Origin of the sequence: Arthrobacter sp. SLBN-112 (assembly GCF_030944625.1) — a bacterium.
Lineage (GTDB): Bacteria > Actinomycetota > Actinomycetes > Actinomycetales > Micrococcaceae > Arthrobacter.
This window is the reverse complement of record NZ_JAUSXY010000001.1, coordinates 4,172,995-4,386,623: the sequence shown is the minus strand read 5'-3', so window position 1 is coordinate 4,386,623 and position 213,629 is coordinate 4,172,995. Positions and strand designations below refer to the sequence as shown.

The 213,629-nt window shown below is 66.1% G+C and carries 185 protein-coding genes, 2 tRNA genes, 1 rRNA gene, 5 pseudogenes and 3 riboswitches; of the genes and pseudogenes, 120 read left to right on the top strand and 73 right to left on the bottom strand.

Annotation, left to right across the window (positions count from 1 at the left end; genetic code table 11):
• Window positions 1-158 precede the first annotated feature (158 nt).
• A 5S ribosomal RNA gene (rrf, locus tag QF050_RS20290) occupies window positions 159-275 on the top strand.
• 142 nt (window positions 276-417) lie between these two features.
• On the top strand, window positions 418-921 hold the full coding sequence (locus QF050_RS20285; protein WP_308932057.1) for a hypothetical protein: 504 nt from the start codon (window positions 418-420) through the stop codon (window positions 919-921).
• Window positions 922-936: 15 nt separating this feature from the next.
• On the opposite strand, the gene QF050_RS20280 is transcribed toward QF050_RS20285, so the two are convergent.
• Both QF050_RS20280 and QF050_RS20275 read right to left on the bottom strand, forming a co-directional pair.
• Window positions 937-1,995, bottom strand: coding sequence for a LacI family DNA-binding transcriptional regulator (locus tag QF050_RS20280; protein WP_308932056.1), 1,059 nt, complete (start codon window positions 1,993-1,995; stop codon window positions 937-939).
• Window positions 1,996-1,997: 2 nt separating this feature from the next.
• The gene (locus tag QF050_RS20275) at window positions 1,998-3,740 is read right to left on the bottom strand and encodes a glycoside hydrolase family 13 protein (RefSeq protein ID WP_374121555.1); all 1,743 of its coding nucleotides are present in this window, start codon (window positions 3,738-3,740) and stop codon (window positions 1,998-2,000) included.
• A 179-nt stretch (window positions 3,741-3,919) separates the two neighbouring features.
• Here QF050_RS20275 and QF050_RS20270 point away from each other — a divergent pair, with 179 nt between their 5' ends.
• A complete protein-coding gene (locus tag QF050_RS20270; protein WP_374121554.1) occupies window positions 3,920-5,290 on the top strand; it encodes an FAD-binding oxidoreductase in 1,371 nt (456 codons plus the stop codon).
• A gap of 3 nt (window positions 5,291-5,293) precedes the next feature.
• Here the strand turns inward: QF050_RS20270 and QF050_RS20265 are convergent, their stop codons facing one another.
• From QF050_RS20265 to QF050_RS20250, 4 genes are all read right to left on the bottom strand, one after another.
• Entirely contained in the window at window positions 5,294-6,712 is a 1,419-nt protein-coding gene (locus tag QF050_RS20265) for a DUF4032 domain-containing protein (RefSeq protein ID WP_308932054.1), read from the bottom strand.
• Window positions 6,713-6,845: 133 nt separating this feature from the next.
• The gene (locus tag QF050_RS20260; protein WP_018762103.1) at window positions 6,846-7,928 is read right to left on the bottom strand and encodes an ABC transporter ATP-binding protein; all 1,083 of its coding nucleotides are present in this window, start codon (window positions 7,926-7,928) and stop codon (window positions 6,846-6,848) included.
• Window positions 7,929-8,147: 219 nt separating this feature from the next.
• Entirely contained in the window at window positions 8,148-8,984 is an 837-nt protein-coding gene (gene otsB, locus QF050_RS20255) for a trehalose-phosphatase (protein WP_308932053.1), read from the bottom strand.
• Complete coding sequence (locus tag QF050_RS20250) at window positions 8,974-10,473, bottom strand: trehalose-6-phosphate synthase (RefSeq protein ID WP_308932052.1); 1,500 nt, start codon at window positions 10,471-10,473, stop codon at window positions 8,974-8,976. Before QF050_RS20250 ends, otsB begins: the two co-directional genes overlap by 11 nt.
• Window positions 10,474-10,651: 178 nt before the next feature.
• Here QF050_RS20250 and QF050_RS20245 point away from each other — a divergent pair, with 178 nt between their 5' ends.
• From QF050_RS20245 to QF050_RS20225, 5 genes are all read left to right on the top strand, one after another.
• A complete protein-coding gene (locus QF050_RS20245; RefSeq protein ID WP_308932051.1) occupies window positions 10,652-11,539 on the top strand; it encodes a thioredoxin domain-containing protein in 888 nt (295 codons plus the stop codon).
• 150 nt (window positions 11,540-11,689) lie between these two features.
• Window positions 11,690-11,763, top strand: a tRNA-Thr gene (locus QF050_RS20240).
• Between the two features lie 118 nt (window positions 11,764-11,881).
• Window positions 11,882-12,307 carry a ChaB family protein gene (locus tag QF050_RS20235; protein ID WP_308932050.1) on the top strand — a complete coding sequence of 142 codons (426 nt, stop codon included), beginning with the start codon at window positions 11,882-11,884 and terminating at the stop codon, window positions 12,305-12,307.
• 84 nt (window positions 12,308-12,391) lie between these two features.
• Entirely contained in the window at window positions 12,392-14,563 is a 2,172-nt protein-coding gene (locus tag QF050_RS20230; RefSeq protein ID WP_308932049.1) for an elongation factor G-like protein EF-G2, read from the top strand.
• 41 nt (window positions 14,564-14,604) lie between these two features.
• Complete coding sequence (locus QF050_RS20225) at window positions 14,605-15,858, top strand: MFS transporter (protein WP_308932048.1); 1,254 nt, start codon at window positions 14,605-14,607, stop codon at window positions 15,856-15,858.
• Window positions 15,859-15,971: 113 nt separating this feature from the next.
• Here the strand turns inward: QF050_RS20225 and mmsB are convergent, their stop codons facing one another.
• From mmsB to chvE, 3 genes are all read right to left on the bottom strand, one after another.
• On the bottom strand, window positions 15,972-17,252 hold the full coding sequence (mmsB, locus tag QF050_RS20220) for a multiple monosaccharide ABC transporter permease (protein WP_308932047.1): 1,281 nt from the start codon (window positions 17,250-17,252) through the stop codon (window positions 15,972-15,974).
• A gap of 4 nt (window positions 17,253-17,256) precedes the next feature.
• Window positions 17,257-18,786 carry a multiple monosaccharide ABC transporter ATP-binding protein gene (gene mmsA / locus QF050_RS20215; protein WP_308932046.1) on the bottom strand — a complete coding sequence of 510 codons (1,530 nt, stop codon included), beginning with the start codon at window positions 18,784-18,786 and terminating at the stop codon, window positions 17,257-17,259.
• Window positions 18,787-18,890: 104 nt separating this feature from the next.
• Entirely contained in the window at window positions 18,891-20,018 is a 1,128-nt protein-coding gene (gene chvE, locus QF050_RS20210; protein WP_308932045.1) for a multiple monosaccharide ABC transporter substrate-binding protein, read from the bottom strand.
• A gap of 268 nt (window positions 20,019-20,286) precedes the next feature.
• Here chvE and araB point away from each other — a divergent pair, with 268 nt between their 5' ends.
• From araB to QF050_RS20175, 7 genes are all read left to right on the top strand, one after another.
• Window positions 20,287-22,002 (top strand): ribulokinase, encoded by a 1,716-nt coding sequence (gene araB / locus QF050_RS20205; protein ID WP_308932044.1) that lies wholly within the window; start codon window positions 20,287-20,289, stop codon window positions 22,000-22,002.
• Complete coding sequence (locus tag QF050_RS20200) at window positions 21,999-22,706, top strand: L-ribulose-5-phosphate 4-epimerase (protein WP_308932043.1); 708 nt, start codon at window positions 21,999-22,001, stop codon at window positions 22,704-22,706. Before araB ends, QF050_RS20200 begins: the two co-directional genes overlap by 4 nt.
• A 46-nt stretch (window positions 22,707-22,752) precedes the next feature.
• Window positions 22,753-24,273 carry an L-arabinose isomerase gene (gene araA / locus QF050_RS20195; protein WP_308932042.1) on the top strand — a complete coding sequence of 507 codons (1,521 nt, stop codon included), beginning with the start codon at window positions 22,753-22,755 and terminating at the stop codon, window positions 24,271-24,273.
• 4 nt (window positions 24,274-24,277) lie between these two features.
• Window positions 24,278-25,297 carry a LacI family DNA-binding transcriptional regulator gene (locus QF050_RS20190; RefSeq protein ID WP_308932041.1) on the top strand — a complete coding sequence of 340 codons (1,020 nt, stop codon included), beginning with the start codon at window positions 24,278-24,280 and terminating at the stop codon, window positions 25,295-25,297.
• Between the two features lie 74 nt (window positions 25,298-25,371).
• Window positions 25,372-25,563 (top strand): hypothetical protein, encoded by a 192-nt coding sequence (locus tag QF050_RS20185; RefSeq protein WP_308932040.1) that lies wholly within the window; start codon window positions 25,372-25,374, stop codon window positions 25,561-25,563.
• Window positions 25,564-25,668: 105 nt separating this feature from the next.
• The gene (locus QF050_RS20180; RefSeq protein WP_308932039.1) at window positions 25,669-25,971 is read left to right on the top strand and encodes a DUF4193 domain-containing protein; all 303 of its coding nucleotides are present in this window, start codon (window positions 25,669-25,671) and stop codon (window positions 25,969-25,971) included.
• A gap of 157 nt (window positions 25,972-26,128) precedes the next feature.
• On the top strand, window positions 26,129-26,674 hold the full coding sequence (locus QF050_RS20175) for a hypothetical protein (protein WP_308932038.1): 546 nt from the start codon (window positions 26,129-26,131) through the stop codon (window positions 26,672-26,674).
• 54 nt (window positions 26,675-26,728) lie between these two features.
• On the opposite strand, the gene QF050_RS20170 is transcribed toward QF050_RS20175, so the two are convergent.
• On the bottom strand, window positions 26,729-28,285 hold the full coding sequence (locus tag QF050_RS20170; protein WP_308932037.1) for an APC family permease: 1,557 nt from the start codon (window positions 28,283-28,285) through the stop codon (window positions 26,729-26,731).
• A gap of 221 nt (window positions 28,286-28,506) precedes the next feature.
• On the opposite strand from QF050_RS20170, the gene QF050_RS20165 reads away from it, so the two are divergent.
• On the top strand, window positions 28,507-28,986 hold the full coding sequence (locus QF050_RS20165; protein WP_308932036.1) for a DNA starvation/stationary phase protection protein: 480 nt from the start codon (window positions 28,507-28,509) through the stop codon (window positions 28,984-28,986).
• An 82-nt stretch (window positions 28,987-29,068) separates the two neighbouring features.
• Here the strand turns inward: QF050_RS20165 and QF050_RS20160 are convergent, their stop codons facing one another.
• Window positions 29,069-30,628 (bottom strand): MFS transporter, encoded by a 1,560-nt coding sequence (locus tag QF050_RS20160; RefSeq protein ID WP_308932035.1) that lies wholly within the window; start codon window positions 30,626-30,628, stop codon window positions 29,069-29,071.
• An 84-nt stretch (window positions 30,629-30,712) separates the two neighbouring features.
• Between QF050_RS20160 and QF050_RS20155 the strand changes: the two genes are divergently transcribed.
• From QF050_RS20155 to QF050_RS20140, 4 genes are all read left to right on the top strand, one after another.
• Window positions 30,713-31,249 carry a TetR/AcrR family transcriptional regulator gene (locus QF050_RS20155; RefSeq protein ID WP_308932034.1) on the top strand — a complete coding sequence of 179 codons (537 nt, stop codon included), beginning with the start codon at window positions 30,713-30,715 and terminating at the stop codon, window positions 31,247-31,249.
• A gap of 110 nt (window positions 31,250-31,359) precedes the next feature.
• Window positions 31,360-31,456, top strand: a riboswitch (glycine riboswitch).
• A 186-nt stretch (window positions 31,457-31,642) separates the two neighbouring features.
• On the top strand, window positions 31,643-34,519 hold the full coding sequence (gene gcvP / locus QF050_RS20150; RefSeq protein ID WP_308932033.1) for an aminomethyl-transferring glycine dehydrogenase: 2,877 nt from the start codon (window positions 31,643-31,645) through the stop codon (window positions 34,517-34,519).
• A 1-nt stretch (window position 34,520) separates the two neighbouring features.
• The gene (gene gcvT, locus QF050_RS20145) at window positions 34,521-35,669 is read left to right on the top strand and encodes a glycine cleavage system aminomethyltransferase GcvT (RefSeq protein ID WP_308932032.1); all 1,149 of its coding nucleotides are present in this window, start codon (window positions 34,521-34,523) and stop codon (window positions 35,667-35,669) included.
• A 466-nt stretch (window positions 35,670-36,135) separates the two neighbouring features.
• On the top strand, window positions 36,136-37,575 hold the full coding sequence (locus tag QF050_RS20140) for an L-serine ammonia-lyase (protein ID WP_308932031.1): 1,440 nt from the start codon (window positions 36,136-36,138) through the stop codon (window positions 37,573-37,575).
• A gap of 43 nt (window positions 37,576-37,618) precedes the next feature.
• Here the strand turns inward: QF050_RS20140 and QF050_RS20135 are convergent, their stop codons facing one another.
• Window positions 37,619-38,161: a TspO/MBR family protein gene (locus QF050_RS20135; RefSeq protein WP_308932030.1), complete on the bottom strand. Its 543-nt coding sequence runs from the start codon at window positions 38,159-38,161 to the stop codon at window positions 37,619-37,621.
• Window positions 38,162-38,281: 120 nt separating this feature from the next.
• On the opposite strand from QF050_RS20135, the gene QF050_RS20130 reads away from it, so the two are divergent.
• The 3 genes from QF050_RS20130 to QF050_RS20120 all read left to right on the top strand — a co-directional run bounded on the left by QF050_RS20130 (window position 38,282) and on the right by QF050_RS20120 (window position 42,383).
• Window positions 38,282-39,415: a peptidoglycan bridge formation glycyltransferase FemA/FemB family protein gene (locus QF050_RS20130; protein WP_308932029.1), complete on the top strand. Its 1,134-nt coding sequence runs from the start codon at window positions 38,282-38,284 to the stop codon at window positions 39,413-39,415.
• Window positions 39,416-39,544: 129 nt separating this feature from the next.
• Complete coding sequence (locus QF050_RS20125; RefSeq protein ID WP_308932028.1) at window positions 39,545-40,861, top strand: peptidoglycan bridge formation glycyltransferase FemA/FemB family protein; 1,317 nt, start codon at window positions 39,545-39,547, stop codon at window positions 40,859-40,861.
• A 34-nt stretch (window positions 40,862-40,895) separates the two neighbouring features.
• Window positions 40,896-42,383, top strand: coding sequence for a threonine/serine exporter family protein (locus QF050_RS20120; RefSeq protein ID WP_308932027.1), 1,488 nt, complete (start codon window positions 40,896-40,898; stop codon window positions 42,381-42,383).
• 67 nt (window positions 42,384-42,450) lie between these two features.
• Here QF050_RS20120 and QF050_RS20115 read toward each other — a convergent pair whose 3' ends face one another.
• Together QF050_RS20115 and QF050_RS20110 are read right to left on the bottom strand one after the other, a co-directional pair.
• Window positions 42,451-43,290 (bottom strand): siderophore-interacting protein, encoded by an 840-nt coding sequence (locus QF050_RS20115; protein WP_308932026.1) that lies wholly within the window; start codon window positions 43,288-43,290, stop codon window positions 42,451-42,453.
• 14 nt (window positions 43,291-43,304) lie between these two features.
• A complete protein-coding gene (locus QF050_RS20110; RefSeq protein ID WP_308932025.1) occupies window positions 43,305-44,075 on the bottom strand; it encodes a uracil-DNA glycosylase in 771 nt (256 codons plus the stop codon).
• Between the two features lie 128 nt (window positions 44,076-44,203).
• Here QF050_RS20110 and QF050_RS20105 point away from each other — a divergent pair, with 128 nt between their 5' ends.
• The 6 genes and pseudogenes from QF050_RS20105 (at window position 44,204) to groL (ending at window position 48,772) form a co-directional block, all read left to right on the top strand.
• Window positions 44,204-44,533, top strand: coding sequence for a DUF3263 domain-containing protein (locus QF050_RS20105; RefSeq protein ID WP_308932024.1), 330 nt, complete (start codon window positions 44,204-44,206; stop codon window positions 44,531-44,533).
• A gap of 51 nt (window positions 44,534-44,584) precedes the next feature.
• Window positions 44,585-45,217 carry a LytR C-terminal domain-containing protein gene (locus QF050_RS20100; protein WP_308932023.1) on the top strand — a complete coding sequence of 211 codons (633 nt, stop codon included), beginning with the start codon at window positions 44,585-44,587 and terminating at the stop codon, window positions 45,215-45,217.
• A 161-nt stretch (window positions 45,218-45,378) separates the two neighbouring features.
• Complete coding sequence (locus QF050_RS20095; protein ID WP_308932022.1) at window positions 45,379-45,585, top strand: cold-shock protein; 207 nt, start codon at window positions 45,379-45,381, stop codon at window positions 45,583-45,585.
• Window positions 45,585-46,034, top strand: a pseudogene (locus QF050_RS20415) (ABC transporter substrate-binding protein); the annotation flags it as partial. The gene QF050_RS20095 and the pseudogene QF050_RS20415, both read left to right, overlap by 1 nt.
• 52 nt (window positions 46,035-46,086) lie before the next feature.
• Entirely contained in the window at window positions 46,087-46,848 is a 762-nt protein-coding gene (locus QF050_RS20410; protein WP_374121553.1) for an ABC transporter substrate-binding protein, read from the top strand.
• Window positions 46,849-47,137: 289 nt separating this feature from the next.
• Window positions 47,138-48,772, top strand: a complete 1,635-nt coding sequence (gene groL / locus QF050_RS20085; protein ID WP_308932021.1) for a chaperonin GroEL — start codon at window positions 47,138-47,140, stop codon at window positions 48,770-48,772.
• A gap of 83 nt (window positions 48,773-48,855) precedes the next feature.
• On the opposite strand, the gene QF050_RS20080 is transcribed toward groL, so the two are convergent.
• The gene (locus QF050_RS20080) at window positions 48,856-50,166 is read right to left on the bottom strand and encodes a sugar ABC transporter substrate-binding protein (protein ID WP_308932020.1); all 1,311 of its coding nucleotides are present in this window, start codon (window positions 50,164-50,166) and stop codon (window positions 48,856-48,858) included.
• Between the two features lie 272 nt (window positions 50,167-50,438).
• Here QF050_RS20080 and QF050_RS20075 point away from each other — a divergent pair, with 272 nt between their 5' ends.
• Window positions 50,439-51,551 (top strand): ribonuclease HI family protein, encoded by a 1,113-nt coding sequence (locus QF050_RS20075; protein WP_308932019.1) that lies wholly within the window; start codon window positions 50,439-50,441, stop codon window positions 51,549-51,551.
• Between the two features lie 4 nt (window positions 51,552-51,555).
• Here the strand turns inward: QF050_RS20075 and QF050_RS20070 are convergent, their stop codons facing one another.
• From QF050_RS20070 to QF050_RS20040, 7 genes are all read right to left on the bottom strand, one after another.
• On the bottom strand, window positions 51,556-51,843 hold the full coding sequence (locus QF050_RS20070) for a WXG100 family type VII secretion target (RefSeq protein ID WP_308932018.1): 288 nt from the start codon (window positions 51,841-51,843) through the stop codon (window positions 51,556-51,558).
• A gap of 101 nt (window positions 51,844-51,944) precedes the next feature.
• Window positions 51,945-53,459, bottom strand: a complete 1,515-nt coding sequence (locus QF050_RS20065) for a HAMP domain-containing sensor histidine kinase (protein ID WP_308932017.1) — start codon at window positions 53,457-53,459, stop codon at window positions 51,945-51,947.
• A gap of 2 nt (window positions 53,460-53,461) precedes the next feature.
• Entirely contained in the window at window positions 53,462-54,172 is a 711-nt protein-coding gene (locus QF050_RS20060) for a response regulator transcription factor (protein ID WP_018762141.1), read from the bottom strand.
• Window positions 54,173-54,245: 73 nt separating this feature from the next.
• Window positions 54,246-54,746 carry a DUF427 domain-containing protein gene (locus QF050_RS20055; RefSeq protein WP_308932016.1) on the bottom strand — a complete coding sequence of 167 codons (501 nt, stop codon included), beginning with the start codon at window positions 54,744-54,746 and terminating at the stop codon, window positions 54,246-54,248.
• A 71-nt stretch (window positions 54,747-54,817) separates the two neighbouring features.
• A complete protein-coding gene (locus tag QF050_RS20050) occupies window positions 54,818-56,464 on the bottom strand; it encodes a DNA repair helicase XPB (protein WP_308932015.1) in 1,647 nt (548 codons plus the stop codon).
• Window positions 56,465-56,477: 13 nt separating this feature from the next.
• Window positions 56,478-58,955: a helicase-associated domain-containing protein gene (locus QF050_RS20045; RefSeq protein WP_308932014.1), complete on the bottom strand. Its 2,478-nt coding sequence runs from the start codon at window positions 58,953-58,955 to the stop codon at window positions 56,478-56,480.
• A 10-nt stretch (window positions 58,956-58,965) separates the two neighbouring features.
• Entirely contained in the window at window positions 58,966-59,199 is a 234-nt protein-coding gene (locus QF050_RS20040) for a hypothetical protein (protein WP_308932013.1), read from the bottom strand.
• A 223-nt stretch (window positions 59,200-59,422) separates the two neighbouring features.
• Here QF050_RS20040 and QF050_RS20035 point away from each other — a divergent pair, with 223 nt between their 5' ends.
• Together QF050_RS20035 and QF050_RS20030 are read left to right on the top strand one after the other, a co-directional pair.
• Window positions 59,423-59,806 carry a cold shock domain-containing protein gene (locus QF050_RS20035; protein ID WP_308932012.1) on the top strand — a complete coding sequence of 128 codons (384 nt, stop codon included), beginning with the start codon at window positions 59,423-59,425 and terminating at the stop codon, window positions 59,804-59,806.
• Between the two features lie 6 nt (window positions 59,807-59,812).
• The gene (locus tag QF050_RS20030; RefSeq protein WP_308932011.1) at window positions 59,813-60,316 is read left to right on the top strand and encodes a DUF3027 domain-containing protein; all 504 of its coding nucleotides are present in this window, start codon (window positions 59,813-59,815) and stop codon (window positions 60,314-60,316) included.
• A gap of 73 nt (window positions 60,317-60,389) precedes the next feature.
• On the opposite strand, the gene serC is transcribed toward QF050_RS20030, so the two are convergent.
• Window positions 60,390-61,520: a phosphoserine transaminase gene (gene serC, locus QF050_RS20025; protein WP_308932010.1), complete on the bottom strand. Its 1,131-nt coding sequence runs from the start codon at window positions 61,518-61,520 to the stop codon at window positions 60,390-60,392.
• A 271-nt stretch (window positions 61,521-61,791) separates the two neighbouring features.
• On the opposite strand from serC, the gene QF050_RS20020 reads away from it, so the two are divergent.
• From QF050_RS20020 to QF050_RS19980, 9 genes are all read left to right on the top strand, one after another.
• Complete coding sequence (locus QF050_RS20020) at window positions 61,792-62,493, top strand: metal-dependent transcriptional regulator (protein ID WP_308932009.1); 702 nt, start codon at window positions 61,792-61,794, stop codon at window positions 62,491-62,493.
• 109 nt (window positions 62,494-62,602) lie between these two features.
• Window positions 62,603-62,845: riboswitch (cyclic di-AMP (ydaO/yuaA leader) on the top strand.
• 10 nt (window positions 62,846-62,855) lie between these two features.
• Entirely contained in the window at window positions 62,856-63,677 is an 822-nt protein-coding gene (locus QF050_RS20015) for a peptidoglycan DD-metalloendopeptidase family protein (RefSeq protein ID WP_308932225.1), read from the top strand.
• Between the two features lie 112 nt (window positions 63,678-63,789).
• A riboswitch (cyclic di-AMP (ydaO/yuaA leader) is annotated at window positions 63,790-63,987 on the top strand.
• Window positions 63,988-64,057: 70 nt separating this feature from the next.
• Window positions 64,058-64,735, top strand: coding sequence for an NlpC/P60 family protein (locus tag QF050_RS20010; RefSeq protein WP_308932008.1), 678 nt, complete (start codon window positions 64,058-64,060; stop codon window positions 64,733-64,735).
• A gap of 161 nt (window positions 64,736-64,896) precedes the next feature.
• A complete protein-coding gene (locus QF050_RS20005; RefSeq protein ID WP_308932007.1) occupies window positions 64,897-65,664 on the top strand; it encodes an NlpC/P60 family protein in 768 nt (255 codons plus the stop codon).
• A 265-nt stretch (window positions 65,665-65,929) separates the two neighbouring features.
• Complete coding sequence (locus QF050_RS20000; protein ID WP_308932006.1) at window positions 65,930-66,430, top strand: HNH endonuclease; 501 nt, start codon at window positions 65,930-65,932, stop codon at window positions 66,428-66,430.
• Window positions 66,431-66,473: 43 nt separating this feature from the next.
• Window positions 66,474-67,481, top strand: a complete 1,008-nt coding sequence (locus QF050_RS19995; RefSeq protein WP_308932005.1) for an NTP transferase domain-containing protein — start codon at window positions 66,474-66,476, stop codon at window positions 67,479-67,481.
• On the top strand, window positions 67,478-68,935 hold the full coding sequence (locus tag QF050_RS19990; protein WP_308932004.1) for a molybdopterin molybdotransferase MoeA: 1,458 nt from the start codon (window positions 67,478-67,480) through the stop codon (window positions 68,933-68,935). Before QF050_RS19995 ends, QF050_RS19990 begins: the two co-directional genes overlap by 4 nt.
• A gap of 50 nt (window positions 68,936-68,985) precedes the next feature.
• Window positions 68,986-69,864 (top strand): formate dehydrogenase accessory sulfurtransferase FdhD, encoded by an 879-nt coding sequence (gene fdhD, locus QF050_RS19985; protein WP_308932003.1) that lies wholly within the window; start codon window positions 68,986-68,988, stop codon window positions 69,862-69,864.
• A gap of 106 nt (window positions 69,865-69,970) precedes the next feature.
• Entirely contained in the window at window positions 69,971-73,003 is a 3,033-nt protein-coding gene (locus QF050_RS19980; RefSeq protein ID WP_308932002.1) for a glycoside hydrolase family 38 C-terminal domain-containing protein, read from the top strand.
• A 210-nt stretch (window positions 73,004-73,213) separates the two neighbouring features.
• On the opposite strand, the gene QF050_RS19975 is transcribed toward QF050_RS19980, so the two are convergent.
• Both QF050_RS19975 and QF050_RS19970 read right to left on the bottom strand, forming a co-directional pair.
• A complete protein-coding gene (locus QF050_RS19975; protein WP_308932224.1) occupies window positions 73,214-73,948 on the bottom strand; it encodes a hypothetical protein in 735 nt (244 codons plus the stop codon).
• Window positions 73,945-74,676: a hypothetical protein gene (locus QF050_RS19970; protein WP_308932001.1), complete on the bottom strand. Its 732-nt coding sequence runs from the start codon at window positions 74,674-74,676 to the stop codon at window positions 73,945-73,947. The genes QF050_RS19975 and QF050_RS19970 overlap by 4 nt, the downstream gene beginning before the upstream one ends.
• 253 nt (window positions 74,677-74,929) lie before the next feature.
• Here QF050_RS19970 and QF050_RS19965 point away from each other — a divergent pair, with 253 nt between their 5' ends.
• Window positions 74,930-76,597, top strand: a complete 1,668-nt coding sequence (locus tag QF050_RS19965) for an ABC-F family ATP-binding cassette domain-containing protein (protein WP_308932000.1) — start codon at window positions 74,930-74,932, stop codon at window positions 76,595-76,597.
• Complete coding sequence (locus QF050_RS19960; RefSeq protein WP_308931999.1) at window positions 76,594-78,507, top strand: ABC transporter ATP-binding protein; 1,914 nt, start codon at window positions 76,594-76,596, stop codon at window positions 78,505-78,507. Before QF050_RS19965 ends, QF050_RS19960 begins: the two co-directional genes overlap by 4 nt.
• Here the strand turns inward: QF050_RS19960 and QF050_RS19955 are convergent.
• The 3 genes from QF050_RS19955 to QF050_RS19945 all read right to left on the bottom strand — a co-directional run bounded on the left by QF050_RS19955 (window position 78,504) and on the right by QF050_RS19945 (window position 79,479).
• Window positions 78,504-78,923 (bottom strand): NUDIX domain-containing protein, encoded by a 420-nt coding sequence (locus QF050_RS19955; RefSeq protein WP_308931998.1) that lies wholly within the window; start codon window positions 78,921-78,923, stop codon window positions 78,504-78,506. The genes QF050_RS19960 and QF050_RS19955 overlap by 4 nt on opposite strands.
• Entirely contained in the window at window positions 78,920-79,405 is a 486-nt protein-coding gene (locus QF050_RS19950) for a DUF6314 family protein (protein ID WP_308931997.1), read from the bottom strand. The genes QF050_RS19955 and QF050_RS19950 overlap by 4 nt, the downstream gene beginning before the upstream one ends.
• A gap of 1 nt (window position 79,406) precedes the next feature.
• Window positions 79,407-79,479: transfer RNA gene (locus QF050_RS19945), tRNA-Arg, on the bottom strand.
• Between the two features lie 82 nt (window positions 79,480-79,561).
• On the opposite strand from QF050_RS19945, the gene QF050_RS19940 reads away from it, so the two are divergent.
• Complete coding sequence (locus QF050_RS19940; protein ID WP_308931996.1) at window positions 79,562-80,332, top strand: DUF998 domain-containing protein; 771 nt, start codon at window positions 79,562-79,564, stop codon at window positions 80,330-80,332.
• On the opposite strand, the gene QF050_RS19935 is transcribed toward QF050_RS19940, so the two are convergent.
• A complete protein-coding gene (locus QF050_RS19935; protein ID WP_308931995.1) occupies window positions 80,329-80,955 on the bottom strand; it encodes a hypothetical protein in 627 nt (208 codons plus the stop codon). The two genes, QF050_RS19940 and QF050_RS19935, sit on opposite strands and share 4 nt — an antisense overlap.
• A gap of 32 nt (window positions 80,956-80,987) precedes the next feature.
• On the opposite strand from QF050_RS19935, the gene QF050_RS19930 reads away from it, so the two are divergent.
• Both QF050_RS19930 and pcrA read left to right on the top strand, forming a co-directional pair.
• The gene (locus QF050_RS19930) at window positions 80,988-81,818 is read left to right on the top strand and encodes an inositol monophosphatase family protein (protein ID WP_308931994.1); all 831 of its coding nucleotides are present in this window, start codon (window positions 80,988-80,990) and stop codon (window positions 81,816-81,818) included.
• A gap of 83 nt (window positions 81,819-81,901) precedes the next feature.
• Window positions 81,902-84,388: a DNA helicase PcrA gene (gene pcrA, locus QF050_RS19925; RefSeq protein WP_374121584.1), complete on the top strand. Its 2,487-nt coding sequence runs from the start codon at window positions 81,902-81,904 to the stop codon at window positions 84,386-84,388.
• Between the two features lie 46 nt (window positions 84,389-84,434).
• On the opposite strand, the gene QF050_RS19920 is transcribed toward pcrA, so the two are convergent.
• A complete protein-coding gene (locus QF050_RS19920) occupies window positions 84,435-85,031 on the bottom strand; it encodes a TetR family transcriptional regulator (protein ID WP_308931992.1) in 597 nt (198 codons plus the stop codon).
• 106 nt (window positions 85,032-85,137) lie between these two features.
• Between QF050_RS19920 and QF050_RS19915 the strand changes: the two genes are divergently transcribed.
• From QF050_RS19915 to QF050_RS19845, 15 genes are all read left to right on the top strand, one after another.
• Complete coding sequence (locus QF050_RS19915) at window positions 85,138-85,815, top strand: NAD(P)-binding domain-containing protein (protein ID WP_308931991.1); 678 nt, start codon at window positions 85,138-85,140, stop codon at window positions 85,813-85,815.
• Between the two features lie 92 nt (window positions 85,816-85,907).
• A complete protein-coding gene (locus QF050_RS19910; protein WP_308932223.1) occupies window positions 85,908-86,585 on the top strand; it encodes a hypothetical protein in 678 nt (225 codons plus the stop codon).
• A gap of 223 nt (window positions 86,586-86,808) precedes the next feature.
• Window positions 86,809-87,978, top strand: coding sequence for an ADP-forming succinate--CoA ligase subunit beta (gene sucC / locus QF050_RS19905; RefSeq protein WP_308931990.1), 1,170 nt, complete (start codon window positions 86,809-86,811; stop codon window positions 87,976-87,978).
• Window positions 87,979-87,988: 10 nt separating this feature from the next.
• Window positions 87,989-88,891 carry a succinate--CoA ligase subunit alpha gene (sucD, locus tag QF050_RS19900; RefSeq protein ID WP_018762176.1) on the top strand — a complete coding sequence of 301 codons (903 nt, stop codon included), beginning with the start codon at window positions 87,989-87,991 and terminating at the stop codon, window positions 88,889-88,891.
• 177 nt (window positions 88,892-89,068) lie between these two features.
• Complete coding sequence (locus tag QF050_RS19895) at window positions 89,069-89,800, top strand: FadR/GntR family transcriptional regulator (protein ID WP_308931989.1); 732 nt, start codon at window positions 89,069-89,071, stop codon at window positions 89,798-89,800.
• Between the two features lie 232 nt (window positions 89,801-90,032).
• Window positions 90,033-91,382: an MFS transporter gene (locus QF050_RS19890; protein WP_308931988.1), complete on the top strand. Its 1,350-nt coding sequence runs from the start codon at window positions 90,033-90,035 to the stop codon at window positions 91,380-91,382.
• 9 nt (window positions 91,383-91,391) lie between these two features.
• Entirely contained in the window at window positions 91,392-92,168 is a 777-nt protein-coding gene (locus tag QF050_RS19885; RefSeq protein WP_308931987.1) for an SDR family NAD(P)-dependent oxidoreductase, read from the top strand.
• A 114-nt stretch (window positions 92,169-92,282) separates the two neighbouring features.
• On the top strand, window positions 92,283-92,972 hold the full coding sequence (locus tag QF050_RS19880; protein WP_308931986.1) for a GntR family transcriptional regulator: 690 nt from the start codon (window positions 92,283-92,285) through the stop codon (window positions 92,970-92,972).
• 132 nt (window positions 92,973-93,104) lie between these two features.
• Complete coding sequence (locus QF050_RS19875; protein ID WP_308931985.1) at window positions 93,105-94,154, top strand: sugar phosphate isomerase/epimerase family protein; 1,050 nt, start codon at window positions 93,105-93,107, stop codon at window positions 94,152-94,154.
• Window positions 94,151-95,872 (top strand): dihydroxyacetone kinase subunit DhaL, encoded by a 1,722-nt coding sequence (dhaL, locus tag QF050_RS19870; protein ID WP_308931984.1) that lies wholly within the window; start codon window positions 94,151-94,153, stop codon window positions 95,870-95,872. The genes QF050_RS19875 and dhaL overlap by 4 nt, the downstream gene beginning before the upstream one ends.
• Before the next feature lie 10 nt (window positions 95,873-95,882).
• A complete protein-coding gene (locus QF050_RS19865) occupies window positions 95,883-96,377 on the top strand; it encodes a ribose-5-phosphate isomerase (RefSeq protein WP_308931983.1) in 495 nt (164 codons plus the stop codon).
• Entirely contained in the window at window positions 96,374-97,327 is a 954-nt protein-coding gene (locus tag QF050_RS19860; RefSeq protein ID WP_308931982.1) for a 3-hydroxyacyl-CoA dehydrogenase family protein, read from the top strand. Before QF050_RS19865 ends, QF050_RS19860 begins: the two co-directional genes overlap by 4 nt.
• 33 nt (window positions 97,328-97,360) lie before the next feature.
• Window positions 97,361-98,128: an SDR family oxidoreductase gene (locus QF050_RS19855; protein WP_308931981.1), complete on the top strand. Its 768-nt coding sequence runs from the start codon at window positions 97,361-97,363 to the stop codon at window positions 98,126-98,128.
• A gap of 99 nt (window positions 98,129-98,227) precedes the next feature.
• Window positions 98,228-99,574, top strand: a complete 1,347-nt coding sequence (locus QF050_RS19850) for an MFS transporter (RefSeq protein ID WP_308931980.1) — start codon at window positions 98,228-98,230, stop codon at window positions 99,572-99,574.
• A gap of 47 nt (window positions 99,575-99,621) precedes the next feature.
• A complete protein-coding gene (locus tag QF050_RS19845; RefSeq protein WP_308931979.1) occupies window positions 99,622-100,437 on the top strand; it encodes a triose-phosphate isomerase family protein in 816 nt (271 codons plus the stop codon).
• On the opposite strand, the gene QF050_RS19840 is transcribed toward QF050_RS19845, so the two are convergent.
• Together QF050_RS19840 and QF050_RS19835 are read right to left on the bottom strand one after the other, a co-directional pair.
• Window positions 100,389-100,877, bottom strand: coding sequence for an SRPBCC family protein (locus QF050_RS19840; RefSeq protein WP_308931978.1), 489 nt, complete (start codon window positions 100,875-100,877; stop codon window positions 100,389-100,391). The two genes, QF050_RS19845 and QF050_RS19840, sit on opposite strands and share 49 nt — an antisense overlap.
• On the bottom strand, window positions 100,877-101,251 hold the full coding sequence (locus tag QF050_RS19835; protein WP_308931977.1) for a metalloregulator ArsR/SmtB family transcription factor: 375 nt from the start codon (window positions 101,249-101,251) through the stop codon (window positions 100,877-100,879). The genes QF050_RS19840 and QF050_RS19835 overlap by 1 nt, the downstream gene beginning before the upstream one ends.
• Before the next feature lie 420 nt (window positions 101,252-101,671).
• On the opposite strand from QF050_RS19835, the gene iolC reads away from it, so the two are divergent.
• The 6 genes from iolC to QF050_RS19805 all read left to right on the top strand — a co-directional run bounded on the left by iolC (window position 101,672) and on the right by QF050_RS19805 (window position 109,235).
• Window positions 101,672-102,715, top strand: coding sequence for a 5-dehydro-2-deoxygluconokinase (gene iolC / locus QF050_RS19830; protein ID WP_308931976.1), 1,044 nt, complete (start codon window positions 101,672-101,674; stop codon window positions 102,713-102,715).
• Window positions 102,712-103,647, top strand: a complete 936-nt coding sequence (locus QF050_RS19825) for a deoxyribose-phosphate aldolase (protein ID WP_308931975.1) — start codon at window positions 102,712-102,714, stop codon at window positions 103,645-103,647. Before iolC ends, QF050_RS19825 begins: the two co-directional genes overlap by 4 nt.
• A 29-nt stretch (window positions 103,648-103,676) precedes the next feature.
• Entirely contained in the window at window positions 103,677-105,626 is a 1,950-nt protein-coding gene (gene iolD / locus QF050_RS19820; RefSeq protein WP_308931974.1) for a 3D-(3,5/4)-trihydroxycyclohexane-1,2-dione acylhydrolase (decyclizing), read from the top strand.
• 37 nt (window positions 105,627-105,663) lie between these two features.
• Window positions 105,664-107,193 carry a CoA-acylating methylmalonate-semialdehyde dehydrogenase gene (locus QF050_RS19815; RefSeq protein ID WP_308931973.1) on the top strand — a complete coding sequence of 510 codons (1,530 nt, stop codon included), beginning with the start codon at window positions 105,664-105,666 and terminating at the stop codon, window positions 107,191-107,193.
• A gap of 86 nt (window positions 107,194-107,279) precedes the next feature.
• The gene (locus QF050_RS19810) at window positions 107,280-108,191 is read left to right on the top strand and encodes a sugar phosphate isomerase/epimerase (protein ID WP_308931972.1); all 912 of its coding nucleotides are present in this window, start codon (window positions 107,280-107,282) and stop codon (window positions 108,189-108,191) included.
• Window positions 108,192-108,221: 30 nt separating this feature from the next.
• Window positions 108,222-109,235, top strand: a complete 1,014-nt coding sequence (locus QF050_RS19805) for a Gfo/Idh/MocA family oxidoreductase (protein ID WP_308931971.1) — start codon at window positions 108,222-108,224, stop codon at window positions 109,233-109,235.
• 119 nt (window positions 109,236-109,354) lie between these two features.
• Here the strand turns inward: QF050_RS19805 and QF050_RS19800 are convergent, their stop codons facing one another.
• On the bottom strand, window positions 109,355-109,804 hold the full coding sequence (locus tag QF050_RS19800) for a MarR family transcriptional regulator (RefSeq protein ID WP_308931970.1): 450 nt from the start codon (window positions 109,802-109,804) through the stop codon (window positions 109,355-109,357).
• A 172-nt stretch (window positions 109,805-109,976) separates the two neighbouring features.
• Here QF050_RS19800 and QF050_RS19795 point away from each other — a divergent pair.
• A pseudogene (locus QF050_RS19795) lies at window positions 109,977-111,180 on the top strand (MFS transporter).
• A gap of 37 nt (window positions 111,181-111,217) precedes the next feature.
• On the opposite strand, the gene iolB reads toward QF050_RS19795, so the two are convergent.
• Both iolB and QF050_RS19785 read right to left on the bottom strand, forming a co-directional pair.
• Window positions 111,218-112,111, bottom strand: coding sequence for a 5-deoxy-glucuronate isomerase (gene iolB, locus QF050_RS19790; protein ID WP_308931969.1), 894 nt, complete (start codon window positions 112,109-112,111; stop codon window positions 111,218-111,220).
• A gap of 17 nt (window positions 112,112-112,128) precedes the next feature.
• The gene (locus QF050_RS19785) at window positions 112,129-112,869 is read right to left on the bottom strand and encodes a GntR family transcriptional regulator (protein ID WP_308931968.1); all 741 of its coding nucleotides are present in this window, start codon (window positions 112,867-112,869) and stop codon (window positions 112,129-112,131) included.
• A 271-nt stretch (window positions 112,870-113,140) separates the two neighbouring features.
• On the opposite strand from QF050_RS19785, the gene QF050_RS19780 reads away from it, so the two are divergent.
• Entirely contained in the window at window positions 113,141-114,277 is a 1,137-nt protein-coding gene (locus tag QF050_RS19780; protein ID WP_308931967.1) for a Rossmann fold nucleotide-binding protein, read from the top strand.
• 41 nt (window positions 114,278-114,318) lie between these two features.
• Here QF050_RS19780 and QF050_RS19775 read toward each other — a convergent pair whose 3' ends face one another.
• On the bottom strand, window positions 114,319-115,461 hold the full coding sequence (locus QF050_RS19775; RefSeq protein WP_308931966.1) for a VIT1/CCC1 transporter family protein: 1,143 nt from the start codon (window positions 115,459-115,461) through the stop codon (window positions 114,319-114,321).
• Between the two features lie 267 nt (window positions 115,462-115,728).
• Between QF050_RS19775 and QF050_RS19770 the strand changes: the two genes are divergently transcribed.
• Window positions 115,729-115,956, top strand: a complete 228-nt coding sequence (locus QF050_RS19770) for a hypothetical protein (RefSeq protein ID WP_308931965.1) — start codon at window positions 115,729-115,731, stop codon at window positions 115,954-115,956.
• A gap of 77 nt (window positions 115,957-116,033) precedes the next feature.
• Here QF050_RS19770 and QF050_RS19765 read toward each other — a convergent pair whose 3' ends face one another.
• Window positions 116,034-117,554, bottom strand: coding sequence for a sodium:solute symporter (locus QF050_RS19765; protein WP_308931964.1), 1,521 nt, complete (start codon window positions 117,552-117,554; stop codon window positions 116,034-116,036).
• Window positions 117,555-117,815: 261 nt separating this feature from the next.
• On the opposite strand from QF050_RS19765, the gene QF050_RS19760 reads away from it, so the two are divergent.
• The 11 genes from QF050_RS19760 (at window position 117,816) to QF050_RS19710 (ending at window position 132,579) form a co-directional block, all read left to right on the top strand.
• Window positions 117,816-118,391, top strand: coding sequence for a cupin domain-containing protein (locus QF050_RS19760; RefSeq protein WP_308931963.1), 576 nt, complete (start codon window positions 117,816-117,818; stop codon window positions 118,389-118,391).
• Between the two features lie 249 nt (window positions 118,392-118,640).
• Window positions 118,641-119,705 carry an agmatinase gene (gene speB / locus QF050_RS19755; RefSeq protein WP_308931962.1) on the top strand — a complete coding sequence of 355 codons (1,065 nt, stop codon included), beginning with the start codon at window positions 118,641-118,643 and terminating at the stop codon, window positions 119,703-119,705.
• Window positions 119,706-119,709: 4 nt separating this feature from the next.
• Window positions 119,710-121,410 carry a thiamine pyrophosphate-binding protein gene (locus QF050_RS19750; RefSeq protein ID WP_308931961.1) on the top strand — a complete coding sequence of 567 codons (1,701 nt, stop codon included), beginning with the start codon at window positions 119,710-119,712 and terminating at the stop codon, window positions 121,408-121,410.
• Between the two features lie 159 nt (window positions 121,411-121,569).
• The gene (locus QF050_RS19745) at window positions 121,570-122,052 is read left to right on the top strand and encodes a MarR family transcriptional regulator (protein WP_308931960.1); all 483 of its coding nucleotides are present in this window, start codon (window positions 121,570-121,572) and stop codon (window positions 122,050-122,052) included.
• Window positions 122,053-124,260, top strand: coding sequence for an MDR family MFS transporter (locus QF050_RS19740; RefSeq protein ID WP_308931959.1), 2,208 nt, complete (start codon window positions 122,053-122,055; stop codon window positions 124,258-124,260).
• 177 nt (window positions 124,261-124,437) lie between these two features.
• Window positions 124,438-126,171 carry an ABC transporter ATP-binding protein gene (locus QF050_RS19735; RefSeq protein WP_308931958.1) on the top strand — a complete coding sequence of 578 codons (1,734 nt, stop codon included), beginning with the start codon at window positions 124,438-124,440 and terminating at the stop codon, window positions 126,169-126,171.
• Window positions 126,168-128,249 (top strand): ABC transporter ATP-binding protein, encoded by a 2,082-nt coding sequence (locus tag QF050_RS19730; protein WP_308931957.1) that lies wholly within the window; start codon window positions 126,168-126,170, stop codon window positions 128,247-128,249. The genes QF050_RS19735 and QF050_RS19730 overlap by 4 nt, the downstream gene beginning before the upstream one ends.
• A 38-nt stretch (window positions 128,250-128,287) precedes the next feature.
• On the top strand, window positions 128,288-128,704 hold the full coding sequence (locus QF050_RS19725) for a thioesterase family protein (protein ID WP_308931956.1): 417 nt from the start codon (window positions 128,288-128,290) through the stop codon (window positions 128,702-128,704).
• A gap of 84 nt (window positions 128,705-128,788) precedes the next feature.
• Complete coding sequence (locus QF050_RS19720) at window positions 128,789-129,046, top strand: PLD nuclease N-terminal domain-containing protein (RefSeq protein ID WP_308931955.1); 258 nt, start codon at window positions 128,789-128,791, stop codon at window positions 129,044-129,046.
• Between the two features lie 70 nt (window positions 129,047-129,116).
• Complete coding sequence (locus tag QF050_RS19715) at window positions 129,117-131,348, top strand: AAA family ATPase (protein ID WP_308931954.1); 2,232 nt, start codon at window positions 129,117-129,119, stop codon at window positions 131,346-131,348.
• Complete coding sequence (locus QF050_RS19710) at window positions 131,335-132,579, top strand: restriction endonuclease (protein WP_308931953.1); 1,245 nt, start codon at window positions 131,335-131,337, stop codon at window positions 132,577-132,579. The genes QF050_RS19715 and QF050_RS19710 overlap by 14 nt, the downstream gene beginning before the upstream one ends.
• Here QF050_RS19710 and QF050_RS19705 read toward each other — a convergent pair.
• Window positions 132,557-134,212, bottom strand: a complete 1,656-nt coding sequence (locus tag QF050_RS19705; RefSeq protein WP_308931952.1) for an ATP-binding protein — start codon at window positions 134,210-134,212, stop codon at window positions 132,557-132,559. The two genes, QF050_RS19710 and QF050_RS19705, sit on opposite strands and share 23 nt — an antisense overlap.
• Before the next feature lie 94 nt (window positions 134,213-134,306).
• On the opposite strand from QF050_RS19705, the gene QF050_RS19700 reads away from it, so the two are divergent.
• Window positions 134,307-135,071 (top strand): response regulator transcription factor, encoded by a 765-nt coding sequence (locus QF050_RS19700; RefSeq protein ID WP_308931951.1) that lies wholly within the window; start codon window positions 134,307-134,309, stop codon window positions 135,069-135,071.
• On the opposite strand, the gene QF050_RS19695 is transcribed toward QF050_RS19700, so the two are convergent.
• On the bottom strand, window positions 135,044-135,454 hold the full coding sequence (locus tag QF050_RS19695) for an Hpt domain-containing protein (RefSeq protein WP_308931950.1): 411 nt from the start codon (window positions 135,452-135,454) through the stop codon (window positions 135,044-135,046). The two genes, QF050_RS19700 and QF050_RS19695, sit on opposite strands and share 28 nt — an antisense overlap.
• A gap of 222 nt (window positions 135,455-135,676) precedes the next feature.
• On the opposite strand from QF050_RS19695, the gene QF050_RS19690 reads away from it, so the two are divergent.
• Window positions 135,677-136,900, top strand: coding sequence for a glycosyl hydrolase (locus QF050_RS19690; RefSeq protein ID WP_308931949.1), 1,224 nt, complete (start codon window positions 135,677-135,679; stop codon window positions 136,898-136,900).
• 31 nt (window positions 136,901-136,931) lie between these two features.
• Here QF050_RS19690 and QF050_RS19685 read toward each other — a convergent pair whose 3' ends face one another.
• The 4 genes from QF050_RS19685 to bioB are packed head-to-tail and all read right to left on the bottom strand — an operon-like array spanning window position 136,932 to window position 139,187.
• Complete coding sequence (locus tag QF050_RS19685) at window positions 136,932-137,390, bottom strand: very short patch repair endonuclease (RefSeq protein ID WP_308931948.1); 459 nt, start codon at window positions 137,388-137,390, stop codon at window positions 136,932-136,934.
• A 19-nt stretch (window positions 137,391-137,409) separates the two neighbouring features.
• On the bottom strand, window positions 137,410-137,844 hold the full coding sequence (locus QF050_RS19680) for a pyridoxamine 5'-phosphate oxidase family protein (protein ID WP_308931947.1): 435 nt from the start codon (window positions 137,842-137,844) through the stop codon (window positions 137,410-137,412).
• A 51-nt stretch (window positions 137,845-137,895) separates the two neighbouring features.
• Entirely contained in the window at window positions 137,896-138,171 is a 276-nt protein-coding gene (locus QF050_RS19675; protein ID WP_308931946.1) for a hypothetical protein, read from the bottom strand.
• Window positions 138,168-139,187, bottom strand: a complete 1,020-nt coding sequence (bioB, locus tag QF050_RS19670) for a biotin synthase BioB (protein ID WP_308931945.1) — start codon at window positions 139,185-139,187, stop codon at window positions 138,168-138,170. The genes QF050_RS19675 and bioB overlap by 4 nt, the downstream gene beginning before the upstream one ends.
• 214 nt (window positions 139,188-139,401) lie before the next feature.
• On the opposite strand from bioB, the gene QF050_RS19665 reads away from it, so the two are divergent.
• The 4 genes from QF050_RS19665 to QF050_RS19650 all read left to right on the top strand — a co-directional run bounded on the left by QF050_RS19665 (window position 139,402) and on the right by QF050_RS19650 (window position 144,125).
• Window positions 139,402-141,129: a hypothetical protein gene (locus tag QF050_RS19665; RefSeq protein WP_308931944.1), complete on the top strand. Its 1,728-nt coding sequence runs from the start codon at window positions 139,402-139,404 to the stop codon at window positions 141,127-141,129.
• 203 nt (window positions 141,130-141,332) lie between these two features.
• Complete coding sequence (locus QF050_RS19660; protein ID WP_308931943.1) at window positions 141,333-142,007, top strand: DUF6318 family protein; 675 nt, start codon at window positions 141,333-141,335, stop codon at window positions 142,005-142,007.
• 143 nt (window positions 142,008-142,150) lie between these two features.
• Window positions 142,151-142,936, top strand: coding sequence for a hypothetical protein (locus QF050_RS19655; protein WP_308931942.1), 786 nt, complete (start codon window positions 142,151-142,153; stop codon window positions 142,934-142,936).
• A gap of 118 nt (window positions 142,937-143,054) precedes the next feature.
• A complete protein-coding gene (locus QF050_RS19650; RefSeq protein ID WP_308931941.1) occupies window positions 143,055-144,125 on the top strand; it encodes an alkene reductase in 1,071 nt (356 codons plus the stop codon).
• A 233-nt stretch (window positions 144,126-144,358) separates the two neighbouring features.
• Here QF050_RS19650 and QF050_RS19645 read toward each other — a convergent pair whose 3' ends face one another.
• Window positions 144,359-144,676: a hypothetical protein gene (locus QF050_RS19645; protein ID WP_308931940.1), complete on the bottom strand. Its 318-nt coding sequence runs from the start codon at window positions 144,674-144,676 to the stop codon at window positions 144,359-144,361.
• A gap of 127 nt (window positions 144,677-144,803) precedes the next feature.
• Here QF050_RS19645 and QF050_RS19640 point away from each other — a divergent pair.
• Window positions 144,804-147,234: pseudogene (locus tag QF050_RS19640) on the top strand (Tex family protein).
• 25 nt (window positions 147,235-147,259) lie between these two features.
• On the opposite strand, the gene QF050_RS19635 reads toward QF050_RS19640, so the two are convergent.
• From QF050_RS19635 to QF050_RS19615, 5 genes are all read right to left on the bottom strand, one after another.
• Window positions 147,260-148,075 carry a DUF2071 domain-containing protein gene (locus QF050_RS19635; protein WP_308931939.1) on the bottom strand — a complete coding sequence of 272 codons (816 nt, stop codon included), beginning with the start codon at window positions 148,073-148,075 and terminating at the stop codon, window positions 147,260-147,262.
• Between the two features lie 52 nt (window positions 148,076-148,127).
• Window positions 148,128-148,907 carry an isocitrate lyase/phosphoenolpyruvate mutase family protein gene (locus tag QF050_RS19630; RefSeq protein WP_308931938.1) on the bottom strand — a complete coding sequence of 260 codons (780 nt, stop codon included), beginning with the start codon at window positions 148,905-148,907 and terminating at the stop codon, window positions 148,128-148,130.
• A gap of 131 nt (window positions 148,908-149,038) precedes the next feature.
• Window positions 149,039-149,434, bottom strand: a complete 396-nt coding sequence (locus QF050_RS19625) for a DUF1622 domain-containing protein (RefSeq protein ID WP_308931937.1) — start codon at window positions 149,432-149,434, stop codon at window positions 149,039-149,041.
• A gap of 68 nt (window positions 149,435-149,502) precedes the next feature.
• Window positions 149,503-150,360, bottom strand: a complete 858-nt coding sequence (locus QF050_RS19620) for an SDR family oxidoreductase (RefSeq protein WP_308931936.1) — start codon at window positions 150,358-150,360, stop codon at window positions 149,503-149,505.
• Window positions 150,361-150,363: 3 nt separating this feature from the next.
• Window positions 150,364-151,278, bottom strand: coding sequence for an MSMEG_6728 family protein (locus tag QF050_RS19615; protein ID WP_308931935.1), 915 nt, complete (start codon window positions 151,276-151,278; stop codon window positions 150,364-150,366).
• Window positions 151,279-151,460: 182 nt separating this feature from the next.
• On the opposite strand from QF050_RS19615, the pseudogene QF050_RS19610 reads away from it, so the two are divergent.
• Window positions 151,461-152,049, top strand: a pseudogene (locus QF050_RS19610) (hypothetical protein).
• A 160-nt stretch (window positions 152,050-152,209) separates the two neighbouring features.
• On the opposite strand, the gene QF050_RS19605 reads toward QF050_RS19610, so the two are convergent.
• Window positions 152,210-152,839, bottom strand: coding sequence for a transglycosylase family protein (locus tag QF050_RS19605; RefSeq protein WP_308931934.1), 630 nt, complete (start codon window positions 152,837-152,839; stop codon window positions 152,210-152,212).
• A 168-nt stretch (window positions 152,840-153,007) separates the two neighbouring features.
• A complete protein-coding gene (locus QF050_RS19600; RefSeq protein ID WP_308931933.1) occupies window positions 153,008-155,584 on the bottom strand; it encodes an excinuclease ABC subunit UvrA in 2,577 nt (858 codons plus the stop codon).
• A 48-nt stretch (window positions 155,585-155,632) separates the two neighbouring features.
• On the opposite strand from QF050_RS19600, the gene QF050_RS19595 reads away from it, so the two are divergent.
• From QF050_RS19595 to QF050_RS19585, 3 genes are all read left to right on the top strand, one after another.
• The gene (locus QF050_RS19595) at window positions 155,633-156,694 is read left to right on the top strand and encodes an adenosine deaminase (RefSeq protein ID WP_308931932.1); all 1,062 of its coding nucleotides are present in this window, start codon (window positions 155,633-155,635) and stop codon (window positions 156,692-156,694) included.
• 262 nt (window positions 156,695-156,956) lie between these two features.
• The gene (locus tag QF050_RS19590; protein WP_308931931.1) at window positions 156,957-157,889 is read left to right on the top strand and encodes a glycosidase; all 933 of its coding nucleotides are present in this window, start codon (window positions 156,957-156,959) and stop codon (window positions 157,887-157,889) included.
• A 99-nt stretch (window positions 157,890-157,988) separates the two neighbouring features.
• Window positions 157,989-158,303 carry an acylphosphatase gene (locus tag QF050_RS19585; protein WP_308931930.1) on the top strand — a complete coding sequence of 105 codons (315 nt, stop codon included), beginning with the start codon at window positions 157,989-157,991 and terminating at the stop codon, window positions 158,301-158,303.
• A gap of 86 nt (window positions 158,304-158,389) precedes the next feature.
• Here QF050_RS19585 and QF050_RS19580 read toward each other — a convergent pair whose 3' ends face one another.
• Window positions 158,390-162,049 (bottom strand): TM0106 family RecB-like putative nuclease, encoded by a 3,660-nt coding sequence (locus QF050_RS19580; protein ID WP_308931929.1) that lies wholly within the window; start codon window positions 162,047-162,049, stop codon window positions 158,390-158,392.
• Between the two features lie 126 nt (window positions 162,050-162,175).
• The gene (locus tag QF050_RS19575; protein WP_308931928.1) at window positions 162,176-162,901 is read right to left on the bottom strand and encodes a GntR family transcriptional regulator; all 726 of its coding nucleotides are present in this window, start codon (window positions 162,899-162,901) and stop codon (window positions 162,176-162,178) included.
• Window positions 162,902-163,071: 170 nt separating this feature from the next.
• On the opposite strand from QF050_RS19575, the gene QF050_RS19570 reads away from it, so the two are divergent.
• The 6 genes from QF050_RS19570 to eda all read left to right on the top strand — a co-directional run bounded on the left by QF050_RS19570 (window position 163,072) and on the right by eda (window position 169,823).
• Window positions 163,072-164,457 (top strand): MFS transporter, encoded by a 1,386-nt coding sequence (locus tag QF050_RS19570; RefSeq protein ID WP_308931927.1) that lies wholly within the window; start codon window positions 163,072-163,074, stop codon window positions 164,455-164,457.
• On the top strand, window positions 164,454-165,482 hold the full coding sequence (locus QF050_RS19565; RefSeq protein ID WP_308931926.1) for an L-idonate 5-dehydrogenase: 1,029 nt from the start codon (window positions 164,454-164,456) through the stop codon (window positions 165,480-165,482). The genes QF050_RS19570 and QF050_RS19565 overlap by 4 nt, the downstream gene beginning before the upstream one ends.
• Before the next feature lie 94 nt (window positions 165,483-165,576).
• Window positions 165,577-166,788, top strand: a complete 1,212-nt coding sequence (gene manD, locus QF050_RS19560; RefSeq protein WP_308931925.1) for a D-mannonate dehydratase ManD — start codon at window positions 165,577-165,579, stop codon at window positions 166,786-166,788.
• Window positions 166,785-167,750, top strand: a complete 966-nt coding sequence (locus QF050_RS19555; RefSeq protein ID WP_308931924.1) for a sugar kinase — start codon at window positions 166,785-166,787, stop codon at window positions 167,748-167,750. Before manD ends, QF050_RS19555 begins: the two co-directional genes overlap by 4 nt.
• Window positions 167,738-169,204 carry a mannitol dehydrogenase family protein gene (locus QF050_RS19550; RefSeq protein WP_308932222.1) on the top strand — a complete coding sequence of 489 codons (1,467 nt, stop codon included), beginning with the start codon at window positions 167,738-167,740 and terminating at the stop codon, window positions 169,202-169,204. The genes QF050_RS19555 and QF050_RS19550 overlap by 13 nt, the downstream gene beginning before the upstream one ends.
• Window positions 169,197-169,823, top strand: coding sequence for a bifunctional 4-hydroxy-2-oxoglutarate aldolase/2-dehydro-3-deoxy-phosphogluconate aldolase (gene eda / locus QF050_RS19545; RefSeq protein ID WP_308931923.1), 627 nt, complete (start codon window positions 169,197-169,199; stop codon window positions 169,821-169,823). Before QF050_RS19550 ends, eda begins: the two co-directional genes overlap by 8 nt.
• 1 nt (window position 169,824) lies before the next feature.
• Here the strand turns inward: eda and QF050_RS19540 are convergent, their stop codons facing one another.
• Together QF050_RS19540 and QF050_RS19535 are read right to left on the bottom strand one after the other, a co-directional pair.
• On the bottom strand, window positions 169,825-171,027 hold the full coding sequence (locus QF050_RS19540; protein WP_308931922.1) for a TerC family protein: 1,203 nt from the start codon (window positions 171,025-171,027) through the stop codon (window positions 169,825-169,827).
• 36 nt (window positions 171,028-171,063) lie between these two features.
• Complete coding sequence (locus QF050_RS19535; protein WP_308931921.1) at window positions 171,064-172,731, bottom strand: RecQ family ATP-dependent DNA helicase; 1,668 nt, start codon at window positions 172,729-172,731, stop codon at window positions 171,064-171,066.
• A 168-nt stretch (window positions 172,732-172,899) separates the two neighbouring features.
• Here QF050_RS19535 and QF050_RS19530 point away from each other — a divergent pair, with 168 nt between their 5' ends.
• Window positions 172,900-175,227 (top strand): FdhF/YdeP family oxidoreductase, encoded by a 2,328-nt coding sequence (locus QF050_RS19530; RefSeq protein ID WP_308931920.1) that lies wholly within the window; start codon window positions 172,900-172,902, stop codon window positions 175,225-175,227.
• Window positions 175,228-175,368: 141 nt separating this feature from the next.
• Here QF050_RS19530 and QF050_RS19525 read toward each other — a convergent pair whose 3' ends face one another.
• Both QF050_RS19525 and QF050_RS19520 read right to left on the bottom strand, forming a co-directional pair.
• Window positions 175,369-175,698: a DUF6457 domain-containing protein gene (locus tag QF050_RS19525; protein ID WP_308931919.1), complete on the bottom strand. Its 330-nt coding sequence runs from the start codon at window positions 175,696-175,698 to the stop codon at window positions 175,369-175,371.
• Between the two features lie 28 nt (window positions 175,699-175,726).
• A complete protein-coding gene (locus QF050_RS19520) occupies window positions 175,727-176,701 on the bottom strand; it encodes an aldo/keto reductase (RefSeq protein WP_308931918.1) in 975 nt (324 codons plus the stop codon).
• A gap of 322 nt (window positions 176,702-177,023) precedes the next feature.
• Here QF050_RS19520 and fdhA point away from each other — a divergent pair.
• The 4 genes and pseudogenes from fdhA (at window position 177,024) to QF050_RS19500 (ending at window position 181,361) form a co-directional block, all read left to right on the top strand.
• A pseudogene (gene fdhA / locus QF050_RS19515) lies at window positions 177,024-178,237 on the top strand (formaldehyde dehydrogenase, glutathione-independent).
• 111 nt (window positions 178,238-178,348) lie between these two features.
• Complete coding sequence (locus QF050_RS19510; RefSeq protein ID WP_308931917.1) at window positions 178,349-178,702, top strand: GNAT family N-acetyltransferase; 354 nt, start codon at window positions 178,349-178,351, stop codon at window positions 178,700-178,702.
• A gap of 296 nt (window positions 178,703-178,998) precedes the next feature.
• Window positions 178,999-179,931: a serine hydrolase gene (locus tag QF050_RS19505; protein ID WP_308931916.1), complete on the top strand. Its 933-nt coding sequence runs from the start codon at window positions 178,999-179,001 to the stop codon at window positions 179,929-179,931.
• A gap of 68 nt (window positions 179,932-179,999) precedes the next feature.
• Window positions 180,000-181,361, top strand: a complete 1,362-nt coding sequence (locus tag QF050_RS19500; RefSeq protein ID WP_308931915.1) for an MFS transporter — start codon at window positions 180,000-180,002, stop codon at window positions 181,359-181,361.
• An 8-nt stretch (window positions 181,362-181,369) separates the two neighbouring features.
• On the opposite strand, the gene QF050_RS19495 is transcribed toward QF050_RS19500, so the two are convergent.
• The 3 genes from QF050_RS19495 to QF050_RS19485 all read right to left on the bottom strand — a co-directional run bounded on the left by QF050_RS19495 (window position 181,370) and on the right by QF050_RS19485 (window position 184,801).
• Entirely contained in the window at window positions 181,370-182,674 is a 1,305-nt protein-coding gene (locus tag QF050_RS19495; RefSeq protein ID WP_308931914.1) for a hemolysin family protein, read from the bottom strand.
• An 83-nt stretch (window positions 182,675-182,757) separates the two neighbouring features.
• Window positions 182,758-183,510, bottom strand: coding sequence for a metalloregulator ArsR/SmtB family transcription factor (locus QF050_RS19490; protein ID WP_308931913.1), 753 nt, complete (start codon window positions 183,508-183,510; stop codon window positions 182,758-182,760).
• A gap of 55 nt (window positions 183,511-183,565) precedes the next feature.
• Window positions 183,566-184,801 carry a mechanosensitive ion channel domain-containing protein gene (locus QF050_RS19485; RefSeq protein WP_308931912.1) on the bottom strand — a complete coding sequence of 412 codons (1,236 nt, stop codon included), beginning with the start codon at window positions 184,799-184,801 and terminating at the stop codon, window positions 183,566-183,568.
• A gap of 120 nt (window positions 184,802-184,921) precedes the next feature.
• Here QF050_RS19485 and QF050_RS19480 point away from each other — a divergent pair, with 120 nt between their 5' ends.
• Complete coding sequence (locus QF050_RS19480; protein ID WP_308931911.1) at window positions 184,922-185,257, top strand: cupin domain-containing protein; 336 nt, start codon at window positions 184,922-184,924, stop codon at window positions 185,255-185,257.
• A gap of 71 nt (window positions 185,258-185,328) precedes the next feature.
• Here QF050_RS19480 and QF050_RS19475 read toward each other — a convergent pair whose 3' ends face one another.
• The 9 genes from QF050_RS19475 to QF050_RS19435 form a co-directional block, all read right to left on the bottom strand.
• Window positions 185,329-186,570, bottom strand: coding sequence for an MFS transporter (locus tag QF050_RS19475; protein ID WP_308931910.1), 1,242 nt, complete (start codon window positions 186,568-186,570; stop codon window positions 185,329-185,331).
• A gap of 100 nt (window positions 186,571-186,670) precedes the next feature.
• Window positions 186,671-187,918 carry an AGE family epimerase/isomerase gene (locus QF050_RS19470; protein ID WP_308931909.1) on the bottom strand — a complete coding sequence of 416 codons (1,248 nt, stop codon included), beginning with the start codon at window positions 187,916-187,918 and terminating at the stop codon, window positions 186,671-186,673.
• 37 nt (window positions 187,919-187,955) lie between these two features.
• The gene (locus QF050_RS19465; protein WP_308931908.1) at window positions 187,956-188,699 is read right to left on the bottom strand and encodes a sulfite exporter TauE/SafE family protein; all 744 of its coding nucleotides are present in this window, start codon (window positions 188,697-188,699) and stop codon (window positions 187,956-187,958) included.
• Window positions 188,700-190,139: an NAD-dependent succinate-semialdehyde dehydrogenase gene (locus QF050_RS19460; protein ID WP_308931907.1), complete on the bottom strand. Its 1,440-nt coding sequence runs from the start codon at window positions 190,137-190,139 to the stop codon at window positions 188,700-188,702. It lies immediately after the preceding gene.
• Window positions 190,140-190,198: 59 nt separating this feature from the next.
• Window positions 190,199-191,014, bottom strand: coding sequence for a carbohydrate ABC transporter permease (locus QF050_RS19455; protein ID WP_308931906.1), 816 nt, complete (start codon window positions 191,012-191,014; stop codon window positions 190,199-190,201).
• Between the two features lie 4 nt (window positions 191,015-191,018).
• Window positions 191,019-191,975 carry a sugar ABC transporter permease gene (locus QF050_RS19450; protein WP_308931905.1) on the bottom strand — a complete coding sequence of 319 codons (957 nt, stop codon included), beginning with the start codon at window positions 191,973-191,975 and terminating at the stop codon, window positions 191,019-191,021.
• Entirely contained in the window at window positions 191,972-193,261 is a 1,290-nt protein-coding gene (locus tag QF050_RS19445; RefSeq protein WP_308931904.1) for an extracellular solute-binding protein, read from the bottom strand. The genes QF050_RS19450 and QF050_RS19445 overlap by 4 nt, the downstream gene beginning before the upstream one ends.
• Window positions 193,262-193,351: 90 nt before the next feature.
• The gene (locus QF050_RS19440) at window positions 193,352-194,236 is read right to left on the bottom strand and encodes an aldolase (protein ID WP_308931903.1); all 885 of its coding nucleotides are present in this window, start codon (window positions 194,234-194,236) and stop codon (window positions 193,352-193,354) included.
• 21 nt (window positions 194,237-194,257) lie between these two features.
• Window positions 194,258-195,154 (bottom strand): PfkB family carbohydrate kinase, encoded by an 897-nt coding sequence (locus QF050_RS19435; protein ID WP_308931902.1) that lies wholly within the window; start codon window positions 195,152-195,154, stop codon window positions 194,258-194,260.
• Window positions 195,155-195,292: 138 nt separating this feature from the next.
• Here QF050_RS19435 and QF050_RS19430 point away from each other — a divergent pair, with 138 nt between their 5' ends.
• The 8 genes from QF050_RS19430 (at window position 195,293) to QF050_RS19395 (ending at window position 200,562) form a co-directional block, all read left to right on the top strand.
• Window positions 195,293-196,435 (top strand): Gfo/Idh/MocA family oxidoreductase, encoded by a 1,143-nt coding sequence (locus QF050_RS19430; protein WP_308931901.1) that lies wholly within the window; start codon window positions 195,293-195,295, stop codon window positions 196,433-196,435.
• Window positions 196,436-196,505: 70 nt separating this feature from the next.
• Window positions 196,506-197,288: a DeoR/GlpR family DNA-binding transcription regulator gene (locus tag QF050_RS19425; protein WP_308931900.1), complete on the top strand. Its 783-nt coding sequence runs from the start codon at window positions 196,506-196,508 to the stop codon at window positions 197,286-197,288.
• A complete protein-coding gene (locus tag QF050_RS19420) occupies window positions 197,285-198,202 on the top strand; it encodes a 2-hydroxyacid dehydrogenase (RefSeq protein ID WP_308931899.1) in 918 nt (305 codons plus the stop codon). The genes QF050_RS19425 and QF050_RS19420 overlap by 4 nt, the downstream gene beginning before the upstream one ends.
• 31 nt (window positions 198,203-198,233) lie before the next feature.
• Entirely contained in the window at window positions 198,234-198,701 is a 468-nt protein-coding gene (locus tag QF050_RS19415) for an SRPBCC family protein (protein WP_308931898.1), read from the top strand.
• Window positions 198,702-198,707: 6 nt separating this feature from the next.
• Window positions 198,708-199,052 carry a DUF1801 domain-containing protein gene (locus QF050_RS19410; protein WP_308931897.1) on the top strand — a complete coding sequence of 115 codons (345 nt, stop codon included), beginning with the start codon at window positions 198,708-198,710 and terminating at the stop codon, window positions 199,050-199,052.
• A gap of 73 nt (window positions 199,053-199,125) precedes the next feature.
• Window positions 199,126-199,449: a hypothetical protein gene (locus QF050_RS19405; protein ID WP_308931896.1), complete on the top strand. Its 324-nt coding sequence runs from the start codon at window positions 199,126-199,128 to the stop codon at window positions 199,447-199,449.
• 241 nt (window positions 199,450-199,690) lie between these two features.
• Window positions 199,691-200,077: a VOC family protein gene (locus QF050_RS19400; protein ID WP_308931895.1), complete on the top strand. Its 387-nt coding sequence runs from the start codon at window positions 199,691-199,693 to the stop codon at window positions 200,075-200,077.
• A gap of 143 nt (window positions 200,078-200,220) precedes the next feature.
• Window positions 200,221-200,562 (top strand): cupin domain-containing protein, encoded by a 342-nt coding sequence (locus QF050_RS19395; RefSeq protein ID WP_374121552.1) that lies wholly within the window; start codon window positions 200,221-200,223, stop codon window positions 200,560-200,562.
• Window positions 200,563-200,610: 48 nt separating this feature from the next.
• Here the strand turns inward: QF050_RS19395 and QF050_RS19390 are convergent, their stop codons facing one another.
• Together QF050_RS19390 and QF050_RS19385 are read right to left on the bottom strand one after the other, a co-directional pair.
• Window positions 200,611-201,867, bottom strand: coding sequence for an MFS transporter (locus tag QF050_RS19390; RefSeq protein ID WP_308931893.1), 1,257 nt, complete (start codon window positions 201,865-201,867; stop codon window positions 200,611-200,613).
• Entirely contained in the window at window positions 201,864-202,325 is a 462-nt protein-coding gene (locus tag QF050_RS19385) for a MarR family transcriptional regulator (RefSeq protein ID WP_308931892.1), read from the bottom strand. Before QF050_RS19385 ends, QF050_RS19390 begins: the two co-directional genes overlap by 4 nt.
• Window positions 202,326-202,459: 134 nt before the next feature.
• Here QF050_RS19385 and QF050_RS19380 point away from each other — a divergent pair, with 134 nt between their 5' ends.
• Together QF050_RS19380 and QF050_RS19375 are read left to right on the top strand one after the other, a co-directional pair.
• A complete protein-coding gene (locus QF050_RS19380) occupies window positions 202,460-202,966 on the top strand; it encodes a DUF3592 domain-containing protein (protein WP_308931891.1) in 507 nt (168 codons plus the stop codon).
• A gap of 52 nt (window positions 202,967-203,018) precedes the next feature.
• Entirely contained in the window at window positions 203,019-203,597 is a 579-nt protein-coding gene (locus QF050_RS19375) for a heme-binding protein (protein WP_308931890.1), read from the top strand.
• A 41-nt stretch (window positions 203,598-203,638) separates the two neighbouring features.
• On the opposite strand, the gene QF050_RS19370 is transcribed toward QF050_RS19375, so the two are convergent.
• Window positions 203,639-204,334, bottom strand: a complete 696-nt coding sequence (locus QF050_RS19370; protein ID WP_308931889.1) for an alpha/beta hydrolase — start codon at window positions 204,332-204,334, stop codon at window positions 203,639-203,641.
• 310 nt (window positions 204,335-204,644) lie between these two features.
• On the opposite strand from QF050_RS19370, the gene QF050_RS19365 reads away from it, so the two are divergent.
• The 6 genes from QF050_RS19365 (at window position 204,645) to QF050_RS19340 (ending at window position 211,055) form a co-directional block, all read left to right on the top strand.
• Window positions 204,645-206,246, top strand: a complete 1,602-nt coding sequence (locus tag QF050_RS19365; RefSeq protein WP_308931888.1) for a beta-galactosidase — start codon at window positions 204,645-204,647, stop codon at window positions 206,244-206,246.
• Window positions 206,140-206,724, top strand: a complete 585-nt coding sequence (locus QF050_RS19360; protein WP_308932221.1) for a beta-galactosidase trimerization domain-containing protein — start codon at window positions 206,140-206,142, stop codon at window positions 206,722-206,724. The genes QF050_RS19365 and QF050_RS19360 overlap by 107 nt, the downstream gene beginning before the upstream one ends.
• A gap of 9 nt (window positions 206,725-206,733) precedes the next feature.
• On the top strand, window positions 206,734-207,714 hold the full coding sequence (locus QF050_RS19355; RefSeq protein WP_308931887.1) for an ABC transporter permease subunit: 981 nt from the start codon (window positions 206,734-206,736) through the stop codon (window positions 207,712-207,714).
• A gap of 92 nt (window positions 207,715-207,806) precedes the next feature.
• On the top strand, window positions 207,807-208,676 hold the full coding sequence (locus QF050_RS19350) for a carbohydrate ABC transporter permease (protein ID WP_308932220.1): 870 nt from the start codon (window positions 207,807-207,809) through the stop codon (window positions 208,674-208,676).
• A gap of 5 nt (window positions 208,677-208,681) precedes the next feature.
• Complete coding sequence (locus QF050_RS19345; RefSeq protein WP_308931886.1) at window positions 208,682-210,316, top strand: extracellular solute-binding protein; 1,635 nt, start codon at window positions 208,682-208,684, stop codon at window positions 210,314-210,316.
• Between the two features lie 49 nt (window positions 210,317-210,365).
• Window positions 210,366-211,055: a DUF624 domain-containing protein gene (locus QF050_RS19340; RefSeq protein WP_308931885.1), complete on the top strand. Its 690-nt coding sequence runs from the start codon at window positions 210,366-210,368 to the stop codon at window positions 211,053-211,055.
• A gap of 67 nt (window positions 211,056-211,122) precedes the next feature.
• Here QF050_RS19340 and QF050_RS19335 read toward each other — a convergent pair whose 3' ends face one another.
• Window positions 211,123-213,501, bottom strand: a complete 2,379-nt coding sequence (locus QF050_RS19335; protein ID WP_308931884.1) for a glycoside hydrolase family 3 N-terminal domain-containing protein — start codon at window positions 213,499-213,501, stop codon at window positions 211,123-211,125.
• Between the last annotated feature and the right edge of the window lie 128 nt (window positions 213,502-213,629).

The window sequence follows — 213,629 nt, the reverse complement described above, 5'->3', positions numbered from 1 at the left end:
TACATACAACATCTGCTTGCGTCCACTATGTGGTTCCCAACCAACAACCCCGTCACAGGGGATGGTTGCACGAACCAACAACTGAATAACAACACCACAATGTTGTAACCACAGTTTTCCCACACCACCCCCCCGGGGTTGGTGACGGGTACAAGGGTTACGGCGGTCATAGCGTGGGGGAAACGCCCGGTCCCATTCCGAACCCGGAAGCTAAGACCCACAGCGCCGATGGTACTGCACCCGGGAGGGTGTGGGAGAGTAGGACACCGCCGGACACACATTGGTCGAGGCCCCAACCACACGGTTGGGGCCTCCCACATTTAAAACAACCACCAGCCGAACAGGCCCCACGGGCCAACGAGCCTGGGAAACGGCCCGCTAATATCGGGCGGCCGCCCGCGGGTAGAGTTGTTCCCCATGAGCAGCATCTTCAGCCATGCCCAGGACCCCTTCGAAGCAGATGGGCAGCCCGGCGTTGAACCATTGGATCCAGTGGTCAATGCGGTTGTAGTTCCCGGACCCGTGGCGCGGGCCTTTGCCGGTTTTACTGACCACGCCCACCTGTGGTGGCCGCTGGAGCCGTATGGCGTCTACGGAGCAGGGTCGTATGTCGAATTTGAAGAGAACCTGATACTCGAGACTGCGGACGACGGACGCACCAGCATTTGGGGGACGCTGGATGACTGGCAGCCGCCGCTGTCCTTCCACGCCACGTGGCACCCGGGCACCACTGCCATGTGGTCCACGGAGGTCCTGGTGGCCTTTCGCGCCGTTGACGGGGGAACAGAGGTACGGGTGTTCCACGATGGGTGGGAGGGCGCCGAGGACCCTGCCGCCGTACGGGGACACTATCTGCAGGCATGGCCCGTGATCCTCGAAAAGTACGCCCGCTTCATGGGTGCCCCAGACGCGGCCGACTAATCCGTGGCCGGCCGGTTAGTCCTCGTTCAGGCGACCGGACGGGGGAGGCGGTACCGCCGTGCTGGTTCGGATTAGAAACTCTGTTGGGTACTCCTGGTCCTGGACTGCTCCAGCCGGCGGGCCGCCGTCGGAATCCTTGCCGGCTTCCAGCAGCGCCAGCGCGGTGGCAGCGGCCAAATTACCTTGTCCGCGCGGATCCTGTCTGATGGTGGTGAGGCCAAAAGTCTCGCTGAGCTCGTGTCCGTCCATCCCTACGACCGAGAGATCCTGCGGGATCTGCAGGCCGAAGTCGCGTGCTGCGAGCATGACGCCGATGGCCATCTCGTCGGATGCAGCAAAAACGGCGGTGGGCCGTTCCGCCGTCGTTCCCAGAAGCTGACGTCCCACCGCGTACGCGCCCTGGATGGTGAAGTCCGCGTTCACCACCCATTCGTCCCGGACCGCCAGGCCTGCCTCCGCCATGGCTGCAGCAAAGCCCTTCTGTCGCAGTTTCGGAAGCTTGAAGTCGCGGTTCAGCCCCGCGTCTCCGGTGATGTGCGCAATCCGGGTGTGGCCAAGCCGGATCAGGTGGCCAGTAGCACGCCTGGCAAGGCCTTCGTCGTCGATCCTGATAGTTGAGGCTCCCCGCAGGACACCGCCGATGCCCACGATGGGACGATGTACCGCCAGCAGTTGGCCGATCTCATCCTCACGCAGGACCAACGCAACCGCGATGACGGCGTCCAGGCGTTTACGGAGCAAGAAATCGTTAAGGATGCTGCTGCGCCGCTCAGGCAGCTCACCCACGTTGTAAAGGGTGAGGTCGTACCCGGCATCCAGGAGGGTTTCCGAGACCCCTTCGAGTACTGACGAGAAATACCAGCGCTGGACGTTGGGCACCACCAGCCCAATGTTGCGGTTGCGCCCCGAAGCCAGGCTCGAAGCGTGGTACGACGGAACGAAACCCAACTCCTTGGCTGCCTCCTGTGCCAGGCGGCGGCTTTTCGACGACACGTTGGACTTGCCGCTCAACGCCCGCGAAACGGTGGCCACGGACAAGCCGGCCCGGCTGGCAACTTCTTTGATGCCCGCCAATGTCAGTCCGCCGTGGCGTCAGGCCCAAGCTGCAGCCATGCTGTCTCTCCGGAGGCGAGGGTGTGGCCCGTGGCTGCCGGCAGGCTGCGGAGGAGTACGTGGCCGGCTGGCATGTCCAGCGGCTCATGGTTCAGGTTCATAAGCACCAGCGTAGTGCCGTTCATGTAGCCGAGTGAGGATCCGGTGCACCAGTCCTCGGCCCAGGACAGGGATCCCCGGCCCAGGTCCAGTTCGCGGCGCCGCGCCAGGGCTTCACGGTACAGGGCAAGGTGCGACGAGGGTGATACCGCCTGCACGTCCCGGGCGAGCTCCGCGAAAGACGGCGGAATCGGCAGCCAGGGATCGTTCCCGGAACCAAATCCCAGATGACGGTCTTCGGCCCGCCACGGCAGCGGCACCCGGCAGCCGTCGCGGCCAAGGCGTTGGCCGCCGGTACGGGCGAACGTCGGGTCCTGCCGCAGGTGCCCGGGGATGTCAATGCCGTCAGGCAGCCCCAGCTCTTCACCCTGGTACAGGTAGGCAGCGCCGGGCAGTCCCAGCATGAACAGGGAAGCGGCCGCTGCGCGGCGCCGGCCCAGGTCCTCATCCGGCTGGGGATCGCCGGCACCAATGCCGTCGCCGTCCCGCGGGCCGTGGCCGTTATAACCAAATCGGCTGGCATGCCGGACCACATCGTGGTTGGAGAGCACCCACGTGCTCGGAGCGCCTACGCCGTCAAGGACTGTCAGGGAGTCCGTGATGACCGACCGCAGCCGGTACACATCCAGTCCGGCATGGAGGTAGGGGAAGTTGAATGCCTGGTGCATCTCGTCGGGCCGGACCCAGTGGGCCAGCCGGTGGAGGTCCACGCTCGCCTCGGCACACAGAATCCGGTCCGGGCCGTATTCGTCCAGGATCAGCCGCCACTTCCGGTAGATGTCATGGACGCCGGGTTGCCCGAACATGGGTGCCTCGTGGCCGGGGTAGCCGTCGCTGCTGCCGCCGTCGGCGCGGCCGCCCCACGCAGGCAGGCCCGGTGCCTTGACCAACGCGTGGGCCACGTCCACCCGGAAGCCGGAGACGCCCCGGTCCAGCCAGAACCGGAGTACCCGCTCGAACTCTGCATGGACCGCCGGGTTGTCCCAGTTGAAGTCCGGCTGGGAGGAGTCGAAGAGGTGCAGGTACCACTGGCCGGGCTCGCCGTCCGGTCCCGTCACGCGGGTCCAGGCAGGACCGCCGAAGTGGGACTGCCAGTTGTTCGGCGGCTCCTGGCCACCGGGGCCGGTCCCGTCACGGAAGATGAACATTGCCCGCTCTGGGCTCCCGGCGGGCGCTGCAACGGCTGCCTGGAAGGCCGGGTGCTGGGCCGAGCAGTGGTTGGGTACCAGGTCCACGATGACCCGCAGCCCGAGGCGGTGTGATTCTGCCATCATGACGTCGAAGTCGCCCAGGGTGCCGAAGATCGGGTCCACATCGCAGTAGTCGCTGACGTCGTACCCTGCGTCGCGCTGCGGTGACCGGTAGAAGGGCGAGAGCCAGACGGCGTCGACTCCCAGGTCCGCCAAATGCGGCAGTTCCTCGGTGATTCCCGCCAGGTCTCCTACGCCGTCGCCGTTCAAATCACGGAACGAACGGGGATATACCTGGTAGATCACAGCGGACCGCCACCAGCCGGGGAGGGCATCAGCGGCGTGGATAAGCGTCAAAGGACCGGCAATGCTCGCAGTGTCCTGGGTCACAGTTTCGACAGACATGACAGACAGCATAACGGCCGGAGGCGGTATAAATGAAAACGCTTCCATAGCTGACAAACATGCTGTTCAGGGGCGTTGGGTCGCGTAACATGCCAAGGCTATGGAAGCGATTGCAGACCCGGCAAAGCCAGGACGGCCCGGCGGACGGCGCCTAGACTTGGTGGATGTGTCCGACGACGGGTGGAGGCTTTGTGGGAAGTATCGTTGACGAGCTGGAAACCATGTTGGCGCCAGGACAGCTGGATATCGGCGAGGCCGCGCTCCGCAAGTACGCCATCGACCAGGCGCCCGTCATCGACTTCCAGCTTCCCCTGGCCGTCGTGTTCCCGGAGTCGGTGGCCGATGTCCGGGCAGTCGTGCGGGCCTGCGCGGCCAGGGGAGTGGCGATCGTACCCCGCGGCGCCGGTACGGGAGTGTCCGGCGGGGCCCATGCCACCAGGAACTGCATCATCCTCTCGATGGAGCGGATGGACCGGATCCTTGCCCTGAACCCGGACGACGAAACGGCCGTGGTGGAACCGGGTGTGGTCAATGCCGTCCTCAACGAGGCCGCCGCGGTGCACGGCCTTATGTTCGCCCCCGACCCCGCGAGTTTCCGGAGCTCCACCATCGGCGGCAACGTGGCCACCAATGCCGGTGGGCTGCGCTGCGCCAAGTACGGGGTCACCAGGGACTCGGTTCTGGCCCTGGACGTCGTCCTGGCTGACGGCTCCCTGATCCACACCGGCCACCAAACCTTCAAGGGTGTGGCGGGCTACGACCTTACGGGCCTCTTCGTGGGATCCGAAGGAACACTCGGCATCGTGGTCGGCGTCACGGTGCGGTTGAAGTACCTGCCCCGGGAGGTCCACACCGTCGCGGCGTTCTACCCGGACTTCAGGCTCGCCGCCGCGGGGGTCCTGGCCGTGGGCAAAGCGCGCGTCCAGCCCGCCATCATGGAGCTGCTCGACGGCGGCACTCTCGCCCAGCTTGACGACATCCACGGATCGGACCTCACGGCCCGGGGAAAGTCCCTGCTCCTGGTACAGACAGACGGGTTTGGTGCTGCCGCCGAAGCCGACGTGGTTCGCCAGGTCCTCAAGGCAGGCGGCGCTACGGTCACCACTGAAGCAAGCGCCGAAGCGGAACGGCTGGTGGAACTGCGACGGCACAGCAGGGGCACCGAAGTGGACGACGAATACCGGGTGGGCGAAGACGTCGCCGTGCCGCGGTCGCGGCTGGTGGACTACATCGCGGCGCTTGAGGCGCTGGCCGCGATCCAGCGGGTGCATCTCAAGGTGGTGGCGCACGCCGGTGACGGCAACCTGCACCCCACTTTCTGGATCGATCGGCAGGGCACCAATGTTGATGACGATGCTATGGGACGCCTCCAGGCGGCCCTGGATGAGTCCATCACGGCGGCGTTGGCGATGGGCGGCACCATCACCGGGGAACACGGCGTGGGCCAGTACAAGCTGCGCTGGCTGGGCCAGGAGCAGCCCGAGCCGGTCCGGGAGCTGCAGCGCAGGATCAAGGACTTGTTCGATCCCGCGGGAATCCTCAACCCCGGTAAGGCGATCTAGGGTTCAGTCGTCCGCGTCCGGGTAGTCATCCTCGGATTCATCGGCACCGTAGCGGGATTCCTCGCTCTCCACGTCAAGGATCTTAAGCATCTCGGTATCCGGGTTCAGCATGATCGCGGCCTCGTCCCGCCGGTGCCGGAGGATCGAGTCGATGTAGGACTGCACGGCCTCGGCCAGGGGGATGTGGCGTTCCTGCTTTTCGGACATGTACCAGCGGTGTTCCAGGACTTCATGGACTACTTCGGCGTGCTCCAGCTTGCCGGAAAGATCGCGCGGTATGGAACGGACAATGGGCTCGAAGACCTGGCTCACCCAGAGGTGGGCGCTGTATTCCTCGTCCATCTCCGGGTTGTTGTCCGCCCGGAAGGAGTCCATGTCGTTGAGCAGCCGGCGGGCCTGGTTCTCCTGGGCATCCAGGCCGGTAAGCCGCAACAGCCGGCGCTGGTGGTGCCCGGCGTCGACCACTTTGGGCTGCAGCTGGATGGTGGCACCGTTCTGCGTGGTCTTGATCGCGTATTCCTCGACGTCGAAGCCGAGTTCGTTCAGGCGCCGGATCCGGGCCCCCACCCGCCAGCGTTCGCCGAGCTCGAAGGATTCCTTCTCCGTCAGTTCCGCCCACAGCCGCCGGTAGCTGTCCATGATCAGCTCACTGGTGGCGACCGGGTCCACCTTCTCCTCGATCAGCCCGCCGTCCAGCAGGTCCATCAGTTCACCGGCGATGTTTACCCTGGCGATTTCGAGATCGTATTCGCGCTGGCCGGTGGACAGGTCCGGGTAGAGCTCACCCGTCTCGGCATCCACCAAATAGGCGGCGAAAGCGCCGGCATCGCGGCGGAACAGGGTGTTGGAAAGCGAGACGTCGCCCCAGTAGAACCCGATCAGGTGCAGCCGCACCATCAGGAGCGCCTGGGCGTCGATAAGGCGGGTGAGGGTGTCCTTGCGCAGCATCTGCGAAAAGAGTGCGCGGTACGGCATGGAGAATTTCAGGTGCCGGGTCACCAGGACCGGGTTCAGTGGGCGCCCGTCCGGGGTGGTGCGTCCGGTAATCACGGCCACGGGTTCCACGCAGGGTACGTCCAGCCGTGCCAGTTTGCGGAGCATGTGGTACTCGTGGCGGGCCACGTGCTCGGACGTCTCCTTGATGGCGATGACCGAGCCGCCGAGGTGTGCGAAGCGCACGATGTGCCGGGAGATACCGCGGGGGAGCGCTGCCAGGTATTCGGCGGGCCATTCCTCCAAGGCGATATGCCAGGGCAGGTCCAGCAGTTCGGGGTCTGCCGCCGCCGCCGTGATGTTCAGCGACGACGCCACCGAGGCCGCCTTGTTGTCATCGGCACTGGCGGCCACGAACCGCGGCAGTTTACCGACCTGCGCGTAGTCGGTGGGTTCGTCGTGCCACTGGGCGCTGTTTTCCTCGGTCATGGGTCAATTCTTCCGTACGCAGGGCAAGGACGATAAATCTTCGTTAAAGCCCGACGGCGGCCCGCACCGTTGTGAAAGGGTGCGGGCCGCCGTCGGTTGCGTGGGTTGGGCCACGCGAACCGGTGGGTGGGGACTAGTCGCCCAGGCGCAGGCCGGTCTTCGTGTCGAACAGGTGCACGTGGCCGGACTGCGGACGGACGTAGATGACCTCGCCCTTCATCGGAGGGCGGCGGCCGTCGACGCGGGCCACGATGTCGTGGTCCTTGCCGTCAAGCGTGGTGTGTCCGTAGACGTAGGCGTCGGCACCGAGCTCTTCGACGACGTCGACCTCAACCTTCAGGCCTTCGCCCTGCGGAGCGGTCTCAAGGTCTTCGGGACGGGAGCCCAAGGTGACGGTGGAGCCGTGCGCCTCTTCGAGGACGTCGCGCGGCACGGGGTACACGGTGCCGCCGAACTGTACGCCGCCGTCGACGACCGGAAGTTCCAGCAGGTTCATGGCGGGGGAGCCGATGAAGCCGGCAACGAAGACGTTCTTGGGTCGGTCGTAGAGGTTGCGCGGGGTGTCGACCTGCTGCAGCAGCCCGTCCTTCAGCACTGCCACGCGGTCGCCCATGGTCATGGCCTCGACCTGGTCGTGGGTCACGTAGACGGTGGTGACGCCCAGGCGGCGGGTCAGTGATGCGATCTGGGTACGGGTCTGGACACGGAGCTTCGCATCCAGGTTGGACAGCGGCTCATCCATGAGGAAGACCTGCGGGTTACGCACGATGGCGCGGCCCATGGCAACACGCTGGCGCTGACCACCGGAGAGCGCCTTCGGCTTGCGGTCCAGGTACTGTTCCAGGTCCAGAAGCTTGGCGGCTTCGCGGACACGCTCGGCGCGCTCTTCCTTGGAGACGCCTGCGATCTTCAGGGCGAAGCCCATGTTGTCTGCCACAGTCATGTGCGGGTACAGCGCGTAGTTCTGGAAGACCATCGCGATATCGCGGTCCTTCGGCGGAACATCGGTGACATCACGGTCGCCGATCAGGATGCGGCCTGCGTTGACGTCCTCGAGGCCTGCGAGCATGCGCAGCGAGGTGGACTTACCGCAACCGGAGGGTCCAACGAGGACCAGGAATTCGCCATCGGCGATGTCGATATTGAGCTTATCGACGGCGGGCTTATCTGTGCCCGGGTACAGACGCGTAGCGTTATCAAAAGTAACTGTAGCCACAGTTATCAATCCCTTCACCGGCAGGTACGTGCCGGACGATCCGTTGTGAATGGTTCATGTTTATTCAATTGTGTTCCAGCAAAATGCTCCGGGTCTTTGCCCCGGAGCACCCAATGACGCCGCACGGTGTTTGTGCGCCACATCACATAAAAGAGTATGCCAGAATGGTCCTCTTTTAGCGCAAATGTTACGAACGTCACATGGGGCGTTGGTCACTGCCTAGCCGGAGGCGGCCTCGGGATCTTCCTCGGCCACGGTGATGCTCCGTTCCTGCAGCAGCACCTCCAGCAGTTCGGCGATGTGCACAGGTGCTTCCACCCGGTACTGGGCCTGGGTGAAATCGAGGCCCACCTTGACCCCTACGTCGCCCGGCTCCAACCGGGCGAAAGCGTCCTCGTCCGTCACGTCGTCGCCGGCGAACAGGACGGCGGTTGCGCCGGTGGCTTGCCGCAGGAAGGCGACGCCTTCACCCTTGGAGGCGTTGACCACTGACGTCTCCAGGACGCGCTTGCCCTCCTTCAGGAAGACGCCCTTGCGGTCCTGCAGCGATGCGCGCGTGGCCGCCACGGCGTCCTCGGCGACGTCGTCGTCAGCCTGGCGGGTGTGCAGGACGACGCCGGCGGGCTTGTCCTCCAGGGAAGTTCCGGGAGCCTCGGCCACGATCTCAGCCAGAACCGCCCGGACTTCGGCGAGAAGCGCTTTCTGGTCCTCCTCCAGTGCTAACTCCGTGGAACCCGGTCCCAGCCACGCTTCGGCGCCGTGGCTTCCGATGAGGAGGGTGTCCACCGGCGGGGACGCGACCTGCCGCAGGCTTGCGAGGGCGCGGCCCGAGATGAGTGCCGTCGTCGTCCGTGGAAGCACGGCAAGGCCCGCAAAGGCTGCTGCCGAGCGCGGGAGCGGGCGCGCGTCTTGCGCGCGGTCCACGATGGGCGCCATGGTGCCGTCGAAATCCATGGCAACCAGCAAATGCCCGGTTCCGGCGATCCGGCGCAAGGCTTCCCGCAGCTCGGGGGTCAGTGCCAGCGGCCTCCTGGCGCGGTGGCCCTCAGGAGTCATCGCGGACCACCTTTTCGTTCAGCGCGCGCAGGAAGTCCGCGGACCAGTGGTCGACGTCGTGGTCCAGGATCTGGCGTCGCATGGACCGCATGCGCCGCGACGCTTCCCGGGGGGTCAGCTCCACCGCGTTCATGATGGTGTTCTTGAGGCCCGCGATATCGTGCGGGTTGATCAGGAGCGCCTGCTTGAGCTGGTCCGCGGCGCCGGCGAATTCGCTCAGGACCAGGGCGCCGTCGTTGTTGTTGCGGGCGGTGACGTATTCCTTGGCAACAAGGTTCATCCCGTCCCGCAGGGCGGTGACCAGCATGACGTCCGCGGCCAGATACAGCGCCACCATCTCCTCTACCGGGTAGCTGTGGTGCAGGTAGCGGACGGCGGTGTTTTCGAGGGTGTCGTAGGTGCCGTTGATGTGGCCAACGGTTCCTTCGACTTCTTCGCGGAGGAGCCGGTACTGTTCCACGCGCTCCCGGCTGGGCGAGGCCACCTGGATCAGTGTTGCCTCGCCAACGGTGAGCCGGCCGTCTGCCAGGAGCTCCTCGAAGGCCTTCAGCCGGTGGCGGATGCCCTTGGTGTAGTCCAGCCTGTCCACACCCAGCAGGATCGTCTTGGGGTTGCCCAGGTCCTGCCGGATCTGCCGTGCACGTTCGATGATTTCGGGCCTGGCGGCAAGCTCGGAGATCTGCTTGACGTCGATGGAAATGGGGAAGGCCTGCGCCCGCGCAATATGCGTGATTTGGCCGTCCTGGCCTTTGACGTGCACCTGCTGCTGCTTGACGCTGGCTCCGAGGAACCTGCGGGCGGACCGCATGAAGTTTCCGGCGTCACTGACGCGCTGGAAGCCCACCAAATCTGCGCCGAGCAGGCCGTCGATGATGGCATGCCGCCATGGGAGCTGGGCAAAGATCTCCGGCGGCGGGAACGGGATGTGGTTGAAGAACCCGATCCGGAGGTCTGGCCGGGCCTCGCGCAGCATCCGCGGAACCAGCTGCAACTGGTAGTCCTGGACCCAGACGGTTGCGCCGTGGTCCGCGTGCCGCACCACAGCGTCGGCGAACCTCCGGTTGACCTTGCGGTAGGCGTCCCACCATGCCCGGTGGAACTCCGGCGGGGCGATGACGTCGTGGTACAGCGGCCAAAGGGTGGCATTGGAGAAGCCCTCGTAATACAGCTCAACATCCTCCGTGCTGAGCTGGACCGGGACCAGGTCCATCCCGCCATGGCTGAAGGGCTTGACGGTCTCGTCAGGTGCTCCGTGCCAACCCACCCAGGCGCCGTCCGTCTTGGTCATCATCGGTGCGAGGGCGGTCACCAGGCCGCCGGGGGACCGTCGCCAGCCGGATCCGTCACCGCCATCGGCGGGCGCCACCCGGTCAACCGGCAGCCTGTTCGAGACCACCATGAAGTCGTACTTCGTGTGCGCGGCGTGGCTGGAATCGGAGCCGGCGGCATGTGCCGTGCCGGCGGGTTTTTCCTGGACGGGTGTTTGCATTGCGGCCCCCTGGGGTTGCTTGTGCCTCTAAGCCACCCTAGCGGGACGGAATCATCGGGGCTATTCGTCCGTTGGTCAACCCGAAGGAATGGTTGAAACCGCAAGCTCTCAGTTTTCTCCCCTAAAATGTGGGGGTGCCACCCAGTGGTCCCCCTTCGTCGACCGACCCAAGGAATTCATGAGCCCCGCAAACGAAGTACGTAAGTCCAAGGCTGAGCGAACCGCGGAGGCGCGGGAAAAGGCGCGCCTGATCCGTGAAGCACAGGCAAAAAAGGACAAGCGCAACAAGCTGCTGATCGGCTGGGGCATTGTCGCCGCTGTGGTGGCCATCCTGGTGGTGGTGGCCCTGGTGGTCACCAGCAGCCTGAAGCAGAACGCCCCGATTGCGGATCAGGGGCCAACGCCGGCAAACGCCAACATCCATGGCGGCGTTACCCTGCTTGCCAACTCGGATGTGGCCAAGAGCGACCCGGCAACGGTGGACGCCAACTCCTTGGGCGATGCGCCGCAGACGCCACCGGCCGAGGTGGTTGCGCCGGGCGCGGAAGCGGAGGCCGGCAAGCCGGTCAAGGTGGTCCTCTACGTCGACTTCATCTGCCCCGTCTGCAAGAACTTCGAGACGCAGTACAACGACCAGCTGACGTCCCTGCGGAACGATGGCAAGATCACCGTGGAGTACCGGCCGCTGGGCTTCCTGGACAGCCGGTCCACCACCAACTACTCATCCCGCGCGGCCAATGCGGCAGCCTGTGTGGCCAACACCGCTCCGGAGAAGTACGCCGACTACTTCAACGCCCTGTACGCCCAGCAGCCGGCGGAAGGCAGTGCAGGCCTCTCGGACAACGACTTGAAGAAGATGGCCTCCGACATGGGCGTCAACATTGGTTCCTGCGTGGATGACAAGACCTACCGCCCGTACGTGAAGTACACGACGAAGGAAGCCTCGGCCATCGGGGTCAGCGGGACGCCGACGGTCTTTGTTGACGGCAAGCAGTGGGGCAAGGGGGACAGCGCCCAGACTCCGTTCCCGGATTTCCTGCAGGCAGCCATCGCCGCCAAGGGCTAAGGCAAAGAACCCGCGACAGGGCCCGTTCCGGAACGTATCCGGGGCGGGCCCTTGCCGCGTCCGGTGCGAGGGTGCCCGGCGTTTTTACGCCCGGCGGGAGTTGGGCTAACCTTATCTAGCGCCTTGACGGCGCAGGCCCCCAGGGGTCGCGCCTCCTTAGCTCAGTTGGCCAGAGCACCGCTCTTGTAAAGCGGGGGTCGTCGGTTCGAATCCGACAGGGGGCTCCGGCGCGAAGGCCCCGGCTCGAGGTTCCAGGAACCCGGGCCGGGGCCTTTTGTTGCTCCGGGACTAAGCTGGATTCATCCCAATAATCAGCCTGCTGACTAAAGGAGGATGGGTGCCATGCCCAAGACCGGCAAGAATGACCACGCCCGCAAGGAAGAACTCCCCTCGACCCTGCAGCGGTCGGGCCGAAAAGCCCAGGACACGTTCGCCAAGACCTACGATTCGGCCCTCGCGTCCTACGACCACGACGAGGAGCGCGCGGCCCGCACGGCGTACGCGTCACTGAAGCACAGCTACGAAAAGGTGGGCGACCACTGGGAGCCCAAGGACAAACGCGGTCCGTCGGACAAACACGCGGAGCAGGGCGTCCGCTCATCCGAACCCACCGCCGGAGGCGTTGACGCCAACGCCTCCAAGGAACACCTCTACAAACTGGCCAAGGAACTGGACGTTAAGGGCCGTTCGAAGATGGACAAGCACCAACTGGTGGAGGCACTTCAAAAGGCGAACAACAAGGCCACCCGCAAAGCCCGCAGCAAATAGCCTGCACTCTTGCCGTCCTGCCGTCCAAGGTGTCGAATCAAAGGATACGTCCGGTCCGGCCGGCAATGATGCCAGGAGGTTCCCATGTCGGTGAAGAGCACCAAGGAGTCAGTGCGGGCGGCAGGCGGCAAGAACGGCCCCGATGCACGCCGCGCCGATCAAAACGCCGGCATTGCCGCCGCGGACCCCGGCCGAATCCGGAACGTGGCCCTGGTGGGGCACTCCGGTGCCGGGAAGACGATGCTGATCGAGGCGCTGCTGGCTGCCAACGGCATGATCACCCGCAAAGGCTCCATCGTGGACGGAACAACGGTCAGCGACTCCGACCCGGCTGCCGTGCACCAGCAGCGGTCGGTCACGCTGTCCCTGGTGCCGCTGATGGTGGACGACGTCAAAGTGAACCTGATGGACACCCCGGGCTACCCGGACTTCATCGGGGAACTGCGGGCCGGGCTGCGGGCGTCGGATGCTGCCCTGTTCGTGGTCTCCGCGGTCGACGGGATCGATGCAACCACCACCGCCCTGTGGGGCGAGTGCGAGCAGGCCACGCTGCCGCGCGCCGTCGTGATCACGCGGATGGACCATCCGCGCGCAGATTACGAGGCCACCCTGGCCGCCTGCCAGAAAGCGTTCGGCGACTCCGTCCTGCCCCTCTGCGTGCCGTTGCAAGGGGAAGGGACGGACACGGGGTTGCTTGGCCTGCTGTCCCGCGAGGTCACAGACTACTCGGCGGGGGACGCCTCGCCCGCAACCCGCCCGCCTGACCCTGCCGAACTCGCGGCTGCCGCACCGGCCCGCGGCAGCCTGATCGAGGGAATCATCGCCGAAAGCGAAGACGAGACGCTCATGGACCGTTACCTGGACGGTGAGGACATCGACCCCGCAGCGCTCGCAACCGACCTGGAAACCGCCGTCGCCCGCGGCTCATTTTTTCCCGTGCTGCCCACGTCCGCCGTCACCGGCCTCGGCACCGCCGAACTGCTGGAACTGCTGGTCCGTGCCTTCCCGCCGCCGGGGGAGCGCAACCTGCCGGACCTGACGGACCTGGCGGGGGAACCGGCTGGAACCTTGTCCTGTGATCCGTCCGGTCCGCTTGCGGCTGAGGTGGTGCGGACATCCAACGATCCCTTCCTGGGCCGCATCTGCCTGGTGCGGGTCTTCTCCGGGACCCTGCGTGAAGACTCGCCCGTTCATGTGGGTGGCCATGGCCTGGCCGACCGGGGCCACCAGGACCACGACACCGATGAACGCGTAACCCACATCTACTCGCCGTTGGGTGCCAGCCTGCGCCCCGTTCCCTACTGCGTGGCAGGGGACCTGTGCGCCGTGGCCAAGCTGGGGAGTGCCGAAACCGGGGACACCATTTCCGCGCGGGACACACCGCTGTTGCTCGCCACGTGGGAAATGCCCGAGCCGCTGCTGCCGGTTGCCGTGGAAGCGGACTCCCGCAGTGACGAGGACGCACTGGCCCGCAGCCTGGGCCGGATCGCGGCGGGCGATCCCACCCTGCGGGTGGACCGGAACGCCGAAACGCACCAGCTGGTGCTGTGGTGCATGGGTGAAGCGCATGCGGAGGTGGTTCTCGACAGGCTGCGCGAGCAAGGCGTGAAACTCCACACCGTGGACGTGGTGACGCCGCTGCGGGAAACCTTCGTGGCACCCGCCACAGGCCACGGCCGCCACGTCAAACAGTCCGGCGGCCACGGCCAGTACGCCGTGTGCGACATCGAAGTGGAGCCGCTGGACCGCGGCGCCGGGTTCGAGTTCGTGGACAAGACCGTAGGCGGCGTCATTCCGGGAACGTTCATCCCGTCGATCGAAAAGGGCGTCCGGGCGCAGATGGAGCGGGGCGTCTCCGCGGGCTTCCCCGTGGTGGACCTGCGGGTGACGGTGGTGGGCGGCAAGGCCCACAGCGTCGATTCATCCGATGCCGCCTTCCAGTCGGCAGGAGCCCTGGCACTGCGCGAAGCCGCGGCTGCGGGGAAGATCCAGCTCCTCGAACCGGTGTCCGCGGTGGCCATCACGGTGTCCGACGAACATGTGGGGACGGTGATGAGCGACTTGTCCGGCCGGCGGGGGCGCCTGACCGGAACCAACTCCTCGGGCCAAGGCCTCACCGAGATCAGCGCCGAAGTTCCGGACCAGGAACTCCTGCGCTACGCGGTGGAACTGCGGGCCCTGACCGCCGGTACCGGGAGGTTTCACAGGCAGTACCTGCGCCACGAGCCGGTGCCATCTAATTTCACCCCGTCCTGATCCCGCCCGGGCAGGACCATCGCCAAGGAACGCCGGCACCCGTGAACGCCGCAGCACGAAAGATCCAAAACGTCTACCTGACCTTGACGCTGGGCAACACCCTCGCGGCGTCCTTCATCTGGGGCATCAACACGCTGTTCCTGCTCGACGCCGGGCTGAACAACTTTGAGGCGTTCGCCGCGAACGCGTTCTTCACGGCAGGAATGGTGCTCTTCGAGGTACCCACCGGGGTGGTCGCAGACAGTTGGGGGCGCCGGGTGTCCTTCCTGCTGGGGACCGTAACCCTGGCCGGGTCCACCTTCCTCTACTACCTGCTCTGGCAGTTGTCGGCGCCGTTTTGGTGGTGGGCGGCCGTCTCGGCCCTGCTGGGGCTCGGCTTCACCTTCTTCTCCGGGGCCGTGGAGGCCTGGCTGGTGGATGCGCTGCACTTCACCGGTTACGAGGGCAGCCTTGAAGCCGTCCTGGGCCGCGGCCAGATGGTTTCCGGCATCGCCATGCTGGGAGGTTCGGTGGCGGGCGGGGTGATAGCGCAGGCCACCAACCTGGGCGTGCCGTTCCTGCTGCGCGTCGCGGTGCTGGTAGCCATGTTCGCAGTTGCGTTCCTCCTCATGCACGACGTCGGGTTCACACCCGAGCGTTCGGCCCACCCGCTGCAGGCCACCCGCGCAGTCCTGCGGGCTTCGCTCGACGGCGGGCTGAGGAATCCGCCCGTGAGGTACATGATGCTGGCCGCACCCTTCACCGACGGTGTCGGGTTTTACGTCTTCTACGCCCTCCAGCCCTACCTGCTGCAGCTTTTCGGCGACCCGAGGGCCTACGCCATCGCTGGCCTGGCCGCGGCCATTGTCGCCGGGGCCGACATTGTGGGCGGCTGGCTGGCGCCGCTGGTGCGGAAGCTGGTCCACCGTCGCACCACCGTGCTGATCGGCTCCAACATCATCAGCTCGGTGGTCCTGGTGGTGCTGCTGGCAACCAACGTCTTTTGGCTGGCGCTGGTGCTCCTGGCCCTCTGGGCCGTGGTGGCTTCGGCCGGCACCCCGGTACGCCAGGCCTACCTCAACGACATGATCGCCTCCAAGCAGCGGGCCACCGTCCTCAGCTTCGCCTCGCTCATGGGCTCAAGCGGCGGTGTGGTGGTGCAGCCGCTGCTTGGCAGGGCCGCGGACCTTTACGGCTACCCTGCATCCCTGGCCATGAGTGGCGCAGTGCAGCTGCTGGCAGCACCCTTCATCCTGCTGAGCCGGCGCCGGCGCGCGCCGGCCGACGCCGGGACGGGCCTGGCGGCAGCGCCCTGACCAGCACGGGGCACACGCCAGGCCCAATGCAGCGAAGGCCCCGGGCCCCGGACTGGGTGGGTCCGGTGCCGGGGCCTTCGAAGGAACTGTCTGCCAGGTGGCCGAAGCCGGTACTACTTGACGCCCGCCTGTACCGTTTCGGAGGCTGCAGGCACGGGCTTCTCTTCTGCGGGTGGGCGCGTGGTCTTGAGCTTGAACCGCTTGCCAAGGTCACCGCCGCCGCCGCTGCGGTTCTTGTTGAAGATGTCGAAGCCGACGGCGACCAAGAGCACCAGGCCCTTGATGAGTTGCTGGTAGTCGGTGCCCAGGCCCAGGATGGACATGCCATTGTTGAGCACGCCCATGATGAGGCCGCCGATCATGGCCCCGGCGACGGTGCCGATGCCGCCGGTGACGGCAGCACCGCCAATGAAGGCCGCGGCGATCGAATCGAGTTCGAAGCCGGTTCCGCCTGCCGGCTGTGCCGAGTTGAGCCGGGCGGTGAAGACGAGGCCTGCCAAGGCAGCGAGTACGCCCATGTTCACGAAGAGCCGGAAGGTCACGGCCTTGGTCTTGATTCCTGAGAGCTCAGCTGCATGGAGGTTGCCGCCGATTGCATAGGTGTGCCGGCCGAACACGCTGTTGTTCATCAGCGCGGTGTAGGCGATCACCAGCCCTGCCAGGACCACCAGGACGATCGGCGTGCCCCGGTAGGACGCCAGCAGGAAGGTGATGATGAGCATGAGCAGCGCCGTGAAGGCGGTTTTGATGACGAACCAGACCAGGGGTTCGCTTTCGAGGTCGAACTTCCTGCGGATCCGGCGTTCCTTCAGGGCCTGGATGAGGAGTGCCACTGTGGCGCCCACGCCGAGGATGACCGTGAGCCATTCCAGCACTGAGGTACCGCCGGAAATATCCGGGAGGAATCCTCCGCCCAAGGCCCGCAGCTCGGCCGGGAAGGGCGTGATCTGCTGGTTCTTCAGGGTAATGAGCGTCAGGCCACGGAAAATCAGCATGCCTGCCAGCGTGACGATGAAGGCCGGAATTCCCACGTAGGCGATCCAGTACCCCTGCCAGGCACCGACGAGGGCACCGACCAAAAGGCACGCGGGGATGGCGGCCCACCAGGGCCAGCCCCAGTGCACGATCATGACGCCCGCCACGGCGCCGATGAACCCTGCGACCGAGCCGACGGAAAGGTCGATGTGGCCGGCGATGATCACCATGACCATGCCGATGGCGAGGATGAGGATGTAGCTGTTCTGGACCACCAGGTTGGTGACGTTTTGCGGTTCCAGCAGGATCCCGCCGGTCAGCCCCTGGAACAGCAGGACAATCAGGATCAGGGCAACGAAGATGCCGACCTGGCGGAGGCGGCTTGTGAGGAATCCGAGCGATTCTCGTAGGGCGGACATTTCGCTATTCCTTCTCTTTGGTCATGTAGTGCATCAGGGTTTCCTGGGTGGCCTCGGCGATGGGCACCTCACCGGTGATATGGCCGGCGGCGAGGGTATAGATGCGGTCGCAGATGCCCAGGAGTTCGGGAAGTTCCGAGGAAATGACGATCACGGCTTTTCCTTCGGCCGCGAGCCTGGCAATGATCGTGTAGATCTCGTATTTGGCGCCGACGTCGATCCCGCGGGTGGGTTCATCGAGGATGAGTACATCGGGATCGGAGAACATCCATTTGCTCAGCACGACCTTCTGCTGGTTGCCGCCGGAGAGTTTTCCGGTGATGGCGGCCACCGAGGGTGCCTTGATGTTCATGCTGTTGCGGTAGCCGTTGGCCACCACGGTCTCCTGGTTCTTGTCCACGAAGCCGCGTTTTGCGAGCTTGCGCAGCGCTGCCAGGGAGATGTTGCGCTTGATGTCCTCGATGAGGTTCAGGCCGTAGTGCTTCCGGTCCTCGGTGGCGTAGGCAATGCCGTGCCGGATCGCGTCAGAGACGGTGGCGGTGTTGATTTCCTCGCCGTACTTGTAGACCTTGCCTGAGGTGGCGGTCCCGTACGTGCGGCCAAACACGCTCATGGCAAGCTCCGTGCGGCCGGCGCCCATCAGCCCGGCAAGTCCCACCACTTCGCCCTTCCTGACGTGCAGGTTGGCGTTCTTGACCACCATTCGGGCGTGGTCCTGGGGGTGGCGGACGGACCAGTCTTCGATCCGGAGGACTTCTTCACCGATGTTCGGGTGGCGGTCCGGGTACAGGCTCTCCAGGTCCCGTCCCACCATGCCGCGGATGATCCGCTCCTGTGTGATCTGTCCTTCATCAAGCCGGAGGGTCTCGATGGTCTTGCCGTCCCGGATGATGGTGACGGCATCGGCCACCTTGCGGATCTCGTTGAGTTTGTGGCTGATGATGATGCTGGTGACTCCTTGGCCCTTCAAGTGGAGGATCAGGTCCAGCAGGTGGCCGGAGTCCTCGTCGTTGAGGGCGGCCGTGGGTTCGTCCAGGATGAGCAGCTTCACTTCCTTGGAGAGCGCCTTGGCGATCTCCACCAACTGCTGCTTGCCTACGCTGATGTGCTGCACAGGGGTGATCGGGTTTTCATCGAGTCCCACGCGGGCAAGCAGCTTGGCTGCCTCCAGGTTGGTCTTGCGCCAGTCCACCCAACCGTTGGTGGCCTGCTCATTGCCAAGGTAGATGTTCTCGGCGATGGAGAGGAACGGGCTCAACGCCAGTTCCTGGTGGATGATCACGATGCCCCGCTTCTCGCTGTCGGAGATGCTGGAGAAATTGCAGGGCTCGTTTTCGAAGAGGATCTCCCCGTCGAAGGTGTTGTCAGGATAGACGCCGGACAACACTTTCATGAGCGTTGATTTGCCGGCGCCGTTTTCACCGCAGATGGCATGGACCTCTCCACGGTTCACATCCAGGGTGACATCCTGGAGCGCTTTCACGCCCGGGAACGTTTTGGTGATTCCTCGCATCTGAAGAATGGGTGTGTTCATCGTCAATTCCCACTGACTGGTCGAAGCTTGGCCCTGTCTGCTGCTGCAGGGGGCTGCGGGAGGGGCTGCGGCCGGATTGGACGTCAGGCCGCAGCCCCGGCTGACTACTTGACGTCGGCGTCGGTGTAGTACCCCGAGTCGATCAGTTCTTTCTTGTAGTTGTCCTTGGTGATGATCACGGACTTCAGCAGGAAGGCCGGGACAACCTTGACCTTGTTGTTGTAGGTCTTGGTGTCGTTGGTTTCCGGTTCCTGGCCCTTGAGGACGGCGTCGACCATCTTGACGGCCTGGGCACCCAGCTGGCGGGTGTCCTTGAAGATGGTGGAGTACTGCTCGCCGGCAATGATGGACTTCACGGAGCCCTTCTCGGCATCCTGGCCGGTGACGACCGGGAGGGTTCCCTTGGCGTAGCCGCCGGTGCTGGTGAGGGCAGAGATGATGCCGATGGACAGGCCGTCATACGGGGACAGGACGCCGTTCAGCTTAGTGCCCGAGCTGTACGCGGAAGTGAGGATGTCCTCCATGCGCTTCTGCGCTACCGGTGCCTGCCAGCGAAGGATCGCGGCCTGCTCAAACTTGGTCTGGCCGCTGGGGACCTTCAGGGTGCCGGCATCCAGGTACGGCTTGAGGGTGTCCATGGCGCCGGTCCAGAAGAAGTTGGCGTTGTTGTCGTCGGGGCTTCCGGCGAAGAGTTCAACGTTGAAGGGGCCCTTGCCGTCCACCTTCTTGCCGTTGGCGTCAAGGAGGCCCAGGCCGGTCAGCAGCGAGGTGGCCTGCTGTACGCCGACCGTGTAGTTGTCGAACGTGGTGTAGTAGTCGACGTTCGGGGTGCCGTTAATGAGGCGGTCGTACGCGATGACCTTGACGTTCTGCTCCTTGGCCTTGGCCAGGACGTCGGTCAGGGTGGTGCCGTCAATGGCTGCGATGATCAGGGCCTTGGCGCCCTTGGTCAGCATGTTTTCGATCTGTGAGACCTGGGTTGGAATGTCGTCATTGGCGAACTGGAGGTCCGTCTTGTAGCCGAGGTCCTTGAGTGACTTCTCCACGTTGGCGCCATCGGCGATCCAGCGTTCGGATGTCTGCGTGGGCATCGAGATGCCAACCAGCGAGTCGCTGGGCTTTGCCGCACTGCTGGGTTCTGTTGCCGCGCCGCGTGAGCCGCAACCGGTGGCTCCCACCGTCAGCGCGAGGACAAGCGCCACCGCGCCCACGAGTTTTTTGATTCTCACCATTTTCTCCTTCCGCGGCAGCACTGCCGCGAAGTGTTGTTGGACGAGGCAGCAGCGATGCTTCCTGGCCCGGGCCACATTGTTGATGTGTCGGTTCAATATAGACTGATTTGTGAACGCTAACAAGAGGCCGCTATCAACTTTTCGAACATGCTCCGGTTTCATTGACTTCTGCTTTGTTAGCGTTCACACTTGCTGCAGCGCTTAGCTCGACCATGACCCCTAGACAACCCCGGCAATGAGGCCCTGCCTCCCGGGCGGAGGCAACCGAATGCCAGAATCTCTCTCCAGCTCCAGCCCTGACCACGTCGTCATCGGGGTGGACTACGGAACACTCTCGGGCCGTGCCGTGGTGGTGCGGGTCCGTGACGGGAAGGAGCTCGGCAGTGCGGTCCATGAGTACCCGCACGCTGTGGTCACCGACGTCCTGCCACGTGACACAGCAGGCGACGACGGAGCCAGGCTTCCCGGGGAGTGGGCGCTTCAGGTGCCCAATGACTACCGGGAGGTCCTTCGCGCCGCGGTCCCGGCTGCGGTGGCTGCCGCGGGGATCGACCCGGCGGACGTCGTCGGTATTGCCACGGACTTCACTGCCTGCACTATGGTCCCGGTCAAGGCTGACGGCACGCCGTTGAACGAAGTGCCGGGTTATGCGAATCGGCCGCATGCCTATGTGAAGCTGTGGCGCCATCACGCCGCCCAGGGGCAGGCCGACCGCATTAACCGGCTTGCGGCCGAACGGGGCGAGGACTGGCTTCCGCGCTATGGGGGTTTGATCTCCTCGGAGTGGGAGTTCGCCAAGGGGCTGCAGCTGCTGGAGGAGGATCCGGAGGCCTACGCCGCGATGGACCATTGGGTGGAGGCGGCCGACTGGATCGTCTGGCAGCTGTGCGGCCGGTATGTCCGCAACGCCTGCACGGCCGGGTATAAGGGCATCTACCAGGACGGCCGCTACCCGTCCGAGGATTTCCTGTCCGCCCTGAACCCGGATTTCAAGGACTTTGTCGGCTCCAAACTGGAACACACCATTGGCCGGCTGGGTGACGCCGCCGGCACCCTCACGGCGGAGGCTGCAGCCTGGACCGGACTGCCCGAGGGCATCGCCGTGGCGGTGGGAAACGTTGACGCGCATGTCACGGCGCCGGCTGCGAAAGCGGTGGAGCCCGGGCAGTTGGTGGCCATCATGGGCACCTCGACCTGCCACGTCATGAACGGCGCCGAACTGCGCGAAGTACCGGGCATGTGCGGTGTAGTGGACGGCGGCATCGTGGACGGGCTGTGGGGCTATGAGGCAGGCCAGTCCGGGGTGGGGGACATCTTTGGCTGGTTCACCGAGTCCGGCGTCCCGCCGGAATACCACCAGGCGGCCGAAGCTGCAGGCCTGGGCATTCACGAATACCTCACGGCACTGGCCTCCCGGCAGGCTATTGGGGAGCATGGATTGATTGCGCTGGACTGGCACTCGGGGAACCGTTCGGTGCTGGTGGACCACGAGCTTTCCGGGATTGTGGTGGGGCAGACCCTGGCCACCAGGCCCGAGGATACGTACCGTGCGCTGTTGGAGGCCACGGCGTTCGGGACCCGCACGATTGTGGATGCTTTCCGCGATGCAGGGGTTCCGGTCAAGGAATTCATTGTGGCCGGCGGGCTGCTGAAGAACAGGCTGCTGATGCAGATTTATGCGGATGCCACCGGGTTGCAGCTCTCCACCATTGGTTCGGAGCAGGGCCCGGCCCTGGGATCGGCGATCCACGCTGCCGTGGCCGCCGGTGAATATGCTGACATCCGCGAGGCCGCCGCCGCGATGGGTGCCGAGCCAGGTGAGGTTTACACGCCGATCCCGGAAAACGTGGCCGCCTACGAGGAACTGTTCCAGGAGTACAAGGCCCTGCACGACTACTTCGGCCGCGGCGGCAACGAGGTTATGCACCGGCTTAAGGCCATCCAGCGCAACGCGGCCAAAGCAACCGTGGAGGTCTCCGCATGAGCGCAATCCTTGAAACCATCGCCCGCGTCCGGGAGGACGTGTGCGCCCTGCACGCTGAGCTGACCCGGTATGAACTGGTGGTGTGGACGGCCGGGAACGTCTCGGCCCGGGTGCCCGGCCATGAGCTGATGGTGATCAAGCCCTCCGGTGTCTCCTACCAGGACCTCACCCCGGAGCAGATGGTGGTAACCGACCTGTATGGGACGCCGGTCCGGGGCACCAACATCGGCAGCGGGGGAACGGTGGAGTGGGGCAACCCGGCTCTCTCGCCGTCCTCGGACACCGCCGCGCACGCCTATGTCTACCGGCACATGCCCGAGGTGGGCGGGGTGGTGCACACGCACTCGACCTATGCCACCGCGTGGGCCGCCCGGGGCGAGGCCATCCCGTGCGTGCTGACCATGATGGGTGATGAGTTCGGCGGCTCCATCCCGGTGGGCCCGTTCGCGCTGATCGGCGACGATTCGATCGGCCACGGCATCGTGGAGACCCTGAAAAGCTCCAACTCTCCCGCGGTGCTGATGCAGAACCACGGCCCCTTCACCATCGGCAGGGACGCCCGGTCCGCCGTGAAAGCCGCCGTGATGTGCGAGGAAGTGGCCCGCACCGTCCACATTTCCCGGCAGCTGGGCGAGCCGTTGCCCATCGACAAAGACTCCATTGACTCCCTCTACGCCCGCTACCAAAACGTCTACGGGCAGTAGACCAAGCAGGGCAGTACAGCCCCCAAAACTTTCAACAGGAGTACCCATGAATACCGCAGCACACACCTCCCTCGACGGTTACGAGGTCTGGTTCCTCACCGGCAGCCAGCACCTCTACGGCGAAGAAGTCCTCAAGCAGGTCGCCGCCCAGTCGCAGGAGATCGCCAACCAGCTCAACGCCTCCTCGGCCGTCCCGGTCAAGATCGTCTGGAAGCCGGTCCTGACCGATTCAGACGCCATCCGCCGGACCGCGCTGGAGGCGAACTCGGATGATTCCGTCATCGGTGTCACGGCCTGGATGCACACGTTCAGCCCGGCCAAGATGTGGATCCAAGGCCTGGACCTGCTGCGCAAGCCCCTGCTGCACCTGCATACCCAGGCCAACCGGGACCTGCCGTGGGCGGACATCGATTTCGACTTCATGAACCTGAACCAGGCCGCGCACGGTGACCGCGAGTTCGGGTACATCCAGTCCCGCCTGGGCATCGCCCGGAAGACCGTCGTCGGGCACGTCTCCAACCCCGAGGTAGCCCGCCAGGTGGGCGTTTGGCAGCGCGCCGCCGCCGGCTGGGCCGCCGTCCGCACCCTGAAACTGACCCGCTTCGGTGACAACATGCGCAACGTCGCCGTCACCGAAGGCGACAAGACCGAGGCCGAGCTGCGCTTCGGCGTCGCCGTGAACACCTGGTCCGTCAACGAACTCGCCGACGCCGTGCACGGCGCTGCGGAGGCCGACGTCGACGCCCTGGTGGCCGAATACGAAGACCTGTATGACGTGGTGCCGGAGCTCCGCGCAGGCGCGGCCCGGCACGACTCCCTCCGCTACGGCGCCCGGATCGAACTGGGGCTGCGCAGCTTCCTGGAGGCCAACGGCTCCGCCGCGTTCACCACCTCCTTCGAGGACCTGGGCGCCCTGCGCCAGCTTCCCGGCCTCGCGGTGCAGCGGCTCATGGCCGCCGGCTACGGCTTCGGCGCCGAAGGCGACTGGAAGACCGCCATCCTGGTCCGCGCCGCGAAGGTGATGGGTGCCGGCCTGCCCGGCGGCGCCTCCCTGATGGAGGACTACACCTACCACCTCGAACCCGGCGCCGAAAAGATCCTGGGCGCCCACATGCTCGAGGTCTGCCCCTCACTGACCGCTGCGAAGCCGCGCCTGGAAATCCACCCGCTGGGCATCGGCGGCAAGGAAGACCCCGTCCGGCTGGTCTTCGACGCCGATGCCTCCCCGGGCGTGGTCGTCGCCCTGTCCGACATGCGCGACCGCTTCCGCCTGGTGGCCAACGCCGTCGACGTCGTGCCCCTGGACCAGCCCCTGCCCAACCTCCCCGTCGCCCGCGCCCTCTGGGAACCCAAGCCGGACTTCGCCACGTCCGCCGCCGCCTGGCTCACCGCCGGTGCCGCCCACCACACCGTGCTCTCCACCCAAGTAGGCATGGACGTCTTCGAGGACTTCGCCGAGATCGCCAAAACCGAACTCCTCACCATCGACGAAGACACCACCATCCGCCAGTTCAAGAAAGACCTGAACTGGAACGCCGCCTACTACAAACTCGCCGGCGGGATCTGATCCCGTGGCGCAGCCCAGCTCCCGGCCCCGGCGATTGCCAAGGCTTGAGGACGTGGCGGGGCTGGCCGGGGTCTCGCACCAAACCGTCTCCCGGGTGGTCAACAACCACCCCAACGTCAGCACGGGGACACGGCACAAGGTGGAAGCGGCGATTGCCGAACTTGGCTACCGCCGCAACACTGCCGCCCGCAGCCTGGTCACCCGGCGCTCCCAAACCATCGGTGTCCTGGGCAGCGAGCTGTCGCAGTACGGCCCCGCCAACACCATGCTGGGAGTCGAACGGGCCGCGCGGGACGCAGGGTACTTTGTCAGCGTTGCTGCGCTGCGGGAAGTCACCAGGGACACGATCCTGGACGCCGTCAGGCACTTCCTGGACCAATCGGTGGACGGAATAGTGGTGATTGTTCCGCACTTGGCCACGTTGGCGGCGCTGGCGGAATTGCCTATTGGCGTTCCAGTGGTCGCCGTTGGCTCCGACGGGAATGACGCTGTTGGCGGTGTCCGGGTTGACCAGCGCAAGGGGGCCGAACTGGCCGTCCGGCACCTCTTAGCGCAGGGCCACACCCGGATCGGGCACGTCGCGGGGCCGCAGGACTGGATTGACGCCGTGGCGCGGTCCGACGGCTGGCGCTCCACCCTGGCGGCCGCCGGGCTTGAGGCGGATCTTCTGATCGAGGGAGACTGGAGCGCCGGCAGCGGCTACGACATTGGCCGGCGGCTGGCGGCTGACCGGCACGCCACCGCCCTCTTCGTGGGCAACGACCAGATGGCACTGGGGATCCTGCGTGCCTTGAACGAAGCAGGCCTGGAGGTGCCGAAGGACGTTTCCCTGGTGGGCTTCGATGACCAGCCCGAGTCCGCGTACTTCAGCCCGCCGCTGACGGTGGTCCGGCAGGATTTCGAAGAACTGGGCAGGCGCTGCATGGACATGATGCTGGCGGTACTCGGCGGTGAAGAAGGACCCCGGACGCTGGTGGTGGAACCTGAGCTCGTCCTGCGCAGCAGCACGGCCCCGCCCACGTGAGGACACATGCGGATTTAATCCGCGGGAGACCGCCGCGAAACGTGGCCACAACAATAGCTGCGTAGGTTTCAGGCATGATGGCTACCTTGCTTATCCGGCTCCGCGACTGGGCCCTTGATACCTTTACCTGTGAATCCGAGTCCCAGGCCGCAGGCGCCATGGCCGATGCCACCCGGTGGGGCTGGCTTCCGGCCCTGAGCGGGGTCGCCGTTGGGGCCGATCACGCCCGCTCCGAACACCTGGGAAGGGTGTCCGGCGGCAGCTGAATGTCTGCTTGGCCACACTATTGCGCCGGGGCCCGGATGATGCCCTAAACTGCTTCACTGAGGTGCCTGAAATGGCGCTGTGCAGCAACGAAAGTGAACACGCTAATGGCTACCGATTACGATGCTCCACGCAAGCAGGAAGAAGAGTCTCCCGCTGACTCCCTCGAGGCCCTCCAGGCGTCCCGGAGCGGCAACGCCCAGACCGCAGTCATCGATGTCGACGAGAACGACACCGCTGAAGGCATCGACCTCCCCGGCGCCGACCTGTCCAACGAGGAACTCACCGTCATTGTGGTTCCTGAGCAGTCCGACGAATTCACCTGTTCGTCCTGCTTCCTGGTCCGCCACCGGTCGCAGGTGGCCCGCGAAAAGGACGGCCGGAAGTACTGCCGCGACTGCGAGGGCTGACCCCTACCCGTTCTTTCCGGCGCCGGCTGCCCCTGTGGGGTGCCCGGCGCCGCTTTGTCTCCCGCCGCCGTCGTTACCAAAATGCTCCCTCGTTTCCGGATCCCAACGCTCCTACGCTGGAATCATCCAAATGGCTTTATTCCTGGATGGCGCGGCAATGAAAAAATTCTCTGTTTGGCTCTCGGCCATTCTGCTGGCCGTGGGATTGGGACTCGTGGCCTCGGGCCCGGCGTCCGCCGCCCCCTACTGCGGCCTCACCTGGGGCTCGTTGGCGAAATCCGGCCAGGATACCGGTACGGCATCCGTCACGAACGTCAGGACGGGCCAGCACTACTGCTTCGACCGGCTGGTTGTGGACCTCAACGGGCCCGCCGTCTCCTACACAGTGAAGTACGTACCCCGGATCGAGCAGGAGGGCTCGGGGGCCGTCATTCCCGTCAGGGGCGGTGCACGCCTGCACATCAGCATCAAGGCGCCCTCCTACGACCAAAACGGGAACCCCACCTACACCCCCGGAAACACCACTGAACTGAGCAACGTCTCCGGGTACCAGACTTTCCGCCAGGTGGTTTCCGCGGGAAGCTTCGAGGGCTACACAAGCCTGGGATTGGGCGTGCGGGCGCGCCTGCCGTTCCGTGTACTCACCTTGGATGGGCCGGGCTCCGGCTCCCGCCTCGTGGTGGACGTGGCGCACTACTGGTGATAACAAAAAGGTGCCGTGCCCCTGGCGGGCACGGCACCTTTCGTACTCACTGACCTATTCCGGGACCACCAGGGCGGGCGTGTCCTTCTTGAGCGTTTCGCCGCGGAAGAAGCCGGGGTGCGTTCGGGACACCACCAGCATGACGACGGCGCCCAGGGCCAGTATGCCGATGCCCAGGATGAACACCAGGCCCACGCCGAAGACCTCCGAACCGCTGCCGAACTCCGGCGCCAGGCTGTCCACGGCGGTCTGGACGAACACCACGAACAATCCCACGCCGCCCACTACCGGGCACACCAGCCGCAGCACGAAGTGGCGCACGCTGTTGAACAGGCTGTGCCGGAAGTACCAGGTGCAGGCCAGAGCGGTGAGGCCGTAGTAGAAGCAGATCATCAGGCCAAGGGCCAGGATGGTGTCATTCAGGACGTTGTCGCTGACCACATGCATCACCGCGTAGAAGCCGGCGGAGACGACGCCGGCAGCGACGGTGGCGAAGCCCGGCGTCGCGAACTTCCGGCTGATGCGGCTGAAGGGTTCCGGCAGTGCGCCATAGTGGGCCATGGCCAGCAGGCTCCGGGACGGGGACATGAACGTGGACTGCAGGGAGGCAGCGGAACTGGAGAGAACGGCGAGGGACATCAGGACGGCGAAGGGCCCCATGATGGGGGAGGCCAGCGCCGTGAAGATGTTCTCTTGGTTGTCGGCGTTGTTCAGGCCGTTGCCGGTATCCCCGACGCCGGCGAACATCATGGTGGCGATGCTGACCAGGAGGTAGATGGCCAGGACGATCACGGCGGTGAGGGTGCCGGCCAGTCCGGCAGTCTTCTTGCCGTTGGCTGTTTCCTCGTTGACCGTCAGGCAGACATCCCAGCCCCAGTACACGAAGATCGACAGCGAGATGCCGGCGGCAACCTGGCCGAAGGTCTCGATCCTGGTGACGTCGAACCAGTCCCAGCTGAACGGGATGGCCGTTTCGGACGTGGACCAGTTGGCGAAGGCCATAGCGACGAACAGACCGAGGACCAGCAGCTGGAAGCCCACCAGGCCGTACTGCACCACCTTAGTGGTGTGCAGGCCGCGGTAGCTGACCCAGACGGCCAGCGCCACGAACACGAAGCAGGTGAGGACGTTCAACGCTTTGTTGCCGGCCAGGTCTGCCAGTTCCGGTGAGCCGGTGAGCTGGGACAGGAAGAGGTAGAAGAAGTCGACGGCGACGCCGGCCAGGTTGGACAGCACGATGATGTTGGCGGCCAGCAGGCCCCACCCGCCCATCCAGCCGACCCAGGGGCCAAAGGCTTTGGTCACCCAGGTGAAGGTTGTGCCACTGTCCGGGGAGTCGGCGTTGAGCTCCCGGTAGGCGAGCGAGACCAGGATCATGGGGATGAAACCGATCAGGAAGATGACTGGCAGCTGGAGCCCGGCTTCCTTGACGGTGGGTCCGAGTGCGCTGGTGAGGGTGTAGGCGGGGGCGATGGTTGAAATGCCCAGGACGACGACGGCGAGGAGCCCGAGCTGGCCGCCCTTGAGGCCCTTGGCGCTGACGCCGTCCGTGGACGGTGCGTGGGCGTGGGGACCGGGCTTGGCGGTACTGGTGCGGATTGTCTCTGTCATGGCACCACTTTCTGGAAGGCTGTGAGACGGAAGTCACTATATGAATGGCGTTCATTTAGTATGAGGGTGCCGACCCTGTGATGCAAGACGCAATATGAATCACGTTCGTTTATGACTGATTTCCATAATTAGTAAGCTCACTGAGAAATTTCCGGATTGCCCACCGCGGGGCCATCCGTCACTGGTAGCGTCGGCCTTACTGGACCAATCGAGGAGGATGCATGAAAGCTTCACCGACCCTGACCAACAACCTGCAGGCTGTCCTGGCGGATCTGATCGAACTGCACATCCAGGGCAAGCAGGCGCACTGGAACATTGTGGGAACCAACTTCCGCGACCTCCACCTGCAGCTCGACGAAATCGTCGACGCGGCCCGCCAGTTCGCCGACGACACGGCCGAACGCATGCGCGCCCTGCACGCCCTGCCGGATGGCCGCAGCGCCACCGTTGCCGAATCCACCAGTCTGGCCCAGTTCCCCGAGGGGTTGATCAGCACCAAGGACGCCATTGACCGGATCGTGGCCGCCCTCGAAGCTGCCGTGGGCACCATGCGAAAAGTCCATGACGAGGTGGATGAGGAAGACCCCACCTCCGCGGATCTCCTGCACGAGTTCATCGCCCGGCTGGAGCAGTTCGCCTGGATGGTGCAGGCCGAAAACATGAAGCCCACGGCCAGCGTCACTGCCGCCGACTCCAAGTAAGCCACGCGTCGCGCAGTTGGACGGGTGGGCGCCCGGTACCGGAACTGATCCGGTACCGGGCAACTTTTTTGCCTTCGTTGGGTCAGGTGGCCTTCGGCACCTTGCGGAGGATGACGGCGGCCAGGACTGCCGCCGTCGCCATTAGGATCAGCCCAATCGCTGCCGTGATGTGCACGCCGGAATCGAACGCCGCGGCGGCAGCATTCCGGACGGCGTCGGCAAGCGGGCCCGGCAGGACTGCGGCCGCTTCCATGGCGCCGGCAAGCGTTTCCCTGGCATTGTGCAGCGATGTCCCCGGGAGCATGCCGTCCAGTCCGGCCGGGAGGCTCAGGTTGTGCTGGTAGGAGGCGGTCAGGATGGATCCCAAGACGGCCGTACCCAGCAATGACCCCACCTCGTAGCCTGTTTCGGAAATGGCGGCAGCGGCACCGGATTTTTCCGGCGGGGCGGATCCCAGGATGAGGTCGTTCGAAATGGTTTCGGCCGTCCCCATGCCCAGCGCCAGGATCAGGAGCGCCGCCAGCAGCAGTGCGGGGCCGCCGTCGTGGTTTCCGAACGTCACCAGGCTGTAGCCCGTGGCGCTGAAAGCCAGGCCGGCACCCACCACGTACCCCGGCCGGACTTTGCGGACCAACGGCACTACCACCAGGCCGGCCACTACCGTGGCTGCCAGCGCCGGAATCATCGCCACGCCCGCGGCGGACGGGGTCAGGCCCTCAAGGAGCTGGAGGTGCTGGGCAAGGAACAGGATGAAGCCATTGAAGGAAAACAGGGCCAGGATGTTGGCACTGATGGCCATGCTGAACACCCGGTTCCGGAACAGCGACATATCCAGCAGGGGGTCTTCCAGGCGGTGCTGGCGCCGCACGAACACCACGCCCATCGCCACGCCGAACGCCATGCTGCCAATGCCTGCCGGGCCCGGACCTTCGGTGGCAACATCCTTGATGCCGTAGACCATGGGAACCATCACCAGCATGGACAACAGGATGCTGGGGACATCCACCTTCCCCGGCGACGGGTCCTTGGATTCCGGGATCAAGGTCCGCCCCAGCGCCAGCAGGGGAAGCATCAGCGGCACCGCCACCAGGAAGACGGCGCCCCACCAGAAATGCTCCACCAGCCAGCCGCCGAAGATCGGCCCCAGGGCGGCTCCACCCGAGAAACCAGCCGCCCAGATGGCGATGGCCATCCGCCGGCGGTTGGGCTCCGGGAAGATGTTGCGGATCAGCGACAACGTGGATGGCATCAGCATCGCCCCGAAGAAACCCAATGCTGCCCGTCCGGCGATCAGCCACTCCGCGGTGGGCGCAAAGGCCGTCGCGGCGGACAGCCCGGCAAAGCCTGTGCTGCCGATAATCAGCAGCCGGCGCCGCCCGATCCTGTCGCCAAGGCTTCCCATCGACACCAGGAGCCCGGCCAATACCAGCGGATAGGCGTCAATAATCCACAGAAGGTGTAGGCCGGAGGGTTCCAGGGCGCGGGTGATGGCGGGCAAGGCGAACGTCAGGGCGGTGTTGTCCATGGCGACGAGCAGCACTGGGAACATGAGCAGCCCCAGCGCGAGCCAGTCGCGCCGCGGGGAGCGTGTGGCCGGCCCGCTGACGGGTGCGGGCGCCAGGGTTGAGGGGGAAGTCGTCATGAGATAACTATACCGTCCAGACGGTATAGTTTGAAAACTTCGCCGTTTCCCGTTTCACCTCCGGCGGAGGGCATGATGGGAACCATGCCCCGAAAGCCAGTAGCCCGTGAAGCGGTCCTTGACGCCTTCGAAACCCTCTTGATCGACGTGGGGGAGCGGGCGGCCACGCTGGATGCGGTGGCCAAGAAGGCCGGGGTATCCAAGGGCGGCCTGCTCTACCACTTCCCCAACAAGGAAGCGCTCATTGAGGTGCTGCTGGACCGGTTGGACGGGCTGGCCAAGGAGGACGCCGATGCCATGGCCGCGGCCGGCGAGGGGGCGGCTGCCTACTTCATCCGGTCCTCCGTGTGGGCGGACACTCCGCTGGACCGGGCCATCGTCGCCGCCACCAGGCTTGCGGAGGTGGCGCACCAGGAAACGCGGCGGCGTTTCGCAGCCATCCAGCAGCGGTGGCTGGATGAGATCGCGGCCGATGTGGGTCCGGGGCTGGCCAAGGCGGTCCTGTACATGGGGGACGGGCTGTATTTCAATGCCATGCTGTCCGTGGGCCCGGCGCCGCAAGGGGGAGCGGACGCTGACGTGGAGGAACTCCTGGCAGCTCTGGAGCGGCTCCGCAGGTAACCTGGGCCATTTGCCGGGAAGGGTTGCGGCATAGGACAATGGAACGTTGTGAGGGCTGTCACCGGCCCGCATGATCCAGTACATGACTGGTCCAACAAATGAATAGCCTTTGATCTGCGGCGGGAGAGTTCTGCCGGTGTACAGGCAGGCGCCGTAGGAGCAAATCCTCCCCAGGAATCTCGCAGGCCCCCGTACCGCCGCGGCGAGGCACCTCTGGAAAGCAGCAGGCGGTTCTCCTGCCCCGATCGGGGCGCGGAGCTGTTGTGCTCACCGACGGTGCAAGCGGGTCCTGCCAGGCAGGAACCGCGGAAACTCTCAGGTCCAATACAGAGCGGGGAGGAACCCGAATCGCTGTGGCGTACCCTGCGCCGCCTGAGTAAATGGAGTTCCTTCGTGCCGGTTAGCCCAGCCTCCACCACCTTCGTAGACCGCCATATCGGCGCGCGCCGCCAGGCCGACGTCGACACCATGCTCAAAGCCGTTGGCTACGACACTGTCGATTCCCTGGTAGACACCGCTGTCCCCAAAGTCATCCGCCAGGAAACCGCCCTTCGCCTGCAGGACGCCCTCAGCGAAGTGGAAGTCCTCACCGAACTCCGGAAGCTGGCCGCAAAGAACAAAACGGCCGTGCAACTGATCGGCCAGGGCTACTACGACACCGTCACTCCACCGGTGATCCGCCGGAACATCCTGGAATCGCCGGCTTGGTACACCGCCTACACCCCGTACCAGCCTGAGATCTCGCAGGGCCGGCTCGAGGCGCTGCTGAACTTCCAGACCATGGTCCAGGACCTGGTGGGACTGCCCATCGCCAATGCCTCGCTGCTGGATGAAGCCACCGCCGTGGCGGAAGCCGTGCTGCTGATGCGCCGGTCCAACAAGGCGAAGCCCGCCGCCGACGGCAAGACCGTCCTGGACATCGACGTGCTGCCGCAGACCATTGCCATCGTCCAGGGCCGGGCCGAGGCGCTCGGCTTCGAGGTCGAGGTTGCGGACCTGTCCCAAGGCCTGCCCGAGGGCGACATTAACGGCATCGTGCTGCAGCAGCCCGGTGCGTCCGGCCGGGTCTGGGACCAGTCCGGCGCCATCGCCGACGCCAAGGACCGCGGCGCCCTGGTCACCGTGGCCGCGGACCTGCTGGCCCTCACCATGATCACCCCGCCGGGCGAGCAGGGCGCGGACATTGCTGTCGGTTCCGCCCAGCGTTTTGGCGTGCCGTTGTTCTTCGGCGGGCCGCATGCCGCGTATATGGCTGTCCGCAAGGGCCTGGAGCGCTCGCTGCCCGGCCGCCTGGTGGGCGTGTCCAAGGACGACGCCGGTGTTCCCGCCTACCGCCTGGCCCTGCAGACCCGTGAGCAGCACATCCGCCGTGAAAAAGCCACGTCCAACATCTGCACCGCCCAGGCGCTGCTGGCCATCGTTGCCTCCATGTACGCGGTGTACCACGGCCCCGACGGCCTGAAGGCGATCGCCGGGACGGTGCACGGCCACGCGCGCAGCCTGGCTGCCTCGCTTGCTGCTGCCGGAGTCAAGGTCCTGCACCAGAGCTTCTTCGACACCCTGACTGTGCGGGTCCCCGGACGCGCGGCCGCCATCATGGCCGACGCCGAGGCACGCGGCATCAACCTGCGGCGCATCGACGCCGACACGGTGGGCATCTCCCTGGACGAAACCACGACACCGGCCATCGTCGCCGAGGTTGCCGCCATCTTTGGCGCCACGGTCGCGGACGGTGAAGGCTTTGAGTTGGAGACCGCCGTCGAGCGTTCCTCCGACTACCTGCAGCATCCGGTGTTCAACACGCACCGGTCCGAAACCCAGCTGCTGCGCTACATCCGCAAGCTCTCGGACCGGGACCTGGCGCTGGACCGCACGATGATTCCCCTGGGTTCCTGCACCATGAAGCTGAACGCCACGGCCGAGATGGAAGCCATCTCCTGGCCTGAGTTTGCGTCCATCCACCCGTTCGCCCCGGATTCCCAAACCGAGGGCTGGCGTGAACTCATCGCCGACCTGGAAGCAGACCTGACCACCATCACCGGGTACGACCAGGTGTCCATCCAGCCCAACGCCGGATCCCAGGGCGAACTCGCCGGGCTTTTGGCGATCCGCGGCTACCACCACTCCCGCGGCGATCAGCAGCGCACCGTTTGCCTGATCCCGGCCTCGGCGCACGGCACGAACGCCGCCTCGGCGGTGCTGGCCGGGATGAAGGTCGTCGTCGTGGCCACCGCTGCTGACGGCACGATCGACCACGATGACCTGACGGCGAAGATCGAGACCCACAAGGACGTCCTGTCCTGCATCATGATCACCTACCCCTCCACCCACGGCGTCTTTGACGGGGACGTGCGCGAAGTCTGCGACGCGGTCCACGCCGCCGGCGGCCAGGTCTACATCGACGGCGCCAACCTCAACGCCCTCGTTGGCCTGGCGCAGCCTGGCCAGTTCGGCGGCGATGTCTCGCACCTGAACCTGCACAAGACCTTCTGCATCCCGCACGGCGGCGGCGGGCCCGGCGTCGGCCCTGTTGCCGCCAAGGCACACCTGGCACCGTTCATGCCGGGCGACGCGAACAAGGCCGCGCACGAAGCAGGCCACGGGGTTGCCATTTCCGCTTCCCGCTTTGGTTCGGCCGGGGTGCTGCCGATTTCCTGGGCGTATGTGAAGCTGATGGGCGGCCAGGGTCTGACCGAGGCCACCAAATCAGCGCTGCTGGCCGCGAACTACGTCGCGTCCCGCCTGGACGAGTACTTCCCGGTCCTGTACACCGGTGAAGGCGGGCTGGTGGCCCACGAGTGCATCCTGGACCTGCGCGAACTCACGGCCAGGACCGGGGTCACGGCCGAGGACGTGGCCAAGCGGCTGATCGACTTCGGCTTCCACGCACCCACCCTGTCCTTCCCCGTCGCGGGCACCCTGATGGTGGAGCCCACCGAGTCCGAGGACCTCGCCGAGATCGATCGCTTCATCGAAGCGATGATCACCATCCGCAAGGAAATCGACCAGGTAGCCAACGGCGACTTCGCCGTGGCCGACTCACCGCTGCGGCACGCACCCCACACCGCGGCCGCCGTCGTCTCCTCTGACTGGAACCGTTCCTACCCGCGTGAGCAGGCCGCCTTCCCGGCCCACCACAAGCAGGACAAGTACTTCCCGCCCGTGGGACGCATCGACGGCGCCGCCGGGGACCGGAACCTCATCTGCTCCTGCCCGCCACTTTCCGAGTTCGAGGTTTCGACAAGCTCAACCACCGGACTGGAAGGCTGACATGACCGAGAACTACACCGCCCTGTACGACGAACACAAGAAGCTGGGCGCCTCCTTCACGGACTTCGGTGGCTGGCAGATGCCGCTCAAGTACAGCTCCGAACTGGCCGAACACCGCGCCGTCCGCAACGCCGCCGGTCTGTTTGACCTCTCCCACATGGGCGAAGTCTGGGTCACCGGCCCGGACGCCGCCGCCTTCCTGGACTACGCCTTGGTGGGCAAGATCTCCGCTATGGCCGTGGGCAAAGCCAAGTACTCGCTGATCTGCAACGAGGACGGCGGCATCATCGACGACCTCATCACCTACCGCCGCCCGGCAGCGCAGGACGGTACCGACGTCTTCCTGGTGGTCCCCAACGCAGGGAATGCAGCCACCGTCGCGGCAGCGTTGCAGGAACGTGCTGCCCGGTTTGATGTGGTGGTGGACGACGCCTCGGTCCGCACATCACTGATCGCCGTCCAGGGCCCCGCAGCGGAGTCAATCCTGCTGCGACTGGTCCCGGCAGCGCAGCATTCCCTGGTGACAGAGCTGAAGTACTACGCCGCCGTCGAAGTTCCCTTCCTGGTGGGCGGCGCGGGCCTTGACCTTCTGCTGGCCCGCACCGGATACACGGGCGAGGACGGTTTTGAGATCTTCGTGGACAACGGTGACGCCGCAGGCCTGTGGCAGGCGCTGATCGCCATCGCCGACGAGGGCCAACTGGCCCCCGCAGGACTCGCCTCCCGCGACTCCCTGCGCCTCGAAGCGGGGATGCCGCTCTACGGCAACGAACTCTCCCTGGAAGGTGACCCGTTCGCCGCGGGCCTGGGTGCCGTCGTCGCGCTGTCCAAAGAAGGCGACTTCGTAGGCAAAGCCGCGCTGGCAGCAAAGAAGGAAGCCGGTGCAGGCAGCACCTCAGGCCGCCGCCTCGTGGGGCTCAAGGGCCAAGGCCGCCGCGCCGGCCGGGCACACTACCCGGTCCTGAAAGACGGGGCAACCGTCGGAGAAGTCACCTCCGGCCAGCCCTCACCCACCCTCGGCTACCCGATCGCCATGGCCTACGTCGACGTCGAATTCGCCGCCCCCGGCACCGCGCTCGACGTCGACCTACGCGGCAAAGCAGAACCGTTCGAAGTCGTCGATCTCCCGTTCTACCGCCGCGCCAAGTAGTCCAGCGTGCTTCGCCGTGGCTGGGTTCGGGACCGGCGGACCGGACATTTTCACGCGTGCTGCTCGTTCCTCGCTTTGACGCACGCTTTCGAAAAGTCCGGCTCCGCCGGCCCTTGGTGACGGGCGTTGCGGGTGTGCCGAACATGGTCAGCTCGTACAGGAAGTGGGTGAAGACGGCGTGTTTCTTGCTCCAGTCCAGACGCCTCCGTGTGCGTCGCCTGCCTGCCCTGTCGCTTTGGCGACGGGCGTTGGCGGCTGGGCGGATTCCGGAGACGTGCGTCTAAGGGAGCGTCACGTCCGCTCAGCGGGCGTCTTCGCGACCGAGCACGCGGAGGAATCCGGCCAGGCGCACCCAAACCCGGCCACGGCGTCACGTCCGCGCAGCGGGCGTCTTCGCGACCGAGCATGCAGAGGATGTCCTGCCCGCTCCACCTCAACCACCTCGTTTTAGTTAGGAACCAATCGCATGGCTGTCGGAGTTTTTGATCTGTTTTCGATCGGGATTGGGCCCTCTAGTTCGCATACTGTGGGGCCGATGCGGGCTGCTGCTGTGTTCGCGGAGGAGCTTCAGGCTTCGGGGCGGCTGGCGGGGGTGGCGGGGTTGCGGGTGGATTTGTATGGGTCGTTGGCGGCGACGGGGCATGGGCATGGGACGATGACGGCGATCTTGTTGGGGTTGGAGGGGTTTCATCCGGAGTTGATCCTGCCCGCGGAGGTGGAGGAGCGGCTGGCCGCGATCGCGGAGACGGGTATGTTGCAGCTCGCGGGGTCGGTGCGGTTGCCGTATGGGGTGGCGGATATGGTGTTGCGGCCGTTGACGGTGTTGCCGCGGCACACGAACGGGATGACGTTCACGGTCACGGACGCCGCGGGTGCGGTGGTGCATGCGGCGACGTTCTTCTCGGTCGGTGGCGGGTTCATCGTCCGTGAGGGTGAGGAGGACGCGGCGCAGCAGGAACTGGAGGAATCCAAGAAGGAGCTCCCGTTGCCGTTCCGGACCGCCGCGGAACTCCTGGAACATTGCGCGGTGACCGGGCTGGGTATCGCGGACGTGATGCTCGTGAACGAAAAAACCTCCCGCACGGAGGAGGAGATCCGGGCCGGGCTGCTGCACATCTGGTCCGTGATGGAAGCCTGTGTGGCGACCTCGCTGACCCGTCAGGGGGTGTTGCCGGGCGGGTTGAAGGTCCGCCGCCGCGCCCCGGACTGGTTTGAGCGGTTGAAGAAGGAAACCGCCGACGGCAGGGACACGGACCAGGACGCGGGCTGGGACGCGGGCCCGTACGACCCTCGGTATTGGCAGGAGTGGGTTAATTTGGTGGCGTTGGCGGTGAACGAGGAGAACGCCTCCGGCGGCCGGGTGGTCACCGCCCCGACGAACGGGGCGGCCGGGATCATCCCGGCGGTGTTGTTCTACGCCCTGCACTTCGCCCCCGGGATGGACAAAGCCACCGCCGCGGACCGGGACGACGTTGTCGTGAAGTTCCTGCTGGCCGCGGGCGCGGTCGGGGTGCTCTACAAGGAACAGGCCTCGATCTCCGGGGCCGAGGTCGGCTGCCAGGGCGAGGTGGGGTCCGCGTCCTCGATGGCCGCGGCCGGCCTGGCCGAGGTGATGGGCGGGACCCCGGCGCAGGTGGAAAACGCCGCGGAAATCGCGATGGAACACAACCTGGGCCTGACCTGCGACCCGATCGGCGGGCTGGTCCAGGTCCCCTGCATCGAACGGAACGCGATCGCCGCCGCGAAAGCGATCAACGCCGCGAAAATGGCGCTCTGGGGCGACGGCACCCACCGTGTCTCCCTCGACGAAGTCATCATCACCATGCGCGAAACCGGCAAAGACATGTCCTCCAAATACAAAGAAACCGCCATGGGCGGCCTCGCCGTCAACGTCGTCGAATGCTGACCGGCGGCGCCTCTTGCCCGGAGCGGGAACCGGCGCAAGCTCCCTAGTTGTGGACGGCAGCCCACCAGTTCAACGAAGCGGCAAACACCAGCCAGGAGATGTACGGCAGCAGGAGTAACCCGGCTGTTCGGCTGATGGGCCCAAAATAGAGGACTGTCACCGTGACGGCGGCAATCAGGGCGAGGATGATGGCCATCCCGAGCCACAGTGCAGCGGTTCCCAGGGCAGGGTAGAGGGCAAAAAACGCCGGGGTCCAGGCAAGGTTGAGGAGCAGTTGGATCCCGTAGGCGGTGAGTGCGGCCCGGGTCCGTTCTGTCCGTTTGCGCCACACCAGCCAACCGGCAACAGCCATCGCCGCGTAAAGGATTCCCCAGACCGGGCCAAACACGCCATTGGGCGGGGACCACGGAGCCTTATCCGCCGTGGCGTACCACCCATTGACGTTGCTGGCCGAGGCGAGCCCGCCCAGCGCCGCCACCAGCAAGGACGCCACCAGGAACGCGGCGAGCCCGGCGATTTGAACCCCGGTACCGTAAGGCCGGCCGCTCTCCACGGAAGTGGTGCTCTGTTCCCGGTCCGGCCTCATCCTCCAACCCTTGCCGAACCCGGTCGGCCCCGTCAAGGCGCCGCTCCGCGGACGGCGGGCGCCATGCCGGGCATCGCCGGGAGAAGGCTGGAGTGGCTGAGGCTTTAGACTTGATGCTGCATGTCCGCACGCATCCAGACCCACCGAAACCGCGCACAAACCCGATTGGACACGGCCCCCTTGCGAGAATTCACCGCACGTTTTGCCACAGCCGAGGAAATTGAGAACTGGGACAAGCACGTCACGGCCAACCCCAACGGCGGCAACATGCTGCAGTCCGCCGCATACGCATCGGTCAAGAACGGAACCGGCTGGAAAGTCCGCTTCCTTGTCCTGGAAGCCCCGGGAAACTCCAGCTACAACCTTGTCCTTGAAAAGTCCTTTCCCGTCCTGGGACGGCTCTGGTACCTCATCAAGGGCCCCGACGTTGCCGCCGCCGCGGACCTGAAGGCTGCCCTCGAAGCCTGCGCGGCGTTTGTCCGCAGCCAGAGACTGAACGTCTTCACCATCAAGGTGGAACCGGACATCATCGACACCGCCGAGGCACAGCAGGACCTCCAGGCAGCGGGCCTTCTGAAGGCCCCCAACATCCAGTCCAACGACTCCACGGCGCTGCTGGATATCTCCGGCAGCAGCGAGGAAGTGTTCAAGGCGATCTCCTCTCGCGCCCGCAACGCCATCCGGCGCGCCGAACGCGAGGGCTGCCGGGTGGTACGGCAGGAACAGGGTCCGGAAACCTACCGTGCCCTCTACGACCTGATGGCCGACACCGTCAACGCCAAAGGCTCCATGCCGCTGCGCAGCTACGACTACTACGCCCGGTTCTGGGACGAATTCTGCAACCGTGGCCAGGGCAACTTCTTCTTCGTCTACGAGGATGGAAAACCCAGCGTCGGAGCCTTCGTGATCAACTACGGTGCCAAGGCAACCTACAAGGACGGTGGCTCCACGCAAAACCGCAAGCAGTACGGGGACTCACACCTGGTGCAGTGGGAAGCCATCCGCCGCATGCAGGAACTCGGCTGCACGGAATATGACTTCTGCGGCACCCCGCCGGCTGCCCGGATCAAGGACAAAACCCACAACCTCTACGGGATGGGCATGTTCAAGACCAGCTTCACCAAGACCGTCACCGACTTTGTGGGCTGCCACGACTACGTCCTGTCCCCGCTGCGCCACAAGCTCTGGGTCAGCGGCGGCGAAAAGGTGCTCCGCCGGATTGAAACCGCCCGGACCGGCCAGCAGTTCTACTGACCGGCATCCCCAAGGGATGCAGCCCATCGCAGCCCACGGCCGGACCATACGCCCGTGCAGCCCGCCCCGAACACCGTCCGCCCAGCGCGTGCCCACCAGGCCGCGAAGAGTCCAGAAGAAGGTCACCCCTTGAATCCTGTTTCCGCCGCTACCGGACTTGAATACGTAATCCTCAGCGACGCCGAATTCGAGGCCTTCGCCGTCAAGCACCCGCAGAACAGCTTCCTGCAGTCCATCGACTTTGCCCGTTTCCAGCGCGCGCGGGGCCAGCAGGTTGAACTCTTCGGAGTCCGGCGCAGCGGCGAACTCGTCGCCGCCGGAAAACTCAACTACTCCACTACCAGGCTTGGCTACACCATCTGCGAATGCGCCAAGGGGCCCCTCATGGACTACGAGGACCGCAACCTGGTGAGCGGCGTCGTCGAACTTCTCCGCAAACATGCGGCAAGCCGCAAAGCCGCTGAACTCCGGATCTCGCCCAACATCAGGTACATCGCCCGGGACGCCGACGGCGCCGAGCAGCCCGACATCGAGGACAACCGGCCGCTCGTGGCGGACCTGGAGCGGCTCGGGTTCCGGCACCAAGGCCTGGACATGAACTTCGTCAACGTGAACTGGATGTTCATCAAGAGCCTCGTGGGAATCCAGGACGCCGAAGAACTCATCATGGGCACCACCTACCGGACCCGGAAGGCCATCCGCAAGGCCGAAAAGAACGGCGTCTTCCTGGAACAGGCCACGCTGGAAACCCTCGACGACTTCTACGGGGCGTTGAGCCGGGCCGGTGACGAAAAGGGATTCACCTACCGTGAGCGCCCCTACTACGAGCACCTGCTCCGGACCACCTCGGCCGAGTTCACCAAGCTCATGATGGCCAAGATCGACATCCCGGCCTACCGGAAATCCATCACCGAACGCCTGGCCGCGGAGTCGGCCGCCGCCGCGGAGCTCAGGCGTGAAGTGGAGGAGACCGGAAGCAAGAAGAAGGCCAACCGGCTCAAAGTGGTCCAGGACCTCGTGGACAGCTACGAGCGGAGCCTCAAGGACATCGAGAGGTTCCCGGATTCCGTGGGGACCGCCACCGTGGCAGCCATCCACTTCGTCTGCTACGGCGATGAGGTGGTGTGCGTCATCGGCGGCACCGTCCAGGACTACATCTACTTCAACGGCGCAACCTCACTGTACTGGGGCATGATGCTTCACGCCCTGGAGAAGGAGTACCCGCGGTACAACTTCTATGGCACGTTCGGCATCTCCGGGCAGGATGAGGAAGGCCACGGCGGCTACGAATTCAAGAAGGGGTTCGGCGGTGAAGTGGTCCAGCTGGTTGGCGACTTCACCATGCCGGTGCGGCCTGCCGTCTTCCACGCCAACCGGATGGCGAGATCGGCGGCCGCGGCAGCCCGCACATTGCTTGGCAAGCTGCCGCTGAAGCGCGCAGCCTGACCGTCCACACACCGCGCACAGGGAGGTACCGGGCATGACTGACCGGCACGAACGGCCCGGGTCCAGGCCGAAGAGTGACGGCCTGCCCAAGACCGAGCCGCTGACTCCTGCCCAGCTGCGGCAGGACGCAGCCGCCAGGAGGATGCTGCGCCGCCTGGTGCAGGGCGAGAACCCGCCCACCGCCCCGTTGAGCATCGTGGACCGCCTGGCCGGCAGCCCTTACGCCAACCCCACCATCCAGGTGGGCGGTGTGGACACGTCCGCGCGCAAGACCCTGGACTTTGCCCTCCACCTGGCAGAGACCATGTTCCGCTACGGAGCGGGCGCCCTGGAAGTGGAAACCAGCATCATTGCCGTGACCGCGGCCCTCGGCCTGAAGAACATCGAGGTGGACATCACCAACCAGTCCGTGGGCATCAACTACGCTCCCAAGGACCAGACGCCCATCGCCCTGCTGCGCGTGGTGCGCTCCTGGACCAACAACTACGCGGGCCTGGCCAAGGTCCACCAGCTGGTCACGGACATCGTTGCCGGCGGGGTGGGCCGGGATGAAGCCATCCGCCGGCTCAACGAGGCCATCACCAGTCCCAAACCGTACCCGCGGTGGATGGTCACCGCGGCGTTCGGTGTCTTCGCCGCCGTGTTCGTGGGGGTGCTGGGCGGCGGTGTGGTGTCCTCGGCGATCGCGTTCGTGGCCAACATCGGGATCAGCCTGCTGGCCCGGCAGCTGGGCCGCTGGCGGGTCCCGGACTTCTTCACCACCGCCAGTTGCTCGTTCGTCGTCACCATCCTTGCCCTGTTGCTCTGGCAGTTCGGGCTCACCGCGTCGCCGTCCATCGTGGTGGTGGGCGGTATCCTGCTCCTGCTGCCCACCGGCCGGCTGGTCTCCTCCGTGCAGGACGCCATCAACGGCTTCCCGGTCACTGCCGCGGGCCGGTTCCTGTCCACCCTGCTGACCTTCGGTGCGATCGTGGCCGGCATTGCCGTGGCCTTCGTGGTGGGGGAGCTGACCGGGCTGCAGCGGATCGACGTCACGCAGACCTTCCCGCCCGCCTACGATCTGTGGGTCCTCATCCTGTTCGTGGCCGCTGCGGTGATGGCCATCGGCATCACCGAGCAGACCACATGGCAGCTCCTGCTGCCAACAGCAGGGGTGGGTGTGGCAGGCTACCTGGTGCTGTTGGGCGGCGGACTGCTGGGGATCGGCGACCGTTTCGCGCCCGCGCTGGCGGCTGTTGTCATCGGCCTGCTGGCCCGGGTGGTGGCACTGCGGATGGGCGCGCCGCAGCTTGTGGTTGCAGTGCCGGCGGCGCTGATCCTGCTGCCAGGCCTCACCATTTTCCGGTCCATGTACGTGCTCACCGTCGAGGAATCGGAAATCCTGAACGGGGCCGGCGGCATGCTCAGCGCCGGCGCCATTGTGCTGGGAACGGCCGGCGGAATCGTCCTGGGCGACGTACTGGCCCGGCCGCTGACCCGCAGCCTGGCCAGCAACGAGCGCCGCCGCGCCCGGCGGCGATAGCGGTCCGGTGGGAGCGCGCGGCCAGGATCCGGCCCGGCCGGGTCAGGGATGGCTGTCTCCGGCGTGGCTAGATTTGGCCCACCGGGAGTTTCTTCTCGGCCTGGAACACGTCCTCCACCCGGCCCTGGGCCCAGTACCCGGACAATGACACCTGCCGGCGCTCCAGGCCGCGCTGTTTGAACAAGACCTCCCGCAAGGACTTCATGTAGCCCCGTTCGCCGTGTGCAAAGACGTCCACGGTGCCGGCGGGCCACTCCGCGCCGGCCACGGCGTCGACCAGTAACGTACTGGAGCCTGCGGGGACGTCGCCGCGGACCAGCCAGCGGACATCCAGCCCGGCTGGAGTGTTCAGGGGCTGGATGTCGGCCTCCGATTCGACTTCCAGGAAGGCCAGCCCCACCGCGCCGGCAGGAAGTGCTTCGATGCACGCGGCGATGGCGGGCAGGGCCGCTTCATCGCCGGCAAAGAGGTACCAGTCCGCATCCGGGTTGGGGTTGTACGCTCCGCCGGGGCCAGTGAACGTGAGCATCTCACCTGGCTGCGCGTTGGCCGCCCACGGACCAGCCAGGCCTGCGTCGCCATGGACCACGAAGTCGATGGCCAGCTCCCGGGCTTCCTGATCCACCCAGCGCAGGGTATAGGTACGCGTGAACGGCCACTGCTCCCGCGGCATGGTTTCCCGGACTTCCCACAGATCCAAGGGCGACGGGTACTCAACCCCCGGCTGGGGGAAGACGATCTTCACATACCGGTCCACAAAACCATTGTTGACGAAGTCGTCGAAGCCGTCTCCGCCCGCCACGATCCGGACCATGTGCGGGCTCAGTTGCTCCTTGCGCAGCACGGTCAGGTTGACCTGTGGGCGGCTCTTCTTGGTTGCGCTGGTGGCGGCAGGGACAGTGCTCATAAGGCAAGCCTAAGCTAGGCCGACGGCGGGAGTTCCCAGGTTACGTCCCGCGCACCTTGTTCCCGGAGCAGCTGGTTCACGCGGCTGAACGGCTTGGAGCCGAAGAAGCCGCGGGAGGCGGACAGCGGGCTGGGATGGGGACTGCACACGGCCGGTGCGCCGGCCAGGAGCGGCCGGACGCCCTCCGCCTCCTTGCCCCACAGCACGGCCACCAGGGGCACCCTGGAGCCGTCAGCGGTGCGGCGGCCGGCCACTGCGGTGACTGCCGCCGTCGTAATGTCTTCCCAGCCCTTGCCCCGGTGGGAGCCTGCGGACCCTGCCCTGACCGTGAGTACCCGGTTCAGGAGCAGGACGCCCTGCTCTGTCCATGCTGACAGGTCGCCGTGGACGCGCGGCGGAATGCCGAGGTCCGATTCGAGTTCCCGGTAGATGTTCACCAGGCTGCGCGGGAGCGGCCTGACGTGTGCGTCAACGGAAAACGACAGCCCCACGGCGTGGCCCGGCGTGGGGTACGGGTCCTGCCCCACGATGAGGACTTTCACATCGGCGAGCGGCTGGCGGAAAGCGCGCAGGACGTTCGACGGCGGCGGCAGGATTTGGTGCCCGGCCGCTTCTTCGCCGGCAAGGAAATCCAGCACCGACCGCAACCTGGCTTCCACGCCCTGCAGCGCCGACGCCCAGTCCGGAGCCATGAGTTCCGCCAAGGGCAGCTGGGCCAGATCGCTGAAGCGGGTGGTGTCCGCCGGGTCCTGCGGCAGGTCGAACAACGCATCCGATTCAAACATCGTTCCATTCTTGCAGGAGGCGACTGCCGGCGGGCAGGCGTGTTGACGGCCGGCTCGAATGACACTCCTGTAATTCGGCCGGTAGCATGGGGGTAAGACATTTACCGTAACCAGCGAAGGAGTGTGCCGTGGCGGAACCGGCCCGGGAACACCTGCCGGAGCAGGACCAACGGAAGTCCCTGCTGGTGGATTTCACGCTCCGTGATTCCTCGCTCACCGAGCGGGAACAGCAGATGCTGGCGCTGGAACGGCAGTGGTGGAAGTACGCCGGGGCCAAGGAACAGGCCATCCGGGAGCTGTTCGACCTCTCCGCAACCCACTACTACCAGCTCCTCAACGCATTGATCGATCGCGAGGATGCCCTGGCCCACGATCCCATGCTGGTCAAGAGATTGCGTAGACTACGTACGTCGCGCCACCGTGCACGCACCGCCCGCCGCCTCGGATCCGACGCTTAACACGACCCGGGCCGGGACCCTGGCAGCAATCAACAAGGATGTCCTTCCACCATGACCAAATACGCCCGCGATGAATTCGACAAGGTCCCCGAGGCCGCGTCGCGACAAGGTGTCCACCGGACGGCCTCTGCGCCGTCCAGGGTGCGGCTGTGGCCCATCCTCGCCGTGGGCGTGGCGGCACTGGCCATCGGCCTGGTGTCCTTCCTGATCCTTCCCAAGCTCGGCTTCAACGCCACGGGCACCGAGGCATCTGCCAGCGTGGAATCCACCGCATTGGCCGGGACCGGATCCACCACTTCCGCCACGCAGGAAGCCGCGCCTTCGGCCAGCTCGGAACCGTCGGCCACCGCCGAACCATCCCGCAGCAGCAACCCGGAGCCCACAGCTTCCCCCAGCCGGCAGGCCGTCGTCGACCGCACACAGGCAGTGGCCGTCTACAACGCGGCGGGTACCGCGGGACTCGCCAGCCGGGTGGGCGGGATAGTCCAGGCTGACGGCTGGCGGCTCGGACCGGTAGGCAACTGGTCAGGCGCATCGCAGAAATCCTCCGTGATCTATTACGCCGGTCCCCAGCAGCTGGCCGGCGCCCAGGAGCTCGCGGCACTGCTGAACATCCCCACCGTCGTCAGCAGCACCGAGTTCCAGGTGCCCCTCGTGGTGGTCCTCGGCCCGGGATACCGGTAACCGGGCGGACTCAGTTACGCCTGCATAACGTTCGCCGCTCCGGGCCTGCCGCTGCCTTCGACGCGTAGCGGCCGTTGGCTAGAGTGAATCCAGGCCACGGCCCGCCGGGCAGCACGCACAGCACCGGCCCATCCGGCCGCAACGGAAAAGAGTTGGTCACCATGGCACTGGGAACCGTCAAATGGTTCAACGCTGAAAAGGGCTACGGTTTCATCACTGTTGACGGCTCCAGTGATGACATCTTTGTCCATTGGTCTGCGATCCAGGGCGAAGGCTACCGGGCCCTCGAGGAAGGCCAGCGGGTGCAGCTGGAGGTCGGCGAAGGCGAAAAGGGCCCGCAGGCAGAAAACGTCCGGCCGGCGCAGTGATGCCGATCAACCGTCCTGCCGTCCGCGCCGCCTTGGCCGTCTCCCTGGCAGCCGTGCTCGGCATCACAGCATGCTCCGGTACGGGCGGAAACGCCCGGGTGGAATCCGCCGAGGCGTCCGGCGACGGCGTCCTCCGGGTGGGCCTGATACTGGACAACACCGGTGACAGTGCTTTCCTCAACGCGCCCCAGCTCGCCTCCGCCAAGCTGGCCGTCCAGGACGTCAACGCTGCAGGCGGCCACAAGGGCAGGCCCGTCGAACTGCTGCCCGTACATCCGGATCTGGAAACCGCCGGGCAGGCAAATGCCCTGCTGGCCGCCAAGGCGGACGTGGTCATCGGACCCACCGACTCCAGCCATGCGGCGGCCGCCGTCGACATTCTCTCCCGCGCACGGACGCCACTGATCTCACCGGCCAACACTGCCGCCGGCCTGACCGGAATGGCCAGCGGCGGCTACTACTTCCGCACCGCTGCCGCCGACGTCGCCCAGGGGCCCGGTCTTGGCCAAACTCGCCAAGGACGCCGGCGCAACCAGCATCAGCGTGCTGTACCAGGAAGGTTCCTACGGCAAGGACCTGCAGGCCGCCGTCACGGAAGCGGCAAAACAGTCCGGACTTACCGTCCTTCCCGGGGCCGGCTTCACAACGGGGGACGCCGGCGCTGCGGCAAGCTCCGTCGCCAAAGCCAAGCCGGACGCCGTCGTCCTGGTGGCCCGCGAGGGCGCCCAGAGCGCGTTGGCCGAGCTGAACAAGGCCGGCCTCAGCGGTTCGCGCATCATCATGAGCGACGGCGCCTTCGCCCGCTACGGGTCAGGGCTGGGTTCCAAGGTCCTGGACGGCGCCCGCGCCGTGGTCCCGGGGCAGTTGCCCTCCGCCGCTTTCCAGGCAAAGCTCCTGGCGGTGGACCCGTCCCTGAAGGATGTCTCCTACGCTGCCGAAACCTATGACGCCGTCACGCTGGCTGCGCTGGCTGCGGCCCGCGCCCAGGATGACGCCGGCCGCTCGATCGCCGCCAACCTGATCCCGGTATCCGGCGGGACGGCGGCACCCGGCTCCGGATCGGCCGCCGCGCCGTGCCTGACCTACAAGGCGTGCCTGGGCGGCCTGGCTGCCGGCCCCGACATCAATTACGACGGCGAGTCGGGCCCCATTGCCTTCGACGCCAACGGGGACATCACCACGGCTGACTTCTCCGTGTTCACCTACGGAGCTGACAACAACCCCACTCCAAGCGGGCGGGAGACCGCCGGACATCCGGGCTGATCGCCCTCGGCGAAGCCACCCCCGCCAGCTGCCCGTCCGGCGACTTTTCGCTTGCACTCTCACCGGGGGAGTGCTAATTATTGAGTTAGCACTCTGACGTACCGACTGCTAAGCAACGCCCGGTTCCGGCCGGCGGCGCAGAGCATCGGTCGAGGAGCGAAAGAAACACCTCACTTCAGTGAGATCCCCAGCCGGAGGCATACAGAGGCCGCTGTCGAAGGATCGTCCGTCGCGGGCACTGCAGCGAAGGTTCATTCTTAACGACTGTCCCGAAAGGACTACTGCCGTTATGGCCAAGATCATTGCATTTGATGAAGAGGCACGCCGCGGCCTTGAGCGTGGCCTGAACACCCTCGCCGACGCCGTTAAGGTCACCCTCGGCCCGCGTGGACGCAACGTCGTCCTCGAAAAGAAGTGGGGCGCCCCCACGATCACCAACGATGGTGTTTCCATCGCCAAGGAGATCGAGCTGGACGATCCCTACGAGAAGATCGGCGCCGAGCTGGTCAAGGAAGTTGCCAAGAAGACTGACGACGTCGCCGGCGACGGTACCACCACGGCAACCGTGCTGGCCCAGGCGCTGGTCAAGGAAGGCCTGCGCAACGTTGCCGCCGGCGCCGACCCGCTGTCCCTCAAGCGCGGCATCGAGAAGGCCGTCGAGGCCGTCACTCGCGAACTCCTGGCTTCCGCCAAGGAGATCGAAACCAAGGAAGAGATCGCGGCCACGGCCTCCATCTCCGCCGGTGACGACGAAATTGGTGCCCTCATTGCCGAAGCCCTGGACAAGGTTGGCAAGGAAGGCGTCATCACGGTCGAGGAGTCCAACACCTTCGGCCTGGAGCTTGAGCTCACCGAAGGCATGCGCTTCGACAAGGGCTACATCTCCGCCTACTTCGTCACCGACGCCGAGCGCCAGGAAACGGTCCTTGAAGACCCGTACATCCTGATCGTCAACTCGAAGATCTCCAACGTCAAGGAACTGGTTGCTGTCCTCGAAAAGGTCATGCAGTCCAACAAGCCGCTGCTGATCATCGCCGAAGACATCGAGGGTGAGGCCCTGGCCACCCTGATCGTCAACAAGATCCGCGGCACCTTCAAGTCCGTTGCCGTCAAGGCTCCGGGCTTCGGTGACCGCCGCAAGGCACAGTTGGCAGACATCGCCGTCCTCACCGGCGGCCAGGTCATCTCCGAGGAAGTCGGCCTCAAGCTCGAGACCGCAGGCCTCGAACTGCTGGGCCAGGCCCGCAAGGTTGTTGTCACCAAGGACGAGACCACCATCGTCGAAGGTGCCGGCGACGCCGACCAGATCGCCGGCCGCGTATCCCAGATCCGCGCCGAGATCGAGAACTCGGACTCCGACTACGACCGCGAGAAGCTGCAGGAACGCCTGGCCAAGCTGGCCGGCGGCGTTGCAGTCATCAAGGCCGGTGCCGCCACCGAGGTTGAGCTCAAGGAACGCAAGCACCGCATTGAGGACGCCGTCCGCAACGCCAAGGCTGCGGTTGAAGAAGGCATCGTCGCCGGTGGCGGTGTAGCCCTGATCCAGGCCGGTGCCAAGGCATTCGCCAACCTGCAGCTGTCCGGCGACGAAGCAACGGGCGCCAACATCGTCCGCGTTGCCATCGACGCTCCGCTGAAGCAGATCGCCTTCAACGCCGGCCTCGAGCCCGGCGTGGTTGTCGACAAGGTCCGCGGCCTGCCCGCAGGCCACGGCCTGAACGCAGCCACCGGCGAGTACGTCGACCTGCTGGCTGCCGGCGTCAACGACCCGGTCAAGGTGACCCGCTCTGCCCTGCAGAACGCGGCCTCCATCGCCGGCCTGTTCCTCACCACCGAAGCAGTGGTGGCAGACAAGCCCGAGAAGTCTTCTGCCCCCGCCGGTGGAGACGACATGGGCGGCATGGGCGGCATGGGCGGCTTCTAAGCCCCTCTGCCGGGACCTGTCCCGCTGACGTGAAATGCGGCCCCCTCCTTTGCGAGGGGGCCGCATTTTTGTTGCCCGGGGGCCTACTTCCTGGCGGAAGCCAGCATCCCTTCGACTTCCTTCTTGAAGGCGTCAGCGGCTGCCTGCGGTGTCAGGCGGTCGTACAGCACCTCATCCGTGTAGCGCTTGATGACGTTCTGGACGCTGCCCGCACCCACCGGTGGAACCGGCGGCGCGCCCTTGATGTCCGGCGCTATGTCCTTGAGGAAGCCCACCACCGTGGTGTCCGCAGGCTTCAGCGCCGGAGTGATGGCGGAGACGATCCCGGCGTTGGTGGGCACACCGCGGTCCGTCATCAGGATGCCGCCCGCCTCCGGGCTGTTGGTGAGGTAGTCGATGAATTCGGCGGCCTGTTGCGGGTGCTTGGAGCGGGACGAAGCGGACCAGAACATCGTGGGCTTGTAGTACATGCCGTTACTGGCTGATGCGCCGCTGATACTGGGGGCCCGCAGCATCTTGATGTTGCTGCCCGTGGTGGACTCCAGCGAACCGAGCTGGTTGGTCCACCACCATGCCATGGCCACCCGGTTGGTACCGAACAGGCTTTCCTCCAACCCCGCCCCCGCGTCCTCGGTGGCGACTGTGGCAGGCGGGCTGGCCTTTGAATCGCGTTGGTCCTTGAGCCGTTCCCAGAAGGATGCGGCGGTCGCGGTCCCGAACCCGAGCGCGCCGTCACCCGTGTAGAGGTCTTCTCCGTGCTGGCGCAGCCAGATGATCAGGTCTGCTTCGTTGCTGCCGTAGGCGGCGCCGTAACTCTTCCCGTCGCCTGCGGCGCTGATCTTCGCTGCGGTGTCGGTAAAGTCCTTCCAGGTCCACGTCTTGTCGTCCGGAACCGGTACGCCTGCTGCCTCGAACACCTTGGTGTTGGCCATGATGACGTAGGCATTCTGGCCGGTGCTGAGACCGTACTGGGCACCGCCGTACTGGCCGGAGGCCAGGGCCTCCTTGTCCAGCTTCGAGGTGTCGATGCCGCTTTGTTTGGACAGGTCCATGAGGGCGCCGCGGCCGCCGTACTCGGCGATGTACTTCTGGTCCATCTGGATGACGTCCGGCGCATCATTGGCAGCTGTCTTCGTTGCCAGTTTGTCCCAGTAGCTGGCCCATTCGCCCGGCTCGGCCTTGATTTTGATATTCGGGTGCGACGCTTCAAAGGCGGCAATGACCTTCTGGGTCTGTGCGTTCAGGTACTCGTTGCCCCACCACGCGAACCGCAGGGTCACCTGGCCGCTGTCTCCCGAGCCGCCGGGGGCGCCGCAGCCCGTGGCCAGCAGGGAGAAGGCCAACGCAGCAGCACCGAGCTGGAAACTGCGCCGGCTTAAGACTGGACTCGTCATTAATGTTCCTTCCGAATTGGGAACCGCTGGGTCGCTCCCACTCCATTGCGGGAACCTGAACCAGCGGGAAAGCGTTTTCTCGCGTTGATTCTGCGATTGTTTCGCAGGTGGAAGGCGGGAGTCAAGAGTTTGGGTAAACGTTTTCCGAGATGCTGTTCTTAACTCGGAGACCACCTCGTCCGCTGTGGCGGCGCAACGAGCGGTGGACTGCCGGTCGTGCCGTGCCGCGGGGGCGGCAGCCGATTGTCGTTGGCTTCTGGCAGGATGGACCGGTGACGATTACTGCAGCGGCTGACGGTTCGGCCTTGGGAAACCCGGGCCCGGCGGGCTGGGCCTGGTATGTGGATGACAATTGTTGGCGGGCTGGTGGCTGGCCTCACGGGACCAATAACCAGGGGGAGCTGATGGCTGTCCTGGACCTCCTGCGGGCCACCGCGCATCTTCCGGAGGAAGACCTGCGCATCCTCTGCGACAGCCAATACGTCATCAATTCAATTACCAAATGGATGCCCGGATGGAAGCGCAAAGGATGGCGCAAAGCCGATGGGAAGCCCGTCCTGAACGTTGAACTGCTGAAGGAACTGGACCGCGAACTGGCAGGCCGGACGTATACCTTCGAATGGGTCAAGGGCCATGCCGGCCACAGCCTGAACGAGGCCGCCGATGAACGCGCCCGGGCGGCGGCAACGGCCTACCAGCAAGGCGTGGCCGCACGGTCGGGGCCAGGGTTCCCGGGGGCCCACCACCCGGGCGCGTCCGGGCGGAGCTTTGAGGCGCAGCAGCAGTCCGGCACCGGCCTCCAGCCCGCCACCCTCGACATCCCCGCCCCGGACCGTTCATCTGCAGCCGCCGGCCGTTCAGCTGCAGGTTCCGCCCGTTCGGAGGCGCGCCCGGCAGCGGCCGGCCCAAGAGTCCCGGCAGCGGGAACCGGCGAACCGAAGGCGATGCCCGAGCCGGTATCGGCCTATGACGAACTTGACCTGTTCAGTGAACTGGATACCGAAGCCCAGGAGGTTGCCGAGGCAGCTCAGCAGGCCGGGGCGGTCGCGCCCGAAGCCCTGGTGGAGCAACTCGAACGCGAACTGCTGGGCCCCCTGGTGCGCGGCGACATTGGCCGGACCGCCGTCCTCCTCCACCCGGACTTCATGGAAATCGGCAGCTCGGGACGGATGTGGACCCGGGACGCCATGATGATGGCCCTCGAAGAGGATCCCGGTGAGCGGACCGACATCGAGGTTCTGGGCGCTGAGCGCATCGGCGCCAACGCCGTCCTGCTGACATACCGGAACTTCGCCCGTTCGGGTACCACGCTGCGAAGCTCGTTATGGGTCCTTGACGGCGAACGGTGGCGGCTGCGGTTCCATCAAGGAACCCCGGAAGCCTGACCTGTCAGCTGAACCGCTGCGCGTTGCCCTGTTCTGCCTGCGCATACGTTGCCGCAGCGGAGGCCAGGGCCGTGTTGATGGAGGCCAGCGACGCCTCTACCCGGCCCTGGGTGATGGTCCATTCGGTGACGAGCGCCTGGAAATTGGTGGCTGCGGAGCCGCGCCACGAACCCTGCAGCTCATCGAGGCCGCGCTTCATGGCCTGCACGTCAGAACTGATCCTGTCCACGGTGGCCTGCACGTTGGCGGATTTCAGCTGCAGTAGCTCGGTGTCGACGGAAATGATGCTCATGGCTATGCCTTTCGGTATGGCGGAGACGCCTCCGGCCCGGCGGTTCCGGGCTGCTGACACGAGCCTAGGAAGCCGCTCCCGGCGGAGCCATGGCCTCAGGCCTATATGTGGATAACCGATCCGCCGCTGCCCGCGGCACGCTGGCCGGCACCGTCGTCAGCCGCTTCCTCTCCATCCGCCGTGTCAGGTGCGGGGACGTCGTCGCGGTGCGGCAGGCTGACCACCAGCGTCGCCCCGCCGCCGTCGGTCTTCTCCACCCGCACCGAACCGCCGTGCGAACCAACGATGGCCGCCACGATGGCCAGGCCCAGGCCGCTGCCGCCCGTCTCCCGGGTCCGGGAGGTATCGGCACGGTAGAAGCGTTCGAAGACCTTGCCTGCGTCCTCTTCCGAAATGCCCGGCCCATGGTCCCGTACCTCGATGATGGAGCGCGCCTCACCGTCCGTGCTGCGGACTCCCACCGCCAGTTCGATGGGGCTGCCCTCCGGGGTGTACCGCAACGCATTGCCCACGAGGTTTCCCACCACCTGGCGCAGCTTGGCCTCGTCGCCGAGAACCGGGGCCGGCCTGGCCGGACCGCCGTCGAGGCCTGCCAGCGAGATGCTCCTGGAACGGTCGCTGGCTTGGGTGTCCACCATGGCGTCGTGGGCGATCAGCTGCAGGTCCACGGGCTTTTGCTGCAGCGGCCGCTGCTCGTCCAGCCGGGCCAGCAGGAGCAGGTCCTCAACCATGGAACCCATGCGTTTGGCTTCGCTTTCGATCCGGCCCATGGCGGTGGCCACGTCCTCGTCCGTGGACAGGGCGCCGTGGCGGTAGAGCTCGGAGAAGCCGCGGATGGTCACCAGGGGTGTGCGCAGTTCGTGGGAGGCGTCGGCGGCGAAGCGGCGCATCCTGGCCTCGGACGCGGTCCGGGCCGCAAACGCCGTCTCAATGTGCGCCAGCATGGCATTGAGCGAGCTGCTCAGCCGGCCCAGCTCGGTGGCCGGATTTTCCACCTCAACACGGCGGGAGAGGTCCCCGGCGGCGATGGCGGCTGCCGTCTTCTCCACCCTGGCAAGCGGCCGGAAGGATCGGGACACTGTCCAGCTCGCGATGAGGGAGGCCAGCAGCAGCGTTAAGAGGCCCACCCCGGTAACCACCAGGGTGGCGTGCTTGAGGACGTCGTCGACGCTCGCCAGGGGAAGCCCGATAACCACCACGGCAGTTGTTTGGCCGTTTTGTACGGTCACCGCCACCACCCGCCAGCTTTCGCCGTCCGTGCCGCGGACCTGGAACGGGGCAAGGTCCCGGGCCTGGGCCTGGTCCACGGTGATGGCACTGATGTCCGGGTGGTCGTCGGGGTCGCCGCCGAACGTGTACGGCTGCTCGCCCGGGGCGAAGAGCATCAGCGAATAGTCGGTGGGAATGGGACTGGGTGCCTGCAACTGGGTGAACGAGCGCTGTTTCCGGGCAGAGTCGACGGCGGCGTTCAGTTTGTCGTCCACCTGCCCCTGGAGGTAGCTGTGCAGCAATGTGAGGGTGACAGCTCCGGTCACCGTCAGGGCCACAATCAGCAGGGCCATGATCATGGCCACCAGCTGCGACCTGAGTGAGGCCGACTTCCACCGCTTCAGCAAGGTCAGCGCTTTTCAGCCGTCCGCAGCACGTAGCCCACGCCGCGCTTGGTCTGGATCAGGGCCGGGGCTTCGGGATCGATGTCCACCTTCCGCCGGAGGTAGGAAATGTAGGACTCCACGATGGACGCATCGCCGTTGAAGTTGTACTCCCACACGTGGTCCAGGATCTGGGACTTGGACAGCACCCGGTTGGGATTGAGCATGAGGTAGCGCAGCAGCTTGAACTCGGTGGGGGACAGTTCAATGACGGTGCCGCCGCGCCGCACCTCGTGGGCGTCGTCGTCGAGCTCGAGGTCGTCAACACGGATGATGGCGTCGTCATCCAGCAGGGGCTGGGTCCGGCGCAGCACCGCGCGGATCCGGGCCACTACCTCGTCCAGGCTGAACGGCTTGGTGACGTAGTCGTCGCCGCCGACGGTCAGGCCGGTGACTTTGTCTTCCGTGTCGTCCTTCGCTGTCAGGAAAAGGACCGGGAAGTGCTTTCCGGCAGCGCGCAGCCGGCGGGTAACGGTGAACCCGTCCATATCCGGGAGCATGACATCCAATACGGCGAGGTCAGGCGCCTGGGTGTCCGCCGCAGCCAGGGCATCGCGCCCGTTGGCGGCGGAGACAACTTCAAAGCCTGCGAACCGGAGTGACGTGGAGAGAAGCTCACGGATGTTGGGTTCATCATCGACGACGAGCAGCCTGGCTTCGGGACCGTTCTTGTTCATGCTCCCATCATGCTCCCAGTGTCTGGGAGTTGTCTGGATATTCGTTGTGAGCATGGTGGTGGTGAGCTTGCGTTCACCAGCCCATAGTTCCCGGTTCGCCTTTGAAAGGCCCGACTATCCGCTTGGTAATCCAGCCGCCGTAGAAGCGGCCGGGCTGGGGAAGCACGCGTTCGCCGTCCACTTCGCAGTAATCCATCCTGCCGGCGTAGACAGCCACCCAGCCGGCCAGCGCCTCGAATCCGGAGGACGGCTCCGGGTAGGACCACGCGGCCCCGTCGGCTTCCTGCCCACCGCCGCGGACGGTCAGGTATTCAGCCGAGCCTTTGAATTCACAAAAACTGCTGCCGGCGGCGGGCTCCAGCGACCCCGGCACAAACGCCGTCCGCGGCAGGTAGTAGACCGGCGGGTGGCTGGTCTCCAGGACGCGAAGCGAATCCGTGGTGTCAACGATCAGCTCACCGCCGAGGACGATCCGTATCCGTTCGGTACTGGGTTCGAGTCGTGGCGGGCGGGGGTAGTCCCAGACCGATTCCTGGCCAGGGCCAGGGGTGACGGGAATGATGCGCGTGCTCATGCATCCAGTGTGCCCCCGATCCGTGGCCTGCGGCACCGGCTGCCAACCGTGCGGCGGCGAGACCATCAGGGCTAACCGGCAGCCTCCACGTCCTTGGCGTCCATGATCCGGTAGGCATACCCCTGCTCGGCCAGGAACCGCTGGCGCTTGGCCGCGAACTCCTGGTCCAGGGTGTCCCGGGCCACCAGCGAGTAGAACCGGGCCGCCCGGCCGTCCTTTTTGGGCCGCAGCAGGCGCCCCAGCCGCTGCGCCTCCTCCTGCCGGGACCCGAAGGAACCTGAGACCTGGATGGCCACCGATGCTTCGGGCAGGTCGATGGAGAAGTTGGCCACCTTGGACACCACCAGGGTTTGCAGCTCACCGGCGCGGAACGCGTCAAAGAGCTTCTGGCGCACCTTGACGGAGGTGTCGCCCTTGATCACCGGTGCCTGCAGGCGCTCGCCGAGTTCGTCCAGCTGGTCGATGTACTGGCCGATCACCAGCAGCTGCTCACCGGCGTGGCGTGCCACCAGCTGCTCCACCACCTGCGTCTTGGACTCGGAGGTGGCGCACAGCCGGTACTTGTCGGCGTCATCGGCCATGGCATACGCAACCCGTTCGTCCTGCGGCAGGTCAACGCGCACCTCGACGCAGTCCGCCGGAGCGATGTAGCCCTGCGCCTCGATGTCCTTCCACGGGGCGTCATAGCGTTTGGGTCCGATCAGGCTGAAGACCTCGCCCTCGCGCCCGTCTTCACGGACCAGGGTGGCCGTCAGCCCAAGGCGGCGGCGCGCCTGGAGGTCGGCAGTCATCCTGAAGATCGGTGCCGGCAGGAGGTGGACCTCGTCGTAGATGATCAGACCCCAGTCGTGGCCGTCCACCAGTTCCAGGTGCGGGTAGATGCCGCCGCGCTTGGTGGTGAGCACCTGGTAGGTGGCAATGGTTACGGGACGGACTTCCTTCACGGCGCCCGAGTATTCGCCCACCTCTTCTTCCGTGAGGGAGGTGCGCCTGATGAGTTCGTCCTTCCATTGCCTGGCGGCAACGGTGTTGGTGACCAGGATGAGCGTGGTGGTGGAGCCCGTGGCCATGGCCGCGGCCCCCACCAGCGTCTTGCCGGCGCCGCAGGGCAGTACCACCACCCCGCTGCCGCCTGCCCAGAAGTTTTCGCTGGCCAGGCGTTGGTAGGGGCGCAGCTGCCAGCCGTCCTCGTTGAGCGATATCAGGTGCGGGGTGCCGTCCACGTAGCCGGCCAGGTCCTCCGCCGGCCAGCCGATCTTCAGCAGGAGCTGCTTGAGCTGGCCACGCTGGGATGCGTGCACCACCACGGTTTCGCCGTCGATCCGCGGACCCAGCAGCGGGGCGATCTTCTTTGCCCTGATGACTTCCTCAAGCACGGGGTAGTCGTCCGTCCGCATCACCAGCCCGTGGCGCGGGTCCTTTTCCAGCCGCAGCCGGCCGTACCGGGACATGGTTTCCTCGACGTCGATCAGCAGGGAATGCGGAACCGGAAAACGCGAGTATTTCAGCAGCGCGTCGAGTACCTTTTCCGCGTCCAGCCCGGCGGCGCGTGCGTTCCACAGGCCCAGCGGGGTCAGCCGGTAGCTGTGCATGTGCTCCGGAGCCCGTTCCAGCTCGGCGAAGGGCGCGATGGCATGGCGCGCTTCGGTGGCCAGCTCGTGGTCCACTTCGAGGAGGATGGTTTTGTCGCTTTGGACGATCAGGGGTCCGTCGGTCACGCGGGGGAATCCTTTACTGCCGCAGTTCCTCGGCGGCTTCGATATCGATGATGCGGTGGACGGACAGGACCCGTTCGGTTTCCTTGGCGGGATCGAACACGCGGACCCGGCCCCCGCTGACAGATAGCGGAACAACCACTTCCATGCTGGCATTCCCCAGGCTGTCCACCACGTTCATATGGATCCGCTGCTTCAGCCGGATGGCCCGCTGCAGCGCTTCCAGTCCCAGCTGTGTTGCGGCTTCGCTGCCCGCCGCCGGCCCCGGGGAGTGTCCGACGGCGTCACGCGCCTGCCGCAGGAGGTGCAGCTGGGCATCCACTTCCTCAGCCGCGGGCGCCAGCCGTGGGGCGGTGTAGACGGGGCGGAGGCCCTCCTGCGGGGAGGCAGCGCGACGAAGGTGGGCGGCCGGTTCGGTGCCGTCCACCGATGGAGAGAGGCCCAGGCTGCGGAGAGCGGCGGCAACGTCGCGCTGCGGGGCCGACGACGCCACAACGGTAGGGGCAAGCCTGACCAACCCAAGCTGGGCCGCCTTAGGCCCGGCCAGGAGTTCGGCGAGCATCGCCTCATCGTCGCTTTGGATGAAGCTCGCGGCCTGCCCCACCCGCAGCCTGCCGTGCCGGGAGGCTGTGTCCTCCACCAGGTATTCCAGCGGTTGCGGCACTGCAGTTGCCGAGTGCTCACGCAGGAAGCGCAGCAGGGCGGGGGCGTCGTAGCCGTCGTCTAGCGCCCGCTTGATTGACTCTGCGGAGAACCGGTAGATGGTGGCCGGCCCCTGTCCTTCGGCATCGGCCATGACCAGCAGCTTTTCCGTGAGCGCGGGGGCCAGGTAGCCCGGCGCGACGGCGGTAAGGTCCGCCTGCAGCAGCACGTGGTTCAAGGCTGCCGGCAAGTGCTCGCCCAGGATGGCAAGGGCGGCGTCGGGGTTGTCTTCGGCGAACGCGCTTCCCAGCTGGCTCAGCGCGCCCGAGCCCACCAAGCCCAGCAGCTCGGCCTCGGCCAGGACGCCGCGGATCAGGGAACTGAACCGCCTGGCCATCCGCGGCTGCGACCACTCCGCCCGCTGGAGGACCGCGGCGGCATCGAGCACCGGGGCAGCGCCGTCCGGAGCGGATGCTTCGCAGGTGAGTTCATGCAGGATTTCCAGGATGCGTTTACGGACCACGGGGGCATCGGGCCGCTGCGCCCCGGCGGACAGCGCTGCGATGGTGATGCCGGACGCGGACCGGGTGGCCGGCGTGCCGGGCGATGTACTGACTGGCTGGCCCACCATTGACGGGACGCGCTCGCTGGCAAGCCAGGCGTTGACCAGCCACAGCCATTGTTCCTGCCTCGGCAGGATGAGCCACTCGAGCTGGGGCGGCTGCACCCAGGACGACGAGTCGACATCGAGGCGGATCAGGCCGGCCAGGCCGCACAGTTCGAGCAGCAGTCCCACTGCGCCCTGGTCGATCCGTAGCTGTTCGGAAAGGCGGCGCATTTCGCGCACCCCCACCCCGCCGCTGCGCAGGGTGGCCAGCGGCTGTTCCCGGACGGCGTGCAGCAGTTCGGAGACAAGCCTGAGGGTTTCCGAGATAGCGCTCAGCGCGGCGTTCCGTCGCAACGCCGCGGTGGTCCGGCCGAGCTCCGGGACCGGCGGTGCAAGCGTGAAGTCATCGATGATGGCGCCGCCGCGAAGCGCCAGCCCCACGCCGTGCGGCAACTCGACGTGCGCGGCGTCGAGCGGGACAAGCAGCCCGCGGGCAAGGAGCCAGTCCACCGGGCCGACGTCGGCCGGTTCCGTCAGGACCGATGCCTTCCGTTGCGCCTGGGGGACGGCACCCATGGCCCAGTTCCGGAACCTGGCGAGCAGCGCCGTCGTCCGTTCCGGGGCCGCGGCGAGAATGTCCTGCAGCGCGTCCGGGGATGATGTCCAGTGTTGGAGCGCCAGCGCCGCTTCCATGGGGGTGGTGGCATCGTGGATGGCGAAGCCGCTGCGGTGCAGTTCGGCGACCAGCGGCACTGCCCGTTGGGCGAAAGCCGGTTGGAGTCGGACCAGTTCCGTGTAGCTGCGGCCCAGGCCGGCCGGGTAGATTCCCACCACGTCCTTGAGTGCGCCCGCCGGGAGGTAGAAGGATTGCCCGGAAGCTGCGGGCGGGGTGCCATGCGGCGCTGCGGCCGGGTGCACCAGGGCGAGTTCCTGCAGGGTGCCAAGGATCTGCTGGACGGTGGCCAGGGACGAACCCGGGATCAGTTTTTGCAGGACCTCCGCGGACGCGCTGTGGCCGGTGTCCGTGTTGGTGCACAGGTGCAGGGTTTCAAGCACCTGCATCTGGGGCCGGTTGAGCCGTTCAAGGGCGCGCTGGACGCTGACGCGCGAGCTGGCCCGGGCCGCAAGTGCCGCGAAGTCCGGAACGGAGGGGGAGATCAGGTCCGGCCGCGCGGCGAAAAGTGCCCGCAACGAGTCGTCGCTGCGTGCCTCCAGTTCCTTGCCGAGCGCACGAATGAGGGACATCAGTTCAACGTTACCGCGGCTCCCGCCTTCCCGCCCGCCGCCGGGCGGCGACACCATCCAGGACCAGCAGGAGCATCAGGATGAAGGCCACCGGGAGGCCATACAGCGCGGAGTACGTGACCCAGGTGGGAGCGACGGACCCCGAGAAGGCAAGGGCCATGACCGTTCCCACAGCTACCAAGGAAAGCAGGGCGATAACAGCTGCGAGCACCATCAGGGGCCGCCGGAAACGCAAGGGTGTCATGGACGCAACGCTACAGCGGCCTCCGGCGTGCCGCTAAAGCGCGGGGCTTGCGCCCGGGGCGGAACAGTACCGCCGGAAGCATGATTAGGGCATGCGGCAGGATAACCTTGAAGCATACAGACCAACACGGTTTGCTGGTGCCATACCTTGAACCCGCACAAGAATGCGGACGCGGTGGCATCTGGCCGTGTCTCATGACAGCAGAACGAAGAAGGTTGATTACGTGCCTACCGGCAAGGTCAAGTGGTATGACAAGGACAAGGGCTTTGGGTTCCTCGCGGGCGAGGACGGCCAGGAGGTCTTCCTGCCCAAGTCGTCGTTGCCCGAGGGTGTAACGGAGCTCAAAGCCGGCACCCGCGTGGAGTTTGGCGTGGCGGACGGACGTAAGGGCGCGCAGGCCCTGGGCCTGCGGGTGCTGGATAAGACCCCGTCCATTGCCAAGGCAAAGCGTCCCAGCGCCAAGGACCTCGCGCCGTTGGTGCAGGACCTGGTGAGCGTCCTGGACAACCTGTCCGGGACGCTGTCCAAAGGCAAGTACCCGGACGGCAACAAGGGCAAGGCAATTGCGGCCGCCCTGCGCAAGGTTGCCGACGAGCTGGACGTTTAGGCGCCGATGAACCCCCAAGCTGAACAACCGGGCGTGGCCCCGCAGGAGCAGGCTGCCAAGGCTGCGCCAAAGCGCAAGGCCGGGGTGCCGGTGTGGCGGACGGGCAAGCCTGACGCGTTCCTGGCTGCCGCCGTTGATACCGCCCGGGCCGCAGTTGAGGGCATCACCACGGCCGCCACCATCGGGCCGCACCTGGGTGCCAAGAGCGAGGGCGACCGGCTGGTCACGCACTTGTTCGAGTCCAGGCTGCCTGGCTACGGTGGCTGGCAATGGTACGCGGTGCTGACCCGCAATTCCCGCTCCAAGGTGGTTACCGTCGATGAGTTGGGCCTGCTGCCGTCCGAGGAATCGATCCTCGCCCCGGAGTGGGTGCCGTGGGCCGAACGCGTTCGCCCCGAGGATGAGCAGCAGCAGGAGCCTGAACAAGGGCGGCAGGATGAGCCGTCCGCAGTGGAGCAGGGGCCAGCGGATGAAGAGCCTGCCGACGACGACGCGGAGCCTGAGGACTAGGCAAGGACTTCCAGCCAACAAGCAAAAGGCGCCGTCCGGTTAACCCCGGGCGGCGCCTTTTAGTGTGTCTGGACTACTTGCGGAGCTCGCCCACCACGTAGTCGATGCTGGACAGCAGCGCCGAGACGTCGCTGGGCTCGATGGCCACGAAGGTGGCGATGCGCAGCTGGTTGCGGCCCAGCTTCCGGTAGGGCTCGGTGTCCACGATGCCGTTGGCACGCAGGACCTTCGCCACCGTGGCCGCGTCAACCGACTCGTCAAAGTCGATGGTGGCGATGACGTTGGAGCGCTCCTCGGGGTTGGCGACGAACGGGGTGGCGAACTCCGAGGCGTCAGCCCAGCTGTAGATGCGGCCGGCGGAGTCGGCAGTGCGGGCGCACGCGAAGTCCAGGCCGCCGTTGGCGTTCAGCCACTGGACCTGTGCGTCCAGGGTCACCAGCGTGGACAGGGACGGGGTGTTGTACGTCTGGTTCAGCCGCGAGTTGTCGATGGCCGTCTGGAGATCCAGGAAATCGGGGATCCAGCGGCCGCTTGCCTTGATGCCAGCGGCGCGCTCGAGGGCGGCGGGGGAGAACAGGCCAAGCCAGAGGCCGCCGTCGGAGGCGAAATTCTTCTGCGGGGCAAAGTAGTAGACGTCGCTCTCGGCAACGTCCACGTCCAGGCCGCCGGCAGCGGAGGTGGCGTCCACCAGGACCAGGGCGTCCTGGTCCGCGCCCGGCACCCGCTTGACCGGGGCGGCGACGCCCGTGGAGGTCTCATTCTGCGGCCACGCATAGACGTCCACGCCGGCTTCAGCCTGCGCTGCGGGGTGGGTGCCCGGCTCGGACTTGATGATCGAGGACGCTTCCAGGAACGGTGCCTTGTTGGTGGCGGAGGCAAACTTCGAGCCGAACTCGCCGAAGGACAGGTGCTGGGCTTTCTTCGCCACGAGGCCGAAGCTGGCGACGTCCCAGAAAGCGGTGGAGCCGCCGACGCCGAGGACTACCTCGTAGCCCTCGGGAGCACGGAAGAACTGGCTGAGCCCTTCGCGGACGGAGCCCACCAGGTTCTTGACGGGGGCTTGCCGGTGGGACGTGCCGAGAATGGTCTTGGACGCAGCGGACAGGGCATCTATCTGTTCCGGCCGGACCTTTGAGGGCCCGGCCCCGAACCGCCCGTCCTGGGGCAGGAGGTTGGCGGGAATCGTGATGCTGGTGTCGCTCACAGGTGCTCCATTCGGCGGGGACGAAAGCTGTGGTCCGGGTGGTGGGTGGCCGGGAGCCGGCCATGGCTGCAGTGCAAACCTCCCCCAATTCTGCCTGAAGCGCACGGGGTGGCGGGAGCGGGCTGCGCCAATGTCCAGCCAATGAGACGCCGCACGCGCCCGCGCCTATTCGGACTAAATCAAAATAGGCTAAACTTTCCCCGGACTACGTCGCGGGAAGAGGCGATACGGTGGGACAACGCAAGGTACTGCGCTCGAGGAGCTGAGCTGGATGACGGATCTGATCGACACTACGGAGATGTACCTCAGGACCATCCTGGAGCTTGAGGAAGAAAACATCGTTGCCCTCCGGGCCCGTATCGCCGAACGCCTGCGCCACTCGGGGCCCACCGTTTCCCAGACCATCGGCCGGATGGAGCGCGATGGCCTGGTTGTCGTCTCCGGTGACAGGCACCTGGAACTGACGGACATTGGCCGCAAGCGTGCCACCGAGGTCATGCGGAAGCACCGGCTGGCCGAACGCCTGTTGGCCGATGTTATTGGGCTGGACTGGGCCTACGTTCACGATGAAGCCTGCCGCTGGGAACACGTGATGAGCGAACGGGTGGAGCGGCGGATCTACGAGATGCTGGGCCATCCCACTGAGTCGCCCTACGGCAACCCCATCCCCGGCCTGGCCGCCTTGGGCGGGCAGCCTGGGCCCGGCTTCGGTGACGGCGCCATCAGCCTGGTGGAAGCAATGAAAGCCTACGGGCCTGCCTCGGGAGTGACCATCAGCCGCCTGGCGGAACCGATCCAGGTTGAACCGGAACTGCTGACCCAGCTCGACGAAGGCGGCATCCGGCCCGGCGCGGCAGTGTCACTCGAACGCGTGGGTGACTACATTTCGGTGCGGGTGGCAGGAATCGAGGGAGCGTTGGAGCTTCCGCCCGAGGTGGCCGCGCACGTCTTTGTCGCCGTGAACCAGGCCTGACACCCCGCTTCCTTTACCCCACGCAGGGGTTTCCACACAAAGATAACGGAATTGTTACCCAGGGTCTTAAGCCCCTATAGTGGAAGCCAGCGTTGATACTTAAGCGTTACCTGATCCGGAGCCGAGCTCTGCCAGCGGACCAGGTGTACGAGTCGTTACTGGCAGAGGCGGGGGAACCACAACCGGCAGCGGGGGACTGCCTTGGGGTGAAGTCCGTCAGCAGCAAGCCTCTCCAGTGAAGGATTCCTCCGGGGATACTCCTGCGCAGAAGTTTGCCCATGGCGGGCCGGGTCTTTGATCTCTCTGACCCGAATCCGACAGCTAACTCCGCAGGCGATTCCAGAGAGGAACCCTTCTTGACCATGCAGACCTCCCGGGGCCGCCGTCGCGCCGCCGGCCCCCCTGAGGCACCCCGGGTTGTCGAAGTCGCCGCTGCGGAGCGCCCCCGTGACCCCCAGCGGGATGCGCGCCGCCGCAGGGGTCCATTCCGGCAAATCACCGACTTTGCTGCGGCCAGCGGCATCGGCCAGAAGGCTGGCATCGCCCTCGCCGCCACCGGCCTGGTGCTGACCGTGACCATGCCGGCCACAAGTCCCGTCATGGCGACGGACGCAGCCGGCACAGTACCCCAGGCTGCCTCCTCCGTCAGCCCCCAGCCCCAGATTTCCGCCGATGTGGGCGCCCAGATCGACTTCAGCCGCTCGGCCGTCGTGACGCAGGCAGACCCGGACGGAAAGCTGAAGCAGTTGCTGAGCGCCCAGTCGGCCGGATCGGTAAGCCGGGCCGCCTCCGCCGGAACCCTGGCCGCCCCGCTGGCATCCCTGGTTACCGCTTCGCCCTTTGGCTACCGGGTCAGCCCCATTACCGGGGGCACCGGAGACTTCCACCGCGGACAGGACTTCGTGGCACAGTGCGGGACGCCCGTCCTGGCAGCCGCGACAGGAACCGTGACCTTCGCCGGCTGGCACCAGTTCGGCGGGGGAAACCGGGTGGTCATCGACCACGGCAACGGCCTGGAGACCACGTACAACCACCTCTCGTCCTTCAACGTCAAAGTGGGCCAGACGGTCTCCCGCGGCGAAGTCGTGGCACTGAGCGGGACCACCGGCGCTTCCACCGGCTGCCACCTGCACTTCGAGGTGCAGGTCAATGGCGAAGTGGTCGATCCCATGGGCTGGTTGTAACCGAATGATTGCGCACTCTCAGCTCACAGTGACGAGCCGTGACCTGAATGTGACATTGAAGCAAAACTGCTGTACCGTCTAACTCGCGTCAACTTTTCCGAAGTTGACGCTCTTGAGTGGATTGCCTAACTCTGCCACCGCTCAAGGTCCGTTCGCATTTCATCGTCTGGCAGGGGCGGGGGAACCAATTTTGGCCTTCTGCATTGTGGAAGGCCTTGGGGTTAAGTCATGAGCTTCCCAGGAAGCAAAGTGGCCGGGTGACTCCCATCCGAATCCGACAGCTCACCTCGCAGGCATTGGGAGAGGCTACCTTCGTGTCTTCACGCCATAATTCCGCGCGCCACCGTGCGCAAACGGTTCGGGCCAACCCTTTGGACGCTGTGTCCAAGGCCGTGAGCGCCAATGCCGGGACCGTCGGCCGCCAGGCTGCCGTCGTGGCAGCGGCTTCGGGCCTCATCCTGAGCATGGGCCTGCCGGCCACCGCAGCGGACACCACCGCTGGTGTCTCCGCCTCCACGGAGTCCGGCTCGGCGCAGACCGCCCTTGCTGTCACGGCAGCCCCCACCGCCACCGTTTCCTTCGAGCGCCCCGTGGTCAAGACCACCGCTGCTCCTAAGGTGGAAACGGTGCGTACCCAGTCCACTGCGTCAGCGGACCGAACCGCCAATGCTGCCGGCCAAGAGGCGTCCACGGCCGGGCAGGCAGTGGAGACCGTTTCTTCCGCGGCCACCTCGGGCATCGCCGCGATCGCCTACACCGGCATCGGCCACCCCTACGTCTGGGGCGGCACCACCCCCAACGGCTGGGACTGCTCCGGGTTCGTCCAGTGGGTTTACGCCCAGGCCGGGATCAGCATCCCCCGCACGAATGCGTGGAGCATCATGACACCCACGTCCACCCCCCAGGCGGGTGACCTTGTTGTCCAGAACGGCGGCGCGCACGTCGGCATCTACGTCGGCAACGGCATGATGATCAGCGCGCTCAACCCGTCGCAGGGAACCATGCTCCACTCGCCTGCAGCAACCGGTACTTCCACGTACTACCACCTGAACAAGTAGTTCTTGGGCTCCCGGCTCCAAGGGCTATTTCTTTGCCCAAAGCTTTCTCGCTAGAAACCACATCCCCGTTCGGGATGCGCCGGCGTACCCCCAAGATGCCGGCGCATCCAACCCCCTCGGACAGGCCACCGCGGTCCAGAGGAAAACGAAAGAGAGAACTGATGACGACTCGTGCTACCGCACGGCACCGCGCCGAGGTCACCAAAACCAACTCGATCGCAATTATTGCCAAGGCTGTCAGCGACAACGCCGGCGGCATGGGCCGCCAGGCCGCAGTGATCGCTGCAGCTTCCGGCCTCGTCCTGACCAGCGGCATTGCCGCGAACGCTGCCGACACCAACGTCAAGCGCGACTCAGCTCCGGCATCCGCCATGGAAGTTGAATCCGCCGTCGACGCTCCGATTTCGGCGGCTTCCACCATTGCCATCAGCTTCGAGAAACCCGCCGTTACCACCACCCCGGCTCCGGCTCCTGAGCCCGAGGTTGCGGTGCAGGAAGCCGCACCGGCCCCTGTTGCCCAGACCGTCGCCGCTCCGAAGGTCACGGCCAAGGTTGCAACTGCGGCTGCCACGGCTGCTCCCGCCGGCCAGGTTTCCGCCAGTGGAAAGGGTGCTGCCATCCTCTCCGCTGCCTACGCGCAGCTCGGCGTGCACCAGGACTGCACCATGCTGGTGACCAACGCACTGGCTGCAGTCGGTATCCACTTCCACGACTGGCCCGCCGGCTACCTGTCCTTGGGCGACACCGTGCCTGCTTCCCAGGCCCAGCCCGGGGACCTGATCTACTACGCCGACGGCGGCGGAGGAATGGCGCACATCGCTGTCTACGCCGGAAACGGCATGGCGGTCCATGGCGGCTTCAACGGCAATGACACCGTTGTGTTCAGCGCCAACGTTGGCTCCGGACCGGTTTTCATCCGCGTCAGGTAAGCACCGCAGCGCGCCGCCCACCCGCGGCGCCGGAGCGTTTCCCGGGAAAGACCCCTGCCACTGCGGCGGGGGTCTTTCCCGTTAACGCCAGCCATTGCGCTGCATCGCAACTCTCGCCATGGCCGGCGCACAGGCCTCCTCGTGTGCCGATTACCTGATATTGCATTTCTCTGTTTACTCTTGTGATGTCGATCCATAGCCCGGACATGCCGAGGGCAGCCGGCCCTCGTGCCCCTGACGGGTGCGGCCGTGAAGAGGTACGTGCATGCGCACTCTCGTTCTGAATGCTGGATATGAACCGCTGGCGGTTATCACCTTCCGTCGGGCGCTGGTGCTCGTGCTGACAGGCAAGGCGAGCGTGGTGGCCGAGGGGGATGATCCCGTGGTGGGCCCCACTGACGTCCTGGGCCGCCCATCCGTGATCCTCCTGAACCGGTACATCCGCCCCCGGTATAACCATTCAACGGCCGTCAGCCGCCGGGGCGTGCTCCGGCGTGACGGTCACAAGTGCGCGTATTGCGGAAAGGCAGCGCACACAATCGACCATGTCCATCCAAAATCGCGGGGCGGGGCCGATTCCTGGGAGAACCTGGTGGCTGCCTGCCTGCGGTGCAACAACCTCAAGGGCGACCACACCCCCGGTGAGATGGGCTGGACCCTGCGCTTTGTGCCCGAGCCGCCGCACGGAACCATCTGGCAGATCAAGGAATTGGAGAAGCCAACCCCGGCCTGGGACCCCTTCCTGCTTCCGGAGCGCGCTGCCTGACCATCGTGCGCCCGGGGCGGTTGCTGTTCGTTAGGCTGGGGTAGTGCAAGCGGCCCCTTTGATCTTTGACGCCCTGATCCTGGCGGGAGGGCGGTCATCACGCTTGGGTGGCGTACCCAAGCAATCGCTGGTTCTCGGGGGAAAAACCCTTCTGGAGCGGACCCTCGACGCGGCCGCCGGTGCCCGCCGCACCGTGGTGGTCGGTGATGTTGGCTCCCTCCGCGATCACCCGTCCTCCGCATCGACCGCCGGTGCCCCGCCCACCCACTCCCTGCCGCCCGGCGTCCTGACCTGCCGGGAGGAACCCGCGTTCGCCGGTCCCGCGGCCGGGATCTCAGCCGGCCTTGCTGCCCTTGCCGAACATGGGGGAGGCGCCCCCTTTACCTTGGTGCTGGCCTGCGATATGCCGCTGGCATCCGAGGCGGTGGCGGTGCTGCGGGACGCGGTGGTTGCTGCTGCCGATGGCCGGGGCGCCATGGCCTGCTCGACTGACGGCAGGGAACAGCAGCTGGCCGCCATTTATAACACGAGCGAGTTAAAACAGTCATGCGAGGAATTGGCTGGGCGGAATGCTTTAGTGAACGGTTCCGTAAGGGCCCTCCTTGCTAATCTGGACGTGCAGCTTGTCACAGTCCCCGCCGGGTCCACTGCCGATGTGGATACTTGGGGTGACGCTGCCGCGCTGGGGATCGCCGCCGGGAGCCAGCGTGAAGACCAAGACCAAAGCGTGCGGAGCCAACGTGGGAGGCAAGTCGTGAAAAGCCAGGACGAAACGCTGGAGGAATGGTGCAGGGCCCTGCTCCAGGCGTACAAGCTTGAGGACGTCCAGGTAGACGTGAACGCAGTGCTGGCCCTTGCCGGCGTCGCCGCCCACGCCGTTGTCCGGCCGGCTGCTCCACTTACCACCTTCATCGCAGGCTTTGCCGCGGGCCTGGCCGCCGCACCCGGCAGGGAGATGGACAGCGCCTCCATGGACGCGGCAATGGCCGTGGCACGTTCCCTGGCCGCCGACTACGACAATGAAGCTGCCGCCGGGACCCCCGGCGAATGACGGCAGAACCCCGCGACTGGCCGGAGGTTCCACCCGCTGACGGGCAGGAAGTGCCACAGGGGACAACTGGGCAGGAATCAGCCGGGCCGGGAACAACAGTGCCGGACGCGGCCGAAACCGGCCACGGGCATCACCTGGCGCACACCTGGGAAGAAGCCAGGCAGGCCGCGTTCGATGCAGCCACCCCGATTCCGCCAGGGCCGGTGCCCTTGCGCATGGCCCTCGGCCGCAGGCTCGACCAGGACATCCTCGCGCTCCAGGACATGCCGCACTATGCCTCTTCAGCCATGGACGGTTGGGCGGTTAACGGCAGCGGCCCTTGGATTCCAGTGGACCCGGGCATCCGCCTGGCCCCGCACCAGGCAAGCGTCATCGTCACGGGAGGCCTGATTCCGGCGGGGGGCAAGGCGGTCCTGAGGACCGAGAACGCTGTCCTGGCCAAGGATGATGAAGGACTCCCGCTGCTGATGACCGGTGGAAAAGCACGCCCCGGCGAACCCCGCGCCGGCGAGCACATCAGGAAAGCGGGCGAGGAGGCCCTGGCAGGGGACGTCCTGGTCAAGGCCGGCGTTGACCTCAACCCTGCACACCTGGCACTGGCCGCAGTGGCCGGCTACGACGAACTCCAGGTCCAGGGAAAGCCCGTAGTGCGCCTGGTCCTGACAGGCTCCGAGGTGGTGGAAAAAGGCACTCCGGATCCCGGCCAGGTGCGCGATACCTTCGGCCCGCAGTTGCAGGACGTTGTAGCCATGCTGGGCGGCATACCGGGCGGTCAGCAGCGGATCGGGGACTCCTACGAAGAGTGGCTTGCGGCGCTCGAAGATGTCGTGCCGGAGGTACCGGACGCGCCGGACCTGCCGGCCGACGTCGTAATCACCACCGGAGGGACCGGGCGCTCCGGAACGGACCACTTCCGGCGGGCGGTTGCTGAACTGGGCGGCCGGCTGGTCATTGACGGCGTGGCCATGCGTCCGGGGCACCCCGCCGTCCTCGCCGAACTGCCGGACGGCCGCTTCGTCCTGGGCCTCCCGGGCAACCCGCTCGCGGCCATGATGGCACTCTCCACCGTGGGCGCCCCGCTCCTTGCCGCGCTGGGCCACACCGTCATGCCCTCCGTGCAGGAGGTGCCGTGCGGCACCATGATCGAGCCGGATCCCGGTCGCACCCGGCTGATGCCGTTCCGGTTGCTGTATGGCATGGCATCGCCCGCCCAGCACACGGGACCCGGCATGATGCGGGGGCTGGCTGCCGCCGACGGGGTGCTGGTGGTACCTCCGCACGGCGTGCAGCTGGGGGAGTCGGTACCGGCTTTCGCGCTGCCCTGGGGCCCGACTATCCCGTCGCCTGGTGGCGCGGCGGCCAAAGCCAAGCCCCGGAGCACCGGACGGACCGGACAGACCAAGGGCAAGCCTGTACCCAGCGGCCCCGTGGACTGGAGTGCGCTCCTGGGCTGAGTCGGGCCCCGATAGTGCCATGATGGAGTCATGACGAGGCAGGCTGGAATATGGGACGCGTAACGCAGCGCCGAAAGGTGCACAAGTACGTTCTGGACGGTTCGCCGAGCGCCCTGGAGTACCCGGTCCGCCACCGCGAAGACGTCCTTGCGGTGGAGGAGCCGCTGGAAATCCGGCTCGGCAGGCTGTCCTTCTCGGTGACCATGCGGACACCCGGGGACGATTTCGACCTGGTGGCCGGATTCCTGGTGTCCGAAGGCGTCATCTGGTCCGCGGAACAACTGGTGTCCCTGCGCTTCTGTGCCGGCGAGGACGAGGACGGCGTCCAGACGTTTAACGTTGTGGAGGCCCAGCTGCGGCCGGATGTCAAGGTTCCGGACACCGGGCGGAACGTCTACACGTCCAGCTCCTGCGGCATCTGCGGAACAGACTCCATTGATGCGGTCCAAAAGTCCTCGCACTTCAGCCCGCAGGCGGATCCGCTGACAGTAGATGCGGCAGTCCTGGCATCCCTGCCCGGACTGCTGCGGAAATCGCAGCGCCTCTTTGACGATACCGGCGGAGTCCATGCGGCGGGCCTTTTCAGGATTGGGGACGACGGCGAGCCGCGGCTCCTGTGCTTGCGCGAGGACGTGGGCCGGCACAACGCGGTGGACAAGGTGGTGGGGTGGGCGTTGCGCGAAGGCCTCCTGCCGCTGAGCGGCACCGTCCTGCAGGTGTCCGGCAGGGCGTCCTTCGAGCTGGTGCAGAAGGCATCCCTCGCGGGTATTCCCGTCCTGGCAGCCGTCAGCGCCCCGTCGAGCCTTGCCGTGGAGCTGGCCGAGGCCAACGGGCTGACCGTGGCAGGCTTCAGCCGGGGCACGAGCTTCAACGTCTACTCCGGCGATTCCCGGATCCTGCGGCCGGAAGCTGCCGTCCCCCGTGCCTAGGGGGGACAACTCCCTCCTTGAGGGGTTGGTTGCGGGCAAGCCAGCAGGTAGATTTGTCCATCGAATGGACACGATGATCCAGTTTCAAACTTAAAGAGGGCCCATATTGCATGACGACCGCAGGATCACGGAAGTCCGCCTGGCAAGGTTTGTGCGCGAGCGCATCACCCCAGCCGTCTACACCAGGACGGTCCCGCTTGCCCTGAGCAGCTGGGAGGTCCCCGGCGAACCGGTCCCCGCCCTGGAGGCGATGCGGCAGCAGTTCCAGCCGCAGGAACACGCCGCGCCGTGGGGCAGGCCGTGGGGGACCACGTGGCTGCGGCTGCAAGGAGAGGTACCGGAATCGTGGGGCGGCGGCCCTGACACCGCCCTGGAAGTGGTGGTGGACCTCGGGTTCACCACGGAGGCGCCCGGGTTCCAGTGCGAGGGACTCGCCTGGCGTTCAGACGGATCCATCATCAAAGCGATCTCACCCCGCAACCAATACATCCCGCTGAAGCTCCTGGGCAGCGGCCTGGCAGTGGATTTCTACGTGGAGGCGGCCGCGAACCCGGACATGGCGCAGGGCTGGACCTTCGCGGCCACCCCGCTGGGCGACAAAGCAACCGCCGGGGGAGCGCCGCAGTACCGGCTCGGGACCATTGCCATCGCTGAACTGAACCAGTGCGTGTGGGAACTCCAGCAGGACATCTGGACCCTGGCCGGCCTGATGGAGCAGCTGCCCTTGGAACTGCCCCGCCGCCACGAGATCCTCCGGGCGCTGGAACGCATGATGGACGTGATGGACCCGGACGACGTCGCCGGGACGGCGTCGGCAGGGCGTGAAGCGCTCGCCGACGTCCTGCGCCGGCCGGCGTACGCGTCTGCCCACCAGCTGGTTGCCACGGGGCATGCCCATATTGACTCCGCCTGGCTATGGCCGGTCCGGGAGACCGTCCGCAAATGCGCCAGGACGTTCTCCAACGTGGTGGCCCTGATGGACGAAGACCCGGACTTCGTCTTCTCCTGTTCCTCGGCCCAGCAGCTGGCGTGGATCAAGGAATACTACCCGGAGTTGTTCGGACGGATCCGCGAGAAGGTGCGTGCCGGCCAGTTCGTTCCGGTCGGCGGCATGTGGGTGGAATCCGATACCAACATGCCGGGCGGCGAAGCCATGGCCAGGCAGTTCGTGGAAGGCAAGGGCTTCTTCCTCTCGGAGTTCGGCATCGAGTGCAGGGAGGCCTGGCTGCCGGACTCGTTCGGGTACAGCGCGGCGCTTCCCCAGATCGTCAAAGCGGCAGGCAGCCGCTGGTTCCTCACGCAGAAGATCTCCTGGAACCAGACAAACAGGATGCCCCACCATACCTTCAATTGGGAGGGCATCGACGGCACCCGGCTTTTCACCCACTTCCCCCCGGTGGACACGTACAACTCGGACCTCAGCGGCCGCGACCTGGCCCACGCCGAGCGCAACTACCGGGACCATGGACGCGGCACCGTGTCACTGGTGCCGTTTGGCTTTGGCGACGGCGGTGGCGGTCCCACGCGGGAGATGCTGGCGGCCGCTGCCCGCACCCGGGACCTGGAAGGATCCCCCAAGGTGCGGGTCGGGTCCGCGGAGAGCTTCTTCCGGCAGGCCGAGGACGACTACCAGGCGTTGCCCGTCTGGGTGGGCGAAATGTACCTGGAGCTGCACCGCGGCACCTACACCAGCCAAGCGCGGACCAAGAAAGGCAATCGCCGCAGCGAGCACCTGCTGCGTGAGGCGGAGCTGTGGTGCGCCACGGCTTGCATCCGTACCGGCGGTGATTACAAGTACCCCGCCGTGGAACTCCAGCGGCTCTGGCAATTGGTGCTGCTGCAGCAGTTCCACGACATCCTGCCAGGCAGCTCCATTGCCTGGGTGCACCAGGACGCCGAGCGGAACTACCAGGCCATCGAAACCGCCCTTGAAGCGATCATTGGCCAGGCGGCATCAGCCATGCTGGGCCAGGGCGAACGGCAGTTCCTGCTCAATGCGGCCCCGCATTCGCGGCAGGGTGTTCCGGCGCTGGCCGCAGCCGAGCCCGTCGCCGCGCCGGAAGCCGTGCAGGCCACCGAGGACGGCGACTGCTGCATCCTGGACAACGGCATCATCCGCGCCGTGGTGGACGCGGACGGACTTCTGGTTTCCCTGCGCGACCATGCCACCGGCCGCGAAGCAATCGCCCCCGGCCAGCGCGGCAACCTGCTGGAGCTGCACCGGGACACGCCCAACGAGTGGGATGCCTGGGACATCGACGAGTTCTACCGGCGCAACGTCACCCCACTGCTCCACGCGGAATCGGTCCGTCTGGCCAGTGAAGGAGGGAACGCCGTCGTGGTCGTGGAGCGGCTGGCTGGTACCTCGCCGCTCACGCAACGCATCACACTCGCGCCCGGAAGTCCCTCATTGGAAATTACCACCACTGTGGACTGGCAGGAGCGCGAAAAGCTGCTCAAACTGGGCTTCGCCCTGGATGTGAGGGCCGACCGGTCGGCGGCGGAAACCCAGTTTGGCCATGTCTTCCGCCCCACCCACACCAACACCTCCTGGGAGGCGGCGAAGTTCGAAATCTGCGCCCACCGGTGGATCCACGTGGGCGAACCCGGCTATGGCGTGGCTGTTTCCAACTCCTCCACGTACGGCCACGATGTGGGCAGGAGCGTCAGGGAATCCGACGGCGGAACCACCACGACGGTGCGTTTGTCCCTGTTGCGGGCACCCAAGTTCCCCGACCCCGACGCCGACCGCGGCCGCCACGAAATGACCGTGGCCATCCGCCCGGGCGCGGGCATCGCCGACGCCATCGAGCAAGGGTACCGGACCAACCTGGCGCCCCGGCTGGTGCGCGGCGCGGCACCGGTGGAGCCGCTGTTCACCGTCAGCAATCCGGCAGTGGTGGTCGAGGCGGTCAAGTTTGCGCAGGACGGTTCCGGTGACGTGGTGGTGCGGCTTTACGAGTCCCTGGGACAGCGCTCCGCCGGGCGGATCGCCGCCAACTTCCCCATCCGGGGAGTCGTGTCCACAGATCTCCTGGAGCGGGCGGCCGAGGCGCCTGGAGTTGTGCCTGGCGAAAGCGGGGCCGGGCTCAGTCTCCGGCCCTTCCAGCTGGTCACCCTGCGCTTCGCCCGGCAGTAGCGTTTGCAAGGGCAGGCACACGGCCCTTAAACAGGCTGAGTGGGGGCGGTCCCCAACGATCCGCCACCACTCATCCCCCCAATGTGTGCAAAGGCATCCGGGACGGCCGGCGATTCAGAATTTATCCCCGTTCAAAAACGCTTGGCCTGCCCACCTTCACACATTCATGATTGTGTCACACACTAATGATTTTGTGAAAGTGGAAGAAGGTTACGTTTCGGTAGATGTCTTCCGGGCCCTCATCTGGCCGTTGACCACCCTGGCCGTCCAGATCAGGGCAAGCCCGAAGACGTAGCAGAGTATTGCGGAGTAATTGATGATGAATTCCACGGCATTCAGTGCCGGCGGGATCAAAGGAAAGAGCAGCGTCAGGGCAACGGCTGCACCGCCCAGGGCCAGCAGCGCGGCGGCTATCCGCACCAGGACGGGCAGGCGTTCCTGCACTGCGCGCACCATGGGCGGCACAAGGGCCAGTGCAACGAACGCCGGGTACGCCCGGCCGGCGGCGCCGTAGTACTCGACGAGCGCGTAGTGGCGTCCATCCTTGGCGGAAATGGCCATCAACCCGGCGGAGGAGCCCGCAGTGTCCATCAGCAGGAACAGCGCAACCATCACAGCCGAGATGGTGAGCAGGACCATGACCCCGGTTTTGCCCGTGATCAGCCGGTAGGCGCCGTCCGCGCCGAAGCCCCTGGAGACGCGGACGCCCAGGAAGAAAATGGCGCCGAAGACGACGAAGCGAAGCAACAGATTGGCCAGGTTGATCCCGCCCATGGCCTGGTCGATGACCAGGTAGGGGCCCTGGATGCTCAGCAGGATGGCAAGCGTCATCAACGCGAAGATGCCGAACAGGGAGCGGTTTTCGCCGCGGAGGGCGCTGGGAATGCGCGCTGCCGCGACAAGTCCGCAAATGGCCAGCGTGCTCCACTGGAGGGTCTCGATCATCCCAGGTTCTCCCATATTTTTTCCGTTTGCGCCTGGTCCTGTTCATGCCGGCGCAGCACTTTGCCCAGAGCCTGCAGCCTGTCTCCCGCGAGCACGGTGAGTTCTCCGTCGGAGAGGCTGTCCAGGGCGGCCTGCCGGGCCCCCGCCGGCCAGCCGGCCTCCTCCTCGGTGACGAGTCCCGTTACCACCAGGCCGCCCACCGGGCCCACTCCTGCAGCCACGGCGGTGGCCATGGCGAGTTCGGGGGAAAGCCGGTTGGCGGTCAGCTGGGCGGAATAGTTTTGCGGAGCAACCCCGGTGCTGGCCGATACCCGCTGCCGGACCTCGCCGTCGTCGATCGCATCAACCCAGTTCTTTACCGACGTGGCGTGCGGGGCAGGGCCAAGGACAGGTGTGGAAGCTCCCTGGTCCGGGCCCATTGCGGAGCGTGCCAAAAGGGCCCGGAGGAGGTCGGCCGTGGAAATCTGGCTTACCAGCTCACACTTGGTGGGCGGGCGTGGCGGACCCGCGAGGACACTGTAGTCGTCGAAGCCGGCGAGCGAAGCGACCGGATTGGCGTGGTAGGCGCGGCTGATGCTGACCACCGTGTTGACTGCCACCTTTCCCCGGACCAGCTGCTGGGCAAGCGTGGTGCGCTTGATCCCGGAAACCCGGCAGACGTCCGCAGTGCTGGCATCGGGGGCGATGCTTTGCAGCCAGCGTTGAAACGCCTTGGCGGGAATGGTCATGAAAAGCCCTCTGCCGAACGGGTGGTGGTGTGGATAACTTTACCGTGCCGGCCGGTGCGCAACCGTGCCGCGGATTTTGCCCGCGCCCCACATTCATCTATAGTTGATGGTCGAGCCCGTTGGTCCGTACACCCCCCAAGTCCGGACCAGCGGGTTCTTTTATGTCCTGCAGCCCCAGCGGCGCCGCGGCCCCGTAACCGCTCCTGCGCCGGCCGCAAATCCGCTGCCCGGGCAGCGGCGAAAGGACGAATCAATGACTGCAACCCTCGTTGCCAAGGACGTCTCCGGCGGCCACGGCCACCGTGTGCTCTTCTCCGGGCTTTCGCTGACGGTAGCCCCCGGCGACGTCGTCGGCGTGGTGGGAGCGAACGGCGCCGGAAAGTCCACGCTGTTGCGCCTCCTCGCCGGCGTGGACCAACCCCAGGGCGGTTCCGTGAGCCTTGCACCGGCGGACGCCTTCATTGGCTGGCTGCCGCAGGAGCACGAACGCATCTCCGGCGAAACCGTGGCCGGTTACATTGCCCGCCGGACCGGCTGCGCGGAAGCCACCCTGCAGATGGAAACCACCGCGGAAGCCCTGGGTTCCGGCGCACCCGGCGCGGATGATGCCTACTCCCGGGCGTTCGACCGCTGGATGGCTTCCGGCGCCGCGGACCTCGATGACCGCATCCCCTCTGTGCTGGCGGACCTCGGGCTGGACGCTGGCCCGGATGCGCTGATGACCGGCCTGTCCGGCGGCCAGGCCGCCCGGGTTGCCTTGGCAGCCTTGCTGCTGAGCCGATTCGACGTGGTGCTGCTCGATGAGCCCACGAACGATCTGGACCTCGCCGGCTTGGCAACGCTGGAGAACTTTGTCCAGGGGCTCCGTGGGGGCGTGGTGCTGGTCAGCCACGACCGCGAGTTCCTGGCCCGCTGCGTGACGCGGGTGGTTGAGCTGGACCTGGCCCAGAACAGCGTGGCCGTTTACGACGGCGGCTACGACGCCTTCCTCGAGGAACGCGCGGTGGCGCGCCGGCACGCCCGCGAGAAGTACGAGGAGTTTGCGGCCACCAAGGCAGACCTGGTGTCCAGGGCACGGACCCAGCGGGAGTGGAGCTCCCAGGGCGTCCGGAACGCCATGAAGAAGAATCCGGACAACGACAAGATCCGGCGCGCCGCCAGCACCGAGTCTTCGGAGAAGCAGGCGCAGAAGGTCCGCCAAATGGAATCCCGCATCGCCAGGCTGGACGCGGTGGAGGAGCCACGCAAGGAATGGCAACTCCAGTTCAGCATCGGCCAGGCACCCCGCTCCAGCGCCGTCGTCGCCACCCTGCGCGACGTGGTCGCCCGCCAAGGTGACTTCACCCTGGGGCCGGTTAACCTCCAGCTCAACGGCGGGGAACGCATCGGGATCACCGGGCCCAACGGTGCCGGAAAATCGACCCTGCTGCGCCTGTTGCTGGGCACCCAGGAACCGGACGACGGCGAGGCCTCCATGGGTGCCTCCGTCGCCGTCGGCGAAATCGACCAGGCCCGCGGGCTGCTGGACGGCGCCCGGCCGCTGGGCGACGCCGTCGAAGCGGTGCTGGCTGACTGGACCGGCGCCGACGTCCGCACGCTGCTGGCCAAGTTCGGGCTCAAGGCGGACCATACCTCCCGGACCGTGGATTCCCTGTCGCCGGGGGAGCGGACCCGGGCCGCACTGGCATTGCTCCAGGCCCGCGGGGTAAACCTGCTGGTGCTGGACGAACCCACCAACCACCTCGACCTGCCCGCCATTGAGCAGCTGGAAGAGGCCCTGGAAAGCTACGACGGCGCGCTGTTGCTGGTCACCCACGACCGCAGGCTGCTCGAAAATGTTCGACTCGACTCACGGTGGCACCTGGAAGACGGAACGGTCCAGGAACTCCACCACACTGCAAGCCAGGAGAAGCAACCATGAGCATGGACCGCGTGGCGTGGAGCTCGCTCTACAACATCAGCACCGCCAAGAGCGGCTCGAAGCCGTTCTCCAAGGAAACCCTGAAGCGGGTGCTGGCCTTTGCCGTCCCGCACAAGGGCAAGCTCATCGCCTTCGTGCTCTCCTCCATCGCTGCTGCCTTTTTGGCCGTGGCCACGCCGGTGCTCGCCGGCCAGGTGGTTGACGCGATCATCGCCAAGGCCAGTGCAGACACGGTGATCTGGCTGGCGGTGCTGATCGCGATCGTGGCCGTCGGTGAGGCCGGGGTGGGGCTGGTGACCCGCTGGCTGTCCTCCACCATCGGCGAAGGCGTCATCGTGGACCTGCGCACCCGGGTGTTCGACCACGTACAGCGCATGCCCATTGCGTTCTTCACCCGGACCCGCACCGGGGCACTGGTCAGTAGGCTCAATAACGATGTCATCGGAGCGCAGTCCGCTTTCGCCGGAACCCTGTCCGGTGTGGTGAGCAACTCGGTGGCGCTGGCCCTGACACTGGCCGTGATGCTCCATACCTCCTGGCTGGTGACCGTGCTGGCCATGGTGCTGCTGCCGATCTTCCTTATCCCGGCCAGGCGAATGGGCTCCAAGCTGGCAGACCTGCGCCGCGAGGCCGCCGCGCACAACGCCGCCATGGGCACCCAGATGACCGAGCGGTTCTCTGCCCCGGGCGCCACCCTGGTCAAGCTGTTCGGCCGCCCGGATGAGGAATCCCGCGAATTCGCCGCCCGCGCCGGACGGGTCCGTGACATCGGCATCCGGATGGCCATGCTGCAGTTCACGTTCGTCACGGCACTGACCCTGGTGTCCGCCCTGGCGCTGGCGCTGGTGTACGGCCTGGGCGGCTGGCTTGCCCTCGGCGGCCAGCTTGCACCCGGTGACGTGGTGGTCCTGGCACTGCTCCTGACCCGGCTCTACGCACCGCTCACGGCGTTATCCAATGCCCGGGTGGAAGTCATGAGCGCCCTGGTCAGCTTTGAACGCGTCTTCGAAATCCTGGACCTGGAACCCTTGATCCAGCAGAAGCCGGACGCCGTGCCGGTGCCCGCCGGGCCGGTGTCGGTCGAATTCGACAACGTCCGCTTCGCCTACCCCTCGGCGGACAAGGTCTCATTGGCGTCGCTGGAGGAAGTCTCCACGCTGGACACCCGCGGCGGCGAGGAAGTGCTGCACGGCATCAGCTTCCGCGTGGACCCGGGCCAGACAGTGGCGCTGGTGGGCTCTTCCGGGGCGGGCAAGTCCACCATTGCCCAGCTGCTGTCACGGCTGTACGACGTCGACTCCGGCGCGGTGCGGCTGGGCGGCGCCATGCCGGGCGCCGGGCTGGACGTGCGGGACGCTACGTTCGATTCGCTGCGCGACACCCTGGGCATGGTGACCCAGGACGGGCACCTGTTCCACGAATCCATCGCCTCCAACCTGCGGCTGGCCCGCCCGGACGCCACGGAGGAGGACATGTGGGACGTGCTCCGGCAGGCACGGCTGGAGACCATGATCCGGTCCCTGCCGGATGGACTGGACACCGTGGTGGGGGAGCGCGGCTACCGGCTCTCCGGCGGTGAGCGCCAGCGGCTGACCATCGCGCGGCTGCTGATCGCCCAGCCGCGGGTGGTCATCCTGGACGAGGCCACGGCCGCGCTGGACTCTACGAACGAAGCCGCCGTCCAGGCGGCCCTGGGCGCCGCGCTCGAGGGCCGGACCGCCGTCGTGATTGCCCACCGGCTTTCCACCGTACGTGCCGCCGATGCCATCCTGGTGGTGGAAGGCGGGCAGATCGTCGAACGGGGAACCCATACCGAACTGCTGGCCGCGGGCGGCCGCTACTCGGAGCTTTACCGGACGCAGTTCGCGGAGGCCACCGCGGTGGCGGAGGAAGCCGTCCCCGAGTTCTAGCGGGGTGGCCGCGCGGCCAGCACGGGCAGGATGTGGTCCGTGAGCAGCGGTGCGAGGTCGCCGGGCAGCGGTACGCCGTCCGTCCCGGCATAGTCCAGCCAGCGGATCTCGGCGATCTCGGCGGCCGGGTTGGCCTGCCAGGTGCCCGGCGCGAGGAAGACGGTGGCCTCGATGTCGGTGGCGGCCTCGTTGGCGGCATCGGCCACCCAGACCCCCATCAGTTCCAGCTCCTGCGGACGGAGGATGATGCCCACCTCTTCGGCCAGCTCGCGGGCGGCGGCCTGGACGGCAGTTTCGCCCGGCTCCGGTTTGCCGCCGGGGTGCATGAACATGGCCGTGCCGCGTTTACGGACTGTCAGGAGCCGCCCGGCGTCATCGAACACGCAGACGGCAGAGACCACAATGCGATCCTTCACGGTGCCTCCCGGACCAGGTGTGAGACCAGCAGCAGGTCCTTGCGGGGGCCGGTCACGTCCCAGCTGTAGCTGAAGCTGTCAGGGCTCAGGCAGGTGTACGACACGCGGTAGGTATCGGGGTCGCACCAGTGCGCGTCCAGGCTGGAGTCCGGGGTGAAGCTCATCCGGTGGAACGGCCGGCCGTCGGGGAAGAACACATCCAGGGCGTCCGGCCGCGTGGACGCTTTCAACACATACTCCCGTGAGGCGGGGCCGGTGAAAGCAGGCCAGCGCATGGTGCCGTCCTCACGAAGGGCAAGGCCGTCGTCGTCCGTGGGGGTGAAGAGCACGACGCCGGTAAAGGTTCCGCGGGTGCCGTCCGACCTGTCCAGCAGGTCACGCTCCACCCGCCAGCGTCCCGGCTGCTCCGGGGCGGCGGGACTGCCCGCCGGGCTGCCCAGGAGGTAGGCGCGAAGGCGGGACTGCGGGGAACGGTGGTTCAAGTGCCCTCGATTGGAATCGAACCAACGACACCGGCTTTAGGAGAGCCGTGCTCTATCCACTGAGCTACGAGGGCGGGCATTCGGCAACCGGCAGGGCCGGTCCGTCCGAACACGGTTACAAGCATACAAGGTGCCGGGCCGTACTACGCTCAAAGCATGAGTCCAGCCCCGACTGCCGCTCCCGCTGCCGCCTACCGGCCGGACACTGCGTCCACCCGGCACTACATCGGCGCCTGGTCTGTGCTGAGCGTGCTGCAGTACTTCCTCGCTGAGGCGGTGGTGGCGATCGCGTGGGCCGGTCCGCGTCCGTACGACCTCCGGACCGGTTACATCAGCGACCTTGGTGCCCTGCATTGCGGGGTCCATGCCGGGCGCCAGGTGTGCTCGCCGCTGAACTGGCTGATGAACGCCTCGTTCGTGCTCCAGGGCCTTGGGCTGCTGCTGGGTGCGGTGCTGCTGACCTCGGGGCTGCTGTGCGTCGCCGCACGGCATGGTGCCAGGGTTGACCGCACGCACCGGAAACCGTTGCTGGCGGCGACAGCGGTCCGCTTGCTTACCGGAGCTGCCGGCGTTGGAACCATGGTGGTGGGCCTGGTCCCCGAAGACGTGGGTTCCCCTTGGCACTACGCCGGCGCCATCACGTACTTCATCTCCGGCGGGGCGGCCCTGCTGGTGCTGGGTTTCCTCTGGCTTCGGCAGACCGGGATGGCGTGGTTCATCCTGATGTGCGGCGGCGTCTCACTGGCGGCCACCGCCACCGGTGGGCTCACCCGCTTGATGGTTCCCGAGCCCGGCACGCTGGAGCGGCTGATGGGTTATCCGGTAACAGTGGGCATGGCCGCGGCCGGGCTGGTCATTGCGCAACGGGTACACCGGCGGCGCAAGGAACGGCGGGCAGCGGCGCGCGCCCGGGCAACAGCTGCCTAACGCTCTTTCCGTTCCCGTTGGTTGACGAATACTGCTGCGGCCCCGGCCAGCAGGCTCAGCACCAAAAGTACCCACCCTGCAATGGTGAGGCCGGATGCCAAGGCAACCTGGCCGGCGTCGGGACCTGCCGTGCCCATCATGGCGTCAATGGCCACGTTGCCGCAGAGGCGGACCACCACAAAGAGCATGGGCAACGCCCACAGCGCCCAGCGCAGCGCTTTCCGTGCAACATTGGTGCCGATGAGCAGCAGCCACGTGAAGCCGAAGATCAGAGGGAAGAGCGTCCCGGCGGTCTTGTGGACGTAGCTCAGCTGGCCCAGGGCGTCACTGTCCATCTGCCCCTGCAGCCGTCCGATGTAGCCGGCGTCGAAGCCGCCCACCAGCGAATCCGGCATGGCCATGCCTTTGGTGAGCTGCGTGAGCTGGTCCAGGGTCAGCAGGTGCAGGTACCAGAACAGGAACAGGCTGGCCACCACACCGGCGATGACAATGAGGGTGCTGTTGCCTTGCGCCTTTTCCGGCGTACGCTCCGTGGTGGGGTTGACCACCGGCGGCAGGTGGTGCTGCGGCACAACCGCGTTGGTGCCGTGCTTCTTGATCCGCTGGGCAGGGGTTTTGGCCATGGCACCATTATCCCGCCCCATAAACTGAAGCCATGACCACCGGCCGACACAGCGCAGCTGTTCTTGACCCTTCCCTGGACGACTACGAACTGGCGGCGGCGCTGGTCCGCGAAGCCGGACAGCTGGCGCTCCTTATGCGCATGGCCGGCCTGGAGTCGGAACAAAAGACGTCCGTCTCGGACGTGGTGACCGCTGCGGACCACGCCGCCGAGGCCTACGTGCTGGAACAGCTGCAGCGCTGCCGGCCGGAGGACGGCATCCTGGGCGAGGAAGGTGCCTCCGTCCAGGGAACCAGCGGCCGGACCTGGGTGATCGACCCCGTGGACGGCACCTACAACTTCTTCCACGGCTCCACCTACTGGTGCTCGGCCATCGCCCTCAAGGATTCCGTCGACGTGCTGCTCGGTGCCGTCTTCCAGCCTGAGGAGGACAAACTCTGGCTCGGCGGCCGGGACCGGGCCGCCACCCGCAACGGCGAACCGCTCACGGTCTTCTCCGACGACGGCGGCAGGCGGAACGCCACCCCGGTGGCCGAACTTGGCGCCGCCACCTACATCCACCCCACGTGGCTGATGGATCCCATGTGTGCCATGCCATGGCACGCGGCAGCGACGTCCGCGGCGTCCCTTCGCATGCTGGGCTCGGGTTCCTGCGACCTGGGCCGCGTGGCGGACGGCCAGCTGGGGTGCTGGTTCCAGCACAGCTGCCCTGAATGGGACTGGTTGCCGGGCAAGGCGATTGTCCGTGCGGCAGGGGGCGCCGTGGACACCGTCCGGATCAACGGCCTGGAGTGGTTCCTGGCTGGAGGAACGACGGCGGTGCGCCAGTTGCGCGCGGCCCTTCAGTCAGGCTCGGTGGCCTAGGCATCACCGGGGTACACAGCCCGTAATCCACAGCCTGGAAGGCGTTGTCGGTCCCACCGCCTAGACTTGTAGGCACCATGGATATGTTGTTTGACCCATACTCTGACGGACCGTTCAAGGCCGCTCCTTCCACCACCGCCCGCACCAAGTCGCCCTCCGAAGGCGCCGTTGCGGCCCCCGGGGGCGGGGGAGGCGTGCGCGCAGGGCGGGCACCTGAAGGGCATTCCCGGGGCCACCGCCCGGATGCTGCCGCGTTGCTGGAGGGGTTGAACCCGCAGCAGGAAGAGGCGGTCAAGCATGCAGGCCCGGCGCTGCTGATCGTCGCCGGTGCAGGCTCCGGCAAGACCCGCGTGCTTAGTAACCGGATCGCGTACCTGATCGCCACCGGCCGTGCCCACCACGGCGAGATCCTGGCCATCACCTTCACCAACAAGGCGGCCGCGGAAATGCGGGAGCGGATCGAAGCGCTGGTCGGCGGACGCGCAAAGATCATGTGGATCTCCACGTTCCACTCGTCCTGCGTGCGCATCCTGCGGCAGGAGGCGGCCAACGTCGGGCTGAAATCAAACTTCTCCATTTACGACTCCGCCGACTCCCTGCGGCTGGTCACCCAGGTCTCCAAGGCCCTGGACCTGGATCCCAAGAAGTTTGCGCCCAAGGCCATCCAGCACAAGATCTCCGCGTTGAAGAACGAACTGATCGACGCCGACTCCTTTGCTTCGGCGGCCAACTACAACGATCCGTTCGAACACGCCGTCGCGGACGTCTACAAGGGCTACACGCAGCGCCTGCGCCAGGCCAACGCCATGGACTTTGACGACCTCATCGCCGAGACCGTCTACATGTTCCGGGCCTTCCCCGCCCTGGCCGAGTCCTACCGCCGCCGGTTCCGCCACGTCCTGGTGGACGAATACCAGGACACCAACCACGCCCAGTACGCGCTGGTGCGCGAAATTGTGGGCGAAGGGCCGGGCGCCTCGGAACTGACCGTGGTGGGCGATTCCGATCAGTCCATCTACGCCTTCCGCGGCGCTGACATCCGCAACATCGTGGAATTCGAAAAGGACTACCCGGAAGCCCGGACCATCAAGCTGGAGCAAAACTACCGCTCCACGCAAAATATCCTGAGCGCTGCCAACTCGGTGATCTCGCGCAACCCCAACCGGCCGGAAAAGCGGCTCTGGACGGCCGAGGGCGAAGGCCACAAAATCATCGGTTACGTGGGCGAGAACGAGCACGACGAAGCGCAGTTCATCGCCAAGGAGATCGATCGGCTGCAGGACGAGGACAACCTGCGCCCGGGCGACGTCGCCATCTTCTACCGCACCAACGCCCAGTCCCGCTCCATTGAGGACGTCCTGGTGCGCGTGGGCCTGCCCTACAAGGTGGTGGGCGGCACGCGCTTCTACGAACGCAAGGAAATCAAGGACGCCCTGGCCTACTTGCGGGTCCTGGTGAACCCGGACGACGACGTCAACCTCCGACGGGTGCTGAACGAGCCCAAACGCGGCATCGGTGACCGTGCCGAGGGCGCTGTGGCGGCTTTGGCCGAGCGGGAGCGGACGTCCTTCATGGCTGCCGCCCGGCGGGCTGACCAGGCACCCGGCATGGCCACCCGGTCAGTCAACGCCGTCCTGGGCTTTGTGAAGATGCTGGACGACCTCGCCGAGGTGGCTGCGGGGTCCGGCGCCGCCGCAGCACTCGAAGCTGTCCTGGAACAGACCGGATACCTGGCCTCCCTGCGTTCCAGCACCGATCCCCAGGACGAATCCCGGGTGGAAAACCTGGCCGAACTTGTTGCCGTGGTCCGCGAATACGAGCAGGAGAATCCTGAGGGCAGCCTGGCCGCGTTCCTGGAGCAGGTGTCCCTGGTGGCCGATGCCGACCAGATCCCGGACGCCCCCGGTGCGGACATCGATGCCGCGGTGGCCGAGGCCAAGCGGCTCGGCGTGGTCACGCTGATGACCCTGCACACGGCCAAGGGCCTGGAATTCCCGGTGGTGTTCCTCACGGGCATGGAACACGGATTGTTCCCGCACCAGCGATCCGCCACCGATCCCAAAGAACTGGCAGAGGAACGCCGGCTGGCCTATGTGGGTCTCACCCGTGCCCGCAAGCGGCTGTACGTGACCCGCTCCGAGGTCCGCAGCATGTGGGGGCAGAGCCAATACAACCCCGCCAGCCAGTTCCTGGAGGAGATCCCCGCCGAGCTCCTGGAATGGAAGCGCGAAGGAACCGCCCGGCAGTCGTGGGCAGGCGGGGGCTCCATCGGGTCCGGCCGTTACAGTGGGTCCTTCTGGGGCGCCGGCACGTCCCGGGGTGCGGCGGCAGATTCTTCTGCCGGCTTCAATGCCGACGTTCCGGCCTTCCTGGCCAAGACCCGGGTACAGCCGCAGAAAGAAATCGTCGCCGTCAGCGTGGGCGACAAAGTCAACCACACAAGCTTCGGAAATGGCACGGTCCTGGCGCTCGAAGGAGCCGGGGACAAGACAGTTGCCAAGGTCAAGTTCGACGTCGGCGAGAAGCGCCTGCTGCTGCGCTACGCGCCGTTGACCAAGCTCGACGCCTAAGGCGCGGACGCACCGCCCGCGGCCGTGAACTCGGGCGGGTGCGGCCTCAGCTGCGTGCCGGACAGGACCCGGCCACCAGGCGGCGAGCCAGATCCACCGCACGCGACCCATAGGTGGCACCATCCAGGACCGCGGCCGTGGCGTATGCGCCGTTGAGGACAATGAGGAGTTCCTCGGCGAGCCGGTCCGGATCCTCGGCCCGTGCATCGGCCGCCAGGGTGAGGAACCAGTCGCGGACCTGCTGCTTGTGTGTGACGGCGGCCAGGTGGGCCGGGTGCGATCCCTCGGGGAACTCGGTGTTGGTGTTCAGCATGGGGCACCCCCGGTAGCTGCTCCCGGCGCAGTCGGTGGCCAGTACTTCGAACACGGCCAAGAGCTTGTCCTGCGGAGCCGCTTCCCCGCCCGCGGCATCACGCATGCGCTCGAACCAGGCGTCCGCCCTGCCCTGGACATAGGCGGTGGCTAAGGCGTCCTTAGTGGGAAACTGGCGGTATACGGTCGCGTTGCCCACCCCGCACTCTTTCACCACGTTGTCCATTCCCACGGCCCGTATGCCATGCCTGTAAAACAAGCGCGTGGCCACCTCAAGAACGTTGCGCCGGTTTTCCTCACCCGTCCTGCGCGCCACAACTCTCCTCCACATTGCTCCGATATCGACTGACCCAGTTTGACAGACGGAACGATCCGTCACAAACTTGGGAACGATCCGTCACATCGGGTTTGCGGACACGCATCACCAGGAGATCAGCATGAAGACAGCAGTACTTGGAACCGGAGTGGTTGGCCGGACCATCGCCGCCCGCCTCGCGGAGATCGGCCATTCCGTTGCCGTGGGCACCCGTGATCCTCAGGCCTCCTTGTCCCGGACCAGGGCAGGCGGCATGGGCAACCCGGCGTTCGCAACCTGGGCCGCAGAGAACCCGGCCATCACGGTGGCGCGGTTCTCCGACGCAGCCAAGGGCGCGGGGCTTATCGTCAACGCAACCAACGGCGGTGCATCCCTCGACGTGCTGGAGGAGGTCGGAGCGGCGAACCTCGAAGGCGCGGTGGTCCTGGACATCGCCAACCCGCTCGACTTCAGCAACGGCATGCCCCCAACCCTCTTCGTCAAGGACACGGACTCCCTGGCGGAGCAAATCCAACGGGCCTTCCCCGCAGCCCGCGTCGTCAAGGCACTCAACACCATGAACGCAGACCTGATGGCCCATCCGGGACTGCTGTCCGATCCCGGATCCGTGTTCGTTTCGGGCAACGACGCCGAGGCCAAGGCCATGGTCACCGGGATCCTGAAGGACTTCGGCCACCAGGACATCATCGATCTTGGTGACATCACCACGGCACGCGGCACCGAAATGCTGCTGCCTGTCTGGCTCCGCCTGTGGGGCGCGCTCGGAACCCCGGCCTTCAACTTCAAGATCGTACGCTGACCCGATCGGGCCAGGCCCTGCCGCAGCAAGGTTGGGCAACCCCAACCATCCTGCGGGGCATAATGGAGGCCATGCGACGGACTGTGTGGGGGATGCTCGCCGCCCTATTCCTGGTGGCCGGCACCGGATGCTCGGTGACAACCAGTGACCCTTCCTATGTTCCGCCGCCGCCGCGGCCGCCCATGGAACAGTTGGAGAACGCGCCGCTGGCGGACGCGAAGCAGTTCTCCAGCGGCGGGGACGTTGTTTCCTTCCTTACCGCCGACCGGACCGTTGCCTGCTCGCTGACGTCCGCCAGGGGCGAGCACCTGAACCTGCCCTACGAGCAGAACAGTTACAGCAACGCGGCCAACAACAAGCTGCCCATCGTCCCCGTGGCCTACTGCGAGCTCGCCACCTATCCGGCGCCCAAACCCGGTGACATCAAGGACGACTGCGCAGGAACCCGCCTGGGCTACCTCGGCGGCGCAGCCCTCCTGGCGCCGGACACCGCACGCTACGGCGAGTGCCGTTCCGGCGTCACATCCATGGAGGCAACCTACGGACCCCAAGGAAACAAAGCGGGTCCGCTGGCCCAACTGCCTGTGCTTGCCGACGGGCAGAACCTGGAGCGCAACGGACTGCGCTGCTCGGCCTACAACGGTGGAGTGGCGTGCGGAAACGTCTCCGCCGGCGTCGGCTTCTTCGTTTCCGCGGAACGTTACGAGCTGATTCCCGGACCGGACAAAAGCACCGCATCCTCGCGGGTAGACGCCTCAAAAACCCCGTAAATCCGCGGTTTTTCTACGCCCCATAGAATAGTGTGCTTACTCACATAAGAGGTAGTCTGGGACGGCCCGGCCGCTCCAAAGGACTAGAGTTCCCCATGGAGCATTACGCCGCGTGGCTCGTTTCCAAACAGGCCGCCGGTGCGTGCAATCCGCAGCCCGGTCATCGTCTTTCGATGGTGTCCGACTGTACAGAAACTACTTCGACGTAGAAGGACACTAAACCGTGGACCTGTTTGAATACCAGGCGCGCGATATGTTCGAGGCGCACGGTGTACCCGTGCTTGCCGGCATCGTGGCGTACACCCCAGAAGAAGCAAAGGCAGCTGCCGAGAAGATCGGCGGCGTGACTGTTGTCAAGGCACAGGTCAAGGCAGGTGGCCGCGGCAAGGCCGGCGGCGTCAAGGTCGCAAAGTCTGCCGACGAAGCGCTTGAGCACGCCACCAACATCCTGGGCATGGACATCAAGGGCCACACCGTTAACAAGGTGATGATCGCCCAGGGTGCTGACATTGCCGAGGAATACTACTTCTCCGTCCTGCTGGACCGGGCCAACCGCAACTACCTGGCCATGTGCTCGGTTGAAGGCGGCATGGAAATCGAACAGCTCGCCGTCGAACGCCCCGAAGCGCTGGCCAAGATTGCCATCGACCCCGCCGTGGGCATCGACCAGGCCAAGGCTGACGAAATCGTCGCAGCCGCAGGCTTCGCCGAGGAACTGCGCGGCAAGGTCGCCGCCGTGATCCTCAAGCTCTGGGACGTGTTCAAGAAGGAAGACGCCACCCTGGTGGAGGTCAACCCGCTCGTCAAGACCGGTGCCGGCGACATCGTCGCCCTGGACGGCAAGGTCTCCCTCGACGAGAACGCAGACTTCCGGCACGCCAAGCACGCGCAGCTCGAGGACAAGGACGCTGCAGACCCCCTTGAGGCCAAGGCAAAGGCGCAGGACCTCAACTACGTCAAGCTCGACGGCGAAGTAGGCATCATCGGCAACGGTGCAGGCCTGGTCATGTCCACCCTCGACGTCGTGGCCTACGCCGGCGAAAACCACGGCAACGTCAAGCCCGCCAACTTCCTGGACATCGGCGGTGGAGCCTCGGCTGAGGTCATGGCCGCAGGCCTGGACGTCATCCTGGGTGACGAGCAGGTCAAGTCCGTGTTCGTCAACGTCTTCGGCGGCATCACCGCATGCGACGCCGTTGCCAAGGGCATCGTTGGTGCGCTGGCCGAGCTGGGCCACTCCGCCAACAAGCCGCTGGTCGTCCGCCTTGACGGCAACAACGTCGAGGAAGGCCGCCGCATCCTCACCGAGGCCAACCACCCGCTGGTAACCCTGGCCGCCACCATGGACGAGGGCGCCGACAAGGCCGCCGAGCTCGCCAACGCAGCTAAGTAAGGGACGCACCATGTCTATCTACCTCAACAAGGATTCCAAGGTCATCGTCCAGGGCATCACCGGCGGCGAAGGCACCAAGCACACCGCCCTGATGCTCAAGGCCGGCACCAACATTGTTGGCGGCGTCAACGCCCGCAAGGCCGGCACCACGGTCCTGCACGGTGACAAGGAAATCAACGTCTACGGCACCGTCAAGGAAGCCATGGCCGAGACTGGCGCTGACGTCTCCATCGTCTTCGTGCCGCCGGCATTCACCAAGAACGCCGTCGTCGAAGCCATCGAGGCCGGCATCGGCCTGGTCGTGGTCATCACCGAAGGTGTTCCCGTCCAGGACTCCGCCGAATTCTGGGCCCTGGCACAGTCGAAGGTGGACGCCGACGGCAACCAGGTCACCCGCATCATCGGCCCGAACTGCCCCGGCATCATCACCCCCGGCGAAGCACTGGTGGGTATCACCCCCGCCAACATCACCGGCAAGGGCCCGATCGGCCTGGTGTCCAAGTCCGGCACCCTGACCTACCAGATGATGTACGAACTGCGCGACCTGGGCTTCTCCACCGCCATCGGCATCGGCGGCGATCCCATCATCGGCACCACCCACATCGACGCCCTGGCCGCCTTCGAGGCTGACCCCGAGACCAAGGCCATCGTCATGATCGGCGAAATCGGCGGTGACGCCGAAGAGCGCGCAGCCGACTTCATCAAGGCCAACGTCACCAAGCCCGTTGTTGGTTACGTTGCCGGTTTCACTGCTCCCGAAGGCAAGACCATGGGCCACGCAGGCGCCATCGTCTCCGGTTCCGCCGGTACCGCCCAGGCCAAGAAGGAAGCACTCGAGGCTGCCGGCGTGAAGGTCGGCAAGACGCCGTCCGAGACCGCCAAGCTGCTCCGCGAGGTCTTCGCAGCCCTCTAGGGACTACTGCGCTGAACGCGGGGTCACTCCCGGCCCGGCCCCATCCGATGGGGCCGGACCTGGGAGTGGCCCTGCGTTCGGCGTTTAAGTGCCGTGTGTAACCGACGTCGCTGTCTGCCGTGCGTCGAGTAGGGTTGAAGGGCAAGAGGGGCCACGGTGCCCAGGCAGGGGAGCAGGATGGCAGAGGCGCGGCGCACGCTGGTTGACGTCGTCGTGGACAAGGTCCTTGAGCATATTCTCAGCGGAGAGATCAAGGCCGACGACGCCCTGCCGCCGGAAGCGGACATCGCCAAGGAATCCGGGGTCAGCCGGCTGACGGCCCGGGAAGCCATGAACGTGCTGAAAGCCCAGAACGTCGTGTACGTAAAACGCGGCCTGGGCACGTTCGTCAATCCGCCGGAACGCTGGACCGGCATGGACGCCATCATGCAGGCTGCCTCCAGGGGAGTGGCCTCCGACCAGGTGGCACTTCGCCTGCTTGAGGTCCGCCGGATGGTGGAGACCGGGGCGGCCGAACTCGCTGCTTCCCGCCATCGCCCGGCTGACCTTGCTGCCCTGCAGGACAGTGTGGAGCAGATGGAAGCGGCACACCAGGCCGGAGACGTCGATGCGCTGACGGTGGCCGACATCGCCTTCCATGACACCGTGCTGCGTGCGTCCGGAAACCCGTTCGTCCCCGCCATGCTGGGCCAACTCTCCACCTTGCTGTATGCCATGCGCCGCGAAACCTCCGCGTTCCCGGATGTGCAGCGCCACGCCATCCACCACCACAAGATGGTCCTTGCGGCCATCGCCGCCGGCGATCCTGCCACGGCGCGTTCCACGATGGACGCCCACATCACCCAAACCTTCGAGGATTACGAGCACTACCTCGCGGTCTCGAGCCGCAGCGGAGCCACTGCCCGTTAGGACGCTGCCGGTGCCGCCCCGTTTCGCACGGACGGACGCCATTCTTTCCGCCGCACACTCGTACCTTCTGCGTGTGTGTTGACTCCCACATCCACCTGTGATTAGAATCGCAGTCAGACATCAGACATCTGATCTCATGCCTGATCTCCCCCCAAATGCCGCCAGCCAAAGGAGTCGTTATGCGCGCGCATTCCCTATTTGAGGGTCCCCACCCCACGGCAGGAGGCCAGTGATGACCTCCCGTGCCGCCGCCCCCGCGCTTGGCGAACTGGGCGAGACCACCCTCCGCAAAGTCCGCCGGAGGCTCATGCCCCTGATCGTCCTGCTGTACTTCGTCGCCTACCTGGACCGGAACAACGTGGGCTTCGCGAAGCTCGGCATGCAGGGCGATATCGGCCTCACCGAGGCCGCCTACGGCCTGGGCGCCGGCATCTTCTTCCTCGGCTACGCACTGCTGGAGATCCCCAGCAACGGCGGCATGTACCGCTTTGGCGCCCGCAAGTGGATCGCCCGCATCCTGATCAGCTGGGGCATCTTTGCCACAGCCATGTTCCTGGTGAACGGTGAGGCCACCTTCTATGTCATCCGCTTCCTCCTTGGCGCGGCAGAAGCCGGCTTCTTCCCGGCCATCCTCTTCTACCTGACCCTCTGGTTCCCGGCGGCGCAGCGCGTCACCGTGCTGGGCATCTTCATCCTGGCCCAGCCCATCTCCAACGCCCTGGGCGCTCCCGTGTCCGGCATGCTCCTGAACCTTGAGGGAGTGGCTGGCCTGCACGGCTGGCAGTGGCTGTACATCCTTGAGGGCATCCCCGCGATCGTGCTGGGCATCATTACCCCCTTCGTCATGACGGACCGTCCCGAGCACGCCAAGTGGCTCAAGCCGGAAGAGCGCGCGTGGCTCACCACCACCATGAGCGAGGAGTTGGCCTCCAAGCAGAAGGCCGGCAACCACAACTTCCTCGCAGGCCTGAAGGACCCCCGCACCATCGCCTACTCTGCGCTGTACTTCGGCCTCGTGTGCGGCATTTACGGCCTGGGCCTCTGGCTGCCCACCATCGTCAAGGCGCTCGGCAACTTCGACTCGACGCAGGTGGGGTTCATCGTCTTTATCCCCTACGCCATCGCGGCCGTGTTCGTCTACTTCTGGAGCAAGCGATCGGACCGCACCGGAAACCGCGTATGGCATGCCAGCATGAGCATGGTGCTCGCCGCCGTCGGCCTCCTGGGCGCCGGCTATCTGCTCCCGGTCAACGCCGTGCTCGCCATGGTCTTCCTGACGCTCGCGGCCATGGGGATCTACTCCGCTATCGCACCCTTCCTGGCCATGCCCTCCGCTGCCCTCACCGGCGCAGCGGCCGCAGCGGGCCTTGCCATGGTCAACTCCCTCGGCAACCTGGGCGGCTTCGTGGCTCCCTACATCGTGGGCATCCTCAAGGACGCCACCGGAAACAGCCAGACCGGCCTGGTGTTCCTGGCCGCCTGCCTCGCGGTAACTGCCGCCGCCACCTACCTCTACGCACGCAAGCGGCCCGAAGGTATCTCCGCCCCCGGAGTCACCGTTCCTGCTGCCGAAACCCACTAGGAGACACCCATGACCACACAGCACACCTTCCCGGCGGAACGCACCGCCGTCCTGACCGGCGCAGCGTCGGCGCGCGGCATCGGCCGCGCCACGGCAGACCGGCTGGCCAGCGAGGGCTGGTCGATCGCGATCCTGGACATCAACGCCGAAGACGCCCAGGCGGCGGCCGCCGAAATCGGCTCCAGCCGGGCGGTCAAAGCGATCGGTGTGGGCGCCGACGTGTCGGACGAGGCGTCGGTGGACCGTGCCATCGCCGAGATCGAGCGGGCGCTTCCCCCGGTCGTCGGACTGGTCAACCTTGCCGGCATCAGCTCTCCGACTCCCTTCATGGAAACCACCGTGGCGGAATGGGACAAGGTCTTCGCCATCAACATGCGCGGCACGTTCATCGTTTCCCAGCGCATCCTCAAGGGCATGATCGAACGCGGACTGGGCAGGATCGTCAGCATCTCCTCCATCTCCGCCCAGCGCGGCGGCGGCACCTACTCCAAGGTGGCCTACAGCGCTTCCAAAGCAGGAATACTTGGCTTTACCCGTGCCCTGGCCCGGGAGGTGGGCGAGCACAACATCACCGTGAACGCCATCGCACCGGGCCCGATCGACACGGACATCATGGGCGGAACGCTGACCGACGAGCGGAAGGCCCAAATGTCAGAGGGCATCATGATGGGCCGCGTGGGAACCAGGGAGGAAGTGGGTGCCCTGATCGCCTTCCTCCTGGGCGAGGACGCCGGATACATCACAGCTGCCACCTACGACATCAACGGCGGACTGCAGGTTTCCTGACCGCCGCCCCTGTTGGTGCCGTAGGCCTTACCGGCCGCACGGCACCAGCAGGCGTTCAGGGGGGACACCTCATCCGCCGCGCTCCCGCGCATTTTCGGGCTATAGGATTTCTACATGGCAACCAAGAACCAGGCTTCGGGCGGCGTGAGCAGGCAGGTCCTCGCCGACCACGTCTACGAAGCGCTCCTGGTTGCCCTGATGGACGGCCGGCTGGAAGCCGGCACCCCCGTCAGCATTGATGGCATGGCGCGGGAACTGGACGTTTCCCCGACGCCGGTCCGCGAGGCGCTGGCCCGGCTGGAAGCCACCGGAATGGTCAGGAGAATGGCGCTGCGCGGCTACCGCGTAGCCCCGCTCTTCACCGCGGACGAGCTGGCAGACCTGATGGACGCCCGGCTGGTCATCGAGCCGGCCAACGCCTTCATGGCCTGCAAGCACGCGGATCCCCAACTGACCGCACAGTTGGAGCAGGCCATCGAGGACCTGAAGGCTGCGCCGCGCGGTCCGTCCTTCGCGGAATTCCGCGCTTACTGGGAAGCCGACGAACGCTTCCACCGGCTCATCGCCGAGTCGGCGGACAACCAGTTCCTGCTGTCCGCCTACAATGCGCTGGGGGGCCAGGTGCAGCGCTTCCGGTTCTTCGGCGGCCTGGGCGTCACTGATGCCGACTACGCCATCGCCGAGCACACCGAGATCCTCAAGGCCTTCGAAGCCGGCGACGCCGAGCTGGCCCGGCAGAGGATGATTGACCACATCGAAGGCGTCAAGCAGCGCTCGCAGCACGACAGCGAAGTGCGCAGCTAGCAGTACCGCCTGCGGCCCGCACGAGCCGCACTTACCCTTGGCTTCCCCGTGAGGCCGCCCAACACACCCCTTGACAGGGGCACCTTCAAGCGTAGATCCTATAGGAAATGCGATTCTAGATCTGGAGTGACAATGCCGTACACCGCTGAAAACTGGCCCATCGCTGCTGCCCTGCTGCAGTTTCCCGGAACCAGGCCGGACGGGACCGCCGTCCAGGATGCCCCCGCCGGCGACTGGCAGCAGGTCTTCGAAGAAGTGGCAGACGCCGGGTTCACCAACGCCGACCTCACCGACAGCTGGGTGCGTCCCGGCGATCTCTCAAGCGCCAGGCTGGACGAATTGAAGGCCGCCGCCACCTCCGCCGGCCTGGGGCTTCCCTCCATCTCGGCCATCCGCCGCAGCGTGATCGAGGAAGGCAAATGGGAGGAAAATCTGGCCTACACGCACCGGACCCTTGAGGCCGCTGCGCAGCTGGGTTGCGAGGTTGTATCGATCGGCCTGCACCAGGCCATCACCCCGGAGCAGCAGAAACAGCTTTGGTTCTGGACCGTCGAGGGCCACAAGGACCCAGCAGCGGACAAGGAAACCTGGAACAACGCCGTCACCCGAATCCGCGAAGTGGGCAAGCATGCCGCGGAACTGGGACTCCTGGTCTCGCTGGAAATGTACGAGGACACGTACCTTGGCACCGCAGACTCATCCGTGCAGCTGGTCCAGGACATCGACCTGCCCAACGTTGGCCTGAACCCTGACCTGGGCAACCTGATCCGCCTGCACCGCCCCATCGAGGACTGGCGCGAAATGGTGCACAAGACCCTGCCGTACTCCAACTACTGGCACGTCAAGAACTACATCCGCGACGAGGACCAGGCCCGGGACCACTACGTTGCCATGCCGGCCCCCATGGAATCAGGCCTCATCAGCTACCGCGAGGCCTTCCAGTTCGCCATCTCCGTGGGCTTCCAGGGCATCATCTGCACCGAGCACTACGGCGGCGACGGCCTGAGCGTCACCGCGGCCAACCAGGACTACCTGCGCCGGCAGGTCCTGCCCAAGAGGGACGGCTACGCCCTGGGCACCAGCCTGGTGGCGCAGGGCCGGCAAACCCCCCGCTGCCGTTCCGGCACGCTAGGCACCGGCAGGCATCCCAACCGATCCAACCGGTTCAACGAGGAATCATGACAAAGATATTTGACGATCCAGCGCAGTTCGCCGACGACGCCCTCGACGGCTTCGTCGCAGCCAACCGCCAGTACGTTGCCCGCGTTGACGGCGGCGTCGTCCGTTCCACCGAATCACCCGAGGGCCAGGTGGCAGTGGTCATTGGCGGCGGTTCCGGCCACTACCCGGCCTTCGCCGGACTGGTGGGCGCCGGGCTTGCCGCCGGAAGCGCCTGCGGCAACATGTTTGCTTCCCCCTCCGCCGGGCAGGTGTACCGGGTAGCCAAGGCGTCCAGCACCGGCGGCGGTGTCCTCCTCAGCTACGGCAACTACGCCGGCGACGTGCTCCACTTCGGCCAGGCACAGGAGAAGCTGAACGCTGAAGGCATCGAAACCCGCACCGTACTGGTCACCGATGACATCGCCAGCGCGCCCCTTGCAGAGATCGGCAAGCGCCGCGGCATCGCCGGCGACCTCACCGTCTTCAAGGTTGCCGGCGCGGCCGCAGAGGCCGGGCTGGACCTGGACGGGGTGGAACGGCTTGCCCTTAAGGCCAACCACCACACCCGCTCGCTCGGCGTGGCCTTCGCCGGCTGCACCCTCCCCGGCGCAGCCGAGCCCCTCTTCACCGTGCCGGAAGGCATGATGTCCGTGGGACTGGGCATTCACGGCGAACCGGGCATCTCCGAGCAGCCGCTGCCAACCGCCAGCGAACTGGCCAAGCTGCTGGTGGACGGCCTGCTCAAGGACAAACCGGAAACAGCAGGCACCCGTGTCGTGCTCATCCTCAACGGCCTGGGCACGGTCAAGTATGACGAACTGTTCCTGCTGTTCGGCAAGGTCGAGGCCCTGCTCACCGCCGCCGGACTTGAGATCGTTGAGCCGGAGTGCGGCGAACTGGTCACCAGCCTGGACATGTCAGGCCTGTCCCTGACGCTGTTCTGGCTGGATGAGGAACTGGAGAAGTTCTGGGCCGCCCCGGCCGACACCCCCGCTTTCCGCAAGGGCAACCTGGCGCCGCGCAAGGCACGGTCCGTTGAGGCACTGGCCCAGGCGGTCACGACGCCGGCGCTGGCCACCACGCCGGCGTCCACCGCCCTGGCCGCCACGGCAGTGGACGCGCTGAAGGAGGCGCGCGCCGTCGTCGTCGAACATGAAGACGCCCTGGGAAAGCTGGACGCCATCGCCGGGGACGGCGACCACGGCATCGGCATGCGGCGCGGCGTGGATGCTGCCGTCGCCGCTGCGGAGAAGTCGCACGCCGGCGGCGCCGGCCTGGAGGAAGTCCTTGCGGCGGCGGGGGAGCAGTGGGCCGAGCGCGCCGGCGGCACCTCCGGGGCCTTGTGGGGTGCGGCCGTTACCGCCGTCGGCAGGACCCTCGGCAGCAAGGAAACATATACGGCGGCAGACGCGGCCGCAGCGGTCAATGCCCTTGTCGACGCCATCATCACCCTGGGCAAGGCCGAAGCAGGAGACAAGACCATGGTGGACGCGCTCCTTCCATTCGCTGGCACCTTCACCAAGGCAATTGACGACGGCGGCAGCGTGGCCGGCAGCCTCCGCGCGGCAGCGGAGGCCGCCGCCAAAGCCGCCGACGCGACCGCCGAACTCAGCCCGAAGAAAGGCCGTGCCCGGCCGTTGGCCGAAAAGAGCCTGGGGCACCCTGATCCCGGCGCCGTCTCATTCGGCCTCATCGCCCGCAGGGTGGCCGATTACGCCGAAACCATCGAAAGCCATTAAGGAGAATCGCATGACCGAGCAGACCCAGCCAGGCTGGCGCATCGTCGTCGGCAATGACGAAGCAGGCGTCGAATACAAGAACGCCCTGCGCGAGATGCTGGAGGCAGACCCCCGGGTCGCCTCGGTGGAGGACGTCGGCGTGGGCGCCGACGACACCACCGCCTATCCACACCTGGCCGTCGCCGCAGCGCGCAAGGTGGCCGCCGGGGAAGCGGACCGCGCCCTGCTGATCTGCGGAACCGGCCTCGGGGTGGCCATTTCAGCCAACAAGGTTCCGGGCATCAGGGCCGTCACGGCGCACGACAGCTACTCCGTGGAGCGTTCCGTTCTGTCCAACAACGCCCAGGTGCTGACCTTGGGCCAGCGTGTCATCGGCCTGGAACTGGCCAAGAAACTCGTGGGCGAGTGGCTGGACCACCGCTTCGATGAAACCTCCGCATCCGCGGCCAAAGTAGACGCCATTTCCTCCTACGAGGACGCGTCGGAAGGACTTGAGGACAAATGACCACTCGCAACATCGCCGTCGTCGGCTCAGGCTACATGGGCGGCGGAATCGCCCAGGTCCTGGCGCTCGCAGGGGCCCGCGTCGCACTGGCCGACGTCTCCGCCGAAATCGCGCAAAGCAACTACGAGCGCCTGCTGAAGGAGTCTGACGAGTTCGTCGCGGCCGGCCTGTTCCCGGCCAACGCCACTGACCTGCTCAAGGAAAACCTGTGGCCGGCCAAAGACATCGAAGAGGCCGTGGCCAGCGCCGAGTACATCGAGGAGGCGGTGCCGGAGGTCCTGGAGATCAAGCACGCCACCCTGGGCAGGATCAGCGCCGCCGCCCGGCCCGATGCCATCATCGGGTCCAACACCTCCACCATCTCCATTGCAAAGCTCGCCGAGGTGGTGGACAACCCGGAACGCTTCCTGGGCGTCCACTTCTCCAACCCGGCCCCGTTCATCCCCGGGGTGGAAGTCATCCCGCACGAGGGCACCTCCGCGGCCACCGTCCAGGCTGCCCGCACCATCGTCGGGGAGACCGGCAAGGAAACGGCCACCGTCAAGGACGTGACCGGCTTCGTGCTGAACCGGCTCCAGTACGCCCTCTTCCACGAGGCAGCCCAGGTGGTGGAGGAAGGCATCGCCACCGCGGAGGATGTGGACACCCTGGTGCGCACCACCTTCGGCTTCCGGCTGCCGTTCTTCGGGCCGTTCGCGATCGCCGACATGGCCGGCCTGGACGTTTACGCCTTCTGCTACAAGTCCCTGCAGACGGGCTTCCCGGAGCGGTTTGCCACCCCGCGGATCCTGCAGGAAAAGGTGGACGCCGGCCAGCTGGGCACCAAGACCGGTTCCGGATTCCTGGACGTCCCCGCGGACCGGACGGCAGCCCTGGTTGCCTACCGGAACAAGGCGTACGTCGCCATGCAAAAGCTCATTGAAGAGCTGGGCCCGGCACCCCTGTCCTAGGCCGTCCGGACACTCCACACGAAGGAAACAACCATGACTTCATTTCCCCCAGACCGCACGGTGATCGTTACCGGCGCCGTGTCCGAACGCGGCATCGGCCGGGCCACCGCGGAATACCTGGCCGAACGCGGCTGGAACATCGGCGTGATCGACCTTGACGATACTGCCAGCAAGAACCTGGCCCGGGACCTCGCGGAAAAGCATGGCGTCAAAGCCCACGGCGCCGGCGCCAATATTGGCGACGAGGCCTCGGTACGCGCGGCCATCGACGAAATCGAGGCCGAACTTCCCCAGCTGGTGGCCTTGGCGAACATCGCCGGGGTCAGCTCACCGGTTCCCTATCTCGAACTCGACGGCGCCGAATGGGACCGCGTGCTCAACATCAACATGAACGGCGTCCACTACGCCACCCGCCGGGCGGCCGAATCGATGGCCAGGAACCGGCTGGGGCGGATCGTCAACATCTCCTCTGTCTCCGCCCAGCGCGGCGGTGGAACGTTCAGCAAAACCCCGTACTCCGTGGCCAAGGCCGGCGTCATCGGCTTGACCCGCGCCACCGCCCGGGAACTGGGGGAGTACGACATCACCGTCAACGCCATCTCACCCGGGCCTATCGATACCGACATCATGGGCGGCACCCTCAGCGAGGAACGCAAGGATGAACTTGTCAAGGACCTGGTGGTGAACCGGGTGGGCACTACCCGCGATGTCGCGGCAGCCATCTCTTTCCTTATTGGCGAGGACGCCGGGTACATCTCCGGCCAGACGCTGAACGTGGACGGCGGCCTGTACATGCACTGACCGCACCCTTCCCGCCATCACAACGCGGGGTGTCACCACAAGCCCTGCGGGCCGCCGGCCCGCAGGCCCCCTATCGTCACCCACTCGAAGGAGAGTGCTGTGTCTGAAACCACCGCAACATCCAAGGAACTCCTGGCCCGGCCGGTCCTGAAGTCCGCGATCTTCAAGGCGGCCCGCCGGCTCATGCCGATGCTGGTCATCCTGTACGTCGTTTCGTTCCTGGACCGCACCAACGTCGGCTTTGCCGAGGCGGCCCTGGGAGCGGACAAGGGGGTGTCCGCCGCGGCCTTCGCCCTGGGCGCAGGCATCTTCTTCATTGGCTACGCGATCTTCGAGATCCCCAGCAACCTGCTGCTCAAGAAGGTTGGCGCCAAGATCTGGCTGGCGCGCATCGCCATCACCTGGGGCATCGTTTCGGCGTGCTTCGCCTTCGTCCAGGGCGAGACCTCGTTCGTGATCCTGCGGTTCCTCCTCGGCGTGACCGAGGCCGGCTTGTTCCCGGGCGTGATCATGTACCTGGCCGAATGGTTCCCCAACAAGGTGCGCGTCCAGATGTTCGCCATCTTCTACCTGGCCCAGCCGTTCTCCCAAATGATCGGCAACCCGATGTCCGGCTGGCTGATCAACATCGGCGACCAGGTGCCCGGCCTGCGCGGCTGGCAGGTCATGTTCTTCGTCGAGGGCCTGCTTGCAGTCCTGGCCGGCATCGCCGCCTTCTTCTTCCTGATCAATGGCCCGGAAAAGGCCAAGTTCCTCAACAGCGAGGAAAAGTACGCGCTCAAGGAAGTCATGGCGCTCGAGGACACCATCAAGGACGAGACCGGCCCCCGGGGCATCCTCGCCGCCATGCGCAACGGCCGGGTCTGGTACTTTACCGCCATCTACTTCTGCCTGCAGGTCGCCGTCTACGGCGTGACGTTCTTCCTGCCGCAGCAGGTGTCGTCCCTGACCGGGCAGAAGGTGGGACTCGCCGTCGGCCTGCTGATCGCCGTGCCGTGGTTCTTCGGCATCTTCTCCTGCTACTTCATCGGCAAGGCCGCAGACACGGTGGCCAAGCGGCGTAAGTTCGGCACCATACTGTTCATCTCCACCGGCCTGTGCATCTTCGGCTCCGCGTGGGCGGGGACCAACCACCAGCCGGTCCTGGGCATGATCTTCATAACCCTGGCCGTCTGCAGCTTCCTGGCCGTGGGCCCCGTGGTCTGGGCCTATCCCACCGCCTTCCTCGCCGGCTCCGCCGCCGCGGCCGGCATCGGCCTGATCAACTCCCTGGGCAACCTGGGTGGGTTCGTGGCACCGATCCTGCGGACCGCGGTCAACGAGGCAACGCAGTCGCCCACCGGATCCATGGGCGTCTACGCCCTGGGCGTCCTGCCGTTCGTGGCGGCAGCGATGATGTACGCTACCAAGCGCTTCAAGAACAAGGCCGACGAACTGCTCGACTGAGCGCTTGGCAGGGACACCACCCGCCGGCACCAACCCAAGGAAAAACGATGAGCACCTCCGGCAGCAGCACAGGCAACGGCGCCCTCTACATCGGTGTCAGCACCAAAATGTACCTGGGCTACCAGGCAAGCCTGCGCTGGCTGTCGGAGGTGCGCTCCATCGTCGATGACAGGCCCGGACTGGCCGCACAGGATGCCCCGGTCCGGGTCTTCGTCATCCCTTCCTTCCCGGTACTCGCCGAGGCCGGGAAAATCCTCGCCGGCTCGCCCGTGCTGCTCGGGGCGCAGAACTGCGGGTGGGGGGACGGGCCCCTCACCGGGGAAGTCAGCCCGGGCATGCTGGCCGAACTCGGCGTCTCGCTCGTTGAAATCGGCCACGCCGAACGCCGCCGGTTGTTCGGAGAAGACGACGCCGTGGTGGCACGCAAGGTGCGCGCCGCCGTCGGCCATTCCCTCGCCCCGTTGCTGTGCATCGGTGAGCCGGACAGGCTCGACGCCGCGGCTGCCGCCGACTTCTGCGTGGGTCAGGTCCTGGCCGCCGCGGGCGGCGACCCGGCGCTGCTGCCCCGACTGGTCCTTGCCTACGAACCCGTGTGGGCTATCGGCGCTGACCAGCCCGCCCCAGCCACGCATGTGAACGCCGTCCTCACAATGATCCGGGCCGCGCTGGGCCCGCGCTGCCCCCTCATTTACGGCGGCAGCGCAGGTCCCGGACTGCTGCCGCAACTGGCAGCCGCGGACGGGCTCTTCCTGGGCCGGTTCGCCCACGACGCCGCGAACCTGGGCCGGGTCCTGGACGAAGCAATGCTTTTGCGTCAGGCAGGAGCCGGCGCCCCGGCCAGCAGTTCTTCCAGCCGCTCATAGCCTTCGGACATGCCGCCCTCCATACCGGACTGGGCCATACCATCGCGCGCTTCCTGGCTGGGGTAGACAGAGTGTCCCCGCAGGCGGGTCCGTCCGTTGCCAAGGTCCTCAAATGTCATGAACTCCAGGCTCACGACATCCGGATATCCGCCGAACTCAAAGGTTTGGATGGCGAATTCGTTGTCCCGGACAGTGTGGAAGATGCCCTTGAACTCGTAGGCAACGCCGTCCCGTCCGGTGTGCAGGTAGCTGTAGCTGCCGCCGGTGCGGAAATCGTAGTGGTCAATGTCCATCTTCATGCCCCGCGGGCCCAGCCACTGGACAATGAGGTCTGGTTCTTTATGCGCGCGGAACACGTCCGCGACCGGGAAATCGAACTCGCGCTCGTAATCGATGAAGGGGACGCCCTCGGGAACGCTGAGTTTCAGGGAATTGCTCATCATGACTCCTTGGTGGATTGGCCGCCATTGAATGGCTCGCCGCTGTGCGCGGCGCTTGATCGAAGAACGGCGTCGAGGCTCCGGAACTGGCCTTCGCGGACCAGCCGGTATTGGTCGATCCATGCGGTCAATGCCTCAAGCCGCGCCGGGTTCAGATGGACGGGCCTGCGCTGCGCGTCCCTGGTCCGGGTCACCAGTTCCGCCTGCTCGAGCACCTGGATGTGTTTTGAAACCGCCTGCTTGGAGATCTCGAAAGGTTCTGCCAATTCGTTCACTGTTGCCGGGCCCCTGCTGAGCCGGGCGATGATGCTGCGACGGACGGGATCGGCCAGGGCCATGAAGGCCACGTCCAGAGCCGTGTCATCGGAGATCACTGTCATTCCTCACTTAATCAACCTATATGTTTATCAACCTTTCGGTTGATTAAGGCTAGCCCCTCCGGCGCGCTTTGCACAAGGGTTGTTTCCTTCCTTCGGATTTTGTTAGTACGTCAGTGCAAATCTTGAAGGAGGGCGATCATGCCCTTGGTCCGCATTGCGGGCGACTGGTCCTTCGGGTTTGGCCGGGCGCAGTATGTCACCGGTTCGCTGGCGGTTCCCCAGCAGTAGCTTCCGGCCCGGGTGGGAGTGCAGTCAATGGGCTCAGGGGTGTTGTCAGTATGTCATTACAAACTTTTGACAGGACATCTGATCTAGGGAAGAGTAGGGCATGTGGCCCACACCACGGCCTGCCAGTTCCGGAGCTCCCGCCCTTCAAAGGATTCGAGTTCCACACCAGAAAGGTCCACGATTTCCGTGACCCACGAGCTTCTTACGATCGGGCGCATCAGCGTTGATATCTACCCGAACGACATCGGGGTTGGCCTGGAGGATGTTAATTCCTTCGGCAAATACCTGGGTGGTTCACCGTCCAATGTCGCTGTTGCTGCCGCCCGGCATGGCCGCCGGACCGGTGTCATCAGCCGGACCGGGGACGACCCGTTCGGCACCTACCTCCACCGCGAACTGCGCAAGTTCAACGTCGATGACACCTTCGTCACCCCGGTGAAGGACTGGCCCACAGCGGTCACCTTTTGCGCGATCAAGCCCGCCACTGATGAGTTCCCGCTGTACTTCTACGGCCGGTTTCCGACGGCACCGGACCTGCAGATCAGGGCTGAAGAGCTGGACCTGGACGCCGTCCGGGAGGCCGGCATCTTCTGGTCCACCGTGACGGGCCTGTGCCAGGAACCGTCCCGGAGCGCCCACATTGCCGCGCACCAGGCCCGTCCCCGGACCAGCCTTGCCCCCGGGCACTTCACCATTCTGGACCTGGATTACCGGCCCATGTTCTGGGCGTCCGAGGAGGAGGCCCGGGCGGAGGTGGCCAAGGTCCTGCCGCACGTTACGGTGGCTATCGGCAATGACAAGGAATGCGCCGTCGCGGTGGGGGAGGGCACCCCGGATGAGCAGGCGGACCGGTTGCTGGCCGCGGGCGTGGAGATCGCCGTCGTGAAGCTTGGTGCCGAGGGCGTAATGGCCAAGACCCGCACCGAGCGCGTTGTCTCCGCGCCCGTGCCGGTGGAAACCCTGAACGGCCTGGGGGCGGGCGATTCCTTCGGCGGCGCCTTCTGCCATGGGTTGCTCTCCGGCTGGCCGCTGGCCCAGGTCCTGGATTACGCCAATGCCGCCGGCGCGATCGTCGCCTCTCGGCTGTCCTGCGCGGATGCCATGCCGACGCCGGCCGAGGTCACCTCGCTGCTGGCAGAACGCGGCCGGCCGGTTCCCGGCACAGGTGTTCCCGGCACTGGTGTTTCCGGTGCGAATGCGCAGCTTGCCACCGAAGGAGCAGCACTGTGACCCTCACCCCGATTGCCTCCAACCGCGCCGTGGATGATGATCCGCGCCGTTACGAGCACCTGAGCACCATCCGCCTCGAGGACCCGGAGGCTGTGGCCCGCGCCGCGAAGTCCCGCCGCCGCCACCCGGGCTTGAAATCGGGACGGCAGAACTTCATCGTCGCCGCCGACCACCCGGCCCGCGGCGCCCTGGCTGTCGGGCCTGATCCGGTGGCCATGGCAGACCGCCGGCAGCTGCTGGACCGGCTGCAGATCGCCTTGGCCGACCCGGCCGTGGACGGTGTCCTGGCCTCCCCGGACATCATGGACGACCTCCTGCTGCTCGGCGCCCTTGACGGGAAACTCGTGTTCGGTTCGATGAACCGCGGCGGGCTGGCCGGGCTGGTCAACGAGATCGATGACCGGTTCACGGGCCACACGGCGGCGGCACTGGAGGCACTCGGCGCTGACGGCGGGAAGATGCTGACCCGCATCTGCCTGGGCGACCCGGACACCGTGGCAACCCTGGAGGCGACCGCGAAGGCCATTGATTCGCTGGCCGAGCGGAAGCTCATTGCCATGGTGGAACCGTTTCTGTCTGTCCGCGAGAACGGCCGGGTCCGCAACGACCTGTCCACGAACGCCGTGATCAAGTCCATCGCGATCGCCGAGGGCCTGGGGTCCACCAGCGCTTACACCTGGATGAAGCTGCCGGTCGTCGCGGAGATGGAACGCGTCATGGCGGCCACCACCATGCCCACGGTCCTGCTGGGCGGGGACCCGGACGGCACCCAGGATGAGGTTTTCGCTACCTGGGAAGCCGCACTGGCCCTTCCGGGCGTCCAGGGCCTCACGGTTGGGCGCACCCTTCTCTATCCCGCAGACGGGGACGTCGCCGGCGCCGTCGCTACCGCCGCCTCGCTGCTGCACCACACCACGGAAGCATCGGAGTAGTCCCTATGGGCACAACAGGAACGCGCAGGATGACGGTGGCGCAGGCCGTCGTCGAATACCTGTCCAAGCAGTACACCGTCGATACGGTGGGCGGTGTTCAGTACCGGCAGCGGCTCATCCCGGGGACGTTCGGGATCTTCGGTCACGGCAACGTTGCCGGCGTGGGCCAGGCGCTGAAGCAGTGCCAGCAGCTGGACCCCACCCTGATGCCGTACTACCAGGGCCGGAATGAGCAGGCGCAGGTCCACCAGGCCGTCGGCTACGCCCGGCATACCCGCCGCCGCCAGACTTTCGCGATCAGTACCTCCATCGGCCCCGGGTCTTCGAACCTGCTCACCGGTGCCGCGCTGGCCACCACCAACCGACTGCCCGTCCTGCTGCTGCCGTCCGACACCTTCGCTACCCGAGCCGCGGACCCGGTGCTGCAGCAGCTGGAGCAGCCCCACGCCTACGACATCACTGTCATTGACGCGTTCCGGCCGCTGTCCAAGTTCTTCGACCGCGTCAACCGGCCCGAGCAGCTGTTTTCGGCGTTCCACCACGGCCTGCGCGTGTTGACCGACCCGGCCGAGACCGGCGCGGTGACCATATCGCTGCCGCAGGACGTCCAGGCCGAGGCCTTCGACGTCCCCGAGGAGTTCCTGGCCGAACGGGAATGGCGGATCCGCCGCCCCGAGGCCGACGACGACGACATCGCCCGCGCAGCAGCGGCCATCCGGGCTGCGAAGCGGCCGCTGATTATCGCCGGCGGCGGCGTCCTCTACGCCTACGCCAACGACGAACTGGCGAAGTTCGCCGAGCTGACAGGCATCCCGGTAGGCAACACCCAGGCCGGCGTCGGCGTCCTGCCCTGGGACCACAAGTTCAGCCTCGGAGCGGTCGGCTCCACCGGCACGACGGCGGCCAACGCCATCGCAGCCGAGGCAGACCTGATCATCGGCATCGGCACCCGCTACGAGGACTTCACCACCGCATCCCGGACCGCATTCCAGAACCCCGACGTGAAATTCATCAACATCAACGTCGCCCCGCTCGACGCGTACAAGCACGGCACCAGCCTCCCGATCGTCGCGGACGCCCGCAAGGCGCTGGTGAAGCTGAACGCAGCGCTGGGCGGCTACCGCATCGGGGCCGACCTTGAGCAAAAGGTCGCGGCGGAGAAGAAGCGCTGGAACGCCACCGTGGACGAGGCGTTCGATACCCGGTTCACCCCGCTGCCGGCGCAGAACGAGATCATCGGCGCCACCAACCGGGCCATGGACGCCCGCGACGTCGTCATTTGCGCGGCAGGATCCCTGCCCGGGGACCTGCACAAGATGTGGCGCGTCCGGGACCCATTCGGCTACCACGTCGAATACGCCTACTCCTGCATGGGCTACGAAATCCCCGGCGGCCTCGGCGTCAAGCGTGCAGTCCTCGCCGAAGCGGCCAGTACGACGGCGGCAGGTGCGGACCGCGCGGACGTGCGGGACGTCGTCGTGATGGTGGGCGACGGCTCCTACCTGATGATGCACACCGAACTAGTCACCGCCGTGGCCGAACGGATCAAGCTGATCGTGGTCCTGATCCAGAACCACGGCTACGCCTCCATCGGTTCCCTGTCCGAATCTCTGGGTTCGCAGCGGTTTGGCACCCGGTACCGGGCGCTGGACGAAGGGGCGCACAGCTTCGACGACGGCGAGACCTTGCCCGTTGACCTGGCCCTGAACGCCGAATCCCTGGGCGTGAAGGTCATCCGGATCGAACCGGGGGAGAAGGTGATCGCTGAACTCGAGCAGGCCATCCGCGACGCCAAGGCCGCCCCCGAGGGCAGCGGACCCATCCTGATCCACGTCGAGTCCGATCCGCTGCTGGACGCACCGTCCTCCGAGTCCTGGTGGGACGTCCCCGTCTCCCAAGTCTCCGAACTGGACTCCACCAAGCAGGCCTTCCAGACCTACGCCGACCACAAGTCACGCCAGCGCAAACTGCTCGGCTGACCTCCTCCAGACACCACCCACTCAAGGAAGAGTCCCCATGACTGCCACCACCACCCAGACCACCGATACACAGACAACCGTTATCAACCACTTTCTCAACGGCGCCGAAACTGCCGGCCAGGGCGACCGCACCACGAACGTGTACAACCCGGCCACCGGCGCTGTCTCCGGTGAGCTGCGCCTGGCCGACCGTGCCGACCTGGACACCGCCGTCGCCGCCGCCCGCAGAGCGGCCGACACCTGGGGCGACATCTCCCTGGCCAAGCGCACCGCCGTGCTGTTCAAGTTCCGTGAACTCGTCGCTGCCCATGTTGACGACCTCGCGGCCCTGGTTACCGCCGAACACGGCAAGGTCCTCTCCGACGCCAAAGGCGAAATCGGCCGCGGCCTGGAAGTCGTCGAGTACGCCTGCGGGATCCCCACCCTGCTCAAGGGCGACTACTCGGACCAGGTCTCCACCGGCATCGATGTCTTCTCCTTCCGTGAGCCGCTCGGCGTCGTCGCCGGGATCACCCCGTTCAACTTCCCCGTCATGGTGCCCCTGTGGATGGCGCCGATGGCGATTGCCACCGGCAACGCGTTCATCCTCAAGCCCTCCGAGCGCGACCCCTCCGCCTCGCTGCTGCTCGCCAAGCTCTGGAAGGAAGCCGGCCTGCCGGACGGCGTGTTCCAGGTACTGCACGGGGACAAGGAAACCGTCGACGGGCTGCTGACCCACCCGGACGTGGACGGCATCTCCTTCGTCGGCTCCACCCCGATCGCACAGTACGTCCACGAAACTGCCACCAAGCACGGCAAACGCGTCCAGGCCCTCGGAGGGGCCAAGAACCACGCCATCATCCTGCCCGACGCCGACCTGGACAACGCCGCCGACCACCTCGCCGCCGCCGCCTTCGGCTCCGCCGGGGAACGCTGCATGGCCATCTCCGTCGCCGTAGCCGTCGGGGACGCCGCCGACGCCCTGGTGGCGAAAGTCCAGGAGCGCGCCGAAGCCGTGAAGGTCAACAACGGCACCGCCCCCGGCGCCGAAATGGGCCCGGTCATCACCCCCGCCTCCAAGGAACGCATCGTCCGGATCGTCACCGAAGCCGAAACCGCCGGCGCCGCCATGGTGGTGGACGGCCGCGACCTCGTGGTCCCCGGCCACGAAAACGGCTTCTGGGTGGGTCCCACCGTCCTGGACCACGTCAAGACCGAAATGACCGCCTACCAGGAGGAAATCTTCGGACCCGTCCTCGTCGTGGTCCGCGTCGACACCCTGGAAGAGGGCATCAAGCTCATCAACGCCAACCCCTACGGCAACGGCACCGCCATCTTCACCTCCTCCGGCGCCGCCGCCCGCACATTCCAACGCAGTGTCACCGTCGGTATGATCGGCATCAACGTGCCCCTGCCCGTCCCCGTGGCCTACCACTCCTTCGGCGGCTGGAAAGCCTCACTCTTCGGCGACAAGCACATCTACGGCCCCGAAGGCGTCAGCTTCTACACCCGCGGCAAGGTGGTCACCTCCCGCTGGCCCGAAACCCACCACGCCTCCGGCGCCTCCTACAACTTCCCGTCGAACTAGAAACCATCACCATCGATTGCTCCGTAAACGTCGTTTTGAACGTCCAGAACGACAGCTACGGAGCAGTCGATGCAAAGGAACAGATAATGACTGAGAACAAACTGATCATCGGCACGGCGCCGGACTCCTGGGGCGTGTGGTTCGCGGACGACCCCAAACAGACCCCCTGGGAACGCTTCCTCGACGAGGTGGCCGAATCAGGCTACAAGTGGATCGAACTTGGCCCCTACGGCTACTTGCCCAACGATCCCACCCGCCTGGCGGAGGAACTGAGGCAGCGCGACCTCAAAGTCACCGCAGGCACCGTGTTCACCGCCTTCCACCGTGGGCTGGACCAGTGGGAGGCCGCGTGGGAGCCGGCACGGAAGGTCGCCGAGCTCACCGCTGCCATGGGCGGTGAGCACATCGTGGTCATCCCGGCCATGTGGCGCGACGACGTCACCGGCGAACCCGTGGAAAGCGGCACCTTGAGCGACAAGGCATGGAGCGACCTGTTCGCGGGCCACAACCGCCTGGGCAAGACCCTCCTGGAGGACTTCGGACTGCAGCAGCAGTTCCACTCCCACGCAGACTCGCACGTGGGCGCGCAGGAGGACATTGAAACCCTCCTCGCAGCCACGGACCCGAAATACCTCAACCTGTGCCTGGACACCGGGCACGCCGAATACTGCGGCGCCTCCAGCCTGGAACTGATCAAGAACTACCCGGACAGGATCGGCTACCTGCACCTGAAGCAGGTCAACCCGGAGATCCTGAAGAAGGTCAATGAAGAGAACATGACCTGGGCTGCAGCCAACCTGGCCGGGGTCATGACCGAACCGCCGAACGGGCTGCCGGACCTGCGTGCCGTCATCGAAGCGGTGGAAGCCCTGAACCGGCCCATCTTCGGCATCGTGGAGCAGGACATGTACCCCGTGGCCTTCGATGTGCCCATGCCGATCGCCAAGCGCACCCGAAACTACCTGCTGTCCTGCGGCTCCCGCACCAGCGTCAGCTAACCCGCCCCAGACACCACAAAGGACAGAACAATGACTGAAACCCTCCGCGTCGCTGTCATCGGTGCAGGCCGCATGGGCGCAGACCACATCCAGCGCCTGAACAAGCGCATCCATGGAGCAGAAGTGGCCGCCGTCGTCGACGTCGACCTTGCCCGCGCCCAGGCCGCCGTCGAAGGCATTCCCGGCGCCGTCGCCCTTACCGACGCCGAGGAAGCCATCAACAACGGCGACGTCAACGCGGTCCTGATCGCCACCCCCGGCTTCCTGCACCAGGACATCCTGCTCAAGGCGCTCGCCAAGGACATTCCGATCCTCTGCGAAAAGCCGCTCACCCCGGACGCCGAATCGTCCTGGAAAATCGTCGAAGCGGAGGTTGCGCTGGGCCACCAGCGCATCCAGGTGGGGTTCATGCGCCGTTTCGACGCCGAATACGCGGCGCTGGGCTCGATCATCAGGAACCAGGAACTAGGTGAGCTGCTGATGCTCCACCACCAGCACCGCAACCCCACCACTCCCGAGGGCTTCACCAACGAGATGCTCATCAACGATTCCGTGGTCCACGAATTCGACGCCATCCGCTACTTCACCGGCGAGGAAATCACCAGCGTCCAGGTCCGTCTGGGCAAGGCAACCAGGACTGCGCCCAACGGCCAGCACGATCCCCAGCACGTCCTGATTGAAACCGAGTCAGGCGTCCTGGCCGACGTCGAAATCTACGTCAATGCCAAGTTCGGCTACGAAGTGGCTACCCAGGCCACCTTCGAGGACGGCGTCGTCAGCATCGGCGGGGACACCGGCCCCTACACCCGCAGCGCCGGCCGTTGGGGCGGCAACGTCACTCCCGGGTTCGAGGAGCGTTTCGGAGCAGCCTACGACGTCGAAATCCAGTCATGGGTGGACGCGGCACTTAACGGCGGGATCGGCGGCCCCTCCGCCTGGGACGGGTACGCCACCGCCGCGTGCTGTGAAGCCGGCGTTGAAGCCCAGAAGAACGGTGAGAAGGTTGCCGTAAAGCTGGCGGCAAAGCCCGACCTCTACAAGTAGGACAGGAGGAGGGGGGCGGCCAAACCACGGAAGCAGCAGCAACGATCCCCTGACCGGCCCCGACCGTTCCCGCGCACAAAGCAGCAACCCCCATGATGATCCTTCCGGGGGTTGCTGCTTTATGCCGGCGCGTGCAGCCTCGGCAGGGCGTCCACCAGCGGCGCCAGCTCCGGGACCGCCTGGGCCTCGTCCAACGCACGCTCCAGGGTGGCATCGTGGACCGGCCGGGCCTCCGTGAGCAGGCTGATGCCGCTGGCGGTCAGCTCGGTGTAGATGCCGCGGCGGTCGTCGTCGCACAGGATCCGGGTCAGGAGGCCGCGGTCCTCCAGCCGGTTCACCAGCCGCGTGGTGGCACTGGGGCTGAGCGCCGTGGCACGGGCCAGTTGCTGCATCCGCATATGCCACCCGTCCTGCCGGCTGAGGGCATCCAGCACGGTGTACTCCACCACGGACAGCTTTGACTCGGCCTGCAGGGAACGTTCCAGCTCACCTTCGATCAAGCCATGCAAGGCCGCCAATGTACGCCATCCCTGGGCGCGTACCTCAACGGCGTCGTCCTTGATGCCCATGGTTGCTCCTTCACCTAAATGGCGCCGAACGGGCGGCCATCGATCATTGAATGCAGATAGTTGCTTGCGCGGTATATTTGCATGTGCAACAATAAATACCGCGTCTGCAACTATCTTAGGCGCCTTCCCTTCCAAGGAACAACCAACCACTACAACTAGAAGGAGCATTCCCATGCCTGTTGGCCTGATAGCCCTCGCCCTCGGCGGCTTCGGAATAGGACTCACCGAATTTGTCATCGCCGGACTGCTGCCGGAGGTGGCAGCGGATTTCGGCGTCAGCGAAGCCTCCGCCGGATGGTTCATTTCCGGTTACGCGCTCTCGGTGGTGGTGGGCGCACTCGGCCTCACGGCGGCCGTGACGAGGTTCGAGCGCAAGCCGGTGCTTGCGGCCCTGCTGGTCCTGTTCATCGCAGGAAACCTGCTCTCCGCCACCGCTGGCGGCTACTGGCCCATGATGTTGGGCCGGATCATCGCAGCCCTTTCGCATGGCGCCTTCTTCGGAATCGGAGCCGTGGTGGCCGCGGGCATGGTCGCGCCCAGCAAGAAGGCCGGTGCCATCGCGCTGATGTTCACCGGACTCACTGCAGCCAATGTCCTGGGGGTCCCGTTCGGCACGCTGCTGGGCCAGGCCGCCGGTTGGCGGGCCACCTTCTGGGCCATCACGGCCATTGGGGTGGCTGCGCTCGCCGGCATCCTTGCGCTGGTGCCCCGGCACGCCGGTGAAGCCGACACGGCGGGAAGCCTTCGCTCCGAGCTGCGCGCCTTCCGCTCCGGGCAGGTGTGGCTGTCCATCGTGGTGACCATTCTTGGCTTCGGCGGCATGTTCGGGGCGTTCACCTATATCGCCTACACGCTGACCGAGGTTTCGGGCTTTGCGGCCTCCGCCGTCCCGTGGCTGCTCATTGTTTTTGGCGTGGGACTATTCGCCGGCAACACGCTGGGCGGAAAAGCTGCGGACCGTAACGTTGACCGGACACTCCTGGTGGTACTCGCCATCCTGTTCGCGGTGCTGGTGGCGTTCGCCCTGACCGCCGCGAACCCTGTGCTAACCGTCATTTCACTGGTACTCATGGGAGGCTTCGGCTTCGCCACCGTTCCCGGACTGCAGATGCGCGTCATGAAGTATGCCCCCGGGGCTCCCACGCTTGCCTCCGGCGCGAATATTGGTGCCTTCAACGTGGGTAATGCCCTGGGCGCCTGGCTGGGCGGGGTCACCATTACCGCTGGATTCGGCTACACGTCGCCCATCTGGGCCGGGGCGGTCATCACCCTGGCGCGGAGTGGCGGTCATGGCGTTCGCCGCGGCGGCCGCCAAGCGGCGCGAACATCGGCCGGGCAACGGGGTGCAGACGGCGGAAGAGGTGGGCGTCCGCTAAGCGGCGGGGTCAGAGGAGCGGCGCACCTTGGCTCGCGTCAGGCTCCGAAGGGCAGCCGGGGATCGATGTTCTGGCTCTCCCAGGTCTGCCGCACCCAGCCGTGGTGCGGGTCGTCGCTGATCAGCCATTCGCGCACCGGTCCCGGGCCCGCCATGACGTTCAGGTAGTAGAGGTCGTACCCCGGGGCAGCCATGGCAGGGCCGTGCCAGCCGTAGGGCACCAGGACAACGTCGCCCGTGCGCACCTCGGCCGAGACGTCGATGGGCCGCTCGTCCGAGGCGTAGACACGCTGGTAGCCAATGGCATCGGCATCGGCAGGCGCCGAACCGCCGGCCGCTACCTGCGTTTCGAAGTAGTAGATCTCCTCGAGGGAGGTCTCGCCGTCCTTCTCCTCGTCATGCTTGTGCGGAGGGTAGGAGGACCAGTTGCCGGCCGGGGTGAGAACCTCGCAGACGATGAAGCGGTCTGCCTCAAGCGCTGCCGGCGTGCCGAAGTTATGGACCTGGCGCGAGCAGTTGCCCGCCCCGCGCAGTTCCACCCGGGTTTCGGCAGCGGGTACCAGCCGGGTGGGATAGGAGGCCCGTGCCGGGGCAGTGGCAACGGCCACCCGGCCGCCGTCGGCCGAACTGATGCTGACGGCGCGTCCGGTGCCGGAATAGAGCACGTCGGCAGGGCCGGAGAAAACGGACGGGCGGCCGGCCAGCGGGTATTCCGTGCCATCCACGGTCACGGTGAACGACCCGCTGAGGGGCACCACGATCCGTTCCTCGTCTGCGGCGGGAAGGTCGACGGCGGCGCCCGCCGGCAAGGTGGCGACCTTCAGCCCGGTGTGTGCCCAGCCGTCCACGGAGAGGGCGGAATCGGAGGTACCGATCGAAACGTCCCATTTTCCGTCCCTGGCTGCGCCCAGGGGATAGACCCAGTTGGTCATGGAGGTGTTCCTTTGCGCTAGCGCTGTACGAGGGTCATTTCGAAGCTGTAGGAATCCGCCCGGTAGACGTGGTGGCCGGTCTCCACGCGCCTGCCGGTATCGTCCACGGCTGTGCGTTCCATGGTGACCAGGGCGGACCCTGCGGCAGTGTCCAGCATGGACGCCTGGTAGTCGTTGGCGTTCACTGCGCCAATGCGCTGGTTGGCCAGCCGGAAGTTCACGCCGCCGCGGCGCAGGATCGAGTAGAGGCCCTCGGCTACAAGCATGGCTTCGTCCATGTCGGCAATGTCGTCGCGCACCCAGTTCTCCATCAGGGCCAACGGCTTGCCGCCCACTTTCCGGAGTCGGGTGAAGTGGTAGACCTTGGAACCCGCGGGAAGCTGCAGCGTGGTGAGTGTGGCGTCGTCAGCTTCCACATGCGAAAAGCTGAGGACTTCGGTGGTGGGCTTTTTGCCGTTGTTGGTGAGGTCGTCGTAGAGGCTTGAGAGCTCCAGTGGGCGGCGCACCTGGCTGGAGACCACCTGGGTCCCTACGCCACGCTTGCGCACCAGGAGGCCCGACCGAACCAGTTCGTCCATCGCCTTGCGCATGGTTGGCCGGGAGAGGTTGAGCTGGGCGGCCAGGTCGATTTCATTGTCCAGCCGGCTGCCGGGTTCCAGCACCCCGCTGTAGATCGCGGCTTCGATGCCCTGGACCACTTGGTGGTACAGGGGCACGGGGGAGGAGCGGTCGATGCTGAGTCCCAGGTTGTTCGCCACGGTGCGTTCCCTCGTCTTCGGTAACTGCGCAGCCGTCCGGTCCGGACAGGCGTGCCGGCGGACCGATTGCCGCTATATGTTCTCTTGATAGGACATACTTTCTTGCTCGATGGTAGCAGGCGGGTTCCCGGGGTCAAGGGACGTTGCGCCTGATGACCGACGGGACATCCCTGGCGCCCACGCCGGGCTGGCGTCTCGTAACGGGATGGCCCCACCATCTGCCTGCGGTGCCCTAGGCTGGCTCCATGACCAGGACCGGAGGGCTGCAGCCGTGAATTTCGCCGGAAGCCTGGGCCCCCGTCCCCGCACCCTCGAAGTCCAGGACCTGGCCAGCTTCGACCGGCTGGTTGCCGGCGGCGCCGTCAATCTGCATGGCTGGCACGCCCAGTCGCTGGACCTCCGGGGGCGGACTCCGGCGCTGAAGAGGGTTGACGTTGAGGGGGCCATGTTCCTCGGCTGCCTCTTCGACGACGGCATGGAGGCCAACCTCCGCAGCCGCGGTGCGCTGATCTTTCCCCGGCTCGAAGGCGTCCCGTTCGATCCCTACCGCGCCACCCTGTACACCCCGGCGGAACTGTACGCCGGGCTGGCTTCGTCCCCCTACGAAGAGCTGCCCGACGCCCGCATCTACCACTGGAGCATCCAGCCCGGCCAGCGCCACCGCGTGGACGCGACCCTGGCCTCCGCCCTGCACGATCACGCCATCGGCGATGCCCTCGATGAACTCACCCGCTCCGCACCCTGGAACCGCCGGTCCATCGTCGGCGTGATGGGCGGCCATGCGGCGCCGCGCGGCAGTACGGAATTCGCCCAGGCGGCGCGGCTGGGCAGGCTGCTTGCGCAGGACGGCCATGTGGTCGCCACCGGCGGCGGACCTGGCGCCATGGAAGCGGCGAACCTGGGCGCATACCTGAGCGGGGCGTCCGACGGCGATGTGCAGTGGGCGCTCGCGGCGCTCGCCGCCGTTCCCGGGTTCCGGCCCTCGGTGTCGGCGTGGGCACGCGCGGCCGCCGCCGTCGTCGACCGCCATCCGGGCGGGACGCCGTCACTGGGGATCCCCACCTGGTTCTACGGGCATGAGCCGCCCAACTACTTTGCCACGCACATTGCGAAATACTTCGCCAACGCCATCCGCGAAGCCATCCTCCTGCAACTGTGCCACGGCGGCATCGTGTTCCTGCCGGGAGCCGCTGGCACGGTGCAGGAGATCTTCCAGGATGCCTGCGAGAACTACTACGGCGCCCGGGAAACGGTGGCTCCCATGGTGCTGGTGGGGCGCCGGCACTGGGAGCAGGAATACCCGGCATGGCCCATGCTGGCCAGCCTCGCCGCCGGGCGCACCATGGCGGATTACATCTTCCTGGTGGACACAGTGGACGAAGCAGTGGAGGTCCTCCGGCAGCGCTGAGCGGCGCCGGAGAACCTCCACGCGGGTTCAGCCGCGGGTGGCTAGCCCACCGCGGTGCCGAACAGCAGGCCCAGCAGGTACGTGATGACGGCGGCGCCGAGGCCGATGGCCAGCTGGCGCAGGCCGCGGGTCAGCGGGGACGTGCCGGACAGCAGGCCAACAGCAGCGCCGGTGGCCAGGAGGGAAATGCCCACCAAAGCCCCGGCCACCACGAGCGCGGTCACGCCGGTCAGGCCGAACAGGAACGGCAGGATGGGAACGATGGCGCCGGAGGCGAAGAAGCAGAAGCTGGAGAGCGCGGCACCCCACGCGGTGCCCACAGCCTCATGCTGGTCCGCTTCCTCGGGCAGTTCCGGCTGCAGCGACAGGCTCGGGTCGCAGTCGCAGGACAGCAGGCCGGTACGCTCGGCTACCCGGTGTTCGGCAGCCTCCCGGGACATCCCGCGGGCCAGGTACACCAGCAGGAGTTCGTTGTGTTCGAGGTCCAGCTTGGGCGCGACCGCCAGGGTGACCTGGGTGGGGCGCGTGGCTGCCAGCAGCTCCCGCTGGGACCGGACGGAGATGAACTCGCCGGCTCCCATGGACATGGCGCCGGCCAGGAGCCCGGCGACGCCGCTGAGCAGCACCACGCTGCTGGCCACGCCGGAGGCCGCCATGCCCATCACCAGGGAGAGGTTGCTCACCAGGCCGTCGTTGGCGCCGAAGACGGCGGCGCGGAACGTGCCGGCCAGGCGGTTGCGGCCGCGGGTTGCCAGCCCCCGGACCACTTCCTCATGGATCTGCTCATCGGCCGCCATGGCGTCCGTGGCGTTGGGGTCCTTGGCGTAGGGGGAGCGGCCTTCCGCGCGCTGGGCCAGGGCCAACACAAAGACGGAGCCGAAGTGCCGGGCCAGGAACCCCAGGAAGCGGCTCCGGGCGGACGCCCTTTTTGGCTTGCCCGCGTGATCGCCCAGCAGGGCGAGCCAGTGCGCCTCGTGCCGGCCTTCGGCTTCGGCCAGCGCCAGCAGGATGGCCCGCTCTTCCCCCTCGCGGTTCTGGGCCAGGTCACGGTAGACGGCGGCTTCCGCGCGCTCGTCCGCCAAGTACTGGCGCCATCTTTTGATGTTCGACGGCGAGGGCTGGCTTTGCGGGGTTGGGGCGGCCTCCGGGACGGTGTGGGGTTCGGGCTGGGCGTGCTGCGACACTGGTACTCCTGGGCTTGGAAAGGGCATGGTTACGGCGCCTTTGCCCTGCCAGCCTACTGCGGATTTCCGCGGTTTTTTGGCTGGCAAACCTCGCTGGGGAGTTTCGGTTGACCTTAAAACCGCACCCCGCCCTTCCTTAATTTCGAGGCCCCCACCAGTCCCGCCGCAGCCCTTGACCCGTCCGCCCGGCCGGTGCTGTGATGAAGGTGTGGCGCGGCCTGCGCCCTACCTGAAAGAGCACGTCAGGCGAACAACGGAGGTTGAATCATGAGCACCACCGGACAGCACCCGGACATGCCGCACCTGGACGCCGTCGAAGCGGACCCCGCCTACGATTACGCCGAGGATGCACCGGTAGACGATGCGGACTGGGACGCGGAGGACGAGTTCCTTGACGAGGAGGAGCCGGTGGTCCAGCCGCCGCCGGTGGTCATCGATGCCGAGGACCGCGAGGTCCCGCTGGATGACGACGAGCCCCGCGACACAGGGGAGTAGGACTTACGACGACGGCGCCTCCCTTCGCCTGGAAGCGAAAGGAGGCGCCGTCGTCGTGCGTTAAAGCATGTGTCCGGTCAGCGTGCGGCGAGGATTTCCTCCGGAGCGTCCTCCGGTTCCTGCCCGGCCACGCGGCGCTGCCAGGCCCGCATGACCCGGGGGTCGGTGGGGCGGGTGAGCAGCGAAGCCGCGATGTAGACGACGGCTGAGGCGATCAAGCCGTAGTAGATGGGCTCATTCGCGTAGATGCCGTCCAGCGGGGCCTTAGCGTTGATTTCCAGGATGATCATGGTGCCCAGCGTCACCACCGACCCGACCGCCATGGATGCCGCGGCTGCCACGCCGGTGCCGCGCTTCCAGACCAGGCCGCCCAGGATGGCCACCAGGAGGCCGCCCACCAGGATGTCGTAGGCAATGGTCAGGGCCGCAACAACGTCCTTGGTGATGATGGCGATGGCGATGGCCACGATGCCCAGTGCGAGGACCCACACCCGGTTGGCCTTGACATCGTGCTCCGGGTTCTCGGAATCGCCGGTGGAGACCTCCTTGCCGAACCAGCCGGCAACGAACGGCAGGACATCCGCCCTTGCCACGGTGGCGGCGGCGATCAGCGCGCCGGAAGCGGTGGACATCATGGCGGCCACGGCGGCGGCCAGGACCAGGCCGCCAATGCCGATGGGCAGCAGGTTCTGGGCTACCTCGGCGTAGACGTCGTCCTTGGCAGCGATCGTGACGTTGGACAACGCCACGTTGGCGGCCATGCCGATCAGCGCACCGGCCACGCCGTACAGGATGCAGTAGATACCGGCAGTGGCCCCGCCCCACCGGGCCACTGTGGGCGTCTTGGCGGTGAATACGCGCTGCCAGATGTCCTGGCCGATCAGCAGGCCCAGGGTGTAGACCACGAAGTAGGTGATGATCGTCTGGACGCCGATCCCGTCGATCTGGAAGAAGCTGGCATCAACGCGGCTGCGGATGCCGTCGAGGCCGCCGGCAGCGTTGAGGGTGAAGGGGAGCATCAGGAAGAAGATGCCCACGGTCTTGATGACGAACTGGACCTGGTCCGCCAGCGTGATGGACCACATGCCGCCAATGGTGGAGTACACCAGCACAATGGCTCCGCCGATGGCGATGGCCAGGGCGCGGTCAAGGCCGAAGAGGACGACGAAGATCGTCGCATACGCGCCGGTGGACGTGGCGCAGAGCATCAGGGTGTACGCGAGCATGACGATGCCCGAGGCCTCCGTTGCCCGGCTCCCGTACCGGAGGGTGAGCATCTGGGACACGGTGTAGATCTTCAGCTTTTGGATGGTGCCGGCGAAGAGCAGGCTCAGGAGCAGGACGCCGGCGCCGATGGCCACCACGAGCCACATTCCGGAGATGCCGAACTTGTAGCCAAGTCCCACGCCGCCCACTGTGGACGCGCCGCCCAGGACCACCGCGGCCATGGTGCCGGTGTAGAGGAAGGGGCCAAGCCGGCGGCCGGCAACCAGGAAGTCGCTGTTGTTCTTGGTGCGGGATTTGCCCCACCAGCCGAAGGCCAGCATTGCGAGCAGGTACACCACCACGATGGCGATGTTGATGGCACGTGCATCCATATTGAGGGGCTCCTTGGAGCTGTTGGGTGCCGGGTGTGGGACCGGGGCGGCGGCGCCCGGAACCGCCGCGGACGAACGGAGGGGATCCAACTATTGCCCTATAGGCAACAGGAGTTTTCAAAGCCTAGGATGTGACGCCCGCAACAGTCAAGAACGATCGGCGCCGCGCGGCCTGCGTGTGGCATGCGCGCGTCACAAAAGCGCCGCGGATTAGGATGGCTCGAGAGCGGAGCCGGGCTGCCGGCCATGAAAGGTTCGTAGATGAAGGCACTGCCAGTTGAGCCGAGCAACGTCCCGGTTGCCATCGGTTCCAGGATCCGGGCCGCCCGGCAGTCCCAGCGGCTCACCATCGAGCAGGTTGCGGACGCCACCGGGCTGACCAAGGGGTTCCTCAGCCGGGTTGAGCGGGACCTGACCTCACCGTCCGTGGCCTCGCTGGTGACGCTCTGCCAGGTGCTCTCGATCTCCATCGGCGAGCTCTTTGCCGCACCGGAAACCCACCTCACCAAGCGGAATGACGGGCCTCGTATCTCGCTCGGCGGCCAAGGCATCGTGGAGCGGCTGCTGACCGCCCGTTCGGAACGCCGGGTCCAGATCATCCAGGCCGTCATCGAGCCGCACGGCCGCGGCGAGTCCGAGCTTTACGCCGTGGACTGCGACGTGGACGTGCTGCACGTGATTAAGGGGTCCATCAGGCTGATCCTCACCAATGAGGAATACGACCTCAGCACCGGCGATACGGTGACGTTCCCGGGCCGCGAACCGCACACCTGGGTCAATCCCACGGACAAGCCCGTCGAGGTGCTCTGGGTCCTGGTGCCCGCCGCCAGCCGCTGACCCGGTTCGGCGTGTTCATTCCCGCCCGTTCGGCGCGGCGTCACGCGGAGCAGCTTTTGGGCGGCTGCCGGCAGGCAGTTCCCTGAAAACATGCGCTTCCGGCCGCTTTCGGCTGCCCAAAACGTGCCGTGCGTGACGCGGCATGCCACCGGGGACCAGTCCAAAGTAAACATCTGATGCTCATTGGAAAACTACGGTGTATGATGGCAGTCACACAGTCCCCTCAACTCCTCGAAGGAGAGGCCTCCATTGGAAGAGCTGCGCATCGAAGCCAACGGCAACCTTGGCCCCATCGATTCATCCCGGATCCCGCGGTACGCCGGAGCCGCCACCTACGCCCGGCTGCCCCGCCTGGACCAGGTGGCCAAGGCCGACGTCACGGTGGTGGGTGTCCCCTTCGATTCCGGAGTTTCCTACCGCCCCGGCGCCCGCTTCGGCGCCAACCATGTCCGCGAGGCCAGCCGGCTGCTGCGTCCCTACAACCCGGCCTGGGACGTCAGCCCGTTCGAGAACATCCAGGTGGCAGACGCCGGGGACATGGCGGTCAACCCGTTCAACATCAACGAGGCCATCGAGACCATCCAGCAGAACGCTCTGGACCTGACAGCGGCCGGCAGCAAACTGCTGACCCTTGGCGGCGACCACACCATCGCCCTGCCGCTGCTCCGTGCCGCCGCCGAGCGGGCCGGCGAACCTATTGCAATGCTCCACTTCGACGCCCACCTGGACACCTGGGACACCTACTTCGGTGCCGAATACACCCACGGCACGCCATTCCGCCGGGCGGTGGAGGAGGGCATCCTGGATACCGAGGCCATCAGCCACATCGGCACCCGCGGCCCGTTGTACGGCAAGAAGGATCTCGACGACGACCACCGCTTCGGGTTCGGCATCGTCACCTCCGCGGACGTCTACTACCAGGGCGTCCTGGAAACTGTGGCCAAGGTCCGCGAGCGGATCGGCAACCGCCCGCTCTACATCTCCGTGGATATTGACGTCCTGGATCCGGCCCACGCGCCGGGTACCGGCACACCCGAGGCCGGCGGCATCACCAGCCGCGAACTCCTGGAAATCATCCGCGGCTTCCGCGGCATGAACCTGGTGGGGGCCGACGTCGTCGAGGTGTCCCCGGCCTACGACCATGCCGAGATCACCGGCGTCGCGGCCAGCCATGTCGCCTACGAACTGGTGACCCTGATGGCGGACAACGCCGTTCCCGGGGACCGCTTCGGCGCGGTAACCGGCTACGAGGCCCAGGCCCTGGGCCGGGAAATCCACCGGCCCGCCGGTTTCGCTGCCGCCGCCAAGGAGTAGCACCGTGACCGAACCTGCACCCGCCACTCCCGCCGCGCAAGGGGGAGGTGCCCGCAACGGCGGGGACCTCGTCGTCGAAACCCTTGAAGCGCTGGGCGCCAAGACGGTGTTCGGCATCCCTGGCCAGCATGCCCTGGGACTCTTTGATGCGATGGGCCGCGGCAACCTGCACTTCGTCTCCTCGCGGGTGGAAAACAACTCCGCCTTCGCCGCGGACGGCTACTCCCGCGCCACAGGCGAGGTGGGTGTCCTGTTCCTGTCCACCGGCCCTGGCGCGCTGACGTCCCTGGCCGGGCTGCAGGAGGCGTACGCCACCGGTGTCCCCATGGTGGTGGTGGCCAGCCAGATTCCCCTGGAGGGCCTCGGGGCGCGGCGCAAGGGCATGCTGCACCAGCTTGATGACCAGAAGGCCTCGGCCGCGAACGTCACCAAGAGCCAGCGGCTGATCCAGCACGCCTCCGGCATCCCTTCCGCCATCCAGGACGCCTGGACCGAAGCCATCTCCTCCCCGCAGGGACCCGTGTGGCTGGAAATCCCGCAGAATGTCCTGCTGGATCCCATCATGGTGCCGCCGGTGGAGGATGCGCTCGCCGAAGCCGCTGACAACCCGCCGCGCGTTGAACTGGTCCGCGAGGCGGTGACCTGGCTTTCGGAGGCGAAACGCCCGGCGATCATCGCCGGCGGCGGCACCAGGCGCGGCAAGGGGGAGAAATCGCTGTTGTCCCTGGCGGAGAAGCTGCGCGCCCCGGTCATCTGCACGCCCGGTGGCAACGGCGCGTTCCCCTGGAACCATGAGCTCTCGCTCCAGTCCTGGATCGAGGACCAGTACATGACGGAGCTGCTCGAGGATGCCGACGTACTGGTGGTCATCGGCTCCTCGCTCGGCGAAGTGACATCCAACTACTTCACCTTCGAGCCGCGCGGCAGGATCATCCAGATCGACGCCGAACCCCGCGTACTGGAGTCCAACCGGCCCGGCCTGGGCATTCGCGCCGACGCCGGCCAGGCACTGGCGGCGCTCGACGCCGCCCTGACGGAGCCGCACGGCGAACAGGCGGACTGGCACGGTACCTCGCCCGAGGACCTGGTCAAGGACACCCTCGCCAAGGTGAAGGCCCGGCTGGAATCGCAGGACCTGGCCAAGGAACTGCACTTCATGGCGGACATCCGTGAGGCGGTCCCGGCGGACATGCAGACGTTCTGGGACATGACCATCAGCGCGTACTGGGGCTGGTCCTGCTGGGACGCCCGCCAGGGCCAGTTCCACTCGGCCCAGGGTGCCGGCGGCCTCGGCTTCGGCTTCCCGGCGGCAATCGGCGGTGCGGTGGGCCTGGAAACCACCGGGAAGGCCGGCAACGCCGCCCGGGTGCTGGCCGTGTCCGGCGACGGTTCGGCGATGTACTCCATCGCCGAGCTCGCCACGGCCAGGCAGCACAACGTGCCGGTCACGTGGCTGATCGTGGACGACGGCGGCTACGGCATCCTGCGCGAGTACATGGTGGGCTCGTTCGGCAAGGCCACGGCCACCGAACTGGCGCGTCCCGATTTCGTGAAACTCGCCGAATCCTTCGGCGTGCCGGCCACCCGGGTGGCCCCGGAGGATGTGGGGGACGCGCTCCAGGCCGCGTTCGCCGCGGACGGACCCAACGTCGTCGTGGTTGAAACGCTCCTGAAGATGTTCGCGCCCACCCATCTGGATCTCTGACCGCGCAGGCTTCTGCGCAAGCGCTCCCTCACGTGCCGGCAAAGCAACGGCTGCGTGGGGGAGTGTCGTCGTTGACGGGACCTTCGCATACACTTCGTTTCCCTAAGCAACCTTTTTCTGTTACAGTTGCTTGCAGCAACTAATTCTTTAGGGAGGATCATGTCTGTCGCACCGGCCACCGCAGCCGACCTCGTCAGCCATATCTATGACCTCCAGCGCGCGCTGCGCTGCGTCACCATGGTCAACGTCAAAGGTCAGGACACGGGCATCGCACTCCAAGGGGTGCTCAAGTTCATCGGCGAAGGGGAAACCCGGGCCGCGCACCTCGCCGAACGGCTCGGGGTCAGCGCGCCGGTACTCAGCCGGCACATCGCGGAACTGGCGGACGCCGGCCTGGTGCTTCGTACACAGGACCCCGACGACGGCAGGGCCCAGCTGCTGGCCCTTTCACCCAGGGGAAAGGAAAAGCTCGCTGAGCTGGTCCGCCACCGGGCAGAAACCCTGCAGGGCTACCTCGTCGACTGGAACGAGGACGACGCCGCTGCAACCGCGGCGATGCTGAGCAAGCTGACCGCATCACTGAAGAATTCCATCCGGGCAAGGGCGGCCGGAACCACCAACGAACACGCAGGAGTCAACTAGATGGCCAACGTCACCGCCGCCGCGGACCAGGAGCAGGAGCGCCAGCGCCAGCGCTCCGCCAAGCAGGAATCGCGGCAATCCAAGCGCCACGAGCCCGGCGCGCCCATGAACCACCGCCAGATCATGGAGGCCCTGACCGGCCTCCTTGCCGCTTTCTTCACCGCGATCCTCAGCAGCACCATCGTGGCAAACGCGCTGCCCACCATCATGTCCGAGCTCAAGGGCACCCAGACCGACTTCGCCTGGGTCATCACCGCCGCCCTGCTGGCCAACGCAGCCACCACCCCCATCTGGGGCAAGCTCGCCGACCTCTTCGACAAGAAGGTCCTGGTCCAGCTCAGCATCGTGATTTTCGTTGCCGGCTCGGTCATGGCAGGTTTCTCCGAAAGCATCCCGTTCCTGCTCACCGCCCGCGTGATCCAGGGCATCGCCATGGGCGGCCTCACCGCCCTGGCGCAGGCCATCATCGGCTCCATCATCCCGCCCCGCGAACGCGGCAAGTACTCCGGCTACATGGGCGGCGTCATGGCTGTCGGCACCGCCGGCGGCCCGCTGCTGGGCGGCTTCATCGTGGACAGCTCCCTTGGCTGGCGCTGGACGTTCTTCGTCTGCGTGCCGCTCGCCGTCGTCGCCTTGATCCTGCTCCAGGTAACGCTGAAGATCCCGCACGTCCGGCGTCCTGCCAAGATCGACTGGTTCGGGGCGGTGCTGCTGACCTCCGGCGTGAGCCTGCTCCTCATCTGGGTCTCCTTCGCCGGCCAGCCCGACTACTACGACTGGTGGTCGTGGCAGTCCGCAGTAATGGTGGGCGGCGGGGTCCTCCTGCTCGCACTGCTGGTGCTGGTGGAATCCAAGGTGTCCCAGCCGATCATCCCGCTCAAGATCATCTCTGAGCGCACCACCGCCCTGGCCATCGTTGCGTCCGTGGCCGTTGGCGTGGCCATGTTCGGTTCGTCCACCTTCCTGGGCCAGTACTACCAGGTGGCCCGCGGCGCCACGCCCACCGAGGCCGGCCTGCTGACGCTGCCCATGATCGCCGGCAACCTGGTCGGCTCGGTGGTGTCCGGCCAGCTCATCAGCCGCTACGGCAAGTGGAAGAGGTTCCTGATCGGCGGCACCATCCTGCTGATCGGCGGCCTGGCGCTGGCCGGAACCATGGACCACACCACCGAACTCTGGCTGACCGGCCTCTACACCGGCATTTTCGGCATCGGGCTGGGCATGCTGATGCAGAACCTGGTCCTCGCCGTCCAGAACACCGTCCAGGCCAAGGACATCGGCTCGGCCAGCGCCTCCGTTGCGTTCTTCCGCTCGGTGGGCGGCGCGATCGGTGTGTCCGTCCTGGGCGCCATCATGGCCAACCACGTCAAGGACCTGGCTACCGACGGGCTCACGAAGCTGGGCGTCCAGGCCACCGGAAACGGCGGCGCCAGCATGGACCTCAAGGATCTGCCTGCCCCGATCGCGGACATCATGCGTGCTGCCTACGGTGACGCCACAGCCGGTATCTTCATGATCTCTGCCATTGTCAGCGCCGTTGCCCTCATCGCCGTGATCTTCATCAAGGAAGTGCCGCTGCGCAAGACCGTTGACATCACCCCCGAGTCCACGCTGCAGGCCAACGCCGCCGGCGAAGCCGGGATGACCGCCATGACCGGGCAGTTGCCCCTGGTATCCGCCGCCACGCCGGAAGGCGTTCCCGCCAGGCCAGGAACCGCGGCACGGAGTTCGGTGCATGCGGGTTCCGGAGCTGCCCCGGCCAAGATGTACGACGGCGGTGCTGCCGCTGTGGCAGCGGCGACTGGGAGGGTTGCCACGGAGGACTTCGAGGAAGCCTTTGCCCGGAGTTTCCGCTCCGAGGGGCTGGACCTCCGGTCTGCCGACAGCGTCGACAAGGCTGCGGACGCCGTGGCCAGCGCCGCTGACACGCTCCGGAAACTGCAGGACACCCAACAGTTGCTGGCCCGCCAGCAGGTGGAACTGGGCGGACTGGTGCTGGACGTCCAGGAGCAGCTCCGCTCCCAGCGGGAGGTCGCAGCCAAGCAGGCGGCCACGGCCGCGGAGCTCAGCAGGCTCCAGCGCAAGCTCCTGAAGGAACGCAAGCTCCAGGCTGCGGCCGCGCTGTACCTGGCAGGCCGCGGCAAGCACAGTGCCGCCGCCCCCGGGCAATCTCCCGCAGATGGTTCGGAGCCCGTGCAGGGACAGTAGGCCGTCCCGGCGGACCAGCCACGGCCTCGCGCCCGCGATCCAACATGCCGCAGCCCGCACCCGGAAGATTCTCCCGGTGCGGGCTGCGGCATTTCCAACTGCCCCACCGGCCACAATGTCGGCAGAAAGTGCGCCCCATCCGGCCTCAATGTCAGTGGGCCTCGCTAGAGTGAAACCATGCTCCTGACCCTTATTCGGCGCTACTCCAAACCGTATTCGCCGTACATCCTGGCTGTCGTCGTTTTCCAGCTCGCATCCACCATCGCCGCCCTGTACCTTCCCAGCCTGAACGCGCAGATCATCGATGAAGGGGTGGCGCGCGGAGACACCGATTTCATCTGGCGTACCGGTGCCATGATGCTCCTCGTGGCCTTCGCCCAGGTCGCTGCAGCCATTGCCGGCGTGTATTTTGGCTCCCGCACGGCCATGGCGGTAGGCAGGGACCTGCGGCGCGCTGTGTTCCGGAAGGTCACCAGTTTCTCTGCCAAGGACGTCAACGGCTTCGGAGCTCCAACGTTGATTACCCGTGGCACCAACGATGTCCAGCAGGTGCAGATGCTCCTGCTGATGGGACTGAACTTCATGGTTGCCACCCCCATCATGTGCATCGGCGGCATCATCATGGCGCTGCGCGAGGACCTGAACCTGTCGTGGCTGGTCTGGGTGTCCGTCCCGCTGCTGGCGGTGGTGGTGGGGTACCTGGTGGTCCGGCTCATGCCGCTGTTCCGCACCATGCAGCGGAAAATCGACCGGATCAACGCCGTGCTCCGCGAACAGATCATCGGTATCCGGGTGGTCCGGGCTTTCGTGCGTGAACCGTACGAAACGGAACGTTTCGGCGGCGCCAACAAGGAACTTACTGACGTTTCGCTTCGGATTGGGGCACTGTTCGTCCTGATGTTCCCGGCCATCAGCATGATCCTGCACCTGTCCACCGCCGCCGTGCTCTGGTTTGGCGGCCAGCGCGTGGACGCCGGGGCCATGCAGGTGGGATCGCTGACGGCGTTCCTGCAGTACCTGCTCCAGATCCTGATGGCCGTCATGATGGGCACCTTCATGGCCATGATGATCCCGCGCGCCTCCGTCTGCGCTGACCGCATCGGCGAAGTGCTCGGTGTGGAGCCCTCCATCCACGATCCCCAAACTCCGCAGGCCCCGGCCTCGCTGGCCGGCGTGGTGGAGTACCGCAACGTCACCTTCGCCTACCCGGGAGCCGAGTCGCCGGTGCTCAGTAACGTCAGCTTCACGGCCCGGCCCGGACAGACCGTCGCGATCATCGGTTCCACGGGTGCCGGCAAGACCTCGCTGCTGTCCCTCCTCCCGAGGCTGTACGATCCCGTGGACGGCCAGGTGCTGCTGGACGGCGTTCCGGTGGACCACATGGACCGCGCCGAGATCACCAAACGCGTGGCCCTGGTGCCACAGCGTCCCTACCTTTTCTCAGGCACCATCGAGCACAACCTCCGGTTCGGGAAAACCGAAGCCACGGACCAAGAGCTGTGGGACGCCCTCCGCGTCGCCCAGGGAGAGTCCTTTGTCCGGGAGAAGAAGAACGGGCTGGACTCGCGGATCGCACAGGGGGGAACCAACGTATCCGGCGGCCAGCGCCAGCGTCTCTGCATTGCCCGTGCGCTGGTGACAAAACCGAGGGTCTACCTTTTCGACGACTCCTTCTCGGCCCTGGACGTGGCCACTGACGCCCGGCTCCGGGCCGCCCTCAAGGGCATAACCTCGGACGCCACCGTGATCATCGTGGCCCAGCGCATCTCCACCATTACCGACGCCGACCAGATCCTGGTGCTGGACAATGGCCGGATCGTGGACCGGGGCACCCACGAGGAACTGTTGGAAACCTCGCCTACGTACCAGGAAATCGTCGAATCCCAGTTGAGCGTGGAGGAAGTGGCATGAGCGCCCGCAAGAATGGCTCCAGCCCGGTGGAAGAAACCCCGCTGGCCGCGCAGCCCGCGGACGACGCCGGACAAGTCCCTGCCGCGCAGCCCGCGGACGACGACTTTGTCGAGGAGGAGTTCACCCCCACCGAAGCGGACGGCGGCATGTTCGGTGCAATGCCCGCCAAGAAGGCCGAACACTTCTGGCCCTCTGCTAAACGGCTTATGGGCCTGCTGAAGCCAGAAGCCGGTGGCATCTACGCCGTGGTGGGCCTGGTGGTGGTCTCCGTGGTCCTGAACGTCATCGCCCCCAAGATCCTGGGCCAGGCCATGGACGTGATCTTCGCCGGGGTAGTGGGCAAGCAGCTGCCCGCCGGGGCCAGCAAGGAGCAGTTCGTCGCCGGCCTGCGCCAGCAGGGCCAGGACAACTTCGCTGACATGCTGTCGCGGATGGAACTGGTGCCGGGCACCGGCATCAACTTCGACAAGCTCACCACGCTGATTGCCGTTGTCCTGCTCATGTACTTCGTCGCCAACATCTTCATGTGGCTGCAGGGGTACGTGCTGAACCGCATTGTCATGAAGGTCATCCGGCGGCTGCGTGACGATACCGAGAGCAAGCTGAACCGCCTTCCGCTGAACTACTTTGACACCCGGCAGCGCGGCGACGTGCTGTCCCGGGTGACCAACGACGTCGACAACATCCAGCAGGCACTCCAGCAGGCCTTCGCCCAGCTGGTCAACTCAGTGCTGACGGTGGTGGGCATTGTGATCATGATGTTCATCGTTTCCTGGCAGCTGGCCCTGATCGCCCTCATTGCCCTCCCGCTGTCCGGTGTGGCCGCCGGCATGATCGGGGTTCGGAGCCAGAAACTCTTCGCGGCGCAGTGGAAGAACACCGGCACCTTGAACGGCCAGATCGAGGAATCCTTCTCCGGGCACGACCTCGTCCGCGTGTTTGGCCGCGACGCGGACATGCTGGACCGGTTCGAGGAACGCAACGAGGCACTCTACAAAGCGAGTTTCGGGGCGCAGTTCGTTTCCGGAATCATCTTCCCCGTCATGCAGTTCGTGTCCTACCTCAGCTACGTGGGCATCGCTGTGGTCGGCGGCCTGCGGGTGGCTTCCGGCGCCATGTCCCTTGGCGATGCGACGGCGTTCATCCAGTACTCCCGCGAGTTCACCCAGCCGCTGGGGCAGATGGCCGGCATGGCGAACATGCTCCAGTCGGGCGTGGCGTCCTCCGAGCGCGTCTTCGAGTTCCTTGACGCCGACGAAGAGGAAGCAGAAACTGCCACAGAGCACCTGCCCGCCAAGACCGACGGGCACGTGGACTTCAAGAACGTCACCTTCAGCTACACCCCCGACAAGCCGCTCATCGAGAACCTGTCCTTCACCGCCGAGCCGGGAAACACCATCGCGATCGTTGGCCCCACCGGTGCAGGCAAGACCACCCTGGTGAACCTGGTCATGCGCTTCTACGAGCTCAACTCGGGCTCCATCATGCTCGACGGCGTGGACGTGACCCACCTCAGCCGCTCGGAGCTGCGCTCCAAGGTGGGGATGGTTCTCCAGGACGCGTGGCTGTTCGGCGGGTCCATTTACGACAACATCCGGTACGGCAATCTCGATGCCTCGGAGGAACAGGTCATGGCCGCTGCGAAGGCGACCTTCGTGGACCGCTTCGTCCGGGCCCTCCCCGAGGGCTACGACACCGTGATCGATGAAGAGGGCAACAACGTCAGCGCCGGCGAGAAGCAGCTGATAACCATCGCCCGTGCCTTCGTTGCCAACCCTTCGTTGCTGATCCTGGATGAGGCCACCAGTTCCGTGGACACCCGCACCGAACTGCTGGTGCAGAAGGCCATGGCGGCACTGCGCAGCGACCGCACCAGCTTCGTTATCGCGCACCGGCTCTCCACCATCCGTGATGCGGATACCATCCTGGTCATGGAGAACGGACGAATCGTGGAGCAGGGCAACCATCAGGTGCTGCTCGCGGCCGGTGGCGCCTACCACCGCCTGTACATGTCCCAGTTTGCCGGTGCGGACGCAGGCGAGATACCGGTGGATGATTCGACGGCGGTGCACAGCTGAGCGCGCATGGCGGCGGCCGGATCGAGGTCCTGGTGCCCATGCGGTGGGGTGACATGGACGCCTACGGCCACATCAACAACGTCCAGATCGTGCGAATGCTGGAGGAGGCGAGGATCGCGGCCTTCGGACCGCCCCGGGGCGCAGGCCTGCCCGGCATCGAACCGCACGTGTCCCTCTTCAATGACGTGCCGGCCGGCACCCTGGCCCTGGTGGTGGACCACAAGATCCGCTACGTCAGGACGCTGGAGTACCGCAACGTCCCGGCTGTCGTGCAGGTATGGATCGGCGCCGTCAAGGGCGCCAGCTTTGACATCCACTACCTGCTCCAGGACCCGGTCAGCAGGGAGGACTGCGTGAAAGCCAGCAGCCACCTGGCATTCGTGGACGAAGCCAGTGGCCGGGTACTGAGAGTCACCCAGGAGCAAAAGGACCGGATGGCCCCCTACAGGCACTAAGCCCCTGTACAAGGCCGGCCGGACCTACTGGACTGGACCTACGAGTTGGACTGGACCTACGAGAATCAGCGAAAGGAAGCCCCGATGGCCACGAACAAGAACCGCGCCGCGCGGAAGAAGAAGACATGGAAGGAGATGTCCCCTTCCGGCAAGGCGGGCACCATCCTGACGGCGATCGTGCAGGTGTCCCTGCTCATTGCCGCCCAGCGGGATATCTCCCGCAGGCCTGCTGAGCTCATCAACGGGCCGAAGGCTGCGTGGCGGGCGGCATCCTTCGTCAATTTCATTGGACCCGTGGGGTACTTCGTCTTTGGCCGGAAGCGGTCTGCCACCGGGGCCTAACCCCGCGCGCAGGGACAGCCGCCCAGCCGCGTGCAGCGGCCGCCCAGCTTGACCCTGTAAATTTGAGGGCATGACCCCCACCGCCACCGTTGCCATGACCCGCGCCCTCGGCATCTCCAAGGAGATAGAGGACGCAGCGTGGTTCGTACTGGGACCGGGGCTGCAAGGGAAGGCGTCGCCGCTGGACGGGCGCACCCGGACGTGGTCGGTTGCGGCGGCCTCGGAACTGCTGGACCGCCTGGAACGGGGCATCCCCGATCCCAAAGCCCCGATGATGACCAACCTCCGCGAGAACCTCGACGGCGCCACCCGCGGCGCCAAGCAGCTGGCAGTGGAATTGCTCTTCCTGCAGTCCCTTCCGCTGGCCCACGAAGTGAAGTCCCTCAAGGTCAAGCGCGCCCGGGTGGCCGAGGCCGCCGGTTGGCTGGAGCCGCCGCTGGAGCTTCCCGAAGAACTGTATGCGGGCATGACGGACCACGGAGTGATCCGCGACCGGACGGCTGAATTCAACTGGACCATCTGGGACCACCTCAAGTGGCTTTGCAGGTTCGTCCGGAATGTCGCGCAGCGGCCGGCCGCCGTGGTGCAGGCTGCCATCAAGGATCCGCTGCAGTTCCACCACCTGGCAGCATCCACCCCGGATGACCAGCCCGCCATCCGCCGCAGCATCGAATTCCTGGCGTGGCCCAGCTACTTCGAGCCGGTAGTGGCGGACGTGGAACGGCAGGAAATCCGGGACGCTTTCGCCTCGCTCGTGGGCGGGGCCAACGGCGACAGCGAAGAGGACATCACCGCGGACATCCACCGCATCCGCCTGCACCTCGACGAGCAGGCGGGCCAGCGCATCGACTGGTACTCCCGGCAACTGGTCAGCCAGTGGCGCAAAGTGGGCGACCCCGGACGGCGGGCCTGGCTGCTCCGGACCCATGGTGACCACACCGAGCTGCTCACAGCCTGGCACGCCGAGGAGAAGGTGACCCTCGACGTCGAACATCTCCGGCCCCTGGAGCCCGGGGTCGCCGCCGGGGTGGTCCAACACGCCGTGGACGAGGATTACAAGCACCTGGGCTACGTGGAGCGCGAGGACACCAAGACCGCCGCCCTGGCTTTCCTCACCGTCATGAAGCCCGGCGACCTGGTGCTCTACCAGCACGCCGGCACGGTGCGGCTGGGCGGCGTGCTGGGGGAGCCGGAGTACAACGACGACAACCGCCGGCTGCGGCGCAAGGTGCGCTGGTTCGACGACGGCCACACCACCACCAGCCTTCCCCGTCACGTCCAGCGCCAGCTCAGCACGCCCGGCATCGTGGTGGACGCCACCAAGGTGGTGCAGGCACTGCAGGCGTTGCTGCCCGCCGAGGCGGAAACCGAGCCCGACGCCGACACGGAGGGCGCCGCCGTCGTCCCGCCTGTCCAGGAAGGCTTCCGTCCGCTGACGCCCGAATTCGCCGCGTCCCTGCACATGGAACTGGAACCGCTCCAGGAGATTGCCGAGCTGCTCGAGGAAAACCGCCAGCTGGTCCTCTACGGTCCGCCCGGCACCGGCAAGACCTACCTGGCCAAGCATCTCGCCGCGGAGCTAGCGGATGACACCACGGACGAACGCGTCAAACTGGTCCAGTTCCACCCTTCCTACGCCTACGAGGATTTCTTCGAGGGCTACCGGCCGGACAAGACGGACGAAGGCCAGGTGTCCTTCAAACTGGTGGCCGGCCCCCTGCGTCGGCTGGCGGAAGAAGCTGCGAAGCCCGGCAACGAGAAGAAGCCGTACTTCCTCATCATCGATGAGATGAACCGCGCCAACCTGGCCAAGGTCTTCGGCGAGCTGTACTTCCTGCTGGAATACCGCGATGACCGGATCTACCTCCAGTACAGCCCCAACGAGCCCTTCACGCTGCCAGACAACCTGTACATCATCGGCACCATGAACACCGCGGACCGGTCCATTGCGATGATGGATGCCGCCATCCGCCGCCGTTTCTCCTTCATCGAGCTGCACCCGCAGACGGAGCCGGTGAAGGGCTCCCTGCTCCGGTTCCTGGAGGCCCGGCAGCTGGATACCACCCCTGCGCTGTTGCTGGACGCGCTCAACGGGGCCATTGACGAGTGGGACCGGGACCTGATGATCGGGCCGTCCTACTTCATGAAGCCGGCGGCTCAGAACCCGGCCGGGCTGCGCCGGATCTGGAAATACGAGCTGATGCCGCTGCTGGAGGAGCACTACCACGGCCAGCTGACCAGGGCGCAGTTGGAGGAACGCTTCGGACTGGACCAGTTGCTGGGACGCATTGCAGCGCGCTGACCCCCGGGTGTCCGTGCGGCACCTGGTCCTGGACGAGCTGTCCGGCGGCATAGTGGAACGGCTGGACGCGCCCAGCGCTTCCTTCCTGAACTCCAGTGGGCTGGCCAAGGCTTCCCCCATGGGCATGGGGTTGTACCGGATCGAGCCGGTGGGCAAGGTGGGCTCCGTGCGGACCTCCACGGTCCAGCTCGACGTCCGTCCCAAGGACCGGCTGGGGTTGAGCAGGCTCCTGTTCCTGCTCAGTTACGCGGGGGAGCAGGGTTTCCGGCCGGACGCGGTGGCCGCTGACGAGGAACAAGAACTCTGGAGCGCGCTGGCGGAGTCTTTGGCGCAATTGGCCGAACGCGCCTTGGGCCGCGGCGTCTTGCAGGGCTATCTCACCGTGGACGAGTCCTTGCGGACCGTGAAGGGGCGGATCCGGATTTCGGACCAGATTTCCCGCCGCCCCGGAATGCTGGTCCCCTTGGAGGTCTCCTACGACGAGTTCACCGAGGACATCGCCGAAAACAGGATCCTGCGTGCGGCCTTGGAACGGATGGGGCAGGTACCCGGCGTGCGGCCGGAGGTGCTTGGCAGGCTGCGCCAGCTGAAGGGAAAGCTCGACGCCGTCACCCGCCTTCCAGCCGGCAGCCCGGTGCCGCCGTGGAAACCCACCCGGATGAACCTGCGCTACCACGCCGTGCTGCGCCTGGCTGAGCTGATCCTGCGGAACGCATCCGCGGAAGCCGGCGAGGGCAGCCAGCAGACGGCGTCGTTCGTGGTGGACATGGCCCAGGTGTTCGAAGACTTTGTGGGAACCGCGCTGCGCTCGGCAATGGCTGCGTACCCGGGGGAGTTGCGGCTGCGCTACGACGCCCTCCTCAGCGAGGCGGTGCGCGATTCGGACCGGCTGTCCGTCCGCCCGGACGCTGTCCATATGCTGGGTGGACGCCCGGTGGTGGCCTATAACGCGAAATACCGGGCAGCTTCCGACGCCGGTGCTTCCCTGACCGCCGACCACTACCAAATGCTGGCCCACTGCACAGCGCTTGCTGTGCCCACCGCCTGGCTCGTCTACGCCGGAAAGGGCGAGGTCAAACTCCGCCGGATACTGAACACGGACATCGACATTGTGGAGTTCCCGCTGGACCTCAGCCAGCCGCCGTCGGACATCCTGGGCTCCATCCGGGAACTCGCCCGGCAGTCTTGGGGCGAAGTAGTCCGCACCGCTAGACGGGCACCCGGAACGTAAACGTCGTCCCCTTGCCAAGCGTGCTGTCGACGTCGATGGTCCCGCCGTGGGCCTCGACGATCGCCTTGCTGATGGGCAGGCCCAGCCCCACCCCGGGAATGGCCGTGCGCCGGACGTTGCTGGTGCGGAAGAACTTGGCGAAGACCTCGGAGACGTCCTCCGGGCTCATGCCCATGCCCGTGTCGGCCACCCGGCAGGCCAGGTGTCCGTCCTCCTGTGCCAGCGTCACAACTACCTCGCCGCCGTCGGGGGAGTACTTGATGGCGTTGGACACCAGGTTGTCCAGCACCTGGGAGATCCGGGCGCTATCCACGTGCGCCTCCAGCTGCGGCGGCGTTTCGGCACGCAATTCCACACCGGCGGCGGCAGCCCGCGGCATCGCCGAGGACACACTGCTTTGCACCAGCTCGGCCACGTCCACAGTGTGGGGCGTGACGATCAGCTGGCCGTTCCGGCTGGCCAGCAGGTCCGAGACCAGGGTCAGCAGCCGCTCGGAATTGCGGTGGATGATCTCCAGCATCTCGCGCTGAGACTGGTGCGGTTCGTCGGCAAGCAGGATTTCCACGTAACCCAGGATGGACGTCAGCGGGGTGCGGAACTCGTGGGAGACGCTGGAGACGAAGTCGTCCTTGGCGGCGAGGGCGTTCACCAGGTCCGTTACGTCGCTGAAGACGATCACGGAGCCGGCAAAGCGGCCGTCGGAATCCTTCATGGCGCGCGCTGTGGTCACCAGGGCCCGTTGCTGGCTTCCCTCACCCAGCCACACCAGGTAGTCCGTGAACGTTTCCCCCAGGACGGCGCGGCGGACCGGGCGCTCCTCCACGGGGACCAAGGTCTTCCGGTCCGGGCCGAAGACCAGGAGCTGCGACTCGTTGGGGTCCGCAATATCCTTCGGCCGGGCCAGCTCATGGTTGGCCCGCTGCTTCCGGTTCATCAGCACATCATGGCCATCGGCGTCCACCGCCAGCACACCCAGGTGCACGGTATCCAGGATGGTGTTCAGCAGCGCCTCCTGGCGCTTGCTGGTATTGAGGCTGGCTCGCAGTTGCTCGTCCTTTTCCTCCAGCTGGTTCTGCTGGCGCATCATGCTCAGCGTGAGGACGCTCACGGAAACGCCGATGCCCAGCATCATGACTGGCAGCAGGAGGGACCGGGCGTAGTCCTGCGGGGTGTCGTTGCCTTCCAGGAACAGGGGCACCCAGATGATGGCCAGCGGACCCAGGAAGGAGAACCACAGGGCCGCCTTGGGGTAATACCCTGAAGCGCAGAGCCAGATGACCGGAAACACGGCCAGCAGGCTGATGCCGGTGAGGCTTTCCTGGCCACCTTCGCGGCCGGCGCCGATGGAGATGAAGTCCAGCACGGGAATGGCCAGGAAGCTCGTGTAGGGCAACCGGTCCCACGGAACCGCGTAGCAAAGCCCCATCAGGACCAGCTGGGAAATGAGGAACGTGACAAACAGGGGGTCGTCCATCGTGTCCGGGAAAAACGCCCACACCAGGAATGCCGTGAGGATGGTGGTCACGAACAACGGCATCTGGCTCAGGGCCACCCGGTCCGTCAGCCGGTATTCATGGAACGGCCGCTTGAAAAACCGCAACCGACCCGAGGACCAGGCCGTGGGGTTGCTCATCGTTCGGTAGACGCGGAAGTCGGGGTGTTCGAGACCATACCAGCAGGATATCCGCAGCCAGCTATACTTCTGACGTTGGCACTGAGGGGGCTCTATGAGTGAGGCACGTGTGGGTCTGGTCATCGAAGATGACCACGACATTCGGGAACTGGTTCGCACTGTGCTGACCCAGGCTGGATTTGACGTTACCGTCGCCAGTGGCGGCGCTGAAGGCGTGCTGATGGCCAAGAGCCTGAATCCTGACGTCATTACGCTGGATTTGGGACTGCCGGACATTGACGGCTTTGAAGTTTCCCGGCAGATCCGGGAGTTTTCGGACGCTTACATCGTGATGCTGACGGCGCGTACCGAGGAACTGGACACGTTGATCGGGCTCGAATCGGGTGCGGACGACTACCTCACCAAACCCTTCCGCCCACGGGAGCTCCGTGCCCGGGTCGCGGCCATGATGCGACGCCCACGGTCCGTCCCGGACCCCGGCGAGGTCGCGGTGGATCCGTCGGCTGACGGCGCTGCCCACCCCGAGCGTGGAAACTTCAGCCACAACGGCCTTGAGTTGAGCTACGCGTCCCGCACCGTGACCGTCGACGGCAGGGAAATGAACCTGACCCGCACCGAATTCGAGCTCCTGTATGCGCTACTTGAGGCGGGCCGCACGGTCCGGACCAAGTCGGACCTGGTGCGCCGGCTCCGGGACGAGGATTACGACGTCGGCAGTTACATCAGCGAGGCTGACGAACGATCCGTGGAAGTCCACATGGGAAACCTGCGCAAAAAGCTGGGTGACTCGCCGCAGCAGCCGCGGTGGCTGCAGACAGTCCGCGGCGTTGGTTACCGTTTGGCGCCGGGACAGCACTGAGCCTGCAGCCGGTGGATGGTCTGCCTGCTGCACTGGGTGATGGGCCGCAGGAACGTGGCCGCCAGCCGCGGCAACGCCACCGACATGTCGGCGTGGCGCGCTTCTGCCCTGATCTCGGCTTCCAGGTCCTGGGCCATGCCTGCCAGGCGTTCAGCACCAACCATTTGGCTTGCCGTCTTCAGGCTTAGGACCGCGTCCATGGAACCCTCCAGGTCGCCGGTGGTGAGGGCGAGCCGCAGCTTGTCCAGCCGCTCGGGCAGGTAGTCGATGAAGTTCGCCACGAAGACCCGGCTGTAGCCCTCTTCTTCCTCCAGTTCCTCCCGCAACCGGTCCAGGACCGAGGGGTCCACCAGCGGTCTGGGTGCATCATCTGACGTGCTCATGACACTCCTTTCGGCTGAACGTGCGGACTCTGGAACCAGCCGGATACGCGAGGGAACCGGTATTTGTTCAGGTTAGGTCTGTTCCCGTGCGGCATCCGTGGTTGGGAAATTAATTGCGGGTTTCTTGATGAGATTGCGGTTTTTGGCCCTATCATCAAGCCAGCGCTTTTCGCGCTGCCACACCAGCGGCCTGGCCGCCTTCAAATCTGGGGATAGATTGCCGTGTTTCGTTCGCTGAAGACCCTTGTCCTTGCTTTGTTGGTGGCTTCCGGATTGGTCTTTTCCGTGGTCCAACCAGCCAGCGCGGCCACATCGCCGCAAATCACGCTCAACCCTGCGTCCGGTCCGGCCGGCTCCGCAGTGACGGTCGCCGGAACCGGGTTCAAGGCGTCCACCACCGGGACAGTGATTGTGGGTTCGGCAACGTTCCCATTCCAGACCACATCAACCGGGGCGTTCAGCACCGGCATCACCATTCCGGCCGCGTCCACCGGAAGCATCAGCATTACCGCCAAGACCTCATCCATCAAAGCATCAGCCACTTTCGTGGTGGAGGCGGCCCCGGCTCCGGCTCCTCCCGCCGTCAGTACCGCGGCCTTGCGCTTTGGCGTTGCCAACCCCGGGGGCCCCTTGGCCAGCACGGAGTTGGACGAGGTGGCCACCCTTGCCGGGGAAAGTCCGTCCATCCTGATGATCTACAAGGACTTCCTGCAAGCGCCGCCGGTGGCTGAGATGGACGCCGCCCGCTCGCGGGGTGCCACCCCCTTGGTCACGTGGGAACCGTGGGCGTGGGGCGGTGGCGTGGATCAGCCTGCGTACGCTTTGGACCGGGTGGCCGCCGGCGATTTCGACGGGACCATCACCCAATGGGGGCAGTCAATCGCTGCGTGGGGCAAACCGGTCATGTTGCGTTTCGCCCATGAAATGAACGGCAACTGGTACCCGTGGGCGGAGGGCGTCAACGGAAACCAGTCCGGCGACTACGTCGCCGCCTGGCGGCATGTGCACGACGTCGTTGCCGCCACAGGTGCCGGCAACGTCCAATGGGTGTGGTCGCCAAACGTGCCCTACTGGGGTTCGACGGACCTGGCAGGCTTGTTCCCCGGCGCCGGGTACGTCGACGTTGTGGCACTGGACGGCTACAACTGGGGCACGTCGCAAACCTGGAGCAGCTGGATTTCCCCGGTGGACCTTTTTGCCCCGGGAATCTCCCAGCTCCGCACCCTGGCCCCGGGAAAACCGGTCCTGATCGCCGAGACTGCGTCCAGCGAGCTGGGCGGTTCCAAAGCGACATGGAACACGGACCTGGTGTCCTACCTGGCCGCGCAGCCTGACGTCATGGGCTTCGTCTGGTTCCACATGCAGAAGGAAACCGACTGGCGCATCAACAGCAGTGCGTCGTCCGCTACCGCCTTCAAGTCAGCCCTGTTGGCCCGGAGGAGCTAGCTAGGGGATAGGGGTTGCTGCTCCGATACTGTCAGGGGCGTGCCTCCAGGAAGTGGAGGAGGTGGGCTTCGAGGGCTGAGGGGTCCTTCATTTCGCACTCCCAGACGGTCAGGACCTTCCAGCCGGCGCCTTCCAACCGGCGGAGTTGATCGGCGTCGCGTTCCCGGGTGCGGGTGCGCTTTGCCTCCCAGAAGTCCGCATTGGCCTTGGGCGCATGCTGACCCGCCCGGCAGTCATGGAAATGCCAGAAGCAGCCGTGCACGAAGATCACCTTGTGGCGGCCGGCGAAAACGAGGTCCGGATTGCCGGGGAGTTTGGAGCCGCCTGACGCGCCGTGCAGGCGGTACCGGTAGCCCCTGGCATGCAGGAGCCGCCGCACCAGCAACTCCGGTTTGGTGTCCTTGCCGCGGATCCGGGACATGTTCCAGCTGCGCCGCTCGGGGGTGAGTTTGTCTGCAGTGGGTTTGGCTTCGCTGGAAGTGTCCGGCATCTTTCCAGTCTACGAGTGCCTAAATCTCCCGTTCCGGCTGTTCGCCGAACACGAAGTGCCGGCCGCTGACGGAGGTGGGGTCGATTTCCACGTAGAAGTCCTTGAGCGTGGGAACCCAGGTCTTCAGGCCGAGCTCTTCAATGGCGGCAAGCTCGTCCGAGTTGCTCAGCACCCGCGCTGTTCCCCGCAGCACAACGGACCACGCTTCCGCGGAAAGGATGCCATCGGTCTCAAAAAGGACCCGGGCATTGATGGTCAGCTGCGCGAGTTTGTTCCCCGGCGCCGTGCGGAGGTAAACCTTCCGGTTCGACGTCACGTAATTCACCGGGAAAATGTCGGGTTCGCCCGCAACGGAAACCACCAGCCGGCCGTGTTGCGTTGCCGCCAGAAGCCGCCACGACTGCTCACCGTCGAGTTCCAGGACGGGATTGCCGTCCGCATGTTCAAACATCATGCCGCCATTGTTCTCGTCCGGGTAGGAACGCGCCAGGGTCCGGAGTCCCCTTTACGAAGCGTTCAATCCGTGCCGGGAGCAAGTGGCCCACCAGCCCAGCGGGGAAACCTGGACCTTGAGCCTGCGGCCGCAGGACGCGCAGAAGCGCGGCGGCTCCAGCTGGAGAAGGACCGCGCACCTGGCGTGGTGGTACGACGGCGGTGCGTCGCCGCCGTCGTACTCCTCCTCGGTGGGCGCGTCCCCGTGCAGGGAATGAGCCTGCAGCGGAAGTCCACAGAGTTCGCAGTAGGGAGTTTCAGCCGGCGGGAAGAGGTCCGGGCTGCTCATAAGGTTTTCTGCAATTCCTTGATGGGCATATTCAGCTCCACCAGGAGGTTGAGGTCAGCGGTGGCCGGGCGGCCCAGGGTGGTGAGGTAGTTACCGACGATGACGGCGTTGATGCCGCCCAGGAGGCCGTCACGGGTGCCGAGGTCGCCGAGTGTGAGTTCGCGGCCGCCGGCGTAGCGCAGCACGGTGCCGGGCATCGCGAGCCGGAAAGCCGCAATTGCGCGCAGCGCGTCTTTCCCGTCCATGACCGGCTGGTCCTGGAGCGGTGTGCCCGGCCTGGGATTGAGGAAGTTCAGCGGAACCTCATGTGGTTCCAGGTCCGCCAGTTGCGCCGCAAGTTCGGCGCGCTGCTCAAGGGTTTCACCCATCCCGATCAACGCCCCGCAACACAGCTCCATCCCGGCAGCCTTGACCATGGCGCAGGTTTCCAGCCGCTCCTCGTAGGTGTGGGTGGTGACCACCTGCGGGAAGAAGCTGCGGGCGGTTTCCAGGTTGTGGTTGTAGCGGTGGACCCCCCAGCCGGCCAGTTGGTCCACCTGCCGCTGGGTCAGCATGCCCAGGGAACAGGCGATATTGATGTCCACTTCCTGCCTGATGCGGTCGATCGCGAACTTGACCTGGTTCATGAGTTTGATGTCGGGGCCACGGACGGCAGCCACAATGCAGAATTCCGTAGCGCCGGTGGCGGCGGTTTCCTTCGCGGCCTTGACCAGTTCCGGAATGTCCAGCCACACGCCGCGGACCGGGGAATCGAACAGCCCGGACTGGCTGCAGAAATGGCAGTCCTCGGGGCAACCGCCGGTCTTGATGGAGATGATGCCCTCCACTTCCACCTCCTCACCGCAATGCCGCAGCCGGACTTGGTGGGCCAGGTCAAGGAGTGCCGGGAGTGCGTCGTCAGGGAGGCGGAGGACGTCCAGCAGTTGTGCCTGGTCGAGCCCGATGCCCTGCTCCAGGACCTGCCTCCTGGCCGTTTCCAGGATGGAGTGGTCCTGCAGTGGAAGGGGATTCGTCATCGCTGTCCTTTGGCTCGCCGGTATGTCCTTTCCGACGCTAGTTCCATGCGCGGCTGCCATTTTTGTGGACTGCCCACAAGGCCGGAACTCGGACTTTGTTGACACCTTCAGTCAATACTTAACACCGCCGAAACAGTTCCGTGACCGCCCTGTCGTTTCGGCTGGATAGCGTCGCTTCGAGACGTTCCCCTCCCATCGAAAGAGACAGGCATAAATGAGCCACGACCTGGATACCCAGCAGCTGCTGGAACCGGCGGCACCCGCGGGGGCCGCCGTCGTCGGACATCCTCCGGCAACCCGGGCGGCGGGCAACACTGCCGCCCTCAATGCCACTAAGGAAAGCCTGGAAGACTACACGCTCCGGTTCGCACCGCGCTCGTACCGCAAGTGGAGCGCCGGGGTGGTGGCCACCAGTGCGCTGGGCGGCATCGCGTACCTGGCGGACTTCTCGATCGGCGCCAACATTGGTATTTCGTACGGCACGGTCAATGCGCTCCTGGGGATTGTGGTGGCGGCAGTGGTCATCTTCGCCACCGGATTTCCGCTGGCGTACTACGCTGCCCGCTACAACATCGACCTGGACCTGATCACCCGCGGCTCCGGCTTCGGGTACTACGGGTCCGTGGTCACCAACGTCATCTTTGCGACGTTCACCTTCATTTTCTTTGCGCTGGAAGGGTCCATCATGGCCCAAGGCCTGGAGTTGGGGCTCGGCATTCCGCAGTGGATGGGCTACGCCGCGTCCACAATCATCATCATTCCGCTGGTGATTTACGGCATGAACACCCTTGCCAAGCTGCAGGTGTGGACCACGCCGCTCTGGCTGCTCCTGATGGTGGTCCCGGTGGGGTATCTGCTGATCTCCCACCCCGAGAGCATTGACAGCTTCTTTGCCTACACGGGGGCGTCCGGTGACGGCGGGCCGAACCTCGCGTCCGTCATGCTTGCCGCCGGGGTATGCCTGTCGTTGATGGCGCAGATCGCCGAGCAGATCGACTACCTCCGGTTCATGCCGCCGCGTACGGATGCCAACAGGGGTGCCTGGTGGCGGGCTGTGATCCTGGCTGGGCCGGGCTGGGTGATTTTCGGTGCCATCAAGCAGATCGTGGGGCTCTTCATCGCGATCTACCTGATCGCCACGCTGGACCCTGCCGCTTCAGCCACCGCCAACGAGCCGGTGCACCAGTTCCTGGGCGTCTACCAGGAGATGATGCCGGCCTGGCTCGCCATGACCCTGGCGGTGGTGCTGGTGGTCATCTCACAGATCAAGATCAACGTGACCAACGCGTACTCCGGCTCGCTGGCGTGGACCAACTCCTTCACCCGGATCACCAAGACCTACCCGGGCCGGATGGTGTTCGTGGTGGTGAACCTGCTGATCGCCCTGGTGCTGATGGAAGCGAACATGTTCGATTTCCTGAACACCATCCTCGGGTTCTACGCCAACTGCGCCATGGCCTGGGTGGTTACGGTGGCGTCGGACATCGCCATCAACAAGTACCTGCTCAAGATCTCGCCCAAGGTCCCGGAGTTCCGGCGCGGCATGCTGTACGCCGTGAACCCGGTTGGATTCGTGTCCATGCTGGTGTCCGCGGGTGTTTCCATTGCGGTATTTTTTGGCGCGTTTGGTTCGGCGATCCAGCCGTACTCGCCGATCTTCGCGGTGGGCCTGGCGTTGATCCTTCCTCCCGTCCTGGCACTGGTGACCCGCGGACGGTACTACCTGCGGCGCACGGACGACGGGATCGACCTGCCCATGTTCGACGCCGACGGCAACCCCAGCGACGCCAAGCTCCTTTGCCACGTGACCGGGATGGAATTCGAACGGCCCGACATGGTGCGGTCAGCGCAGGACGCGCCCGACGGCGGCCGGCAGTATGTTTCGTCGCTCGCCTTGTCCACCGACAAGACAGGGGAACTGGTACTTCCGGCCGGGAAATAGCGAGGTTTCTTTATTGGGTCTTTTCTAAGGAAGCCGGTGCCAGCGGGCACCGGCTTCCTTTATGACTTTTCTGCCGTGCGCGGCGGTGGTAAACCGTTGGCGGGAGCCTGTGGATAAGTCTTAGCGCCACATTGTGACCTGGGCTACCCTTAAGTCACTGTTCGGAGCAAGCCGTCTTGAAACTATTGGGGGAATAGCGGCCCATGACATTACAGAACCTCTTTACGTCGCGCGCTTTTTGGTCCCGTCCGCGGCGGTTCAGCGCGGGAGCCGTTGTGATCGCGGGCTCGCTCCTGCTGGCCGGCTGCGCGGGCTCATCACCTGCGGATCCAGGCACAACCTCCCCGGCGGCATCAGAGAGCGCCACGTCAAGCGCCTCGGCCACTCCAAGTCCCACGCCGAGCGCCGTTTACAAGCCGGCCGACGCAACTGGCCCCGCCCAGAACGTCCCCGTTCCCGTGTTTCCGGAGGTGGCGAAGACGGAGACTAAGGAAGGGCTCGAGGCGTTTACACGGTACTGGTTCGATCAACTCAACTACGCTTACCAGACTGGTGACGTCGTTGGATTACAGGCGGTCACTTCGCCTGACTGCGACTACTGCTCAAAACTGACTGCGTCTCTAACCGCGAACTATCAAGGCGATCGCTGGCTGGCTGGTGGAACCATCACAACGCCGGCCAGCACCACAACGTTTGATAGAGCCAGCGACGGAAACTTTCAGGTCATTTTGCAAGTCCTGCAGACGCCTATTAGCTACTACGAGACCGGCGGCAAGGAATTCAGGAGCGCAAGCAATGGCTCGAATACCGGCAATGTATTACTAGCCAATTTTATGGACGGCGCTTGGCGCGTCAACGACCTCCACCCGTTACGCTGATGCCTGCGTCGGGGCTGCGTCGTATCGTCACGGTACTGATTCTCTTATTCGTTCTTACCACAGCACCAGCCGTTTCTGGGTTTGCCGACGACAGCCTGGAAGCTGACTTTGGTGAAGTCGGAGTTGATGTCGGCAGCTGGACGATGGATCCAAGCACCGGTCACGCTTTCCGGCCGGAGCCGGGTGCTGTTGTCACCGACCCCAACGAGTACAAGTACGAGCTCCAGTGCCACCTTGGCGGCGGTGACTTCGACACTCCGTGCCTTGGCCGCCAGCTCGACTGCAAGGACCGTGAGGACGGTGCCAAGGGTATTCCCGTCATGTGGCTGTCGCGGCCTCGAGGTGTTCCTGGTGCAGTCTGGGCGCACCACTCAGGTCCCACCTGCCTTTACGACGCCAAACCCGAGGACCTCCTGCCACGGATCGCCGCCGATATTCAGCGGCAATTCCAGAACCTGCCGGTGAATGCCGGGAGCGTCGTGGCTCAGCCCAGCCCCAATACGCTGCGTGGCGCCGAAACCAACTTCTACGCCGAAGCAGCTGAGCAACAGTTCGACATCACCATGTTCGGCCAGCAGCTCCACGTCGTCGCAACACCCGTCAAGTACACCTGGAACTACGGCGACGGGACTGTCTTCGGCCCCCAGGGGTCAATGGGGGGCCCGCTGCCGCAGGACCGCTGGGGAGAGAAGACCCGCACCAGCCACGCCTACGGCGCCACCGGAGACTTCCAAGTAGTGCTGACAACGTCGTTCCAAGGCACCTACTCGGTGAATTCCGGCCCACCGCTGCCCATCCCCGGCCAGGGCCAGTTCAGCACCCCGCCGCAAGGCATCAGCGTCTGGCGCTCGCTCACCCGCAACTACGCCGACGACTGCAACGCCAACCCCCAGGGCCAAGGCTGCCCGGGTGCGGTGACGCCGCGTTGAGCCAGCCCGCGGTATGGGATGGCGCGGAGGTGTGTGATCCCCGTCCCATCAGGAATAGTTGCACGCGCCCCACAGTTGGCATGGACAGTACGTCTCCAGCCTTCGAAAGGAACTGCGCATGCTGTTTTCCCCACTCACCCTCGGCCAACTTGAACTTCCCAACCGTCTGGTGATGGCACCCCTGACCCGCCTCCGTGCGGGCGAAAAGGGCGTCCCGGGCCCGCTCCTTGCCGAACACTACCGCCAGCGCGCTTCCCTCGGCCTCATCGTCAGCGAGGGCACCTACCCCACCCCCGCCGGTCAGGCCTACCCCGGCCAGCCGGGAATCGTCACCGAAGAGCAGGTTGCCGGGTGGAAGAAGGTTACGGACGCGGTGCACGCCGAAGGCGGCCACATGTTCGCCCAGATCATGCACGGTGGCCGGGTTTCCCATTCGGACATCACTGGTGGCGTGGAAATCGTCGCCCCCAGCGCCGTAGCCATTGACGGCGTCGTCCGGACTCCGGCCGGCAAGAAGCCGTACCCTGTGCCGCACGCCCTGACCACCGATGAACTCCCCATGGTCATCCAGGAAATCGTCAACGCCTCGCTGAACGCGATCGAGGCAGGGTTCGACGGCGTGGAACTGCACTCGGCCAACGGTTACCTCCTGCACGAGTTCCTGTCTCCCAACTCCAACGTCCGGACGGACAGCTACGGCGGATCGCCCGAGAATCGCGCCCGCTTCGTCATCGAAACCGTCAATGCCGTTGTGGCCGCCCTCGGCGCCAACCGCGTGGGCCTGCGCATTTCTCCCGAGCACAACGTCCAGGGCATCGCCGAGACGGACGCAGCGGACGTCCGCGCCACCTATGAGGTCCTCGTGGACAGCATTGCGTCGCTCAACCTGGCGTACCTGAGCATCCTGCACCACGAGCCCACCGGCGAACTGGTCCAGGACCTCCGCGAACGCTTCGGCGGCCCCTTCCTGGTCAACACCGGCTTTGGCGTGATCACCACGAAGGAAGAAGCCGTGACCCTGGTGGCCGACGGCCACGCGGACGCCGTTGTGGTGGGCCGCCCCGCGATCGCCAACCCGGACCTCGCCCGACGCTGGAAGGAGAGCCTTCCGCTGAACGAGCCGGACCCCTCCACCTTCTACGCAGAAGGCGCCACCGGCTACACCGATTACCCGGCGTACCAGGGCTAGGCATTTCCCCGGCCAACCCGAACCAAACGACGACGGCGGCACCCAGCGTGGGTGCCGCCGTCGTTGGCTGTCAGGGGTGCTGGTCCCGGGCAGCAGTGCCGTGAGGCCATCCGACGGCCTCCGGCTAAGAATTTATGTGGCCCGCCGGACTCCCTCGGGAAGCCGGCGGTGATCAGATGATACTCCAACGAATGGACTCTTACCAGAGCCACGTTGAGGGTCGAAAACCCTGCTCACAACACAGCCTCGCGGCCGGTGCCCTCCCTCATCAGCAGCCTGCCGTCCTCGATGGACACCAGCACGCTCTTGGGCCTGCCGCTGACCTTTGTGATGGCCTTGAGCCCGCGGTTAGTGACCTCAACTCCCACTTGTGCACCCTTCGCCGGAAGCTCCACGGAAACTTCCGAGGCGATGCCCAGGAGCGGATTGGTGGAAACATCCAGATCCCTGCGCACGACTTTCCCGTTGACCGTCACGGTGATGTTGGCCTCGTCGAACCCCTCCTGAAACACGACAAGCAGTTCCCGCATGGTGGCCTCTTCCTCGAGCATGGTGCCAGTGACTGCAAGTCCACTACAGCACTTTGCGGGCCCAAGCGGAATACTCGCTTTTCCCGGCTCAAACCCATCAGCGCAGGCCGCGGTGGAGCCACGCGGGCCGGTAGGGCAAGATGTTCTGGTGACCCAACTGCCTGTGCCTCCCCCCGCTTCCACCCCCTCCGGCGCGTCGGCCGAAGACCCCATCTTCGGCCAGATCGCCGATGAACTGGGGGTCAAGGCCTGGCAGGTGAAGGCGGCAGTAGGACTGCTCGACGGCGGGTCGACAGTTCCCTTCATCGCCAGGTACCGCAAGGAAGCCACAGGGACGCTGGACGACACCCAACTCCGCGACCTCGACGAACGTCTCCGCTACCTCCGCGAACTCGCAGACCGGCGTCGTAGTGTCCTTGACGCGGGTTGAGGCGCAAGGCCAGTTGACGCCCGAACTCCGTAAAGCGATCCTTGCGGCGGACACGAAGTCCAGGCTTGAGGACATCTACCTGCCGTTCAAGTCCAAGCGCCGCACCAAGGCCCAAATCGCCAGGGAAGCCGGCCTGGAACCGCTCGCGGATACACTGCTGAAGCGCCCGGACCTCCACCCTGAACAGGAGGCCACGAAGTACCTCAACGGCGAGCACTCCATTGGCGATTCCGCCGCTGCACTCGCCGGTGCCAGGGCCATCCTGGTGGAGCGCGTCGCCCAGGATCCTGACCTCGCCGCAACCCTGAGGGACCGTCTGTGGACCCAGGGCCGGATGGTGTCCCGCGTCAAAAAGGGCAAGGAAACCGAAGGCCAGAAGTTCTCTGACTACTTCGAGTTTGCGCAGGCGCCGGACCGGATGCCGTCCCACCGGGTGCTGGCGCTGCTCCGCGGCGAAAAAGACGGCATCCTGGACCTGGACCTCGCCGAGGCCGATCCTTCGGACGACGCCGGACTGACCGCCGCCCGAGCACGGTACGAGTCCGCGGTGGCCAGGTTCCTCGGCGTCGCCGACCGCGGCCGTCCCGCCGACGCGTGGCTGATGCAGACCGCCCAGGTGGCGTGGCGTTCCCGAGTCCTTGCCCGGCTCACCGCTGACCTGCGAGGCCGGATGTTTGCCGCTGCCGAGGACGAGGCCGTTCGGGTGTTTGCAGCCAACCTGCGTGACGTCCTGCTGGCTGCGCCCGCCGGGAACCGTGCCACGCTGGGACTCGACCCCGGGCTGCGGACCGGAGTGAAAGTCGCGGTGGTGGATGGTACCGGCAAGGTGGTGGCCACGGACACGGTGTACCCGCACGCTCCGGCGCGAAAGTGGGACGAAGCCCTGTCCACCCTGGTGCAATTGGCGCGCCGGCATTCGGTCGAACTCGTGGCGATCGGCAACGGGACAGCGTCCCGCGAGACGGACAAACTCGCCGCGGAACTGATCAAGTTACTACCGGACGTCGACCGCAAACCACAGAAACTCGTGGTGTCAGAGGCCGGTGCGTCGGTCTACTCCGCTTCGGCGCTCGCCGCCGCCGAACTCCCGGGGATGGACGTTTCGCTCCGCGGTGCCGTATCCATTGCCCGGCGTTTGCAGGATCCGCTCGCCGAACTCGTCAAGATCGATCCCAAGTCCATCGGCGTGGGCCAATACCAGCATGACGTGACAGCGTCCAAGCTGGACCGGAGCCTCGACGCCGTGGTGGAGGACTGCGTGAACGCCGTGGGCGTGGACGTCAACACAGCCTCACCCGCGCTCCTGAGCCGGGTGGCCGGCGTCGGACCCTTGCTGAGTGAAAACATCGTGGCTTTCCGCAACGAACACGGACCTTTCGCCAAACGGGCCGATCTGAAGAAAGTCCCGCGGCTTGGCGCAAAGGCCTTCGAGCAGTGCGCCGGCTTCCTGCGGATCACCGGGGGAGCGGAGCCGCTCGATGCCTCGAGCGTGCATCCGGAATCGTATGCCGTGGCGAGGAAGATCCTGGTGGCCGCGGGGTCGGCGCCGGCGTCATCGTTGGACCCGCGGAACTTCGTTGACGATACCTTCGGTCTTCCCACGGTTAAGGACATCCTCGCCGAACTGGACAAACCCGGCCGTGACCCACGTCCCGCATTCGCGGCTGCTACGTTCTCGGAGGGGATCGAAAAGATCTCGGACCTCAAGCCCGGCATGGTGTTGGAAGGAACCGTTACGAATGTTGCGGCCTTCGGGGCCTTCGTGGACGTAGGCGTGCACCAGGACGGGCTGGTGCACGTTTCGGCGCTGGCTAACCGATTCGTGTCCGATCCCCGCGAGGTGGTCAAGTCCGGCCAGGTGGTCCGGGTCAAAGTCCTGGAGGCCGATCCGGAACGGAAGCGGATCTCGTTGACGCTCCGGCTCGACGACGAACCAACCGGCGGCGGTACAGGTTCAGGGCGTCGCGGCCCCGGCGCCGGAAAGTCGGAGGGCAGCGGAAAACCTGAGCGCAGTGGACGCCCCGATCGCCAACAGCCAAAGCAACAGTCGGGCACTCCCGGGGGTGGTGTCCGTTCGACTCCCAAACCCCAGCCCGGCAGCAACACGGCAATGGCCGAGGCGCTCCGGAAAGCCGGCCTGGCAAAGTAGCCTGCGGGGTGCCGGCATATGCTTTTTATCCGGGAGCCCCGATTACGCGTGGCCGTCCGAATCTGGTCCGGACTCCCGGCGAATAGAGCACTGACTCGGGCAGCCCGTTAACGCTGATCCCGGCAGCTCGGATCAATCCGTCGCTGAGTTGCTGGACCTCCGCGTGGAACAGCGGCCAAGCCTGGTGGGTGTTCGGCACATAGGCGGTCTTTCCAAGAAAGCGGCCGTGCATGCCGAACCTGGCGGTCAGGAACACAGCCAGGGGATCAGTGGCGGGCTCTCGCAGCCTGGGGACCACCGTAAAGTCGCTGCGTGCCCCGGTGCTGCCAAACCGTCGAACAGAATAGCCCACAGGAAATTCATCCGTGGAGCCGGCAGTTGCGGTCCCGCCGGCGGGAAGTGGCGTTCGGCCCCCGCTGCCCGGAAAAGGCGGCTGCTGCCGGATACGCGACCACACGTACGGGATTCCTGCAGCCCTTGTTGCCAGAACAACCGGCAGGCGGTCCGCATCCAGGCTCAGGAACACCACTCCGCGGGTCCCGTCCGGCTCGCGGGAGTAGAGCCGGACGTTCACCTCGTTGAAGCTTCCCAGGTAGGGAATGCCGGGGCCGCGTCCAAGTGCGGCTTGCTCCATGCGAAAGCCGATCAAACCCACCCAGGAACTGCCGTCGAACACATCCGGCCGGATTCCCTCGGGCATGAACGTGGCTGCCCCCGCCTCTGGGATGCGCCAATGAAGAAAGACGGCGTCCAGCCAGCGTTGGTCAGAGAACACCGGCGTGGGCAGCTCCGGCGGCCGTGGCCACGCTGCCGCGGCAGTTGCGTTTCCGATCAAGGTCATTCACCTCCTTCGTTGGGTCCGGCCGCGGACGCTCTACGTCAAGCAGGAATTCCTAGTTCAAGGGACGGGTGCCTTCCGGAAGCTGCCCGCCGGCGAGGAGATTGGCCGCGGTGTCAGCCAATGCGGTCAGTGCGGCGCGCTGTGTCCACGGACCGTAGGAGATGCGGGCGACGCCCAGTTCTTGCAGCTTGGCCGGGGAAAGGGAACCGGGGACGTTGATGACAGAGATCTTGTTCCACCCAATGCCCTCCACCAGTGCGGTGACCGTGGGTTCATCCAACAGACCGGGTACAAAGACAGTCGTGGCACCCACGTCCAGGAATGCCCTGCCGCGGGCGATGGCGTCCGCCAGCACCTCGCCGGGGGCACGGTCCTTGCCTTTCAGGAAGGCGTCGGTCCGGGCGTTGAGGACGAAATCGATTCCTTCCGTCGAAGCGGCGTGAACCACTGCTGACATTTGGTTGACCGCGTCGGTCAGCGGCCGCATTTGGTCCTCGATATTTGCCCCCACGATGCCGACGCCGATGGCCTTGCGGGTGGTCTCCCCGGGATTGCCGTAGCCGGACTCAAGATCGGCGCTGACGGGCAATTGCGTGGCGGCGGCGATGCGGCCGACGACGTTGATCATTTCGTCGACGGGGATTTTCTCGCCGTCTTCATAGCCCAAGGAAGCAGCGATGGAGTGGCTTGCCGTGGCGAGGGCGGTGGTGCCCGGGACATCCGCTATGACTTTGGCGGTGATGGCATCCCACACGTTGACCACCTGAAGGATTTCCGGCGCCTGATGGAGACGGAGCAGTTCGGACGCTTTGGTGCGAATGGTTTCAGTCATGGCTGAAGCCTAACGGACGTTTCAGGGGCAAGCCGGGGTAGTGGGGCGTACTCCTTTTAGTGGGCAAGGACTACCGCCTGTCCGCGACAGAAACCGGTTGCGCGGCTTCGTGTTTTATTGGTGCGGCGTCCTTACCCGGCGGGGGCGTGGGCGCCGGAGCGGGCTGCCGCCGGGTCTTTTTGCCATGGCCAGCGCCCCGTGATCTCCAGCTCGAGGGAGAAGCTGAGGAACGTCCTGATCAGCACGATGATGGCCAACACCCCGACGCTCTCGAACGTCGGCGTGACAGCAACAGTGCGGATAATGTCCGCAGCGACGAGCAATTCAAGGCCCAAAAGGATCGAGCGGCCCAGCGACTGGCGGTACGAACGGTAGAAGCTCAATCTCTGCGCGCCGGCCGGGAGCTGCCGCGGTTGGTGGCCTCGGATTGCCAGCGGGAGTGACACCAATGCCCCGATCACCATGACCGCGACCCCTGCGAAGTCGACCAGTTGACCGGTCTGTTCAATGATCTGCCTGAATTCCATTCCCTGCCTTACTTTGGGCCAGGCATCTGCCGCCCGACGTGGAACCGCCCGGGTTTCGGGTGTCCCGCTTACGGATGGCGGCTGCCGTTCCCCGCGATGACGTCCCTGTACCCTTCCCTGAACGTGGGAAACGTGAAGCTGACCCCCGTGCTTCGCAGCACGTTGTTCCGGCAGCGCTTGTTGCCGCCGCGGGCGGGACCGGCATCGCCCACACGGGGTTGGGGCAGGCCAAGTTCGGACGCCAGGAAGCGCAGGACGGCGCCGAGATCCGCCGGCTCGTCGTCCACGCCGATGTAAACCGGAGCGGGAGCATCCGCCATGGTGGCAAGGTGCACGATCGCCGCCGCGGCGTCATCCCGATGGATCCGGTTGGTATAGCGCACGTCTTCCGGAATGACGGCGGTGCCGCTCCGCACCTGGTCGATCAGCCTGGTCCGGCCCGGCCCGTAGATGCCGCCCAACCGAAGGGACGTGGTGGTGCTTGTTCCGGAAAGCCGGCTGCGCAGGAGATCCTCCGCCTCCACCAGCACCTTCCCCGAGAAACCACCAGGGTTCGGTTCGGTGGCCTCATCCACCCAGCCGCCCGCGGCGTCGCCGTACACAGCCGTGGAAGAAACAAAGAGGACGCGTTCCGGGGTTAAGCCATCCCGTTCCAGTGCATCCAGGACATGTGCCGTTCCGCGTACATACGCAGCACGGTATGCCTCCTCTGTGGGGGCATCGGCTGCTAGGGCTATGACGACGGCGGTGGTGTCCGCCGGGATCGCCGGCAGGTCGGGGGATCCCAGGTCTGCCGCGGCGCCTTCGATGGTTGCCGGCAGTTTTTCGGGGGACCGCCGCCACCCTATGACCCGGTGGCCAAGGGCAGCGAACCGCAGTCCCGCCTCGGTGCCCAGGTCACCGCACCCCGCCAGGAGAATTGTCATGGCCTACGGGGCCTCGACGGGGAAGAACACGCGCGGGTCCTGCAGCAGGGCCGGGTAAGCGAATGCTGAGCGGTCGATGACCTCCAGGACCTCGAAATTCCTGCCGAAGCGGCCGTCATCGAGGGTGATGGGCCGGCCCGCCACGTGGCCCACAGCGAACTTTGCGCCGTGTTCGAGCGGGACGGCAACAGGGGTCTTACCCGGAAGGGTCCGGAATGCCTCCTCCTGCGCCTGGCGTTTGCGGGTGGGCTTCTTCACCTGGGGTTTGGGCGGCGCCTTCTTCGGGGCGCGGGACGGCCGGCGGGAGCCGTCCTCAACATAGACAGGGCTGTAATCGTCGTCCCCGGCGGGCGCCGCGGCCGAAGCGTTCCGGTTCACGGCCGGTAGTGCCACTGTGGTGAGCGATTGCGGGTCGACGTCGTCGTGCGGGTCCCGGAGGATCCACAACAGGTCCCCTTCCGGCTCCTGCGGCAGGAATTCGTGCCGCGGCTCGGGCCAGACGTAGTCCATCCCCGCTATGGCGTCCGGGAAAACGGAGGTGTAGAACTTCGGTTCCTTGTGTACCAGCTTGGACCGGTGGCTCAGGTGGAAGTCGGGGTCCCCGAGCCACGGCGGCATGATGATTTTGGCGGCGTAGTCAGGGTGGGCTGCCTGCGGCGCGAACTCGGCAATGTTGGCCCGTGTATTGTCCGGGTGGCCCCGCTCCATCCACTCGTCCACCATCGCGAGTCCATACATGGTGAGGGCAGGCACGTGGCCCATCCACATCCTGATGGCTGGGTGGGTCTGCCAGCCGTATTCAGGGATCACCAGGGCACGAAGGGTTTGCAGCGCTTCAACCCGCTGCTTGCCCAGCCGCGCGGTGTCCAGGGCTGCGGCGCTTTGGCGGAAGTCAGGGTACGGGAGAAAAGTTTGCATCCATTCAGTCTGACGGCAGCCGGCGGAAGTGCCAATTGCTGTGCCGGCGGCCACATCCGGCGCCTGTCCGCCGACATGATCCTTGCCGGGATGAATGTCCAAATAGTGGACGCATACATACGGCTCCCAGGTTGAACCACTAAGATCTCGGCAACCACCCCCCGCGTTTTGGAAGCTCACTCATGACATCTACACCTGAAAAGTCCACAGCCGACGCCCGCCCCTCGCTGCCCCGCTACGGACAGATGCTCGGCCCCGAAGCCCGGGGCATCCTGGTCCTCGACGAGTTCACCATCGATCCCGCCGGCAGCACGGAAGGACCAGCACCGTTTTCGCGACGGCATGGCCGCCGTCGCCCGGACCGTCCGCAGGATCTCCGCCCTGCGCGTGGTGATCGCGCTCGTCGCCATCGGAAACCTGCCCCTGTTCCTGCTCTCGAGCGGCTGGTGGATCTACGGCGTCTCACTCGCCCTCGTGGTCGCAGTGCACAGCGCCGTTACCCTGCTGAACCGGCACGAGCCCAGGCTCAAGCAGCGCTCGGCACTGGAACTGCACATGCACCGCGAACGCAGCGCCAACTACCGCAAAGTGCGCGACGCAGTGAAGTACATGATCGACACCCCCAGCCGCATGAACGAGCACCTCTACCTGGAGCTGCTCGCTGCCAAGCGGGTCGCCCTGAACCTCGCGCACGGCACGGTGGCGCTGCTGGACACCAGCGACGAGTCCGCGTGGAAGGTGCGGATCGTCCGCGAGCTGCCCGCCAGCTGACCAGCCGGTACATGCCCGCCGCGGCAGCAGCCCTGACTTAAAAGAACGACGCCGGCACATCCCTTGTGGGGTGTGCCGGCGTCGTCTTTGGTCAACGGAATTTGTCTATCGCCGACCTGTCTGTGGCGCCTTGGGGGCGGTGCGGCCAGGGCCGCCGCTGCTAAGCGGGAAGCTGGATGACCTGTCCTTCGAACACCAGGTTCGGATCGGAAACGGTATCCAGGTTGGCGTCGGCAAGATGCTGCCAGCCGCCTTGGATCCCCAGCTTCTGGGCAACGATGCTCAGGGTGTCCCCGGCCTGCAGGGTGTACGTTTCACCGCTGAGTGGAACGGAGGTTGCATGCCGCGGTGCGGGCGCCTGCTGGACAGGGGCGCTTTGGACCTGGGTGGCCTGCTTGACCGGCGCACTCTGGACGGGTGCGCTCTGCACCGGTGCTCCGCCCCCGCCGCTCAGGCCGAGCTGCGACGCGCAGGAGGGCCAGGCGCCCCAGCCCTGGGAAGCCTGGACCCGTTCGGCTACCGCGATCTGCTGTTCGCGGCTTGCATCTGCGGGCGAGCCGGTGCCGCCATAGGCAGCCCAGGTGCCGGACGTGAACTGCAGGCCGCCGGAGAAACCGTTGCCGGTGTTGGTGGACCAGTTGCCGCCGCTCTCACACTGCGCCAGGGAGTCCCAGGTAGAGGTAGGGGTGGCGGCGTTGGCTGCCGTGGCTGAGAGGGCCAGTCCTGCCGCAGAGACGGCGGCCAGGGTGACTCCGCGGCGTGCGGCAGTACGGAATTTGGTGTTGTTCATGATGTGATGCTCCCGAGGGCCACCAGCGCTGGTTCCGTCCCCGGAGATCGTCGCGCTACTGCCCACCCCTGACAAATAGAGGTCAACGTCGGTGGCTGCCGCTGGGCAGTTCTGGTGGAGGCAGCACCGGGCAATCAAAAAGCCCGCCGTGCGGGCATGCATTTCACGCTAGGACATCGCCTTGGTGTTATCAAATCGGAACTTGCCCGGGTGTTGGCTGGCGGTTTCCTGACCGAGGGCGGCGGCCAGGTATGGAGCGGTCCGGCTCCCGGCGGACGTGGCGACGACGGCGGGTGTCCCGGCGGCCATGACGGCGCCGCCTTTGTCCCCTCCCGATGGCCCGAGGTCGATGACCCAGTCGGCCCCGGCAACAACGGCCATATCGTGTTCAACCACCACCACGGAGTTACCGGCGTCCACCAGGCCGTGGAGCTGCGCCATCAGCAGCTGGACGTCTGCAGGGTGCAGACCGGTGGTGGGTTCATCGAGCAGGTAGAGGGTGTGGCCGCGCTGCGCCCGCTGGAGCTCTGTGGCGAGTTTGATGCGTTGCGCCTCGCCGCCCGAAAGCTCCGTGGCAGGCTGTCCCAGCCGCAGGTAGCCCAGGCCAACGTCGCGCAGGCTCTTGAGGCTCCTCGCCGCGGCGGGCACGTCGGCCAGGAATTCGGAGGCGGCGTCCACCGTCATGGCCAGGAGCTGGGCCACGTTCAGGCCGCGGTACTCCACCTCCAGGGTTTCAGGGTTGTACCGGGACCCGCCGCACTCCGGACACGGGCCATAGCTGCCGGGCAGGAAGAGCAGTTCCACTGCCACAAACCCCTCGCCCTGGCAGGTCTCGCAGCGTCCGCCGGCCACGTTGAAGGAGAACCGCCCCGCACCGAAACCGCGGGCCCTGGCTTGCTCCGTGGCGGCAAATTCCTTGCGGACGGCGTCGAAGAGCCCCGTGTAGGTGGCCAGGTTGGAACGCGGCGTGCGGCCGATGGGCTTCTGGTCCACGGTCACCAGCCGGTCGATCCGGTGGCTGCCCGCCACGGCTCCCGGCCCGGGGGCTTCCGACGGTTCGTCCTGCCCCGCCTGGGCCTGGAGGCCGGAGCCCACCAGCCCGCCGAGCACCCCACCCACCAGGGTGGATTTTCCGGAGCCCGAAACGCCGGTGACCGCCGTCAGCACGCCCAAGGGAAACCGGACGTCCAGCCCGCGCAGGTTGTGCCGGGTGATGCCGCTCATTTCCAGCCACTCCGTCGCATCCCTGACCTGGCCGGTACCGGCACGGCCGCGCGGGGGCTGCACGCCGTCGTCGAACAGGTACGGCCTGGTGACTGACGCCTCAACCTCTGCGAGGCCGTCCACCGGGCCGCTGTAGAGCACCTCGCCGCCGCCTTCCCCTGCGCGGGGCCCCACGTCCACCAGCCAATCCGCCTGGCGGACAACGTCCATATTGTGCTCCACCACGAACACTGAGTTGCCGGACGATTTCAGCTGCTCCAGGACCGCCAGGAGGGGCTCGGCGTCGGCCGGGTGCAGCCCGGCGGAGGGCTCGTCCAGGACATAGATCACACCGAACAGGCCGGACCGCAGCTGGGTGGCGATCCGCAGCCGCTGCATCTCGCCGGGGGAGAGCGTAGGGGTGGAGCGGCCCAAGGCCAAATAGCCCAGCCCCAGGTCCAGCAGCACGGTAACGCGGTGCAGCAGGTCACGGGTGATGGCGACGGCCACCTCGTTGGACTCGCCGGAGGACTGCTTTCGGGACGCCGTCCCGGCTGAGCTCAGCTCGGTGGTGGGACGGATGATTTCCGCCAGCTCGGTCATCGGCACCGCATTGAGCTCGGCGATCGTGCGCCCCGCGAAGGTCACAGCGAGGGCCTCCGGGCGCAGGCCGCTGCCGCCGCAGCGGGGGCACGGGCCGGATTCCATGTACGCGAGCACGCGGTCGCGCATGGAAGCGCTCTGCGAATCAGCCAGCGTGTGCAGGACGTAGCTGCGGGCGCTCCAGTACCGGCCCTTGTACGGCTTGGCCACACGGTCGCGCTGCGGAGTGACTTCAACCACCGGCTGTTCCTCGGTGAAGAGGATCCAGTCCCGGTGCTTCTTCGGGAGCTTCCGCCAGGGGATGTCGACGTCGTAGCCCAGGTGCGTGAGGATGTCCCGCAGGTTCTTTCCCTGCCAGGCGCCGGGCCACGCGGCGATGGCACCGTCGCGGATGCTCAGCGACGGGTCCGGGACCAGCGAAGATTCGGTCACGGTATGCGCGACGCCCAGGCCGTGGCATTCCCTGCAGGCGCCCGCGGCCGTATTGGGGGAGAAGGCGTCCGAGTCCAGCTGCGTGCTGCCTTCAGGGTAGGTGCCGGCGCGCGAGAAGAGCATGCGCAGCGAGTTGGAGAGCGTGGTGACCGTCCCCACCGTTGACCTGCTGCTGGGTGCGCCGCGGCGTTGCTGGAGCGCGACGGCGGGTGGCAGCCCGCTGATCAGCTCCACCTTCGGGTTGTGGCCCTGCTGGATGAGGCGGCGGGCGTACGGGGCGACGGATTCGAAGTAGCGCCGCTGCGCCTCGGCGTAGATGGTGCCAAACGCCAGGGACGACTTGCCCGAGCCCGAGACGCCCGTGAACGCCACGATCGCATCACGGGGGACATCCACATCGACATTCCGGAGATTGTTCTCGCGCGCTCCCCGGACCCGGACAAAACCGTCCGCAGCGGGGGTGGGAGCCGGATCCTGCAGGTCATAAGTGTGCTTGGCGTTCTGCATTGGTTCGACTCTAGTGGTGATTCGGGCGCCGGGCATTATCCTGTCCGGATGGAAACCTACGCCGGCGGCAGCACCATGCCCGAATCCGAAACGGCCCCCGCGGAACCCGCGGTCCCCGCCAAGCCCCTCCCGGTGGCCGAACTGCACCTGCACATCGAAGGTACGCTTCAGCCCGAGCTCATCTTTGCCTTGGCCGAGCGCAACGGCATCGTCCTGCCGTACTCCGGGTTGGAAGAACTCCGGGAAAAGTATGAGTTCACTGACCTGCAGTCTTTCCTGGACCTCTACTACGCCAACATGGGCGTCCTGCAAACCGAGCAGGACTTCGCGGACATGACCCGTGCCTACCTTGAGCGGGCAGCTGCCGCCGGCGTCCGGCACGCCGAAATCATGATGGACCCGCAGGCGCACCTGTCCCGCGGGATCCCGCTGGAAGCATGCGTCAATGGCGTGGCTTCCGTCCTGGCCACGTCCCGGGAGGTGTACGGCATCTCCACCGTCCTCATCGCCGCCTTCCTGCGGGATCTTCCGGAAGACTCAGCCCTGGAAGTCCTGGACCGGCTGCTGGCCATGAACGCGCCCATCGGAGCCATCGGCCTGGACTCGGCAGAGGTCGGAAACCCGCCTTCGAAGTTCGAGCGGCTCTATGCGAAGGCCCGCGAGGCCGGACTGCGGCTGACGGCGCACGCAGGGGAGGAGGGCCCGGCGTCGTACATCATCGAGGCCCTGGACCTCTTGGGCGTGGAGCGCATCGACCACGGAATCCGTTGCATGGATGACCCGGACCTTGTGGAGCGCCTCGTCGACGCCCGGGTTCCCCTCACCGTCTGCCCGCTGTCCAACGTCCGGTTGCGTGCGGTGGACACCCTGGCTGACCATCCGTTGCCTGCCATGCTGGCCGCGGGACTGAACGTCTCGGTCAATTCGGACGACCCCGCCTACTTTGGCGGCTACGTGGATGACAACTTTGCGCAACTGGCAGCCGTGTTTGAGCTGTCCGACTTCGACAGGGCCCGCCTGGCTGCCAACTCCATCCACTCTTCCTTCGCATCGGAGGAACGGAAAGCCGAGCTGCTGGAAGAATTGAACGGCCGGGAAGTCACCGCCTAAGTACCCACTGTGTCAGGGGCAACAGCGGGGCTCCCGGGCCGGTAAACTGGGAGCCGCAGGCGTGTCTGGGGAGTGCAGGGCAGCACCCATGTCGGCGCTTGGGGGTTATGCAGCAGGCCCTTACCCGAGACCTCCGCCTCACTTGGGGCACGATCCGCTTCATAGTCGGTCACGACACGCAGAGTTAACCAATTAAAGTCGCGCGATTTAATAGGCAGTTGGCAAGATGCCTAAGACCGATCGCTTTTATATAAGGGGAATCATGGCCAAGTCCACCGCAGAAAACACCTATCTTCGTCTCAAGACCGTCCTGGATGTCCTGACCGAAGGCGTGTGGTCCGGCGATGCACTGAATGCTGGCCAGGTCCTGGCGGAAGCGACTGCCCGCGTGCCGTTCAACGAACACGAGGCCGAGCTCCTCAGCGGCGGCATTCCCCGAGGCCACAAGACCCTTACCTCGGCGACCGCCAAGCTGGTCAAGGCCGGCTGGCTGGTCAAGGGCCGCACCGGCTGGACCATTACCGAGGATGGGATGCGTGCCACAGTCGCCTTCCCCGACGCGGTTTCGTTCGCATCAGCGCTCGACGCCGGCACGCCCGTTCCTGCCGACACCCCGGTCCCCACGGCTCCGGAAGGCTTTGTCCGCCCGGTCTCCGCCGCCGCTTCCGTTCTGGAGGTCCCGGCCAAGGATGATGCCACGGCGGCGAAGAAGGCTCCTGCCCGGAAAGCGCCGGCCAAGAAGGCGGCCGCCGCGGTGGGCAAGGCCGCCAAGGCCATCGAAGACGCCGTCGAACCCGTGGTGAAGGCTGTCCGAAAGAAGGCCCCGGCGAAGGCCAAGGCCGAAACTGCCGTGCCTGCAACCGAGCCGTTCGAGGGTCCGGACGTCGAAACCCTCCCGCAGCCGGAGGCCGTGGCCTTGGCCGGCGACTTCAACACCATCCTGGGTGCACCGGAGAACTGGGCGCCGCAGTACGACGAAGCGCAGATGGAGTTCGATTTCCTGGACCAGCTGTGGAAGAAGAGCGCCGAGCTTCCTGCCGGCTACTACACCTTCAAGATCGCCCTGAACCGCTCCTGGGAAGAAAACTACGGCGCCTTCGGGGCATTCGATGGCCCCAACCACGAACTGCACCACGCCGGCGGTACGGTGACCATCCGCTACAACCACGCCACCCGCGACATCACCATCAACTAGCTGGTACCTCCTCCCGGCCGGGGCACGCAGCGTCAGGAACCGCGGTTTCAGTGCGTGCCGCCCGGCCGGGAGGGGTTGCCGGTCCCGAGGAGGAACGCCATGGGCAGGCACGCAGGTGCACCGCAGGACGGTTCGGCGCAGGATGCCGTGCGGCTGGACGCGCGGGTGTTCGGCATGGTCCAAGGTGTGGGCTTCCGGTACTGGACCATGGCCAAAGCGGAGGAGCTGGGGTTGTCCGGTGAGGTGACAAACCTCGACGACGGTTCAGTGTCAGTCCTTGCCGAAGGCCCCGAGCCCAAGGTTCGGCAGCTCCTGGAATGGCTCAACTCCGGCAGCACTCCCGGCCGGGTGGAACGGGTGGACGGGGCGACGTCACAAGCCGGGGGACACTTCCGCGGTTTCCGGGCACACTGACCGTCCCTTCCCGTCCAGCAGACAGGCCCCTGCTGAAAAAACAGACAGCGCTGGACAAGCAGGATTCGCTGGAAAAAACGCCGCGCCTACTCCCGCGGGCTGAGGCCGATGAATGCGCCCAGCTCCTCCAGTGCCGCCGGTTTGTGCGGCATATAGCTGGTGAGTTCGGGGGAGCGGATAATGACGGCCCGCCATTGACCGCGTGACACTGCCACGTTGATCCGGTTCCGGTTCAGCAGGAATTCCGCGCCGCGTGGAGCCTCCGCTACCGCCGAGCAGGCCATGGAGACGAACACCACCGGCGCTTCCTGGCCTTGGAACTTGTCCACGGTGCCCACCCGTACCTCCGGCAGCCCGGCTTCCGCCAACGCTTTCCGGACCAGGTGCACCTGGGCGTTGTAGGCGGCCACCACCAGCAGGTCCTGTTGCTCGAGCGGACGGGACCCTGAATCCGGGCCGCACTTCCACTTCAGGCCGAGATGGCGGCGGGCCTGGCGCACCACTTCCTCTGCTTCCTCCTTGGAAGCCGTAGCGTTGCCGCTGTGGTTGACGAACACCGTCTCCACCCCGGGCGGCAGCCCGTCGAGTTCACGCAGGCCCGCGGCCGGTGCGGACTGCAGCTTTCCGTCGTAGCTGAGGTTCGAGACCGCCGTGCACAGCTCCGGGTGCATTCGCCAGGTGTCGGCGAGGAAGTAGCCCAGGCTCGCGGGAAGGGTTGCATGCCCGGCCGCGAGCCAGCCCAGGGCAGACTCGTCCACGGGCTCCGGATGAGCCCCCTGGGTGACCTGCGGCAGCTGCTGGGGATCACCCAACAGGAGCAGCCGGTTTGCAGCGCGGGACACGGCAAGCGTGTTGGCCAGCGAGAACTGCCCGGCCTCGTCGATCACCAGCAGGTCCAAGGACCCTGCGGGGACTTCCTTGCCGGTCATAGTCCACGCGGTGCCGCCCACCAGGCAGCCGCCCGGTGTGGCCAGCAGGCGGCTGACGTCGCGATCGTCCGTTGCTGCCCACGGGACCGGGTGGGGCGCGGCGAGCTTCTTGGCCACAACGGAAGGGTCGACTCCGCCGGCCTCGATGGCGCGGCAGAGCAGGTTTTCAACCACGTTGTGCGACTGCGCGACCACGCCTACCTTCCATCCCTCCCGCACCAACTGGCCGATCACGTGCGCACCGATGTGGGTCTTGCCTGTACCCGGCGGCCCCTGGACAGCCAGGTACGAAGCATCGAGGTCCCGCAGGGATTCGGCAATGGCTGCGGCATAGTCGGCCGCCCCGTCCTCCCGGTGGCGCACTTCAGCGGGGGCGCCCAAGCTGCGGAACCGCGGGGGCAGCTTGCGCAGGATGTCCAGGCCCGGCTGTGCGGGCAGGCCCGGCACGGTGGATCCGACGGACCGGGCAAGTTCCGCGATGGCGGCCTCGATGTTGTCTGTTGGTATGGGCGTATCCTCGGTCAGCGCTATCGGGAGATGTGGGTAGGCGGCGACCTTCCTGGATTCCCGCTCAGAGATGGTGATGATGGTGTGTTCCGGGTTGTCCGGAGCCGCCGTGAGATCGTGGATGCGGGTCTTGAAGGCATACGCCCGGGCCTGTGGGGCCGCGTTTGGGGCAGCCATGCCCTCGGGGGCGGGAGCGTCGTAGAGCCGGCACCAGTGGGAATCGACGCGGAAATCGGAGCCTTCCGTCATGGTTCCGCGGAGCTTCAGGACCCGGGTGCGCATCCGTTCGCGTGGTTTGGCCAGGGCCCAGTCGGACATGACTTCCGCCGATGACACCACGAACACGTTCCGCTGGTCCGACCAGTTCTCCACGGGCGCTTCGACTCGGTCGAAGTGCTGCCACCAGAACTGCTTCCGTTCGCGCCGGTGGTACCCGGTGGCCGCTGCAACCATGGCGACCGCCCGCTCGTCAGCGGTCCAGGGCCGGTCATCGGGAAGGCCCGCCAAGTACTCGCGCAGCTGCACTTCCTCCGGGGTTTCGTCCGGCGGCTGCGGGAGATCGTCGTCGGCGGGAAGTACGGCCGGCACCGCCGCGGCCGCCGGCAGTCCAGCGGCGTTCGCCGGCAGCCCGGCGGATCCGGTGTCCTTCGCTGCTTGGGGGGCGATCTCCAGCAGCCAGTCCCGGAGCCGAAGGGTGGAAAGGCAGTCGTACTGGTTGTAGTCCGAAATGGAATCCAGGATCGCTTCTGCTGCCTCTTGGCGGCCGGCATCCCGCGCGGCACAGTAGGCGGCATAGGCCACCACGGAGGCGCCGGCGTCCTTGACGTCCCCGGACCGCAGGTTGTCTCCCATGTACAGCGGTTCCAGTTTCTTGATGGAATACGAGGCCTCGGAGATCCGGATGGAATGCCGAACGGTGGCGTACAGGTCCACCAGCAGTCCCTGCCGGAGCCAGTGGTCCACTGTGTCCTCGCCGGCCTGGTGCACGAGCGAAAGGTTCCGCAGGGCTGTTTTTTCGTAGGCGGCGTAGTGATAGACGTGCATGTCCGGGTACTGGGCGCGCCGCTTCTCCACGTAACCCAGGAACTCCAGGAAGGCGCGGCGTTCGCCGGATCGGGAATGCGCCCAGAACGGACGGAATACCGGCGCACTTCCGGTGTCCGCCGCAGGGGCCTCGACAACACCGAAGAGGTACTCGATGCCCCACGCGCCGGTGGCTGGATCCTGCCAGAGCGGATCGCCTTCGAAGTCGAAGAAGATGTCTCCGGCGCTCGGAGCGGGAAGCGAACCGATCGCGTTGTCCGCAAGGACTGTATAGGAGACCGTGTGGGGCTGCCCGTCCTTGGTGAACGTGCGGGAACCGGCGGCGGTGTCCAGGCCCAGCTGCATCCGGGCCTGAGCGCGGAGGCGGGCAAGTGAGCCCTGTGTATCCGGGGCGGCCATCGCCGCGAGCTGGTCAATTGTGGTGATGTTGGCGGCGTGAAGTTTGCGTCGTTGGACAACGGACATCCCCGCGACCATCAGCACGTCCCGGTGGAGCGTCACCTGCTCGGCGCAGTAGTCGCAGCGGCCGCAATGCACGACGCCGGGCTGTTGCCATTGCACGGGGACGTCTGCGGCGCGGTGGCCGGCCGTAAGGTGCCGGAAACGGCGGCGCCGCTCACGGAAGACGGGAAGCAGGTCCGGCAGTGAATGGCTGCTTCGGAGCCAGTCCTCGCCCACCCGGGTGCCGAGCACCAGTGTGACCACGGGCGAGGGTTCCAGCCCCATTCCCAGCAGTTGGTCGCCGTATGCGGCGAGCTGCAGCAGCGCTCCTACCTTGGCGTGCCGGGCAAGTTTGGTGTCCCAAACCTCGTAGCGGCCCGGGTTTCCGGTGCCTGCGGCCTCGTTCACCAGAAAGTCGGCGTAGCCCAGGAACTCGCCGTCGAAGAAGGTTGCCTGGAACACCACGTCTGCGCCGGAGCGGAGGGCAAGTTCGGTTTCCGCGTGCTTTGCCTGCAGCTCACCGCGGAGGTTCTGGCCGCGCTCCAGGGAGTAGACCCCCGCGCCACGGCCGGCATCCCACTGGCCATACTTGGCCAGCAGGCTCGCAAGTACGGTCTGCTCATGCTGGTCGCCCAACCGGCCTGCGCGCTGCTGCATTTCGTCAGCAGGGAACTCCGCTTTGGCCGCGCGGCCCAGTTTTTCGTCCAGCACGCGGAGCGTGCGGTACTCGCACTCGCTGGCGGCCACGAGGTCGCTGGCTGAAAAGACCAAGTCCGGGGCCACGCGGGAACCGCTGTCAACACCGGCAGCTTCAAGCAGGAACACAGCGCCTCCCCATCGATGGCCTGGGCAGGGAACGCTTTCCTGGCCAGGTTTGAACCTGCTCCAAACGTAGCAAGAGGGTCGGACAAACGGGCAATACCAGCTTGCCGGACCTCCCCCCAAAAGAGGTTAAGCCAGCCGTGCCACGCTGCGCCGGGACGGACGGCGTGCCTCGCCGTCCGAAAACAGCTCCGGTGTGGCTTCCTGGATCCGCTGGACGTCCTCGAAGACTGCGCGGAGATGGAGGCGGAGGCTGCTGTCCGCATCCCGGAGGTTGTTGGCCTCCAACGCGTCGACCACGGCGGTGTGCTGCTCGATCAAGGTGGACACCGGCCGTGTATCCAACAGGCTCATCCGGCGCGCACGGTCCAGGTGCGCCTTGGCGGAGTTCACGGCGGCCCAGGCTGATTCATGTCCCGCAAGGCGCAGGAGTTCGCGGTGGAAATCTTCGTCCAAACGGAAGAATTCCTCCACGTCGTCCTTGGCGTCGGCATCGGACTGTGCCTGCAGGATGGTCCGCAGTCCAGCGATGCCGTCACTGTCAACTGCAAGGTCCCGCAGGGAGGCGCACTCGATGGCCTCCCTGACGAACTGCGCTTCCGAGACACGCCCCAAGTCGACCAGGGAGACGAACGAACCGATCTGGGGGAACACCTGAACGAGCCCTTCCTCACGAAGCAGGATGAGGCTTTCGCGGACCGGAGTGCGGCTGACGCCCAGCTCCTGGGCCAGTTCGTTCTCGGACAACGGCTCGCCAGGGGGCAACTGCAGCGAAATGATCCTGCGTCGGAGCGTTTCAAGGGTCTGGTCGCGCACCGAAAGCCGGGGGGTAGCGCCTCGTTTATCCGTTGCCATGCCTTCAGTCTAACCTGTTGACACACTAGAATGGTAGTGCTTGTATGGTAGTTGAACCCGCCGACGACGGTCCCTGTTGTCCGCACTCAGCGGCGCCGGATACGGCAGCCCCGCATACCCCCGGTAACGCTTCATCCCCATCCACAGCATCACCTGCAAAGGAGCAACTGATGACCGAAAGCATTGCGCCCCCAACCTCCCGCCAGGCGGAGGCTGCACGCACCCGCGACCTCGCCAAGGTCGCCGTCTCCGGCTGGCTTGGCACGGCCATGGAATTCATGGACTTCCAGCTGTACTCCCTGGCGGCCGCCATCGTCTTCAACAAGATCTTCTTCCCGGACGTCAGCCCCGTCATCGGCTTGATTGCCGCCATGGCCACCTACGGCGTCGGCTATGTTGCCCGCCTGTTCGGGGCCGTGTACTTCGGCCGCATGGGTGACCGGATCGGCCGCAAAAAGGTCCTCTACATCACCATCGCCTTGATGGGCGCCTCCACCACCCTCATCGGCGTGCTGCCCACCTACGCCATGGTGGGCATCTGGGCCCCCATCCTCCTGGTGGCCCTGCGCCTCATCCAGGGCTTTGGTGCGGGCGCGGAGATCGCAGGTGCCACGGTCATGCTCGCGGAATTCGCCTCCGCCCGCCGCCGCGGCATCATCTCCTCGCTGGTCTGCCTGGGCACCAACTCCGGAACCCTCGGCGCCTCCGCCCTGTGGGCCATCCTGGTGTCATCGCTGTCCCAGGACCAGCTCCTGAGCTGGGGCTGGCGCATCCCGTTCCTGGCCAGTTTCGTCATCATGCTGTTCGCCATCTGGATCCGGCGCTCCATCAAGGAAAGCCCGGTCTTCGAAGAGCGCGCTGACGTAGTGGACGGCGTTGCACTGTCCAAGCGCGAAATCGCCGCGGCAGAGGAACTCGCCAAGACAAGCACTATCGAAGCGGCCCTGCACCAGAAGAAGGGCAAGGCGTTCCTGATTGCATTGGGCCTGCGCTTCGGCCAGGCCGGCAACTCCGGACTGGTGCAGACCTTCCTGGTGGGCTACCTGGCCACGGTCCTGCTGGCAGACAAGAGCGTGGGCACCAACGCGATCATGTATGGCTCGCTCCTCGGCTTCGTCACCATCCCGGTAGTCGGGCTCCTGGGAGACCGTTTCGGCCGCCGACCGCTGTACCTGATTCTGAGTGCCCTCACCGCCATCTATGCCATCCCGATGATGCTGATGATCACCAGCGGCAATCCGACGGTCATCACCATCGCCATGGTCATTGGACTGAACCTTGGCGTCCTGGGCCTGTTCGCCATGGAAAGCGTGACCATGGCCGAATTCTTCGGAGCCCGCACCCGTTTCACCCAGCTTGCCCTGGCCAAGGAAATCGGCGGCATCCTGGCCACCGCGATCGGTCCGTTGCTGGCAGCCACCCTCACCGCGGTGACCGGACACTGGTGGCCGCTCGCCGCGATGCTCATCGGCTACTCGCTGATCACCCTGGTTTCCGCCGCCGTCGGCCCGGAGGTCCGTGGCCGCGACATGGTCCGGCTTGAGGACGCAGTATGAAGGCGGTCGTCGTCCACGGCGCCAACGACCTGCGCATCGATGACCGGCCGGAACCGGTTGCCGGGCCGGGGGAAGTAGTGCTCGACGTCGAATGGGGCGGCATCTGCGGAAGTGACCTTTCGTACTGGCGTCACGGAGCATCCGGGACGGCGGCGCTGAAGTCACCGCTCGTCCTGGGCCACGAGGTTGCCGGCCGGATCGCCCAGCTGGGCGCCGGCGTCGACCATCTCGAGGTGGGCCAGCCCGTCACCGTGCACCCGGCCGAACTGGTGGGGGACGGCACTATGCCGGAACGCCTGCGCGGCCGGACCAACCTGTACCCGCAGATCCGGTACTTCGGGTCGGCGGCATTCGACCCGCACACGGACGGCGGCTTCAGCGAACGGAAGCTCGCCAAGGCGTTCCAGGTCCGTGCCCTGCCCGACGGCGTGGACACCCTCCGCGGGGCCCTGGCGGAACCACTCGCCGTCGCGATGCATGCCGTCAGCCGCGCCGGCAACCTCCAAGGGCGCGATGTGCTGGTCAACGGTGCGGGACCCATCGGATCGCTCGTGGCCGCGGCCGCCAAGTACGCCGGGGCCCGGACCGTGACCGCCACCGACATCAGCGACGCGTCGCTGCGGATCGCCAAGGCCATGGGGGCGGACGAGGTCCTCAACGTCTCCGGCAATCCACTGCCGGCCGACGTGGAACTCGTCTTCGAAGCCACCGGCATCCCGGCAGTTCTGGGCGGGGTCCTTCGTGCCACCGCCCGCGGCGGGACAGTCGTCCAGGTGGGCAACCTGCCAGGCACGCCGGCGCCGGCGGCGCTGGGCGACCTGGTCACGCGGGAGATCACCTGGATCGGGTCCTACCGGTTCGTGGACGAAATCACCGACGCCCTGCACGCCATGGCAAACGGGCTGGACGTCTCGCCCGTCATTACCCACAAATTCGGCATCGACGAGGCACAGCAGGCCATGCAAACCGCCGCGGACCCCGCCGCGGGCAGCAGCAAGGTCATGCTCCACCTCGGCGGATCCTGAACCACCACCCACCCCGCAGCCGTTGCCGTCCCGGTCCGCCGGAACGGCAACGGCCGCGATCCAGCTTGCCCAACCACCACCTGAAGGACTCCCAGTGAAGATCACCGACGCACGGGTTGTGGTTTCGTCACCCGGACGGAACTACGTCACGCTCGTTATCGAAACCGAGGACGGCGTCACCGGCGTCGGCGACGCCACCCTCAACGGCCGCGAGCTGGCAGTAGCCTCCTACCTCTCCGAACACCTGTGCCCGCTGCTGATCGGCCGCGACGCCCGGCGCATCGAAGATGCCTGGCAGTACTTCTACAAGGGCGCCTACTGGCGCCGCGGTCCGGTGACCATGACCGCCATCGCCGCGATCGACGTCGCGCTCTGGGACATCAAGGGCAAAGCGGCCGGGATGCCGGTCTACGAACTCCTGGGCGGGGCCGCGCGCGAAGGCGTGATGGTGTACGGCCACGCCAGCGGCACTACCCTGGAGGACCTCAGCGCCGACTTCCAGCACCACCTGGACCTGGGCTACAAGGCGATCCGCGCCCAGGCAGCCGTGCCGGGCCTGGACAAGACCTATGGCATCGCCCCTGTGGACGGCAAACTGTACGAACCGGCCAGCGGCAACGTGCCGCAGGAAGACACCTGGGAAACCACTGCCTACCTGGACTTTGCGCCGAAGATGATGGCGCACGTCCGCGACCAGTTCGGCTACGGCGTCCACGTCCTGCACGACGTCCACCACCGGCTGACCCCCATCGAAGCCGGCCGGCTGGGCGCCTCGCTGGAGCAGTACCGGCCGTTCTGGATCGAGGATCCGACGCCGGCCGAGGACCAGTCGGCGTTCCGCCTGATCCGCCAGCACACCACCACGCCGGTTGCTGTCGGTGAGGTGTTCAACTCCATCTGGGACTGCCAGCAGCTCATCACCGAACGCCTGATCGACTACATCCGCACCTCCGTCTCGCACGCCGGCGGCATCACGCACCTGCGCCGGATCTTCTCCCTCGCCGACCTCTACGGCGTCCGTTCCGGCTCGCACGGTGCCGGCGATCTGTCCCCGGTGTCCTTCGCCGCAGCGCTGCACGTGGACATGTCCATCCCGAACTTCGGCATCCAGGAATACATGGGCCACCGCGACCCCGCAGGCGAAGTCTTCAAGACCTCGTACACCTTCGCGGACGGCTACATGCATCCGGGCGACGCCCCCGGGCTGGGCGTAGAGTTCAACGAGGAAGCCGCCGCGCGGTTCCCCTTCGACCCCAAGTACCTGCCGGTCAACCGGCGCCTGGACGGATCGGTGCACGACTGGTGAACACTGCAGCCCACGAAACCTATGACGTGGTGGTGATGGGGGAGATCCTCGTCGAAGTCGCCACCGACCAGCCCTTCGCCCACGGCGTTCCAGCCCGGTTGGGCGTCTCCGGAGACGCCCTCAACGTTGCCGCGGCGGCCGCAGCCGCGGGTGCCAGGGTGGGCCTGCTGTCCGTGCTCACCGACGACGACCTGGGGCAGGCCATCGCAGCCCGGATCGCCGAGCTGGGCATCTCCACCAATCTGTTGACGTACCGGCGCGGGCAACAAGGCGTCTACCTGGTGCACAGCGACCCCGACGGCGAGCGCGAATTCTCCTACGCCCGCAGCGGCAGCGTCGGCTCCACCTTGGGACCGGACGACGTCGACCCGGACGTTTTCGCCGCGGCCGGCGCCGTGGTGGCGGGCGGCATTGCCTGCGCCATTTCGACGACGGCACGCGCCGCCGTCGTCAAGGCCGCCTCCCTGGCCACGCGCTTTGTCTACGATCCCAACTTCCGGCCCCGGCTCACCACCGTGGCGGACGCGGCGGCGGCACTGACCGAACTTGCCCCGCAGGCCTTCCTGGTGACGCCCTCGTTCCCGGGGGAGACGGCTGCCCTGCTGGGGGTGTCCACTCCCCAGGAGGCCGTGGCCACACTGCGCTCGCTGGGCGCCAACGCGGTGGCCGTCACCTGCGGTGCCAAGGGGGTCCAGCTCGACTCCGGCGTGGACTCGGTATGGGTGCAGGCGATTCCGGCGCCCGCGGTGGTGGACCAGACGGGTGCCGGGGACGCGTTCGTGGGCACGCTCACCGCACGCCTGGTGCTGGGAGACGACTTCCCGACGGCGGCGCGGTACGGTGCTGCCGCCTCCTCGCTGGTGGTGGGGGGCAAGGGCGGCACGGGCTTCATCCCCACGTTCGAGCAGACCCGTGCCCACGCCGCGGCCTCCTCAAAGGGGGCCGTGTCATCGAACGCCTGAGCAACCTGTCGCTGGCCGCCGGCGGCCGGAAACCTGCCCTGGAGAGGAACCGGCTGGAACCCGGGATCGTCCACCTCGGCCTGGGTGCCTTCGCCCGCGCCCACACCGCCGTTTTCACCGAGGACGCGATGCTGGCTGCCAACGATCTCCGGTGGGGGATCGTCGGCGTCACCCAGCGCTCGGATACCGTGGCCCGCCAGTTGACGCCGCAGGATGGCCTCTTCACCGTGGCCGAACGCGGCGAAGGCGCCGCCCCGCTGCGGGTGGTCTCCACCATCGTCGAAGCCATCTCCGGCCGGGACAACCCGGAACTGGTCGTGGACCGGATCGGCGCCCCTGCCACGAAGATCGTCACCCTCACCATCACCGAGAAGGGCTACCGGTTCGATCCGCAATCGCGGACGCTCGACCTGAACGATCCCGACGTCCAAGCCGACCTGGCCGGCCGGCCGCCGGTGACCGCCATCGGGCAGGTCGTGCGCGGGCTCCAGCAGCGGGCAACGACCGGCGCCGGACCCGTCACGGTGCTTTCCTGCGACAACCTTCCGGCCAACGGGGAACTGACGGCGACCCTCGCCACGGGCTTTGCGGCGGCCCTGCCTGCGACCGAAAGCGAACCCCTGCTGGCGTGGATGCGGGAAAACGTGACGTTCCCGTCCACCATGGTGGACCGGATGGTGCCCGCCACCACGGAAGGCGACCTGGCCGCCGTCGAACACGAACTCGGCGTACGGGACGAGGCCGCAGTGGTGGCCGAAACCTTCAAGCAATGGGTCATGGAGGACAACTTCCCCGCAGGCCGCCCGCGCTGGGAGGATGCGGGCGCCCTGTTCAGCGACGACGTCGCCGCCTGGGAATCGGCCAAGCTGCGGCTGCTCAACGCCAGCCATTCGATGCTGGCCTACCTCGGCCTCCTCGCCGGCAAGGAAACCATCAGCGATGCCGTGGCCGTGGAGGCGTTCCGCACCGCCTGCCGGCGCATGATGCTGGAGGAGGCCCTGCCCAGCATCACCCTCCCGGCCGGGCTTGCCGGGGAGCAGTACTGCGATGAGGTGCTCCGCCGGTTCGCCAACCCGGCGCTGGGCCACACCACGGCCAAGGTGGGCAGTGACGGTTCACAGAAAGTCGGGCTGCGGCTGCTCACCACCGTCCGGGGAACGCTCGACGCCGGCCGCACGCCGCGGTGGGCAGCGCTCGCCGTTGCCGCGTGGATGCAGCACGTGGCCGGCACTCCCGCAGCAGACCTGAACGATCCCTTGGCGCAGGAGCTGCAGGCCGCGCTCCCTGCCCACCGCACCGCGGACACCGTGGTGCCGGCACTGCTGGGGTTCCGGCCCGTCGTCGAGCCTGCCCTCGCGGGGAACAAGGACTTCCGGGACCTGCTGCTGCACTGGTACCGCATCATCGAAACCAACGGGCCGGACGGCCTGGGAAATGAGATCAACCATGGCTGACGCATCAGGTGTCCTCAGCGTTTCACCGGTCATCCCGGTGGTCACCATCGACGACCCGCAGGACGCGGTGCCCCTGGCACGGGCGCTGGTGGACGGCGGCGTGAAGATCATCGAGCTGACCTTGCGGACCGAGTCCGCGCTGACCTCGCTGAAACTGATAGCCGAAGAGGTCCCGGACATCCTGGTGGGTGCCGGCACCGTCCTCACGCCCGCCCAGGCCGATGCCGCAGTGCTGGCGGGCGCCGCCTTCCTGGTCAGCCCCGGCATCACCCCCGCGCTGCTCACCCACATGCTGTCGCTGGACGTCCCGGTGCTGCCCGGCGTCGCCACCGTTGGCGAAGTCCTGGCCGTCCTGGAAGCCGGACTGGACGCGATGAAGTTCTTCCCCGCCGGGCCGGCAGGCGGTCCGCCCTACCTGGCCGCCATCGGCGCGCCCATCCCGCACGTCCAGTTCTGCCCCACCGGAGGCATCAGCCTGGCCACCGCTCCGGACTATCTCAAGCTGCCCAACGTGGCCTGCGTGGGCGGCAGCTGGCTGACCCCGGCAGACGCCGTCGCGGCCAAGGACTGGGGCCGGGTCACCGGCCTGGCCAGGGGCGCTGCCGCCCTCAGCCGGTAGGTCACCCCTCGGTCGCGGCAGCCCGCACCTGGGCCTTGTCGTGCTCGGCGTGGGCGTGGCGGAGCAGCTCCAGAAACTCGGTTTCATTGCGGATCAGCCGCTTGTACTTCTCGGGAAGCTTGCGGATCTGGTCTTCTTCGCGGCACATTTTTGCGAAAATCTTGTCCCGTTCCGCCATGTCCGTCTCATAGTTGAGGTCAAGGTACTCGACGGCGTGGCGCCTGGCCCCGGAAACGGCGTTCTTGGCGTTGCCCTTGGGGCTGAAGATGGATGCCAGGATGGTCACCACCAAAACGCCCAGGATCACGCCCAGCGACACGGCGGTGCTGACTTCCACCACGTTGACGTGCTTGCCGTCGTTGATGAACGGGAGGGTGTTCTCGTGCAGGGCGTGCAGGATCAGCTTCACGCCGATGAAGCCCAGGATGACCGCCAGCCCGTAGGAGAGGAAGATCAGCCGGTCCAGCAGGCCGTCGATCAGGAAAAACAGCTGGCGCAGGCCCATCAGCGAGAACGCGGTGGCGGTGAAAACGACGAAAACGTTCTGGGTCAGGCCGAAGATCGCCGGAATGGAATCCAGGGCGAACAGGATGTCCGTACCGCCGATCGCCACCATCACCAGCAGCATGGGCGTCAGGACCCGCTTGCCGTTCTCCACCGTGAACAGCTTGTCGCCGTCATAGTGTTCCGACGCCGGAAGGAACTTCCTGGCGAGCCGCACCACCAGGCCGTCGGAGTCGTCGTCATGGCTGTCCGGCTTGAGCAGATTACCGGCGGTGACCAGCAGGATGAGCCCGAAGATGTAGAAGACCCAGGCGAAACTGTTGATCAGTGCAGCGCCCAGGAAAATGAACGCGGTGCGGGCGATCAAGGAGAAGATGATGCCGAACAGCAGCACCTTCTGCTGGTCCGCGCGGGGCACCTTGAAGCTGGCCATGATGATCAGGAACACGAAGAGGTTGTCCACGGACAACGCCTTTTCCGTCACATAGCCCGCGAAGTATTCGGTGCCCATGTCCGGCCCGCCGAAGACCAGGACCGCCAGCCCGAACACCACCGCGATGCTCACGTAGATGGCGGACCAGATGGCCGATTCCTTTAGCGACGGGGTGTGGGCCTTCCGCACGTGGAAGAAGAAATCGAAGGCCAGCAGCCCTGCGATGAGCACAATGGTCAGGATCCAGGCGTAAGCAGGGGTTTCCACGCGGCGGGCCTTTCGTCGGAGGTTACCCCAGCCTATCTAAGCGGGCTTCAGGAGGTGGTGCTCCACTACGGCGGACCGTGACAACGTTTTGTACCCCTCCTGCTCGAACAGCACGGTCATCACGTCACCCTCGTGGCGCATCACGAGGCCGTGGCCCCACTCCTTGTGGACCACTGCGGACTGTGGGGGGAACGGCCCGTTGCCGCTGGAGGCCGGGCCGCCGTCGTCGTCCGCGTCCTTGCCTGCGTAGTGCACGGCCGCCGCGCACGCGTCGCAGTTTCCGCACGGCTCCGGCAGGTCCTCGCCAAAGTAGCCCAGCAGGAACTGCCGCCGGCAGCCGTCCGCCTCGGCGTAGGCGCGCATCATGCCCAGCCGGGACTGGTCCACGCGTTGCCTGGCTTCGGCGAGTTCCATGGCGTCCTGCACCAGCGCGGGCAGTTTGGCTTTGGACGTCAGCCGGATTCCCCGCTTGCCGCTGCTGACGGCGCCGATCTCTTCCAACTGGTTGACCAGCCCGGTGATGCGCCGCGCCGGGAGGCCCGTCAGTTCCGCCAGGGATGACTTTGGCGCGGGAGCCTTGGCTGATTTGAGGACCTTCAGGACGGCCAGCAGGGAACCGGGATCCGGGGACCGGGTGCTGAAGAATTTCCGCAGCCCCAGGTCCTCCGAGCGGTAATGCAGCACGGCGGCCGCGGGATCTCCGTCCCGTCCGGCCCGGCCAATCTCCTGGTAGTAGGCGTCCAGCGATTCCGGAATATCGGCATGGACCACAAAACGGACATTCGGCGTGTCGATGCCCATGCCAAAGGCGGTGGTGGCAACCACCACATCCAGTTGGTCGTTCAGGAACAGTTCGTGGATGCGTTCCCGGTCCGCGGCACGGCGGCCGGCGTGGTATGCCTCGGCGCGCAGCCCTTTCGTGGCCAGTTTGGCAGCATACTCCTCGGTGTCTTTCCGGGTTGCGGCGTACAGGAGGCCTTTTCCCGTCCGGGCCAGGTCCGCCACCTGCCCCAGCACCGCCCGGCGTTTGTCCTTGTCCTTGTGGTGGCGGACCACGGCAAGGTTGATGTTGGGCCGGTCGAAGCCGCGGACCAGGACCAGGGGATTCTTCATGGCCAGCCGCTCCACGATCTCGTCGCGGACTGGCGGGGAGGCGGTGGCGGTCAGCGCGGCCACGGGCGGGTTGCCCAGTTGCTCCCGGACACTGCCCAGGCCTAGGTAGTCCGGACGGAAGTCATGGCCCCAGGAGGAGACGCAGTGTGCTTCATCCACCACGAACAGCGAGATGTCCAGGGCTTTGATCCGGTCCACCGTTGACTGCTTGGCCAGCTGTTCGGGGGCCAGGAACACGAACACGGCACTGCCGTCCGCCACGGCCTGCCAGGACGCCTCGACGTCGGCATCGCTGTGTGCGGAGTTGACGGCAACCGCCGCGCCTGGTCCGAGGACCTGGGACAGCCCGTCCAACTGGTCCTCCTGCAGGGCGATCAGCGGGGAAACCACGACGGCGGGACGCCCGGTTCGTTTGTGCAGGTGCAGGGCTGCGACCTGGTAGATGGCGGATTTTCCGTATCCCGTGGGCATCACGGCCAGGACGTCGCGGCCATCGGCGAGGGCGGCCATGCCGGCCAGTTGGCCGTCCCGGAGGTCCTTCAGGGAGAAGGACGAGGCCGCAAGGGCGCGAATGGCAGGTTCGTCGGACATGGAAAGGGCTCCGCGCGGAAAGAAACAATGGCCGCTTGCTTCAGCCGTGGGAACCAGCCTACGCCAGTGCCGGGGTGCTTGACTTCACGGGCATGCTCAACAACTGTGGAGTGACAGATCCGCCAATCCAGCCGGCCCTTCCCGGGCCCGGCGAACAAGGAGAATGTTGTGGCGCGCGAAAACCCCAGGGTCGAAGAACCAGAGGAATCCGATCTCGAGGTGACCGGCCACCCCAAGACGTGGGCCGCCGGGGTTCCGGGCGTCTATCACTCCATGCAGCCGGCGATTGAGCATATGGGCGTGGAACGGTCACGGAAGACCCTGCTGGCCTTGAACCAGAAGGACGGCTTCGACTGCATGAGTTGCGCGTGGCCGGATCCCGGGCACCGCAAGACGTTCGAGTTCTGCGAAAACGGGGCCAAGGCCGTCACTTGGGAAGCCACCCCCGTAGTGATTGGCAGCGACTTCTGGGCAGAGCATCCGGTCAGCGAACTCCGGAAGCGGTCCGAGTACTGGTTGGGCATGCAGGGCCGCCTCACCGAACCCGTCTACAAGGCCGCGGGGGAGGACCATTACCGCCCGGTTAGTTGGGAGCGCGCCGTCGGGATCGTGGCGGACAAGTTGAAGTCCTTGCCGGACCCCAACCAGGCCACGTTCTATACCAGCGGCCGCACCTCCAACGAGGCCGCGTTCCTGTACCAGCTGTTTATCCGCGCCTACGGCACAAATAACCTGCCCGACTGCTCCAACATGTGCCACGAATCCTCTGGGTGGGGCATGGGACAGACCATCGGCGTGGGCAAGGCCACCGTGTCCTACGATGACTTCGGCAAGGCCGACCTGATCATCGTGATGGGCCAGAACCCGGGTACCAACCACCCGCGCATGCTGACTGCACTGGAAGAAGCCAAGGAAGCCGGCGGCCACATCGTCGCTGTCAACCCTCTTCCCGAGGCCGGCCTCATGCGGTACAAGAACCCCCAAAAGGTCAAGGGCATCATCGGCCGCGGCACCCAAATCGCCGACCAATTCCTGCAGGTCCGCATCGGTGGAGACATGGCGTTGCTCCAGGCGGTATCCAAGCGCGTGCTCGACGCTGAGGCCGCCAACCCGGGCAAGGTCCTGGACCACGCATTCCTTGCCGAACACTGCGACGGCCTGGAAGAACTGCGGGCGCACCTGGCCAGCCTGGATGAGGCCGCGGTGCTGGAAGCCACCGGCCTGCGTACAGAGGAAATCGATGAACTCGCAGCCCGCTACATTGCCGCGGACAAGGTGATCATCACCTGGGCCATGGGCATCACCCAGCAGAAGAAGGGCGTTGCCACCATCAAGGAGATCATCAACCTGCTCCTGCTGCGCGGCAATATCGGCAAGCCCGGGGCCGGCGCCTCGCCCATCCGCGGCCACAGCAACGTCCAGGGCGACCGGACCATGGGAATCTGGGAACAGATGCCGCCGGCCTTCCTGGACGCCCTTGGCCAGGAGTTCCAATTTGAGCCTCCACGCGACCACGGCCTGGATGCGGTCCAGACCGTCCGTGGAATGCGCGACGGCGGCGTCAAGGTTTTCGTAGGGCTCGGCGGCAACTTCGTGGGCGCCATTTCAGACACAGCGGCCGCCGAAGCCGCCATGGAGAACACTGAACTTTCAGTCCAGATCTCCACCAAGCTCAACCACTCCCACGCCGTGACCGGGGCCGAGGCCTTGATCCTCCCCACCCTGGGCCGGACGGAGATCGATCGGCAGGAATCCGGCCCGCAATTCGTCTCGGTGGAGGACACCGTTTGCGCCGTCCACGCCTCCCACGGCACCGTGGAGCCGGTGGCCCCCGGGCTGCTCTCCGAGGTTGCCATCGTGAGCCGCCTTGCCGCCGCCACGGTGGGGGACCGGACGTCCGCGGACTGGGCCGGGTTCGAAAAGGACTACGACCTGATCCGGGACCACATCTCCCGCGTGGTGGTCGGCTGTGAGGACTACAACCGCAAAATCAGGCAAAAGGGCGGGTTCGTGCTGCCCAACGGTCCGCGGGATTCCCGCACCTTTCATACCCCAACCGGCAAGGCCATGCTCACCGTCAACGAACTCGAACACGTTGACCGGCCCGCCGGCACCCTGATCCTGCAGACCATGCGTTCGCACGACCAGTTCAACACCACCATCTATGGCAACAACGACCGCTACCGGGGCATTAAGAAAGGCCGCGAGGTGGTGTTCGTGAACCCCGCGGACCTTGCGGAGCTGGGCCTCGCCGACGGGCAACACGTCGACATCCATGGGGTCTACAAGGACAACGTGGCACGCGTCCTCCGCAACTATCGGGTGGTGTCCTATCCGTCAGCCAGGGGCTGCGCCGCAGCCTACTACCCAGAGGCCAACGTCCTGGTCCCGCTGGAGAGCGTGGCGGAAGGCAGCCAGACCCCGGCGTCCAAGGCCGTCATCGTCCGGCTCGAGCCTGTGAAAGTCCTGGAAGAGGAGGCCACCGCCGCCGGCTGACCGGTGCGTTTGAGCCGGTCGGTGGGTGAGCCTGTCGAAACCGCGGTGACCATTCGCTCGCACCGGCGGCGACTCCCCGCCTGATGGACAAATCCCCGTCGCGTACCGAGGGGATTTGTCCATCAAGCGGGGATTCGCCTGCTATTGCCCGGTGTCCGCCCAGCCGCGGCCGGCAGGCCCGCCGTGGGCGCCGTCGTCGACCAGCCCCAAGGCGACCCTCGCGGCCTTGGCCACGGCAGCGGACGCCGCCTCCCGGCTCCCGGCGCTGCCCGTCCCTGCATCCAGCGCCGCCGCGTACCCCACCAGGAACGTGGTGATGGGTGCGGCGGCATGGATCACGTTGTCCGCAGATTTGCGGGCGAGGTCCAGGAGCAGCTCCTGGTCCACGTCCAGGTCAAGAATCTGCAGTGCCTGAGCCAGCCGCTGGGTCCATTGATCCAGCACCTGGGCTTCGTCGTCGTTGACTGTCATGGTTTCTCCTTTGCAGACGCCGGATGGGTCAGGTGTCGATAGTGGACATGTTCGGGTAGCGGGCGCCTGCTGTCGAGCCCGCCGCGGCCAACTCATCCAGCAGCTGCAGTTCATCCGCGCTGAGCTCAACGTCCACAGCGCCCAGGTTCTCGCGCAGCCGTTCGCGTTTCTTGGTGCCTGGAATCGGGACGATGTGGTCGCCCTGCGCCAGCAGCCAGGCAAGGGCCAACTGGCCGGGGGTGCACTGTTTCCGGTCGGCCAGTTCTTTCACCCGGTCCACCAGCTCAAGGTTCCGGGTGAAGTTGTCGCCCTGGAACCGCGGGGAGTGCCGGCGGAAGTCGTCGTCGGCGAAGTCGTCCACGCTGCGGATTTGGCCTGTCAGGAAGCCGCGGCCCAGCGGGCTGTAAGGCACGAACCCGACTCCGAGCTCCGCGAGCACGGGGAAGACCTTGGTTTCCGGCTCCCTCTCCCAGAGCGAATATTCGGTCTGCAGCGCAGTGATGGGGTGCACTGCGTGGGCGCGGCGGATGGTGTCCGCTGACGCCTCGGACAATCCGAGGTGCCGGACCTTTCCCGCCTGGACCAGCTCGGCCATGGCGCCGACCGTGTCCTCGATGGGCACCGTCTTGTCCACCCTGTGCTGGTAGTAGAGGTCGATGTGGTCCACGCCCAGCCGCTGCAGGCTGGCATCGCAGGCCGACCTGACGTACTCGGGGCGGCCGTTGATGCCCACCCAGGAACCGTCCTCGCGGCGTTCGTTGCCGAACTTGGTGGCGAGCACAACGTCAGCGCGCCGGCCGGCGATGGCGCGGCCCACTAACTTTTCGTTGGTGAAGGGCCCGTACATGTCCGCTGTGTCCAGCAGCGATCCGCCGGCGTCCAGGAACTCGTGGATAGTGGCAATCGACTCCTGCTCGTCGCCATCGCCGTAGAACTCGCTCATGCCCATGCAGCCAAGGCCCAGGGCGGAAACAGTCAGTTGTCCAATAGTGCGTGTCTTCATGCCGTTCTCCTCAACGGTAGAACTTGCCTGGGGACCGGCCCGCCTGCGTGCGCGGAAGCCGGTGGGTGCAGCGTACGCCACTATAGGCGCTTCCCCCGGGCCGTGCCTGGATAAACATCTGCCCCGATAAACATGGGGTCGCCTACCCTTGGACCGCTCCCGGGTGCCTGCCTAGACTGGGCGGACCCCCAAGCCGGGAACCTGTGCCTGATACTCATCAGGAATCGCCAGTGCAGCAGGGCGGGTCCCTCATTTCGGGGTTTTCTCAACCTACCCAGGTCACTGCCGTCCCACCGGACGGAACTGACTACAGGAGCGAAAGATGACAGGGAACAAAGCCGTTGCCTACAAGGAACCCGGCAAGGTCGAATTAATCGATATTGATTATCCAACGTTCGAGCTCAGGGACGGCCCCGGCGTCAACCCCGCGAACGTGGGGCGCGCCCGGTCCACCATGGGGTCATCCTCAAGACGGTGGCCACCAACATCTGCGGCTCGGACCAGCATATGGTCCGCGGCCGCACCACGGCGCCGCCGAACCTGGTCCTGGGCCACGAAATCACCGGTGAAGTGGTGGAGGTGGGCCGCGACGTCGAGTTCATCAAAGTGCTCGACCTCTGCTCGGTGCCGTTCAACATCGCCTGCGGCCGCTGCCGGAACTGCAAGGAGCGCAAGACCGGCATCTGCCTGAACGTCAACCCGGACCGGCCCGGCAGCGCCTACGGCTACGTGGACATGGACGGCTGGGTGGGCGGCCAGGCCAACTATGTGCTGGTGCCGTACGCGGACTGGAACCTGTTGAAGTTCCCGGACAAGGACAAGGCCATGGAGAAGATCCTGGACCTGGCCATGCTCTCGGACATCTTCCCCACGGGGTTCCATGGCGCGGTCACGGCCGGCGTGGGTGTTGGTTCCACCGTGTACGTTGCCGGGGCCGGTCCCGTAGGCCTCGCAGCGGCCACCAGCGCACACCTGCTGGGCGCCGCCGTCGTCATTGTTGGCGACATGAACGAGGGCAGGCTGTCCCAGGCGCGCAGCTTCGGCTGCGAGACGGTGGACCTGTCCAAGGGTGATCCGAAGGACCAGATCGAGCAGATCCTCGGCGTCCCGGAGGTGGACTGCGGTGTGGACGCGGTCGGCTTCGAAGCGAAGGGCCATGGCCATGACGCCAAGGAAGCGCCGGCGACGGTCCTGAACTCGCTGATGGAGCTCACGGCGGCCGGCGGAGCCGCGGGCATCCCCGGCCTGTACGTCACCGGTGACCCGGGCGGCATCGACGACGCCGCCAAGAAGGGTGCCCTGTCGCTGAGCCTGGGCACCGGCTGGGCCAAGTCGTTGAGCTTCACCACGGGCCAGTGCCCGGTCATGAAGTACAACCGGCAGCTGATGATGGCCATCCTGAGTGACCGGGTGCACATCGCCAAGAACGTCAACGCCAAAGCGATCCCGCTGGAGGACGCCCCCAAGGGCTATGCGGAGTTCGACGCCGGCGCTGCCACCAAGTACGTCCTGAATCCGAACGGCTACTTGAGCTGACCCGAGGGCGGAGGGGGATGCCACGCGGGACTCCTCGCATGCGGAAATAAGTGCTGCGCGGGCCGGGTTAGGCTTTGCACGGGCAGCACGACCGCAACGAAGGAGTTCCCCTTGAGTGACATCACCGTCCGCCACAACGCCGAGCGCGACCGCTTCGAGATCCTGGACCGCGGCAACGTGATCGGCAAAGCCGCCTACAAGGATTACGACGGCGGCGCGTCACCACAGCGGATTTTCTACCACACGGTGATCAACGAGGAATACGGCGGGCAGGGCTTGGCCGGGAAGCTCGCCGCGGTTGCCCTGGACGCGACGGTGGAGGCCGGGACCGGCATTGTCCCGGTGTGCCCGTTCATCAAGAAGTTCGTGGCCAAGCACCCGGAGTACTCGGACAGCGTGGTGGCCGTGGCCCAGGCGCACCTGGAATTCCTGGAGACGGCTCTCTCGGCCCGGGCCCGCGCCTAGCCAGGGTTCCCGGACGGGCCGTATTCCCGACGCGCACATCCATCTCCGACGCGCAACGGGTTCTTCGACGCGCACATCCATCTCCGACGCGCAACCGGATTAGCGCGGGCCACATCCGGTCCGCGCCAGGTAATGTGCGCGTCGGCATCGATTTTGCGCCGCGTGGGCGGTCCCGCGGAACACACCGTAAGTCTTCAGGAAGCTCCCAAATTCCGGTGATTTAATCGCAGTGTCAGCGCGGCTCGAGGCCGCGCTGACGTTGTTTGTGATTGCCGAGGCGGGACAGGAGCCCTTGTATGTCCGAGCACCCCCAGGTGCCCACACCAGGCCGCGTGGCTCCGCCAAAGCCCGGCAGGCCGGTCCCGGGCAGGAGCCGCGGCCTCCGGAGGCTCGTCATCCTGGCCCTCGCCGTGGTGCTGGTTATCGCCGGGACGGTTGCCTTGGCCGTAACCCGGTCCGAGCCCCCGACCGGTTCGGTGGCCCCCACCCAGCCCGTTGCGCCAGCGGCACCCGTGGCGGCAGCCCCGGAGTCACTGCAGGACAGCGTGGACAACATCCTCAGCGAAGCGGATCAGTACCGGATCGGGCTGGCGCTCGCGGATGTGTCCGGCGGCGCTGAACGCACATTCGGCGACGCTGACGCCTTCACGGCAGCCAGCACGGCGAAGATCCTGACGGCCGCTGCCTACTATCACCTGGTGGAAAAAGGCGAGGCCACCCTCGACGAGCCCATGGGCGACTATGACGCCGCTTTCCAGCTCAAAGCCATGGTCAACGACAGCAACAACGACTCCTGGCAGCTGCTGATGGACGCCGTCGGCTACCCCCAGCTGATTGCCTACGCGGACTCCATCGGTGTTACCTACGACCCCGAGAAGAACCTGCTGACCGCTGCGGATATGGCCCTGATCCTGAAGAAGCTGTACGCGGGGGAGCTGCTCAACGCTGGCAACACCGCCCAGCTGCTCAGCTACATGCAGGACACCAACAACGAAGACCTCATTCCTGCCGGCTCGAGGGCGGGAATCGACGTCCACCACAAATACGGCGAGCTCTCGGGCGAACTGCATGACGCCGCGCTCCTGAGCTACGGCGGTTCGACGTTCGCGCTGGTGATCTACACCGAAAACCCGGAAGGCGTTGCGGATGACGCCCAGGTCGAGGTGATCAGGGACCTGACCCGGGCCGTTGAGGACGCACTGTTCCCGGTTGGGGTGGCGGGCAGGTAGCCAACGCCACACCCGCGCAGCGGTCCGCCGACTCGCCCTCCGTGAGCGCTTTGGGCCAGACTGTTACCGTGAGCAACAATCCCCGGACTGCCTTGGCCGTCGCAGGCCTTAGCCTGGGCACGGCACTGAACCCGCTGAACTCCTCCATGATCGCCGTGGCCCTGGTGGTGCTGCGTGCCGATTTCGGGCTCGACGTCGCCGCCGTCACCTGGGTGGTCACGTCCTTCTACCTCGCCTCTGCGGCCGGCCAGCCGGTAATGGGCAGGCTGGCGGACCGATTTGGACCGCGACGGATGTTCATGCTGGGCATGGGGCTGGTCGCCATTACCTGCGCCCTGGCGCCGCTGGCCCCGAACTTTGCCCTGCTCTGCGTGGCCCGGGCGGTCATGGCATTGGGTACAGCTACCGCGTATCCCAGCGCCGTGGTGATGGTGGGGGCGATTGCACACCGGGCCAAGGTCGATCCCGCCCGGCCGCTTGGCCGGCTCCAGATGGCGAACACATCGGCTGCTGCCGTGGGTCCCGTCGTCGGAGGTTTGCTGGTGGGCTTCGTGGGCTGGCAGTCGCTGTTCCTGATCAACGTTCCGCTGGCGGTGGCGGCGCTGTTGATCGTGCGGCAGGCCGCGCCGGCGGACCAGGTCCGGGAGCGCGGCAGCGTGGCGCAGCTGGTGCGGGACTCGGATGTTCCAGGCATTGCCGGGTTTATCGGTGCCCTGTTGTTGGTCATGATGGCCGCGCTGAACGTGACGCCGGACTACCGCTGGTGGATGCTGGCCGCCGGAACCGTCGTGGCAGCGCTGTTCGCCTGGCGGGAGCTGCGGTTCGCGAAGCCATTCCTGGACCTGCGGCTGCTGGGCCGCAACAGGCCCCTCATGCTCGTGTACCTGGCGTTCGCGGTGTTCAGCAGCGTCTACTACTTCGTCTTTTTCGGCCTTCCGCAGCTGCTGCAGGAAGTCGGCGGTTACGGTCCCGGTGTGGTCGGCCTGCTGATGCTGCCCCTGGCGGGCATGTCCGTGGTGGCGACCCCGTGGGCAGTCTCCGCGATGGGACGGTTCGGTGTGCGCCGGGTGCTGCTCGCCGGCGTCGTCCTCCTGACAGTCGTGGCGGCGCTGATGTGGCTGCTGACGGGAACGCTGGCCATCCCGTTCGTGGTGGTGCTGACCGCGCTGATGGGGATTCCCTACGGAACCGTCAGCATCGCCTCCAACCAGGGAATGTTCGTCTCCACCCGGCCGCAGGACCGCGGCGTTGCTGCAGGGATCTACCAGACGTGCCGCTACGTGGGCGCGATCACGGCCACGGTGATGATCGGAGTGTTCGCGTCCGGCGGCGTGCACCAGGACAGCTGGATGCGGATGGTGATTGCCATGCTGGTGCTCTGCGTCGTGACGTTTGGGATCTCCGTGCTGTGGCGGCAGCAGAAGGCGTAGCTCCTCCCTTACCCGGAGGTACTCGCAGGAGGCGCTGCCGGGGTGACCCGGACCCGTGCAATCCGCAGCTTGTCCATGCTGAGGACCGTGAGCATGTACCCCGGGATCTGTACTCGGTCGCCCGCCTGCGCCAGGCGGCCCAGGCGGGACATCACAAAGCCTGCCACCGTTTCGTAGCGGCCCTCGGGCAGCACGATTCCGGAGGCTGAGGTGAACTCCTGCAGGATCAGGCCGCCGTCGACCTCGACGGAGCCATTGGTGACGGTGACGCGGTCTTCGTGCTCGGCGCCGGTGTCGTACTCGTCGTAGATCTCGCCTACGAGTTCTTCCACGAGGTCTTCGAGTGTGACCACGCCGTCCGTGCCGCCGTATTCGTCCACCACCAGGACAATATGCTGGTTGGTCTTGCGCATCCGGGACAGTGCCGGCAGGACCCTGTTGGTGCCGGGCATGGCCAGGATCGTCCGGGCAATGTCCTTCACAGGCGTTTGGTCCGGCACGTCGTCCCTTGGCATCAGGTCGCGGATATGGACGAAGCCCAGGACATCGTCCGGGGTCCTGCCAATGACCGGAAACCGCGAGTAGGGGCCGTCCCTGACCATCTCTCGGGCTGCAGCGATGGTTGTGGTCCCGTCGATGAAGGTCACTTCCGTGCGGGGCCGCATGATCTCCTGCAGTGTTCGGTCCCCGGCGCCGAATACATCGGCCAGGATGTGCCGGTTGCTTTCTTCAAGGGCCTCGCTCGCCGCCACCATGTCCCACAGCTCCTCGGAACTGATGCCGGCACGCTTGGCATGCGGGTCGCCGCCGAAGAGCCGGACCACCGCGTCGGTGGACACGGAGAGGAGCCAGATAACCGGCCGCATGACCCTGGAAAGGGTGATCAGCGGCGGAGCCAGGCGCCTGGTGATGGCGACGGGGTTTTGCAGGGCCAGCCTTTTGGGTGCCAGTTCGCCCAGGACCAGGGAAAGGTAGGCCACCAGCAGTGTCATGCCGATGAAGGACACGGGCCCGGCGGCGGCCCCGAGCCCCAGGGCCTGCAGGAGGGGAACGACGACGGGTGCGATCGCCGAGGCGCCGTACGCCGCCGAGAAGAACCCGGCCAGGGTGACGCCAATTTGGACCGTGGAGAGGAACCGGTTGGGGTTCCGCGCCAGGTCTGCGGTCCGGGCCCCGGAGTCACCGGACTTTTCGATGCGGCGGATCTGGCCTTCGTGCAGGGACACCAAGGCCATTTCCGCCGCGGCGAAGACTCCGCCCAGCAGAACGAAACAGAGAACCAGAGCGATGTTGACCAGGATGCCGCTGTCCATGAGATGACCTTAGACCCGCCGGTGGCCTCCATGTGGCCCCCGAGGTGCTGCAGTTCGGAGCTGCCGGCGGCCGCCGTCGCGCCTTATGTATACATGATGGATCCGGGGGTGGTGAGCTTTTCGCCGGTCTCCAGCCAGGTCTTCAGGCCGGAGAGGATCATGGGCCAGCCGCCGTAAAGCTGTTCGTTGGCGCCCTCGCGCAGGTCGCTGTGGGTGACGGTCAGGTGGCAGGAATCGCCCACCGGCTCGATCTCCCAGGTGACCTTGGACGTGCCCTCGGCCTTGACGTCCTCGCCCCAGAGGGCGCGCATGGTCTGGACCAGGCGGCGCGGCGGATCCACCTCCAGGTTCTCGCCTTCGCCCAGCGCTTCCCCGGCCTTGGGGTTGCCCATCACGAACTTGCCGCCGGGTGTCCAGTCGGACTCCAGGGTATTTCCGAACTGGTACTTGCTGCGGATCTCGCTGTCGGTAATGGCTGCCCAAAGCCGTTCCGGCGTGGTCTTGATGTAAATCTCGAAGATCTTTTCCATGGGACTTTCCAATCTGGATTTGAGGTCGCTGAGGGCAGCGGCCCATGGTTCTGCGTATTTGCTGACCCAGCGGTCGTGGACCAGGCGGATGGGCACCGGGTTGAGGAAGTGCAGCTTTTCCCGGCCCCGACGGCGGGTGGCCACCAGGCCTGCGTCCTCCAGGATGCGCAGGTGCTTGGCGATGCCGAAGCGGGTCATGCTGAACCGCGCCTCGAGCGCACTCAGGGACTGGCCGTCCTCGCGGAACAGCTCGTCGAGCAGGTCCCGGCGGGTGGGGTCGGAGAGTGCTTTGAACACGTCGTCCATACCGCCAATGATAGGTGACTAAATGGTCACCTATCAAGGGGTTTGCCGCGATGAATCAGTTGCGGGAGGCAAGGTTCCTGTCGCGCTCCTCGAAGACTTCCTCGCCGGGCCCCGTGAAGGCCCGCGAGCGCTCCACCGCCTCGATGGAGCCGGTGAACAGCTGTGATTCATGGGGATCAGCCGGGGGACGGGCGCCCCCGGAGCCGGGCGAACCCAGCCCCCGCAGTGGTGCCCCGCGACGGGAGGCCGTGCCGCCGTCGTACGCTGCCTGCTCCCAGCGCTGGTGTGGCAGCGCTGCCGGGTGGTTCTGCTGCAGGAACGTCACCATGGTTTCGCGGACCAGGCAGCGCAGGTCGAAGAGCGCGGCGCTGTCCGCAGCGCTGACCAGGATCCGGACCCGGACAAAGCCACCGGTGGCGTCGGTAATTTGCAGGACGCCGACGCGCTCGTCCCACAGTTCGCTTCCGGCCAGGACCCGCCGCAACTCCGTCCGCATATCCTCAACGGGGGCGCGCCAGTCAAGGTCGAACTCCACGGTGCCCATCACCTCGGACTGGCGCCGGGTCCAGTTCTCGAAAGGCGTGGTGGTGAAGTAGGTGGACGGCAGGATCAGCCGGCGGTCGTCCCAGAGATGCACCACGACGTAGGTGAGCGTGATTTCCTCGATCCGGCCCCATTCCTTCTGGACCACTACAACGTCATCCACGCGGATGGCGTCGGTGAAGGCCAGCTGCATCCCTGCGAAGACGTTGACCAGCGATGTCTGCGCCGCCAGGCCGGCCACGATCGAAATCACGCCGGCGGAGGCAAGCAGCCCCGCCCCCAGAGCCTGGATGGCGGGGAACGTCAGCATGGCGGTGCCGACGGCGAGCACCGCCACCAGCGCAACGGCGATCCGCCGGGCGAGGATCATCTGCGTCCGCAGCCGCCGGACGCGCCGGTTGTCTGCCACGTCCACGCTGTGCCGGGTCAGCACCACGGCTTCGACGATGAGCAGCACCGCAATGGCGAGCCACGCCAGCGCGCCGATGAGGGCAATGAGGAGGAGATGGTCGACGCCGGCATGCCAGTTTTCGTTTCCGGCGGTGAGGCCCAGCGCGGCGCGGACGCCCATCAGGCACAGTGCCAGCCGCAGCGGCTGCCGGGCCACCCGGGACGTGGCCTGCAGCTCCGGGCGTTTCCTGTTCAGCTTCAGGACGATCTTGCGGAGCAGCCAGGACAAGGCCAGTCCGGCCACCACCGCCAGCGCTGTGGCAATGAAGGGCAGTGCGGGATTCAGGACGTCTAGCATCGTTTAACCTCTATCAAGCCTTCGGCCGCCTCTGAAATCGGGGCGGCCCGTGGCGTGTCTGCCGGTCCTTTCCATTCCCCCGTGTCGCCAGGCTCACCCCCAGTGGGTAGCGTTGGGCGCATGCAGAAGATATCGGTCGACGCCCTGGCCCGCCAGCAGCTCGAAGCAGCGCTCGCATCTCCCAACGGCCGTGCCGCCGACACCGTTTACGGTGGCCACGAAAAAGTCCTCCGGCAGTCCGTGATGGCCATGGCGGCCGGAACGCAGCTGAGCGAACACAAGAACCCCGGCGATGCCACGGTCTTCGTGATCCAGGGCTGTGTCAGGCTGACCGCCGGCGCGGACTCCTGGCAGGGCAAGGTGGGGGATTTGCTGATCGTCCCGCCCGGCCTGCACAGCCTGACAGCCGAGGAGGACTCCACCTTCCTGTTCACGGTGGCCAAGCACCGCGCATGACCCATCGACTGCTCCGTAGTTGTCGTTTTGGGTGCTCAAAACGACCAGTACGGAGCACTCGATGCAGGTTGTTAGGCCCGGTCCTTGACGCTCTCCTTCACCGGCCGGGGCTCCAACCAGATCCGCTCCCGCGGGCCCGGCGGGTAGGCGTACCTCTTCCCGGCGATGGTGATCACCAGTGCGGCAACCACCGGGATGGCCGCCGCAACCGGAACCAGCAACGGACCGCCCACCACCAGGGCCCCTGAACCGTACAGCGCGCCGATGGTGATGCCCAGCTGGATGGTCAGGACGGTCAGTCCATTGGCGGCCTCGCTGTATTCACCACCGGCCCGGAGGATCGCGGACTGGTTGTAGATGCCGATCGCGCCCAGTCCTGCGCCCCAAACGGTCATCAGCACCAAGGCGACGGGGAGGTTCCCCACCGCCAGGGGGAGGAAAAACATCGATGCGGCGATGGCCGCCGTTGTCATGATCAGGGAACGGCGCGGCCGCGAATCCACGGTGAGTCCGGCAACCCAGATGCCCAGCAGGCCCGACCCGCCCAGCACCGTGAGGGAGAGGCTGGTGGCGTAGTCCGGCAGGTGCGCCTCGCGGATGAAGGGTGCGATGTACGTGAACAGCGCAAAGTGGGCCAGGACCAGCAGCGGCCAGGCGATGGCCACGGACTTCACACCGGGCTGGCCAATGGCCTTGCGGAGCGACGGCCGGGCGGCGTCGGTGATGCGCCGGACGCGGGGGAGCAGCCAGAACGCGAGGACGGTGAGGACCAAGCCAAAAGCCGCAAGTACCAGGAACGCGGCCCGCCACCCCAGGAATCCACCCAGGGCGGTGCCTACCGGCGCCCCGATGGCCAGGCCCAGGCTGTTGCCGCTGAACACGATGGCCAGGGCCTTGCCCACCTTGTCCGCCGGGACCACCCGGGACACGAACGGCGCCATGGTGGTCCAGAGCAACCCGTGCGCCAGTCCGCCCACCAACCTGGCGATCATCGCCGAGGTGAAGTCCGGCGCCAGCCCCACCATGGCGTTGCTGAGCGCAAACGTCAGGACCAGCGCCACGAGGAGGGCGTGCCGCGGAATCTTCCCCAGGAGCCGCGCCGCCGGAACCACGGTGACAACTATGACGGCGGCATACGCGGCAGCAAGGTATCCGGCCACGGGTTCGGACACGCCAAGGCCGGAGCTGATCTGCGGCAGTAGCCCGGACGGAAGCAGCTCCGTAGTGATGGCGGTAAAGGCTATGGTGGCCAGGACCGCCATGGCGGCATACGGAAAACGGGCAGGGGACGGCGCGGAAATCGCGGAAGGCATGGGGGTGCGTCCATTCAAAGGGGTGGGGTTGGAAAGCGGCTCGCTGGCCGGACAATTCCTCCCTTAAATTTACAGGATCGAACCCCCTGCTCCGTGCCGGTTACGGCGTGTTCAGGCGCGCGTCCAGCAAGCCGGCCGCGACCGCGGGAGCCAGCCCGGGCGCCAGCGGAAGACGCGGGACCACCAGGCAGTGCCACAGGTGGTAGATGTCCGCCTTGCCGGACCATACGGTCGACGTGACATTGCCGTTCTCGTCGAGTTCCTGCTTCCAGGATCCGTGCTCGTAGTCGATGAACCAGTCGCGGGCGTGGTCCCAGATCCGCTCATACCAGTCCGCGTACTTCTTGTCTCCGGTGGCGATATAGAGGGCGGCGGCACCCCCGATTGCCTCTGCGGGGACCCAGCGGATGCGGGTGGTGACAACGGGCTTGCCTTCCCAGTCCACCGTGTACACAAAACCGGGATGGCCGTCCGGTTCCCAGGCGTCCCTGATGGCGGCTTCGAACAGGCCGCGTGCGTCCTCGAGGAGCCAGTCCGGGACGTCCAGGCCACGGGCCTCAAGCCCGGCCCGGAGGTGCAGGAGCAGGCGCGCCCACTCCACCCAGTGGCCCGGGGTCCCGCCGTACGCCCGGAACTGGCTGGCCCGGTCATCGGTGTTGTACTCGGGCATAGGGTTCCACTCCGGGTCAAAGTGCTCGAACACCCGGTAATTGTTGTTGCGCGCGAATTTGTGGATGAGCACCTCGGCGATGTGCAGGGCCCGCTCGAGCCACCGGTTCTCCCCGGTCACGTCGGCCACGATGAGGTAGGCCTCCACCGAGTGCATGCTGGCGTTGCCGCCACGGTATGCCTCGGTTTCCGTGAAGTCCCGGTTCCATGAGTCAAAGCACATGTTGGCCTCATGGTCCCAGAACTTCGTGTCGGCTACCCGCAGCGCCTCATCGAGCAACTCCCGCGCTCCGGGCCGACCGGCCGCAACAGCGCTGGCGGCAGCCAGGAGCACGAAGGAGTGCTGGTAGCCGGACTTGGTGTCGTTCACGGGGCCGTTCCCGTCCACCTCGGCGTACCAGCCGCCGAACTCGTCATCGTGGAGGACTCCGTTGAGGGCTGCGATGCCGTGGTCCACCAGGGTGGCGGCGCCGGGGCGTCCCATCAGGGCTGCGACAGCGAAACTGTGGGTCATCCGCGCGGTGATCCACAGATGGGTCGGCTTGTCGGCGAAAACCTTGCCGTAGTTGTCCAGCCAGCCGAATCCGGTGGAGACCTTGGAAGCCTCGGCGAAATGGATAAGCCGGTCCGTCTCCGCCTCAAGCCATCGTGCGTGGGCGGCACTATCGAGCCACGTCATGTTAGTTCCTCTCTCTGGTGCAGGTGAAAATGTCGGGTCAGGCGACGGCATCGGATATGCCGCGGATGATGGTGGCGGCCGCCCCCAGGTAGGCCAGGACGATCAGGAGAAGCTGCGCGGCCCGGGCGGGGACGTGCTTGGAGGCGACGTCGCCGAGCACCAGGCCGGCCAGGCAGGCGACGGCGACGGCAACCCACATGCCTACGGGCAGTACGGGGAAGGTCGCCGGTGCCGTGATGGCCTTCGAGACCAGCGAGAACGTGCCGATGGTGAAGAAGTAGGGCTGCATGGTGGCCGCGAAGGACTTGTGCTGCCACCTTGTGGCGATGGAGTACATGCTGACTGCCGGTCCGCCCACGCCGGCGGCCGTGTTCATGAACCCGCTGAGGCCGCCGGCGGTCAACAGGTAGCGGCGCCGCTGCGGCAGGGTGGCGGACTTCAAGACCAGGAGGACGGTCAGCCCGATGGCCAGGATCACCCCGATAGAGATCTCCAGGACAGGTGCCGGAATGAGCCGGATCAGGATGGCTGCCGGAATGATGCCCAGCAGCGCCGAGGCCGCCAGGGCTGCGTAGCGCTTCCAATCGATGTCCTTCAGTACCCGGAAGATGATAGCCCCCGCCGTCACGGCCCCGCACACGTTCACCAGCACTACTCCTTCCACCGGGCCCAGGAGCAGGACCAGGAAGGGTGCGGCCACCAGGGCGAAGCCCATCCCGGTGATCCGCTGCATCCCGGCGCCCATGACGACGGCTCCCAGTACCAGCCCGGTGGTCAGCATTTACGGCCTCCAGGCCACGTACTGGACCTCCTCGAATTCCTCGAGGCCCAAGCTTGATCCTTCCCGGCCCAAGCCTGACTGCTTGGCGCCGCCCATGGGGGCGAAGGCAACGGAAGGAAGGGGGTCGTTCACGCCCACGATGCCGGCCTCAAGCTGCTCCGGGATCTCCCAGCCGCGCTTCGGGCTGCTGCTCCACACGTAGGCGGCCAGGCCCATCTCCGTGGCGTTGGCCTTTCGGATCGCCTCTTCCTCCGAGGAGAAGGTGACGACGCCGGCCGCCGGGCCGAACACCTCCTCGGTCACCAGCAGTGCGTCGTCCGGGACGTCCGCGAGCAGCGTGGGTGCCAGAAAGGCACCGTGGTCCGGTACGGAAGTCCGTTGGGTGACACGGCGGGCGCCGCGCTCCAGGGCGTCGTCCACCAGCGCCTGCACCGCGGACACCCTGTCGGTGTCGATGACAGGACCGAGGTCAGGGACCTGTGCGCCGCCGTCGGGAACGCCGTGGCCGATGGTCATCGCGTCAAAGCGGGCGCCCAGCTTCTGCGCGAACTCCTCGGCGACGCTGTCCTGGACCAGGAACCGGTTGGCGGCCACGCAGGACTGGCCGGTGTTCCGGAGCCGGCCCAGGATGGCACCTTCGACGGCGGCGTCAAGGTCCGCGTCCTCGAAGACGATGAAGGGTGCGTTGCCGCCCAGTTCCAGCAGGGGCCGGACCACCCGTTCCGATGCCGAGGCCATGATTTGGCGGCCCACGCCCGTGGAGCCGGTGAAGCTGACAGCCCTGACCGCCCGGTGGGACATCAAGGCCGTGGTGATTTCGCGGGAGGGGCCGTGGACCAGGTTCACCACACCGGCGGGAAAACCGGCGTCATGCAGGACCTCAAACAGTCCGGTGGCAGCCAGCGGGGCCTTCTCGGACACCCTGCCCACCACCGTGCAGCCAGCGGCCAGCATCGCCGCGAGCTTCCGGGCCTGGATGGAGACCGGGAAGTTCCACGGCGTCAGGCTGAGGGCCACGCCGATGGGTTTGCGCAGGCTCAAGTGGCGGCGGCCCTGCAGCTCAGGCGGGCTGACGGTGCCGGTGGAGCGGCGCACTTCCTCGGCAAACCAACGGAAGTATTCCACCGAGAAGTCCACCTCGCCCTGCGCTTCGGGAAGCCGTTTGCCGGCTTCGAGCGCCAGGGTGTGCGCGAGTTCGTCGCGTCGTTCTGCCAGGAGTTCGGCCGCGTTGCGGAGCAGGTCTGCGCGGTGGCGGGCGGTGGTGCGGGACCAGCCGTCGAAGGCTTCGGCGGCGGCGTCCGCGGCCTTGGTGGCGTCCCCGGCGGATCCCCAGGCCACCTCGCCCACGGTGCTGCCGTTGCCCGGATCAGTCACGTCCCTGGCGGTTCCGGCGGTGTGCCAGGAGCCGTTGACAAGGTGCCTGGCTGATTTGAGGTTCATGGATATTGCCTTTCGTTGGGCTGGGATGGCACCGCCGGTGCCGCCCGTCGTCGTCGTACTCATCCCTTGCTTGCGCCTGCCGTGATGCCGGCCACGAAGTAGCGCTGCAGGAAGACGTAGGCCACCACCACGGGCAGGGACGCCAGGATGACGCCGGCGAACAAGAGCGGGTAGTTGGTCTGGAATTCGCCCTGGAAGCTCAGCAGTGCCAGCGGCAGGGTGCGGTTTCCGGGGGTCTGGATGAACAGCAGCGGGTAGAGGAGTTCGTTCCAGTGGATGACGAACAGGAAGATGGCTGCCGCCGCGATGGAGGGTGCTGACAGCGGCAGGGCAATGGACGAATAGGTCTTCCAGGGGCCGCTGCCGTCGATGGAGCTGGCTTCGTAGAGTTCCTTGGGCAGGGTCCGCATGAACCCGCCCAGGATGAACACCGCGATGGGCAGCGTGGAGACCACGTTGGCCACGACCAGGCCGGCCAGGCTGTCCAGGAGGCCAAGCCGGCCGAAGAGCACATAGAGCGGCACCATGTTGGCCTGCGCCGGGATGGCCATGCCCAGGACCAGGAACCCGAAGATGGCCCAGGACATAAACCCTTTCAGCCGGGATACGGCGTAGCCGGCCAGGCTGGCCAGGAACAAGGTGAGCGGCACCGAGATGCCCGTGACGATCGCGCTGTTCATGAAGGATGAGCCCAGGTTCTGGCCGCCCACCACTTCCGCGAAGTTGTCGGGGGAGAGGGAATGGGGCAGGCTGAACGGCCCGGCGAACAGTTCCTGCGTGGATTTGAAACTGCCGAACGCCACCACGGTCAGCGGAACGATGATGATGACCGCGTAGATGGCCAGGATGGCGCGGCGGCTTAGTGAGGCGAGCATGCTGCTATTCCCCCTTCGGGGTCAGCCGGAGCAGTCGGCGCTGCAGCCATGTGACCAGGGCGATCATCGCCATGAAGATGATCGACTGGGCGGCGGCGTAGCCGAACTCCGAGTTGGCAAAGGTGCTGTAGATCCGGGTGGAAAGGATGTCCAGGGCGGACTTGGGCGGGTTGCCCGCGATACCGAGGATCAGGTCGAACGCCTTGAACGATTGGACTGTGGTGTAGGCCACCACGATGGACGTTGCCGGCGCCACGAATGGCCAGGTGATGGACTTGAACCGCTGCCATTTGTTGGCGCCGTCCATTTCGGCCGCTTCGTAGAGTTCCTTGGGGATGGCTTGCAGCCCTGCGATATAGACCACCATCATCTGGCCGGAATGGAACCACACCTGGGTGACGGCCACCCAGTAGAGGGCCTGGACGTCATTGCCGAGGTAGGCGCCCCCGTCCACCCCCACGGTTTTGAGGACCGAGTTGGCCAGGCCGAAGTTGGGGTCGTAGATGAACTTCCAAATGAAGGCCACGGACACCGAGGACAGGATGGTGGGGAAGAAGAACAGTGCACGGAGCAGGATGCTGCCGCGTGAGTTCCTGGTGAGGAGCAGTGCCAGGACCAGCGAGAACGCCGTCTGGGCGACCACCACCAGCAGCACGAACTTCAGGTTGTTGGTCAGGGCGTTGGTGAACAGGGAGTCCTTGGTGAACGCGCGGATGAAGTTGTCCAGGCCCACGTAGTTGAATGCCGCCGAGAAGCCGTTCCAGTCCGTGACGGCGTACTGGAAGGCCTGCAGCGTGGGCATCACCAGGAAAAAGGCGACGACGGCGACGGCGGGCAGGGGGAAGAGGTACAGCGCCGGATTCACCCGGGTTGGGGAACGGCGGCGCACCTTTGCGGCGTCGGAGGAAGATTGGCTATCCGGCGCCTTGCGCTTGGCAGCGGTTCCCGGATGGATGCTCATAGCCGTTCATCAACAATCTTCTGGGCGGCAGCGGCTGCCTGCTCCGGGCTGGTGCCGGAGATGACGGCCGTGGCGCTGGCCTCCACCGCATTGCGGACGTCGAGGTTCTGGAACTGGAAGCGGGCTGCGAGCGCCGTCTTCTTCTGCAGCCAAGGGCTCAGCCGCTTCAGGTCCGGGTTGGTGTACTCCACCTTGTCCACTGACACGTGCTGGGCGGTCTGGTTGGCGTAGTAGCCGGCGTTCTCCGGCTCGGAAAGGAAGTCGATCCAGGCCGCCGCAGTGGCCTGGTTCTTGCTGGCCGAGTTGACGCCAAGGATGAAGGTGGCGTTGTAGGCGCCTTCATACTTGCCGTTGCCGTCGGAGGTGGTGTTGGGGAACACCAGGTCCATGGGGAACTTTGCGCCCAGCGCGCGGACGGCGGCGATGTGGTAGGAACCTGTGGCCAGCATGGCAGCCTTGCCCTGGGAGAACAGGTTCTGTGCCGGTTCCACCGCGGTGCCGGTGGCGTTGGGCTGAACGTACGGCTTCAGGTCCTTGTACTGGTTGAGCATCTTGATGAACCAGTCGTCGGTGCACTTGAGCTTGCCTTGTTCGATCTGGGCACACATGTCGTCCACAGGGGCGTTGTTGGCAATCATGCAGTTGAACAGCTGGCCGCCGTTTCCGACATCGCCGCCCGGCCAGGAGATGGGGATGACACCGGCAGATGCCAGCTTCTCGCACATGCCCAGGAACGCATCCCAGTTCTTGGGGGCGATCTCCGCCCCGGCCTTGTCAAAGACGTCAACGTTGGCCATGGGCATGGGGAACACCACCTGATAGGGAAGTCCCAGTTGGTTGTTTCCATTTTGGCCGGCGGTCAGCAGTCCCTTCTGGTAATTGCCAACGGCCTTGCTGTCCTTGAGGTCGGTGTAGATTCCGGCTTCGGTGAAGTTCTTGAACTGCGCGCCGCGGAAGGTGGCAAATGCATCCCCGATGGCGGCGCCGCGGACCTTCTGAAGGCCCTGGGCGTTGTAGTCGTTGGAGGTGGAAATGTCCTGGGCAACCTCAACGCCGCCATGCTGTGCGGCGAAGCGCTTGATGAGTTCGTCGAACACGGCCTTGTCCTCGCCGCGCCAGTGGGCGAAAGATATCCTGCCGGTAACGGCGCCGGTGGAGGGCGCCGCCGGTCCGGAAGCACCGCCAGGCTTGGTGGAACCGCCTGGTCCGGCGCACGCTGCCGCAGCGGCGCCGAAGCCCAGGGCTCCCAGAATGGCGACTGCCTGCCTGCGTGAAATCTGACTCACAATAATCTCCTCGTTGAGTGTTTGGTGTGCCTTGTTTGCTTACTGCCGATGGGGTGCCACGGTCAGGACGTTTGTGTGCGCCACGAGTGGCTATGCGTGGGCCCTCTGCGCGGAGACGACGTCGTCAACTACGGCGCAGAGGCGCTGCAGCCGGCGGACGGCATCGGTGGACAGGGATTCGACGACGTCGGGGGCGCCGATGCAGGATGCCCAGACGGCCCGTCCGGAGAGGAAGCCGCTGGCGCCTTCCAGGCAGGCCCAGCGGACCGCATCGGGAAAGACATCCTCGGGAACACCCGAGGAGAGGACCACCCAGGGACCGTCAATGACCTTGGTCAGCTCGGCGCAGGCTGCCCGGACATCTTCCTCGGAGGCTTGGCCCTTGAAGGGGACCTCAGCCTTGTACAGGTCAGCGCCCAGGCTTCCGAGTTCCTTGGCTGCGGCCAGGATGCCGGCATTCCAGTCAAAGTCGCCGCCGGCAAGGGGTTTGCGGGAGACAGGCTCGATGATGCTGATCAGTCCGGCGGACCGGCAGCTTTCCACGAACTCACGGACCATGGCCACGCGGCCCTCGGCGGGCTCGTCCGGGCGGTAGAGGACCAGCAGCTTGAGGGCCTTCACGCCCAGGGCCGCGTACTTCTTTGGATCCACCAGGCGGTCGATGGTTACCTCGCCCACCAGTTCGCCGTGGGCCGACTCGAAATGGTCGGCGGAGGCGATGAGCCCGCAGGTGGGGTCCACGACGCCGGCCTCGATGGCCTGGTCCAGCGCGAACTGCCGGTCGATCAGGATGCCGGACGCGTTAGGGGTCAGGATCCGGGCGGCTGCGAGCTTGAAGTCGCGGAGATCCTGGTCCGTGACGGGCTTGTCGGTGTGCTCGGCGAACATGTTGCGCATGGCTTCACGCTGGTCAACGGCAAGCATGGCGAAGGCTCCCGACGGGCGTTGAAGCGGGGAAAGGTCGGTACGGCTCATGGGGTGGCTTCTTTCGGTTGGTCAGTTGGGGGCTGGGACGGGGTTGACGGTTTGGTGCGGGATTGCGGAGCGGCCGTCCAGCCCGGCGCAGGACGCGGTGGCGGTGCGGCCGGCGAATGCGGCGGCTTCCACCAGCGGCAGGCCGGCGGCGACGGCGGCGAGGAGCGCGCCGTGGTAGACGTCGCCCGCGCCGAGGGTGGAAACGATGTCTGCCGGCGTGGCCGGCACGTGGACGGGGTCCCCGCCGCGTTCCAGGACCCAGGCGCCGTCTGAGCCGGCGGTGGCGACGACGGCGGAGGCGCCGTCGTCGAGCGCTTTGCCCAGGAGGGCCTCGGGGGAGTGGCCGGCGCCGTACTCTGCCTGGAGCCTTTCTATGGTGGGCACGTAGAGTGCGACGGCGGCCGGGCTGAAGGACGGGATGGGATTGCCGGCGTCCACGCTGATGTTCCGCGGTGCGGAGCGGGCACCAGAGACTGCATTCCACCCCAGGTGGTCCGCATGGACCCATGCGGCGGATGCCAGCAGGTCAAAGAAACGGCTGCCCGCAGGGAAGTTGATCGGCGGCACAGGCCGGGTGACGATCGCCCGGCCTTCGGTGGCCTTGCTGACGATGATCACGCTGGCACCGGTCTTCACTCCGGGATCGCGGATCACAGCGGAGGTGTCCACGCCTTCGGCTTCAAGCCCGGCAATGATGCGGTCGCCTTCTTCGTCGGTGCCCAGGACGCCGGCGAAAGCGGTGTCCGCACCTGCCCGTGCCGCTGCGACGGCCGCTGTGGCCGCGGGGCCGCCGCCCGCCGTCGCAAAATCCGTGGCGACGGTCCGGCTGTCCGCGGCGGGGTAGTCCTGCACCAGGGCAATGGAGTCAAGAGTGGCACAGCCTACGAAGAGCAGGGTTCCAGTTGACGGTTGGGGCACGTTCCACCTCGTTGTAGTTCCGGCTGGTATTGAAGAAATATACACACGCTATGTTGGAAAAACAACACTTTCTGTATAGTTGTGTTTGGGATACAACGCCGCGATCCCCCCACTCAACGTAGAGAAACGGAGCAGCTCATGTCATTGCCTACTGCGGAATCGGTCCGGACCATCCGGTACGGACTCATCGGTGCAGGCCACATGGCCCGCGAACATGTCAGGAACCTTGCACTGATCCCCGGGAGCCGGATCACCGCAGTGTCCGATCCCACGCCGTCATCCCTCGAGGAGACTGCCAGTGAGATCGGCTATGACGTGCAGCTCTTCGCGTCCCACCAGGAACTGCTGGCCTCGGGGCTGGTGGACGCGCTGGTGATCGCCAGCCCCAACGACACCCACCTGGGCATCCTGAAGGACATCTTCGCCAGCGGTACCAACCTTCCCGTCCTGGTGGAAAAGCCGGTGTGCACCAGCGCTGAGCAGGCGGACGAACTCGAAGTGCTCGCCGCGGGCTACCCGGCACCGGTGTGGGTTGCCATGGAGTACCGGTACATGCCGCCGGTCCAGGAGGTCATCCAGGCGGCGCACAGCGGAAAGCTCGGCAACATCTATATGCTCTCCATCGTGGAGCACCGCTTCCCGTTCCTGCACAAGGTGGACGCCTGGAACCGTTTCGCCGAGCGCACCGGCGGCACCCTGGTGGAGAAGTGCTGCCACTTCTTCGACCTGATGCGCCTGATCCTGCAGGACGAGCCCGTCCGGGTCTACGCCAGCGGCGGCCACGACGTAAACCACATGGACGAGGTATACGACGGCCGGGTTTCGGACATGGTGGACAACGCCTACGTGATTGTCGACTTCAAGGGCGGACGCCGGGCCATGCTGGAGCTGTCCATGTTCGCGGAAGGGTCCAAGTTCCAGGAACGGATCTCCATAGTGGGCGACGCCGCCAAGATCGAAACCCTGATCCCGGTGGCCGCCAACCACTGGATCCCCGGCGACGAGGCCGAAGCGACGGTGGAATTCAGTCCGCGGTCCCCGCTCGGGCCGGAAAAGCATGAAGTGCCCGTGGATGAGGCCGTCCTCGCGGCCGGCGCCCATCACGGTTCCACCTACTACGAGCACCTTGGATACCGGAAGGCCATCCTGGGCGAAGGCCCCGTGGAGGTCACTGTTGCTGACGGCCTGCAGTCCGTGCGGATGGGCCTGGCGGCGGAACGCTCTATTACGGAAGGACGCCCCGTGGAGCTTGCGAATACTGTTTCCGGGGTACGTTCGTAAGAAGATTGGTGTTGGAAGTCCAACACGCCGCCAGGCTCTGCCCGGCGCATTGGGGAGGGAAGAGCAGCTTATGAGCACCGCACATGAAGAGGCGCCGCTGACGCCCCGACAGCTCACCATCCTTGATGAGCTGGGCCGGAAGGGCTTCATTTCCACCAACGACCTCGCGGGGACGTTTGCGGTCTCCGACATGACCGTGCGGCGGGACACCCGGGTGCTGGCCAAGCGCGGCCTGGTACGGGTGGTCCATGGCGGGGTCAGTGCCGTGGACGGGCACGGCCAGAACGCGAATTTCGCCGCCCGGGTCCGGGAGGACGCCGACGCCAAGCTGCGGGTGGCGCGTGCCTGCGTAGCGCTGATCGGCGAGCGGGACGCCATCATCCTGGATGCCGGCACCACCACCTACCAGATCGCCCAGGAGCTGCCCACGTCCTTCACGGGCACCATCATCACGCACTCCGCACCCGCCATCCAGCGCTGCCTGCAGCTCACGGCGGCGCGCACCATCTGCCTTGGCGGGGAGCTGTTGCTGGACAGCCAGGCGTTCAACGGTCCCATGACGGTCAGTGCGGCGGCCGGCCTGCGTGCCAAGACGGCGTTCATCGGGGTGAGCGGTATCCACGACGAGGCCTTCTACATCGAGCGGGACGTGGAGCGCGCTACTAAGATCGCCCTTATGAATTCGGCGGAACAGGTGGTGGTGGTGGCAACGCACCAGAAGATGCTCAGGTATGCGCTGGCGCGGCTGGCAGCATTTGATGCGGTGGACATCCTGGTGACGGATGCCCCGCCGCCGCAGGAAATCGAGGATGCCTTGGGCGCCGCCAACGTCAAGCTGATGGTCGCCGCATGAGTGCCCGCCTGCGCGTATGCCTGCCCGCCGAAAACCTGCTGGACGCACTCGCGCCCGTTGAAGGCGTCGACTTTGTGCTCTGGGACCTGACCGGCCCTGCCCCGGAGGGCCGGCTGGATCTCCTGGTGCCGCCCTACATGGGCAAACCGTCCGCGCTCGCCGCGCTGGAGGGCGTGGACGTTGGCCTGGTGCAGAGCCAGTCCATCGGGTACGACGGCGTGGCCGCGGTTTTGCCTGAAGGTGTCCCCTTCGCCAACGCGGCCGGAGTCCATGAGACGTCGACGGCGGAGCTTGCCGTGGGCATGATGGTCGCCTCCCAGCGCGGCATCCCGGACTTCGCCCGGAACCAGGACAACGGCACGTGGGACAACAGCCAGCGCCCCAGCCTGGCGGACAGGCGCGTCCTGCTGGTCGGCTATGGGGGAGTAGGCAAGGCCATCGAGGCCCGGCTCCTCCCGTTCGAAACCGAGGTCACCCGGATGGCCAGCCGTGCGCGGGAGGACGATCGTGGAACCATCCACGGGATCGACTCGCTCTACGAACAGCTGCCGCTGCACGAGATCGTGGTGGTCAGTGTTCCCCTCAGCGGGCAGACCGAGCAGCTGGTGGACGCCAAGTTCCTGGCCGCCATGCCGGACGGCGCCCTGCTGGTGAATGTGGCCCGTGGCCCCGTGGCCAATACGGACGCGCTGCTGGCCGAGACCGCAACCGGCCGGCTCCGTGCCGCCCTGGACGTGACCGATCCGGAACCGCTGCCCGCCGGCCACCCGCTGTGGAGCACCCCGGGCGTGCTCATCACGCCCCATGTGGGCGGCGCCAGCTCGGCCATGTTCCCCCGCATGGTGCGCCTGATCAGGAAGCAGATCGGGCTGCTGCTTGAGGGCCGCGAACCGGTGAACGTGGTCCTCCCTTAACCCCGGTGCCCTGCGGCCCTATGCTTGGCCCATGTCTACATTCGAAGTCCGCCGCAGCGCCATCATCCCTGCCGCCCCCGAAGAGATCTTTCCGCTGGTGAACAACTTCCACGAATGGACCGCGTGGTCCCCCTGGGAGGCGGTCGATCCGGGAATGAGCCGCCGCTACTTCGGCAGCGAATCAGGTACCGGCGCGGGCTATGAGTGGAACGGCAACCGGAAGGCCGGCAGCGGAACCATGGAGATCGTGGAGTCCGTTCCTTCGAGCCGCATCGGGATCCGGTTGCAGTTCACCAAGCCTTTCAAGGCACTGAACCCCACTACGTTCACGTTCAGTCCGGCGCCGGGCGGCACCGAGGTGACATGGCTGATGACCGGGGAGAACAAGGGCATCGGCAGGTTCTTCGCGCTGTTCATGAACATGGACAAGATGGTGGGCGGCGACTTCGAGCGCGGCCTCGCGGCACTGGCAACTACAGTCGCGGCCCGGAAGGGCTGACGCTCCTTGGGCGCCGTTGACGAAGCCCTGGCCGCGGCCGGTGAACCGGACCGCGGGTGCCTCCAGCATGTGGTGGAGATCGCCCGGTCAGTGGCCCCCGATGCGACGGAGGGCATGAGTTACGGGATGCCTGCCCTCAAACTCGACGGAAAGCCGCTCTTGGCTGCCGTCGCCGCGGCCAGGCACCTTTCGATCTTTCCGTTCTCCTCCGCCGTGGTGGAGGCAGTGGCCGGCCGCCTGGAGGGCTATTCGCTGTCCAAGGGAACCATCCGCTTCAGCGCAGCCCGGCCGGTACCGGATGACGTCATTGCGGACATTGTCCGGCTGCGGCTGGCGGAAATCCGGCGGTAAGCAGGTGGCAGGCGCGTGTTAGGCAGGACCTTTGGACCTGCCTGCCACCCGAAGCGGCGCCTATCCTGAACCCATGGCTGACACCTTCGCGTCCCTCGTTGACACCTTCAAGAACATGGGCGTGGCCCGCGCCTACGGCACTCCGGTGAACCTGGGCGGGGAGGAGATCGTGCCCGTCGCGCTGGTGTCATTCGGCTTCGGCGGCGGCATGGAATCGGAGGAAGGGGCTTCCGGTGGAGGCGGCGGCGGCTTCGTCTTGCCCTTGGGGGTGTACCGGACGGTCAATGGCAGCCCGGCGTTCCGCCCCAACACCATCGCCGTCCTGGTATGCCTCGTTCCCCTGGTGGCGGTGGCAGGCAGGGCCGCCCGCAGGGCCATCTCCGCCACCCGGAAATAGCCGCGCCGCCCCTGCCCTGCCCCCAATAAAAACCCCTATTCCATGCGGGAACGAACAGTTCCATAATGGCCTCGTAGACTTCGGGAACCCCGTGCCGATGGCTTCTGCCATCGCGGATCAGGGAGCTCCAGGTGGCCGCCCCGGCATTCGGCGGGAAGGACGGCCACGAGGCCCGGCGGCAGCCGGACCGATTCGGGGGAGAGCATCGCCATCAGGAAATGTGGCAAGGAGAGTTGTTGTCATGCTCAAAGATCTGGAAGTCATGGCTGTTTTGCCGGCGAAGGACGTTGACCGGGCACGGGAATTTTATCGGGACAAGCTTGGGCTGGAGCCCGAGCGGACCATGGGTGACGGCGGACTTGTCTACCGCTGCGGGAAGGGTACCGCGTTCCTGATTTACCAAACGGACAATGCCGGTTCAGCCAAGAACACGCAGATTGGTTGGGGAACCGATGATGTGCAGCGTGACGTGGAAGAGCTCCGCGGCCGCGGCGTTGTTTTCGAAGAATACGACATGCCCGGCCTGAAGACCGAGAACGGCATCGCTTCGATGGAAGGCGTGGGCCAGGCAGCCTGGTTCCTGGACAGTGAGGGCAACATCCTGAACATTTCCTCGCTTCCGGCTTGACCGCCGCCGCCCGCAGTTGCAGGCTCAGCAGATAAGTTGACGACGCCGGCACTCACCGCCCAAAGCACCCGTCACCCGGGTGCGCTGAAGCGGCGGGCCGGCGCCGCCGTCGTGTGTGTCCAACCGAAAGGGAAGCGATGGGCGTGGAGAAGGCGGAACAGGAGACGAGAGGCGTCACGGTGGAGTTGCTGGCAACGGTGGACCTCGCCGTTGAGATCGACGGCATGGAGGGCCGGCAACTGCGGATGCGGATGGTGACCATCGAACCCGGCGGAGTGTTCGGGCCCCTTCACGATCACGCAGGGCGGCCCGGGACGGTGTACATCCTGCAGGGGAACATCACCGACCACCGGGACGGCGTGGCCACAGAATACGGGCCGGGCGTGGGCTGGCCGGAGGACCGCAACACCAACCACTGGCTGGAGAACCGCGGAACAGTCCCGGCCGTGGAGATCTCGGTGGACATCGTCAACAAGCCGGCATAGAGCGCTCTGCTTGGGGCAACCTTGTGAAGGATGGGCCGGCCGGCCTTCTCACACCGCCGGCTCCCGCCGGCCCAAAGCCATCCGGAGCGCGCCGCGGAAGGTGATCCGGTGCCGCCTGCTCACCGCCACCACAGCCGCGATTCCGGCCAGGAGCACCACGATGCCGCCGGACGCCACGGACCAGCGGGCGCCGAACTGGCTGCCGATCCAGCCCACCAGCGGCGACCCCAGCGCGGTCCCGCCTTGCAGCACGGCCAGGTACAGCGCCAGGACACGGCCGCGGAACTGAGCCTCCACGGAGAGCTGGATGCTGGTGTTGCAGCTGTTCAGGAACGTGATGGAGGCCAGGCCCACCGGAATCAGGATGGCGGCGTAGGTCCAGAATGACGGCGCCAGGCTGCCCAGGATCGTAAAGAATCCCAAACCCAACGCGCCGCCCAGCAGGAAGCGCAGCCGCGGGCCGGACCGGCGCGCCGCCAGGAGGGCACCGGCCAGGGTACCCACTGCCATGATCGAGCCGAGGAGCCCGAATTCGCTGGGTCCCATGCTGAACTCGGTGGTGGCCATCAGCGAGTTGATGACCGGGAAGTTCATCCCGAACGCGCCCAGGATGCCCACCAGGACCATGATCAACATGAGGTCCGGCCTGCGGCGCACGTACCGTATGCCCTCCACCACCTGGTGTTTGTTCCGCGTCCCTGTCACCGCCGGAGCGGCCTGGGTGGTGCGGATCCGGAACAGGGAGACCAGCACCGCGGCAAAGCTGGCGGCGTTGAGCAGGAACACCGGCCCGGTACCCACCCAGGCGATGAGGACGCCGGCGATCGCGGGGCCGGTGAGCCGGGCGGTATTGAAGGATGCCGAGTTCAGGGCCACGGCGTTGGAGATGTTGTCCTGGCCCACCAGTTCGGACACGAAGGCCTGGCGGGCGGGGGCATCCACGGCGCTGGCAACACCCAGGCAGAACGCTGCCACATAGGCGTGCCACAACTGCGCGGTGCCGGTGACCACCAGCAGGCCGATCGCCAGGCCGGTGAAGCCCATGGCCAATTGCGTCCACATCAGGATGATGCGTTTGCGGTAGCGGTCCGCCAGCACTCCGCCGTAGGGGCCGAACAGAAGCATGGGCAGGAACTGCAGGCCGGTGGTGAGGCCCACGGCGGCACCGGAGTGGTCAGTCAGGACGGTCAGGACCAGCCAGTCCTGCGCCACCCGCTGCATCCAGGTGCCGATGTTGGATACGATTGCGCCGCCGGCCCAGATGCGGTAGTTGGGGTTTTCGAGGGCCCGGAACATTGCGCTCATTTGCCGCTCATTTCCTGCATGATGCGGGCCGCGCGGCTGAGCGTGAGCCGGTCGTCCTCACTGAGCCCCGCCACGCGCCGGGCCAGCCAGGCGGTCCGCTGCCGGCGTGCCTCTTCCAGGACCGTCCTGCCCGCTGCGGTGATGTCTACGCGGACCTGGCGGCCGTCGTCGGGATTGGCGGACCTGGTGACGAAGCCCTGGTCGGCGAGGGCGTTGACGATCCTGGTCATGGAAGGGGCCTGGACGTGTTCGCTCTCCGCCAGTGCGCGCAGCGTGCTGGGACCGCTGCCATTGAGCAAGGCCAGGACGGTGTACTGGCCGGGGGTGATGATGTCGCCGGTCGCCTCGACGCGGAGCCGGCGCGAAGTGCGCATCACGGCGGTGCGGAGATCGATGGCGAGGGTGTCGGGGGCGGTGGGGTCTGCGGTTGCTTGGGGTTTTGTATGGGCGGGTGACATATAGGCGGGTGCGCCTCCTGCTGGCAATATTTAGCACTGCTAATTAGTTCTGCTAACTATTATGCCGTGCATCGTTGCCCGTGGCAACGGTCCAGGGTGTGGTCTTGCTGACAAGCTCGGGCAGAATGGGAGCCGTGACTGGGCGCCGAACCGACAAAGACCGCAAACCCGCGCAGCCGTGGAAGAAAAAGCTGAACCTGGCGGTGACCGTCCTGGTCCTCTGCCTGGGGCCGATCATGATCGGTGTGGGCAGCTTCATGATCAACGCGGACGAGGAGCTCGCGCGCACCGGCGCCCGGACTACGGGGACGATCGTCCACTTTGACGATGTCACCAAGGCCTCGCAGCGAAGGATCCAGGTGGACTTTACGACGCCGGACGGTTCACCCCACAGGGCGTTCGCAGCCGTGGACCACGACCAGCACCCGGTGGTGGGAACCGACGTCCCGGTGATCTACGGCGGCAATGATCCCGGCCGGGCGATCGTGCCGGGCTATGAGAGTGACGGCGAGTGGTTCCGTGGTGCGGGCGTGGTCCTGACGGTGATCTTCGGCGCGATTGGCGTCCTGGCCGTCGTCCTGATGGGAGTTGGAGCCTTGCGCGGCTTCTTCCGGAGGCGCGGCACGCAACGCGTCGTGTGAGCCGCCGCTGGTCTGGCCGCTTCGGCCCCACGGGCGTAGGCTCTGACGCACCATGACTGAACAGCAGCCTTTTGAGGTGGTCCGCACATATCCGCACTTCGAGCTGCGCCGGTACCCGGACTACGTGGTGGCCGAGGTCAGGGTGACCGCGGACTTTGACCGCGCGGGCAACGCCGCCTTCCGTTATCTCTTCAACTACATCACCGGGAGCAATGCCGCACGGCAGAAGCTGGCCATGACCGCTCCGGTGATCCAGGAAACGGCATCCCAAAAGCTGGCGATGACGGCGCCCGTGCTGCAAAGCGGACCGCTGCCCGGAACCGGTGGCCCTGCCGAATTTGTGGTGGCCTTCGTCCTGCCGGCCGGGCTGACCGTCGAGTCGGCGCCCGTCCCCACCGACTCCAGGGTCACGGTGCGAGGAGTTCCCGGATCCCTGTCGGCCGTCCAGGGCTTCTCAGGCAGCGGCTCCGCCTCTTCTTTCGAGCGCCACAACAACGGGCTGCAGGCAGCACTCGGGCTGGCCGGCCTGGTGCCGGTTGGCCCTCCGAGGTTCGCCCGCTTCGACCCGCCCTTCAAGCCCTGGTTCCTGCGCCGCAACGAAGTGGTGCAGGACGTCCGGCAGCCACAATAGCGAGCGGCCCGGGGATCGGACCCTGCGTCTGGCAGTGTTTCTCACGGGGCGGACTCAAGCCAGGCGTTGATGGCGGCACGGGCGGCGTCGGGCTGTTCGTGGAAGAGGAGGTGGCCGGCGCCGTCCACCACGGTGAAACGGGCCGTGGGCATGGCCGCTGCCATTTCTTCGGCGGCGGTGAGGGGGATCAGGCGGTCCTGGGCTCCGTGGATGACAGCGGTCGGGCAAACGACAGAGGGCAGGATCGAGCGGAGATCGGCCCGCTGCACCACTGCCTGCTGCTGGCGAAGGAAGGCGTCCGCGCCGACAGGGGTGGTCATGGCACGCCAGGTGGCAAGGAGTGCATCGTTGAGTTCGTTGCCTGATGCCACCACGCCAGGGAATGCGGCGTCGATCAGGGCGTTGAACTGCCCTTCTTCCACGAGTGCGGACTGGCGGGCCCGCACTTGGATCTGCTCCGTGGTATCGGCCCGGGCGGAAGTGCTGACGAGTGCCAGTGCGGTGACCCGGCCTGGTGCCTGCCTGATGACTTCGAGGGCGACGTACCCGCCCATGCTTGTTCCGAGGACCGCGATATCGCCGGCATTCTCGCGGAGGATCCTCTGGGCCATGGCCGCGATGGTGTCGTCGCGGCGTGTGTCAGCCACCGTGACTTGCCCGCGCGTCCAGACAGCATCCAGCACCGGGGCATAGGCGAGCGGCGAGCAGAGCAGGGGCGGTATCAGCACTGTCTTCATGGTCCCAGTCTGGCTGTGTCCACTGACATTGGCTAAGCGTAACGAACCCCGCCGGGTCCACAGATAGCTCCGATAGTTTCTTTCCGGCCTGTAAAACCCTGCACCGGCGGGCGCCCGGATCAGCGCATTCCGGCAAACCTCTCATGCGTGCCCTTGTTAGCGTTCCCATCCGCGTCAGCTCGTTCAGGGAACTGTGCTCTTAGTTTTGCGTACTTGTTGTTATTGCTGAAAGTTTACGATAGTTTTCTCTGTGTGATGCAGGTCGCAATGGTGGGGAGCCCGCGGCCAACATGCCAACCAAAGGACAATGATGACCAGCGAGCAACGCACCCATACTCCCGGACACCGGCTTAAGCGCCTGCATGAGCGGCTCGGCGGTATCGCGTACGGCGGGGATTACAATCCGGAACAGTGGCCGCGCGAGGTGTGGGACGAGGATGTCCGCCTCATGAAGGAAGCCGGGGTCAACCTGGTCACCCTGGCCGTCTTCTCCTGGAGCCGGCTCGAAACGGCAGACGGCGTCTACGACTTCGGCTGGCTGGACGAAATCATGGACCTGCTGCACGCGAACGGCATCGGCGTGGACCTGGCCACCCCGGATGCAGTCCCGCCCGCCTGGCTGGTTGCCCGGCACCCGGACATCCTTCCGGTCCTGGCGGACGGCAGCACCTTCGGCTTCGGCTCCCGCCAGCACTTCGACGTCTCCCACCCCGCCTACCGTGCAAAGTCCCTGGCGATGGCGGAGAAGATGGGGGAGCGGTACGCCGCCCATCCCGCCCTGTGCATGTGGCACGTCAACAACGAGTACGGCCCCGTCTCCTACGGCCCGCACGCGGACCGCGCCTTCCGGGAATGGCTCCAGGCCAAGTACGGCAGCCTGGAGGAACTGAACCGGGCCTGGAGCACCGACGTGTGGGGCCAGGTCTACTCCGACTGGGCCCAGGTCAACGCACCTGCCCAGCCCCGCCCCTGGTCCAACCCGTCCCGCCGCTTGGATTACCACCGGTTCACCTCGGACAGCATGCTGGCGCACTACAAGGCCGAGCGGGACATCCTGCGCCGGCACACGCCGGACCTGCCCGTCGTCACCAACTTCATGCGCTTCTACAAGAACAACGATTATTGGGCCTGGGCCGCCGAGGAAGACGCCGCCGCGCTGGACATCTACCCTGACCCGCGCGAAGCCGAAGCCCACGTTGCCGCCGCCCTCAATTTCGACCTGATGCGCTCACTGCGGAAAGGCCAGCCCTGGCTGGTGATGGAACAAGCCACCGCTGCCGTCAGCCAGTGGTCCGTCAACGTCTCCAAGCTCCCCGGCAAGATGCGCCTGGGCTCCTACCAGGCGATCGCCCAGGGAGCCGATTCCATCCTCTTCTTCCAGTGGCGCCAGGCCAAGGGCGGCACTGAACGCTTCCATTCAGGCATGGTCAACCACGCCGGGCCGGACACCCGGGTGTTCCGCGAGGTCTGCGAACTGGGCCGGGAACTGAAGAACCTGGCAGGAATCACCGGCACCCGCTCCACCGGCAAAGTGGCACTTGTCTTCGACTGGGACTGCTGGTGGGCCTTGGAACTGGGCAACTCGCCCCGTTCGGACCTGAACTACGCGCAGGAAGTCCTCCGCCTGTACCGGCCCTTCTTCGACGCCAACATCACAGTGGACTTCGTGGACACCACCAGCGACCTCAGCCAATACAGCCTGGTGGTCCTTCCCGCCACCTACCTGCTCACCGACGACGCCGCCCCGGCGCCTCGAGGACTACGTCTCCGGCGGCGGCCGCCTGGTGGCAAGCTACCTTTCCGGCATCGTGGACCAGGACAACACCATCCGGCTGGGCGGCTACCCGGGTGCCCTCCGCACCGTCCTGGGCGCGTGGAGCGAGGAGCTGCACCCGCTCGCCGGGGACGGTGAGACCGTAAAGCTTTCAACGGCCGACGGCGGCACGGCCTCAGCGGATTACTGGACCGAGCACCTGCACACCACCTCCGCGGAGGTGCTGGCCAGCTACGCCTCGGGCAGGCTGGCCGGCTCGCCGGCCGTCACCCGCAACAGCTTCGGCCGCGGCACCGCCGTCTACCTCTCGGCCAGGGTGGACAACACCTTCCTGGAGGAACTGCTCGCCGCCGAACGGGCCGCTGCGGGGATCCGCCCGGAACTGGAGGCGCCGCTGGGAGTGCAAGCCCGGCGTCGTACCGGCAACGGACGCAGCTACCTGCTGGTCCTCAACCACAACGACGCACCCGCCCCGGTGGACGTCGGGGCAGGCGGCACGGACGTGCTCACCGGCACCCGCATCACCGGGACGGTGGAACTTGCCGCCAACGGGGTCCTGGCCCTGGAAGAGGCAACTGAAGAACACGCCCGCACGCACACAGAAACCGGCCGGTAGGAGGCAAACATGGCCATGCGATTGGAAGTACCTCCCGAGGCGGTCACCACAAACCCGCCCGGCAGCAAGGACAAACCCCGGAACAAGCCCGGCGGCTGGAAGCTGGCCATCAAGCGCGACTGGCGGCTCTACACGCTGGTGCTGCTGCCGTTGGCCTACTTCGCCATTTTCCGGTACCTGCCCATGGTCGGCAACGTCATAGCGTTCAGGCAGTTCCAGCCTGGCGGCAACATCTTCGGTGAGAAATGGGTGGGGCTCAAGTACGTCACGCTGTTCATCAACGATCCCAGCTTCTGGCAGGCGTTCCAGAACACGGTCATCCTGGGTGTGCTCACGCTGCTGTTCTGCTTCCCCATGCCCATCATTTTTGCCTTGCTGCTGAACGAGCTGCGCTCGCAGAAGTTCAAGAAGCTCATCCAGACCGTGACGTACCTGCCGCACTTCATGTCAGTGGTGATCATCGCCGGCATGATCCTGCAGAACTTTTCCATGACCGGCACGGTGAACCAGATCGGCCACACCCTGTTCGGCACCACGGTCAACTTCACCCAGGAGGCCGCCTGGTTCCGGCCCATGTACATCAGCTCCGAGGTGTGGCAGACCATGGGCTGGGGTGCCATTCTCTACCTCGCCGCGCTGACCCGCGTGGACGAGTCGCTGTATGAGGCGGCCCGGATCGACGGGGCCAACCGCTGGCAGCAGACCTGGCACGTGACGCTCCCGGCCATCCGGCCCACCATCATCACGCTGCTGATCCTGAATATCGGCACGTTCATGGCCGTGGGCTTCGAGAAGATCCTGCTGATCTACAACCCGCTCAACTACCAGACCTCGGATGTCATCTCCACCTACCTGTACCGGGTGGGCCTGGAATCCTCCAACTTCAGCTACGCGGCCGCGATCGGGATGTTCGAATCCGTCATCGGCCTCACCCTGATCCTCTCCGCGAACGCCATATCCAAGCGCCTTGCCGGAACGAGCCTGTGGTGAAAGGGACAACCGTGAAAGGGGCAACCGTGAAGGAAGCCGCAGTGAAAGAAGCCAAGGCGTCGGCCGCGGCCAACGGCGTCCTGCTCAAGGATATGAAGGTCTCACGCGGCATGCGGGTGTTCCGGGCAGCCAACCTGGTGTTCCTGCTGGTGGTGGTGTTCCTTACCCTGTACCCGTTCCTGAACATCCTGGCCCAGAGCTTTTCCAGCGAAGGCTTCATCAACGCCGGGCAAGTCAACCTGTTCCCGATGGGCTTCAATATCGAGACCTACAAGTTGATCCTCGCTGATTCGACGTTCTGGCGTAACTACGGCAACACAGTCCTGTATACCGTGGTGGCCACGGCCATCTCCATGGTGCTCACCACGTCCTTCGCCTACGCCATCGCGAAGAAGGACCTGAAGGGCCGCAGCGTCTTCATCGGTCTCGCCGTGTTCACCATGTTCTTCAACGGCGGTCTGATCCCCAACTACGTGCTCATCAGCTCGCTGGGCCTGCGGGACACGCTGTGGGCCGTGGTGCTGCCGAACGCCATCAGCGTCTTCAACCTGCTCATCATGAAGTCGTTTTTCGAGAACATGCCGCGGGAGCTGGAGGAAGCCGCCGCCATCGACGGCCTCACCCAGTACGGGGTGCTGTTCAAGGTGGTCCTGCCGTTGAGCAAGGCCATCGTGGCCACCATGGTGCTCTTCTACGCCGTCGCCAACTGGAACTCCTGGTTCCAGGCGTTCCTCTACCTGGACAAGCCGGAACTGTTCCCGGTGACCATTTACCTGCGCAACATGATCGCCGGGGTCACCACGGCGGGCTCCGCCGGCGGCACCACGGAAAACATGGGCCAGATCGCCGCGAACATCCAGTCAGTGACCATAGTCCTCACCGTCATTCCCATCCTGTGCATCTATCCCTTTGTGCAGAAGTACTTTTTCTCGGGCGTCATGCTCGGTTCCGTCAAGGAATAAACCCTATGAAAGGAAAGCCCATGATCCGCAGACGAGACTTCCTCGGCCTCTCGGCACTCACGGCCTTCGGCCTGGTGCTGGCCGGCTGTGACTCGGAATCCAGCAGTAAAGCCGATACCTCGAAAGCCCGCAATGGTGCGATGGACAACTACAAGCTGGGGGACACGTTCAAGGCGACCGTCCCGCTCACGTACAGCTTCCTGTTCAGCGACCAGCCCACATACCCCTATAAGAAGGACTGGCTGCTGTTCACCAGGATGGCCAGCGACAACAACGTCACCCTGGACGCCACGGTGGTGCCGTTCGCCGACTACACGCAGAAGCGCAGCTTGCTCATCAGTTCCGGAAAGGCCCCGGAGATCATCGCCAAGACATATCCCGGCGAGGAATCGGCCTTCGTGTCCTCCGGTGCGGTGCTGCCGGTCAGCGACTACGTGGACCTGATGCCCAACTTCCAGGACAAAGTGAAGAAGTGGAAACTGGAGCCGGAAATCGCCGGTCTGACGCAGCAGGACGGCAAGTACTATGTGCTGCCGGGCCTGCATGAGGAGCTGTGGCCGGATTACTCCTTGGCGTTCCGGAAGGACATGCTGCAGAAGGAAAACCTCGCCGAACCCAAGACCTGGGATGAGTTCCGGGACGTGCTGCGCTCCCTGAAGAAGGCTCACCCGGACGTGGTGCCCTTCTCGGATCGCTTCAACGGCAACAGCGTGCTCAACATCGCCGGCACTGCCTTCGGTACTCTCTCCGGCTGGGGCCTGGTGGACGGCCTGGCGTTCAACGATTCCAGGAAGCAGTTCGAGTTTGCCTCCAGCACACCGGCCTTCAAGGACCTGCTCACCTACTTCAACTCGCTTGTCTCCGAGGGGCTGATGGATCCGGAAAGCTTCACCCAGACCGACGATTCCGCGATCCAGAAGTTCACCTCCGGCAAGTCGTTCGTGATCAGCGCCAACTCGCAGAACATCATCACGTACCGCACCTCCATGGAGCAGTCCCTGGGCAAGGGAAACTTTACCGTGGGCAAGATTACGGTTCCGGGCGGCCCCGCAGGCAACATTATTGGCGGCTCGCGGCTGGAGAACGGCATCATGCTGAACTCGTCCGTGAAGGACAAAGACAGCTTCGTAGCGCTGATGCAGTACATCGACTGGCTGTTCTACAGCGACGCGGGGCAGGAGTTTGCCAAGTGGGGCGTACAGGGCACCACCTACACCAAAGAGGGCGGCAAGCGGGTCTTGGCGAAGGACATCAACTTCCAGGGCTTGAACCCGGCCGGCACCAAGGACCTGAGGGTGGACTACGGCTTCTCCGGCGGCAATTTTGCGTACGGCGGCACCACGGACCTGCTGCAGTCCACCTTCGATGATGAGGAGCTGGCGTTCCAGAAGGCCATGAAGAGCAAGAGTCCCCGGCCCGTCTCGCCGCCCGTACCTTACAGCGACGCGGACCGTGAGCAGGCCACCCTGACGCTGACCCCGCTGAAGGACCACGTCAAGCAGAACACACTGAAGTTCATCACCGGGCAGCGCAGCCTCAGCGAGTTCGACGCCTACGTCAAGGAGCTCGACAGCAAGGGAATGGGCAAGTATGTAGATTTGGCCAACAAGGCATACAAGGCCTACGCGGACAAAAAGTAGGGCGGACGACGGCGGCAGCGCGCCTGCCGTGGTGACCGAAAGGCAGTTGGTGGTTCAGAAGAAAGCGGAGTACGGTGCCGGCCCCCTGTTCAGGGCGGCCGGCACCGTGGCGGGCGTGTTGACGGGCTCGGCCCTGCTGGCGCTGGCTAACGTGCTGCTGTTGGGGGCGTTGGTGGCGGCCCCGTTCACAGGGGTTTGGCTGGTCCTGCCGGCGCTGGTTCCGGCCGGGCCGGCCCTGGTGGCGTGCATGTATGCGTTCAACAGGATGCTCGCCGGAAATGAGGGCCAGGTGTACCAGGACTTCATCCGCGGCTACCGGATGAATGTAGGCCAGGCCCTGCAGGTGTGGCTGCCGTACCTGCTGGTCCTGGGCGTTATCGCCGTCAACCTGGCGGGGTCGCCGGCCTCGCTGGGGCCGACAAATCCGGCCGCCCCGGCCCTCCGGCTGGCGATGCTGGTCCTCGCGTTCCTCGTGGCCACGGCGGCCTTGAACGCGCTGCTGCTGCTGTCCCGGTTCTCGTTCCGGACCCGGGACCTTTATCGGCTCTCCCTGTACAGCTTCGGTGCCAGGAAGCGGGCCTCACTGGGCAACGCGGGCATCCTGTTCGTCACCGGCAGCCTGCTGCTGATGACCACCGCGTACCTGCTTCCGCTGCTCGCCGGCGCCGTGGTGTTCCTGGTGTGCCTGAATTCCCGCCCGCTGCTGGCGCACGTCGAGGAAAAATTCACCGCTGCTTAGCGGGCCATGGACTTAAGCGCCCGAAGGCCGCCCCGAATTCCGGTGCGGCCTTCGCGCTCCCGGTTGCCTAGTGCAGCGTCACCGTTACCGGTGTCAGCATCTCCCGGTCAAAGCCCACCACTCGGCGCTCGCCGTGCAGGATCAGTTCATGGGTGTGGATGTCCTGGCTGCTGGAGGTCGCCACGTGCAGCTTCACCAGCCCTGGGGTCACCACCCGCTTCAGGTCCAGCCCGGTGAAGGACGTCCGGTCCGCGTGTACCGTGAACTCCACCCGGGCCGATGCGCCGGCGGCAAGGTCCACCCGGGCGTAGCCAATCAGTTCGCGGACAGGGCGGACCACCTCGCCTACCGGGTCCTCAAGGTACAGCTGCACCACTTCCGCGCCGTCAACCGGGCCGGTATTGGCCACCGTGCATCCCACGGTGACGGCGCCCGACGTCGTCATGGTGGGTCGGCTGGCCGCATGGCAGGAATATTCAAAGGTCGTGTAGGACAGGCCGTGCCCGAAACCGAACAGCGGCGATGGGTCCAGCGCGCTGACGCCGGACGGCCCGGCCAGGCGGCTGTGCAGGTAGGTGCCGGGTTGTCCGCCGGAGGTCCGCGGCACGGAAACGGGCAGCTTGCCGGAAGGGCTCACGGCTCCGGTCAGGACGTCCCACAGCGCCTCCGCGCCCTCCTCGCCCGGGAAGAACCCTTGGACAATCGCTCCGGCCCTGCCTGCGAAGTCGCCCAGGGCGTAAGGCCGGCCGCTGAGGACCACGACGACGGTGCGCGTTCCGGCAGCCTCGGCGGCGGTGAGGACCTGGTCCAGCATGCGGTGCTGGTCGCCCGGGAGCCGCAGGTCGGCAGCATCGTTGCCTTCGCCGGAGGTGCCGCGGCCAAAGAGGCCGGCGTTGTCACCCACCACGATCACGCAGGTGTCCACGCCTGAGGCAATCCCGCAGGCTTCCAGGATCTGCCCGTCGCTGATGGCCTCGCACGTTCCCGTGGCCGCGGTCCGGATGTGGCCACAACGCTCGGCGGCTGCACCGGCCACGGTGGGAACCCGGATGCCCATGGGCACCTCGGGATGGGATGCTCCGACGTGGGCGTCAAAGGAATAGCAGCCCAGCATGGCGAACGGGTCCTGCGCCAGCGGCCCCACCACGCCCAGCGACGCCAAAGCCGCCGCGGGCAGCGGCAGGCTTGGCCCGTCGTCGTGCGTCCTGTTGGTCAGCAGCACCAGTGACTGTGCGGCGATCTCCCGGGCCAGCGCCCGGTGGGCCGCCGGGTCAAGGTCGATGGCGCCGGCAGCCAGGGCCGGGGGAGCGGGGTCGAAGTCCGGCGAGAGCAGCCCGGCTTCCTGCTTCTGCCGCAGCACCCGCAGGAGCGCGGTGTCCACCAGGGATTCGGGGACCTCGCCGGAGCGCACGCGCTCAAGCAAGGGCGTGCCGTAGCAGTTGACGGTGGGCAGTTCCACGTCGACGCCCGCTGTCAACGCCAGGGCTGCAGCCTCTCCGGAATCGGTGGCGACGCCGTGCGTGGCGTTGAGGAAGGCGATGCCGAAGTAGTCTGCCACCACGGTCCCGGCGAAGCCCCACTCGTCCCGGAGCAGGGAGGTCAGCAGGGCACGGTTGGCCGCGGCGGGAACGCCGTCGGTGTCCGTGTAGGCGTGCATCACGGAGCGGGCGCCGCCGTCCTTGATGGCGAGCTCGAACGGGGGCAGCATGACGTCCGCGAGCTCCCGGGGGCCCATGGAGACCGGCGCGTGGTTCCGTCCGGCGCGTGAGGCGGAGTAGCCCACGAAGTGCTTGAGGGTGGCCACGATTCCTGCCGCTTCCAGCCCCTGGACGTAGGAGCTTGCCACGGTGCCCACCAGGTATGGGTCCTCGCCAATGGTTTCTTCCACCCGGCCCCAGCGGAGGTCGCGCACCACATCCAGTACCGGCGCCAGGCCCTGGTGGACGCCCAGTTCCCGCATCTGGTCGCCGATCAGGCCGGCCATCCGGCGCACCAGTGCCGGGTTGAAGGTGGCACCCCATGCCAGCGGCACGGGAAAGGCCGTTGCTTTCCAGGCGGCGAGCCCGGCCAGGCATTCCTCATGCACCTGCGCCGGGATCCGGAACCGTGAGGCGGCCATGATCTGCTCCTGCGCGGCGGCCAGCCGGCGCGCCCCCTCGAGCGGCTCCAGCGGGACCGTTCCGTACATCCGGGTGATCTGGCCGAGGCCCGCGGAGATCACGTCCTCCCAGGAGCGGGCGTCGCCTGCCATCTCGTTCTGCAACGGAGCCACGGAGTCGCCGTCAGTGGAAGCATTCACCCACACGCCCACCAGCTGGGCCAGTTTTTCCTCCAGGGTCATCTGCCGCACCAGCTCGTCGAGGGACAAATGTCCGACGGCGGCAGGCGGCTCGATGCCCGCCGCGGGTGAGGGGAGGGCTTGCTTTTCGGCGGCACCGCTGGTCACGGGCGTCTCCTAGGCTCGGAAGATGTTTCTAAGAAAGTATCAGAAACTTATGTTTAGTTTCTAGATGAAAAACCCTTGACTACGGAATCCAAAACTTCCTACGGTTGAAGCCGGGCCTGACTTGCAGC

What these genes read in the sequence shown, in the direction of transcription:
- QF050_RS20285 (WP_308932057.1), top strand. Translation starts at nt 418, where the DNA reads ATGAGCAGCATCTTCAGCCATGCCCAGGACCCCTTCGAAGCAGATGGG.
- QF050_RS20275 (WP_374121555.1), bottom strand. Translation starts at nt 3,740, where the DNA reads ATGCTGTCTGTCATGTCTGTCGAAACTGTGACCCAGGACACTGCGAGC.
- QF050_RS20265 (WP_308932054.1), bottom strand. Translation starts at nt 6,712, where the DNA reads ATGACCGAGGAAAACAGCGCCCAGTGGCACGACGAACCCACCGACTAC.
- otsB (WP_308932053.1), bottom strand. Translation starts at nt 8,984, where the DNA reads ATGACTCCTGAGGGCCACCGCGCCAGGAGGCCGCTGGCACTGACCCCC.
- QF050_RS20250 (WP_308932052.1), bottom strand. Translation starts at nt 10,473, where the DNA reads ATGCAAACACCCGTCCAGGAAAAACCCGCCGGCACGGCACATGCCGCC.
- QF050_RS20245 (WP_308932051.1), top strand. Translation starts at nt 10,652, where the DNA reads ATGAGCCCCGCAAACGAAGTACGTAAGTCCAAGGCTGAGCGAACCGCG.
- QF050_RS20235 (WP_308932050.1), top strand. Translation starts at nt 11,882, where the DNA reads ATGCCCAAGACCGGCAAGAATGACCACGCCCGCAAGGAAGAACTCCCC.
- QF050_RS20230 (WP_308932049.1), top strand. Translation starts at nt 12,392, where the DNA reads ATGTCGGTGAAGAGCACCAAGGAGTCAGTGCGGGCGGCAGGCGGCAAG.
- mmsB (WP_308932047.1), bottom strand. Translation starts at nt 17,252, where the DNA reads ATGTCCGCCCTACGAGAATCGCTCGGATTCCTCACAAGCCGCCTCCGC.
- mmsA (WP_308932046.1), bottom strand. Translation starts at nt 18,786, where the DNA reads ATGAACACACCCATTCTTCAGATGCGAGGAATCACCAAAACGTTCCCG.
- chvE (WP_308932045.1), bottom strand. Translation starts at nt 20,018, where the DNA reads ATGGTGAGAATCAAAAAACTCGTGGGCGCGGTGGCGCTTGTCCTCGCG.
- araB (WP_308932044.1), top strand. Translation starts at nt 20,287, where the DNA reads ATGCCAGAATCTCTCTCCAGCTCCAGCCCTGACCACGTCGTCATCGGG.
- QF050_RS20200 (WP_308932043.1), top strand. Translation starts at nt 21,999, where the DNA reads ATGAGCGCAATCCTTGAAACCATCGCCCGCGTCCGGGAGGACGTGTGC.
- araA (WP_308932042.1), top strand. Translation starts at nt 22,753, where the DNA reads ATGAATACCGCAGCACACACCTCCCTCGACGGTTACGAGGTCTGGTTC.
- QF050_RS20185 (WP_308932040.1), top strand. Translation starts at nt 25,372, where the DNA reads ATGATGGCTACCTTGCTTATCCGGCTCCGCGACTGGGCCCTTGATACC.
- QF050_RS20180 (WP_308932039.1), top strand. Translation starts at nt 25,669, where the DNA reads ATGGCTACCGATTACGATGCTCCACGCAAGCAGGAAGAAGAGTCTCCC.
- QF050_RS20175 (WP_308932038.1), top strand. Translation starts at nt 26,129, where the DNA reads ATGAAAAAATTCTCTGTTTGGCTCTCGGCCATTCTGCTGGCCGTGGGA.
- QF050_RS20170 (WP_308932037.1), bottom strand. Translation starts at nt 28,285, where the DNA reads ATGACAGAGACAATCCGCACCAGTACCGCCAAGCCCGGTCCCCACGCC.
- QF050_RS20165 (WP_308932036.1), top strand. Translation starts at nt 28,507, where the DNA reads ATGAAAGCTTCACCGACCCTGACCAACAACCTGCAGGCTGTCCTGGCG.
- QF050_RS20160 (WP_308932035.1), bottom strand. Translation starts at nt 30,628, where the DNA reads ATGACGACTTCCCCCTCAACCCTGGCGCCCGCACCCGTCAGCGGGCCG.
- QF050_RS20155 (WP_308932034.1), top strand. Translation starts at nt 30,713, where the DNA reads ATGCCCCGAAAGCCAGTAGCCCGTGAAGCGGTCCTTGACGCCTTCGAA.
- gcvT (WP_308932032.1), top strand. Translation starts at nt 34,521, where the DNA reads ATGACCGAGAACTACACCGCCCTGTACGACGAACACAAGAAGCTGGGC.
- QF050_RS20140 (WP_308932031.1), top strand. Translation starts at nt 36,136, where the DNA reads ATGGCTGTCGGAGTTTTTGATCTGTTTTCGATCGGGATTGGGCCCTCT.
- QF050_RS20135 (WP_308932030.1), bottom strand. Translation starts at nt 38,161, where the DNA reads ATGAGGCCGGACCGGGAACAGAGCACCACTTCCGTGGAGAGCGGCCGG.
- QF050_RS20130 (WP_308932029.1), top strand. Translation starts at nt 38,282, where the DNA reads ATGTCCGCACGCATCCAGACCCACCGAAACCGCGCACAAACCCGATTG.
- QF050_RS20120 (WP_308932027.1), top strand. Translation starts at nt 40,896, where the DNA reads ATGACTGACCGGCACGAACGGCCCGGGTCCAGGCCGAAGAGTGACGGC.
- QF050_RS20115 (WP_308932026.1), bottom strand. Translation starts at nt 43,290, where the DNA reads ATGAGCACTGTCCCTGCCGCCACCAGCGCAACCAAGAAGAGCCGCCCA.
- QF050_RS20110 (WP_308932025.1), bottom strand. Translation starts at nt 44,075, where the DNA reads ATGTTTGAATCGGATGCGTTGTTCGACCTGCCGCAGGACCCGGCGGAC.
- QF050_RS20100 (WP_308932023.1), top strand. Translation starts at nt 44,585, where the DNA reads ATGACCAAATACGCCCGCGATGAATTCGACAAGGTCCCCGAGGCCGCG.
- QF050_RS20095 (WP_308932022.1), top strand. Translation starts at nt 45,379, where the DNA reads ATGGCACTGGGAACCGTCAAATGGTTCAACGCTGAAAAGGGCTACGGT.
- groL (WP_308932021.1), top strand. Translation starts at nt 47,138, where the DNA reads ATGGCCAAGATCATTGCATTTGATGAAGAGGCACGCCGCGGCCTTGAG.
- QF050_RS20080 (WP_308932020.1), bottom strand. Translation starts at nt 50,166, where the DNA reads ATGACGAGTCCAGTCTTAAGCCGGCGCAGTTTCCAGCTCGGTGCTGCT.
- QF050_RS20070 (WP_308932018.1), bottom strand. Translation starts at nt 51,843, where the DNA reads ATGAGCATCATTTCCGTCGACACCGAGCTACTGCAGCTGAAATCCGCC.
- QF050_RS20060 (WP_018762141.1), bottom strand. Translation starts at nt 54,172, where the DNA reads ATGAACAAGAACGGTCCCGAAGCCAGGCTGCTCGTCGTCGATGATGAA.
- QF050_RS20055 (WP_308932016.1), bottom strand. Translation starts at nt 54,746, where the DNA reads ATGAGCACGCGCATCATTCCCGTCACCCCTGGCCCTGGCCAGGAATCG.
- QF050_RS20045 (WP_308932014.1), bottom strand. Translation starts at nt 58,955, where the DNA reads ATGTCCCTCATTCGTGCGCTCGGCAAGGAACTGGAGGCACGCAGCGAC.
- QF050_RS20040 (WP_308932013.1), bottom strand. Translation starts at nt 59,199, where the DNA reads ATGACACCCTTGCGTTTCCGGCGGCCCCTGATGGTGCTCGCAGCTGTT.
- QF050_RS20030 (WP_308932011.1), top strand. Translation starts at nt 59,813, where the DNA reads ATGAACCCCCAAGCTGAACAACCGGGCGTGGCCCCGCAGGAGCAGGCT.
- QF050_RS20020 (WP_308932009.1), top strand. Translation starts at nt 61,792, where the DNA reads ATGACGGATCTGATCGACACTACGGAGATGTACCTCAGGACCATCCTG.
- QF050_RS20015 (WP_308932225.1), top strand. Translation starts at nt 62,856, where the DNA reads ATGCAGACCTCCCGGGGCCGCCGTCGCGCCGCCGGCCCCCCTGAGGCA.
- QF050_RS20005 (WP_308932007.1), top strand. Translation starts at nt 64,897, where the DNA reads ATGACGACTCGTGCTACCGCACGGCACCGCGCCGAGGTCACCAAAACC.
- QF050_RS20000 (WP_308932006.1), top strand. Translation starts at nt 65,930, where the DNA reads ATGCGCACTCTCGTTCTGAATGCTGGATATGAACCGCTGGCGGTTATC.
- QF050_RS19990 (WP_308932004.1), top strand. Translation starts at nt 67,478, where the DNA reads ATGACGGCAGAACCCCGCGACTGGCCGGAGGTTCCACCCGCTGACGGG.
- fdhD (WP_308932003.1), top strand. Translation starts at nt 68,986, where the DNA reads ATGGGACGCGTAACGCAGCGCCGAAAGGTGCACAAGTACGTTCTGGAC.
- QF050_RS19975 (WP_308932224.1), bottom strand. Translation starts at nt 73,948, where the DNA reads ATGATCGAGACCCTCCAGTGGAGCACGCTGGCCATTTGCGGACTTGTC.
- QF050_RS19970 (WP_308932001.1), bottom strand. Translation starts at nt 74,676, where the DNA reads ATGACCATTCCCGCCAAGGCGTTTCAACGCTGGCTGCAAAGCATCGCC.
- QF050_RS19965 (WP_308932000.1), top strand. Translation starts at nt 74,930, where the DNA reads ATGACTGCAACCCTCGTTGCCAAGGACGTCTCCGGCGGCCACGGCCAC.
- QF050_RS19960 (WP_308931999.1), top strand. Translation starts at nt 76,594, where the DNA reads ATGAGCATGGACCGCGTGGCGTGGAGCTCGCTCTACAACATCAGCACC.
- QF050_RS19940 (WP_308931996.1), top strand. Translation starts at nt 79,562, where the DNA reads ATGAGTCCAGCCCCGACTGCCGCTCCCGCTGCCGCCTACCGGCCGGAC.
- QF050_RS19935 (WP_308931995.1), bottom strand. Translation starts at nt 80,955, where the DNA reads ATGGCCAAAACCCCTGCCCAGCGGATCAAGAAGCACGGCACCAACGCG.
- QF050_RS19930 (WP_308931994.1), top strand. Translation starts at nt 80,988, where the DNA reads ATGACCACCGGCCGACACAGCGCAGCTGTTCTTGACCCTTCCCTGGAC.
- pcrA (WP_374121584.1), top strand. Translation starts at nt 81,902, where the DNA reads ATGTTGTTTGACCCATACTCTGACGGACCGTTCAAGGCCGCTCCTTCC.
- QF050_RS19920 (WP_308931992.1), bottom strand. Translation starts at nt 85,031, where the DNA reads ATGTGGAGGAGAGTTGTGGCGCGCAGGACGGGTGAGGAAAACCGGCGC.
- QF050_RS19915 (WP_308931991.1), top strand. Translation starts at nt 85,138, where the DNA reads ATGAAGACAGCAGTACTTGGAACCGGAGTGGTTGGCCGGACCATCGCC.
- QF050_RS19910 (WP_308932223.1), top strand. Translation starts at nt 85,908, where the DNA reads ATGCTCGCCGCCCTATTCCTGGTGGCCGGCACCGGATGCTCGGTGACA.
- sucD (WP_018762176.1), top strand. Translation starts at nt 87,989, where the DNA reads ATGTCTATCTACCTCAACAAGGATTCCAAGGTCATCGTCCAGGGCATC.
- QF050_RS19895 (WP_308931989.1), top strand. Translation starts at nt 89,069, where the DNA reads ATGGCAGAGGCGCGGCGCACGCTGGTTGACGTCGTCGTGGACAAGGTC.
- QF050_RS19890 (WP_308931988.1), top strand. Translation starts at nt 90,033, where the DNA reads ATGACCTCCCGTGCCGCCGCCCCCGCGCTTGGCGAACTGGGCGAGACC.
- QF050_RS19885 (WP_308931987.1), top strand. Translation starts at nt 91,392, where the DNA reads ATGACCACACAGCACACCTTCCCGGCGGAACGCACCGCCGTCCTGACC.
- QF050_RS19880 (WP_308931986.1), top strand. Translation starts at nt 92,283, where the DNA reads ATGGCAACCAAGAACCAGGCTTCGGGCGGCGTGAGCAGGCAGGTCCTC.
- QF050_RS19875 (WP_308931985.1), top strand. Translation starts at nt 93,105, where the DNA reads ATGCCGTACACCGCTGAAAACTGGCCCATCGCTGCTGCCCTGCTGCAG.
- dhaL (WP_308931984.1), top strand. Translation starts at nt 94,151, where the DNA reads ATGACAAAGATATTTGACGATCCAGCGCAGTTCGCCGACGACGCCCTC.
- QF050_RS19865 (WP_308931983.1), top strand. Translation starts at nt 95,883, where the DNA reads ATGACCGAGCAGACCCAGCCAGGCTGGCGCATCGTCGTCGGCAATGAC.
- QF050_RS19860 (WP_308931982.1), top strand. Translation starts at nt 96,374, where the DNA reads ATGACCACTCGCAACATCGCCGTCGTCGGCTCAGGCTACATGGGCGGC.
- QF050_RS19855 (WP_308931981.1), top strand. Translation starts at nt 97,361, where the DNA reads ATGACTTCATTTCCCCCAGACCGCACGGTGATCGTTACCGGCGCCGTG.
- QF050_RS19845 (WP_308931979.1), top strand. Translation starts at nt 99,622, where the DNA reads ATGAGCACCTCCGGCAGCAGCACAGGCAACGGCGCCCTCTACATCGGT.
- QF050_RS19840 (WP_308931978.1), bottom strand. Translation starts at nt 100,877, where the DNA reads ATGAGCAATTCCCTGAAACTCAGCGTTCCCGAGGGCGTCCCCTTCATC.
- iolD (WP_308931974.1), top strand. Translation starts at nt 103,677, where the DNA reads ATGACGGTGGCGCAGGCCGTCGTCGAATACCTGTCCAAGCAGTACACC.
- QF050_RS19815 (WP_308931973.1), top strand. Translation starts at nt 105,664, where the DNA reads ATGACTGCCACCACCACCCAGACCACCGATACACAGACAACCGTTATC.
- QF050_RS19810 (WP_308931972.1), top strand. Translation starts at nt 107,280, where the DNA reads ATGACTGAGAACAAACTGATCATCGGCACGGCGCCGGACTCCTGGGGC.
- QF050_RS19805 (WP_308931971.1), top strand. Translation starts at nt 108,222, where the DNA reads ATGACTGAAACCCTCCGCGTCGCTGTCATCGGTGCAGGCCGCATGGGC.
- QF050_RS19800 (WP_308931970.1), bottom strand. Translation starts at nt 109,804, where the DNA reads ATGGGCATCAAGGACGACGCCGTTGAGGTACGCGCCCAGGGATGGCGT.
- iolB (WP_308931969.1), bottom strand. Translation starts at nt 112,111, where the DNA reads ATGACCAACTGGGTCTATCCCCTGGGCGCAGCCAGGGACGGAAAATGG.
- QF050_RS19770 (WP_308931965.1), top strand. Translation starts at nt 115,729, where the DNA reads ATGAGCACCACCGGACAGCACCCGGACATGCCGCACCTGGACGCCGTC.
- QF050_RS19765 (WP_308931964.1), bottom strand. Translation starts at nt 117,554, where the DNA reads ATGGATGCACGTGCCATCAACATCGCCATCGTGGTGGTGTACCTGCTC.
- QF050_RS19760 (WP_308931963.1), top strand. Translation starts at nt 117,816, where the DNA reads ATGAAGGCACTGCCAGTTGAGCCGAGCAACGTCCCGGTTGCCATCGGT.
- QF050_RS19745 (WP_308931960.1), top strand. Translation starts at nt 121,570, where the DNA reads ATGTCTGTCGCACCGGCCACCGCAGCCGACCTCGTCAGCCATATCTAT.
- QF050_RS19740 (WP_308931959.1), top strand. Translation starts at nt 122,053, where the DNA reads ATGGCCAACGTCACCGCCGCCGCGGACCAGGAGCAGGAGCGCCAGCGC.
- QF050_RS19735 (WP_308931958.1), top strand. Translation starts at nt 124,438, where the DNA reads ATGCTCCTGACCCTTATTCGGCGCTACTCCAAACCGTATTCGCCGTAC.
- QF050_RS19730 (WP_308931957.1), top strand. Translation starts at nt 126,168, where the DNA reads ATGAGCGCCCGCAAGAATGGCTCCAGCCCGGTGGAAGAAACCCCGCTG.
- QF050_RS19725 (WP_308931956.1), top strand. Translation starts at nt 128,288, where the DNA reads ATGCGGTGGGGTGACATGGACGCCTACGGCCACATCAACAACGTCCAG.
- QF050_RS19720 (WP_308931955.1), top strand. Translation starts at nt 128,789, where the DNA reads ATGGCCACGAACAAGAACCGCGCCGCGCGGAAGAAGAAGACATGGAAG.
- QF050_RS19715 (WP_308931954.1), top strand. Translation starts at nt 129,117, where the DNA reads ATGACCCCCACCGCCACCGTTGCCATGACCCGCGCCCTCGGCATCTCC.
- QF050_RS19705 (WP_308931952.1), bottom strand. Translation starts at nt 134,212, where the DNA reads ATGAGCAACCCCACGGCCTGGTCCTCGGGTCGGTTGCGGTTTTTCAAG.
- QF050_RS19700 (WP_308931951.1), top strand. Translation starts at nt 134,307, where the DNA reads ATGAGTGAGGCACGTGTGGGTCTGGTCATCGAAGATGACCACGACATT.
- QF050_RS19695 (WP_308931950.1), bottom strand. Translation starts at nt 135,454, where the DNA reads ATGAGCACGTCAGATGATGCACCCAGACCGCTGGTGGACCCCTCGGTC.
- QF050_RS19685 (WP_308931948.1), bottom strand. Translation starts at nt 137,390, where the DNA reads ATGCCGGACACTTCCAGCGAAGCCAAACCCACTGCAGACAAACTCACC.
- QF050_RS19680 (WP_308931947.1), bottom strand. Translation starts at nt 137,844, where the DNA reads ATGATGTTTGAACATGCGGACGGCAATCCCGTCCTGGAACTCGACGGT.
- QF050_RS19675 (WP_308931946.1), bottom strand. Translation starts at nt 138,171, where the DNA reads ATGAGCAGCCCGGACCTCTTCCCGCCGGCTGAAACTCCCTACTGCGAA.
- bioB (WP_308931945.1), bottom strand. Translation starts at nt 139,187, where the DNA reads ATGACGAATCCCCTTCCACTGCAGGACCACTCCATCCTGGAAACGGCC.
- QF050_RS19665 (WP_308931944.1), top strand. Translation starts at nt 139,402, where the DNA reads ATGAGCCACGACCTGGATACCCAGCAGCTGCTGGAACCGGCGGCACCC.
- QF050_RS19660 (WP_308931943.1), top strand. Translation starts at nt 141,333, where the DNA reads ATGACATTACAGAACCTCTTTACGTCGCGCGCTTTTTGGTCCCGTCCG.
- QF050_RS19655 (WP_308931942.1), top strand. Translation starts at nt 142,151, where the DNA reads ATGGATCCAAGCACCGGTCACGCTTTCCGGCCGGAGCCGGGTGCTGTT.
- QF050_RS19650 (WP_308931941.1), top strand. Translation starts at nt 143,055, where the DNA reads ATGCTGTTTTCCCCACTCACCCTCGGCCAACTTGAACTTCCCAACCGT.
- QF050_RS19645 (WP_308931940.1), bottom strand. Translation starts at nt 144,676, where the DNA reads ATGCTCGAGGAAGAGGCCACCATGCGGGAACTGCTTGTCGTGTTTCAG.
- QF050_RS19635 (WP_308931939.1), bottom strand. Translation starts at nt 148,075, where the DNA reads ATGACCTTGATCGGAAACGCAACTGCCGCGGCAGCGTGGCCACGGCCG.
- QF050_RS19630 (WP_308931938.1), bottom strand. Translation starts at nt 148,907, where the DNA reads ATGACTGAAACCATTCGCACCAAAGCGTCCGAACTGCTCCGTCTCCAT.
- QF050_RS19625 (WP_308931937.1), bottom strand. Translation starts at nt 149,434, where the DNA reads ATGGAATTCAGGCAGATCATTGAACAGACCGGTCAACTGGTCGACTTC.
- QF050_RS19620 (WP_308931936.1), bottom strand. Translation starts at nt 150,360, where the DNA reads ATGACAATTCTCCTGGCGGGGTGCGGTGACCTGGGCACCGAGGCGGGA.
- QF050_RS19615 (WP_308931935.1), bottom strand. Translation starts at nt 151,278, where the DNA reads ATGCAAACTTTTCTCCCGTACCCTGACTTCCGCCAAAGCGCCGCAGCC.
- QF050_RS19605 (WP_308931934.1), bottom strand. Translation starts at nt 152,839, where the DNA reads ATGAACAACACCAAATTCCGTACTGCCGCACGCCGCGGAGTCACCCTG.
- QF050_RS19600 (WP_308931933.1), bottom strand. Translation starts at nt 155,584, where the DNA reads ATGCAGAACGCCAAGCACACTTATGACCTGCAGGATCCGGCTCCCACC.
- QF050_RS19595 (WP_308931932.1), top strand. Translation starts at nt 155,633, where the DNA reads ATGGAAACCTACGCCGGCGGCAGCACCATGCCCGAATCCGAAACGGCC.
- QF050_RS19590 (WP_308931931.1), top strand. Translation starts at nt 156,957, where the DNA reads ATGGCCAAGTCCACCGCAGAAAACACCTATCTTCGTCTCAAGACCGTC.
- QF050_RS19585 (WP_308931930.1), top strand. Translation starts at nt 157,989, where the DNA reads ATGGGCAGGCACGCAGGTGCACCGCAGGACGGTTCGGCGCAGGATGCC.
- QF050_RS19575 (WP_308931928.1), bottom strand. Translation starts at nt 162,901, where the DNA reads ATGGCAACGGATAAACGAGGCGCTACCCCCCGGCTTTCGGTGCGCGAC.
- QF050_RS19570 (WP_308931927.1), top strand. Translation starts at nt 163,072, where the DNA reads ATGACCGAAAGCATTGCGCCCCCAACCTCCCGCCAGGCGGAGGCTGCA.
- QF050_RS19565 (WP_308931926.1), top strand. Translation starts at nt 164,454, where the DNA reads ATGAAGGCGGTCGTCGTCCACGGCGCCAACGACCTGCGCATCGATGAC.
- eda (WP_308931923.1), top strand. Translation starts at nt 169,197, where the DNA reads ATGGCTGACGCATCAGGTGTCCTCAGCGTTTCACCGGTCATCCCGGTG.
- QF050_RS19535 (WP_308931921.1), bottom strand. Translation starts at nt 172,731, where the DNA reads ATGTCCGACGAACCTGCCATTCGCGCCCTTGCGGCCTCGTCCTTCTCC.
- QF050_RS19525 (WP_308931919.1), bottom strand. Translation starts at nt 175,698, where the DNA reads ATGACAGTCAACGACGACGAAGCCCAGGTGCTGGATCAATGGACCCAG.
- QF050_RS19520 (WP_308931918.1), bottom strand. Translation starts at nt 176,701, where the DNA reads ATGAAGACACGCACTATTGGACAACTGACTGTTTCCGCCCTGGGCCTT.
- QF050_RS19505 (WP_308931916.1), top strand. Translation starts at nt 178,999, where the DNA reads ATGTCCGAGCACCCCCAGGTGCCCACACCAGGCCGCGTGGCTCCGCCA.
- QF050_RS19495 (WP_308931914.1), bottom strand. Translation starts at nt 182,674, where the DNA reads ATGGACAGCGGCATCCTGGTCAACATCGCTCTGGTTCTCTGTTTCGTT.
- QF050_RS19490 (WP_308931913.1), bottom strand. Translation starts at nt 183,510, where the DNA reads ATGGACGACGTGTTCAAAGCACTCTCCGACCCCACCCGCCGGGACCTG.
- QF050_RS19485 (WP_308931912.1), bottom strand. Translation starts at nt 184,801, where the DNA reads ATGCTAGACGTCCTGAATCCCGCACTGCCCTTCATTGCCACAGCGCTG.
- QF050_RS19480 (WP_308931911.1), top strand. Translation starts at nt 184,922, where the DNA reads ATGCAGAAGATATCGGTCGACGCCCTGGCCCGCCAGCAGCTCGAAGCA.
- QF050_RS19475 (WP_308931910.1), bottom strand. Translation starts at nt 186,570, where the DNA reads ATGCCTTCCGCGATTTCCGCGCCGTCCCCTGCCCGTTTTCCGTATGCC.
- QF050_RS19470 (WP_308931909.1), bottom strand. Translation starts at nt 187,918, where the DNA reads ATGACGTGGCTCGATAGTGCCGCCCACGCACGATGGCTTGAGGCGGAG.
- QF050_RS19465 (WP_308931908.1), bottom strand. Translation starts at nt 188,699, where the DNA reads ATGCTGACCACCGGGCTGGTACTGGGAGCCGTCGTCATGGGCGCCGGG.
- QF050_RS19460 (WP_308931907.1), bottom strand. Translation starts at nt 190,139, where the DNA reads ATGAACCTCAAATCAGCCAGGCACCTTGTCAACGGCTCCTGGCACACC.
- QF050_RS19455 (WP_308931906.1), bottom strand. Translation starts at nt 191,014, where the DNA reads ATGCTCGCCTCACTAAGCCGCCGCGCCATCCTGGCCATCTACGCGGTC.
- QF050_RS19450 (WP_308931905.1), bottom strand. Translation starts at nt 191,975, where the DNA reads ATGAGCATCCATCCGGGAACCGCTGCCAAGCGCAAGGCGCCGGATAGC.
- QF050_RS19440 (WP_308931903.1), bottom strand. Translation starts at nt 194,236, where the DNA reads ATGAGCCGTACCGACCTTTCCCCGCTTCAACGCCCGTCGGGAGCCTTC.
- QF050_RS19430 (WP_308931901.1), top strand. Translation starts at nt 195,293, where the DNA reads ATGTCATTGCCTACTGCGGAATCGGTCCGGACCATCCGGTACGGACTC.
- QF050_RS19425 (WP_308931900.1), top strand. Translation starts at nt 196,506, where the DNA reads ATGAGCACCGCACATGAAGAGGCGCCGCTGACGCCCCGACAGCTCACC.
- QF050_RS19420 (WP_308931899.1), top strand. Translation starts at nt 197,285, where the DNA reads ATGAGTGCCCGCCTGCGCGTATGCCTGCCCGCCGAAAACCTGCTGGAC.
- QF050_RS19415 (WP_308931898.1), top strand. Translation starts at nt 198,234, where the DNA reads ATGTCTACATTCGAAGTCCGCCGCAGCGCCATCATCCCTGCCGCCCCC.
- QF050_RS19405 (WP_308931896.1), top strand. Translation starts at nt 199,126, where the DNA reads ATGGCTGACACCTTCGCGTCCCTCGTTGACACCTTCAAGAACATGGGC.
- QF050_RS19400 (WP_308931895.1), top strand. Translation starts at nt 199,691, where the DNA reads ATGCTCAAAGATCTGGAAGTCATGGCTGTTTTGCCGGCGAAGGACGTT.
- QF050_RS19390 (WP_308931893.1), bottom strand. Translation starts at nt 201,867, where the DNA reads ATGAGCGCAATGTTCCGGGCCCTCGAAAACCCCAACTACCGCATCTGG.
- QF050_RS19385 (WP_308931892.1), bottom strand. Translation starts at nt 202,325, where the DNA reads ATGTCACCCGCCCATACAAAACCCCAAGCAACCGCAGACCCCACCGCC.
- QF050_RS19375 (WP_308931890.1), top strand. Translation starts at nt 203,019, where the DNA reads ATGACTGAACAGCAGCCTTTTGAGGTGGTCCGCACATATCCGCACTTC.
- QF050_RS19370 (WP_308931889.1), bottom strand. Translation starts at nt 204,334, where the DNA reads ATGAAGACAGTGCTGATACCGCCCCTGCTCTGCTCGCCGCTCGCCTAT.
- QF050_RS19365 (WP_308931888.1), top strand. Translation starts at nt 204,645, where the DNA reads ATGACCAGCGAGCAACGCACCCATACTCCCGGACACCGGCTTAAGCGC.
- QF050_RS19355 (WP_308931887.1), top strand. Translation starts at nt 206,734, where the DNA reads ATGGCCATGCGATTGGAAGTACCTCCCGAGGCGGTCACCACAAACCCG.
- QF050_RS19350 (WP_308932220.1), top strand. Translation starts at nt 207,807, where the DNA reads ATGAAGGTCTCACGCGGCATGCGGGTGTTCCGGGCAGCCAACCTGGTG.
- QF050_RS19345 (WP_308931886.1), top strand. Translation starts at nt 208,682, where the DNA reads ATGAAAGGAAAGCCCATGATCCGCAGACGAGACTTCCTCGGCCTCTCG.